The 173,622-nt window shown below is 64.5% G+C and carries 177 protein-coding genes and 1 tRNA gene (1 of these 178 running past the window's edge); 88 read left to right on the top strand and 90 right to left on the bottom strand.

Annotated features, from left to right (window positions below; translation table 11 throughout):
• The 5 genes in view from OPC11_RS17825 to OPC11_RS17845 are tightly spaced (at most 47 nt apart) and all read right to left on the bottom strand, a layout consistent with a single transcriptional unit that may run on beyond the window.
• Positions 1-145: the start of a hypothetical protein gene (locus OPC11_RS17825; RefSeq protein WP_264782818.1), read on the bottom strand. 518 nt of this gene lie to the left of the window's left edge; the window shows 145 of its 663 coding nt (coding positions 1-145); its start codon is at positions 143-145; its stop codon lies off the left edge, out of view.
• A 47-nt stretch (positions 146-192) separates the two neighbouring features.
• The gene (locus OPC11_RS17830) at positions 193-687 is read right to left on the bottom strand and encodes a hypothetical protein (protein WP_007981879.1); all 495 of its coding nucleotides are present in this window, start codon (positions 685-687) and stop codon (positions 193-195) included.
• Positions 687-1,433, bottom strand: a complete 747-nt coding sequence (locus OPC11_RS17835) for a hypothetical protein (protein ID WP_264782819.1) — start codon at positions 1,431-1,433, stop codon at positions 687-689. The genes OPC11_RS17830 and OPC11_RS17835 overlap by 1 nt, the downstream gene beginning before the upstream one ends.
• On the bottom strand, positions 1,430-3,352 hold the full coding sequence (locus OPC11_RS17840) for a type II secretion system F family protein (RefSeq protein WP_264782820.1): 1,923 nt from the start codon (positions 3,350-3,352) through the stop codon (positions 1,430-1,432). The genes OPC11_RS17835 and OPC11_RS17840 overlap by 4 nt, the downstream gene beginning before the upstream one ends.
• A complete protein-coding gene (locus OPC11_RS17845) occupies positions 3,349-5,538 on the bottom strand; it encodes a type II/IV secretion system ATPase subunit (RefSeq protein ID WP_264782934.1) in 2,190 nt (729 codons plus the stop codon). The genes OPC11_RS17840 and OPC11_RS17845 overlap by 4 nt, the downstream gene beginning before the upstream one ends.
• A gap of 275 nt (positions 5,539-5,813) precedes the next feature.
• Here OPC11_RS17845 and OPC11_RS17850 point away from each other — a divergent pair, with 275 nt between their 5' ends.
• Together OPC11_RS17850 and OPC11_RS17855 are read left to right on the top strand one after the other, a co-directional pair.
• Positions 5,814-6,533, top strand: coding sequence for a fumarylacetoacetate hydrolase family protein (locus OPC11_RS17850; RefSeq protein WP_264782821.1), 720 nt, complete (start codon positions 5,814-5,816; stop codon positions 6,531-6,533).
• A gap of 97 nt (positions 6,534-6,630) precedes the next feature.
• A complete protein-coding gene (locus OPC11_RS17855) occupies positions 6,631-8,172 on the top strand; it encodes a long-chain-fatty-acid--CoA ligase (protein ID WP_264782822.1) in 1,542 nt (513 codons plus the stop codon).
• Positions 8,173-8,226: 54 nt separating this feature from the next.
• Here OPC11_RS17855 and OPC11_RS17860 read toward each other — a convergent pair whose 3' ends face one another.
• The gene (locus OPC11_RS17860) at positions 8,227-8,685 is read right to left on the bottom strand and encodes a DUF5518 domain-containing protein (protein WP_306421031.1); all 459 of its coding nucleotides are present in this window, start codon (positions 8,683-8,685) and stop codon (positions 8,227-8,229) included.
• A gap of 171 nt (positions 8,686-8,856) precedes the next feature.
• Between OPC11_RS17860 and OPC11_RS17865 the strand changes: the two genes are divergently transcribed.
• The 4 genes from OPC11_RS17865 (at position 8,857) to OPC11_RS17880 (ending at position 13,852) form a co-directional block, all read left to right on the top strand.
• Entirely contained in the window at positions 8,857-9,744 is an 888-nt protein-coding gene (locus tag OPC11_RS17865; protein ID WP_264782823.1) for an ABC transporter ATP-binding protein, read from the top strand.
• On the top strand, positions 9,741-11,651 hold the full coding sequence (locus OPC11_RS17870) for an ABC transporter permease subunit (RefSeq protein ID WP_264782824.1): 1,911 nt from the start codon (positions 9,741-9,743) through the stop codon (positions 11,649-11,651). The genes OPC11_RS17865 and OPC11_RS17870 overlap by 4 nt, the downstream gene beginning before the upstream one ends.
• Complete coding sequence (locus OPC11_RS17875; RefSeq protein WP_264782825.1) at positions 11,644-12,699, top strand: ABC transporter permease; 1,056 nt, start codon at positions 11,644-11,646, stop codon at positions 12,697-12,699. Before OPC11_RS17870 ends, OPC11_RS17875 begins: the two co-directional genes overlap by 8 nt.
• Before the next feature lie 163 nt (positions 12,700-12,862).
• Entirely contained in the window at positions 12,863-13,852 is a 990-nt protein-coding gene (locus OPC11_RS17880; RefSeq protein ID WP_264782826.1) for a glycerophosphodiester phosphodiesterase, read from the top strand.
• Between the two features lie 89 nt (positions 13,853-13,941).
• Here OPC11_RS17880 and OPC11_RS17885 read toward each other — a convergent pair whose 3' ends face one another.
• The gene (locus tag OPC11_RS17885; protein WP_264782827.1) at positions 13,942-14,412 is read right to left on the bottom strand and encodes a cupin domain-containing protein; all 471 of its coding nucleotides are present in this window, start codon (positions 14,410-14,412) and stop codon (positions 13,942-13,944) included.
• A gap of 332 nt (positions 14,413-14,744) precedes the next feature.
• Between OPC11_RS17885 and OPC11_RS17890 the strand changes: the two genes are divergently transcribed.
• The 3 genes from OPC11_RS17890 to OPC11_RS17900 all read left to right on the top strand — a co-directional run bounded on the left by OPC11_RS17890 (position 14,745) and on the right by OPC11_RS17900 (position 18,631).
• Positions 14,745-15,176, top strand: a complete 432-nt coding sequence (locus OPC11_RS17890) for a universal stress protein (protein WP_069453076.1) — start codon at positions 14,745-14,747, stop codon at positions 15,174-15,176.
• A 69-nt stretch (positions 15,177-15,245) separates the two neighbouring features.
• A complete protein-coding gene (locus OPC11_RS17895) occupies positions 15,246-16,478 on the top strand; it encodes an MgtC/SapB family protein (protein WP_264782828.1) in 1,233 nt (410 codons plus the stop codon).
• A gap of 377 nt (positions 16,479-16,855) precedes the next feature.
• Complete coding sequence (locus OPC11_RS17900; RefSeq protein ID WP_264782829.1) at positions 16,856-18,631, top strand: hypothetical protein; 1,776 nt, start codon at positions 16,856-16,858, stop codon at positions 18,629-18,631.
• Positions 18,632-18,699: 68 nt separating this feature from the next.
• Here OPC11_RS17900 and OPC11_RS17905 read toward each other — a convergent pair whose 3' ends face one another.
• The 3 genes from OPC11_RS17905 to OPC11_RS17915 all read right to left on the bottom strand — a co-directional run bounded on the left by OPC11_RS17905 (position 18,700) and on the right by OPC11_RS17915 (position 20,876).
• On the bottom strand, positions 18,700-18,858 hold the full coding sequence (locus tag OPC11_RS17905) for a hypothetical protein (protein ID WP_264782830.1): 159 nt from the start codon (positions 18,856-18,858) through the stop codon (positions 18,700-18,702).
• Positions 18,859-18,952: 94 nt separating this feature from the next.
• Complete coding sequence (locus OPC11_RS17910) at positions 18,953-20,173, bottom strand: MFS transporter (RefSeq protein WP_264782831.1); 1,221 nt, start codon at positions 20,171-20,173, stop codon at positions 18,953-18,955.
• Between the two features lie 70 nt (positions 20,174-20,243).
• Positions 20,244-20,876: a LysE family translocator gene (locus OPC11_RS17915; protein ID WP_264782832.1), complete on the bottom strand. Its 633-nt coding sequence runs from the start codon at positions 20,874-20,876 to the stop codon at positions 20,244-20,246.
• Positions 20,877-21,005: 129 nt separating this feature from the next.
• Between OPC11_RS17915 and OPC11_RS17920 the strand changes: the two genes are divergently transcribed.
• Complete coding sequence (locus OPC11_RS17920) at positions 21,006-21,479, top strand: hypothetical protein (protein ID WP_007981852.1); 474 nt, start codon at positions 21,006-21,008, stop codon at positions 21,477-21,479.
• Here OPC11_RS17920 and OPC11_RS17925 read toward each other — a convergent pair whose 3' ends face one another.
• From OPC11_RS17925 to OPC11_RS17950, 6 genes are all read right to left on the bottom strand, one after another.
• The gene (locus tag OPC11_RS17925) at positions 21,480-22,781 is read right to left on the bottom strand and encodes an oligopeptide/dipeptide ABC transporter ATP-binding protein (protein WP_303649049.1); all 1,302 of its coding nucleotides are present in this window, start codon (positions 22,779-22,781) and stop codon (positions 21,480-21,482) included.
• 2 nt (positions 22,782-22,783) lie between these two features.
• Positions 22,784-23,905 carry an ABC transporter ATP-binding protein gene (locus OPC11_RS17930; RefSeq protein WP_007981848.1) on the bottom strand — a complete coding sequence of 374 codons (1,122 nt, stop codon included), beginning with the start codon at positions 23,903-23,905 and terminating at the stop codon, positions 22,784-22,786.
• A 10-nt stretch (positions 23,906-23,915) separates the two neighbouring features.
• Positions 23,916-24,905: an ABC transporter permease gene (locus tag OPC11_RS17935; RefSeq protein WP_264782833.1), complete on the bottom strand. Its 990-nt coding sequence runs from the start codon at positions 24,903-24,905 to the stop codon at positions 23,916-23,918.
• A gap of 1 nt (position 24,906) precedes the next feature.
• The gene (locus OPC11_RS17940; RefSeq protein ID WP_007981845.1) at positions 24,907-25,905 is read right to left on the bottom strand and encodes an ABC transporter permease; all 999 of its coding nucleotides are present in this window, start codon (positions 25,903-25,905) and stop codon (positions 24,907-24,909) included.
• Positions 25,906-25,942: 37 nt separating this feature from the next.
• On the bottom strand, positions 25,943-27,532 hold the full coding sequence (locus tag OPC11_RS17945; RefSeq protein WP_264782834.1) for an ABC transporter substrate-binding protein: 1,590 nt from the start codon (positions 27,530-27,532) through the stop codon (positions 25,943-25,945).
• Positions 27,533-27,860: 328 nt separating this feature from the next.
• Positions 27,861-28,652, bottom strand: a complete 792-nt coding sequence (locus tag OPC11_RS17950) for a hypothetical protein (protein WP_264782835.1) — start codon at positions 28,650-28,652, stop codon at positions 27,861-27,863.
• A 105-nt stretch (positions 28,653-28,757) separates the two neighbouring features.
• On the opposite strand from OPC11_RS17950, the gene OPC11_RS17955 reads away from it, so the two are divergent.
• A complete protein-coding gene (locus OPC11_RS17955) occupies positions 28,758-30,035 on the top strand; it encodes a PQQ-binding-like beta-propeller repeat protein (protein ID WP_264782836.1) in 1,278 nt (425 codons plus the stop codon).
• A complete protein-coding gene (locus OPC11_RS17960) occupies positions 30,032-30,862 on the top strand; it encodes a hypothetical protein (RefSeq protein ID WP_264782837.1) in 831 nt (276 codons plus the stop codon). Before OPC11_RS17955 ends, OPC11_RS17960 begins: the two co-directional genes overlap by 4 nt.
• 1 nt (position 30,863) lies before the next feature.
• Here the strand turns inward: OPC11_RS17960 and OPC11_RS17965 are convergent, their stop codons facing one another.
• Positions 30,864-31,238, bottom strand: coding sequence for a helix-turn-helix domain-containing protein (locus tag OPC11_RS17965; protein WP_007981838.1), 375 nt, complete (start codon positions 31,236-31,238; stop codon positions 30,864-30,866).
• Between the two features lie 137 nt (positions 31,239-31,375).
• Here OPC11_RS17965 and OPC11_RS17970 point away from each other — a divergent pair, with 137 nt between their 5' ends.
• Positions 31,376-31,858 carry a hypothetical protein gene (locus OPC11_RS17970; protein ID WP_026177883.1) on the top strand — a complete coding sequence of 161 codons (483 nt, stop codon included), beginning with the start codon at positions 31,376-31,378 and terminating at the stop codon, positions 31,856-31,858.
• Between the two features lie 37 nt (positions 31,859-31,895).
• On the opposite strand, the gene OPC11_RS17975 is transcribed toward OPC11_RS17970, so the two are convergent.
• Genes OPC11_RS17975 through OPC11_RS17985 form a run of 3 tightly spaced genes read right to left on the bottom strand, consistent with a single transcriptional unit; the run spans position 31,896 to position 33,676 of the window.
• Positions 31,896-32,609, bottom strand: coding sequence for a DICT sensory domain-containing protein (locus OPC11_RS17975; protein WP_264782838.1), 714 nt, complete (start codon positions 32,607-32,609; stop codon positions 31,896-31,898).
• 20 nt (positions 32,610-32,629) lie between these two features.
• On the bottom strand, positions 32,630-33,001 hold the full coding sequence (locus OPC11_RS17980; protein WP_007981833.1) for a hypothetical protein: 372 nt from the start codon (positions 32,999-33,001) through the stop codon (positions 32,630-32,632).
• Positions 33,002-33,061: 60 nt separating this feature from the next.
• Positions 33,062-33,676: a hypothetical protein gene (locus OPC11_RS17985; protein WP_264782839.1), complete on the bottom strand. Its 615-nt coding sequence runs from the start codon at positions 33,674-33,676 to the stop codon at positions 33,062-33,064.
• Positions 33,677-33,900: 224 nt separating this feature from the next.
• Here OPC11_RS17985 and solA point away from each other — a divergent pair, with 224 nt between their 5' ends.
• Entirely contained in the window at positions 33,901-35,025 is a 1,125-nt protein-coding gene (gene solA, locus OPC11_RS17990) for an N-methyl-L-tryptophan oxidase (protein ID WP_264782840.1), read from the top strand.
• A gap of 66 nt (positions 35,026-35,091) precedes the next feature.
• On the opposite strand, the gene OPC11_RS17995 is transcribed toward solA, so the two are convergent.
• The 4 genes from OPC11_RS17995 to OPC11_RS18010 all read right to left on the bottom strand — a co-directional run bounded on the left by OPC11_RS17995 (position 35,092) and on the right by OPC11_RS18010 (position 38,100).
• Positions 35,092-36,222: an FAD-dependent oxidoreductase gene (locus OPC11_RS17995; protein ID WP_264782841.1), complete on the bottom strand. Its 1,131-nt coding sequence runs from the start codon at positions 36,220-36,222 to the stop codon at positions 35,092-35,094.
• Between the two features lie 312 nt (positions 36,223-36,534).
• On the bottom strand, positions 36,535-37,131 hold the full coding sequence (locus OPC11_RS18000) for a CoA pyrophosphatase (protein WP_264782842.1): 597 nt from the start codon (positions 37,129-37,131) through the stop codon (positions 36,535-36,537).
• A gap of 24 nt (positions 37,132-37,155) precedes the next feature.
• The gene (locus OPC11_RS18005) at positions 37,156-37,620 is read right to left on the bottom strand and encodes a hypothetical protein (RefSeq protein WP_007981824.1); all 465 of its coding nucleotides are present in this window, start codon (positions 37,618-37,620) and stop codon (positions 37,156-37,158) included.
• 81 nt (positions 37,621-37,701) lie between these two features.
• Positions 37,702-38,100 carry a hypothetical protein gene (locus OPC11_RS18010; protein WP_264782843.1) on the bottom strand — a complete coding sequence of 133 codons (399 nt, stop codon included), beginning with the start codon at positions 38,098-38,100 and terminating at the stop codon, positions 37,702-37,704.
• Positions 38,101-38,251: 151 nt separating this feature from the next.
• On the opposite strand from OPC11_RS18010, the gene OPC11_RS18015 reads away from it, so the two are divergent.
• Together OPC11_RS18015 and OPC11_RS18020 are read left to right on the top strand one after the other, a co-directional pair.
• Positions 38,252-39,307: a S66 peptidase family protein gene (locus OPC11_RS18015; protein ID WP_264782844.1), complete on the top strand. Its 1,056-nt coding sequence runs from the start codon at positions 38,252-38,254 to the stop codon at positions 39,305-39,307.
• A gap of 39 nt (positions 39,308-39,346) precedes the next feature.
• Positions 39,347-39,775 (top strand): CopG family ribbon-helix-helix protein, encoded by a 429-nt coding sequence (locus OPC11_RS18020; RefSeq protein ID WP_264782845.1) that lies wholly within the window; start codon positions 39,347-39,349, stop codon positions 39,773-39,775.
• 6 nt (positions 39,776-39,781) lie between these two features.
• Here the strand turns inward: OPC11_RS18020 and OPC11_RS18025 are convergent, their stop codons facing one another.
• Complete coding sequence (locus OPC11_RS18025) at positions 39,782-40,129, bottom strand: DUF192 domain-containing protein (RefSeq protein ID WP_264782846.1); 348 nt, start codon at positions 40,127-40,129, stop codon at positions 39,782-39,784.
• A gap of 61 nt (positions 40,130-40,190) precedes the next feature.
• Here OPC11_RS18025 and OPC11_RS18030 point away from each other — a divergent pair, with 61 nt between their 5' ends.
• A complete protein-coding gene (locus tag OPC11_RS18030) occupies positions 40,191-40,718 on the top strand; it encodes a hypothetical protein (protein ID WP_264782847.1) in 528 nt (175 codons plus the stop codon).
• An 8-nt stretch (positions 40,719-40,726) separates the two neighbouring features.
• On the opposite strand, the gene OPC11_RS18035 is transcribed toward OPC11_RS18030, so the two are convergent.
• Positions 40,727-41,977, bottom strand: a complete 1,251-nt coding sequence (locus OPC11_RS18035) for a cation:proton antiporter (RefSeq protein WP_264782848.1) — start codon at positions 41,975-41,977, stop codon at positions 40,727-40,729.
• A gap of 263 nt (positions 41,978-42,240) precedes the next feature.
• On the opposite strand from OPC11_RS18035, the gene OPC11_RS18040 reads away from it, so the two are divergent.
• Together OPC11_RS18040 and OPC11_RS18045 are read left to right on the top strand one after the other, a co-directional pair.
• Positions 42,241-43,632, top strand: coding sequence for an NAD-dependent succinate-semialdehyde dehydrogenase (locus tag OPC11_RS18040; RefSeq protein ID WP_264782849.1), 1,392 nt, complete (start codon positions 42,241-42,243; stop codon positions 43,630-43,632).
• Between the two features lie 117 nt (positions 43,633-43,749).
• A complete protein-coding gene (locus OPC11_RS18045; protein WP_264782850.1) occupies positions 43,750-44,157 on the top strand; it encodes a DUF5518 domain-containing protein in 408 nt (135 codons plus the stop codon).
• Positions 44,158-44,169: 12 nt separating this feature from the next.
• Here OPC11_RS18045 and nth read toward each other — a convergent pair whose 3' ends face one another.
• The 3 genes from nth to OPC11_RS18060 form a co-directional block, all read right to left on the bottom strand.
• The gene (gene nth / locus OPC11_RS18050; protein WP_264782851.1) at positions 44,170-44,976 is read right to left on the bottom strand and encodes an endonuclease III; all 807 of its coding nucleotides are present in this window, start codon (positions 44,974-44,976) and stop codon (positions 44,170-44,172) included.
• 54 nt (positions 44,977-45,030) lie between these two features.
• Positions 45,031-45,444, bottom strand: a complete 414-nt coding sequence (locus OPC11_RS18055; RefSeq protein ID WP_264782937.1) for a DUF371 domain-containing protein — start codon at positions 45,442-45,444, stop codon at positions 45,031-45,033.
• A 95-nt stretch (positions 45,445-45,539) separates the two neighbouring features.
• Positions 45,540-45,692 carry a hypothetical protein gene (locus tag OPC11_RS18060; RefSeq protein ID WP_007981793.1) on the bottom strand — a complete coding sequence of 51 codons (153 nt, stop codon included), beginning with the start codon at positions 45,690-45,692 and terminating at the stop codon, positions 45,540-45,542.
• 413 nt (positions 45,693-46,105) lie between these two features.
• Between OPC11_RS18060 and OPC11_RS18065 the strand changes: the two genes are divergently transcribed.
• Complete coding sequence (locus OPC11_RS18065) at positions 46,106-46,969, top strand: coiled-coil protein (protein WP_007981791.1); 864 nt, start codon at positions 46,106-46,108, stop codon at positions 46,967-46,969.
• A 54-nt stretch (positions 46,970-47,023) separates the two neighbouring features.
• The gene (gene sppA / locus OPC11_RS18070; RefSeq protein WP_264782852.1) at positions 47,024-48,049 is read left to right on the top strand and encodes a signal peptide peptidase SppA; all 1,026 of its coding nucleotides are present in this window, start codon (positions 47,024-47,026) and stop codon (positions 48,047-48,049) included.
• Positions 48,050-48,062: 13 nt separating this feature from the next.
• Here the strand turns inward: sppA and OPC11_RS18075 are convergent, their stop codons facing one another.
• Positions 48,063-49,046: an NAD-dependent epimerase/dehydratase family protein gene (locus OPC11_RS18075; RefSeq protein ID WP_264782853.1), complete on the bottom strand. Its 984-nt coding sequence runs from the start codon at positions 49,044-49,046 to the stop codon at positions 48,063-48,065.
• Positions 49,047-49,143: 97 nt separating this feature from the next.
• On the opposite strand from OPC11_RS18075, the gene OPC11_RS18080 reads away from it, so the two are divergent.
• A complete protein-coding gene (locus tag OPC11_RS18080) occupies positions 49,144-50,232 on the top strand; it encodes an aldo/keto reductase (RefSeq protein ID WP_264782854.1) in 1,089 nt (362 codons plus the stop codon).
• Positions 50,233-50,251: 19 nt separating this feature from the next.
• Here OPC11_RS18080 and OPC11_RS22110 read toward each other — a convergent pair whose 3' ends face one another.
• The gene (locus tag OPC11_RS22110) at positions 50,252-50,527 is read right to left on the bottom strand and encodes an HVO_0758 family zinc finger protein (protein ID WP_306421033.1); all 276 of its coding nucleotides are present in this window, start codon (positions 50,525-50,527) and stop codon (positions 50,252-50,254) included.
• 54 nt (positions 50,528-50,581) lie between these two features.
• Here OPC11_RS22110 and OPC11_RS18085 point away from each other — a divergent pair, with 54 nt between their 5' ends.
• From OPC11_RS18085 to OPC11_RS18100, 4 genes are all read left to right on the top strand, one after another.
• Positions 50,582-51,925, top strand: coding sequence for a polysaccharide deacetylase family protein (locus OPC11_RS18085; RefSeq protein ID WP_264782855.1), 1,344 nt, complete (start codon positions 50,582-50,584; stop codon positions 51,923-51,925).
• Between the two features lie 55 nt (positions 51,926-51,980).
• Entirely contained in the window at positions 51,981-53,159 is a 1,179-nt protein-coding gene (locus OPC11_RS18090; RefSeq protein WP_232423818.1) for an MFS transporter, read from the top strand.
• A 70-nt stretch (positions 53,160-53,229) separates the two neighbouring features.
• The gene (locus OPC11_RS18095) at positions 53,230-54,336 is read left to right on the top strand and encodes a glycosyl transferase family 2 (protein WP_264782856.1); all 1,107 of its coding nucleotides are present in this window, start codon (positions 53,230-53,232) and stop codon (positions 54,334-54,336) included.
• 43 nt (positions 54,337-54,379) lie between these two features.
• Positions 54,380-54,637, top strand: a complete 258-nt coding sequence (locus tag OPC11_RS18100; RefSeq protein ID WP_264782857.1) for a hypothetical protein — start codon at positions 54,380-54,382, stop codon at positions 54,635-54,637.
• 93 nt (positions 54,638-54,730) lie between these two features.
• Here OPC11_RS18100 and OPC11_RS18105 read toward each other — a convergent pair.
• Positions 54,731-54,815, bottom strand: a tRNA-Ser gene (locus tag OPC11_RS18105).
• Positions 54,816-54,917: 102 nt separating this feature from the next.
• Between OPC11_RS18105 and OPC11_RS18110 the strand changes: the two genes are divergently transcribed.
• A complete protein-coding gene (locus tag OPC11_RS18110; RefSeq protein ID WP_007981778.1) occupies positions 54,918-55,868 on the top strand; it encodes a MoxR family ATPase in 951 nt (316 codons plus the stop codon).
• A 20-nt stretch (positions 55,869-55,888) separates the two neighbouring features.
• On the opposite strand, the gene OPC11_RS18115 is transcribed toward OPC11_RS18110, so the two are convergent.
• Genes OPC11_RS18115 through OPC11_RS18130 form a run of 4 tightly spaced genes read right to left on the bottom strand, consistent with a single transcriptional unit; the run spans position 55,889 to position 59,176 of the window.
• On the bottom strand, positions 55,889-56,407 hold the full coding sequence (locus OPC11_RS18115) for a hypothetical protein (protein ID WP_232423819.1): 519 nt from the start codon (positions 56,405-56,407) through the stop codon (positions 55,889-55,891).
• Positions 56,404-57,678: a DUF58 domain-containing protein gene (locus tag OPC11_RS18120; RefSeq protein WP_264782858.1), complete on the bottom strand. Its 1,275-nt coding sequence runs from the start codon at positions 57,676-57,678 to the stop codon at positions 56,404-56,406. Before OPC11_RS18120 ends, OPC11_RS18115 begins: the two co-directional genes overlap by 4 nt.
• On the bottom strand, positions 57,675-58,244 hold the full coding sequence (locus OPC11_RS18125; protein ID WP_264782859.1) for a hypothetical protein: 570 nt from the start codon (positions 58,242-58,244) through the stop codon (positions 57,675-57,677). The genes OPC11_RS18120 and OPC11_RS18125 overlap by 4 nt, the downstream gene beginning before the upstream one ends.
• A complete protein-coding gene (locus tag OPC11_RS18130; protein WP_264782860.1) occupies positions 58,241-59,176 on the bottom strand; it encodes a DUF4129 domain-containing protein in 936 nt (311 codons plus the stop codon). The genes OPC11_RS18125 and OPC11_RS18130 overlap by 4 nt, the downstream gene beginning before the upstream one ends.
• A gap of 108 nt (positions 59,177-59,284) precedes the next feature.
• Between OPC11_RS18130 and OPC11_RS18135 the strand changes: the two genes are divergently transcribed.
• A complete protein-coding gene (locus tag OPC11_RS18135; RefSeq protein WP_264782861.1) occupies positions 59,285-60,652 on the top strand; it encodes a UDP-N-acetylglucosamine 2-epimerase in 1,368 nt (455 codons plus the stop codon).
• 113 nt (positions 60,653-60,765) lie between these two features.
• Positions 60,766-62,229 (top strand): Hvo_1808 family surface protein, encoded by a 1,464-nt coding sequence (locus tag OPC11_RS18140; protein WP_264782862.1) that lies wholly within the window; start codon positions 60,766-60,768, stop codon positions 62,227-62,229.
• A gap of 4 nt (positions 62,230-62,233) precedes the next feature.
• Here the strand turns inward: OPC11_RS18140 and OPC11_RS18145 are convergent, their stop codons facing one another.
• Together OPC11_RS18145 and OPC11_RS18150 are read right to left on the bottom strand one after the other, a co-directional pair.
• Positions 62,234-62,938: a DUF4097 family beta strand repeat-containing protein gene (locus tag OPC11_RS18145; protein ID WP_007981771.1), complete on the bottom strand. Its 705-nt coding sequence runs from the start codon at positions 62,936-62,938 to the stop codon at positions 62,234-62,236.
• Positions 62,939-63,031: 93 nt separating this feature from the next.
• Complete coding sequence (locus OPC11_RS18150; RefSeq protein ID WP_264782863.1) at positions 63,032-64,105, bottom strand: transcription initiation factor IIB; 1,074 nt, start codon at positions 64,103-64,105, stop codon at positions 63,032-63,034.
• Positions 64,106-64,328: 223 nt separating this feature from the next.
• Here OPC11_RS18150 and OPC11_RS18155 point away from each other — a divergent pair, with 223 nt between their 5' ends.
• The 3 genes from OPC11_RS18155 to OPC11_RS18165 all read left to right on the top strand — a co-directional run bounded on the left by OPC11_RS18155 (position 64,329) and on the right by OPC11_RS18165 (position 66,490).
• The gene (locus OPC11_RS18155) at positions 64,329-65,555 is read left to right on the top strand and encodes a polysaccharide deacetylase family protein (protein WP_264782864.1); all 1,227 of its coding nucleotides are present in this window, start codon (positions 64,329-64,331) and stop codon (positions 65,553-65,555) included.
• A 105-nt stretch (positions 65,556-65,660) separates the two neighbouring features.
• Positions 65,661-66,194, top strand: a complete 534-nt coding sequence (gene msrA, locus OPC11_RS18160) for a peptide-methionine (S)-S-oxide reductase MsrA (RefSeq protein WP_264782865.1) — start codon at positions 65,661-65,663, stop codon at positions 66,192-66,194.
• Between the two features lie 74 nt (positions 66,195-66,268).
• Positions 66,269-66,490 (top strand): 30S ribosomal protein S17e, encoded by a 222-nt coding sequence (locus OPC11_RS18165; RefSeq protein ID WP_264782866.1) that lies wholly within the window; start codon positions 66,269-66,271, stop codon positions 66,488-66,490.
• 48 nt (positions 66,491-66,538) lie between these two features.
• Here the strand turns inward: OPC11_RS18165 and OPC11_RS18170 are convergent, their stop codons facing one another.
• Positions 66,539-67,735, bottom strand: coding sequence for an MFS transporter (locus OPC11_RS18170; protein WP_264782867.1), 1,197 nt, complete (start codon positions 67,733-67,735; stop codon positions 66,539-66,541).
• Positions 67,736-67,845: 110 nt separating this feature from the next.
• Between OPC11_RS18170 and OPC11_RS18175 the strand changes: the two genes are divergently transcribed.
• Positions 67,846-68,826 carry a hypothetical protein gene (locus OPC11_RS18175; RefSeq protein ID WP_264782868.1) on the top strand — a complete coding sequence of 327 codons (981 nt, stop codon included), beginning with the start codon at positions 67,846-67,848 and terminating at the stop codon, positions 68,824-68,826.
• On the opposite strand, the gene OPC11_RS18180 is transcribed toward OPC11_RS18175, so the two are convergent.
• Positions 68,827-70,647 (bottom strand): prolyl oligopeptidase family serine peptidase, encoded by a 1,821-nt coding sequence (locus tag OPC11_RS18180; protein WP_264782869.1) that lies wholly within the window; start codon positions 70,645-70,647, stop codon positions 68,827-68,829. It lies immediately after the preceding gene.
• Between the two features lie 199 nt (positions 70,648-70,846).
• Positions 70,847-72,994, bottom strand: a complete 2,148-nt coding sequence (gene katG / locus OPC11_RS18185; protein ID WP_264782870.1) for a catalase/peroxidase HPI — start codon at positions 72,992-72,994, stop codon at positions 70,847-70,849.
• A 430-nt stretch (positions 72,995-73,424) separates the two neighbouring features.
• Between katG and OPC11_RS18190 the strand changes: the two genes are divergently transcribed.
• Complete coding sequence (locus OPC11_RS18190; RefSeq protein ID WP_264782871.1) at positions 73,425-74,798, top strand: FAD-binding oxidoreductase; 1,374 nt, start codon at positions 73,425-73,427, stop codon at positions 74,796-74,798.
• On the opposite strand, the gene OPC11_RS18195 is transcribed toward OPC11_RS18190, so the two are convergent.
• A complete protein-coding gene (locus OPC11_RS18195; RefSeq protein WP_264782872.1) occupies positions 74,782-75,081 on the bottom strand; it encodes a hypothetical protein in 300 nt (99 codons plus the stop codon). The two genes, OPC11_RS18190 and OPC11_RS18195, sit on opposite strands and share 17 nt — an antisense overlap.
• Before the next feature lie 108 nt (positions 75,082-75,189).
• Between OPC11_RS18195 and OPC11_RS18200 the strand changes: the two genes are divergently transcribed.
• From OPC11_RS18200 to OPC11_RS18240, 9 genes are all read left to right on the top strand, one after another.
• On the top strand, positions 75,190-76,074 hold the full coding sequence (locus OPC11_RS18200) for a sulfurtransferase (protein WP_264782873.1): 885 nt from the start codon (positions 75,190-75,192) through the stop codon (positions 76,072-76,074).
• Between the two features lie 52 nt (positions 76,075-76,126).
• Positions 76,127-76,378 carry a hypothetical protein gene (locus tag OPC11_RS18205; RefSeq protein WP_264782874.1) on the top strand — a complete coding sequence of 84 codons (252 nt, stop codon included), beginning with the start codon at positions 76,127-76,129 and terminating at the stop codon, positions 76,376-76,378.
• Between the two features lie 96 nt (positions 76,379-76,474).
• Positions 76,475-77,854, top strand: coding sequence for an FAD-dependent monooxygenase (locus OPC11_RS18210; protein ID WP_264782875.1), 1,380 nt, complete (start codon positions 76,475-76,477; stop codon positions 77,852-77,854).
• Between the two features lie 87 nt (positions 77,855-77,941).
• Positions 77,942-79,651 (top strand): dihydroxy-acid dehydratase, encoded by a 1,710-nt coding sequence (gene ilvD, locus OPC11_RS18215; RefSeq protein WP_264782876.1) that lies wholly within the window; start codon positions 77,942-77,944, stop codon positions 79,649-79,651.
• 497 nt (positions 79,652-80,148) lie between these two features.
• A complete protein-coding gene (locus OPC11_RS18220) occupies positions 80,149-81,486 on the top strand; it encodes a dicarboxylate/amino acid:cation symporter (RefSeq protein WP_264782877.1) in 1,338 nt (445 codons plus the stop codon).
• Between the two features lie 10 nt (positions 81,487-81,496).
• A complete protein-coding gene (locus OPC11_RS18225) occupies positions 81,497-82,813 on the top strand; it encodes an aspartate aminotransferase family protein (protein WP_264782878.1) in 1,317 nt (438 codons plus the stop codon).
• A gap of 46 nt (positions 82,814-82,859) precedes the next feature.
• Entirely contained in the window at positions 82,860-83,864 is a 1,005-nt protein-coding gene (locus OPC11_RS18230) for an ABC transporter ATP-binding protein (protein WP_007981739.1), read from the top strand.
• Complete coding sequence (locus tag OPC11_RS18235; RefSeq protein WP_007981737.1) at positions 83,861-84,658, top strand: ABC transporter permease; 798 nt, start codon at positions 83,861-83,863, stop codon at positions 84,656-84,658. The genes OPC11_RS18230 and OPC11_RS18235 overlap by 4 nt, the downstream gene beginning before the upstream one ends.
• 57 nt (positions 84,659-84,715) lie before the next feature.
• Positions 84,716-85,126, top strand: a complete 411-nt coding sequence (locus OPC11_RS18240; protein ID WP_264782879.1) for a hypothetical protein — start codon at positions 84,716-84,718, stop codon at positions 85,124-85,126.
• A gap of 4 nt (positions 85,127-85,130) precedes the next feature.
• On the opposite strand, the gene OPC11_RS18245 is transcribed toward OPC11_RS18240, so the two are convergent.
• The 10 genes from OPC11_RS18245 to OPC11_RS18290 form a co-directional block, all read right to left on the bottom strand.
• Complete coding sequence (locus tag OPC11_RS18245; protein WP_007981731.1) at positions 85,131-85,577, bottom strand: VOC family protein; 447 nt, start codon at positions 85,575-85,577, stop codon at positions 85,131-85,133.
• 71 nt (positions 85,578-85,648) lie between these two features.
• Positions 85,649-86,629 carry an isocitrate/isopropylmalate family dehydrogenase gene (locus tag OPC11_RS18250; protein ID WP_264782880.1) on the bottom strand — a complete coding sequence of 327 codons (981 nt, stop codon included), beginning with the start codon at positions 86,627-86,629 and terminating at the stop codon, positions 85,649-85,651.
• Positions 86,626-87,225, bottom strand: a complete 600-nt coding sequence (gene leuD / locus OPC11_RS18255) for a 3-isopropylmalate dehydratase small subunit (protein ID WP_007981727.1) — start codon at positions 87,223-87,225, stop codon at positions 86,626-86,628. Before leuD ends, OPC11_RS18250 begins: the two co-directional genes overlap by 4 nt.
• A complete protein-coding gene (leuC, locus tag OPC11_RS18260) occupies positions 87,222-88,643 on the bottom strand; it encodes a 3-isopropylmalate dehydratase large subunit (protein ID WP_264782881.1) in 1,422 nt (473 codons plus the stop codon). The genes leuD and leuC overlap by 4 nt, the downstream gene beginning before the upstream one ends.
• Positions 88,640-88,879, bottom strand: a complete 240-nt coding sequence (locus OPC11_RS18265; protein ID WP_264782882.1) for a hypothetical protein — start codon at positions 88,877-88,879, stop codon at positions 88,640-88,642. Before OPC11_RS18265 ends, leuC begins: the two co-directional genes overlap by 4 nt.
• Before the next feature lie 91 nt (positions 88,880-88,970).
• Positions 88,971-90,032, bottom strand: coding sequence for a ketol-acid reductoisomerase (gene ilvC, locus OPC11_RS18270; protein ID WP_264782883.1), 1,062 nt, complete (start codon positions 90,030-90,032; stop codon positions 88,971-88,973).
• 11 nt (positions 90,033-90,043) lie between these two features.
• Entirely contained in the window at positions 90,044-90,763 is a 720-nt protein-coding gene (ilvN, locus tag OPC11_RS18275) for an acetolactate synthase small subunit (RefSeq protein WP_264782884.1), read from the bottom strand.
• Positions 90,760-92,595 (bottom strand): biosynthetic-type acetolactate synthase large subunit, encoded by a 1,836-nt coding sequence (ilvB, locus tag OPC11_RS18280; protein WP_264782885.1) that lies wholly within the window; start codon positions 92,593-92,595, stop codon positions 90,760-90,762. Before ilvB ends, ilvN begins: the two co-directional genes overlap by 4 nt.
• A gap of 343 nt (positions 92,596-92,938) precedes the next feature.
• The gene (locus OPC11_RS18285) at positions 92,939-94,081 is read right to left on the bottom strand and encodes a 2-isopropylmalate synthase (RefSeq protein WP_264782938.1); all 1,143 of its coding nucleotides are present in this window, start codon (positions 94,079-94,081) and stop codon (positions 92,939-92,941) included.
• 274 nt (positions 94,082-94,355) lie between these two features.
• Positions 94,356-94,982 (bottom strand): heme-binding protein, encoded by a 627-nt coding sequence (locus tag OPC11_RS18290; protein WP_007981713.1) that lies wholly within the window; start codon positions 94,980-94,982, stop codon positions 94,356-94,358.
• Between the two features lie 144 nt (positions 94,983-95,126).
• Here OPC11_RS18290 and OPC11_RS18295 point away from each other — a divergent pair, with 144 nt between their 5' ends.
• Positions 95,127-95,819 (top strand): SDR family NAD(P)-dependent oxidoreductase, encoded by a 693-nt coding sequence (locus OPC11_RS18295; protein ID WP_007981711.1) that lies wholly within the window; start codon positions 95,127-95,129, stop codon positions 95,817-95,819.
• Between the two features lie 353 nt (positions 95,820-96,172).
• On the opposite strand, the gene OPC11_RS18300 is transcribed toward OPC11_RS18295, so the two are convergent.
• Positions 96,173-96,433, bottom strand: coding sequence for a hypothetical protein (locus OPC11_RS18300; protein WP_264782886.1), 261 nt, complete (start codon positions 96,431-96,433; stop codon positions 96,173-96,175).
• A 108-nt stretch (positions 96,434-96,541) separates the two neighbouring features.
• Between OPC11_RS18300 and OPC11_RS18305 the strand changes: the two genes are divergently transcribed.
• Entirely contained in the window at positions 96,542-96,841 is a 300-nt protein-coding gene (locus OPC11_RS18305) for a hypothetical protein (RefSeq protein WP_264782887.1), read from the top strand.
• Between the two features lie 4 nt (positions 96,842-96,845).
• Here the strand turns inward: OPC11_RS18305 and OPC11_RS18310 are convergent, their stop codons facing one another.
• Entirely contained in the window at positions 96,846-97,148 is a 303-nt protein-coding gene (locus OPC11_RS18310) for a HalOD1 output domain-containing protein (protein ID WP_007981703.1), read from the bottom strand.
• Positions 97,149-97,322: 174 nt separating this feature from the next.
• Between OPC11_RS18310 and OPC11_RS18315 the strand changes: the two genes are divergently transcribed.
• Positions 97,323-97,478 (top strand): hypothetical protein, encoded by a 156-nt coding sequence (locus OPC11_RS18315; RefSeq protein WP_007981701.1) that lies wholly within the window; start codon positions 97,323-97,325, stop codon positions 97,476-97,478.
• Positions 97,479-97,511: 33 nt separating this feature from the next.
• Here OPC11_RS18315 and OPC11_RS18320 read toward each other — a convergent pair whose 3' ends face one another.
• Together OPC11_RS18320 and OPC11_RS18325 are read right to left on the bottom strand one after the other, a co-directional pair.
• On the bottom strand, positions 97,512-98,402 hold the full coding sequence (locus tag OPC11_RS18320) for a sulfurtransferase (RefSeq protein WP_264782888.1): 891 nt from the start codon (positions 98,400-98,402) through the stop codon (positions 97,512-97,514).
• Positions 98,403-98,494: 92 nt separating this feature from the next.
• Positions 98,495-99,208 (bottom strand): hypothetical protein, encoded by a 714-nt coding sequence (locus OPC11_RS18325; protein WP_264782889.1) that lies wholly within the window; start codon positions 99,206-99,208, stop codon positions 98,495-98,497.
• A 60-nt stretch (positions 99,209-99,268) separates the two neighbouring features.
• Between OPC11_RS18325 and OPC11_RS18330 the strand changes: the two genes are divergently transcribed.
• Genes OPC11_RS18330 through OPC11_RS18340 form a run of 3 tightly spaced genes read left to right on the top strand, consistent with a single transcriptional unit; the run spans position 99,269 to position 102,299 of the window.
• Positions 99,269-100,456, top strand: a complete 1,188-nt coding sequence (locus OPC11_RS18330; protein WP_264782890.1) for an ABC transporter substrate-binding protein — start codon at positions 99,269-99,271, stop codon at positions 100,454-100,456.
• 14 nt (positions 100,457-100,470) lie between these two features.
• Positions 100,471-101,541 carry an iron ABC transporter permease gene (locus OPC11_RS18335; RefSeq protein WP_026177887.1) on the top strand — a complete coding sequence of 357 codons (1,071 nt, stop codon included), beginning with the start codon at positions 100,471-100,473 and terminating at the stop codon, positions 101,539-101,541.
• Positions 101,538-102,299 (top strand): ABC transporter ATP-binding protein, encoded by a 762-nt coding sequence (locus OPC11_RS18340; RefSeq protein WP_264782891.1) that lies wholly within the window; start codon positions 101,538-101,540, stop codon positions 102,297-102,299. The genes OPC11_RS18335 and OPC11_RS18340 overlap by 4 nt, the downstream gene beginning before the upstream one ends.
• Before the next feature lie 32 nt (positions 102,300-102,331).
• Here the strand turns inward: OPC11_RS18340 and OPC11_RS18345 are convergent, their stop codons facing one another.
• From OPC11_RS18345 to OPC11_RS18355, 3 genes are all read right to left on the bottom strand, one after another.
• Positions 102,332-102,868: a 20S proteasome subunit A/B gene (locus tag OPC11_RS18345; protein WP_264782892.1), complete on the bottom strand. Its 537-nt coding sequence runs from the start codon at positions 102,866-102,868 to the stop codon at positions 102,332-102,334.
• Positions 102,869-102,919: 51 nt separating this feature from the next.
• Positions 102,920-104,158, bottom strand: a complete 1,239-nt coding sequence (locus tag OPC11_RS18350; RefSeq protein WP_264782893.1) for an MFS transporter — start codon at positions 104,156-104,158, stop codon at positions 102,920-102,922.
• Between the two features lie 122 nt (positions 104,159-104,280).
• Positions 104,281-104,943, bottom strand: a complete 663-nt coding sequence (locus OPC11_RS18355; RefSeq protein WP_264782894.1) for a helix-turn-helix domain-containing protein — start codon at positions 104,941-104,943, stop codon at positions 104,281-104,283.
• A 90-nt stretch (positions 104,944-105,033) separates the two neighbouring features.
• Here OPC11_RS18355 and OPC11_RS18360 point away from each other — a divergent pair, with 90 nt between their 5' ends.
• The 3 genes from OPC11_RS18360 to OPC11_RS18370 all read left to right on the top strand — a co-directional run bounded on the left by OPC11_RS18360 (position 105,034) and on the right by OPC11_RS18370 (position 108,218).
• Entirely contained in the window at positions 105,034-106,386 is a 1,353-nt protein-coding gene (locus tag OPC11_RS18360) for a cytochrome P450 (protein ID WP_264782895.1), read from the top strand.
• Positions 106,387-106,471: 85 nt separating this feature from the next.
• Positions 106,472-107,473 carry a M48 family metalloprotease gene (locus tag OPC11_RS18365; protein WP_018128972.1) on the top strand — a complete coding sequence of 334 codons (1,002 nt, stop codon included), beginning with the start codon at positions 106,472-106,474 and terminating at the stop codon, positions 107,471-107,473.
• A gap of 31 nt (positions 107,474-107,504) precedes the next feature.
• Complete coding sequence (locus OPC11_RS18370; protein ID WP_264782896.1) at positions 107,505-108,218, top strand: TOBE domain-containing protein; 714 nt, start codon at positions 107,505-107,507, stop codon at positions 108,216-108,218.
• A gap of 2 nt (positions 108,219-108,220) precedes the next feature.
• Here the strand turns inward: OPC11_RS18370 and OPC11_RS18375 are convergent, their stop codons facing one another.
• Together OPC11_RS18375 and OPC11_RS18380 are read right to left on the bottom strand one after the other, a co-directional pair.
• Positions 108,221-109,432 (bottom strand): glycosyltransferase family 4 protein, encoded by a 1,212-nt coding sequence (locus OPC11_RS18375; protein ID WP_007981681.1) that lies wholly within the window; start codon positions 109,430-109,432, stop codon positions 108,221-108,223.
• A 188-nt stretch (positions 109,433-109,620) separates the two neighbouring features.
• The gene (locus OPC11_RS18380; RefSeq protein ID WP_264782897.1) at positions 109,621-110,799 is read right to left on the bottom strand and encodes a hypothetical protein; all 1,179 of its coding nucleotides are present in this window, start codon (positions 110,797-110,799) and stop codon (positions 109,621-109,623) included.
• Positions 110,800-111,254: 455 nt separating this feature from the next.
• Between OPC11_RS18380 and OPC11_RS18385 the strand changes: the two genes are divergently transcribed.
• The 4 genes from OPC11_RS18385 (at position 111,255) to OPC11_RS18400 (ending at position 115,951) form a co-directional block, all read left to right on the top strand.
• Positions 111,255-112,781 (top strand): flippase, encoded by a 1,527-nt coding sequence (locus OPC11_RS18385; protein ID WP_264782898.1) that lies wholly within the window; start codon positions 111,255-111,257, stop codon positions 112,779-112,781.
• Between the two features lie 385 nt (positions 112,782-113,166).
• On the top strand, positions 113,167-113,952 hold the full coding sequence (locus OPC11_RS18390) for a luciferase (protein WP_264782899.1): 786 nt from the start codon (positions 113,167-113,169) through the stop codon (positions 113,950-113,952).
• Positions 113,953-114,050: 98 nt separating this feature from the next.
• Complete coding sequence (locus tag OPC11_RS18395) at positions 114,051-114,815, top strand: creatininase family protein (RefSeq protein ID WP_007981677.1); 765 nt, start codon at positions 114,051-114,053, stop codon at positions 114,813-114,815.
• Positions 114,812-115,951: an FAD-dependent oxidoreductase gene (locus tag OPC11_RS18400; protein ID WP_264782900.1), complete on the top strand. Its 1,140-nt coding sequence runs from the start codon at positions 114,812-114,814 to the stop codon at positions 115,949-115,951. Before OPC11_RS18395 ends, OPC11_RS18400 begins: the two co-directional genes overlap by 4 nt.
• A gap of 102 nt (positions 115,952-116,053) precedes the next feature.
• On the opposite strand, the gene OPC11_RS18405 is transcribed toward OPC11_RS18400, so the two are convergent.
• The 3 genes from OPC11_RS18405 to OPC11_RS18415 form a co-directional block, all read right to left on the bottom strand.
• Positions 116,054-116,431 carry an Hsp20/alpha crystallin family protein gene (locus OPC11_RS18405; protein ID WP_007981675.1) on the bottom strand — a complete coding sequence of 126 codons (378 nt, stop codon included), beginning with the start codon at positions 116,429-116,431 and terminating at the stop codon, positions 116,054-116,056.
• Positions 116,428-116,586, bottom strand: coding sequence for a hypothetical protein (locus tag OPC11_RS18410; protein WP_007981673.1), 159 nt, complete (start codon positions 116,584-116,586; stop codon positions 116,428-116,430). Before OPC11_RS18410 ends, OPC11_RS18405 begins: the two co-directional genes overlap by 4 nt.
• A 192-nt stretch (positions 116,587-116,778) precedes the next feature.
• Entirely contained in the window at positions 116,779-116,952 is a 174-nt protein-coding gene (locus OPC11_RS18415) for a hypothetical protein (RefSeq protein ID WP_264782902.1), read from the bottom strand.
• Positions 116,953-117,026: 74 nt separating this feature from the next.
• Between OPC11_RS18415 and OPC11_RS18420 the strand changes: the two genes are divergently transcribed.
• A complete protein-coding gene (locus OPC11_RS18420) occupies positions 117,027-118,754 on the top strand; it encodes a radical SAM protein (RefSeq protein WP_264782903.1) in 1,728 nt (575 codons plus the stop codon).
• A 274-nt stretch (positions 118,755-119,028) separates the two neighbouring features.
• Here OPC11_RS18420 and OPC11_RS18425 read toward each other — a convergent pair whose 3' ends face one another.
• The 4 genes from OPC11_RS18425 to OPC11_RS18440 form a co-directional block, all read right to left on the bottom strand.
• Positions 119,029-119,460, bottom strand: a complete 432-nt coding sequence (locus OPC11_RS18425) for a TRAM domain-containing protein (protein ID WP_007981667.1) — start codon at positions 119,458-119,460, stop codon at positions 119,029-119,031.
• 355 nt (positions 119,461-119,815) lie between these two features.
• Positions 119,816-120,454: a YkgJ family cysteine cluster protein gene (locus OPC11_RS18430; RefSeq protein WP_264782904.1), complete on the bottom strand. Its 639-nt coding sequence runs from the start codon at positions 120,452-120,454 to the stop codon at positions 119,816-119,818.
• 48 nt (positions 120,455-120,502) lie between these two features.
• On the bottom strand, positions 120,503-121,273 hold the full coding sequence (locus OPC11_RS18435) for an MBL fold metallo-hydrolase (RefSeq protein ID WP_007981663.1): 771 nt from the start codon (positions 121,271-121,273) through the stop codon (positions 120,503-120,505).
• 96 nt (positions 121,274-121,369) lie between these two features.
• Complete coding sequence (locus OPC11_RS18440; protein WP_007981662.1) at positions 121,370-121,630, bottom strand: helix-turn-helix domain-containing protein; 261 nt, start codon at positions 121,628-121,630, stop codon at positions 121,370-121,372.
• A 137-nt stretch (positions 121,631-121,767) separates the two neighbouring features.
• Between OPC11_RS18440 and OPC11_RS18445 the strand changes: the two genes are divergently transcribed.
• Positions 121,768-122,166, top strand: coding sequence for a PPOX class F420-dependent oxidoreductase (locus OPC11_RS18445; protein WP_007981659.1), 399 nt, complete (start codon positions 121,768-121,770; stop codon positions 122,164-122,166).
• Positions 122,167-122,233: 67 nt separating this feature from the next.
• Here OPC11_RS18445 and OPC11_RS18450 read toward each other — a convergent pair whose 3' ends face one another.
• Positions 122,234-122,392, bottom strand: coding sequence for a hypothetical protein (locus OPC11_RS18450; RefSeq protein ID WP_007981657.1), 159 nt, complete (start codon positions 122,390-122,392; stop codon positions 122,234-122,236).
• A gap of 111 nt (positions 122,393-122,503) precedes the next feature.
• Here OPC11_RS18450 and OPC11_RS18455 point away from each other — a divergent pair, with 111 nt between their 5' ends.
• Positions 122,504-123,211, top strand: coding sequence for a class I SAM-dependent methyltransferase (locus OPC11_RS18455; protein WP_007981656.1), 708 nt, complete (start codon positions 122,504-122,506; stop codon positions 123,209-123,211).
• A gap of 51 nt (positions 123,212-123,262) precedes the next feature.
• Positions 123,263-124,186 carry a glycosyltransferase family 2 protein gene (locus tag OPC11_RS18460; protein ID WP_264782905.1) on the top strand — a complete coding sequence of 308 codons (924 nt, stop codon included), beginning with the start codon at positions 123,263-123,265 and terminating at the stop codon, positions 124,184-124,186.
• 6 nt (positions 124,187-124,192) lie between these two features.
• On the opposite strand, the gene OPC11_RS18465 is transcribed toward OPC11_RS18460, so the two are convergent.
• Positions 124,193-125,017: an amidohydrolase family protein gene (locus OPC11_RS18465; RefSeq protein WP_007981652.1), complete on the bottom strand. Its 825-nt coding sequence runs from the start codon at positions 125,015-125,017 to the stop codon at positions 124,193-124,195.
• A 147-nt stretch (positions 125,018-125,164) separates the two neighbouring features.
• Here OPC11_RS18465 and thsA point away from each other — a divergent pair, with 147 nt between their 5' ends.
• From thsA to OPC11_RS18480, 3 genes are all read left to right on the top strand, one after another.
• A complete protein-coding gene (thsA, locus tag OPC11_RS18470) occupies positions 125,165-126,727 on the top strand; it encodes a thermosome subunit alpha (RefSeq protein WP_007981650.1) in 1,563 nt (520 codons plus the stop codon).
• Positions 126,728-126,844: 117 nt separating this feature from the next.
• Entirely contained in the window at positions 126,845-127,108 is a 264-nt protein-coding gene (locus OPC11_RS18475; RefSeq protein ID WP_069449487.1) for a hypothetical protein, read from the top strand.
• Positions 127,109-127,193: 85 nt separating this feature from the next.
• Entirely contained in the window at positions 127,194-127,466 is a 273-nt protein-coding gene (locus tag OPC11_RS18480) for a hypothetical protein (RefSeq protein ID WP_007981646.1), read from the top strand.
• A gap of 39 nt (positions 127,467-127,505) precedes the next feature.
• On the opposite strand, the gene OPC11_RS18485 is transcribed toward OPC11_RS18480, so the two are convergent.
• Positions 127,506-128,480: a transcription initiation factor IIB gene (locus OPC11_RS18485; protein ID WP_007981643.1), complete on the bottom strand. Its 975-nt coding sequence runs from the start codon at positions 128,478-128,480 to the stop codon at positions 127,506-127,508.
• Between the two features lie 269 nt (positions 128,481-128,749).
• Here OPC11_RS18485 and gatC point away from each other — a divergent pair, with 269 nt between their 5' ends.
• From gatC to OPC11_RS18505, 4 genes are all read left to right on the top strand, one after another.
• The gene (gene gatC, locus OPC11_RS18490) at positions 128,750-129,028 is read left to right on the top strand and encodes an Asp-tRNA(Asn)/Glu-tRNA(Gln) amidotransferase subunit GatC (RefSeq protein ID WP_007981642.1); all 279 of its coding nucleotides are present in this window, start codon (positions 128,750-128,752) and stop codon (positions 129,026-129,028) included.
• Positions 129,025-130,293 carry an Asp-tRNA(Asn)/Glu-tRNA(Gln) amidotransferase subunit GatA gene (gatA, locus tag OPC11_RS18495; RefSeq protein ID WP_264782906.1) on the top strand — a complete coding sequence of 423 codons (1,269 nt, stop codon included), beginning with the start codon at positions 129,025-129,027 and terminating at the stop codon, positions 130,291-130,293. The genes gatC and gatA overlap by 4 nt, the downstream gene beginning before the upstream one ends.
• Positions 130,294-130,507: 214 nt before the next feature.
• On the top strand, positions 130,508-130,825 hold the full coding sequence (locus OPC11_RS18500; protein WP_264782907.1) for a cupin domain-containing protein: 318 nt from the start codon (positions 130,508-130,510) through the stop codon (positions 130,823-130,825).
• Between the two features lie 227 nt (positions 130,826-131,052).
• Entirely contained in the window at positions 131,053-131,718 is a 666-nt protein-coding gene (locus OPC11_RS18505) for a bacterio-opsin activator domain-containing protein (protein WP_007981635.1), read from the top strand.
• 4 nt (positions 131,719-131,722) lie between these two features.
• Here OPC11_RS18505 and OPC11_RS18510 read toward each other — a convergent pair whose 3' ends face one another.
• The 6 genes from OPC11_RS18510 to OPC11_RS18535 all read right to left on the bottom strand — a co-directional run bounded on the left by OPC11_RS18510 (position 131,723) and on the right by OPC11_RS18535 (position 137,113).
• The gene (locus OPC11_RS18510) at positions 131,723-132,073 is read right to left on the bottom strand and encodes a MarR family transcriptional regulator (protein WP_007981633.1); all 351 of its coding nucleotides are present in this window, start codon (positions 132,071-132,073) and stop codon (positions 131,723-131,725) included.
• A 25-nt stretch (positions 132,074-132,098) separates the two neighbouring features.
• Positions 132,099-132,800, bottom strand: a complete 702-nt coding sequence (locus OPC11_RS18515; RefSeq protein ID WP_264782908.1) for an NRDE family protein — start codon at positions 132,798-132,800, stop codon at positions 132,099-132,101.
• Positions 132,801-132,933: 133 nt separating this feature from the next.
• A complete protein-coding gene (gene menE, locus OPC11_RS18520) occupies positions 132,934-134,397 on the bottom strand; it encodes an o-succinylbenzoate--CoA ligase (RefSeq protein WP_264782909.1) in 1,464 nt (487 codons plus the stop codon).
• Positions 134,394-135,416, bottom strand: coding sequence for an o-succinylbenzoate synthase (locus tag OPC11_RS18525; protein ID WP_264782910.1), 1,023 nt, complete (start codon positions 135,414-135,416; stop codon positions 134,394-134,396). The genes menE and OPC11_RS18525 overlap by 4 nt, the downstream gene beginning before the upstream one ends.
• On the bottom strand, positions 135,413-136,354 hold the full coding sequence (locus OPC11_RS18530; RefSeq protein ID WP_007981627.1) for a 1,4-dihydroxy-2-naphthoate polyprenyltransferase: 942 nt from the start codon (positions 136,352-136,354) through the stop codon (positions 135,413-135,415). The genes OPC11_RS18525 and OPC11_RS18530 overlap by 4 nt, the downstream gene beginning before the upstream one ends.
• Before the next feature lie 375 nt (positions 136,355-136,729).
• Positions 136,730-137,113 carry a hypothetical protein gene (locus OPC11_RS18535; protein WP_264782911.1) on the bottom strand — a complete coding sequence of 128 codons (384 nt, stop codon included), beginning with the start codon at positions 137,111-137,113 and terminating at the stop codon, positions 136,730-136,732.
• Positions 137,114-137,241: 128 nt separating this feature from the next.
• Here OPC11_RS18535 and OPC11_RS18540 point away from each other — a divergent pair, with 128 nt between their 5' ends.
• Positions 137,242-138,000, top strand: coding sequence for a hypothetical protein (locus OPC11_RS18540; RefSeq protein ID WP_007981620.1), 759 nt, complete (start codon positions 137,242-137,244; stop codon positions 137,998-138,000).
• Positions 138,001-138,435: 435 nt separating this feature from the next.
• Here the strand turns inward: OPC11_RS18540 and OPC11_RS18545 are convergent, their stop codons facing one another.
• The gene (locus OPC11_RS18545; protein WP_264782912.1) at positions 138,436-138,831 is read right to left on the bottom strand and encodes a hypothetical protein; all 396 of its coding nucleotides are present in this window, start codon (positions 138,829-138,831) and stop codon (positions 138,436-138,438) included.
• Between the two features lie 353 nt (positions 138,832-139,184).
• Complete coding sequence (locus OPC11_RS18550; protein WP_264782913.1) at positions 139,185-140,081, bottom strand: 1,4-dihydroxy-2-naphthoyl-CoA synthase; 897 nt, start codon at positions 140,079-140,081, stop codon at positions 139,185-139,187.
• A gap of 156 nt (positions 140,082-140,237) precedes the next feature.
• On the opposite strand from OPC11_RS18550, the gene OPC11_RS18555 reads away from it, so the two are divergent.
• A complete protein-coding gene (locus OPC11_RS18555; RefSeq protein ID WP_264782914.1) occupies positions 140,238-141,395 on the top strand; it encodes a pyridoxal phosphate-dependent aminotransferase in 1,158 nt (385 codons plus the stop codon).
• Positions 141,396-141,413: 18 nt separating this feature from the next.
• Here OPC11_RS18555 and OPC11_RS18560 read toward each other — a convergent pair whose 3' ends face one another.
• Entirely contained in the window at positions 141,414-142,490 is a 1,077-nt protein-coding gene (locus OPC11_RS18560; RefSeq protein WP_018128976.1) for a tubulin/FtsZ family protein, read from the bottom strand.
• A gap of 133 nt (positions 142,491-142,623) precedes the next feature.
• Between OPC11_RS18560 and OPC11_RS18565 the strand changes: the two genes are divergently transcribed.
• From OPC11_RS18565 to OPC11_RS18615, 11 genes are all read left to right on the top strand, one after another.
• Positions 142,624-143,145 (top strand): ABC transporter C-terminal domain-containing protein, encoded by a 522-nt coding sequence (locus OPC11_RS18565; protein ID WP_264782915.1) that lies wholly within the window; start codon positions 142,624-142,626, stop codon positions 143,143-143,145.
• On the top strand, positions 143,142-143,684 hold the full coding sequence (locus OPC11_RS18570; protein ID WP_264782916.1) for a hypothetical protein: 543 nt from the start codon (positions 143,142-143,144) through the stop codon (positions 143,682-143,684). Before OPC11_RS18565 ends, OPC11_RS18570 begins: the two co-directional genes overlap by 4 nt.
• A 26-nt stretch (positions 143,685-143,710) precedes the next feature.
• Positions 143,711-145,774, top strand: coding sequence for an ATPase, T2SS/T4P/T4SS family (locus tag OPC11_RS18575; RefSeq protein ID WP_264782917.1), 2,064 nt, complete (start codon positions 143,711-143,713; stop codon positions 145,772-145,774).
• A gap of 2 nt (positions 145,775-145,776) precedes the next feature.
• Positions 145,777-147,483 carry a type II secretion system protein gene (locus OPC11_RS18580; protein WP_264782918.1) on the top strand — a complete coding sequence of 569 codons (1,707 nt, stop codon included), beginning with the start codon at positions 145,777-145,779 and terminating at the stop codon, positions 147,481-147,483.
• An 86-nt stretch (positions 147,484-147,569) separates the two neighbouring features.
• Entirely contained in the window at positions 147,570-148,064 is a 495-nt protein-coding gene (locus OPC11_RS18585; protein ID WP_007981605.1) for a hypothetical protein, read from the top strand.
• Positions 148,042-148,440: a hypothetical protein gene (locus tag OPC11_RS18590; RefSeq protein WP_264782919.1), complete on the top strand. Its 399-nt coding sequence runs from the start codon at positions 148,042-148,044 to the stop codon at positions 148,438-148,440. The genes OPC11_RS18585 and OPC11_RS18590 overlap by 23 nt, the downstream gene beginning before the upstream one ends.
• On the top strand, positions 148,437-149,270 hold the full coding sequence (locus OPC11_RS18595) for a hypothetical protein (RefSeq protein ID WP_264782920.1): 834 nt from the start codon (positions 148,437-148,439) through the stop codon (positions 149,268-149,270). Before OPC11_RS18590 ends, OPC11_RS18595 begins: the two co-directional genes overlap by 4 nt.
• Complete coding sequence (locus tag OPC11_RS18600; RefSeq protein ID WP_264782921.1) at positions 149,258-152,635, top strand: hypothetical protein; 3,378 nt, start codon at positions 149,258-149,260, stop codon at positions 152,633-152,635. The genes OPC11_RS18595 and OPC11_RS18600 overlap by 13 nt, the downstream gene beginning before the upstream one ends.
• Positions 152,532-152,933 carry a DUF5791 family protein gene (locus OPC11_RS18605; RefSeq protein ID WP_264782939.1) on the top strand — a complete coding sequence of 134 codons (402 nt, stop codon included), beginning with the start codon at positions 152,532-152,534 and terminating at the stop codon, positions 152,931-152,933. The genes OPC11_RS18600 and OPC11_RS18605 overlap by 104 nt, the downstream gene beginning before the upstream one ends.
• 76 nt (positions 152,934-153,009) lie before the next feature.
• Positions 153,010-153,864 (top strand): SDR family oxidoreductase, encoded by an 855-nt coding sequence (locus OPC11_RS18610; protein WP_264782922.1) that lies wholly within the window; start codon positions 153,010-153,012, stop codon positions 153,862-153,864.
• A 52-nt stretch (positions 153,865-153,916) separates the two neighbouring features.
• Positions 153,917-155,098 (top strand): bifunctional oligoribonuclease/PAP phosphatase NrnA, encoded by a 1,182-nt coding sequence (locus OPC11_RS18615; RefSeq protein WP_264782923.1) that lies wholly within the window; start codon positions 153,917-153,919, stop codon positions 155,096-155,098.
• Between the two features lie 61 nt (positions 155,099-155,159).
• Here OPC11_RS18615 and OPC11_RS18620 read toward each other — a convergent pair whose 3' ends face one another.
• Positions 155,160-157,547 carry a DUF5059 domain-containing protein gene (locus OPC11_RS18620; protein WP_264782924.1) on the bottom strand — a complete coding sequence of 796 codons (2,388 nt, stop codon included), beginning with the start codon at positions 157,545-157,547 and terminating at the stop codon, positions 155,160-155,162.
• A 174-nt stretch (positions 157,548-157,721) separates the two neighbouring features.
• Between OPC11_RS18620 and OPC11_RS18625 the strand changes: the two genes are divergently transcribed.
• Complete coding sequence (locus tag OPC11_RS18625; protein ID WP_026177894.1) at positions 157,722-158,861, top strand: DUF373 family protein; 1,140 nt, start codon at positions 157,722-157,724, stop codon at positions 158,859-158,861.
• Between the two features lie 37 nt (positions 158,862-158,898).
• Entirely contained in the window at positions 158,899-159,606 is a 708-nt protein-coding gene (locus tag OPC11_RS18630) for a diphthine--ammonia ligase (RefSeq protein ID WP_264782925.1), read from the top strand.
• A gap of 177 nt (positions 159,607-159,783) precedes the next feature.
• On the opposite strand, the gene OPC11_RS18635 is transcribed toward OPC11_RS18630, so the two are convergent.
• Positions 159,784-160,758 (bottom strand): NDP-sugar synthase, encoded by a 975-nt coding sequence (locus tag OPC11_RS18635; RefSeq protein WP_264782926.1) that lies wholly within the window; start codon positions 160,756-160,758, stop codon positions 159,784-159,786.
• A 105-nt stretch (positions 160,759-160,863) separates the two neighbouring features.
• Entirely contained in the window at positions 160,864-162,885 is a 2,022-nt protein-coding gene (locus tag OPC11_RS18640; protein WP_264782927.1) for a bacterio-opsin activator domain-containing protein, read from the bottom strand.
• Between the two features lie 92 nt (positions 162,886-162,977).
• Here OPC11_RS18640 and OPC11_RS18645 point away from each other — a divergent pair, with 92 nt between their 5' ends.
• Positions 162,978-163,271, top strand: coding sequence for a hypothetical protein (locus OPC11_RS18645; RefSeq protein WP_007981588.1), 294 nt, complete (start codon positions 162,978-162,980; stop codon positions 163,269-163,271).
• A 57-nt stretch (positions 163,272-163,328) separates the two neighbouring features.
• Here OPC11_RS18645 and OPC11_RS18650 read toward each other — a convergent pair whose 3' ends face one another.
• The 6 genes from OPC11_RS18650 to OPC11_RS18675 all read right to left on the bottom strand — a co-directional run bounded on the left by OPC11_RS18650 (position 163,329) and on the right by OPC11_RS18675 (position 168,170).
• Entirely contained in the window at positions 163,329-163,739 is a 411-nt protein-coding gene (locus tag OPC11_RS18650; RefSeq protein ID WP_007981587.1) for a Rieske 2Fe-2S domain-containing protein, read from the bottom strand.
• 48 nt (positions 163,740-163,787) lie between these two features.
• Positions 163,788-164,474: a helix-hairpin-helix domain-containing protein gene (locus OPC11_RS18655; protein ID WP_264782928.1), complete on the bottom strand. Its 687-nt coding sequence runs from the start codon at positions 164,472-164,474 to the stop codon at positions 163,788-163,790.
• A gap of 26 nt (positions 164,475-164,500) precedes the next feature.
• Positions 164,501-165,304, bottom strand: coding sequence for a shikimate dehydrogenase (locus OPC11_RS18660; protein WP_264782929.1), 804 nt, complete (start codon positions 165,302-165,304; stop codon positions 164,501-164,503).
• 38 nt (positions 165,305-165,342) lie between these two features.
• Positions 165,343-166,491: a sodium:calcium antiporter gene (locus OPC11_RS18665; RefSeq protein WP_232423825.1), complete on the bottom strand. Its 1,149-nt coding sequence runs from the start codon at positions 166,489-166,491 to the stop codon at positions 165,343-165,345.
• 53 nt (positions 166,492-166,544) lie between these two features.
• Complete coding sequence (locus tag OPC11_RS18670; RefSeq protein ID WP_049940983.1) at positions 166,545-167,696, bottom strand: sodium:proton exchanger; 1,152 nt, start codon at positions 167,694-167,696, stop codon at positions 166,545-166,547.
• 78 nt (positions 167,697-167,774) lie between these two features.
• On the bottom strand, positions 167,775-168,170 hold the full coding sequence (locus OPC11_RS18675; protein WP_026177897.1) for a universal stress protein: 396 nt from the start codon (positions 168,168-168,170) through the stop codon (positions 167,775-167,777).
• 80 nt (positions 168,171-168,250) lie between these two features.
• Between OPC11_RS18675 and OPC11_RS18680 the strand changes: the two genes are divergently transcribed.
• From OPC11_RS18680 to OPC11_RS18700, 5 genes are all read left to right on the top strand, one after another.
• Entirely contained in the window at positions 168,251-169,594 is a 1,344-nt protein-coding gene (locus tag OPC11_RS18680; protein ID WP_264782930.1) for a D-aminoacyl-tRNA deacylase, read from the top strand.
• 118 nt (positions 169,595-169,712) lie between these two features.
• On the top strand, positions 169,713-170,858 hold the full coding sequence (gene ftsZ / locus OPC11_RS18685; protein ID WP_007981576.1) for a cell division protein FtsZ: 1,146 nt from the start codon (positions 169,713-169,715) through the stop codon (positions 170,856-170,858).
• A gap of 369 nt (positions 170,859-171,227) precedes the next feature.
• Complete coding sequence (locus OPC11_RS18690) at positions 171,228-171,404, top strand: protein translocase SEC61 complex subunit gamma (protein WP_007981575.1); 177 nt, start codon at positions 171,228-171,230, stop codon at positions 171,402-171,404.
• 10 nt (positions 171,405-171,414) lie between these two features.
• A complete protein-coding gene (locus OPC11_RS18695; RefSeq protein ID WP_007981573.1) occupies positions 171,415-171,852 on the top strand; it encodes a transcription elongation factor Spt5 in 438 nt (145 codons plus the stop codon).
• Between the two features lie 435 nt (positions 171,853-172,287).
• Positions 172,288-172,470, top strand: a complete 183-nt coding sequence (locus OPC11_RS18700) for a hypothetical protein (RefSeq protein ID WP_264782931.1) — start codon at positions 172,288-172,290, stop codon at positions 172,468-172,470.
• On the opposite strand, the gene OPC11_RS18705 is transcribed toward OPC11_RS18700, so the two are convergent.
• On the bottom strand, positions 172,443-173,342 hold the full coding sequence (locus OPC11_RS18705; protein ID WP_264782932.1) for a CPBP family intramembrane glutamic endopeptidase: 900 nt from the start codon (positions 173,340-173,342) through the stop codon (positions 172,443-172,445). The two genes, OPC11_RS18700 and OPC11_RS18705, sit on opposite strands and share 28 nt — an antisense overlap.
• Positions 173,343-173,622 lie beyond the last annotated feature (280 nt).

Below are 173,622 nucleotides of genomic sequence, written 5' to 3' on the forward strand. Positions count from 1 at the left end.
CGAGTCGCTCGCTCGTCGCCACGGCGGCCCGTCGCGTCGTTGGATTCCTGTCCGCACCGATCAACGCCCTGTCGGCGATGCCGACGCTCAATCCCGTCACCATCGTCAAGATGAGCAGTGCGACCGCCAACGCGGGCAAGTTCATCTGCGCGCGTCCCTTCGATCCGTGTCGCCGCTCATGACGCATCGGACTCATCGCTTTTCACCTCGTTTCAGTTCCACGACGAGGCCGTCCGGACCGCTTCGAACCGTGATGAGCGCCGGTTCACGACTCGACCAGTTTCCGCGCACGGTCGCCACCCGCGACGGAAGGGCGAGTCGCACGCTCGAGTTCAGTCGGTCGTTCGGGTGGTCGAGCGTCAGTGTTGTTCCGTCGGCTCGAATGGTGTACCCACGTCCGCGAACCGTTTCGGGCAACGAAACGCTGGTTCGAACGTCGACGTTCGTTCCGACCTCGGGAACCGCCTGTTGGATTCGCTCGGCCGACTTCGACAGCACGCGCTGTCCCATCTCGTCGCCGACGGCCGTTCTGTACTTGGGAACGACGCCGCCGTACAAGGTGGTCGTCAGCAGGCCGACATACAGCACGACGAGTCCGGCTTCGAGCACCTTGCCGATGACCGGGCTGACCGCCCGGTCGTCCGTTTCGTTCACCCCGTCGTCGGCGCTGCGCGTTCGTTCGTCCATCACAGCACCTCCATGTGCATGTCGTGGACGACGAGGTAGCAGAACCGCGTTCCGGGGTATCGCGCGACGACGCTCGGAATCCCGTCGCCGTCGAAGTCCCGAGTCGTCGTCGTGGCGTTCTGCCGCTCGAAGTAGCGACCCCACGCGTCGGGCGTTTTCGTCTCCACCGCGACCCGGTAGGTTCCGTTGCCGAGCGCCGTTCGGTCGTGCGTGACGTTCGTGCGGACGACCGCTGATTCGCCGCGCTTCGATACGACCGTCCGACCGGAGGCGTTGAGTTTCGCGGCTCCGACGACGAGGACGCCACCGCGTTCGGACGACGTGATCGGTGGTCGGGCGTCCATCCTCCCGGCGTCGCCCGTTCCTTGGACGACCGCTCCGGCGAGGTCGGTGACGCGTCTGTCGCCGTTCGTGAAGACGAGGGCGTCCACGCGGACGACTCGGACGGTCCCCGATTCGTTGAGAACGCGAAGTTCCCGGGGCTCGGTCGTCAGTGCTCCTGCCGAAAACGCCACGCGACCGCGATGGATGCCGGTCACTTCCACCGGGTCGAGTGCCCGATTCATATCCGTAGCGACCCGCGCCGCGTCCGCCGTCGCGGCGTTGCTCTGGACGACCATCCCGACGCTCGCCGTCAGCGACGCGAGCGAGAGCATGACGACGCCGAGCAGGAGGGCGACGCCGATGACGTTGGACTGCCCTCGGGCGTTCGACTTTCCGGGGGCGTTCGACTCGCCGCGGGTCATACCATTCCCACCCCCGCGAAGACGAAGTACGCAACCGCGACGAGCGCCGCCGAGTGGAGCAGCGCCTCGTAGAACCCACGGCTGGCGTATCCCGCGAACCAGCCACACGCGAGCATGGTCGCTTGGGTGACGACGTAGAACCGATGGCGGTCTTGGGCGGGTTGCACCGCGTGCGGGTCGAGCGCGAATCCGGCGCTGGACGAGGAGACCGCCGACAACTGCGAGAAACTGTCGAGCACGTAGGCGTTGACCGCGACCATGATGCCGACGACGAGCAGTGCGGTCATCCATCCCACGACGACGTACACGAGCATGTTCGACCGGAGCGATTTCTTCTGGTGGTAGAGCCGCCCGATTTCGACCTGTAGCGTGTCGAAGACTGTCTCGGTGTCGCCGCCGACGTCCAGCGTCCCGGTGACGAGGCCGATGGTTTGGTCCGCGAGCGGCGTCCCGACGTCCTCGACGAATCGAGAGAGGGCGTCGCGTCGGAGGTCGCCCTCGCGGCTGGTGAGATTCGAACTGAACGCGAGGTCGTTGACGTTCGGCTGGAGCGCGCCGAGGTCCACGTCCCGCGCGACGCGCTCGACGGCCGTGGAGAAGGGTCGGCCGAGGCTGACGTGACTCGATACGGCGTGCACGAAGTCCTTTATCTCCCGGTCCTTCGCGTCGTCGCGGCGGGAGCGGCGAACCGACACCACCCCGACCGGAAGCGCGAACGCGACGTACGAGAGGAGAACCGTGTTGACCGGCGTGTACTCCAGATACCAGAGAAGCCCACCCACGGCGACCGTCGCCGGGGCGAGGACGGCGGCCGTGTTCGCCGGATTGATGAGGACCGTGCGGAACAGGTCCGAGACGCGGTTCGAGCGCGAGTGAGTCGGCGGGGATTGGTCCACCGGACGGAGCGAAGACACCAGCACCGCCGCGCCCGCTCCGATGACGAGGATGAAGGCGCCGCTCGCGTAGACGATGAACGTTCGGACGGAAAACCCGCCGAACGGTGGCGGGGCCGGTTTTGATAATCCCGGCGCGAGGACGCTCATCACCGTCAGCACGATGACGAGCAGCGCCGGAACGACCAGCAGGACGATGAACATCTCCGCCAACAGTTCGAGGAAGTCCTGTGCCTGTTCGTGCGACCGCGACTGCCTGTGGCTCAGCATCCGTCCCTCCATCTGGAGGTACTGCTCCAGTGCGTCCGGTCCCTGTTCTGCGTGTTCGCGGAACTTGAGTAAAAACGGCGCGAGCACGTCCCGCGACGGCGTGTCGCGGGCGACGATTCGCAAGCCGTCATCGACGCTGCCAGTCAGCGCGGCCTTGTTCAACACCTTCCGGAACGCGACCGCGGTTTCGCCGTAGGACTCCTCGCGGTCGGCGACTTTTCGGAGCATCGCCAGCAGGTCGTCGCTCCCGGACGACAAGGCCCGGAGATAGCGCACCGCACCCGGAAGCGTTCGCTCGATGTTCGACCGGCGGGCGCTCGCCGCCCACCCGAGATACAACCCCCCGAACCAGACGGAAACTCGCTTTCCGACCGCCGCACAGCAGAGCGCGACCCCTGCCGCCGCGTACACCCGTGGAACTCGCGGAACCGGGACGTACTCCACGACCGGAACGCCGCCGTGGAGGAACGACGCGAACTGCGCCAGAACGGTCGGCGGAATTGCGAGCGTGAGGAGGAGTACCCACGCGAACGTTCCGAGGAACACGACCCACGAGAGGCCATAGATTCGTGAGAGGAACACGTCGAAACTGGCGTTCACGTCGGTCGCGCGGTACCGCTTTCTGTTCCGGTCGTGTCGCCGCTGGTCGGCGTGGCGGGAGAACAGCGCGTAGAGCGCGCGGTCGAGAAGGCCGAGCGACGATTCGAAGGTCGTCGTTTTCGAAACGTCTCCGGTCGATTCGGTCGTGAGGCTCACCCGCGCACCTCCCGCGAAACCCGTTCCACCGTCGCCGCTTCGTTGTTCTGGAGGTCGGCGAGGAACGAGAACAGTTCGTCGAAGTCGGTCACGCTCTCGCGCTCCAGATACTGCACGTAGCGGTGTTTACGGTGGAACTCGGCCTCGACTTCCTCGACGCTCCGGTCGGTGCGGTGGGCGAGGCGGTGGAAGAACCGAAAGCCGATGTTCCGCTCCTCGTCGCCGTGGTGCGGGTGATCGTACTTCGTCTGGAACGACCCGTCGTGCTCCCGCCACGCGAGGGCGTTCCAGTGAATCGTCGTGCCGTCCTTCGTGACCGTTCCACAGCGGCCGTCCAGTTCGGCCAACTCGTCCTCGGTCACGAGTTCCACGACTTCGCCGACGTAGCGCTCGCCGTCCACGTTGCGGGGGAACACCACGAGGTCGATTTCTTGGAGGAGATAGGAGGAAAGCCCCTGTTCGACCACCCGGTTGACGAGTTTCTCGATGTTCTCTGCGTGGGTCGTCCCGAGGAGGCCGTGGCCCGTGTTCAGCGATTCGGCGAACGTCCGGAACGAAGCGGGGGTGTTGATTTCCGCGATGACCTCCACGTCCGGGTTGAGGTAGTTGCACTCGGTCATCAGGTCCGCCATCGTCACCCGCTTGTAGTCGTTCTCGTGGTCGCGGGTGGTGAGCGAGACGCCCGTTTCGTGCGGCAGGCGCACCTCGCGGGACCCCTCGTCGATGCTGATGGGGCGGTCGCGGTACGGGATGAACGGCATGTGCGCGTTCATGAGGGTCGTCTTCCCGACCCCCGTCTGGCCCGAGAACAGCGCGACGCCGTGGTGTTCGTACAGCTGCCAGAGCAGGGTGACGATTTCGGTCGAGATGCTGTCGGCGTCGAGCAGGTCAACGGGGGTCATCGTGTCCGGTGCCTGCTTCCGAATGGAGATGTGCGGACCGTCCTCCGAAATGACCGGGAGGGCGACGGCACAGCGGATGGTCTCCTCGTCGGCCACGCCGTCGAGCGAGAGGTTCACCTTCGCGCTGGGGTTGCTGGCGTTGAGCTCCACGCCGTCCGAGGCGGCCATCTGGGTGACGACGTTGACGAACGCCGATTCGTCCTCGAACGCGAGGTTCGTCGGGATGCGCTCACCGTGGCCGATGGCGCGGCCGCGGGGAACGACCTTGATTCGCTCGCCGACGCGATTCGCCTCGATGTCTTCGAGCAGACCGTCCCGGATGGGTATCGTCAGCTTTCCGTGCCCGACGTAATCGCGGAGGACGTAGTACACGAGGTCGGTGAGTCGGTCGTCCGAGAAGCGGTGGTCCACCGGCGGAACCGCGAGGTCGTACTCCGCGAGTGCGGTTCGAACGCGATACTTCGCCGCGTCGAACCACGCGCGGGTGTTCCGGGCGGTGAGACGCCGCGAGAGGAACTGCGTCGCCCGCGAGCGGACGAACGCGGCGCGGTCGTCCACGATGTCGCCGACGTGCGTTTCCCAGATGCGGTCCTTACACTCCTCGATGAGGCGGTCGTCGTCCGGCAGGAGGTTCGGTTCGAGGACGGCGTACTTCGTGGCGAACGAATCCGTCCCGAGCAGGTGCTCCTGATAGATGACGACCGGAATTCGAAAGTCCCGGAAATCGACCGTGTGCGTCTCGATTCGCTCGCTGGCGAAGCGAGCCAGATAGTCGGCGTCGGCCGGGAGGTCCGTGTCGGCGGGTGCGTAGTCCTCGGTGTGGACGACGAGGTGGTCTCCCGCGGCGTCGGCGACTTCTATCTGGTCGTCCAGCGCCAGCGGCGTGAGTCGCCCGAGACAGAGCAACTCGGCCAGCGCGTGATACTCGACCCGGCGACGGGCCGAATGTGAGAGATCTGTCAGCCGGTCGATGGCGCGTCGGTACTTCGGTTCGAACCCCTGCTCGACGCACTCGACCGCCCCCTCGCGGGTGAGCGGCCGTCGAAGGTTCGCGGTGGCGAAGTACTCTCGAACCCGGTCGAGCGCGTTCTCGTCCGTCGTGCCGAGTGCGGGCGTTCGAACGTCGTATCGGAACCCGTCGTCCGTCTCCCGAACCGTAGCGACCACGCCGGGGTGGAGTTCGCGCTGGTCGCGCACGTCGGGTGCGTACCACGCATTGGAGTCGTCCGGCGGAATCGGCGGGGGAACCGCCTCTGTCTCTGGTGTGTCATAACCTGTCGATATACTCAAAGATGACATGTCGTTATGAGTATATTCGGTCACCCATTCTGATTTAAACCTTCGGAATCAGACACATCATATAAAAATCACAGTCCGTATATTTATGTGCGGTAGTCGCACAACGCTACGCTCTCCACGAAATTTCCATTTTGAAACTTCAGCATTGGTCACGATTTCAACATCAGTCTCGACTTCAGCATCAGCAGCAGCGAACACTTCGGGTACGTAGTCAGCGCGCACCGAAAGGAATAGACGCCTGCTTCGAGTGGCTACGACGTATGCGCTTGGCACGGATACGGACCGCGGATGGGGTGCTGACTGGTGAATACGAAGACGGGACGGTAGACACCGGCTCCGAGTCGTACCTCGTCGGTGACGACGCCGAACTGCTCGCTCCCTGCGAACCGTCGGCGCTGTACTGCGTCGGGCGAAACTACGCGACGACGAACGACCAGATGGGGTACGAGCAACCCGAGCGTCCCGACTGGTTCATCAAGCCGCCGGTGTCGGTTCTTCCGCACGGAGCGGCACTACCGTATCCCGACTGGACGAGCGAACTGACGTACGCCGGAGAACTCGCCGCCGTTATCGACGGTCGATGCACGAACCTCGACGTTGGCGACGTGGACGACGCGGTTCGCGGATACACGATACTAAACGACCTCGACGCCCTCGACCAGGACGGACGAACCGCCCGGAAAGCGTTCGACGGGTCGGCTCCGTTGGGTCCGTGGATCGAGACGGAGTTGGACCCCTCGGACGTCGAGATGACGACGCACGTCGGCGGCGACCTTCGTCAGGAGGCGAACACTTCGGAAATGCTGTTTTCCCCGCGCGAAGTCATCGCGTTCCTCTCGGAGCGGTACACGTTCCAACCGGGCGACGTCGTTTCGTTCGGCAGTCCCGCCAACCCCGGTCTCGTTCGCCCCGGCGAGGCGGTCGAAATCCGATACGACGGTATCGGAACGCTCCGAAATACGATCGTCGACGCGGACTAATCACGCGAGAACCGGCGTATCGACGGCACGGAGACGCCGAGAGAATCGAACTACCAGCGCCCGGATATTTATTATCTATGCGGATGGAAATCAGTGTATGTATCCCACTGTGGGAGACACTCTCTCCCTATCGGCCGAGAAGAACCCGGACCGCACCGCACTGGTGTACCCGCGAAAAGACCAATCCTGGACGTATCGTGAGTTCGACGAGCGAGTGAACCGACTCGCCAACGCTCTCTCCGAACGCGGTGTCGAGAAGGGAGATCGCGTCTCGACGCTCCTGTTCAACACCAGCGAACTGGTGCTCACGATGTACGCCGCCTCGAAACTCGGTGCGGTGTTCAACCCGCTCAACTTTCGCCTGCCCGCCGGGGAGGTGACGTACATCCTGAACGACGCCGAGAGTTCGGTACTCGTCTACGAATACGCGGTGGCGGAGGTTGTCGAGACGGCCAGAGACGACCTGAAAACGGTCACGGAGTTCGTCCACGTCGATGACCCGGACGCGGACACGTACTTCTACGACCTGCTCGCGGACCAATCGGCGGCCGAACCGAACGCGGACGTCTCGGATGAGGACGACTACATCGTCATGTACACCAGCGGAACCACCGGGCGGCCGAAGGGCGTCGTCCACGCTCACCGAGACATGATAGAGCACAGCATGTCCGTTCTCGTCGACCAGCAACTGACCCGAGACGACGTCGGCCTCTCGGCGGCACCGCTCTATCACTCCGCGGAACTCCACGTCTTCCTCATTCCGCGGATTCACGTGGGCGCGACGAACGTCATCCAGCACGCCTTCGACCCGGAGGAGACGCTCTCGATGCTCGTCGAACACGACGTGACGGTCCTGTTCGGTGCGCCGACGATGTGGCTGGCGATGCTCCAAGCGAACCCGGAATCCTACGACCTCTCCGCGCTCCGATTGGGCGGGTACGGCGGCGCGAGCATGGCACCGGCCACCATTCGCGACGTCCACGAGCGAATCGGCTGTGACCTCATCCAGTACTACGGCATGACCGAACTCGGTCCGGCGGTCACGGTGCTCTACCCGGACGAGCAACTGGAGAAGGCGGGCAGCGCCGGGATTCCGATACTCAACCACGACGTTCGCGTCGCCCGTCTCGACGCGGACGGAAACGCGCTCGCGCCGGACGAAGAAGCGCCCACCGGAACCGTCGGCGAAATCATCGTTCGGGGTCCGGCGTTGATGCGAGAGTACTGGAACAGTCCCGAGAAAACCGACGCGGCCATCCGCGACGGGTGGTACTACTCCGGCGACCTCGGCTACGCCGACGAGGACGGCTACGTCTGGGTCAAAGACCGCGCGGACGACATGATAATCAGCGGCGGGGAGAACATCTACCCGCGGGAGGTCGAAGACACGCTCCTCGAACACCCCGACGTGATAGAGGCGGCGGTCGTCGGCACGCCCGACGACGAGTGGGGCGAGAAAGTGGTCGCGTACGTCGCCGCCGAGTCGGGGACGACCGCGGAAGCGCTCGATTCGTTCCTCCTCGGGAACGACGACCTCGCCGACTTCAAGCGGCCGCGCGAGTACGCCTTCGTCGACGAACTGCCGAAGACGCCCAGCGGGAAGATTCAGAAGTTCGAACTCCGGGAGGACGACGCGTAAGGGCGAGGATTGGAACGTAATCGTCAGGAGGTTCGGTGTCCGTTCGGAGTGCCGTCAGTCGTCTCTCTCCGCAGATTCCGTGACCGTGCGTGATACCCAGCCGCCAACGATTGCACAGAGCGCCGCACCGAACCCATTAATCGCCATCACGAAGACGACCCACAGCGCTCCGACGACGACCGCAAACCCTTGGATGTCCAACGACGCCGAAATCTCCGAGGCGACGAAGTTCACGGAGGTCCAGAAAACCGGTAGGCTACCGACGACCCCCGTTCGAAAGCCAGCACGTCCCACCGACCTCGATTGCGTTTCATAGTACAGCCCTGACACGAACCCTGCTACGAGCACCGGACTCATTTCGAGTGAGGACGGATGTGACGTCAGCACCATCGTGAAGGGTATCGAAGCGAGACCGAGGAGGATATCTACTCCGATACGTCCACGTAGCCAGCGAGAAAATCCATCGGTATTAGCAGTCATCACACTTTCTGAAAATAATATTTCATATTCCATATTAAATATAATCCGGATTCTAAAACGGCTGATTAGCAAGTGTTCGAGATTGGTAGACTTCGTTCAATAGGCAGTTCTCAGTGTCGTTTTGCGACGTTTACCGTTCGCCAACGACTCCCATTCCACTGGCACACGCTCAAGTAGCTCCAGTGTCGAGAGTAGAACATATCTATGCTCGAAGTGGAAAACCTCCGGAAGGAATACGGCGACTTCACGGCCGTCGAGGGGAGCAGTTTCTCCGTCTCCGAAGGGGAGGTGTTCGGGGTCATCGGCCCGAACGGCGCGGGGAAGACGACGACCCTGAAGATGCTCGCCGGACTCATCGAACCGACCGCCGGGACCGCGCGGGTCGCGGGCTACGACGCGCAGGACCCCGAGATGCGGACCCAACTCGGATTTCTCCCCGAGGAGTCGCCGCTGTACGAGGACATGACGCCGCTGTCGTACCTGTCCTTCTTCGCCGACCTCTACGACGTGCCGAGCGGCGTCGCCGACGAGCGGATTCACCGCACGCTGGACCGCCTCGAACTCGACCACCGCGAGCGACGACTGGGGGATATGTCAAAAGGAATGCGGCGGAAGGTGGCCATCGCCCGCTCGCTGGTCAACGACCCGGCGGTGCTGATTTACGACGAACCGGCGAGCGGGTTGGACCCGCTCACGACGAACTACATCATCGAGTTCACCCGCGAGTTGAGCGACTCGGGGAAAACCGTCGTCTTCAGCGCGCACAACCTGTTTCACGTCGAGAGCATCTGTGACCGCATCGTCGTGATGAACAACGGCCGAATCGTCGCGGGCGGGAGCGTCGAAGACCTCCGCGAGGAACACGGCCGGACCGAGTACCACGTCTCCACGACGGTCGAGGTGGCCGACGCGGTGCGGGAGAACGGAACTTACCGCCGCGTCGTCGAAAGCATGGACGCCGTGGCCGAGACGCGGGAACGCGCGGAAGCGGCCGGGGGGAGCGTCGTGGACATCGAGACGCGCTCGCCCAGTTTGGAGGACATCTTCCTCGATTTGGCGACCGACGCGCCGGACGTGGAGGGGCGTCCGTGAAGCGCCGCAAGACGCTCCGCATCGCACGCTGGGAAGTGAGCAAGAACGCGGGACAGTTCGACCGGCGGACGCTCGCCGTCGTCGCCGTCGTCCTCCTGTTCGTCGCCGTGCTGACCCCGATGGTCGCCAGTCGGGGGAACACCGTGGACGACGGCATCTACCGCGTCGGCGTCAGCGAGGACAGCCAGTACTACGGTCCGGTCACGACCGACCCGACGTTCGTGGCCGTCGAACCGACCGCGGAGACCTACGAGTCGGGCGAATTCGACGTGTTCGTCTGCACCGGTGATGCCGTTCCGAACTGTCCTCGGGACGCGCTGCGTTACAAGGATTCGCCCAAAGGCAAGGCGACGCTCGCCGAACTGCGGACGACGGTCGAGCGGTACAACGACGAACGGATGGCCGAAGAACCGGACCGCGCCGCCGCGTTTCCGGTGAACGTCACGCTCCGGTACGTCCAGCAGAACGCCACTGCCGGTGCTCCCGGAGCGGGAAAAAGTGGAGCAAGCGGACCCGGCGCGGGTGACGGAATCACCACCCGCACCACGACGGCGGGCGAGACGCGCCTCGGCGGAAGCGACGGTGCCGGAACGGACGGAACGGGCGGAAACGATGCGGGCGGTCGGGGCGGGTCGGCGAACGGGTCCGTCGCGGCCCCGTCGGTGGGTGCCGGGTCGTCCATCTTCGTCGATAACGAGCGGCAGGGGACTCCTTCGGACATCTCGCCGCCGTTCCCGTTCGAGTCGCTGGTGCTCGCGTTCGCGTTCATCCTGCCGATGAACTTCGTGATTCAGGCCTACGCGAGCAGCGTCATCGAGGAGCGCATCAACGACCGCGGCGAGTTGCTCCTCGTCTCGCCGGTGTCCCGCGGCGACATCATCGTCGGCAAGACTCTACCGTACTTCGTCGGCATGGTCGCCATCGCAACGGTGACGGCGGTCGGTATCGTGCAGTTCACCCCTAACGTCGGTACCGAACCGCTGGCCGTCGCGGGTGCGGTGGTGACGGCAGTGTCGGCGGTGATCCCCATCGCGCTGTTGTTCCTCGCCAGCGCGTTCGTCGGCGCGATGTTCTCCCGGTCGTTCAAGGAACTCACGTTCGTCACGGTGTCGCTCAGCGTCTTCCTCACCTCCTACGCGTTCGTGCCGTCCGTGTTCACCGACGTGCATCCCATCGCGTCCATCTCGCCCCTGTCGCTGGTGGTTCGCGTCCTGCAGGGCGAGTCGGTCGCGCTGGGACAGTACGCCTTCTCGACGCTGCCGCTGTTTCTCACCGCGGGTGTGTTGTTCGCGCTCGGCGCGGGCGTCTACCGCGAGGAGGACATGTTCACCCAGCGCCCGGTGACGCTGAAGGCGCTCGACGCGCTCGACAGCCAACTTCACGGGATGCGGAGCGTCGCAAAATGCAGCGCGCTCTCGATTCCGTTCGTCTTCGTGGCCGAACTGCTCGCGGTGGCGCTCCTCTTCGCGCTCCCCGTGGACCTCTCGATTCCCGTGTTGCTCCTCGCAATCGCGTTCATCGAGGAGGTCGCAAAGAGCGTCCACGTCTACGCCGGGTTCTCCCACTCGCGGTTCGACCGCTCGCTTCGGACGGTGGGGAGCCTCGGTCTGCTGAGCGGCTTCGGCTTCTTCGTCGGCGAGAAACTGACCGCCATCGCCCAGTTGGTCGGGCTTCCGAACCTCGAACTCGGACGGGCGGCGTTCGGTGCTGCCACCGGTCTCGGCGTGGACGCCTCGCCGCTCGTCTTGCTGGGCCTGCTGTTCGCGCCGCTCGCGCTCCATTCGGTCACGGCGACCGTCACGGCCTACGGGGCCAGCAAGGATCGAAATTGGTACGCGTGGACGCTGGCCGTCACGACGCTGGTTCACGCCGCCTACAACCTCACGGTGGTGAACGCCCTTGGATAAACGCCTCACCGTTGCGCGGCGGGAGTTGGCGTCGCTCAGGAGCGAGAAGACCATCGTGCTGGCGATACTGATCCAGTTGCTCATCGCGGCGTTCTCGTCGTTCCTCGCGGTCGGACTGGTGTCGATGTACGACCCCGGGTCCGCCTCGAACGGCTTCGTCGTCTCGTTCGGCGTGACGGGGGACGCGAGCGCCGACCTCGCGCCCGTCCTCGCTTCGGACGATAGCTGGGAGGCGGAGCACTACCGGACCCAGCGCGCCGCGATGCGCGACTTCCGGTCCGGAAGAATACACGCCGTCCTCGCCGTCGATCGCACCGCGGACGGAAGCGTCCGCGTGACCGCCATCGCCCCGGATGGCAACATCAAGACGACGCTCGTCGTGACCCAGATAAAGGAGGTACTCGACAAACTCGAACGCCGCGAGCGGGCGCGGTTCGCCTCTCGACTCGAACGGTCGCCCGTCGCGCCGCCGCCCGAGACGGGTGCGAGTCCGTACTTCGGGTTCACCTACACGGTGCTCATCCCGCTGTTGATGTTCCTCCCGGTATTCATCAGCGGGAGCGTCGCCGTGGACACCATCGCCGAGGAGTACGACCGCGGAACCCTCGAACTCCTCCGCGTGACGCCGCTGACCGGCGTGGACATCGTGGACGGCAAACTGCTGGCGATGGGAATACTCGCGCCCGTGCAGGCCGCGGCGTGGTTGGTGCTCCTCTCGTTTAACGGGACCAACGTCGCCAACCCGCTCGAAATCGTGGCGCTCGTCGCGGCCTTCTCGGTCGCCATCGTCGCTATCGGCGCGATACTCGCGTTGCGGTTCCGCGACAGAAAGCAGGCCCAGTTTCTGTTCTCGATGGCGATGCTCGTCGTCTTCAGCGGGACGTACCTCCTGCCGGAAGCGCCCGCGAACACCGTGGCGAGGCTCGCCATCGGCAGTCCGACGCCGTTTACCCACGCGATGGTGGCGCTCTATTTGGCGTGTTCGCTCGCGGGCTACGCGCTGGTCCGCCGGGTCGTCGGTGTCCGGGGACTTTTGACGACCGCGTGAGTGCGGTGCGTCGGAGAATTCAACCGAGACGGAAATTTTCACCGCCCAACAAATCGCGGAGGGTACAGTGTCGAATCTCGGAGATACTATCCATATATAGTATTTTGAATTAATCTAGAATCCTATTATAAATATTATAGCGATGCCGGGTGTAAATCGGGATATGGTGTCAGAACGACTCCAGGCGTTGAATCGACGGACGTTCGTTGGAACCGGGGCCGCGGTCGCCAGCACCGCGCTGGCTGGCGTCGGAACCGCACAGCAGCGATGTTCCGACGACGACGAAGGTGATCACGGAGCGGACGACGACCACGGGCGCGGTGGGGGAGACGACGAGGACGACATCACGTACGTCGCCCACCGCGGGTACAAGGGACTCCACCCGGAGAACACGCTCCGTGCGTTCGAAGCGGCCTCGCGGACGGCGGACATGATAGAACTCGACATCATGCCGTGTGCGGACGGCGAAATCGTCGTCTTCCACGACGAGAAACTCGGCGCGCGCGACGGCGGTACCCGCGGCCTCACCGACCAGCACGGGTACGTCTGGGAGAACGACTGCGAGACGGTGTTGAACGCGAACGTCCTCGGCAGCGGGGAAACCGTGCCGCTCCTCTCCGAGGCGTTGGCGGCCATTCCGAACCACGTCGACGTGAACATCGAGTTCAAGAACCCCGGGTCGGCGGCGGCGCAGTCCTCGACGAATCTCTCCGGCGCGGAACTGGAGGCCGGAAAGGAACGCTGGCGGTCGTTCACCGAGGACGCGCTCGACATCGTTGCCGAGCACGGAAACGACGTCCTCGTCTCCTCGTTCTACGAGGCGGCCATCGCCACCGTCCGCGAGGTGAACCCGGACATCCCCGTCGGCTATCTCCTCTGGGATTCCATCGAACGCGGCCTCGACATCGTTCGGGAGTACGACTGCGAGGCGGTCAACCCGCCGTACAACATGGTGAAAGGGTCGCCGTTCTTCGACGACCCCTACTACCTCGACGACCCGGACTTCGCGGACATCGACCTCGTGCAGGTCGCCCACGACGAGGGCCGCGAGGTCAACGTCTACACCCTCGATACGTGGTATCAGGCCGACCAACTGGCGAAAGCGGGCGTGGACGGACTCATCGTGAACTACCCGAACCTGCTCCGCGAGTAGTCGCTTCGGAAAGCGGAAGAACGTCTTTTCGAACGGTCTGCACGGAGCGACACGCTCGAATGGCGTCGAAAAGGGGATCCGTCGTGAGTTTACATCTCGACGGTCGTTCCGCAGTCGGGACATTCGAGGTACATCCCGTCGTCTCCCATCCGGAACGCGAGAACGTCGCTCTCACACTCCGGACAGGGCTGTGCGACGCGGACATCGGTCGAGTCCCGCGGCGCACCGAGCGCGAGCGCGACCACTTCGTCGTCCGATTCGTTGCGCCCCTGCTGGAACTCTCCCGGCGGGAATCGAATCGCTTCCCCAGCGCCGACCTCGACGGTTTCGCTTTCGGCGTCCGGCTCGGGTTTAGTCTCGAACGTCGCGGTCCCCGAGACGATGTAGAATATCTCCTCCTGGTCGAGGTGCGTGTGCAGTCCGCCCGAGAAGGCATCGCCCGGTTCGAGGGCGTAGTGGTTGATGGACATATCGTCCGTCTCCAGCGCGTTCGAGAGTCCGCGGCGGTCGGCGTCACCCATTCCTCCGGATTCCACGTCGTCGATATCGATTCGCTGCATACGTTGCGTTCACTTCTCGCGGGTCATAGGTTTATTGCTCCTCACGTTCGGAGGTGGCCTCGTCTCGCGACCAGCGGACGGATACCGCGACTCCGACCGCTCTTCCCGAGCCACATCTCGTCCGTCGACGGTGCCGGACGGGATTCCAAGACAGCTACCGAGCCCTGAGCGGGAGCACAGTTCCACGGTCTCTGAGGACCCCTCGACGCTTCGTGTGATGGGGAGAACGCCGGTCTCGATGGATATCGGCGGTCTCGAAGGATAGTTGTTGATTATCAGGAGGTGGCTATCGAACCGCAGTACTATCCCGTTTCTCGCCGTACTCCCCACCGATGTACGATACCATCCTCGTCCCGACGGACGGTAGCGACTCGGCCGCGGAAGCGGCGCGAAACGCAGTCGAACTGGCGAAGCGGTTCGACGCGACGATTCACGCGATTTACGTCATCGACATCGGTGCGATGTGGCCCGACGCCTACGAGGGGTCCATCCTGAACGACCTCGAAGAGCGGGGGAAGAAAGCGGTCGCGGCGGTGCGCGAACCGGCGGAGGACGCCGGTATCGATGTCGTCGACGACGTGGTGACGGGCGGGCATCCACACCGCGTGATTCTGGACTACGCCGACGATAACGACATCGACTGCATCGTGATGGGGACCCACGGACGGCGAGGCCTCGACCGCTACCTACTGGGGAGCGTGACCGAGCGCGTCGTCCGAATGTCCGACGTGCCGGTGTTGACCGTCCACGAACCCGAGGAATGACGCCCTTCTCCCCGTGCTCCGCCCGCTGACGCGACGATTCATGTGTTCTCCCCGCCTAGGTCGTTCGTCATGGCGGTTCCGCTCGTCGTCGCCGTTTTCATCGCGCTGGGCATCGGCGTTCTCATCGGCATCGAACGGGAGTGGAGCGACCCCGGCAACCTGTTCGCCGGGAGCAGAACGCTCCCGCTCATCGCCGGATTCGGTGCGCTCGTACAGGCGTTCTTCCCGTCGCTCCTGCCGATAGCGGTCGTCTTCGTCGCCGGGTTGGTCGTCGTCGCCTACGTCGCCAAGGTGATGACGACGGGCGACATCGGGATGACGACGGCCGTTGCGACGATGCTGACCTTCGTCTACGGCGCGATGGCGACCCACTCCGATACGGGACTCCGACTCGCCGTCGTCTTCGGAACGGTAACGATGGCGCTCCTCGCGGAGAAACGGCCCATCCACGAGTTTGTCGCCCGCCTCAACGAAGCCGAGATGCGGGCGAGCCTGAAGTTCCTCGTCGTCGCCCTCGTCGTCTTCCCGCTCCTGCCGCCGGAACGCATCGCCTTTCTGGGCGGTTTGCGCCTCCAGTTCGTCTGGTTGATGGTCGTCTTCGTCTCGGGAATCAGCCTCACGGGATACGTGTTCGCCACGCTCGTCGGCAACGAGGTGGGTTTCGAAGTGACGGGCGTGCTCGGCGGCCTGGTCTCGTCCACGGCGACCGCGGTTTCGATGGCGGGGAACGCGCGGCGCGATCCGTCCCTCGCCGGACTGTGCGGCGTCGCCACGGTCATCGCCTCGTTGACGATGTTCCCGCGGATTCTGTTGGAGGTCCTCGTCGTGAATCCGTCCCTGTTCGTCCCCGTCCTCCCGCCGGTCGTCGGGATGGTCGTCGTCGGCGTGGTGGTTTCCCGGGTGGTCTACAGCGGGGTCAGCGAGGACGTCCCGCTGGAGGCGGACGTGGAGAACCGGTTTCGGCTCTGGCCCGCGCTCCTCTTCGGGCTCTTTTTCGCGGTCGTCCTCGTCGCCACCACGACCGTCAGCGCCGAATTCGGAGCGACGGGCGTGTACTCGGTCGCCATCGTCTCCGGCCTCGTCGACGTGAACGCCATCACGATTTCGCTGAGCAATCTCGCCCGCGGCGGCACCATCTCGACCGCGACCGCGACGAGCGGCATCGTCCTCGCGGCCAGCGTCAACACGGCCGTCAAAATCGGAATCGTCTGGCTGTTCGGAACGCAGCGGTTGGGGCGGTCCGTCGTCGTCTCCCTCGGTGCCGTCACCGCGGTCGGTATCGGTTTCGTCGCGCTGTCGTGAGAGTTCGACGCCGCTACCGCCCACCGCCGTCGAATACAAACTATCCGTCTCGACCGGAAAGCGAGCGCGCCCGTATTCGGCTTTCGTCGGTACCCGAGGTGATGCTTCGAAACGTCGTCGTCGGAACTCGCTTCGGATGGCGGTTTCGTTCCACCTAATTATTATCGTCTCTCATTTCACGCACTGTTTCATCGAGCATCGTCTCAGGTTTCTTTTATATTATTCAAATAAATAAATATAACACGAATCTACTGTCTGTATTATATGTGATGGATGGCAAAAACAGTGGTTGGGAATCGGAAGCAAACGATACGAACGACGGATTCCGTCTCGGTCGTCGTCGTGCGCTTCAATTAAGCGGACTGGGAATCGGAAGTATGGCGATTCCGGGTCTCAGTTCGTCGTCGGTCCGCGCGGCGGAGGAAGGTGGAGAGTGCGCCGAGGGGCCGTTCGAACGGACGTACTCCGGGGGGTCGGTGAACTTCGGGCGAATCGCATCACGACCGAAGCGAACGGCGACGGAAGCGAAACAGGCGGGGGCCGGGGAACCGGCGAGCGAACGGGAGATAGAAGCGTCGCGGGCACACGGTCAACACGGGCGGCATCGACACGAGCAAAAACACGGCTGGTGGGGCGACGACGAGGACGAACTGTCCATTCTCACCGAGTACGACGGCGTGAACGCCGAGCAAACGTCGGGCGGTGTCCCCTCCGACTCGCAAATCGCGGCCGGGTACGGTAAGGTGATTCACGCGGTCAACACGCAGGTCGCCGTCTTCAACAAGCGGTCCGGGCACAAGGAACTGTCAGTCCAACTGAACGACATCTTCGCGCCGGTCATCGACGAACCGGAAGGCGGCTACGTCTACGGCGAACCGTTCGTCTTCGACCCCCGAGCGCGCTACGACCGACGGGAAAACCGATTCGTCGTCGCCGCGGTCCAGTACGAACCCGGCATCACCCAAGACGGCGAAATCGTCACCCGCGAGGAGATGGAGGAGCGGGCGGGCGGCGAACCCGGCGAGGGTGAAGAGGGCGAGGACGGCGCGGAGACGGCCGCCGAAACCCTTGACCGGCCGCCACGGGGCTGGTGGCTCGTCGCCGTCTCCCAGACGCCCAACCCGAACGGGGAGTGGAACGTCTACCGGATTCCGCCGCTCGACAACGAAGGGCTGGTCGACTATCCCACGCTCGGACTGGACCGTGACGCCATCTACCTCGCGCAGAACTTCTTCGGCGAGGACGTGTCGGTGACGATGGTGACGCTCGACAAGGAGGCCATCTACCGCGGACGGGACACCACCGGTTATCACTTCACCGATTTGGACAACCCGAACGTAGAGCGGGAGGATTTCACCCTCCAACCGGCGCTTCAACCGTTCTCGGGGGGACAGCACGGGACGTTCTACCTGCTGGATTCCACCTTCCCGAATCCGACGGCGAGCGCGCTCACGATGTGGGAGTTGACCGACCCGCTCGACGACCCGACGCTGGAATGTCACACCGTTCCCGTCGAGGAGTTCGCCTATCCGCCGACCGCCGAGCAACCGGATTCCGAAAAGCGCATCGACACGCTCGGCACGCGGCAGATGAACCTCGATTACAACGACGGGTCGCTGTGGACGGCCCATACCATCTCCTACGACTGGAACGGCGACGGCGAACCGGTCGCCGCCATCAAGTGGTACGAAGTGGACACGCGGACGCGACAAGTCGTCCAGAGCGGCGTGTACGGCGAACCCGGCACGTCGTACTTCATCCCGACCATCCAGTCGGACGGCGATACGACAATCATCACGCACAACGTGAGCGGTCCCGACACGTACCCGAGCATGGCCGTCGCGGGACGAACCGAGTGGTACGACCGGAACAAATTGGAGGATTCTATCGTCGTCGAGGAGGGTAAATCACGATACGATTACGGCGAAGGCGAAGACGTCATGCGCTGGGGCGACTACAACGGTATCTCGGTGGACCCGCACACCGGAACGTTCTGGACGGTGAGCCAGTACTCGCCGGACATCGACATCGACCCCGCCGCCGAGGAGCGCGACCCGTACCACACGCGCATCGCGGAAGTGACCTTCGGCGACGGGTGGGGTCACGGTCACGGCGGTCACGACGACCACGACGATCGCGGTCGGTGGGACTGATACGACGGGTCCGAAATCCCGAAAACAACAGCGCTCGCGCGTCTCTCTCGATTCGTTCTCTCTTCGACTCAATCGCCCTCGGAGCGTTCACTCCGACCGTCGAGTCGTTCGGTTCCTGCCTCGGGACCTTCGCCGTCGGGTTCCGTTCGCTCGTCGGGAGTCCCGATCAGACCGGCGTAGAGACCGGCCCACACGTTCGCTCGCTTCGTTCCGTTTCGTCCGTACATGGTCTTTCACCGAACCCCTTCGTCTCGCGGACGAAGTGATTCTTTAGGCTAGCCTAAAAACGGCGGTGGTAATAATCGTTTGGGTAGCCGGGACTCACCCGTCCGTCCGCGTCGGGGTGCGCTCGATGCGGTCGCCGAGGCGGTATACGGCGCGGAAGGCGACCAACGCGATGGCGATTTCGAGCAGCCCGGTGACCGCGAACGCCGTCGTGAATCCGAGTCGGTCGGCGAGGCCGCCGCCGACGAGGAACCCGGTCAGGAACCCGAGACTTCCGGCGGCGTTGAACCCGGCCATGGCGACCCCTCTATCGCTATCGCCCGCGATGTCGGTCACGAGCGCCATCGTCGCGGGCGAGACGAACGCGCCGCCGACGCCGACCGCGACCATCGCCGCGGCCGCGAGCGGGACGGTCGGTGCGAGGCCCACGGCGACGATGGTGACGCCGTAGCAGACGGACCCGACGACGATGGGGACGAACCGGCCGATGCGGTCGGAGAGTTTGCCCATCGGGTACTGCAACAGGGCGAACGGGGCGAAAAAGAGCATGAGCATCAGCCCCGTCGCGCCCGCGTCGAGACCGAACTCCGATTGGAAGTAGAGCGTCCCGACGAGCGCGAAAAAGCCCGCGGTGAGCCGGTCGATGAATCCGAACGCGTACGGAATCGACAGTTCGGGGCGCTCGCGGAGCCGTTTCAAGGCGGCCGCGGCGGTCTCCCGCGAGGACGACGGCACGCGGTCGGGTACCGAGCGGGCGAGCACTGCTGTCCCGACCATGAGGACGCTCGCAACGGCGAGCGGCGTCGTCGGGTGAACCTCGGCGAGTTGGCCGCCTATCGGCGCACCCATCGCGGTTCCGAGGCCGATGGCGATTCCGGCCGCGCCCATGTTCCGTCCGTGGCCGCCCCGGAGGTCCATCAACATCGTCATCGAGAGCGAGAACGCCGCGATGGTCGCCGCCCCCTGCACCACGCGGAGTGCCAGAACCCCGCCGAACGGGACGCCCAACGCCGGTGCCAGCGCGAGCGCCGCGTACCCGGCCGCCGCGCCGACCGCACCGAAAACGACGAGCGGAACGCGGGTTCCGAGACGGTCGCTCAGGTGGCCCCAGATTCCGGCACACACCACGAACGCGGCGAACTCGGCGACCAGAAACCACGTCCCGCCGTCGAGTTGTTCGCCCGCCCCGAGGTGGACCACGAGGTCCGGAACGCCGGGATAGAGGAGCACCTGTGCGAGCAGTACCGCCCAAATCACGGCGGCGAGACGGACGCGCTCGCCGCGCACGCTACGGACGCCATCCATCACCTGCGTCATCGTTCCGAATTGGGAGCACGCCCGGAAAACGGTATCTACATCGTCGCACCACGGCGGCCGCGGCGCTCCGTCAGTTCACCACGCGCTTTTCGAGCAGAAGTTCGACGCCGAACCCGACCAACACGCTCGCGCTGGCGTAGCGGAGGAGGTCCCGGACGACGGCGCGTTCGAGTATCACCCGCCGCGCGCGACTGGAGAACGTCGCCAACGCCGCCTGATAACAGAAGCCGAGACAGCCGAACAGGACGCCGAGCGTGAATATCTGGACGGGGGCGTTCCCGCTCGATTCGACGAACTGCGGGAGGAAGGCGAGGAAGAACACGGCGACCTTCGGATTGCTGACGTTGATGACGAACGCCTGCCGGAACGACTCGGCGTGCGATTGCGTTTCCCCGTCCGAGGCGATGTCGAACTCGTCTCGATTCCTGAACGTCGTCACGCCGAGATAGAGGAGGTACGCCGCGCCGACGAGTTTGACGGCGGTGAACGCGAGGGCCGACGCCTTGAGGAGGGCGGACAGACCGAGGACGGCGGCGGTCGTGTGAACGAGACTCCCGGTGGACGTTCCCGCGGCGGCCATCACCCCGGCGGTTCGGCCGTCGCTGATGCTCCGTTTCAACGTGTAGATGCTGTCCGGTCCCGGCGCGACGTTCAGCGCGAGCGCGGCCGGAACGAAGGCTACGAGAACGCCCGTATCGACCATACGAAGGGAATGGGAACGACGGAGATAAACGCTGGGTCGTTGGCAAACCACGGGTTCATCCACGACGACCGAGCGCGGAAGGAAGCCACAAAAGCCACCACGGTGGACGGATTTGGATAACCAAGGGCCATGTCACGAACCGAGTCGGACGACCAGTTGGGTTTCGAGGGCAACGTCGATTACCTCGGGCGCGCTATCCGGGCGCTCGTCCCCCAGTGGGTCGCCCGGCGGAGCGTCGCGGTTTCCGTCTCGGTTCCTGAGGCGCGGTACGCCGTCGGCGACGAGATTCCCATCACCGTGACGTTCGAGAATCGAAGCCCGTTCCCCGTCGTCGTCGAAACCCCGCGCCAGCGCCTCTGGGCGTGGGAAGTGGACGGCGAACTCGAAGCCAGCGACGAAGCCTACTACGTCCGAAACCGTCCGAACGCCTTCTACTTCCGGGCGCGGGAGAAAAAGCGGACCACCGTGACGTGGGACGGGCGATTCGAACGAACGGACGAACCCTCCCGTCGTCCCGCCGACCCCGGCGAGTACACGGTCGCCGCATACCTCGCCACGGGGGACGAACGACCGCGGGACGAGACGACCGTCACGATTCGATAGCTACTGCTGGATTCCGTCGAGCACGTCGTCCCGGTGACGGTGACAGGCGGCGTCGTGCGGTGCGGTTCCGTACTCCGTCGGAACCTCGTACTCGGGAACCTGTCTCGCACAGATGCTCTTCTCGGCGAACGACTCGTTCAGCAGTTCGGTCGCGCCGTCCCAGTCGCCGTCCACGATTCGTCCGGCGGCGTCGTCCACGATTCGCCCCGCGTCGCCGTGCGGTTTCTCGCCGTCGAAGAAGCGATTCTCTATCTCTTCCTTCGTCGTCGGTTCGAACGACCGACGCTGGACCTCCCGAAGGAACGCCCGCGTGTTCTCCCACTCCTCGCGGGAGAGGTCGTACTCCTTCGGCGCGATGAGCTTCGGACACCGGGTTCGGAAGCGACACCCGGACGGCGGGTCGATGGGACTCGGCACGTCGCCTTCGAGGACGCCGCGAGTCCCCTCCAGTCGCGGGTCGGGAACGGGAATCGACTCCAACAGGGCCTGCGTGTAGGGATGCTGCGGGTTCTCGTATAGTTCCTCCTTCTCCGCGAGTTCGACCAACTGTCCGAGGTACATCACCGCCACGCGGTCGGAGATGTGGCGGATGACGGAGAGGTCGTGGGCGATGAACAGGTAGGTCAGACCGAACTCGTCCTGCAGCGACCGCATGGTGTTGAGCACCTGCGCCTGAATGGAGACGTCGAGAGCGGTGACGGGTTCGTCACAGACGATGAAGTCCGGGTTCACGCTCAAGGCGCGCGCCAGATTCACCCGCTGTCGCTGCCCGCCGGAGAAGGCGTGCGGATGCCGGTTGTAGTGTTGCGGGTCGAGACCGACCTTTTCGAGCAGTTCGCGCGCCCTCGCCTCCCGTCCCTCGGAATCGTACATCCCGTGGGCCTTCATCGGTTCCTCGACGATGGGACCGATTTTCATCCGCGGGTCGAGCGAGGACTGCGGGTCCTGAAATATCATCTGGACGTCCTTGCGCTGGGACCGAAGCCCCTCCCCGTCCAACGCGGTCAGGTTCTCGCCCTTGAAATACACCGTCCCGTCGGTCGGTTCGACCAGCCGAAGAATGGCCCGCGCGAGCGTGCTCTTGCCACATCCCGACTCGCCGACGAGGCCGAGCGTTTCGCCCTTTCGAATGGTGAACGACACGTCTTCGACGGCGCGGACCGGCTTTTGCTCCCCGAACACCCCCGACAGGAAGCCGCCGCTGTCGGCGAAATGTTTCGTGAGGCCGTCCACTTCGAGCAGCGGTTCGCCCATCTTCGGTTCCTCGTCGGCCACTTTTTCCGTCGCCATCGAATCACTCACGGTCAGTCACCCTCCTGCGGGTCGGTGACGACATCACCCGTGATACCCGTCTCGGCGCGAATCTCGATGGGGTCGCTGAACTCGTAGCCCACGTCGAAGGCGTCGTGTTTCACGCACGCCGCCTTGTGCGTGTTTTCGCCTTGGTCCGACACCTCCCGACAGTCGGGGTGGACCTCCGTGCAGATTTCGCGGGCGTCGGGACAGCGGGTGTGGAACCGACAGCCCCGCGGCGGGTCGATGGCCTCGGGCATGACGCCCCGAATCGGATTCAATTCCTCGACGGTCTGGTCGGGGCGGGGCATGGAATCCAACAGCGCCTCGGTGTAGGGGTGTTTCGTGTCGTAGAACAGGTCGTCCACGGTCGCCTGCTCGACGATTTCGCCGAGGTACATCACGTTCACGCGGTCACAGAGTTCGGCGACGACGCCCATGTCGTGGGTGACCCAGATGAAACTCGTGTCGTACTTGTCCTGTAGCTCGTCCACGAGCGAGAGGATTTGGCCCTCGACGGTCACGTCGAGCGCCGTCGTCGGTTCGTCCGCGATGATGAGACTCGGCTCGCAGGCCAGCGCCATGGCGATGAGCACGCGCTGGCGCATCCCCCCGGAGAACTGGTGGGGGTAGTTGTCGTACCGTTCTACCGGTTCCGGGATGCCCACCTCGCGGAGCATGTCGATAGCCTCCTCCTTGGCCTCGCTCTTCGAGAGGCCGCGGTTGAGTTTGATGAACTCCCGAAGTTGGTCGCCCACCGTGAACACCGGGTTCAGGCTCTCCATCGGGTCTTGGAAGATGATGGCGATTTCGCGGCCGCGAATCCGTCGGCGCATCTCGTCGTTCGAGAGCATCTCGTCGCGTTGGCGGAGTTCGCCGTCCGGACCTTCTTCGAGGCCGAACAGCACCTCGTCGCGGAACCGAACCTCGCCGCCGACGATTTCGCCGGGCGGGTCGATGAGGCGCAAGATGCTCTGTGCGGCGACGCTCTTTCCGGCCCCGGATTCGCCCACGAGGCCGACGATTTCGCCTTCCTTTACGTCGAAGGAGATGCCGTCCACCGCGCGGACGACGCCCTCCTCGGTGAAAAACTGCGTCTTCAGGTCGTCGATGTGTAACAGTGTATCAGTCATGGTGTCTCCGTCAGTTCTTGATTCGCGGGTCGAGCGCGTCCCGCAGGCCGTCACCGAGCAGGTTGAACCCCATCACGGTGACGAGGATGGCGAGTCCCGGCCAGAGGCTGAACCACGGGTCGGGAAGCATGTAGCCGCGCGATTGACTCAACATCTGCCCCCACGACGGCGTGGGGGGCTGTGCGCCGAACCCGAGGAACGAGAGTCCCGCGACGATGAGGATGCTGATGCCGACCTGCAACGTCGCCTGCACGAGGACGGGTGCGAAACTGTTGGGAATCACGTGCCGGAGGATGATGTTCCGGTCGCGGACGCCCGCCGCTTTCGCCGCCTCGATGTACTCCTCCTCCCGGACGCTGACCACCCGCGACCGAATCAGGCGGGCGAACACCGGAATCGTCGTGATGCCGACGCCGATCATGGCGAACGTCAGGTCGCGGCCGAACGCGGCCATGAACGCGATGACCAGCACGAGGAACGGAATCGCGTACAGCGTCTCGGCAACGCGCATCAGCACGTCGTCTACCCATCCGCCGTGATAGCCCGCGACGGCACCGACGAGCGTCCCGCATATGAGACCGAATCCAGTCGAGACGATGCCGACTTGCATGGCGATTCGGGAGCCGTAGACGAGTCGGACGAGGATGTCTCGACCGCGGTGGTCGGTTCCGAGCGGGTACTCCCACAGTCCGGGGCCGAACGTGTTGCTCGTCCACGCCGGGGGACGCAGAATCTTGGCGTTCGACGGGTCGTTCACCGGGTTGTGCCAGAAGCTACTGATGATGGCGTAATCGAAGAGCTTCGCGTCTATCCACGCGAAGACCGCGACCACGAAGATGAAGCCGATGATGTAGAACCCGAGCCGCGCGGTCGTGTCCTTGCGTATCTGGCTGAGCGTGTATCGCCATCCGACGCGGGCTTCGACTTTCCCCCCGTCGTCAGCCTGTTCGTTCCTGCTCGCGTTGCGAACGTCCGTCGAACTTGCTTCTCCAGTTCCCATCTTAGTCCACCTCGTCGTAGGTCACTCGCGGGTCGATGTACGCGTACGAAAGGTCGGTTATGACGACGCCCAGGATGAACGTCAGACCGAAGAATATCGTCGTCCCCATGACCAGCGGGTAGTCCTGATTGTTGATCGCCGTGATGATGAGCCGCCCCATTCCGTTGATGTTGAACACGGTTTCGGTCAGCACCGCCCCGCCGAGCGCCGACGTGAGTTGCAGGCCGACGACGGTGATGACGGGGAGTTGTGCGTTTCGAAACGCGTGCTTTCGGACGATGGTGCGCTCCGCGACGCCGTAGGCGCGCGCCAGCTTCACGTACTCCTGTTGGAGCACTTCCAGCATGGACGACCGTTCGATTCGCGTGATAGCGGCCATCTGGAGCGTTCCGAGCGAGAGCGTCGGGAGCAACAGGTGGGTGAACGTCTGCCAGAGCACGTCGCCCCGGGAGGACGCCCCCTCGACCGAACTCGGACTCGCCCACGGGAGCACCAGCCCCGTCGCCGGAAGCCAGTTCAGGTAGTACGCGAAGATGATGATGAGCATCAGTCCGATCCAGAACGACGGCGTGCTGACGCCGATGAGGGCGACGACGCGCGATATGTGGTCGGTCGGTTTGTTGCGCCGTTTGGCCGAGACGATGCCCAGCGGAATGGCGGCGACGAGTGCGAACGTGAAACTCGACAGCATGAGCAGGAGCGTCACCGGCAGTCGCTCCATTATCTTCTGCGTCACGGGGACCCCGTAGTAGATGCTCTGGCCGAGGTTCCCCTGCGCGACCGAGACGAGGTAGTTCACGTACCGCACCGGAAGCGGTTGGTTCAGCCCGTACTGTGCGCGTATCTCTTGGACCATCTGTGCGCTCGGCGAGGGTCCGAGCATTATCTGCACCGGGTTGCCCGGAATCGCGTTCGTCAACAGAAACGTTATCGTGACGATGCCGATGAGGACGGGGATGGCCTGCAGCAAGCGTCGAATCGTATAGCGGAAGATTCCCATTGTATTGTCGGTGAGTCGTATCGAAACGGGGGTCGAGCTACTGCGCCCCGATGGACACGTTGGTGTAGCTCGTCGAGAGAACGAAACTCAACAAGGGATGCGCCATGAACCCGTTCACGTCCTGTTTGACCCCGAAGCTGTTTTTCAAGTTGTACGACGGCAGGTGCGCCCGGTCGTTGAGCAACTTGGTGATGGCGTTGCTGTACAGTTTCTTGCGTTCGGCGTGGTTCGCGGTTTTCCGCGCCTGCTGGACCTGTTTGTCCACGCCCGTGTAGTAGGTGCCGTCGGTCGTCCCGTGGGCCGACTTCGTGAAGAAGTAGTACAGGAAGTCGTCGGGGTCCGGACCGCCGGACCAGCCCAGCGTGTACATGTTGTAGTCGCTCGGCTTGCCCGAGACGTACTTTTCGAGGAACGCACCCCAGTCGAGGCGCTGGACGTTGGCGTTGTATCCGGCTTCCTTCAGCCCGTTCGCCACGGTGACGCCGAGTTGCTGGCGCTTGTCGTCCGGCGGAACGATGATATTGGCGTTCCAGTTGTCCGGAACCTTGTCCGAACTGTCCAGCATCTCCTTTGCCTTGTCGATGTTCTTGTTGTGGGGAATCTTCTTCCACTTCTCCAGCGGGAAGCCCCACTGCTTCGAGAGCTGTTCCGGCAGCGGGCTGTACTGGCGGACGCCGGTCGGTTCGACGAAGTTCGACACGGCCTGGTCCATGTTGAAGCAGTAGTCGATGGCCTCCCGAACCTTGGGGTCCGTCGTCGGACCCTTCTTGCAGTTGAAGGCCAGATAGAAGTAGCCCATCCCGAGTTTGGATGCGATGGACGCGTCGTTCATGTTCTCGACCTGCTTCCAGAGCTTCGGCGGAATCTCCTCGATAACGTCGTTTTCCCCGGTCTGCAGGCTCGTGAGTCGGGTCGTGGGTTCCTCGACCGGCACGAACTTGACCTCGGAGAGGTTCGGTTCCGGCTTGCCCCAGTAGTTATCCCAGCGCTTGATTCTGGCGAAGTTGCCCTCCTGCCAGCCGTCGAATTTGAACGGACCGGAGCCGACGGGATTCTTCTTGTTGAACTTCTTTTTGTCCTTCTCCCGGACCTTCTTCGGGACGATGGAAGCGGTCAGGATGTTCATGAACGGCCCGTACGGATATTTCAGATCGAACTTGACCTTTCGATCTCCCATCGGCGTGACGGTGTCTATCATCGTGTACGTGGCCGCGTTCTCCGTCTCCTCCTTGACGGGTGCTTCGAAGGAGTACTTCACGTCCTCGGGCGTCATGGAGTCCCCGTTCTGGAACTTCACCCCCTTTTGCATCTCGACGATGTACGTCTTTCCGTTGTTCTTCACCGTCGGTTCCCCGGTTGCGATGTGGGGGACGATTTCGATGCCCGAGTTGTACGTATACAGCCCCTCGAACACGCGGTCCGATACCTGTTGGGATGGGACGTCGTTGAGGACGATGGGGTCGAATTCGAGCGGACTTTTGACCTGCGCGAGGTTCAGCTTTCCGCCACCGCCTCCGCCCTGTTGACTGCCTGTACAGCCAGCGAGCGCCGCGGCACCGGTTGCACCGAGGCCCTGTAGAAGCCGTCGTCGCTTTATCGAGTCTGGTATGGTGCTTTTTTTCGTCATGTGTTCTGTGATTCGTTGATGGGTTCGCCGCTCGTCCGCAGTCCGCGGATATGAGCAACTGTCGAATCTTTTTTACTGAGCCAATCATTGTTATTGGGTGCCTGAAACGTGTGGTCGAAATCGGTAAGCACGGCCTACGACGTTCGTTCCGATACTAGTATTCGATAGAATATGTCGCCGATGTGGAACTGAATCCCGGAAAAGAATCACTCGTATCGTCGTAATTATTCTCCATTCTTGTTGCTATTATGATTAAATTTCGGGGCATGTGTCGAAGCGAGGAAAATTTCGCCCAACGCAACCGACGACTCGACACCCGGGCGTCCGCTCACTTCGTTCGAGTGAACTCGGACCGGAGCGCCCACGTATCGCCGGAAACGAAGGGGGAGCCGGGACGACCGGCACCTCGCCAGAGCGCATCGATGGGGTCACTCAACGCCTCCCGCACGTCCACGTCGTAGTTTTCGAACGTGACCGGAAACGGAGCGAGTATTCCTTCATTAATAATGTTATTCTTCTCGGTCACTCCCTCGACGGCCGTCGCGTCACCCACCTCCTTCCCGCTCGCATCGAGGCGAAGCCCGTCCGTGCCGAACACGCTGAGTGCGACGTGAACCGGAGCCATACGCTGGTGGTAGGCGAGAACGCGCAGATACCGACGGACGCACCGCGTCAGTTCGAGTTCGAGGGTTCGACCGTCGAGTCGCGGTGCGTCGGATTCCGACGACTCGAACGGAATCGCCGAGACGGACTCGACGACGCCGTTCGAAAAGAGGTGCGCGTAGCCCGCGGGGGCGTCGCGTTCGTCGGTCTCGACGACGGCCCCGAACCCGTCGCCGGTCCACGACCCGCGCGCGCCGTCCCGCCCGAGGACGGGGAGCTGTTCCGGCCGCGACGGGTCGGCCTCCGGCAGGACGCTGTGGCCCCCGAGGTCGATGGCGTAACCGTCGTCGTAGACGCCGGTGGGGACGACGTGGACGACGATGCCCCGCGGCGACTCGAAGTCGAAGTACCCCCTGCCGTCGATGACGGTTTCGAGTCGTCGCTGATGGAGCGCCGTCGCTTGCTCGTTCGACCCACCGGCGTACTTCGCCGCCATAACCGCGTCTCGATAGCTCATTCGCTACCGTTGCAAATCCGCGAAGACGGTTAAGTGGACTGATAGACCAGTTCGGGATGTCGTCCATCCGAACGGTATTTGTTTTCTCACTGATTGTACCGAAACGTGAGCGACTTCAGCCCTCCTTCGAATTCCCCCGTTTCCTCGACCCCCTCCCGTCTCCCCTCGCCTTCCTCCCGTCGGCGCTTCCTCGGTGCCGTCTCGGCCGCCGTCGCGGGCACGCTCGGTGGTTGTAGCGCCGTCTATCCCGCCGCCACGCCGACGGTTTCGAGCGACGACTGGCCGCTCGTCGGGTACGACCCGGCGGGAAGCGGCTACAAACCGGACGGACTCTCGCTCCGGTCGAAGCCCGACGTTCGCTGGAAACGAACGCCGCGGACCGTGTTCGGAACGCCGTCGTCGCCGCTCGTCTACGACGGGACGGTCTACACCGCCACCGGTGACCTCCTCGCCGTGGACGTGGCCGACGGCACGACGCGGACGCTGCTCTCGGAGTTCCACGGGCAGTTTCCCGCCATCGCGGCCGACACCGCCTACCGCAACGAGACGGTGATTTCGACCGACGGACGGCGCGTCTCCGCGGTCAACCCGTCGCCGGACCTCCGCGGCGAGCTTCGATATCGGTGGCGGATGCCCGCGCCGGAGTCGTCCTTCGCGTCGTCGTTCTTCCCATCGAACGACGGGTCGCCGCCGGTGGTCGCGGACGGACTGGTGTTCGTCCCGGCCCACCTCGACGAGCGCTCCCTGCTCGCGCTGGACGCGAGCAGCGGGGCCGAACGGTGGCGCTACCGGACCGATGGAATGGCCTCGCGGGCGTCCGTCCACGACGGCACCGTCTACGTCGCGACGTGGCTCAACGAGTTCGCCGCGCTCGACGCCGAGACGGGTGCGGTCCGGTGGCGACGACAGCCCTTCAAGCAGGTCCTCACATGGGGCTACGTGACCGCCGCGGACCACGGCGTGTACGGCGTCCGCGACGACTACGCCATCGCCTTCGAAGCCGAGAGCGGTGACCGCCGCTGGTTCCGCCACCTCGACGGCGACAGCGAGTACGCCGAGATACAGGGGTCGCTGACCGTCACCGACGACGCGGTGTTCGTGCAAGTCGAGCGGGAGAAGGGAATGGTTCTCCTCGCGCTTGACCCCCAATCCGGGCGGACCCGATGGTCCGCCCGCGTCGGCGGCCACGAAACGACGCCCGTCGTCGCCGGAGAGACGGTCTACGCCCCGGACCAATCGGGGCTGGTCGCGCTCGATGCGAAGACCGGTCGGCGGCTCTGGACGTTCCCGACGAAAGGCGACCCGTCCTCTCCGGCGGTCGGCGGCGGCGCGCTGCTGTTCACCGACGGGTTCGCGCTCTACGCCTTGGAGGCATCCCGATGAGCGAAAACGACCGGATTTCGGGGGCGGGAGTCAACCGCATCGGCTCGCCGTCCGACGAGGACATCAGCGCCTTCGGACTGCTCGAAGGGAGCGTCAGGGACCTCCGAACGCGGCCGTCGCTCGCCCTGCCGTTCCTGTTGATGGGCATCGTTCTCGCCGCCCTCAACCTCGTTCGACTCCGCGACCCGGTTCCGGTACAGCTCGAAACCATCGGTCGCTACGGCGTCGCCCATCTCACCGTCCTTTCCCATCCCGGTTCCGTGCAGCTCGTTACCCGACCCGTCGGCGCGGTGTTCGGCCTTCGTCTCCTCCCCGTCGCCGGAATCGCCGCGGTATGGCTCGCCTCGTTGACGGCGACCGCGGCCGCGGTCACCGCCGTCGTCGCCCTCGTCGATGGCGATTCCGTCTCGCCGCGTGACGTCGCGTCGGTAACCGCCTATCTCGCCGGTCTGCTGGCCGTCCTCTCGTTGGTGGCCGCGACGGGCGCGGCGTTCGGGTTCGTCGGGAAGCTCGCCGCTTTCCTCGCTTTCGTGTTCGTTTCCGTGCGGCTGTTTCCCGCGCCGGTTCTGGTGGCCCGGGGTGCGTCGATACGGAACGCGGTTCGGCGGAGTTCCGCCGCGGTGTCCGGCCACGGTGTGTCGGTCCTCGGATTTTCCGTGCTCGTCGGGACGTTCCAGTTCTGGCTCGGAAGCCTTCCGCTGCTCGACGCGCCCAGCACGTCCCTATCGCTCCGAGTGGCGCTCGGGACGTTCCTCGCGGTCGCTGTTTTCGCACCGTTGGCGACGCTCGGAGCGGTTCGGGTGGCGGCGCTCGCGTCCGACGAGTGAGTCACTCGCCGAACTCGTCGATTCGACCGTGGACGTACGCACACCACTCGTCGAGCGTTCGGTGCATGAGCGCTTTCGCCTCCGACAGGGGCGTCGGTTCGTGGCGATAGACGTGCCCTCCGCCGTCGAGGAGGTGGCGGCGTCTGCTCGCCAACCCCTTCTCGCGCAGGGTCGCAAGCGACCGCGAGACGTTGCTTCGGTCGCGGCCGGTCGTCCGCGCCAACTCCTCGGTCGTGCTGTTCGGACGCTCTAAGAGCGCCAGATAGGTTCGACTCTCGTGCGGTTGGATTGAGAACACGCAGGTCAACACGTCTTCGAACCCCGGCTCATCCGCGAGCATCAGGCTTCGGAATCGTTGTGGGTCGGGGTCGTTCATGAGTGAGCAGACCACACGAACGACGATAAACGTCCCAGTTACCTTCAACTCACCCCGGTCGTGCATTCCCGACGCACGTGCGTCCCGACCGCACGCACGCCAAATCGACTTATCCAGATTCGCGGTAGTTACGGGTGATGGCAACCGAAACAGCGACCGAACGAACGGCGGAAACGGCAGCGAATACGGACGGCGCGTGGCAAGCGGGCGTCGGTTCGGGACTCGTCGCGGGGGCGGTGATGGGCGTCATGCTGACGGTGCAGATGCGGCCGGTCATCGAACACGCCATTCCCGCCCTTTGGGGACTCGACGGTGGATTTGCCGGATGGGTGATTCACATGGTAAACGCGGCTATCTTCGGCGTCGTGTTCGCCGCGATCGCGACGACGCCGCGCTTTCGAACGCTGACGGATTCGGTCGGAACGTCCGCGCTGGTCGGCGTCGGGTACGGCGTCCTGCTCTGGGTCGTCGCGGCCGTCCTCGTTATGCCCGTCTGGTTGCAGGCGGTCGGCTTCCCGATGGCACCTCCCGTCCCGAACGTCAACCCGACCAGTCTGATGGGTCACGCCGTCTTCGGACTGGTGTTGGGGGCGCTGTATCCCGTCGTCCGAAATCGGTAATCGGGGACCGTCGCCGAACGCCGCGACGGCTCTCTGCTCACCCGTACGTCCGTTCGAGGTGGGTTCGGAGGTCGTCGACCGTCGAGGGGTCGTAGGTCCAGAAGCCGAAAAATTGCCCCTCGTCGCGCTCCTCGGCAACCAGCGCGCATTTTTGCCGGTCGTCGCCGCCGCCGTCGTAGACGATGAACCACACCGAACCGATTTCGCCCGTCTTTCTGGCACGATAGGTCGTGTTTCGAATACGCGGCGGTTGCCAGTTCGCCCGCCCGTAGATGTGGACGTCGAGGGTCGTCTCGCGCGCGAGGCGACGGTACACGTCCGTCTGTGCGCGAAACGCGGACAACGACTGGAAGCCGACGTGGAGCGTTCCCTCGCCGACGCGCCACGCGCGGTCCTCGAACTCGCGGCTCGTCGCCAGCATCTGGCGACGGTCGAACGACGAGAACAGGGTTCGGTCGAGCAGCGCCAGCAGGTCGCGGAACGCGGACGGGTCGAACTCGTCGCTCCACGGGACGCGGACGGGCGGCGTGAGAAACTCTCGAAGCGACGTCAGTCCGATTGCACCCTTGAATCCGTCGCGGTCGCGGATGACGAGGAACTCGTCCGGGCCGACGCCCCGAAGTCGATTGTACCGCACCGTGACGTTTTTCGTCTCGAACTCGTCGGCGATGTCGGTGGACGGGTCCTCGCTGTAGACGACGAGCGTCTTTCGATTGCGTTCCACGTCGGCGATGGTTTCCCGAAGATCCATTTGAACGTCTCCCGTGACGGTCAGTTCGGATACTCGTTCCGTCGCGCCCAGCGAAGCAGTCTGGCGACCGGATAGGCTAGCTCGGGGAGTACGAGTCCGTCTCCGCTCGAATCGTACCCGGCGAGTCCCGCCTTCCGTAGCATGTGGACGTGCTCGTGGCGTAGTTCCGTAATCAATCGGTTTCGGTCGTCCGGCGTCGCCATTCGGTACTCGCTCGCGTAGAGCCACCCGGTGAGAACGTCGGCCAGTTCGTCCATCGAAACCCGGTCCCACTCCATCAGCGCGTAGACGGCGTACCGACGGCGACGGCTCGCTAACGCTCGGTACACGTCGTCGTCGAGCGACGGGTCGAGGAGAATGTCGTACAGCGTGTCCTCCGTGTCTCTCGCCATCCCGATTCCTCCATGCTCACACCCACGCCGCGAACGTCAGTAAGCGTTCCGTCCGGCCCGCTATCGCATTCGGGTATCGAGCAGACGACTCGCCGTAAAGAGCATGACGCTCCCGACGAAGGCGACGGTCGAGACGGCCAGCACGCTCAGTCCGGTTCCGGACGCGTCGAACGGTCCCTGCGCTCCGGCGGTCGTGTACTGTTGAATCGTCTCCACTCCGGCGTACCCGAGGAGGAAGAACGCCACCGTTATCGTGAGGAGCAGCGCGCCGCCGATGAGGCCGTAGAACGACGCCATCTCCTCGACGCTCAGGAGTTGACGCATCCGGCGCGTGCTGAGGTCCGACTCGTTGGTGAGGATGGTCGCCGCGACGGCGACGTGTCCCGCCGCCGCGCCCGCTTCGAGGAGGAGGACGAGCACGCCGGGCATCAGGATGATGGGCGAGGACGTGAGCGGCGTCCCGCCCGGAAATAGCGCCGCGACCGATTCCGAATAGCCGAGCGTTATCGGTCCGACGAGCGAGAGCGCGAGGAGCACGACGCTCTGCCACGCCAGTTTCGTCGAGATACGTTGGTCGAAGAGGCTGTTCCGTCGGACGCGCAGTCGCTCGTAGGGCGAGCCGTGGAGGATTGCGTCCGCGATTCTGTCGTCGAAGTAGTCGGTCTGTTCCGTCACGGTATCACGACCGCCAAGCGGCCGTTTTCACTCGATATTCACCTCGCAGGTTTACCTGTATCGGTCCGCCGAACGGCCATTTTTCGGACGATTCGCGGAATTGGGACAACGAAATCACCGGGTCAACTCGGTGACGGCGGGACGTCGGTTCCGCGGCGGCGCCCACCCCTCGCGTGACGTCGGACCCCCACGTTCATTGTCACCGGCGGACAGGGTGGAAACGAATGACGGAGTACGACACCATCGTGGTCGGCGTCGGCGGCATGGGGAGCGCGACGGCGGCCCACCTCGCCGAGCGCGGGCAGGACGTATTGGGTCTCGAACGCTACGACGTACCGCACTCGATGGGGTCGTCCCACGGCCTGACGCGAATCATCCGAAAGGCGTACTACGAACACCCGGATTACGTCCCGCTGCTCGAACGCGCCTACGAGCTGTGGGACGAGTTGGACGCGACCCACTCGACGCAACTGCTCCACAAAACCGAGTGCGTCGTCGCCGGACCCGAGGGAAGCGAGAAGGTCGCCGGTGCGCGCAAATCGGCCGAGGAGCACGGCTTGGAACACGAACTGCTCTCGGGTGCGGAACTCGGCGAGCGCTATCCGGGCTACGATCTGCCCGACGAGTTCGTCGCGGTCGTCGAACCGGACGGCGGGTTCCTCCACGTCGAGCAGTGCGTCGTCGCCCACGTGAACGCGGCCCACCGACACGGCGCGGAGATTCACGCGCGGGAGGGCGTCCTCGACTGGGAGGCGACCGCCGACGGCGGCGTCCGCGTCGAGACGGCAGAAAACAGCTACACCGCCGACGCGATGGTCGTTACGGCGGGCGCGTGGGCCGCGAATCTGCTCCCCATGCTGGAGACGGAGGCGGTGCCGGAGCGACAGGTCTTGGGGTGGTTCCAGCCCGAACATCCCGAGCGGTTCCAGCCCGATTCGTTCCCCGTCTTCGTCGTGGAGTGCGAGGAAGGCTACTTCTACGGCTTTCCCGAGTACGGCGTGCCGGGGTACAAGGTCGGCAAGTACAACCACTTCCACGAGGAGGTGGACCCGGACGACGTGGCCGAACCGACCCCCGGCGACGAACGCGTCCTCCGGGATTTCACGGAGCGCTACTTTCCCGACGCGGCGGGACCGACGATGCGCTTGGAGACCTGCATGTTCACCAACTCGCCGGACGAGCACTTCATCATCGACACGCTTCCGGACCACCCGCAGGTCGTCGTCGGGGCCGGGTTTTCGGGCCACGGCTTCAAACTGTCGAGCGTCGTCGGCGAGATTTTAGCGGACCTCGCCATCGACGACGAGAGTCGCCACGATATCGAGTTGTTCTCGCTCGACCGGTTTTGAGAACGGCTGGCTGGTCGATGAAACGACCCACTCCACTGCCCTATTCGAATCCCGTACTCGAATTCCTTACTCGAACCGTTCCACGCTGAACGTCTCGATATCGGCGGACTCTCCTCGCATTTCGTCCGCGACCAGTTTGCCGCTGTACGGCCCGAGTTGCAGGCCCGTCGCGCCGTGGCCGGTCGCCAGATGAACGCCTTCGACGGTCGGAACCGCGCCCAACACGGGGAGTTGGTCGGCGGAGCGCGGACGAAGCCCGACGCGAACCTCGTCGATTTCCGCGTCGGCGAGGCCGGGCGCGACGCGGAGCGCCTCGCCCAGCACTTCGTGGACGCCCGCGGCCGTCGTGTGCGGTGCGAACCCCGAACCGACTTCGCGGGTCGCGCCGACCGCCACGCGGTTGTCCGGCCACGGGACCATGTAGTGGCCGTGGAACGGGCTGAGGATGGGCCACGACGACGTGTCCGTCTCGCCCAAATCGAGGTGGATGATCTGACCGCGCTGGGGTTCGACGGGAATCGACACGCCGAGCGACTCCGCGAAGCGGGGCGACCACGCGCCACCGGCGACGGCGACTGCATCCGATTCGTACCGCCCGCCGTCCGCGGTTTCGACGGCCGTGACCGCGCCGTTCTCGTGGTCGATTCGGGTCACGTCCCCGTCGAGGACGGTGAGCCCGTGGCTTTCTCCCGCCCGGAGCAACGCGCCGGTGAACGTCCGGGCGTCCACCCGCGCGGCCCCGTCGTAGGCGCGACACCGGCGGGTTTCGGCGAGCGCGGGGTACCGCGATTGCGCCTCCGACGACGAGATTTCTTCCGTCGTTCCGGGCGCTGGCTGATCGTACTTCTCCTGTCGCTCCCGAATCCGTTCGGATGCCGCGTCGTACTCCGGTACTTCGTCCTCGCCCACCGCGACCGAGAGCAGAGAACAGTCGGAGTAGCCCGTCTTCCCGTCCTGTTCGTTTTCGAGGTGCTCGACCAGTTCGGGGTAGTACGCCGCCGCGTCGAGCGCGAACTCGAACCACCGGTCCGAGGCCGTTCGACTGCTGGTCGCGGGCGAGATGATTCCGGCACCGGCGTCGGTCGCTCGTCCGGTATCGTGGCGGTCGACGAGGAGCGTGTCCACGTCTTCCCGTGCGAGGTGGTACGCGACGGAGGCGCCGACGATTCCGCCTCCGACGACGATTGCATCGTGCATGACCGGCCATTGAGCGTCCACCACCTCGTTCCTATGGGTACCGACAATCCGGAACGCTGGTGCGTCGGTCGAACGACCCGAAACCGGCCGCTACCGCGTCGGTAGTCCAGTACTCTTCAGTAGAGAATGGTATGATTTAGTGAGAAGTAGTGTAAGTCAGTGTCCTCCGCTATGATTCAGTGCTCTCCGAGAAGATTCAGTATCTCGTATTTTCGGCGTCGGTCGGGTCGTTCGCGCCGGTTGTGCGCGAATCGTCCCGAGCATCCGTCGTAGAGCGAACGAACGCGCTCGTTCTCGTCTCGCCGCCGAACGCTATCCCAAATCCGGGTCGGTATCGACGAACCGGTCTATCTTCTCCGGTGCGCGCCAGTCGGTCGTCAGTTCGAGCAGTTGGACCAGAATCCGGCCCGTCGCGCCCCAGACGGTGTAGCCATCGACGTGGAAGTAGTGGATGACCACCTCGCCGTAGCGCGGATGCTCGCGGTGTTCGTTCTCGTAGTTGTCGAAGTCCGTCAATTCCGAGACGGGGAGCACGGCGATTTCGGCCACCTCGCGCTCGTCGGGGTCGTACTGCCGGTCGGGAATCCGAACGACGAACGGACTTATCGAATAGTGGGTTATCGTTCGGATGTCGTCCAGTCGGCCGACGCCGTCGACCTCCTCCGGTCGAAGACCGATTTCCTCGTTGGACTCCCGGACCGCCGTCTCCCAGAGATCCGCGTCTCCCGGTTCGTGCCCGCCGCCGACGAAACTCATCTGTCCGGGATGTTCGCCGAGGTGATCCGCCCGCTTCGTGAAGAGAAGGGCTGGGCCGTCGTCGCGGGCGATAATCGGAACGAGGACGGCGGCCTCGCGCTTCTCGTCCGTGACCAACCGTGGTTCGTGGTCGGCCACCCGACCGAGGTTCATGTGTTTTCGTTGCTCCCTCCGGCCTTAATTTGCCCGGTCGGGACGCGACTCGTCCAACCGCTCGCGCACGTCGTCCGCTTCGACCGGCGCCCACGCTTCGAGGTCGTAGCTCACGTCCACGAGATACCGTGCGCGTTCCTCGTCGGCCGTTTCGGCCTCGGTCGCCAATCGCTTCCGTACCCGTTCCCCGAGTCGCTCGCGGTCGGTCGTCCGCTCGGGGACGTCCATGATGTGCGGCAAGTCCTCCGCGTTCTCGGGCAGTGCGGGGAACGCAACCGGTCCGGGAACGAGGACGGTCTCCCCGTCGGCGTCGGCTTCGACGAGGTAGAAGTCGCGCACGCCGTCCTCGATGACCGCCTCGAACGCCGACACGTCCACTTCCTTGCCCTGCTTGAACGCCAGTTCGGCGAGCGCATCGGCCAGTTCGGCGCGCGTCAGCGCCCCGAACATATCGACCACGCCCGCGAGTTCATCTTTCGTCTCGCTCATTACCGGGAAGCGTCGGGCGGTCGATATTAGTGTTGGCGTTCCGGGCACCGAAGCATAAGAAAATAGATATATTGTCGGCTATCAGACGAGATAGAGGAAGTTGTGGACGCCGAGAAAGCCGTACCACGCGCCAGCGGCGAGATACGTCGTCGTCCTGAAGGCGGCGGGGTACCCCTCGGGGGTCCACGACTCCGGGAACAGTCGCTCGATGAGGAGGCCGCTCTCCGCGAGAACGACGACGCCGACGACGGCGAACACGAGCGTGAGGAACGACCCGCCGACCGTCCCGAACCGCTCCATGAGCGTTCGCGTGAGCCACACCGATTCGAACACGTCGGCTCGAAGGTGGAGGACGGTAATCGTGCTCACCGCGTCGAGCGTCTTCCCCCCGATGAGAATCGCCAACAACCAGACGCGGTTCGGGGCGGCCGTCGGCCACTCTCCGCGCGTCTCTAACCACCCCACGGAACTGTTCGACATAGACGTGCCGACGGCCGAACGGGTCTTTGTTATGTCACGGTTAAGTTCGAATCAGGAGTGCTCTGTCCGTGAAATTCGGAATTAACGGCTCGTTAGCGGGGGAGAACGGGGGAACGAAACGGCTTTCAGACATTCTCTCGACGCGTCTCTCATGCACGAGTTCGTCCTCCCGCCAGCCCTCGAACCGGGCGATTCCGTCGCCGTCATCGCGCCCGGAACCAGCCACGCGGCGCTGTTCCCGCACGTCTACGAACTGGGACTGGACCGCCTCGAATCGGAGTTCGGACTGACCCCCGTCGAGTTCCCCACCGCGACGAAATCCCCGGAGTGGCTGTACGACCACCCTGCAGCGCGGGCGGAGGACGTAATGGACGCCTTTGCCGACCCCGACATCGCGGGCGTCATCGCGGTCATCGGCGGCGCGGACCAAGTTCGCATCCTGCCGCACCTCGACACCGACGTGCTCCGCGAGAATCCGACGCGGTTCTACGGTACGAGCGACAACACGAACCTTCAGACGGTCCTCTGGAACGAGGGCGTCGTCTCGTTCTACGGCGGCACGCTCTTCACCGAGTTCGCCATGGAAGGGTCGATGCACGACTACACCGTCGAGTACCTGAAGCGGGCCATGTTCGAGGAATCGTTCGGCGAACTCCGTCCGGCAGAGCGATTCACCGACGAGAACTTGGATTGGGCCGACCCGAACAACCTCGAAAAGCACCGCGAGATGGAGCCGAATCCGGGGTGGCAGTGGCGCGGCGGGACCGAACGCGTCACGGGTCGAACGTGGGGCGGCTGTCTGTCCGTCGTGGACCAACAGTTGTCCGTGGACCGCTACCTGCCCGCCCCGTCGGAATTGGACGGCGCGGTTTTGCTCCTCGAAACCTCCGAGGAACTGCCGAGCGAACACGACGTTCGCTGGATGCTCATGGGGATGGGCGAGCGCGGACTCCTCTCACGGTTTTCCGCGGTTCTGGTCGGACGGGCGAAGGCGCGGTCACACGAGGTGGCGCGACCGCCGGACGAACGGGCGGCGTACCGCGAACGCCAACGCGACGCCATCGCCGACCTCGTTGCCGAGTACAACCCGGACGCCCCGGTCGTCTTCGACCTCGATTTCGGCCACACGGCCCCCGTCGCACCGATTCCGGTCGGCGGCGAGGTGACGGTGGACCCCGAGAACGAGCGAATATGGTTCGGATACTGATAACAAGGTTCTAATAGCGTTTGGGTTCTGGATTAATACATGACCGTCGTCAGTGTCTCCATGCCGGACGAGTTGCTCTCCAGAATCGACCAGTTCGCCGACGAACACGGCTACACCGGCCGGAGCGAAGTCGTCCGCGAGGCCAGCAGAAACCTCCTCGGCGAGTTCGAGGACCGCCGCCTCGAAGACCGCGAACTGATGGCCATCGTCACCGTGCTCTTCGATTACGAGACGACCAACGTCGAGGAGCGGATGATGCACCTCCGTCACGAACACGAGGGGCTCGTCGCCTCGAACTTCCACAACCACATCGGCAATCACCACTGCATGGAACTGTTCGTCCTCGAAGGGACGTTGGAGGAAATCTCCGCCTTCGTCGGCCGCATTCGAGCCACGAAGGACACGCTCACCGTCGATTACTCCGTGACGCCCGTGGACGGGTTCACCCCGCTCGCGGACACCGAGTAAGATATTCTATTCGACCAGTCGAACCGTATCCCCGACCGAGACGTCCGATGCGCTTCCGGCGGGCAGTTCGAACAGCGTGTCCGCGGTCGCCTTTCCCAGTCCGGTCCACGCGGACAGCCGTTTTACCTGCTGGACTTCCCCCTTCGCAGTCCACACGGCGTCGAGCGCGAACGGGACGAACACCATGTGGACGTCGCGGGCGTCCACATCGTCGAACCGGAACGCGAGGGCGTAATCGTCGGGGATCGACCGGCGAAACATCAGCCCCTTCGCTTGCGAGAGAAACGAATCCGCCGTCTCGACATCGTTCGCTAGCGTCTCCGACCGTCCGTCCGATTCGTGTACGACGCGCACGTCGGGGACTTCTCAGGAAGAAGACAAAACGTTTGTGCGAGCGCGCCGCTACGAGTTCAGCATGGAGAAGACACCGACGGGCACGGCCGTCGGCGTGGACGACCCGTACGAGCACGTCGGACTCTGCGACCACCTCACCGACGAAGGGAACTGCCGCTACGCCTTCGACCATCCCCAACACGACCCGGCGTTCGCCCGCGAGCGCCGCGAGGACGACTTCGCCTGCCCGGTCGCCGACCCCGACGGCGACTGGTCGTGGCGCGACTGCCCGCACTTCCGCTGTCGAAATCACGACCGCCAGTGCGTCCGCTGCGGCCTCGAAGAGCGGCGGATGGCCCACTCGGACGAGCGACCCCTCCTCGAAGAACACCACCTCTCCTACGCCGGGGGCGGCGAGACGCTCTCGCACGAAATCACGGTGTACCTCTGTCGCTGGTGTCACGCGAAGGTCCACAACTCGTGGGCGCGAATCGACGACGACGTGAACCCCGACCCGGAGGCGATGGCGGAAGCGGAAGGACGGCGGAGCACGGAACAAGCCGAAACCGCCTTCGAAACCGCGGCGGAGCGATACGACCGCGAGAAGTGAACGTTCGCCTATCCGCTCGTGTCCGTCGATTTCGACGTTCCCGAACTCCCCGCGTCCGTTCCTTCATCCTTCTTTTTCGCCTTCTTCGCCTTTTTCCGCTCGGCCCGTTCGACCGCCCGCTTCAAAAGCGAGGGTGTCAACAACACCGAGATGACGAAGACGACCAGATAGGCCACGAAGATTTGGTTGCCGACGATACCCTGCGCGACGCCGAGCGAGACGATGGCGATTCCCGATTCGGAGCGGGGAAGGAGGGCGAATCCCAGAATGAGCGAGTGTTCCCGACGCCCTCCCGCGATGATGTTTCCGGCGTAGCCAGCCACGAAGTTCGAGAGGAGGCCGAAGACGGCGAAGACGACGATGAAGGTGTTGACCGTCAGCGCGCCGAGGTTCATTCTGGCTCCGATGGCGACGAAGTAGAGCGGAATGAACACGCCGTAGGCGATGCCGTACACGTTCGACTGGAGTTTCTTGCCCTCCAGTCGCTTGTTCGTCGAGATGACCAACCCGATGGTCAGCGCCCCGATGAAGTACGAGAGGTCCACCGCGTCCGAGGCGTAGCCGAAGACGAACAACAGCCCCAGAATCCCGATGAAGTCGGCCATGCCGACCTCGGACTTCGACAGCAGGTCGGACACCGGGTCGAGGAGGAATCGGTAGAAAATCGCCGCGGCGACGAAGAAGAGCGCGGCCAATCCGAGGGCGGAGGCGGTCCCCATCAGGCCGCCGCTGACGAAGAACAGGGGAAGGATGGAGATGCCGAGCAGGCCCACCACGTCGTCCACCACGGACGCGCCGAGAATCCAGCGCCCGTACTGCGTATCGAGTTTGTCGAGCGAGAGGAGGGTCCTGACGACGATGGAAACGGACGTGACGGAGAGAATGAGACCGAGGTAGAGGCTCGATTCCAACCCCTGTCCGAAGTAGCTCCCGATGATGTATCCGACGACGAACGGGAGGATGACGCCCGAGAGCCCGATTATCAACACCGGGCGAAACGCGGCGAGCAGATCGCTCAAATCTATCTGCTGGTAGCCGACGTCGAAGAAGAGCAACAGGCCGCCGATGGTGGCGATGAGGATGAACGGACTGTTCTCGGCCGTACTGGCGATGAGCACGGCGACGGATGGACCGAGGACGACGCCCGCGAGGATTTCGCCGAGAAACCCCGGTTCGCCGAGTCGTTCGATGGCTTCGCTCAGGACGAGCGAGAGCAACAGGCTCACTCCGATGACGAGGAAGATTTCGAGCGACGCCATTATCCTCGACGCCTCCCGATACCGCTCGCTTCCGTGCTTCTTCCCCCGTTCCTCAGGCGATTCATGTCACGGGAACGGTCGGTAGCGACTCGCATAAGTATGCGGCGCGTATGCGGAGAAACGGGTCGTTGCCCCTTCCGGCGGTTCGTTTTCCCGTCGAAAACGGCGGTTACGACGCGTTAGGTAGCTCGTTTCTCTCCCACGTCCCTCTCCAACGTGTTCTGCCGTAGCGTACATGCACGTGGGAACTGTCACGAGTAGGTATGGAGAGTCTCAACCCCGCGACGGGCGACGTGATAGACACGTTCGACGAGGACGACGAGAGCGCGGTCGACGAGAAGCTTCAGCGCGCCACCGACACCTACGACGAGTGGCACCGCCAGCCGATAGAAGAGCGCCAGCGGCTCATCTCGAACGCGGCGGACGTGCTCCGGGAGAACAAGCGGGAGTACGCCGAGACGATGACGGCGGAGATGGGGAAACCCATCGAGAGCGCGGTGTCTGAGGTCGAGAAGTGCGCGTGGGTCTGTGACTACTACGCCGAGCACGCCGCCGAGTTCCTGCAGGACGAACACATCGGCACGGAACCGGACGTGGAGTCGTACGTCTCCTACGAACCGCTCGGACCGGTGCTCGCGGTGATGCCGTGGAACTTCCCGTTCTGGCAGGTGTTCCGATTCGCCGCGCCCAACCTCACCGCCGGAAACGTTGGCCTGCTCAAACACGCCTCGAACGTGCCGGGGTGCGCGATGGCGATTCAAGAGGTGTTCGAGGAGGCGGGCTACCCCGACGGCGCGTTCACGACCCTGCTCGTCGGGTCGGGGGAGATGGAGGACGTCATCGCGGACGACCGACTCGCCGCGGTGACGCTCACGGGCAGCGAACCGGCGGGCCGCGCGGTCGCCGAGACGGCGGGGAGCCATCTCAAGAAGACCGTCCTCGAACTCGGCGGCAGCGACCCGTTCGTCGTCCTCCCCGACGCCGACATCGAGGACGCGGCGAAAACGGGTGCACGGGCCCGCTGCATCAACAGCGGCCAGTCCTGTATCGCGGCCAAGCGCTTCGTCGTCCACGACGACGTGTACGACGAGTTCATGGACGAATTCGCCGCGGAGATGGAGTCGTTGACCGTCGGCGACCCGATGGACGAGGACACCGACATCGGTCCGCAGGCCCGCGAGGACCTGATGAACGACCTCCACGAGCAGGTCGAGGAGAGCGTGGACGCGGGTGCGACCGTCGAACTCGGCGGCGAACCGCTCGACAGGGACGGCCCGTACTACCCGCCGACGGTACTCACCGAAATCCCCGAGGACAGCCCCGCCGCACGCGAGGAACTGTTCGGCCCCGTCGCGTCCGTCTTCCGCGTCTCGGACGTCGAGGAGGCGATTCGGCGCGCCAACGACACCACCTACGGACTCGGTGCGAGCGTCTGGACGCAAGACAAGCGACGGGCGAAGGAAGTCGCCCGGGAAATCGAGGCCGGGATGGTGTTCGTCAACGAACTCGTCAAATCCGACCCCCGCCTCCCCTTCGGCGGCGTGAAGGATTCCGGCTACGGCCGCGAACTCTCCGAGCACGGGATTCACGAGTTCGTCAACGAGAAGACGACGTGGGTGTCGGACGTGTCGCACTCCGAGGGTGGCGTGGAGTAGAGAACCGGACGATTCTCGCTATCGGTAGGGGTGATTGGTTTTGCTCGTCAACAAATATATGCACGAACGAATGTATAGTATACAAACAACCACGTGATTAGAAACCTCCGTGAATTCGTGACGGCTCATCCGTGGGCGTACGCGCTGCCTGCCGGACTCATTTCATCCGCGTACGTCCTGATCAACTCCCCGGGGTCCAGCGCACTGGACTTCGGCGTCATCTTCTGGCCCGGACTGGTCGGTGGAGTGGTAACGCTTAGCGGAAAGAAGGAGGCGCGGCGTATCGGGTTCCAAACCGGATTGGTTGGCTCAGTTCCGATCTTGTGGAATGCGATTCCCACGGTCGGTGCGATTTTACGGTTCGACCAGCCGATGTCCTTCGGGGCCTTGGAGGTACTCGTCGTGTTCGTACTGGTAGCGTTCGTTGCCCTGATGGTCGGTCTCTCCGGGGCAATCGCCGCGATGACCGGGGAGTGGCTCTCGCGAAAGCTCGGTTCGGGGGAACCGACACCAGTTACCGGGTAGAGACGGCCGGGTTCACCGCCCTGACTCCGCCGGGTCAACGACCTCACCTCGTTCTACATCAACTCCAATCTGCTCGCACAAATCGAACATCGGACAGGCCTCCGGCCCGTCCAGACAGGCGGGTTTTCTCGCCGAGCAGTACTCCCGTCCGAACTGGATGCTCGCCGTGTGCCCGAATCCACATTTCTCGGCCGGAACCTCGCGCTCCAACACTTCCCGCACGTCCTCGTGGTCGGCATCCGCGGGCGCGATGCCCATCCTGCGATAGATTCGGTGGACGTGCGTGTCCACGGGGAAGACGCCCGATTGCCCGCCGGAGAAGAGGAGCACGCAGTCGGCGGTCTTCGGCCCGACGCCGTTCATGTCCAGCAGTTCGGACCGAACCTCGTTCGGTTCCTCCTCGCGGACGAATTCGTCGAACGCCGCCGCGCTCCCGAAGTCGGCGAGGACGCGCTCGGCCGACTCGATTATCACGTCCGCCTTTTGATTGTAGAGTCCGGCGGAGCGAATCGTGTCGGCGAGTTCGCCGTGGTCGGCTTTGGCGAGGCTTTCGGCGAGGTCTCCGCCGCCGTAGCGCGCCACGAGGTCGTCGTGTGCGGGTTGGCTCGCCACGTCGCTCGTGTTCTGACTGAGGATGGTTCGGACGAGGCAGGTGAAGGCGTCCTGTCCGCCGTAGGTCTTCTGCCAGTACAGTTCGCCGAGTCGGTCCACGACCTCCTCGGCTCGCGTCTCGGCGTCGGCGGGCGTGAACTCGGCCGCCATTCCGCCGCCGTCCGCCCCGCCGCTGATGTTCTCGGCGGGTTCCGGGTCGTCGCTCATGGAGTGGTCTCGGTGCGCAATCGAAGAAAAACCATCGGGCCGTCGGGCGAGCGGCTACTCGACTTCGACGGTGACGACGGCCTCCGCGCCGTCCGCCAGCGCGTTCACGAGGTCGCGGTCGAACCCTTCGGCGGCGAACTCACAACCGACGACGAACGTCCGTTCGTCCACGTAGTCGCTGGTGCGCCCGACCATGCTTCGGTCGCTGTCGAATTCGAGGTCGGGATGGCCGCGGCCGGTGACGGTTTCGGCGTGGTCGCCCGCTTCGACGGTCACGGTGATGGTGGCGTCCTCGTCCCGGCAGGCGTCCGCGAAGTCGGGGTCGAAGTCGGCGGGCGCGCGGTCGGCCTCGATGGCGAGGATGCAGTCGCCCGCGGGCGTGAGGAAATCGTCGGTCGTGATTTCGAACGTGCTGGCGTGGCGGCCGGACACGTTCTCGTGGCCGCGCGCGTGAATCGTCTCCTTCATGGCGTCGGCTTTCCGCGGGGGACACTTCAGCGTCGCCATTTCGATGGCGTCGTGATTCTCGGATGGCGGTCGCCCGCATCGCCCGACGACCACCGTCACCGAACGACGGTCACCGTCACCGCGCCGCATTCGCACTCGTACGCGTGGCGGATTCCGGCGCTCGTCTCCATCGTCAGCATGCGCTGGGATTCGTCGAGTTCGCGGTCACACTCGGCGGCTTCACACGTACAGCGGAGCGTCTCGATCATATCCGATTTCGTTCCGCCATCTATGTTAAATCGACCCGTGTCCGGAGTGAAAGTGAAAATAGCCGGAACAGGATTTCTCCGGTGCGTTTTACTCCGATACCAACTCCTGCCTCCTCTATTCCCCCGCATCGTCGCTTGCATACGCCACCGACCATTTATAAACTCGCACGGACGCGTGTGTCAACCGTTTCCACGGCGTACGGGGCGTGTGCTAGGCGTTTCCACATAATTCGAGGGCACAACATTTAAATAGCTATGTCGAATACTTCGTAATACCTGAACGCTTCCGGCGTCACGGTAGCACCGCGCGTCAACCAATGATATGGGAATATTGTCATCGGCTGGTTGGTACTCATAGAAGAGTAGCGATGCTCTTATCCGCCGGAGCGGGAGGAACCGAGGTTTAACTAAGAATGGTAAGCGTAACAGAAGAGGATCTTCAGAACAAGTCGAAAGGTGAACTCATTAAACTCGCAGGACAGCTCCGAGACCGACGGAACGAGCTGAATCAGCAAGCGAGCAAGCGCGCGTCCAAACGCGACGAACTAAACGCGAAGACGCGTGAGAAGGTGGACGAGGCGCAAGAACACCGAGAGCAGCGTGACAAACTGAACGAACAGGTTCAGGAACACAAAAAGAAGCGCAACGAACTCAACGCCGAGGCGAACGAGTTGTTCGACCGCGTTGAACAGCGAAAATCCGACCTCGAACTGGACGAGGGAAAGGATTTGGAGCAGCTCAAGAAGGAAATCGAAGAGCTTGAGTTCAAACAGCAGACGGAAGTTCTCTCCACCGAGGACGAGCGCGAACTCATCGAGAAGATCGAGGCCAAGCGCGACGAGTACCAGAGCCGCAAGGAAAAGCTCGACCAGAGCGACGACCTCGAGGAGCTCGTCGAAGAGGCCGAAGAAGTTCGCGCCGAAGCGAGCACGCACCACGAGAAGGTGACGGAACTCGCGGATCAGGCCCAGCAGCACCACAACAAGATGATCGAGGCCTACCGCGAGGCCGACGACATCCGTGACGACGCCGACGAAATGCACGAGAACTTCGTGGAAGCGCAGGAAGCCGCCGACCAGCACCACGAGGATTTCGTCCGCGTCCAAAAACGCCTCCGCGAACTCGACAAGAAAGAGGAGAAAGAGCGCAAGTCCGAGAAGGCCAAGGAGCGAGAAGAGGCCAAGGCCGAGGCCGAGGAGATCTACCAGCAGTTCAAGGAAGGAGAGACCCTCGACACCGAGGACCTCATGAAGCTCCAGAAGACCGGTCTGCTATAATCTGCGAACCTTTGCGAGCGAACTTTTAACGCCGTCGCCCACCTGATACCGGGTATGGCAAGCGGACGCTCGGCCGACAGTGGTGGCCGCGGGCGACGGCTCGCAATCGTTTTCATCGGAACAGTGCTAACGGTGGCGGTCGCGTGGTGGCTGTTTCTCGTCTATCCGACATCGCTCGTGGAACTGCTGGGGATTCTCCTCGTGTTGCTGGCGGGCGTGATTGGCGCACGGGCCGCCGCCCGCGTCGCCGCCCAGCGGTTCCCATCGTACGACGTGGCGGAGGTCGCCGTCGAAGGCCCGATACGGCGTGACGGCGGCGGGTCGATTCCCTCTCCGGCCGGGACTCCGACGGACGACATCGTGGCGCAAATCGACCGCGCCAACGACGACGAGAACGCGAACGGGCTGTTGTTGCGGTTGAACACGCCCGGCGGCGAGGTCGTCCCGAGCGAGGACATCCGTCTCGCGGCGGAGCGGTTCGACGGGCCGACCGTGGCCTACGCGACCGACGTGTGCGCGAGCGGTGGCTACTGGATAGCGAGCGGCTGTGACGAACTGTTCGCCCGCGAGGCCAGTCTCGTCGGCAGCATCGGGGTTATCGGCTCGCGGGTGAACGCCGCCGAACTGGCGGAGCGGGTCGGCCTCTCCTACGAACGGTTGGCGGCGGGTAAGTACAAGGATGCGGGCATCCCACTGAAGGAGTTGGACGGCGACGAGCGCGACTACCTGCAGGGCATCATCGACGGCATGTACGACGATTTCGTCGAGCGCGTGACGGCGGGGCGCGACCTCGACCCCGAGACGGTCCGCGAGACGGAGGCGCGGGTGTACCTCGGCGACGACGCGGAGCGCATCGGTCTCGTGGACGAACTCGGCACGCGCGAGGACGTGGAGGCGCGTCTCGCCGAGCGGTTGGGCGTCCCGGAGGTGTCGGTACGGGAGTTCGAACCCAGCCAACCGTTGCGACGGCGGCTGAACCTCGGCGCGCGCGGAATCGCCTATTCGTTCGGTGCGGGCATCGCGAGCGTGGTCGGCGACGAGAAGGGGGACGTGGAAGGGTTCGAGTTCCGGGTTCGATAGCCGATAGCGGGTATCAGTCCGTCAGGTCGGCGATAATCGTCTCTTCTGTCCCGCGGTTCGGGCCGATTTCCTCCCCCGTACGGTCGGATTCGAGGTGCTCCTCGACTGTTTTGGCGACGGCTTCGGACAGCGGCGTCGATTCCCATCCGAGGGAAGCGAGCTTTTCGGTCGAGACGAGGTGCGGCGTCGGTGCGTAGAGCGGGAAGTCGAGGGGCGACACGTCGTGTTTTGCCAACTCTCGTTCGCTCGCGTGGACCAGTTCGACCTCGGTATCGAGCGCCTCGGCCGCGAGTTCGAGGGACGTACCGAGGGACATCGTTTCGCGGTCGGCGAGGTTATACGCCTCGCCGGGTGTGCCGCGTTCCGCGATGATTCTGAGGGCGCGGGCACCGTCGAGCGCGTAGGCGCGGTGCAGGAGGCTGTCGCCGTCGCCCGGCACGAGAACCCGGTCGTATTCCGCCACGCGGTGGAGCCAGTAGTCGTATCGCTCGGTGTAGTCGTACGGGCCGTAGACGAGCATGGGACGGACGACCATCGCGTTCACGCCGTCCGCGGCGGCGGCAAAACACACGCGGTCGCACTCGGCCTTTCGCGGGCCGTAGCTCTCCATCGATTCGTCGTCGGCTTGTTCTTGGGTGCAGTCGTGAAGCGTCGCGTCCTCGCGCGTCGGAATCGGCTGTTCGGCGTACGCGCTGCCGCTGGAGACGTAGACGTAGGCGTCCGCGTCGGCGAAGATTTCGGTGGCGGCCGCTATCTGCCGGGGATGCATGACGCAGAAGTCGATAACGACGTCCGGTTCGACCTCGTTCCGAGCCGCTTCAAGCGCCTCGCGGTCGTTTCGGTTCCCTTCGAAGTGCGTTACGCCGTCGCGGTCGGCGAACGGAGTTCCGGATTCGCCGCGGGTGAACGTCGTCACCTCGTAGCCGTGGGTCAGCAGTTCCTCGACCGTGTGTCGGCCCATGAACCGCGTTCCGCCGACGAGCAGTGCTCGTGTCATGGGGTCGATGCGGACGAAGGGACGATAAACCTACAGGAACCAGCGTCCGACGTGCGAATGCCACGGTCTTTTATCGCTCTCCCGACTAGCACGATGCATGGCGACCGAATCGGGAACACACGGCTATCGAACCGAACACGGAGAGGACTTCGGGCGGACGTACTTCCGGCAGCTCGGCGACTTCGCCGTTTCGTCCATCGGTATCGGGACGTACCTCGGCGACCCGACCGACGCGGTGGACGAGGACTACTACGACGCGATCACGACGGCGGTCGAAGGAGGTATCAATATGGTCGATACCGCCATCAACTACCGGTGTCAGCGGAGCGAGCGCGTCGTCGGGGAGGCGCTCGCCGACGCCGACGTGGACCGGGATGCCGTCTTCGTCTCGACCAAGGGCGGGTTCGTTCCCTTCGACGGCGAGCGGCCGGACGAACCGGGGAAGTACGTCAAACGCGAGTTCGTGGACACCGGCCTCGTCGATTCGGACGACCTGGTTCGCGGGAGTCACTGTCTCGCGCCGGACTACATCGACGACCAACTGGACCGGTCGCTCGACAACCTCGGACTCGACACCATCGACTGCTACTACGTCCACAACCCGGAAACACAGCTCTACTCCAACTCGCACGAGGAGGTGTACGACCGACTCGAAGCGACGTTCGCCCGACTCGAAGAGCGCGCCACCGCCGGTGACATCCGTCACTACGGCGTGGCGACGTGGAACGCCTTCCGCGTCCCGGAGGGCCACGACGACTATCTCTCGCTCCGCGAGGTCGTCTCCCGCGCTCGAAGCGCCGCGAAAGCCGCCGAGAACACGAGGACCCACTTCCGCGTGATTCAACTTCCGTTCAACGTCGTCATGGCCGACGCGTTCACCGTCGAGTCACAGGACGGTCCCGACGGAAAACAGAGTGCGCTCCGCTTCGCCCACGAGGCGGGGTTGAACGTCGTCACCAGCGCGAGCATCGCGCAAGGAGACCTCGCGGCGGAGATACCGGAGGAAGTCGCCGAACAGCTCGCCGGTGAGACGACCGCACAGCGAGCCATCAACTTCGCGCGGAGCGCGCCCGGCGTAACCAGTTCGCTCGTCGGTGCGAGCACGAGCGAGCACGTTCAGGAGAACCTCGACGCGGGGCGCTTCGACCCGATGGGTGCGAACGCCTTCGATGCCGTTTTCGAGTGAGGGCGTCGAACAGTCCGACCTACAGTACTTTCCACTTGCTATCACAATTCGGACACAAACGAACCGAGTACACCTCGTCCGGGTCGTTTCGCGTTTTCAGCGATTCTCCGCAGTCTGAACACGAGAGACGACCGTACGTGTCCTTCTCGACCTCTCCCTTTCGCAGACCGCTTCGAACTGATTGCATCGAGACAACATACACCACGGAGTGACATATACGCACCGACGAAATCGACCTTCGTCGGGTCGAGGGAAACGATTGTGTTTCTTTTTGATAACAGTTACCATTGTACATACTAAAATCAGGCCAACAAACATTTATTGCTGTTTTTCAAATTGTATATCTTGGATGAATAGAACCCGCCGCCGCCTCCTCCACCTCTCCGGTACCGGTTTAATCGGCTTTCTCGCTGGGTGTTCCAACGACGGCACCGGAGACACGACCGAGCACACGAGTTCCCCGCCCACATCGTCCGGGACGAGCGAATCGACCGCCACGACCGCTTCGACCGAGACGACGACCACGGAACAACCGTCCTCCCTTCACACGAAATACGACAGTCGGAAGCGGTTCGCTTCGCCGGGAACGAGTTTCGAGACGTTCGAAGACCCGGCCCGTTGGCGGTCGTTGGAAGGCGAGATGACGCCGGATTCGAAGACGAAGCACACCGGTTCACAGAGCCTTCGATTGGTCGGTCGGGACGGTCATCACGTCATCATCGAACGCCGGTTGTCCAGGACGATGGATTTCACCGACCGCGACGTGTCGGCCATGATCCGAACGACGACGCCCTCGAAAATCGGCTTCTACGTGTATCTGGTGGACACTGACGGAAACAAAGCCGCGTTGGAACTCCGGGATATCTCCTATCGACCCCCAGACATCGGCTGGTTCCGAACCTGCCCCGGCGTCTTCGAAGCCGACGAAAAACTCGACTTGCGCACCATCGACCGAATACTGCTACAGGTCACCAACGGGACGGCGGACGACGTGAAAGCGTGGGTGGACGACGTGCGATTCCATCCGAAACCCGACAAAGGGTACGTCATCCTCAGTTGGGACGACGGCAAGCGGAGCTACTACGAGAACGCCGCGCCGCTCCACGACGAATACGGTTTCCCCGCCGTGCTCACCCACCCACCGCACCTCGCGGGATTGAAACGCGACGCGTTCATGTCGCTCGAAGAGTTGAAAGAACGGGATTCGAAGGGCGACGAAGTGGTCGCACACGGGAGCAGCCAGTTCCCGTTCTCCGAGACGTCGGCGTCGAAACTCGACGGAATCCTCGAAACACACAAACAGTGGCTCATCGACCACGAGTTTTCGGGTGCGGACTTCATCGTCTATCCCGGAAACAACTTCGACGAGACGGCGCTCGACGTCGTTTCGAACTATCACTACATGGGCGGGATGAACCAGTCGGGGAACGTCAACACGACCGGCGTCTGCGGGTTCGACCCGCTCGTCCTCCCCCGGACCATCGGCAACGATTTGGAGATTTCGAAGACGGTCGTCGATAACGTCGCAACGTATCGGAACTGCGGCATCCTGAACTTTCACGACTTCGAGAGCAGCAACACGATGTCCATCTCGGACTACGGGAAACTCCTCTCGCACATCGACGGAACCACTGGCGTCGAGGTCATCACGTTCTCCGACCTCTGGGGAATGCGAACGAATACCGCACCGTAAGACTCCCTTTGCCCGTTTCGGAAGGTTTGATTACCCTCTCGATAAAGAGATTCGCGTGTCCCGGGGACGTCTCTTTGCATCACTCAGCTCGATGGTCTTTCTGGTCAACTTCGCTCGTGTGATGTTCGCGCCGTTGCTCGAACCGCTCAAACACGAATTCCTCGTCAGTAACGCCACCGTCGGGCTCATCGCCACGCTCGTCTGGCTCGGGAGCGCGCTCCCCCGAATTCCGACTGGATACCTCCTCACCCGAGTCGAGCGCCACCGCGCCGTTCTCGGCGCTGGCATCGTGTTGACCGCCGCCGCCGGATTCACCGCCTTTGCGCCCTCCGTTCCGCTCCTCGCGGTCGGCGCGTTCACGATGGGCGTCTCCAGTGCGGTGTACTTCATCGCCGCGAACCCGCTCGTGAGCGAACTGTACCCCGACCGCGTGGGGCGGGCTATCGGCATCCACGGGACGGCGAGCCAACTCGCGGCCGCCATCGCACCCGTCTTCGTCGGCGTGATGCTGACGGTCGTCGGCTGGCGGGGGGTTCTCAAGTTGCTCGCGGCCGTCGCCGCGGCCGTGACCGTCGTCTTCTTCGTGGTCGCGCGCCGAACCGACCTCCCCGACGCGGGTGCCACCGACCGCGAGTTCGTCACCGCGTTCCGTCGCCAGTGGCCCATCATCTTGAGCGGCGTCGCCATCATCGGCGCGACCGGGTTCGTCTGGAACGGGTTGTTCAACTTCTACCCGAGCTATCTCCACCAGACGAAGGGGCTATCGCCGGAAACCGCCCGCACCCTACTGACGGTCGTCTTCGCGGCGGGCGTCCCCGCGTTCTGGTTCACCGGACGACTTGCCGACAGGTTGCCACACGTCCCGCTCATGTTGTCCATCCTCGGCGGCTTCATCGTCTGTCTCCTCGGACTGACGGCCGCACAGGGTCTCGCGGCCATCGTCGCCGTCTCGCTCGCCCTCGGCTACGTCATCCACAGCCTGTTCCCTGCGCTCGACACCTATCTCCTCGACTCCCTCCCGGACGAGAACCGAGCCAGCGCCTACGCGATGTACAGCGGCCTCGCCATGATCGGGCAGGCCGGGGGAAGTTCGGTCGTCGGCGCGCTGTTGGACGCCGGATACCTCTTCGATACCGTCTTCCGAACGTTCGCCGTCGGCCTGCTGGCGATTCTGGCGGTGCTGTTCGTCCTGCACCGTGCCAACCGACTTCCGGCCACGGCGGTGACGAGCTAACCCCACGGTCAATCACACGCGTCTGCCGACTCCACGTCCTTTTTCTTTCCCCTCACCGAAGCCAACGCCAATGGAGTACGTGCAGGAGCAGGTGACGACGCTCCACGACCTGACCGGCCGGATTCCCGACGCTCCGACCGACCGCACCGCGGTCGTCGTCCCGATGACCGACCGCGAGTTCGAGTCGCGGACGGCCGAACGCGTCCTGTCGGCGCTCGAAACGGTTTCGCCGAACCGCGTCGTCGTTCCGCTCCGCGCGCCGCACGATGCGGTCGGGCCGATGTACGACTGGCTTTCGGCCTTCGACGTGCCGCTCTCCGTCCTCTGGTGTTCCAGTCCGCGCGTCGAGGCGCTGCTCGACGACCACGGGCTGACGGGACCGGCGGGCAAAGGCCGGGACGTGTGGCTGGCCCTCGGCGTCGCTGCGGCCGATTCCGAGTTCGTCGTCTGCCACGACGCCGACACGAAGACCTACGATTCGTCCGTCGTGCCGCGACTGCTCGCCCCGCTCGACCGCGGCTTTTCGTTCACGAAGGGCTACTACGCCCGCGTCGAGGAGAATCGGTTCTACGGTCGGCTGTTTCGCCTGTTCTACGCGCCGCTGGTTCGAACGTTGCGCCGCGCCGACGACGGACGAATCCTCGACTACCTCGCCGCGTTTCGCTACGCGCTGGCTGGCGAGTTCGGCATGACCGCCGACCTCGCCGCGGGCATGCGCGTCGAACGCGACTGGGGCTTGGAGGTCGGCACCCTCGGCGGCGCGTTCGAACACGCCGGATTCGACGGGAGCGCACAGGTGGACCTCGGCCGCTACGAACACGACCACCGCGGCGTGGCCGGACCGGGCGGCCTCTCCACCATGAGCGAGGGCGTCGGCAGTGCCCTCTTTCGCGTCTGTGAGGCCCACGGCGTCACGCCCGAGTACGAAACGCTCCCCGAGCGCTACCGCGACACCGCGCGCCGGTTCGTCCGGCAGTACGCCGCCGACGCCGAGTTCAACGGCCTCGACTACGATTCGGCGGCCGAGCGGGAACAGGTCGAGACGTACGCCGACGCCGTTCGACCCCCGGACGACCACGACCGCCACGCCGTCCTCCCGGCGTGGGACGACACCGACATCGACCGCGGCGAGGTTCTGGAGGCCGCCCGCCCGATACTCTCCGAACGCCGCCACTGACGCGGCGGGATTTCTCATTTTGGACGTGAAATGCCGTGCGGGAGTGGCAAAACTCGAAGTGAAAAACTGCCCCGGCGCGCGCTGGGACGAGCCGGAGGGCACGCCGCCCGGAGGCTCGTGTCGATTTTCGAAGTCTGAGTCAACGATTGAACGAGTGATAAGGGAGGAAAACGACGAGTATTCCCCCACTCGCGTCGTGGCGAGCACACGCTACGCGGTGCTCGCCGTTTTGCTCGTGAAAATACGCCGAGAGGGAGATTTGAACCACCTGAAGACGCTTCCTCACTCGCTTCGCTCGTGAGACTGCCTCTTCCGTCGTTCAAACCCATCAACCGTCATCTCCTCACACGCGACCGAGAGCCGCGACTCTCGGTCGGTTACGTTCGGAGAATGACGCCGAGAGGGAGATTTGAACTCCCGTGTCCGTGAGGACAGCAGATTTCGAATCTGCCGCCTTGGCCGGGCTAGGCTATCTCGGCTCACTTTCCAGTACCGCGTTTTCCGGTTTATGGGTTTCGATTTTCGTCACGCAAACCCAGACGACCACCACATTAAAATCGATGGCCGTTGCGTGATATTTCATGGACGTTACAGACGCGAACACCAAGGCAGATTCCGTCCTCGACGCGATAGGAACTGCCGTCATTGCCGACCGCGAATTCCTCGAAACAGTCCTCCTCGGCGTCATGGCGCAAGGCCACGTTCTCCTGGAGGACGTGCCCGGAACCGGAAAGACCCTCACCGCGCGGAGCTTCGCCTCCGCGCTCGGCCTCTCGTTTAGCCGCGTGCAGTTCACCCCTGACCTCCTCCCGGCCGACGTGACGGGGACGCACGTGTTCAACGAACAGGACCGGGAGTTCGAGTTCAACGAAGGCCCCATCTTCGCCAACGTCGTCCTCGCCGACGAAATCAACCGCGCGCCGCCGAAGACGCAGGCCGCGCTCTTGGAAGCCATGGAGGAACGACAGGTGACGGTGGACGGCGACACCCGAGAACTGCCGAAACCGTTCTTCGTCATCGCCACGCAGAACCCCGTCGAACAGGAGGGGACCTTCCCGCTCCCCGAGGCGCAGGTGGACCGCTTCGCCGTGAAGACCAGCCTCGGCTACCCGGAACTCGACGGCGAAATCGAACTCCTCCGGCGGCGTGCGGCCCGCGACAGCCAGAGCCCGTCCGTCGAAACCGTCCTCGACAACCAACTCGTCACCGACCTCCAATCGGTCCCCGAGACGGTTCGCGTCGAGGAAGACCTGCTCGAATACATGGCTGCCATCGCCCGCGGAACGCGTGACGACCGCCGCGTCGAGGTCGGCGTCTCCCCCCGCGGGACCCAGCGCCTCTTCGAGGCGGCCCGCGCCCGCGCCGCCATGCAGGGCCGCGATTTCGTCACCCCCGACGACGTGAAACGCGTCGCCTTCCCCGTGCTGGCCCACCGCGTCGTCCTCACGCCGGACGCGAAGGTGAACAACGCGCGAAAGGACGAAATCGTCGAGTCGGTGCTGGACAGCGTTCCCGTGCCGACGGTCGAGTAGAAAATAGTTCTTCTTCCGTTTCACGCCCGCAACGCCGACGTGAGCGCCAGGACCGCGATCAGCAGGAACACCAGCGCGGTCACGGGCCTGCCGCCGCTTCCGGCCAGATACATGCCGTAGCCGACGACGCCCGCCGTGATGCCGATGACCGCGCTCGACGCGGCGTGCATGACTTCGAGGGTCTGGGTGTCCGCCTCCCGGCCCAACTGCTCGCCGACGTTGATGGCCTGTTCGCCGAAGTCCCACGCGAGGACGGTCGCTATCGCGCCGGGAATCAGAAGTTCGGGGGGTGCGGCGACGAGGCTTCCCGCCAGAATCCCGAGCAGGAGGACGAAACTGCCGATGGTGACGGAGCGACGGCTTCCCCGGACGACGCCCACGGTGACGAACAGCAGGCCGAGGATGCCGCCGAGCGCGCCGACGCCGCCGAACAGCGCGCTCGCGCCGACCGCGACGGACGCGGCGATGACGGAGAGCAGTTGACTCACCCGCGCTGGCGAGCGGTCGATGGTCCCGTCCCGCATTTCCGTTCCGCTCATCGCGCCCACCGCCTGTTCATCTTCGCCAGCGTTACGCCGAGGGGGTCGTCGGGGTTCCAGTCCACGACCCGAACACCTCCGGCGCGGAGCGACGTGATGCGCTGTGTTCGTTCCGCCTGTGCGAGTCGCTGTCCCGTCGTCTCGTCCGTCGTCGGATTCGGACTGATGACGGTTACGGGGTGGCCCATGGCGTCGAGTCGCCGCGCCACCTCCGGAGCGAACCGGTCACAGAGTGGCGAGAGATATACCACCTGCGCGTCGCTCGGCAACCGCCGCCGAAGCCAGCGCAGTTTCACCGTGGAGTAAAACATCTCGTCCGGCGGCCTCTGGGCGAACGCGGCCGCGTGCGAGAGGAGGTTCCGCGCTTCGGCGCGGTGGGTTTCGCCGGTGCCGGGTGCGAGCCACGCCTCCTCCGGGCCGAGCGCCGCGATGCCGACCCTATCCCCGTTGTCGAGCAGGGCGCTGAACGCGTCCCCGGCGGCGCGGATCGAGTGCTCGACCGCACTCGGGTCCTCCGTCGCGGCCGTCAGGTACGCTTGTTCCCGAACGTCAACGAGGAGCACGACGGTCGCGGTTCGCTCCTCGCGGAACTCGACGGTCGTCAGTTCGCCGGTGCGGGCCTTGCGCTTCCAGTCGATGCGCGAGAGCGGGTCGCCCGGCCGGTAGTCCCGTGTGGCGAAGAATTCGACGCCCGTGCCGCCCTCTCGGGTGGTGACCTGTCCGACGTGTCGAATCGTCTGTTCGCGGAGCGGAACGTCGTCGGCCGTCGATTGAAGTCGGGGTGTGCAGGTGATGGTCGTCTCGTCTTCGAGTTCGAACTCGCGTTCGACAGCGCCGCTGAAGTCTCGGGCGATGGCCTGTGCCGGGCCGAAAACGTGGTCGCCGCGAACCGCTTCGAGGGTGTAACTGAACGTGGCTCGTTTGCCGGGGCGGAGCGCCGTCCCGATTCTGGGCGACCCCGCCGTCACGCGGAGTCCGTCCGGAACGCCGTCCACGATTCTGAGGTCCGGCGCGGTCGTCTCGCCGACGTTCTCGACCGTCACCTCCACGGTCGTTTCGTCTCCGGGTCCGAGAGCCGACTCGGCCACGGTGCGCGTCAACTCGAAGTCGGTCGACGGCGGCGTCGCGGTCCGAGCGTACGCCGCGAAGGCGACGCCGACCACGCCGACGAGGAGCGTGACCGGGCTCTCGGTGAACACGCCGACACCGGCCGCGAGCAGCGCCATGGCGCTCACGCCGTGCCACCGGTTGGTCTCGCGGACGACGTTCATCGTCCCTCCTCCACGTACCGGGCGACGGCACGGGCCGACCGCTGTGCACGGTGTTGGAACGCCGACTCGCTGCCGAACGACTGGCGGAGCCACTCGCGCCACGACCGCCGCGGTGCGGGTTGCCCGGCGACGAACGCGGCGGCCTCGGGGTCGTCCGTCCACTCCCCCGTCTCGATGCGCGTCCGTGCGCCGTCGTCCGAACAGCCTTCGCGCTGAACGATGGCTTCGACCAGCGCGCTTTCGAGTCGTTCCCTGAGTTCCTTCCGCGACCGGAACCGTCGTTTTCGCGGTCCCGAGTGAACCGACCGAAGTCGCTCGTCGAACTCCTGCCCGGGTATCGGAAGCGTCACGTTCGTCTCGGGGTCGCCGGTGTCGGTCCCGTCGATGTCGGTGTGCCGTCGGGACTGGACGACGCGAAGCCCCTGTACGAACGCGAGCAGTCCGACGAACTTCACGAACAGGTCCCGAAGCGGGAAGAGTGTCGCCAACCCGGGCGCGAAGACGACCGCCAGCCCCCATCCGACGGCGAGGACTCCGACCGCCGTAACGACTGACCGAACGTTCATTCGTCGTCCTCCGCGTACGTTCGCTCGATGCGGCGGAGCGCATCGACCGCACGCCGTTCGTGGTCGTCGCTGGCGTCCTGTCCGCCGTACCTGACCTCCTCGAAGACGCTCGTCAGTTCGGTCACGTCGTCACGGGCCATCCCCGCGTCCACGGCGGCCGCGGCGAATTCGCCCGGGGTGCTCGATTCCGGCGAGGAGACGTTCAGATACTCGGTCATCTCGCGCCACGCTCGATACACCTCGTTTTCGACGCTCGATTCGGATTCGATTCGGTCGGCCGCCTCGCCCGCCGCCCGCCCGACGGCCGCGATGTCCTCGTCGCTTTCGTCGAGGGCTTCGACCTCCGGCGTCGTCTCCTCGTCGCCGCTCGAACTCCGAACGAGGAGGGCGACGGCACCGACCAGCGCGACGCCGAGGACGAGGAACATCAGCACCGACGGTGTGGTCACGTTCGTCGCACCGTTTCCGATGCCGCCCGTACCGCCCTTCGGGAGCGAGAAGTTGGTCCGGTTCCCGCCCATGAGTCCACCCGCGCCTTGGAAGGGTGGGGCGGTGCACGCCGTCAACAGCGCGTGTAGGAGCAGTGTCGGGATGCCGACCGGCCCGACTATTGCGAATGCACCGAGAAACCCCGCCTTCCGGTAGGCGAGCGCCACGAGTCCCAGAAACACCGCGAGGATGAGCAGGATGACCGGTCCCGTGTTGAGGACGGGATAGCAGGGGAATTCGAGCGGTATCGCCGGGGCTCCCTCACCGGCCATGCTGGGACTCGATCCGTTCGTCTGGCCACTTCCGACGCCACCGGGACCGCCGCCCAAACCGGTCCCCGACCCGCCGTCCGTCACGGCGGAGTTCAGCGTCGCGGCGGCGAACGCGATGGCGAGGATGCAGAGGAGGGCGATGACGATGACGCGGGCGGTATCTCGTTCCACGGTACCGAGTAGCGGGATTGATAACTTAGGGTTTCTGTCTTCTTTCCGGGACATCGGCGTCCCGGAGGATGACAAGAAATATACAAACCGAAACGAGCGGTCAACTCGATGGATGTCGAGATACACGACGACCGTCTCGCCCGACAGATGGAAGGGGAGGACTTCGTATTGGCCGTCGTCACCGCGACGAAACCCGACTTCTACAAACAAGCGCCCGTCGTCGCGGCGGCCCGCGAGAGAGGCGTCCCGTGTTTCGTCCTCCACACGGGCCAACACTACGACGACCTGCTCGGTCACGGACTCGACGAGTACGACCTCGCGGAGCACATCGCGGTCGACCTGAACGTCCGAGGCGGTCTCTCGCAGAAGTCGGCGGAGTTGCTGACCCGCATCGAGTCGGTCGCCGACGCGCTGGCCGCGTCGTACCCGGACACCACCGTCCTCCCGGTGGTCCACGGCGATACGCTCGCCGCCGGAATCGTCCCGCAGGCGTGGCTGTTCGCCACTAACAGCGGCGTCGCCCACAACGAAGCCGGTCTCCGGAGCATGGCCCCGCCGTTCGAGCGGTACGGGACGCCCGCCGAATTCGTCGAAGAGCAGTGGAACGCGGACTGGGAGTTGAACCGAACGGAACCGTTCCCGGAGCAGTACGACACGTTCGTCGGGTCCGCCGCAGCGACGTACCACTTGGCGCCGACGGCGCTGAACCGCGACCACCTCGTCCGCGAAGGTTATCCCGAGGAAGTACACGGTCGAGAGCGGATTCCGGTCGTAGGTAACTCGGTCGTGGACGCCATCGAAATGAAAAAGGGAGGCGACGGCGAGAGCGTCTTCGACGTCTACCCGATTCTCGAACGCCGCGACGACTGGATTCGCGTGGACGTCCACCGTCGGGCGAACCTCCTTCCCGACCGGTTTCGCGCCATCGTGAACGCGGTTATCGGGCTCGTCGAGGCGGGGTACAACGTCAACTTCGTGGAACTCAACGCCACCAAGACGGCGCTCGAAAACTACGGTCTGCGCGAAAAACTGCTCCGACTCGACGACGACCACGACAACTTCTTCTTCAGCGGTCTCTGGAAGCGTCACGCACACGTCTACGAGTTCCTCGAATCCGGGCAGTGTTTCGCGGAACTGACCGACTCCGGGAGCATGCAGGAGGAACTCAACCACATCGAGGAGGCCGTCTGTCTGACCGCGCGATTCAACACCGACCGTCCCGAGACGGTGTTCGAAGCGAACTCCAACCTCCTCGTACCGCCGATTTCGGGCGAGTTCATGCAGGGGATGGTCGAACACGTTCACGGGAACGACTCGCTCCGCGAGCGAATGCGCTCGGGACCGTCGCTTTACGGCGAAGACGTCGGCGACGAAATCGTCTCGTTCCTCTGGGACCGCCGCGACGAAGACCCGTTCGAGTGGGCGCACGAACGCGCCGGGTTCGACGCCGGACGGCGGGAGTTCGACTATCTGTAACCGAATCGGGGAAGCCGTCCCGCCAGCGTTCACCCCGATTCGACCAAATTCGACGAAACACGCGGCGTAACACAACGGTCAACCGTTATGCCGCGGGCGCTCGTGGCATCGGTATGCGACTCGTGGGGGTGGTCGTCGTGTTACTCGTCTGTGCCGCGCCGGTGGTCGCGATGGTGGCTCCCGGAGGAAACCACGGAGATTCGAGCGCGGCCGAAACCCATCCGCCGGACCCGAGTTCCGACGTCATCGGCTGGGAGAACGGCTACTGGTACAACGAGAGCATCGACGTGAACCAGCGCGACGGATTGTCCGACGCTGAGTTGAAGGCGTACGTGGGGCGGGCGATGGCGCGCGTCGAGTTCATCCGAGACGAGGAGTTCACCCGGTCGGTGGACGTCGAGCCGCTGTCGCGGGAGGAGTATCGGAACCTCGTCCGACAGCAGGCGGCGCGTTCGAACACGCCGCCACAGCGTGCGTGGGAGAATCAGGTGTGGGAGGGGCTGTTCGTCACCGGCGAGCGCGCCGATGCCGCCCGCCAGCAGACCCGACTCTATCAACAGCGCGTCGCGGGGTTTTACGTCCCGGGAGAGGACCGAATCTACGTCATCTCGCACGGCCAGCGCCGCATCGACAACGCGACGCTGGTGCACGAACTCACCCACGCGATACAGGACCAGCACGTCGACCTGTCGTCGTCGGAACTCGAATCGAAGACGATGGACGGCCGCCGCGCCGACGACGGCCTGACGGAGGGCGAAGCGATGTACGTCGAGAAGCGGTACACGAACCGGTGTGGGAAGTCGTGGCAGTGCGTCGCCAAGCCCGATGTCGGGCCGAAGCGGACGCCGTACGGCGGCGGCCCGCTTCCGTCCTACAACCTCGCCATGCAGGTTGCGCTGATTCAGCCCTACTCCGACGGTCCCGCGTACGTCGCCTCGCGGTTCGATTCCGGCGGGTGGAAGGCGGTGACCGAGGAGTATCGAAACCCGCCGGAGTCGTCGAAGGCGGTCATCCACCCCGAGACGCGAACCGACGGTCCCGAACGCCTCCGCCTCGGCGAACAGGCGCGAAACGGCTGGAAGCTCTACGGTAAACGCGGCGTCAACGGGTCACAGACGGTCGGAGAGACCGGCATCTACACCATGTTCTGGTATCAGGGCCGGGCCGAGGGGAACCCCATCATCCGCTGGCGACAGTTCCAGAACCCCGACGAAGGGAAGTTCGACCTGTTCAACTACTCCAGTACGCCGTCAGACGGCTGGGCGAACGACCGACTCTGGCCGTACCACAAGGGGGACAAACGGGGGTACGTCTGGCGAACCAAATGGGAGACGCCCCGTGATGCGACCGAGTTCCGACGAGCGTACCGCGACCTGCTTCGCGGACGGAACGCGACCCGCGTCGGCCCGGACACGTGGCGCATCGAGGACGGGCCGTTCGCCGACGCCTTTCGCATCGACCGCCACGGGCGAACGGTGACCATCGTCAACGGGCCGACGGTCGGCGATTTGGACGACATTCGGCCGAATTCGAAACCGAGCACGAACCGGAAAATGCGGTTCTCGCGGATTCGGTGAGCGGTTACTCCGAGGTAGCGGAGAGCGAGATAGACCCGTTCTCGGTCTCGAACGAGAGGTCGTTCGACCCGTCGCCGAGGACGCCGGTGAACCCCGTCATCGAGAGTTCTTCCGAGGAGAAGTCGAGTCCGCTCGCGTTTAGCGACCCGTTTTTCGTCGTCGCCGAAACAGTCGCGTCGAGGTCGGACGCGAGCGCCGCGTCGATACTGCCGTTCTCGGTTCGAACGTCGGTGTCGCGCGCGACTTCGAGCAGTTTCACGTCGATGCTGCCGTTCTCGGTTCGAACGGCCGCGCTGTCTCCGGCGGTGACCACCGTCGCATCGATGCGTCCGTTCGTGCTCCGTAGCTCTCCGACCGGGACGGAGTTCGGGTAGCGAACCGTCAGCGCCACGCTCACGTCGTCCGCGTCCGCGTGCACGCGCAGGCGGAGTTCGTCCGCCGTCTTCGCGTCCGAAAGGGAGACGTCATCGAGCGAGCCACCCTCTCGGGCGTGAATTTTCATCGTCACATCGACGTCGCTGCCGTCGTGGCGACGAACGTCTATCGACCCGTTTTCGTTCTCGACCGCCAGCCGCGTTCCGCTTTGTACCTGAAACGTCCGGTGCTCGGTCTTATTCGTCTGGTCCGCCGTCGAGAGTCGGGAGACGCACCCGGTGAGGGCGGCCGCGAAACCGCTCGCCAGTCCCGCCGTGAGCGTTCGCCGGTTCATAGGTGGGCAACGACTTCAGAAATACTGTATTTTGGGGTGACACGAAATCCGAGAGATGTCTCTATTCGTCGCTTACTCGAAGGAAAAATCCGATTAGGCTGTCGCCTCGTCGGTACCGGCGGTCGTCGGGAGCGCATCCGTCTCGTCGGCCGCGGTCAACAGTTCGTGGTAGCGGTTGCGAATCGTGACGGTGCTCACGTCGGAGACGTCGCTCACCTCGTCTTGCGTGAGCTTCTCGTCTTCGAGCAGGGCGGCGGCGTACAGCGCCGCGGCGGCGAGGCCGACGGGCGATTTCCCGCTCGTGATACCCGTCTCTTTCGCCGTCTTGAGCAGGTCGTGGGCGCGGCGCTTGGTCTCGTGGGTGAGGTCGAGTTCGCTCTCGAAGCGCGAGAGGTACTGCTCTGGGTCGGCGGGTTTGACGCCGAGGCCGAGTTCGCGGACGATGTAGCGGTAGGTGCGCTTGAATTCCATGCCGTCGATGCGGCTGACGGTGGTCACCTCGTCCATCGTGCGGGGGACGCCGCTCTGGCGCGCCGCGGCGTACAGCGAGGCGGTTGCGACGCCCTCGATGGAGCGCCCCGGCAGGAGGTCCTCGTTCAGCGCGCGGCGGTAGATGACGCTCGCCGTCTCGCGCACGTTCTTCGGGAGGCCGAGCGCGCTGGCCATGCGGTCGATTTCGCCGAGCGCCTGTTTGAGGTTGCGCTCCTTGCTGTCGCGGGTGCGGAAGCGCTCGTCCCACGTTCGGAGGCGCTGCATCTTCTGGCGCTGGCGCGAACTCAACGACCGTCCGTAGGCGTCCTTGTCCTGCCAGCCGATGTTGCTCGACAGCCCCTTGTCGTGCATCATCTTCGTCGTCGGCATCCCGACGCGGGATTTCGAATCGCGTTCGCTGGCGTCGAAGGCGCGCCACTCGGGGCCGTGGTCGATGCCGTCGGCTTCGACGACGAGGCCGCACTGGCTACAGACGGTTTCGGCGTGTTCCGAGTCAGTGACGAGGCTGCCACCGCATTCGGGACAGCGGTGGTCCGCCCGCTCGTCTTCGTGCTCGTGCTCCGTCGCCCGTTCGTCCTCGTGTTCGTTCGTCCGTGCCCGTCGCTTTCGCGTCCGCGGTTGGTTCGAATGCGCTGCGGTCCGCTCGTCCGTCTGCTGGATTTTCGTGCTCGTCATGATGGAATGAGTCGGAACTGACCCTCGGGAGAAACCGGTGGCAAGGGTGCTCCGCTAACCATAGGTAAGTGCGAAACACATATAAATCTATCGCTTGAATTGGCAAGCCTTCGGATAGAGTCTCAAGTAGATGTACTAAATTCAGTATTCTATAGCAACAAAAACCGCATCTCATTAAACTGCTCATAAGAATATATACGGAGTCTCATTCGGAAGGATAGAGATGACGCGACAGACGCGACGGACGTTTCTGGCGACCGCCGGTGCGGTCGGATTTGCAGGCTGTTCCTCGATTGCAGGCAAGGCACCGCTACCGACAGACGAGAACGAGCGAAAGACGCGGCAGGGGGGTGCGTCGAGCGTGCCGGTTCCCCACGATTTCGAAACGCTCGACGAGTGGCGGGCGGTTCCACGGCAGGGGACGCTATCGAAAGCCACCGACGACCCGTATCAGGGGTCACAGTGCGCGCGCGTGACCGGCAGCGACGAGACGAAGGAAGGGCACATCGTGCGGTCGCTTTCGGGTGCCGACCTCCGCGGGACCAACCTCTCGGTGGCCGTCAAGGTGACCAGCCACGATTTCGCCAAAATCGCGGTCCAACTGCACGCTCCGGACGGACGCAACGTCCTCCGTCTGAAACGAACCCTCGTCGGACCGAAAGACCGCTGGGTGCGGCTCAACCTCGGCGTCACCGCCGCGACCGGGAGCCCGGACCTCGCTTCCGTGTCCGACATCCGCATCGTCGGACGGCCGGTGGACACCAACGCGTCCGCACCCATCGAGTTCCTCGTCGACGACCTTCGGACCGTTTCCCGCCCGAAGACGGGCGCGGTGATGTTCACTTTCGACGACAGCCACGCGACCCACTACCGCGCGTTCGAACTGATGCAAAAGTACGACTTCGCGGGCGTCGAAGCCGTCATCCCCGAGAGCATCGGGCACGACGACCGCCTGACCGAGGACCAACTCTCGGAGATGGCGGACGGCGGCTGGGACATATCGGCCCACCCCGACGTGCAGGCTCGCTACTTCCCCGACTACTCCCCCGAAGAGCAGGAGGACCTCCTGAAGCGGACACAGGAGTACCTGCAGTCCCGCGGCTTCGAGGACGGCGCGCGCCACCTCCTCGTCCCGAAAAACGAGGTCGGTCCGAACACCTTCGACCTCGCCCGGAAGTACTACGACACGGTGTTCAGCTTCGGCGCGTCGCCCAACGCCATGCCGTTCGAAAACGAGGACGCCATCGTCTCGCGGGTGAACGGCAAGAACCTCGACGTGACGAAGCGGTACGTGGACAACGCCGCCGAGTACGGGCAACTCGTCGTCCCGCTCTTTCACGAAGTCGGGACGGACGGAGAAATCAGCGAGGCCGACTTCGAATCGCTCCTGCAGTACGTCGAGAAGCAGGACGTGAACGTCATCACCGCCTCCCAACTCATCGACGGCTGACGTCGGTTCGGTTCGTTCATTTCGTTCAAACGCCGGAACGAGGCGATAGCTGAAACGTTGACCGCCACCGCAGGGTCTTAACGCTTCGCGGTCCAACCTCCCCCCATGACCGAGACGGCCACACTCGCGGGCGGATGTTTCTGGTGTCTGGAAGCGGCGTACAAGGAACTCGACGGCGTGCAGTCCGTCACGTCGGGCTACGCCGGTGGGTCGGTCGAGAACCCGACCTACGAAGCGGTCTGCTCCGGCGAGACGGGTCACGCCGAAGTCGTCCAGTTGGAGTACGACCCCGAGACGGTCGGCTACGACGAACTCCTGCAGGTGTTCTTCACCATCCACGACCCGACGACGCTCAACCGGCAAGGCCCCGACGTGGGCACCCAGTATCGCTCCGCGATATTCTACCACGACGACGACCAGAAGGAGGTCGCCGAGGCGTACATCGACGGCCTCGAATCGGAGGGCGCGTTCGAGGACCCCATCGTCACCGACGTCGAACCGCTCTCGGAGTTCTACGAGGCCGAGGACTATCATCAGGACTACTACGAGAAGAACCCCAACGACGCCTACTGCACGATGAACGCCCAGCCGAAAATCCGCAAAGTGCGCGAGAAGTTCGTCGGGAAGGCGAACCAGTAGGTCGGAATCGTCTTCGTTTCACCGTGTTGAGGGATGCCCCAACTGTTTTGCCGGAGTGGGTTGACGACGTGCCAATGCCCGTTCAACCAGACTACGTGAAGAAGGTGGGAGGAATCCTCTTGGAGCGATACCCGGAAGCGTTCACGGACGATTTCGACCGGAACAAGGAGAGCGTGAGCGTCTTGACGAACGTCGATTCGAAGAGCGTTCGGAACCGCATCGCGGGGTACATCACGAGACGCGGCGGGGAACCGCCGCGCACCGTCGAGCGAGAACCGGCGAGCACCGGCGAGTGAGAACCGCCGCGAACGGTCGAACGAATTTTCGGGGGCGCGTCGGCCGAATCACGAGCCGCTGGCCGTTTCGGTTCCGGTTCCGACGGGCGATTCCCAGAGGGTGACCGAGACGAGTCCGACGAGGACGACCGCGCCCACGGCGGCCACCGTGACCAGCGGCGAGTACGCGTCGGCGACGAGACCGCCGAGGAGGACGAGAGGGAGCCTGAGTACCGCGTAGGCCATCGACGCGGCGGAGAGGACGGTCGCCCGGCCGACCGACTCCGAGTGGTCGTTGATGTACTGGTTGACCAGCGGCCGGAGCAGCGTGTTCGACCCGGTTCGGGCGACAAACATGGGGAGGGCGAGGAGCGGGGCGAACACCGGCAGGACGAACGAGACGCAGAGAACCACCGGGACGAACACGGTGGTCGTTCGGAGGCCGACGACCTCCTCTATCGTCCCGGCGTAGTAGCTCACCCCGGCGGAGACGAGCGTGAACCCGGCGTACAGCGGTCCCATGAGTTCGACGGGAAGTCCGAGCGGTCCCGTGGCGATGGGTTGGACGTAACTTTCGACGGCACCGGTCGCGGCGAAAAACAGCGCCACGTAGGTCACGAACGACCGGAGCGGCGGTTTCGAGAGGTGACGGCGGATGACGCGAACCGCGTCGAGCGGCGACAGAACGTCCCTGTCGTCGCCCTCGGCGTACGCACGGTTTCGCGGGAGGGTCAACAGCACGACCACGCCAGCGCCGTTCAGCACGCCGGATGCGAGAAACGGCAGTCGGGGGTCGAGTTCGTACAGCACGCCACCGGCGAGGACCGTGACGACCGTTACCGCTCGGTTGACGGCCATGCCCCGACCGCGAACGCGGGCGAACCGGTCCGTGTCGAGTTCCGCGCGGAGGTAGTCGTAGAGCCACGCGTCGCCGCTCCCGGAGCGGAAGACGAGCGCGAGCGTCCACAGGACGTACAAAAGGGCGAGCGCGGGGAAGGAGCGAGCGACGACGAATCCGAGGATGGAGAGCGTCATGCAGACCGAACTGACGACGAGGCTGTCACGGCGGCCGATGCGGTCGCCGACGTAGCCCGTCGGAATCTCGCCCAGAACGGTCAGCGTCGAGTAGAGCGCACTGAGAAGCGCTATTTGCGTGTAATCGAGGTTTCGGTAGAGGAGAAAGAGGGTGAATATCGGCGAGAAGAACCCGAACGAGACGGTCGCTTGGTAGCAGTAGTACTTGTAGATGGCCGACGAGCGCGACATCGAGTCGGCGTTCGAACGGTCGATAGTAAACGGTTTCCTGAAATCCGTTCCTGTAGAATATGTTTCAATTAGTCCATAGCTTCAGGCGGCTGGAGTCCGTTATTCCCGGTATGCGACTGTACGCCGCGATGCGAAACGGGTTGTTCGTCACCGACGGAGCGGGAACGGCCGCGGTTCGGCTGTCGGACCACGACTTGGAGTGTGTCGCCGCGACGGGCGAACGGGTCTTCAGTGGCACGTTCGACGCCGGTCTCTTCCGGAGCGAGGACGGCGGCGAGTCGTTCCAGTCGGTCGGCGAGGAGACCATCCGCGAGTCGGTGATGTCGCTCGCCATCGACCCCACCGACCCGGACACCGTGTGGGTCGGCACGGAACCGAGCGCCGTCTACCGAAGCACGGACGGCGGCGACTCGTGGGAGCGCCGCGAGGGGCTGACGGACCTGCCGTCGGAACCGAACTGGTCGTTCCCGCCCCGTCCGCACACCCATCACGTCCGGTGGATAGAACCCGACCCGTACGACCCGAACCACCTCTACGTCGGTATCGAGGCGGGGGCGCTCGTCCAAACCTACGACGCGGGCGAGACGTGGGAGGACAAGGTACCGACCGCTCGCGTGGACAACCACTCGCTCGCCACCCATCCCGACGCGCCGGGGCAGGTCTGGTCCGCCGCGGGGGACGGCTACGCCGAATCGGAGAACGGCGGCGAGACGTGGGAGTACCCGCAGGAGGGACTCGACCGCCGGTACTGTTGGAGCGTCGCGCTCGCGCCGGACGACCCGAATACCGTCCTCCTCTCCAGCGCGACGGGGCCGCGAACCGCCCACAACGTCGATTCTGCGGACTCCATCGTCTCCCGGAAGCGGGACGGCGAACCGTGGGAGCGGTTGGACGGCCTCCCGACCGGCGAGGGCGTCACCCGGGCCGTCTTCGAATCGGGCACCGCCGACGGGGAGTTGTACGCCGTCAACAACCGCGGCCTCTTCCGAACCGAGGACGCCGGGACGACGTGGCGAGAAGTGGTCGCGGAGTGGCCGACCGAATTCGAACGGACGACGGCGCGCGGATTGGCGGTCGTGGACGACCGCTGATTACGATACGCAGTTCGTCGCCACCCGCCGGTCGAGGAAGTCGGCGACGAGTTCCATCGAGCGAATCTTCTGCTCGATGTCGTTCGTGCCGTGCCCCTCCTCGCCGAGCTCCTCGTACTCGAAGTCGCCGTCCTCTCCCTCCTCGAAGCCGGCTTCGTCCAGCGCGTCGCGGAACAGTCTGGCCTGCGAAACCGGCACCCGGTGGTCGTTGACGCCGTGGACCATCAGGAGCGGCGAATCGAGGTTTTCGGTGTACTCGATGGGGCTTCGCTCGCGGTACAGGTCGTGGTTCTCGTCGGGGTCGCCCATGTACTTCTCCATCAGGCCGGTTTGGAAGTGCGGCATCGTGTTCTCGTACATGTCGTGGAGGTCGGTGACGCCGACCCACGCGATGCCCGCGGTGTACAGTTCCGGGTACCGAACCATCTGCCAGTAGGCGCTGTAGCCGCCGTAGGAGCCGCCGTACACGACGATTTCGTCCTCGTCTATCCAGTCCTTGTCGCGGAGCCAACGGACGCCCTCGGCGACGTCCGCCTGTTCGGCACCGCCCCAGTCGCCGATGAGACTGTCCTTGAACTCGCGTCCGCGGCCCGTCGACCCACGATAGTTGATTTCCAGCACGGTGTAGCCCCGGTTCAGGAAGAACTGGGTCCGTCGTTTGAAGTTCCGCTGGTCCTGTACCGGCGGGCCGCCGTGAACCTTCACGACCGCCTTGGACGGGCGTTCGCCGGAATCGTACAACAGGCCGCCGATGTCGGTGCCGTCGTGCGACTCGAACGTGATGTACTCCGCGTCGACGAACGACTCGGGGTCGATGTCGCCGTAAACCGGTTCGAGAAGCGTTTCGGTCTCGCCCGTTTCGAGGTCGTAGACGAGCAGCGCGGGCCGCTGTGTCGGCGTCGTCCCTTCGACGAGCACGCGACCGTCGCCGAGGAATGCGGAGTCGCTGTACAGCGGGAACGACGCGACGCCCGTGGGGAGATCGAGTTCCGTCGCGGTCCCGTCGAAGTCGTACACCAACGGAACGACGGCGGCGTCACGCTTTCGGAGCGCGAGGAAGCCGCTTCCGTCCGGGAGGAACGCGGCGCCGTCCTCGACGTACTCGCCGTCGCCGAACCACTCGACGGATTCGGATTCGAAATCGTAGACGCCGCTTCGGGTCTTGTCCGCCGCGTTATCCGAGACGAGCAGTTTCGTTCCGTCCGCCGACCAGTCCTCGAAGTGCGTTTCGCTCCCGTCGATGCCGAGTTCGAGATTCCGTGGGTTCGACCCGTCGGCGTCGGCCACGTACACGTCCATGTTGGTCAAATCGTCCGACTCGTTGGACATGTAGACCATCCGGTCCCCGTCGGGACCGTACGACGCGTGGAAGACGCCCAACTCGTACTCCGCGAGTTGCTCGCTCGTTTCCGTCTCGCGGTCGTAGCGGTAGAGGTTCATCTGTCCGTCGGCGCTGCTCACGTAGAGCAGTTTCCCGTCGTCGATATCGGTGAGGATACACTGCCCGGAGTCCTCGACGACCGGCGCGGCGTTCCCGTCGAGGTCTAACTCCCAAATGTCGTGTTGCTCGTCGCCCGCGTCGTCCAGATGGTAGTAGATGCGCTCGCCGTCCGGTGCCCACCCGAACGGCTGGCTCACGTTCCGCGGCACCTCGCCGTCGCTCACCTGCCGCATTTCGCCCGTTTCCACGTCGATAACGTGGAGTTCGTTGCGGCCGGTGCTGTCGTAGTAGACGGCGACCCGCTCGCCGTCGGGTGATGCCGCCGGATGGCTGAACACCGGGAGGCGTGCGAGGGATTCGAGGGAAAAATCTCCTGTCATCGAGTCCGAATACCAACAGTCAAAGTATCAACCTTTCCAGAACGCCATTTCAGTAGTATATCTTATGTTTTCGGCGCTACAATCGCGGAATCGGCGACCGTGCTGCAACGAGCGCTCGAACCATCGCGCGAGAAAAATCAGGTGCCGACGCCATCGAGACGCCGCACGCGGCCACCGAATCGGTGACTCGTGACTGCGGTTATTCGAGGTCGAAGCGGTCGAGCTTCATCACTTTGTCCCACGTGTCGACGAAGTCCCGGACGAACTTCTCCTCGCCGTCGTCCGCTCCGTAGACTTCCGAGACGGCACGGAGTCGGGAGTTCGATCCGAAGATGAGGTCGAAGCGGGTCGCCTCCCACTCGACGTCGCCCGTTTCGCGGTCGCGGAGCTCGAAGACCTGCTCGTCGTCGGAGACCGGCACCCACTCGTGGTCCATTCCGAGCAGGTTCTCGAAGAAGTCGTTGGTCAGCGTCTCCGGTTCGTCGGTGAAGACGCCGAGGTCGCTGTCCTCGTAGTTCGCGCCCAGCGTGCGCATGCCGCCGACCAGCACCGTCATCTCGGGCACCGTCAGGGTCAGTAGCTCGGCCTTGTCTATCAGTTCCTCCTCCACCGGACGGTCGAGGTCGTCCCCGAGGTAGTTGCGGAATCCGTCCGCGTCCGGTTCGAGCACTTCGAAGGAATCGACGTCGGTCTGCTCCTGCGTGGCGTCCGTCCGGCCCGGTTCGAACGGAACTTCCACGTCGTAGCCGGCGTCCGCGGCCGCCTCCTCGACGGCCGCGTTACCGCCCAGCACGATCAGGTCGGCGAGCGACACCTTCGTGTCGTCGGAGCGCGAACTGTTGAAGTCCTCCTGAATACCCTCCAAGGTCGTCAGCACGCTCTCCAACTCGTCCGGCTCGTTGACCTCCCAGCTCTTCTGCGGTTCGAGACCGATGCGGGCCCCGTTCGCGCCGCCGCGCTTGTCGCTGTGGCGGAACGTCGACGCGGACGCCCAGGCGGTCTTGACCAGTTGAGAGACGGAGAGATCGGAGTCGAGAATCTCTTGCTTGAGTTCGGCGATTTCGTCCTCTCCGATCAGGTCGTAGTCGGCGTCGGGAACGGGGTCCTGCCAGACCATCGTCTCGTCCGGAACCTCGGGACCGAGGAACCGCTCCGGCGGGCCCATGTCGCGGTGGATGAGTTTGTACCACGCCTTTGCGAAGGACTCCTGGAACTCGTCCGGGTTGTCCTGGAAGCGCTCCAGAATATCCCGGTAGTCCGGGTCCTTCTTGAGCGCGACGTCGGTCGTGAGCATCATCGGGTCGACCGACTCGTCGGGCTTGTGGGCGTCTGGGACGGTATCCTCTGCCTCCTCATCGACCGGCCGCCACTGCCACGCGCCGCCGGGACCCTTGTGGGCCTCCCACTCGTAGTCGAGCAGGTTGTTGATGTAGCCCATGTCCCACTTGGTCGGTGCGCTGGTCCACGGTCCCTCGATGCCGCTGGTGATGGTGTCGGGACCCTTGCCCTCACCGAACTCGTTCTCCCAGCCGAGGCCCTGCTCTTCGATGGGAGCGGCCTCGGGCTCGGGACCGAGGTTGTCACCGGAGTCGGCACCGTGGACCTTCCCGAAGGTGTGCCCGCCAGCGATGAGCGCGACCGTCTCCTCGTCGTTCATCGCCATGTGGCTGAAGGTGTCGCGGATGTTCCTCGCCGACCCTTCGAGGTCCGGTTCGCCGTTCGGACCCTCCGGGTTCACGTAGATAAGGCCCATCACGGTGTTCCCGAGCGGGTCTTCGAGGTGACCCTCCTCGTCGAATCGGTCGGAGGACGTCTTCTCCCACTCGGTTTCGGGACCCCAGTTGACCGCATCGTCGGGCTCGTAGTCGTCCTCTCGGCCGCCGGCGAAGCCGAAGGTCTCGAAGCCCATCGATTCGAGGGCGACGTTCCCGGCGAGGACGATCAGGTCGCCCCACGAGAGCTTGCGGCCGTACTTCTGTTTAACCGGCCAGAGAAGACGGCGAGCCTTGTCGAGGTTGACGTTGTCCGGCCAGCTGTTGATCGGCGGAAGGCGCTGCCGTCCGCCGGACGCGCCGCCGCGGCCGTCCTTGGTGCGGTACGTCCCGGCGCTGTGCCACGCCATCCGAATGAACAGCGGCCCGTAGTGCCCGTAGTCGGCAGGCCACCAGTCCTGCGAGGTCGTCATCACTTCTTCGATGTCCGCCTTCACGGCGTCGAGGTCGAGCGACTCGAACGCCTCGGCGTAATCGAACTCCTCGTCCATCGGGCCGACGTCCCGTGCGTTCTGGTCGAGGAGCTCTACCTTCAGGTGCTCCGGCCACCAGTCGTGGTCGTCACCGAGCGTCATCGGGAGACCTCCTGCGTCTCCTCGCGGTCGAACGCCTCGACGTTCTCCTGCTCGTAATCGGGTTCTGCCATGCCGTGTTTGGGTGTATCCTCGGACATTAACAGGATCTCCTGTACGTAGAATATAAGAGGTATTGTTTATAAATTTGCCGCTTATGTTTCCTATTCTCTGTCTTCACTTCTAAATATGGTCGCACTAGTTCTCTCACCGAGAATAATTTTTCTCGATTTAGAAAATACGTTCGGAAAAACCACGATACGATGCCATCGAACGGACGGCTTTTCGATGGGTCGTTCGAGTGAGCGTTCGTTTCCTGTCTTCTATAATTTTTCCGCCGTATATCGTGGCAGACGCCACGCGATACATCACTTTGGTTGTCGGATGCTAACATACGTTTGGGGCGGTGGAGATGGGGACGAAAACACACCAAATGAGCGAGGACGGAACGATAGACGAGCGGTTCCGGGGGCGAATTTCACGCCCCGGTGATGCGAGATACGAGGAGGACCGAATCGTCTGGAACGGAATGCGGGACGCACACCCCGACATCATCGCGCGGTGTTCCGGCGTCGGAGACGTAAAGGAGGCCGTCGAGTTCGCCCGCGAGGCTGACATCCCGGTCGCGGTACGCGGTGGCGGGCACAACGTCGCCGGAACCGCCGTCCGCGACGGTGGCCTCGTCATCGACCTCTCGGAGATGCGGTCCGTCACGGTGGACCCCGAACACCGCCGCGTCAGGGCACAGGGCGGCGCGACGTGGGCCGACGTGGATTGGGAGACGCAGGCCTTCAGGCTCGTCGCACCGGGCGGCGTCGTCTCGGAGACGGGAATCGCCGGACTCACGCTCGGCGGCGGGTACGGATGGACGCGACGGAAGTTGGGACTCACCTGTGATTCCCTCGTTTCGGCCGACGTGATAACCGGCGAGGGGGAGTTCGTCCACGCGAGCGAGGACGAGCACGAAGATCTCCTCTGGGCGCTCCGCGGCGGCGGGGGCGGCGTCGGCGTCGTCACGTCCTTCGAGTACGAGTGTCTCCGACTCGGCCCGGAGGTGTTCTTCCTCGGCGCGCTCTACCCGCTCGACGACGGCGAGGCGGTGCTCTCGGCGTGGCGCGAGTTCATGACCGACGCGCCGGACGAGATAACGGTCGATGCGCTCATCTGGAGCGTTCCGCCGGACCCGATGTTTCCGGAGGAACTTCACGGCACGCCGTTCATCGGCGTAGTCGGGATGTACGCCGGACCGCCGGAGAGGGGGCCAGAGGCGATGCAGCCCCTCCGGGAAATCGGAACGCCGCTCCTCGATTTGAGCGGACCGATGCCCTACCTGCAGGTACAGTCGATGCTCGACGCGGCGTTCCCGGACGGCGACCGCTACTACTGGAAATCGCACTACTTCGCCGCGTTCGACGACGACGAAACCGAGACGATTCTCGACTTCGCGCGGCGGCGACCGTCGCCGCGGACCCTCGTCCCGATTCGGTCGCTCGGAGGGGAGATAGCCCGCGTCGGAAGCGACGAAACCGCCTTCGGCGACCGGAGCGCCGCGGCGTTGCTCAGCATCGACGGGACGTGGGAGGACCCGGCCGACGACGCGGAAAACGTCGCGTGGGTTCGGGAGTTCTGGGACGCGACCAAGGAGTATTCGACCGGCGCGACCTACGTCAACTTCTCGATGCTCGAAAGGGACGAGGCGTCCCGAACGTCGTTCACCGCGAACGAGGAACGTCTAGCGGCGGTGAAGGAGCGGTACGACCCGGACGGGGTGTTCGCCCCCGTCGAGACCGTCACCGTGACGGAATAGCGGGGGCCTCTCCGACCTCTTCGTCGGGGCGATCGCCAACGGCGCGTTCGGGGGACTCGCCGTCGCTGTCGAGCAGTCCGAACAGCTCTCGGAGGTCGGTTTCGGGACCCTCTTCCTGGAGCAGGTCGAGGGCGCGGTCGATGTCGTCGATTCGACGCTGGGCGCGGTCGTAGCGCGCTCGGAGTTCGACCCTCGCTTCGGCGATGGCGATTCGCCCCTCGTGAATCGCCTCCCGCGATTCTCGGAGCGTCGAAACCGTTTCGCGGACCGATGTGTTCGACATACCACGGTCAACGACGGCCGCAAAAGTAGTCCTTCGGGCGGGAAACGTTCCGGGAGACGGGTCGCGCTGGCCGGGAGAGTTTTGCCGTCGGGCGTCGTCCACAGTTCGATGTCAGCGTACGCAAACGACGTTCTCGTCTCGGCGGATTGGGTGGAAGACAACATCGAGGAGTTCGAAAGCGACGACCCGGCGTATCGCCTCGTGGAGGTCAACAGTCCCGAATCACCCGACAGCGACTTCCCGTCGCGCTACGACGACGGACACATCTCCGGCGCTATCGGGCTGCAGTGGGACGAGGACCTTTCGGACGAAACCGAGCGGGACATCCTGAAGAAAGACGACTTCGAGCGAGTGGTGGGTGACGCCGGAATCGACGAGGACTCCACCGTCGTCTTCTACGGCGACGGGTGGATTCCGAACTGGTTCGCGCTGTACGCCTACTGGCAGTTCAAATATTACGGCCACGAGGACGCCCGCGTGCTGAACGGCGGGAAGGACTACTGGGTCGAAAACGACTACGAACTGACCGAGGAAGTACCCGACCACCCGGTACAGGAGTACCACGCCCGCGGCCCCTTCGAGAGCATCCGGGCGTACAAGGACGACGTGGACACGGCCATCGAATCCGGCCTGCCGCTCGTGGACGTGCGCTCGCCGGAGGAGTTCACGGGCGAAGTCATCGCGCCCGAAGGGTTGCAGGAGACGGCCCAACGCGGCGGGCACATCCCCGGCGCGAGCAACGTTCCGGTCGCGCAAGTCCTCGCCGACGACGGACGGTTCAAGTCGGCCGACGAACTGCGCGAACTGTACGCCGACCACGGCGTGGACGGCGAGGAGTCCATCATCGCCTACTGTCGCGTCGGTGAACGTTCCTCCATCGAGTGGTTCGCGCTCCACGACCTGCTCGGGTTCGAGGACGTGCGCAACTACGACGGGTCGTGGACCGAGTGGGGCAATCTGGTTCGAGCGCCCATCGAAACCGGCGAGGAGTAACTTCTTTTTTCCGAGGTGACGAATCGCCACCATCACCGAACTTCACGAACTCGTGGCCGAACTGTACGACCACCTGGAAGCCACGGCGTCGTTGCCGGTCGCCACGCGCCCGAGTCAGTACCTCGGCGAAGCACAAGCGGTCGTCGGGGACGCCCGAGGCGCGCCCGAATCGGTCGTGGAAAAGCGCGTCTCACAGGCTGACGAGTTGCTTTCGCACGTCGAGGAGACTGGGAGCGAGGAGGCGGACGAGCACGTCGAACGGGCGCGGGAGTTGGTGGACGATATCCGCTCCGAACTGGCGTGAGAGGGGGACACCATATCGGTGAACCTCCGAAGACAGGTGGTGTGGTAATGATTAACACATTGCTGCGCGAAGTCAGCGGTGGGGAGGGATGTCCGCATGACCTTGGAAACCGTTCCGCGGTACGACGGCGCAAATCCGTCGGCGCGGAGCGGGACGGCGGTGGTGGTCGGGACGGGAATGGCCGGTCTGGTTACCGCGCGGGTGTTGTCCGACCGGTTCGAGAACGTCACGGTCGTCGACCGCGATTCGTTTCCCGACGAGTCGGTCGCTCGTCCCGGCGTCCCGCAAGGACGCCAACCGCACGCGCTCATGGAGGCCGGACGGGCGACGCTGGAGGATTTGTTCCCGGGTTTCAGCGAGGCGCTCGTCTCCGCAGGCGGGGTCGTCGTCGATTTCTCCAGCGACGTGAACTTCTACAGCGAAGGGGGTTTTCTCGCCCACGGGCCGACGCCGATGGAGAACGTCTCCGCGACCCGACCGCTGTTCGAGCAGGTCGTTCGACGGCGCGTGTCCGACCTCGACGACGTGCATCTCCGCCCGAACTGTCGCTTCGTGGAGTTCCTCTGTGACGACGCGGCGACGACCGTGGAGGGCGTCGTGCTCCACGAAGGCGAGGAGCGGAAGGAAGCGCGCGCCGATTTAGTCGTCGATGCCACCGGCCGGACGAGTCGAACGCCGAAGTGGCTGGAAGCTCACGGCTACGCGCCGCCGCCGCTGGACGAGGTGCACATCGACGTGCACTACAGCACCACCTTCGTCGAGCGACCGCCCGACGACCGCCGGACGTTCCTCGTGCCGCCCGCGCCGCCGCACACCCGCGGTGGGATGGCCGCCCCCGTCGAGGGAAACCGCTGGGTGGTGAACATGAACGGCGTCCACGGCGACGTTCCGCCGGGGGATTTCGAGGGGTTCACCGAGTTCGCCGAAAGCCTCCCCGTTTCCGAGGTGAAGGAGTTGCTCGACGAGCATCCGCCGGTTGCGGAGGCCGTCCACCGCTATCCGTTTCCCGCCAGCAGGCGATACCGCTACGAGCGTCTCGACAGATTCCCCGACGGTCTCCTCGTGGTCGGCGACGCCATCGCCAGCTACAATCCGGTTTACGCACAGGGGATGTCGGTGGCCGCGCTCGAAGCGCTCGTGTTGCATCACACGCTGTCCGCGGGCGGTCGGGAGAACCTCGCGCTCCGCTTTTTCGACCGAGCGGAACCGGTCGTCGATACCGCGTGGCTGCTGGGGGTCGGCAGCGACTTCGCGTTCGAACGGACGACGGGTCCCAAACCGCGCGGCACGGAGTTCGTCGGCAGGTACCTCTCTCGCTTGATTCGCAAGGCGCACACGGACGGCGAACTCGCCACCGCGTTCGTCCGGGTGTTGATGATGGAGCGCCCGCCCAGTTCGCTGTTCCGCCCGGCCGTCGCGTGGCGCGTCCTCAAGCCGTCCGGGTGGTCGGCTGACTTCGTTCGACAGCGGGCGTGATTCCCGGCCGAGCGCTCCGGGCGATTCGACAGCAAGGTCTGTCGCTTCGGGAGGCTTTAACTCGGCGTGCCGCCCTTACTCACAGTCATGAGCAACAGCACGGAGAAAGACGACGGGTTGCGGAGCCGAGAAGTGACGGAAGGCCCGGAACGCGCGCCGCATCGGGCGATGTTCCGCGCCATGGGTTTCGACGACGACGACCTCTCCTCGCCGATGGTCGGGGTGGCGAACCCAGCGGCCGACATCACGCCCTGCAACGTTCATCTGGACGATGTGGCCGGGGCGGCCATCGACGGCGTTAACGAGGCGGGCGGCATGCCCATCGAGTTCGGCACCATCACGATTTCCGACGCCATCTCCATGGGGACGGAGGGGATGAAAGCTAGCCTCATCTCGCGGGAGGTCATCGCCGACAGCGTGGAACTCGTCGCCTTCGGCGAGCGCATGGACGCCCTCGTCACGGTCGCGGGATGCGACAAGAACCTCCCCGGCATGATGATGGCGGCCATCCGCACCGACCTGCCGACCGTCTTCCTGTACGGCGGGTCGATTCTCCCCGGCGAACACGAGGGGCGCGAAGTGACGGTTCAGAACGTCTTCGAGGGCGTCGGCGCGGTGGCCCACGGCGACATGACCGAGGACGAATTGGTCGAACTCGAACACGACGCCTGTCCCGGCGCGGGGTCCTGCGGCGGGATGTTCACCGCCAACACGATGGCGACCATCAGCGAAGTCCTCGGCCTCGCACCGCTCGGGTCCGCCAGTCCACCTGCCGAATCGCCGGAACGATACGAAGTCGCGGAGGGTGCGGGCGAACTCGTGTTGGACGCGGTGGAAAACGACCGCAAACCGTCCGATATCCTCTCGCGCGAATCCTTCGAGAACGCCATCGCGGTACAGGTGGCGATGGGCGGTTCGACCAACGCCGTCCTGCACCTCCTCGCGCTCGCGGCGGAGGCCGGAATCGACCTCGACATCGACGACTTCGACGAGATTTCGCGCCGGACGCCCAAAATCGCCAACCTCCAACCCGGCGGCACGCGGGTCATGAAGGACCTCCACGACGAGGGCGGCATCCCCGTCGTCCTCCGGCGACTGCTCGACGGGGGCTACATCCACGGCGACGCGATGACCGTGACCGGCCGCACCATCGAGGAGGAACTCGACCATATAGGAGTCTCCGGCGACTCCGACGCCGACTTCCTCCGCCCCGTGGACGACCCGTTCCACGAGGAAGGGGCCATCAAAATCCTGAAAGGCAACCTCTCGCCCGACGGGTCGGTCCTAAAGGTCACGGGGGAGGACAAGTTCCACCACAGCGGTCCAGCCCGCGTCTTCGAGAACGAGGAGGACGCGATGAAGTACGTTCAAGAGGGAGGCATCGAATCGGGCGATGTCATCGTCATCAGAAACGAAGGCCCGCGCGGCGGCCCCGGCATGCGCGAGATGCTCGGCGTGACGGCGGCCGTCGTCGGACAGGGCCACGAGGACGACGTGGCGCTCCTGACCGACGGCCGGTTCTCCGGCGCGACCCGCGGTCCCATGGTCGGACACGTCGCCCCGGAAGCCCGCGACGGCGGACCCATCGCGGTGGTCGAGGACGGCGACGAAATCACGGTGGACATCCCGAACCGCGAACTCTCCGTGGACCTCTCCGAGGAGGAACTCGACGCGCGACTGGACGACTGGGAACCGGACGCCCCGCGCTACGACTCCGGCGTCCTCGCCAAATACGGCGAAACGTTCGGGTCGGCGGCCAACGGCGCGGTGACGAATCCGGGCGCGAAGCGGGAGTAACTTCGTAAGCACCCCCACCGCGAACGAGACGAGGCGCTTTGCGCCTCGGACGCGAACGGCGACGGAACGGAGCCGTGAGCCGAGTAAGCGGGCTGAGGGACCCCCGACGGAGCGACTGAAAGGAGCGACGGAAGCGGGGTGACTCGGCTTTTGGTCCAGATTTTTCGAGGGAGAAGCAGAATCCGGCGCGCGGTTCTCGCCGGATTCTGCCTCCGACCGCGGAAAAAGGTGGAACTGGCGCGGTGACGAATCCGGGCGCGAAGCGGGAGTAACGACACCCAGTTCAGACGGTATTCTTTCCGACAATTCTCTCACCGAGCGCGAGCGCTAACGGAAGGGACGGCACCGGACGACAGAGGTGACCATCGATGACCACCTATTACCACTCCCTCGAAATGTAAACACATCCAATATAATAGTTATTATCAGAATTCATTCCCATATTCTACCGAGAATCGAAGTGTTTTTGCATTGTTTTTGGGTACTATTGAAGACGTATGGCAAGTGTTGTACAACGGGCATGGCGACGCTATCGATCTGTCGCCATCATCTACCGTATCGCGGCGGCGTTCGTCCTCGGGTCGGTCGTGGGACTCGTGGTCGGCGAACCGGCGACGAACCTTCAACCGCTCGGCGACCTCTTCGTCCGACTGCTGAAGATGGTCATCGTTCCCATCGTCGTGTTCACGCTCGTGATGGCGGCGCGGAACCTCTCGCCGAAGAATCTCGGAAAGGTCGGTGGACAGGTCATCTTCCTGTACCTCCTCACGACGGGGGTCGCCATCGCCATCGGTCTCGGTGTGGCGAACCTCATCGACCCTGGCGTCGGACTGCAGCTCAAGGACGCGCTGGCGAAACCGGCCGTCGAGACGAAACAGGCGTCGGGACTGGCGAGCGTTCTCCTGAACATCGTCCCCCAGAACCCCTTCAGCGCGATGGCGGAGGGGAAGATCCTCGGCGTCATCTTCTTCGCGCTGGCGTTCGGTATCGGCCTGACTGTCGTCCGCGACGAGGCCGAAGAGGGGTCCGACGTCTACAACGGCGTCCAGACCACGTTCGACGTGGTTGAGGCGGGTGCCGAAGTGATGTTCAAAATCGTCTGGGGTATCATGGAGTACGGCGTCATCGGCGTGTTCGCGCTGATGGCCGCGCTGTTCGCTCAGACGGGGCCGGAAGCGATTCTCTCCCTGTTCAAACTCTTCGCCACGCTCGCCATCGCCATTGGCCTCCAGATATCGATAGTGTACCTCCTCGTCATCGTCCGCGGACTCGTCGGTCACTCCCCGATGGATTTCGTCCGCGGCGGGAAGGACGCCATGGTGACGGCGTTGAGCATCCGGTCGTCCAGCGGGACGCTCCCGGTCACGATGTCGAACGCGGACGAGAACCTCGGCATCGACCGAGAGGTGTACAGTTTCTCCCTGCCGCTCGGTGCCACCATCAACATGGACGGGACGGCGATGTACCTCGGTATCGCCGCCATCTTCACCGCGAACGTGGTCGGCACGACGCTCACGATTTCACAGCAGTTGAGCATCCTCGTCACGGCGCTCATCGCCAGCGTCGGAACCGCGGGCGTTCCGGGCGCGAGCATCGTCATGATGACCGTCGTGTTCACGCAGGTCGGACTGCCGATTCAGGCCATCGCGTTCGTCCTCGGAATCGACCCGCTGCTCGACCGGATGCGGACGATGAACAACATCACCGGCGACCTCGCGGTCACGACGCTCGTGGCGAAGTGGAACGACGCAATCGACTTCGGCACCGGCGTCTGGGCCGACGACGAGAGCATCGGTCGTAGCGACGCACTCAACACTATAACGGGTGACGACTAACCTCCCGTCCATGAATTCGGAACCGACAACCGACACGACGCGGAGCGAGCGAATCGTCGAGCGCGCCCGCGAGGTGATTCCGGGCGGCGCACAGACCGGGCTCCGGGCGCAGGCGTACGACACCGGCGACGTGGCGTTCGAACGCGCCAACGGTGCGACGCTGACCACCGTCGACGGCGAGGAGTACATCGATTACCACCTCGGCTTCGGTCCCATCATCCTCGGACACGCGGACGATCGAGTGGACGAGGCGGCCCGAAGCGCCATCGACGGCGGCGTCCTCTACGGCACGGGGACGGCTCCCCTCGAAGTCGAGGTCGCCGAGCGACTGGTCGATTACCTCCCCGGCGTCGAGCAGGTCAACTTCTGCAACAGCGGGAGCGAGGCGACGTATCACGCGATTCGACTCGCCAGAGCGTACACGGGCAACGAGAAGATTCTGAAGTTCGAGGGCTGCTATCACGGCTGGCACGACTACGTGGACGTGAGCGTCTACCCGCCGGAGGACGAACTCGGCGAGCCACATCCAGAATCCGAGGGGATGCTTTCGTCCGCCGTGGAGAACACGCTCGTCGTCCCGTTCAACGACAGCGAGGCCGCCGAAGCGGTCGTCCGCGAACACGGCGACGACATCGCGGCGGTCATCCTCGAACCCGTTCCTCACTCGGTCGGCTGCATTCTACCTCGACAGGAGTTCCTCGAAACGCTCCGCGAGGTGACGCGGGACGCCGACGTGCCACTCATCTTCGATGAAGTCATCACCGGCTTCCGCCACTCGCCGCACGGCGCACAGGGCGAGTTCGGCGTCACACCCGACCTGACCTGCGTTGCGAAGGCGCTTGGCAACGGCTACCCCATCGCGGCGGTCGGCGGGCGAACGGACCTGCTCGAACAGGCTGGCGGCGACAACAAATCCGGCGTCGTCATCAGCGGGACGTACTCGGGTAACCTGCCCGGACTCGCCGCGGCGCGCGCGACCATCGACACCATCGTCGAGGAGGACGTGCAGTCCCACGTCACCGACCTCGGCGACGAGTATCGGGCCGGACTCCGGGACCTGCTCTCCGACCACGGCATCGAGGGTCGCGTCGTCGGACACCGGAGCATCTTCAGCGTCCAGTTCGGCGTGACGGGCGAACCGGAGAACTACGAGGACATCCTCGGACTGGACGAGGAGCGCTTCCGCGAGTTCGCGGCGGGGATGCGCGAACGCGGTCACTTCTTCACGCCGAACCCGTACAAGCGCCACCACCTCTCGTTCGCCCACGGCGAGGCGGAGTTGGCGGCCTATCTGGACGACGCCGACGACGTGCTTGGGAACGTCTGACCGGGTTCAGCACCCTTAACCGTACCCGACGACTACCGTTTTTCGAATGGATTCTGCGATACGCATACGTGACCTCGAAAAGGAGTACGGGGAGGTACGGGCGCTGAAGGGGGTCGACCTCGACGTTCCGAAGGGGTCGTTTTTCGGGTTGCTCGGTCCGAACGGTGCGGGCAAGACGACGTTCATCAACATCCTCGTCGGCCTCGTGAAGAAGTCCGGCGGGACGGCGGAGGTGTTCGGTGCGGACGTGGAAGACGACTACCGCGAGGCGCGCGACCGAATCGGCCTCGCGCCGCAGGAGTTCAACGTGGACCGCTTCTTCCCGATTCGGGAGGTGTTGGAGCACAAGGCCGGGTATCACGGCATTCCGAAGTCGGAGGCCCGGGACCGCGCCGACGAGGTGCTGAAGCGGGTCGGCATCTACGACAAGCGCGACACGCGCTTCGACTGGCTCTCCGGCGGGATGAAACGCCGGTTCGTGCTGGCGCGAGCGCTCATCACCGAACCCGACCTGCTCATTCTGGACGAACCGACCGCCGGGGTGGACGTGCAGTTGCGCCACGACCTGTGGGACCTCATCACCGAACTCAACGAGTCGGGCACCACGATTCTGCTCACGACCCACTACATCGAGGAGGCCGAACGTCTCTGCGATGAGGTCGCCATCCTCGACTCGGGCCAAATCGTCGAGGTGGCGAGCCCCGAGGAACTCATGGGTCGCGGACCGGACAAGGTGACGATTTCGCTCCGCAACCCGCCCGAATCCGCGCCACACCTATCGGCCGGTCGGGACAAAATCCAGGACATAGAACTGGACGGCGACGAACTCGTCGTCACGGCCCCGGAAGCGGGACTGCTCGCCCCGGAACTCGTCCGCGAACTCGACCGAAAGGGATTCGAAATCGTCCACTTCGACATCTCGCGCACCTCGCTCGAAGAGGTGTTCGTCGAGATGACGCGAACTGGGGAGACCACGGGGAACGAATCGCCCGACGAGGACGACCGCGACGATTCCGACCTCGCCGCGATTGCCGGGGGTGACGGCGCGTGAGCGGCGAAACCGATACCTCCGGCCTCACGGGATTCGTCACCCTGACCCGCCGCGAAATCCTTCGATTCCTCCGTCGGCCGCGGAACACGTTCGTCCCGCCGTTCGTCACGAACGTGCTGTACTTCTCCGTGTTCGGCGTCATCCTCGGCAACCGCGTCGGCATGATGAAGTTCGACGGCCAGAGCGTCCCCTACATCGTCTTCATTTTGCCCGGCCTGGTCGTTCTGGGAGCCATCTCCAACGCCTTCGAGAACTCCTGTTTCTCCATCTTCCACGGGCGCTGGAACCGCTACATCGAGGAGACGCTGACTTCGCCGATGTCCTACTCGCGGATGGTCGCCTCCTACATCGTCTCGGGCGCGACGCGGGGATTGCTCGTCGGGGCGCTCATCGCCGTCCTCGGAGCGTTCTTCACGTCCGTCGGGGTCGCCCGTCCGTTCTACCTCGTCGCCTTCGCGCTCGTCATCACGCTCCTCTTCTCCAGTTTCGGCGTGGTCGGCGGACTCTGGGCCGACGACTGGGACAACCTGACGATGATGAATCAGTTCATCGTCCGCCCGCTCGTCTTCTTCGGCGGCGTCTTCTACACGCTCGACAGCCTCCCGTCCGGCATCTACCGCGACCTCACCATGCTCAACCCGATGGTGTACATGGTCGATGGCGTCCGATACGGCTTCCTCGGCGCGTCGGAACTCGACCCGAACCTCTCGCTGGCCGTCCTGACGGGACTGACGCTCGTCGTGATGGGCATCGACACGTACCTGTTCCGGAAGGGGTACGGGTTGACCGACTGAGACGGTTCGCCGGGCACACGAGTTTATTAGTAGCACAGGTTACAATAGCGAGCCGTCATGGTCCCCCCAACCGTCTCCGACTGGTTCCCCGACCGTCCGCCGACGTGGATGGAGGTGGCGTCGACTGCTCTCATGTGGATTCCGCTCGTTATCAACCTCTCCCCGTTCGACTCGATTTCGTGGACGTGGGGCGCGATAGGTTTCGTCTCGTTCGCGGTGGCGATGGGTCCCGCCCGAAATACGTCGTTCGGGCAACGCGTCGGAGAATGGTTCGGTGATATCGGCGTCGCCGGGCGAGGGACGGTCATCGTCGCCTTCGCCATCGTCGTCTGGTGGACGATGCTCACGGTCGACATTCCGACCGTGACGGTGAATAGCTACGTCGCGGGGGCATGGGCCACCATCACGCTCTATACCCTCGCGTACCTCATCGACGCCGGGGAAATCGACGGCTGGAGCGCGACGTGACGGACTACTCCCGCCGCTCGCGCCACTCGCTCAGCGGCATCGGTTGCCCGTCCGGGTCGGGGTCGTCGGACAGGTCCGCCAGCAGTTCCAGCGAGTTACCGTCCGGGTCCGAGAAGTAGACCGTCGCGCTCGGCATCCACGGGTGGACGATGGGTTCGTCCGGTTCGACGCCGAAGGCGGCGCGGGGTTCGATGCCGCGGTCTTCGAGGAACGGGAGCATGTCGTCCACGTTCTCCTCCGCCACGCGAAACGCGAAGTGGCTCTGCTTCGGGTCCGCTTTCTCCCACACGCCGAGCATCGAGCGCGGGGTGCCGGTGAAGTAGAAGGCGATTTTTCGTTCCTGTTCGTGCCGCCCGAGTTCGAGGCCGAGCGTGTCGCCGTAGAACACCATCGCCCGCTCCAAATCGGCCACGTCCACGTGCGTCTCGTACACGCCGTCGAGAAGGTTCATAGGGTCACTTCCTCGGATGCGCGAATGGTCGTTCCGGTCGGCCGCCGTCTGGCCCTGAAAGAAGAAGGTGGCTACAACCGCGACAGCACCGCTTCCGTCACGTCCTCGGTGGTCGCGTCGCCGCCGAGGTCGGGCGTCCGCGGCCCGTCCGACAGAACGGATTCGACGGCCGCCCTGACCGCCGCTCCGTCCTCGTCGTAGCCCAGATGCTCCAGCAACATCGCCGCCGAGAGCATGGTCGCGGTGGGGTTCGCCACGCCCTCGCCCGCGATGTCCGGGGCGGTGCCGTGGACGGGTTCGAACAGGGCGTTGTCCGGGCCGATGTTCGCGGAGGGAAGCAGGCCCAAGCCGCCCACCAGTCCGGCGGCGAGGTCCGAGAGCACGTCGCCGGCGAGGTTCGGACAGACGATGACGTCGTACTCCTCCGGTCGCAAGCAGAGGTGCGTCGCCAGCGCGTCCATCAGCATCTCGTCGTGCGGGACGCTGTGAACGTCCGCAACGCGGTCCACCGTGTCGCGGAACACGCCGTCCGTCTCGCGCATCACGTTGGCCTTGTGGGCGATGGTGAACGACTCCTCGTCGCGCCCCTCGACGTACTGGCACGCGAACTCGGCGAGCCGCTCGGAGGCGGATTCGGTGACGACGCGGGTCAGCGTCGCCACGTCGTCGCTCAGCCGCGATTCGTGGCCCGCGTAGACGCCCTCCGTGTTCTCGCGGAGGAACACGAGGTCCGTCTCGGGGCGAAGCGCGTCGGTGCCGGGGTAGGCCCGCGCTGGCCGGACGTTGACGAACGAGTCCACCACGCTCCGAAGCGGGAGGATGACCTCGGCCGCCGTCTCGCCCGCCGCGCCGAACAGGGTCGCGTCGGATGCCGCGACGAGTGACCGAGTTTCGTCCGGGAGCGCGGTTCCCGTCTCCTCTTTCACTGCGTCGCCCGCGTCGCCTTCCACGAACTCGAACTCCGGTCCGACGGCTTCGAGGACTCGTCGTGCCGCAGGTACTACTTCCTGTCCGATTCCGTCGCCGGGGATGACCGCTATTTGTTCGCTCATTGTTCGACGTATGGGAGGCTCTCGGCCGTTTTCTCGATTTCCGCTTCGTTCGACTTCATCAGCGCCGTCGTGTCCCAGACGCCCTCCACGAGCGCCTGTCGCTGGGCGTCGTCCACGTTCGCTTGCACGGTTCGGTCGTCGTAGCTAACCGTCTCGTCCGCCACGTCGACCTCGATTTCGGCGTCGGGGTTCTCCTCGACGAAATCCTGTAACGCCTCGACCGTCTCGGCGTCGGCGGTGACGGTCGGAATCCCCAGCGCCAGACAGTTGCCCGCGAAGATTTCGGCGAAGCTCTCGCCGACGATGGCGTCGATTCCCCAGCGGGCGAGGGCCTGCGGCGCGTGTTCGCGCGAGGAGCCACAGCCGAAGTTGGCGTTGACGACCAGAATCGACGCGCCGTTGTGCGCGTCGTCGTTGAAGGGGTGCGGTTGCGGGTCGTCGTTCGAATCGAACCGCTGGTCGAAAAAGGCGAACTGCCCCAATCCGTCGAAGGTGACGACCTTCATGAACCGCGCCGGGATTATCTGGTCGGTGTCGATGTCGTTGCCCCGCACGGCGATTCCGGTTCCGGATTCGTGCGTGATTTTGTCGGTCATGCGCTCGCCACCTCCGACAGTTCGCGCACGTCGGTCACTTCGCCGCGAATCGCGGCGGCCGCGACCATCTCCGGGCTCATCAGGACCGTCCGTCCGTCGGGACTGCCCTGCCGTCCCACGAAGTTGCGGTTCGAGGAGGACGCGCTGGCCTCGTCACCGGCGAGTTGATCGTCGTTCATGCCGAGACACATCGAACAACCGGCACCGCGCCAGTCGAAACCGGCCTCGCGGAAGATGTCGTCCAAGCCTTCCTCCTCCGCGACGGCCTTCACGCGTTGGCTGCCGGGGACGACCATCGCCCGCACGTCGTCGTGGACTTCGCGTCCCTCGACGACCGCCGCGGCGCGTCGCAAGTCCGGCAGTCGGGCGTTCGTACAGGAGCCGACGAACGCCACGTCGATGTCGTAGCCCGCCATCGTCTCGCCGGGTTCCACGCGCATGTGCTCCTGTGCGTCGCGTGCGCTCTCCCGCTTGTCTTTCGGCAGGTCGTCGGGGTCCGGAATCGGTTCCGTGATGCCGACGCCCTGTCCAGGGGTCGTCCCCCACGTCACCATCGGTTCGAGTTCGTCGCCGTCGATGACCACCTCGTCGTCGTAGGTCGCATCCTCGTCCGAGCGCACGGACTCCCAGTAGGATTTGAGTTCCTCGAACTTCTCGGGGTCGTCGCTAAAGGCGTCAGTCTCGCGCAGGTACTCGTACGTCGTCTCGTCGGGGTTGATGTACCCCGCGCGAGCGCCGCCCTCGATGGACATGTTGCAGATGCTCATCCGGCCTTCCATGTCCAGATTCTCGATGGCTTCGCCCGCGTACTCGTAGACGTAGCCGACGCCGCCGTCGGTTCCGAGGCGGCGGATGATTTCGAGGACGATGTCCTTCGCCGAGACGCCCTCGCCGAGTTCGCCCGTGACGCGAATCCGGCGAACCTTCTGTTTCTCCATCGCTATCGTCCCGGTGGCGAGCACGTCCCGAATCTGGCTCGTCCCGATACCGAACGCCAGCGCGCCGAACGCGCCGTGCGTCGCGGTGTGGCTGTCGCCGCAGACGATGGTCATACCGGGTTGGGTCAATCCCTGCTCCGGCCCGATGACGTGCACGATGCCTTGGTCGCCCGACTTCGGGTGCGAGAAGTCGATGCCCGCCTCGCGGACGTTCTCCTCCAGTTCGGACATCATCTCCTCCGCCGCGTCGTCACTGTAGGGGCGCGACTGGTCGGCGGTCGGGACGATGTGGTCCACCGTGGCGTGCGTGTTCTCCGGGTACGCGACCTCCATGTCGCGCTCCTCCAGCATCCCGAACGCCTGCGGACTCGTCACCTCGTGGACGAGGTGCAGGCCGACGAACAGTTGGGTTTGGCCCGTCGGCAGGTCCGTGACCCGGTGTCGGTCCCACACCTTGTCGTAGAGCGTTCCCTCGCTCATCGGTACTGTACCCGGAACTCGTGGCCGCGTTCGAAGACGCCCGCCGAGTCACCCGCTCCCGCGGGCGCTTCGTGCTCGATGTCGGCCATCGTCTTCGTCTCCTCGTCGCTCGATTCGTGTTCCCCGCCGTCCGCGACGATTCGGCCGCGACTGAACACGCGCGTCATCGCCCCGCGGTCGGCGAAGGGGTGGACGTGGCTGATTTCGCCCATCGTTTCCGGACCATCGCTGCTCACGGGTTCACCGTCGTCTCGCGGCGTTGCCGCTCGACTGTCCGCGGAACGGTGTTCCGCGCTACTCGCTTTTCGATGATCCTTCGGAACATCGCTAGTCATCTGCTGTCACCCGCTCTTGCTCTTTTTCTTCGGATTCCGATTCCTCGTCTTCCGTCTCCGACCACGCGAAGAGTTCCCGGAGGCGGTCCCCGACCTCCTCGATTTCGTGGTTCTTCTCGGCCTTTCGCTTCTGGCGGTACGACGGGCGTCCGGCCTGGTTCTCGACGATCCACTGCTGGGCGAACTCGCCGTTCTGCACCTCTTCGAGCACCTGCTCCATCTTCTCGCGGGCGTGGTCGTCCACGACGACCTCGCCGCGGGTCAGACCGCCGTACTCGGCCGTGTCGGAGACCGAATCCCACATCTCGCCGAGGCCGCCCTCGTACATCAGGTCCACGATGAGTTTCATCTCGTTCAGGCACTCGAAGTAGGCCATCTCGGGCGAGTAGCCCGCGTCCACGAGCGTCTCGTAGCCCGCCTTGATGAGTTCCGTGACGCCGCCACAGAGGACGGCCTGCTCGCCGAACAGGTCGGTTTCGGTCTCCTCTTGGAACGAGGTTTCGACCACGCCCGCGCGGGTGCAGCCGATGGCTTTGCCGTAGGCCAGCGCTTCCTCTTTCGCCTCGCCGCTCGCGTCCTGATAGACCGCGAGCAGGCCGGGTGTCCCTTCATCGGCCTGATAGTTTCGGCGGACGAGGTGGCCCGGCGACTTCGGCGCGATCATCGTCACGTCCACGTCTTCCGACGGTTCGATTTGGCCGTAGTGGATGTTGAAACCGTGCGCGAACTGCAGGGTGTCGCCGGGTTCGAGTTCGGACTCGATGTCGGCGTACACGGCGGGTTGCACGGTGTCCGGCACGAGCACCGAGACGACCTGCGCCTCGCTCGCGGCCTCCGTCGGCGTCGCAACTCGGAGTCCGTCGGCCTCCGCCGCTTTTCGGGACGAGGAACCTTCCCGCAGGCCGACCACGACGTCCACCCCGCTGTCCGCGAGGTTCTGGGCGTGGGCGTGGCCCTGACTGCCGTACCCGAGTACGGCCACCGTCTTGTCGTTCAGATAGCTGTCGTCCGCGTCGTCGTCGTAGTATATCGTCGCGTCGTATTGATCAGTCATTGTTGTAATCTTCAGTTTTCGGTCGTGTCGGTCGTCTCACTGTCCTCCGCGCTGTGGGGGTCTTCGGGCGGTTGAGTGGAGTGGCCCGGTTCCTCGCCGGGCGTCGTCGGCGTGTCGCCGCGGGCCAACGCGGTCTGGCCGGTTCGGGCGATTTCGATGATGCCGAACTGGCGGAAAGCGTCCACCGCGTCGTCGATTTTCTGCTGGTCGCCCGTTATCTGGACCGTGATGGTCCGCGGTCCGGCGTCGAGCGTTTGCCCCTCGTACATCTGGGTGATGGCGTGCACCTCGTCGGGGCTGTCGCCGCGGACCTTCAGGAGCACCAACTCGGCGCGGACGGCCGGGTCGTCCACTTCGCCCACCTGAATGACTGGCTTGAGCTTCGCCAGTTGTTTCTCCACCTGGTCGATGCCGGATTCCGTCTCCTCGACCACGAGCGTGATTCGCGCGTGGCCGTCCACCGTCGTCGGGCCGACGGTCAGGCTCTCGATGTTGAACCGTCGCCGGGAGAACAACCCGGAGACGCGCGAGAGGACGCCCGGTTCGTGTTCGACCAGCGCGGAGACGACGGCGGTTCGCCGTCGCGGTTCCGCCTCCGCTTCCGGGTCGATTCGGATGCCCTGTTCGTTCCGGCGACCGTCGGGATGCGGTCGGTCGTCGGGTGCGGTGCCGGGCATTCCTCCGGACGGGTTCTGCGCGGACTGGTCGTCCGTCGCGTCTTCCCCGCTCATAGTTGGTCCTCCGAGAGGGCGAATTTGCCGTTGGCACCGCCGCTCGGAACCATCGGATAGACGTTCGTGCCGGGGTCGACGTGGAAGTCGATGACCGACGGGCCGTCGTAGGCCAGCGCTTCCTCGATGGTGTCGGCCACCTCGTCGTAGTCGTCCACGGCGAAGCCCTTCGCGCCGAACGCTTCGGCCAGCTTGTCGAACTCGGGACACCAGTCGTACTCGGCGGCCATCCGCCGTCCCTCGAAGAAGGCGTCCTGCCACTGGCGAACCATCCCGATGTACTCGTTGTTCAGGATGACGACGGTGATGTCGAGGTTCTCCCGAACCGCCACGGAGAGTTCCTGCATCGTCATCTGGAAGGACCCGTCGCCGTCGATGCAGACGACCTGCTGGTCGTCGTCGGCCGCGAACCGAGCGCCGATTGCGGCGGGTAGACCGTAGCCCATCGTTCCCAGACCGTGACTGGACACCCACGTTCGCGGACTGCGGTACGTCCAGAACTGCGCGGCCCACATCTGGTGCTGGCCGACGCCGGTCGTGACGATGGCGTCGTCGTCCGTCGCCTCGTCCAGCGCCTCGACCACGAACTGCGGTTTCAGCGGTTCGTCTTCGGGCGTGTCGTAGGTCAGCGGGAACTCTTCCTTCCACGACGAGCACTGCTCGCGCCACGCGCCCCAGTCGTTCGTGTCCTCGGGCGACACTTCTGCATCGACTTGTTCGACGACCGTCCCCGCGTCGCCGATGAGCGGATAGTCCGCGTGGACGTTCTTCGAAATCTCGGCCGGGTCGATGTCGATGTGAACGACCTCCGCCTCGGGCGCGAAGGTGTCCACGCCGCCGGTCAATCGGTCGTCGAACCGGCAGCCGACGGCTATCAGCACGTCACAGTGCGTGATGGCCATGTTTGCGTAGCCGGTGCCGTGCATGCCCGCCCACGACAGACAGAGGTCGTGGTCCTCGGGCATCGACCCGATGGCGGGCATGGTCGTCACGACGGGAATGCCGTGCTCGGTGGCGAACTGCCGCGCCTCCTCGCACGCATCGCCCTTGACCACGCCGCCGCCGAACAGGAGCAACGGCTTCTCCGCGCCCTCGACGGCTCGCGCCGCGGCGACGACGGCATCGGACTCCGCTTCCGTTTGCGGCGAGTAGGTGTCCGGCGTTTCCGTGCGGCCGGGGTCGGCGTCGGTCTCGGCGAGCGTCGCGTCCTTCGGCAGATCCACGAGCGTCGGCCCGGGGCGGCCCGTCTCGGCGAGCGCGAACGCCTCGCCGACCATATCCCCGACCGTGTCCGCGTCGCCCGCGAAGTAGTTGTGCTTCGTGATGGGGGCCGTGACGCCCGTCGTGTCCGTCTCCTGGAAGGCGTCGGAGCCGACCATGCCGGAGGGGACTTGGCCCGTCAGGGCGACCATGGCGTCGGAGTCCATGTTGGCGTCGGCGATGCCGGTGACGAGGTTCGTCGCCCCCGGCCCGGACGTCGCCAGACAGATGCCCGGTTCGCCCTTGACGACGCCGTACGCATCCGCCGCGTGGGACGCGCCCTGTTCGTGGGCCATCGTCACGTGGTGGATGTCCGAGTCGAACAGCGCGTCGTAGACGGGCATGATGGCCCCGCCCTGCACGCCGAACATGGCTTCCACACCGGCGGCCTCCAGCGTCGAGACGAGCGACTGTGCGCCCGTTGTGGGTTCGTCCGCGGTCGGCTCGGTCGTCGCGTTCGGTTCGTTCGAATCGGCGACGGCCGATTCGGTCGGTTCCTCCGTGGGTTCCGTGGCGTTCGCTTCCCCCTCGTCCGCGTCGTGGGAAACGGGGTGGACCGTGCGTTCGCTCACGAATCCGCCACCTCGGTTCGGTCGGTGTTCGTCGGTCGATACTGGTCTGATTGCGGTCGTGTGCCTGTCATCGATATGCGCGTATGCGTCGTGCTGTTGGGTTGCGATTCGTTCCGGTTCGGTGGTGAGAAGAGGTGAGGGGTAGCTAGACCCCTACAATAATGCGTACGCGCTCCACGGCCGCAACGCTCGACGCTTGCGAACCGCGGGTCGAACGTCGTCGTGGCATCTGTGTTAACACCATTCGAGGTGCAACCGAAATAGCCCTTACGTGCCGGGCAATTCTTGCGCGGTCGGGGTGGCCGCGGCTCACGGTGGGTGGGAAAGCGGCGGAAGGCCATGGTTACGCGTTCGCCTCCTCGCTAGAATCGACGCCCAGTTCGCGGGCGAATCGTTGTACGTCGCTCACCGTCACGCGGTTTTTCTCCGCGCCGCGGTCTTTGACCCGGCGCGTAATCTGTCGGACCTCGGCGTCGGTCGGGGCGAACCCGGACTGACGGAGGTGTTTCCGTACCGCGTGGGTCCCGGTGTGTTTGCCGAGGACGAACTCGCGTCGCGCCCCGACCATCTCCGGTTTCATCACGCCCGTCTCGAACGTGTCGCTGTTCTCGATGACGCCCGCGGCGTGAATGCCGCTCTCGTGGGCGAACGCGTTTGCGCCCACGACCGGTTTGTTCACCGGAACGTCCACCGCGCTGTACTCCGCTATCGTGTCCGACAGCTCGGTGATGCGTTCCGTGTCGATTCCGGTATCGACGCCGTAGACGCTCTCGACGGCCATGACGACCTCCTCGAACGCCGCGTTTCCGGCGCGCTCGCCGATGCCGTTGACGCTGACTTGCACTTGGTCCGCGCCCGCCTCGACTCCGGCGATGGCGTTCGCGGTCGCCATGCCGAAGTCGTCGTGCGTGTGCACGTCGATGCGCGCGTCGGTGTGCTCTCGGACGTGGGACACCAAGTCGGCGAACCGACTCGGCGTGCCGACGCCGCAGGTGTCGGGGATGTTTATCCACTCGGCACCCGCCTCGCTGACGGCCTCGACGATTTCCGCCATGTAGTCGGGGTCCGTCCGCGTCGCGTCCATGGGCGAAAACATCGGAATCGCGCCCGCGTCGGCGACCCGTTCGACCGCTTTCACGGCACGGGCGGTCACGTCGTCGCGCGTCGTGTGCATCGAATCCTCTATCTGCACGTCGCTGGTCGATGCGAAGACGTGCACCATCTCCGCGCCGGTGTCCAGCGCGGTTTCCACGTCGCCGTCGACGATTCGTGCCAAGGCACAGGTCGTCGCGCGGGTGGACGCCGCGATGTCGCGGACGGCCTCGAACTCGGCGTCGCCGTTCGCCGGGAAGCCCGCCTCGATGACGTGGGTCCCCATCTCGTCCAGCGTCGCCGCGATGTCGCGTTTCTCGTCCGGCGTAAACGAGGTGCGCGGCGTCTGCTCCCCGTCGCGGAGCGTCGTGTCGAAAATTCGAACTGATTCAATCTCGTCGGTGTGGGCTAACGTGCCCTCGAAGAACTCGACCCCCCCTGTTAGGGGTCATGTCGTTGTGTGACATTGTACTCGGTTGAAGTGGCGACCTCCTATTTAAGCGTGGTGCTTAGACAGGTCGTTTCAAACGAACAGAATATCGAAAACCGCGAACGGTACGCCATAATCGCATGCCATCAACGGGGTAGTATGACCTTAAATACACTAAATTGGATGAGGGGTGATTTAATTCGGACAGGAGAGTTAGTTCGGCCGCTGCGCTTCGCCGCTACTCCAACTCCACAGCGATTTCGTTCCGGCGCATGAACGGCGGCGTCCACGGGTCGTCGTAGCGCAGGAGGAACGGGTCGCCCGTCGGCGTCAGGTTGTGCGCCGAGAGCGTGTCGAACAGCCGTCGTCGGTTATCGGCGACCCGCGCGTCCGTCGCGTACCACGAGAACGGGCGGACGGCGAGGGTTCGGGCTTCGATGGATTCGATGGTTACGGCCTCGTCTTCCGGTTCCGGCGCGCCCTCGGCGGTGTACTCGCCGGGGAGGAAGAACGCCATTTCCATCCTCCCGTCCGACGACTCGGACGCGACGGGTGCGGTCATGGCTATCTTCTCCCGTCCGGTCGAAACCGGCGCGGTCATCTCGATTTCGTCCCGCGAACGGTTGTTGCCCTGAATGTAGCGGAACAGCCGTTGGAAAGCTTCCCCCTGACTGTCCGCGGTCGTTTTGGCGACCACCGTATCGGGATACCGTCGAATCTCCACGCCATCGACGTGGAGGGCGGTCGTGTACGGCACTCGGTCGGTCGTCCGCCGGGTGTAGGCACCCCACCCGACCCACGCCGCACCGAGTGCGGCGGCGGTCCCGAGGGCGAGCGCGGCGGATTTCGTGATGTTTCGTGCCATCGTATCGCATACGACAGCGACCGGCAAGTAGCTACTCCCCCCGTCGTTTGGATTCGACGGGCAGAGTCGGAGGATGGGGCGGTTGGCGGGGTCAGTCGCGCATCCCGGCACAACACGAATGGCGATGGGCGGCGTGAAGCCCGTATGAACATCGACCTGTACGACTCGCTGGACGGGCAGGTCGCGCTCGTCACGGGCGCGAACCGCGGCATCGGCGAGGAGATAGCGACGCGACTCGCCGAATTCGGCGCGACGGTGTACGCCGGGGCGCGGGACCCGGACGCCGTGACGGCACCCGACCAGCGGGCGGTCCGTCTCGACGTGACCGAGGAGGAGACGATTCGGGGTGCCGTCGGGACGATTGCGGACGAAGCGGGGCGACTCGACGTGCTGGTCAACAACGCCGCGACGTACGGCCCGACGGGAAAACTTGACTCGCTCGACAGCGAGACTATCGAGACGACGCTTCGGACGAACCTTCACGGACCGATGCTCGTCACGAAACACGCGCTGTCGCTGCTGACTGTCCGCGATGGCGGCCGCGTCGTCACCCTTTCGAGCGGGTCCGGACAGTTCGACGGCGGCATCGACACCGGTCACCTCCCCTACGGCGTCTCGAAGGCGGGCGTCAACGCGTTCACCGACGCGCTTTCGACGCAGTACCCGAACCTCCTAGTCAACGCCGTCTGTCCCGGATGGGTGCGGACTGATATGGGTGGGTCCGGCGCGCCTCGGAGCGTCGAGAAAGGGGCCGAAACGCCGGTGTGGTTGGCGCGCTTCGAACCCGGAAACCCCAGCGGGAAACTGTGGCGGGACCGGAGCGTCATCGAGTGGTAGTGCGTCATCGAGTGGTTGTTGCGGTCGGTCGAGCGCGAGTGCTAGACACTCTCTCGGTTGCACAACGATTATTATATTAGCCAAAATACGTGATGATACACCCGGACCGACTCCGAGTGATCATCATGACCATTACCACCCAATCGCGCCCGATGCGCTCCGTTCTCTTCGAGAGCGGGGTGTCCGCGGTTGGGATTTCCGCGTGGAAGGGCCGGTATGGCTCTCCCAAAGGGAATCGTTCCCGCGGACGCGACGGGTGGTATGGTGTCGCCGATGGTCACCTTCGGTCCACACCCACGCTCGTCGCGTAAGGCGGACGCCGCTGCCAGCGACGGCGGGTGCTTTCTTCGATTTCACCGAATCGAGAGAGACCCCGTTCCGCGTGGGTTCGAGCCGCCATCGGCTCGGTTCACCTTCGTTTTCGTCCCGGCATCGGCGTTCGTTTTCGTGACGGCGTAGTGTCGGGTGTCATACAACTCACGGGCGTCGTGGCCGGAACGGGCACGCGTCCGCGAGCGTCCACGCCGTGGTTCGTCCTCGGACGAATCCCGTGAGAGGCGTCGCTGTCGAACGGTTCGAGTCGCCGTCGGCCGCACCGTCGCGCCTCGTCCCATATCGTCCCCGTTCCACCGCTCCCGTCGGGTAGTGGTCTACCCCACGCCGCGGCCCATCGGTTTCGATGGGTCGCGGATGACGACGCGTTCGAATCGCGCGGGAGCAGTATGCCACAGGCACTCCATGCAGTGACGGTCACTGCCGAAGTCACGGTGTTGGTCCCGCGAGGAACAGACGGCACCCTCACGATGGCGGCACGGGACGCGCTCGCGGCGATCGACCGGGTTCGGGACGTTCACGACGTCGCACACGCCGGATTCCGCCCCCGAGCCACGGACATCGAAGTCGATGTCGTCGCGGAACTGACGGTCGGCGAGGCGCGCGACCGTGAGGCCGTCGCGGGCGCTCTCCGGGAAGGGTTCGGCGTTCGAGCGGTCACCGTGACCGCGGTCGAAAAGGGACGGTAGACGGTCAGTGGAGTTCGACGACGCCGTAACCGCGGACGACGACGGTGTAACCGCCGTACTCGAACTCGACGCTCGTCGCGGTCGATGAGCGGCCGTCGTAGGTGGGTTCGAAGAAATCGTCCAGCGCGTCGGGGTCGATACGCTCGTAGAGGGGAACGATGTCCGTCAGACTCACGTCGTCCTGTTCTGAGATGGCGCGGATGACCGTCTCACTCACTCGCTCTCCCTCTCGGACGGTGAACTCTCGCGGCGGTTCGTTCGTCGGTACCGTCGGTTGTGGGGGTGCCAGTTGGTTTCCCGGAGACATAGTTCGGCTACTGTTTGGTGGCAACGACGGCATATAAAAACCTCACGAAATGAATTGGGGAATAATATATAAACTATATATTTTCGAAGTTGGCGTGACAGGACTGTTTCCCGATAGCTCAGAAAACCCACTATTTTGCATAGATATATACCGCATAGAATCGCCAAGATTAGTATGGAATCGGGATTAACCGACGAAGATTTCAGACAAATCAAACGATTCGCACAGACACCGCGCCACGAGCGAACGCCCGACCTCCTCTGTGACGTCGAGTCGCGGGAGTCGGAAACCGAAACGGAAGACGGACGGGACCAGAACCGAGAAGCGTAACGGAACGGAAAATCCCCGACCGAAACCGGGGGACTACCCTTTACTCGCCCGGCTCGCCGGGTCGTCGGTCTCGGCTTCGATGGGTGCTCGAATGAGGTTACCCCACTCGGTCCACGACCCGTCGTAGTTGCGCACGTCCTCGAAGCCCAGCAGTTCGTGGAGCGTAAACCACGTTATCGAGGAGCGCTCGCCGATACGACAGTAGGTGACGACGCCGCTGTCGCCCGTGATGTCGTACTCCTCGTACATCGCTTCGAGTTCCTCGCGGTCCTTGAACGTCCCGTCGTCGTTCAGGTTCTCGCTCCACGTGATGTTCGTCGCGCCGGGGATGTGACCCGCCCGCTGGGCGGTTTCAGGGCTCCCCTCCGGGGCGATTTTCTCGCCGCGATATTCGGCTTCCGACCGAACGTCGACGAGCGGCAAGTCGAGTTCTATCGCGTCCTCGACCCCTTCGCGGTAGATTCGAAGGTGGTCGAATGGGCCACCGGCCTCGTAGTCCGTCTCGGGGTACGTCGGTTCCTCGTCGGTCGTCGGATAGTCGTTTTCGAGCCAGTACTCCCGACCGCCGTCGAGCAGGTACACGTCGTCGTGGCCGTAGTATTTGAACTGCCAGTACGTGTAGGCCGCCCACTGGTTCGATTCGTCGCCGTAGAGGACGACCGTGCTGTCGTCGGCGATGCCTCGTTCGCCCATCATCTCGGCGAAATCGTCCTTCTTCAGGATATCGCGCTGGAACGAATCCTGTAGGTGCGGACCCCACCGAAACCCGATAGCGCCGGGGATGTGCGTCTCGGCGTAGGATTCGTCGTAGTCGATGTCCGCCTCCACGAGACGGTAGTCCGGGTCGTCGCTCCCGAACTCGTCGAGGTGCTCTTCGACCCACTCGGCCGTGACGAGAACGTCGTCCCGCGCGGTCTCTGACATACATCCGGACCGTCTCCTTATTTCCACTTAGGAATGACGGGCACGTTACCGCGCGATGGTACGTTCGACGCGTGGGTTCGACGCGTGGGCGGCTAGCCGATGACGTTCCGCGGTATCCACGTTCCGCGGTCGGTCCGCTCCATCGGGAGCACGGGGTCGCCGCCGCGGAGTTGCGGCCGAATCCAGTCGTGCGTTTCCACGGTTCCGTTCCGGACTTCCGTCCCGTCGTCCGCGACGGGCGTGATTCCCACGTCCCGAATCGCGTCCACCGCGACCGTTCCTTCGAACTCCCGGATGCCCTCGAACGCGATGAACCGGCCGGTGTCGCCGCCCCACGTCAGTCCGACCGCGGCGAGCGCGCCGATAACGCCGTCGCCGGTGCCGCCGTACTCGTCGAGAAAGAGTCCGACCTCCTCGGCCAGCGCGTACGCGTCGGCTTTCTCCAGCACGTCGTTCTGCGCCGATTCGCCGAATCGACGAACCGCATCGGTGACGTCCGCTCGGAACGCCACGCACAGTCCGGGGTCGGCGTTCGGAGCCTGCACGCTTTCGAGATAGTCACCGGTGAGCGCCGCCGCACCCTCGACCGACGGTTCGGCGGAACAGTCGAAGACGAGACACGCCGCGCTGTTGTGGGTCGTGTACGGGACGCGCGGGTCCACCAGCAGTTGTTGTCGAACGCTCCCGTACAGTTCGATGCCGTCGATTTCGTCGGCCAGTCGGGTCGCCAATCGCCGACTGACTTTCCCGGTGCCGAGTTCGCTGTCGAGGTCGTCGGTGTCGTCGATGGCGACCAGCAGTTGCATGGTCGTCCATCACACCCGGGTTCCTAACGATTATGGGTTCGCGGTGAGTTCGTTGTACCGATGGAGAAACAACGGTCGCGACGGCGGTTTTTGCGGCGGACGCTCCCCGGCACGCTCGGCGTGTCGCTGCTCGCGGGCTGTTCCGGGTCGAAGGGAACGGACACGACGACCTCGACCGACGCGGATAGCTCGAAAGGAACGACCACGACGAGCGACTCCGGGTCGGAAGACGCAGGCGGCGGCACGCGGACCGTGACGGACGCCGCCGGACGGGACGTGACCGTTCCGGCGAGCGTCGAGCGCGTCGTCGGGTTGGGGCCGGGTGCGCTCCGGTTCATCACGTATCTGGGCGCGACGGACCGCGTGGTCGGCGTCGAGCGACTGGAGACGAAGAACGAAAAGCGTCCGTTCAGGCCGTACGTTCTCGCCCGTCCCGAACTCCAGGAGCTCCCGTCCGTCGGGTCCCGGAAGAGTCCCGACCCGGAGTTGCTCCTCGAACGCGACCCGGACCTCGTCGTTCGGGCCTACGCGAGCGCGAAAAAGGCCGACGGCCTGCAGAACAAACTCGACACGCCGGTCGTCAGCATCAATCCGGGCGATTTGAACGACGCCCTCCGCCCCGACTTCTACGACTCGCTCCGACTCGTCGGCGAGGTGCTGAACGAGAAGAAACGCGCGGACGAACTCGTCTCGTACACGAAAGAGACGATTTCGGACCTGAACGGGCGGACGGCGGGCGTTTCGAACCCGCCGAAAACCTACGTCGGCTATCTCGGCCGCGGAAAACACGGCTTGCTGTACACGCAACCGGAGTACCCGCCGTTTTCCTTCGTCGGGACGAACAACGTCGCGCGCGACGTGACGGACGGGTTGAAGAAAAAGAAGGGTGCACCGCGCGTCACCATCGACGCGGAACAACTCATCAAGTGGGACCCCGAGTACGTCTTCGTGGATTTGGGGACCGAATCCTACGACGACCTCTCGAAATCGGAGTACGAATCCATCGCTGCCGTCGAGGAGGGCAACGTGTTCGGCGTCTTCCCGACGCGCGATTACTCCATCAACTTCGGGACGGCGCTGGCTGACGCCTACGCCGTCGGGACGGCCTGTTTCCCCGACCAGTTCGGCGACATCGACCCGGCGAAGAAGGCGGACGCCATCTACGAGCGGTTCGTCGGCGAGCCGGTGTACGACGAAGCGGCGGCGGCGTACGGCAACGGATTCGGTCGGATGAACGGCGGACAGTGAGGAACCGGTACGAGATGGAAGAATCGATCGAACCGGCGGTCCTCTCCCGGTACCGCAAACGGACGCGGAGAAAGCTCGCGTTCATCGTCGGCCTCGGCGTCGCGCTCGTCGTCGTGGCCGGGTACGCGCTCGTCTCCGGCCCGATTTCGGTGCCGCTCTCGGAACTGCCGTCGATACTCCTCGGGCGGTCGTCGGGCGTCCACGCGACCGTCATCTGGAACATCCGACTGCCGCGAATCGTCGCCGCGGTCGGCGCGGGCCTCGGCCTCGCCATCGCGGGTGCGGTCCTCCAGAGCGTGCTCCGGAATCCGTTGGCCTCGCCGTACACCCTCGGCATCTCGCAGGCGGCGTCGTTCGGCGCGGCGTTCGCCATCATCGTCCTCGGAACCGGAGCGGTGCGGGACAGCGGGACCACGGTGCTCCTGCACAATCCCTACACGACGACGGTCTGTGCGTTCCTCGCTTCGCTCGGGTCCACGGGGTTCGTCCTCGCCGTGGCGAAGTACAAGCGGGCGTCCGCCGAAACCCTGCTCCTGACCGGCATCGCGCTCGCGTCGCTGTTCACGGCCGGAACGACCGCGATGCAGTATTTCGCCACGAACGTCCAACTCGCCACGCTCGTCTTCTGGAAGTTCGGCGACGTGGGAAGCGCGACGTGGAAATCGAACGCCTTCCTCTGGCTTTGCGTCGTCCTCGCCACGCTCTACTTCGTGCGGAACGCGTGGGAGTACAACCTGCTCGACGCGGGCGACGAAACCGCTCGAAGCCTCGGCGTCAACGTCGAACGAACGCGCCTGTCCGGGATGGTGGTCGCGTCGTTCCTGACGGCCGTCGTCGTCTCGCTGTTCGGCATCATCGGCTTCGTCGGTCTCGTGGTACCGCACATCGTCCGGCGACTCGTCGGCGGCGACGAGCGATTCCTGATTCCCGCGTCCTGTCTCGGCGGGGGTGCCCTCCTCCTCGCGTCCGATACGGCGGCCCGGACGCTCCTCTCGCCCATCGTCCTGCCCGTCGGCATCATCACGTCCTTCATCGGCGTCCCGCTCTTCGTCTACCTCATCGTCAACGGGAGGGACCACTGGTGAGCATCGAACTGGACGGACTGGCGGTCGGATACGACGGGACGCCCGTCCTCGAAGACGTGACGCTCGGCGTCGAACCCGGCGAGGTCCTCGCCGTCCTCGGCCCGAACGGGGTCGGCAAGAGCACGCTCCTCAGGACGATGCTCGGCTTGCAGTCGCCGATTCGGGGGAGCGTCGCGCTCGACGGCGACTCGCTTTCCGACCTCTCCCGCGACGAAATCGCGCGGCGCGTTGGCTACGTGCCACAGCAGGAATCCACGACCGTCCCGTCCACCGTGTTCGACGCGGTGTTGATGGGAAGAAAGCCGTATCTCGATTGGCGGCCGACGGAGGAAGACAAGCGGCGCGTCGCGGCGGTGCTCGACTCGCTCGACATCACCGAGTTGGCGATGCGAAACCTCCACGAACTCAGCGGCGGGCAGCGCCAGAAAGTCATGCTCGCTCGCGCGCTGGCACAGGAACCGTCGTCGCTCGTCCTCGACGAACCGACGAGCGACCTGGACATCCGCCACGAACTCGACGTGCTCGAACTCGTCCGGCGGGTGAGTCGGGAGGGCAACGCCGTCGTCTACGCCATGCACGACATCAACCTCGCCGCGCGGTACGCGGACCGATTCCTGTTGGTGGCCGACGGCGGGGTGGTCGCTCTCGGCGATGGGTCCGTGCTGACGCCGGAGAACATCGAACGCGTGTTCGACGTTCCGGTTCGACTGGTCGAGGACGAAATCCCGATACTCGTTCCCGAACGCGGCCGGGACTGACTCTTTTTCGCCGATTGCCCGACTTCCCGCGCTCAGGCCGTCCCCTCGAATTGCAGGACGTCGATGTCACTTCCGGTGTCGGGGTCGCGCTCGGCGACGACCGAAAGCGTCTCCCGAGCGAGGGTTTCGGTGTCGTCCAGGCTCGCCTCCGCGTCGGCGTCTTCGAGGCGGCCGTAGGCGACGGAGGCACCGCTCCCGAGCGCGGTGGCGTCGGACGCCAACACGAGGCCGTCGCTTCCGATTTCGCGGAGGGCCGCGTTGCCGTCGGCGTCGTTCCCCGCGACCAGCCCATCGACGCCGATTTCGCCCGCGAGGTCGGCCGCCGTTCGCGCGATTCGGTCGATGTGAACGGGTTCGTCGCGTTCGAGGCGGTCCCCCCGAAGCTCGGAGTCGAAGCGTCGGTCGAACTCCTCGATGGCTCCGACGTCCCCCACGACCGCGGCGGCGGCGTCGTCGTAGTCGAACACACGTCGAACAGCGTCGGAGCGAACCGTGCCGCCGACGGTCGCTCGCCGGTCGCCCGCGAGAACGGCCCCGTCGTCGCATCTGATTCCAAGTACGGTTGCCATGGAGGAGCCACGCGACGGAGCGAAAAGAGGGTTATCGCCGTCCGGCCTGACTTACGCTCGGACGGCCGAGTGGCGACGGGTCCGGTAGACGCTCATCGACGCGATGGAGAGCGAGATGACGAGCGCGACGATGGCGCTGATGACGAACAAGGGGTAGTAGCCCGTCACCTCCGCCAATCCGGCGAACAGCACCGGCCCGGCGGCGCGACCGAGGAACGTCGTGCTGTTGCGCAGGCTCAAGGCCCCGCCGCGAAGTCCGGTCGACACGAGGTCGCTGATGGCGGCATCGACGGCGGGCATGGAGAGGCCGAGGCCAGCGCCCAACACGAGCATCGTCGCCGCGATGAAGACGGGCGAGGGGGCCAGCCACGCGCCGAACAGTCCGACCGCGTAGCAGGCGAATCCGGCGGCGATGAGGCCGTAGTTCGAGGTGTACTGGGCGAACCAGCCGTTCTTCGCGGAGACGACCACCGAGGAGATTTCGGTGACGGACAACACGAGTCCGATGGCGAACGCCGACATGCCGAAATCGCCCGCGAGGAGGAACGGCAGAATCGTGAGCACCGTGCCGAACAGCAGGAGTTCGGTCATGCACGCCGCACCGTAGCAGACGAGCGCGTCGGGGCCGCTCAGGACGCTCGCGGCGCGGCGGAGGTACGCGAAACCCTTCGAATCGCGTTCGTGGTCCGGCTCTTCGAGGTGTCGAACCGCGTAGAGCGCGAGCGGCAGGCCGAGCAGGTAGGCGACGTACGGCACGTTCCACGAGACGGTGGCGAGCGCCCCGCCGACGATGGGGAAGAGTCCGGCCCCCGCGGAGAGGACCGCGTTGTTCATCCCGAGGACAGTGTTCCGTTGGGTGCCCTCGAACGAATCCCCGATGAGCGTGACGGTGGTGATGAAGATGCCCGCCGCGGCGGTGCCGCCGATGGTCCTGAGCACCATCACGGCCTCGTAACTCGGCGCGACGGCGATGGCGCCGCCCGAGAGGCTGAAGGCGACGAGGCCCCAGATGAGGACGGCTCGCCGTCCGATTCGGTCGGCGAGCATGCCGATGAACGGCGACAGGAAGATACCCGTCAGGAAGTACGTGCTGATGAGCAGGCTCGCTTGCGCGTCGGTGATGCCGAAGGCGTCGCGGAACGCGGGGAGCGTCGGGCTGATGAGCGGCACGCCGAGCGGCGCGAGGAGCGTGGCCGCGAGCACGATCTGCACCGTCGGCAGTTGCCACGGCGACGTCGATTTCTCGTTCTCCTCCCGATTCCCCGGTGTGGATGGCTGTGACGATGGCATGGTCCCCCTATCCCGTGGTGCGTGCTACCACGCTATCTGAGACGCCGCGGAGGAAGTTAGCCACATCCCTTCCTTCCTGTGGCCTGTCGTGTCCCGTTCGTGTCTCGCCCGTGTCCCGACCATCAATCGACGTAGGTGCTGACCAACTTCGCTTCGATTCGCTGGAGGCGTTCGCTGACGGTGCCGGTCGTGAGGCCGAGTTCGTCCGCGAGTTCCCGATGGGTCGTCTCCCGCGGCACCTCGTAGTAGCCTTCCCGGACGGCGAGGTCGAACAACGTCTCCTGTCGCTCCGTGAGGATGGACGACAGTTTCCCCGTGTCGGGTTCGTACTCGCCCATCCGTTCGAGTCGGAGGGAGATTCCCTCGGGAATCTCCGCGGCCGCGCGGCGAATCGCCTCGCTGGTCCCCAGGACCGTGAGTTGTAGGCCGCGCTCGCTGTCCGTGTCGATGTACCGCATCGGCCAGTCGAGGACGATCTGCTGCTCGCGCAGGATGGTCAGGAGGTCGTCCACTAATCCAGTGGTTTGACAGTGGAGGTAGAGGACGCCACGGTCGCCCTCGCCCACGATATCGTATTCGACCGTTTCCGGCGAGTCGGCCAACAGCGCGCGCGCCACGTCGAGGTCGCCGTGCAGTTCGACGAACTCGACGTACCGGCCTTCGTACACCGGGCCGACGTACTGAATCGTTTCGATAGCCACGTCGTTCGTTCCCATCAGGAGGTCGTCGACGGGGTGGACGCTCACGTCCTCCCCCCACGTCAGGACGATGGTCGCGTACCGCATGTCGAGGTCGTAGTGCCCGACGGTATTTAAACACCCCTAGGATGATGGGAAACAGACATAGACGACCGGGACGACAACTATCGGGTAAGGATGAGTAGCGACACACCCCCCGCAACCGGAGAGACGCCGCCCGGACCGGACGGACTGCCGATAGTCGGAACCCGACTCGAATTTATCCGCGACCCGTTCGGCTTCATAACCAGAACCGCCAGCGAGTACGGTGACATCGCTCACTGGGAGGAACTCGACGGGCCGATGTATCAGCTCAACCACCCGGACTACATCGAGCAGGTCCTCGTCCAGAACAACCAGAACTACATCAAGGGCGAGGGCTTCCAACACATCCTCGGTCCCGTCCTCGGAAACGGTATCCTGAACAGCGAGGGTGCGGTGTGGCGGCGGAACCGCCACCTCATCCAGCCCGCGTTCCACCCCAAGGAGATACAGCGGTACTCGGAGATGATGACGGATTTCACCGAGGAGGCGCTCGAAACGTGGGAGGACGGTGAGACCCGACTCGTCCACGAGGACATGATGGAAGTGACGCTCAAAATCGTCGCTCGGGCGCTGTTCGGCGTCGATATCGAAGACGAGGTGGACACCATCGGGTCGGCGCTGGAGGAGTTCATGCTCGGCACCGAAAACCTCGCCAACTTCATTCTGCCGCCGAAGATTCCCACGCCGTCGCGGATGCGCATCAAGGACGCGCGGGAGAAACTCGATGGCGTCGTCTACCGGATGATTCGGGAGCGGCGCAACGACCCGGACGGCGAGGGCGTCATCTCGACGCTCCTCTCGGCCACCGACGAGCACGGAAACCCCATGAGCGACGAGCAGATTCGGGACGAGGTTGTCACGCTCCTCCTCGCCGGGCACGAGACGACGGCGCTCTCGCTGACGCTCACGATGTACGCCCTCGCCCAGTACCCCGAAGTGGAAACAAAACTCGTCGCCGAACTGGACGAGGTGCTCGACGGCGAGACGCCGACGATGGAAGACGTCTCCGAGCTGACCTACACCGAACAGGTCGTCAAGGAGTCCATGCGCCTGTACCCGCCGGTGCCGGGCATCGTCCGCGAAGCGACCAAACCCGACATCATCGGCGGCTACGAGATTCCGGCGGGCGCGACGGTGCAGATGAACCAGTGGGTGGTCCACCGCGACCCGCGCTGGTACGACGATCCGCTCGCCTTCCGCCCGGAGCGCTGGACCGACGAGTTCGAGAAGTCGCTCCCGAAACTCGCGTACTTCCCGTTCGCCGCGGGACCGCGGCGCTGTATCGGCGACCGCTTCGCCATGCTCGAAGCGCGCCTCCTGCTCGCCACCATCTACCAGCAGTTCCACATCGAACTCGCGCCCGAGGCCGAACTGGACCTGATGGCGACCATCACCGCCCGCCCGAAGAAGGAGATTCCGATGACGGTCCACCGCCGCTCGGACTGAGGACGGGGGTCGAGCGGGACGGACCTTCCAGACAGTTCAGCGAAATTGGAAAACGTACATGACCGTTCGCGTCGATTTTATTGCTATGACGTGGAAACCGGACAGGGGATTGCAGGTTCGGATGGTCGCCACGATGGGACTCATCGTCTGCTTCGCGGTCGCCATCCCGGTCACGGTCTGGTTCATCGCCACGCAAACCGCTCGGTTCGTCGCGCTGTTCACGGGGACGACGATGACCGTCGTTCTCGTCATGGGCGGGTTGGCAGGCGGATTGAGCGCGCTCGGATTCTACTGCATCGAGCGCTACGCGAACAGCGACCTGACGGACTACTCGGACGACGAGGACGCCGACCCGGTAGTCGCGGACGTTCCGGCGAACGTCGAGTCGCGCGCGACCAAAATCGCCAGCCAGCTGTCGGTGCCGCGGCCGGACATCGAGTGCCGAAGCTCGAACGTCCCGACGGCCTACACGACAGGCTATTCGCCCGAGAGCGCGACCATCGTCGTGACCACGGCGCTGCTCGATGCGCTCTCGCCCGACGAACTCGAAGCCGTCTTGGCACACGAGTTCGCCCACGTCCGCCACCGGGATTTCCTCGTCGTCACCCTCGCGTCGGTTCCCCTGCGAATCGCGTTGCGGGTGCGCCGATACGCCGACAAACACTGGGCGCTGGACGCGGAGCGGGGTGCCCACCCGCTCGTCGGGCTGTTTTTCGCCGCCTCGTTCGCGCTCTCGGCCGCGTTCAGTTTCGTCGGGCGGCTCCTCCTCGCGCTCCTGTCGCGGTACCGCGAACTCGCGGCCGACCGGGGCGCGGTTCGAATCACCGGGAATCCGGGGTCGCTCGCGTCGGCGCTCCGAACGCTGTACGACGCGACGGCCGCGCGACCCCCGACGGACATGCGGGACGCCTACGACATCCCGCCGGAGCGCGCCATCGTCCCGCTCTCAATCGCGACCGACGCGGAGGCGGCGGCGTCGGGGTCCGCCGACTCGCCGTGGCTGGCGACGCATCCGCCGCTCGAAACGCGCCTCGAACGACTGCACGCCGCGGCGGACGGGTTCGAAGCCGGGAGGTCGGAGAACTGATGTACCGCGGCGTGCGACGGGAGACGTGACGATGCACGACGGGACACCACGGGCGACGTTCGACGCACAACTCGTCGCCGACGACGTTGCCTTCGACGAGCGGGACGTCCGCCTGCTCCGCGCCATCGACGAACACGGATCGCTCAACGCGGCGGCAACCGCACTCGGCCGGTCGTACGCCCACGCACAGCGTCGAATCGTGACCTTGGAGGAGGGTTTCGGACCGCTCGTCCGCCGGGAACGCGGCGGGTCGTCCGGCGGTGGTAGCACGTTGACCGACGGAGCGCGCCGACTTCTCCAGCGGTTTCGGCGACTCACGGCGGAGTCCTCGGGGCTCGCCGAGGTGGACGAGACGGTGCTCGCCGGAACCGTCACCGAGCGGGACGGCGAGTTCGGCCTCGCGGAAACCGACGTGGGAATCGTCCGGGCGCTCGTTCCGGCGGACACCGACGCGGTGGAGGTCTGTATCCGCTCGGACGTGGTGACGCTGTACAGTTCGAACGCCGCGCCGACCGGCGACGCGACGAGCGCAAGAAACCAGTTTTCGGGGACGGTTCGGTCGGTCGAGGAGGGGGAGCGAATCGCCCGCGTCGCGGTCGACGTGGGCGGCGAGACGCCGTTACGGGCACTCGTCACGACCACGAGCGTCGAGCGGTTGGGGTTGGAATCCGGTGCGGACGTCGTCGCCTCGTTCAAGGCGACGGCGACGCGGGCGGTTCCGGCGCGGGCAGAATCCGACCCGTGAACTCAGTTACCGTCCACGATGTCGAAACACAGGTCCGCGAGCCGTTTCGAGGACTGTTCCCACGAATAGCGCTCCGCGACCGCCCTGCCTTGGGTCGCGAGGCGGGTCCGTAACTCGGCCGAATCGACGGCCGTCGCTATCGCGTCGGCGATGGCGTCCGGGGACTCCGGGGGGACGAGCAGGGCGGTTTCGCGGTCGATGGCGTACTCCGTGACGCCATCGACGGTCGTGGTGATGACGGGGGTGCCACACGCCATCGCCTCCATGTTGACCATGCCGAAGCTCTCGTAGTGGGAGGGCGAACACACCACGTCCGCGGCGGTGTAGTAGCCGGGGAGGTCGTCGTGCGGCACCGACCCGACGATGGTAACGGACGACTCCAACCCGTGCCGTTCGACGCTCCGTTCCACCGCCTCGCGGTCGCCGCGGCCGACGATGGACAGGTGTACGTCCTCGGTCCCCGCGCCGCGTCCCGCCGCGAGAGCGTCGATGAGGTCGAAGAGGCCCTTGGACTCCACGAACCGGCCGACGAACAACACCGACGGCGCGTCTCGCTCGAAGACGGGCGGCGCGTCGGGGTGGAACAGGTCGGTATCGACGCCGGGATAGACGATGCCATCCGGTTCGTGTCCCAACTCCTCGACGAACTCCGCGCTCGTCTGCACCGAATTCACTATCGAGTAACTGTCGGACAGCAACCCGTGTGCGGTCGTTCCCAAGCCGGTTCGCTCGAAGCCGTGGAAGACACGAACCACCGGCACGTCGAGGAGGTTCGAGAGGACGAGGTCGTCCAGATAGTTGTGGGTCACGAGCACGTCCAGCGTCTCGTTCATGTGCCGTATCGTCCCGTCGCGTATCGCGCCGAGGAGGGGAACGAGCGTCTCCGCGAGTCCGGGAAGCACGCGCGACGAGAGCGAATCGAGCGCGCCCGCCACCGACAGCGGGACGATTTCGGCGTCCGTCGTGCGCATCTTCGGCGTCAACTCACCGTTCTCCGTGTAGAGGTAGGCCGACTGGTGGGCGGACAGCGCGTCGAGGAGTTCCTGAACGTACATCACGACGCCGCCCGCGTCCCTCGTTCCGGCCTTCCGGTAGTACATGCCGATGCTCAACTCTTCCGCTCGCTCGTCCACCCGCCAACGCACGTCGCCGCTGTCGTGTTCCGTTTGCGGGGTTTCGACGCCGCGTTGGTGCAGTCGATTACCACTGCTCATTTACCTGCTCGACGGGTTAATTGCACTTTGTTATGCGTCGTTGGAACGACGTTCCCGCCGGAGTTCACGCCCCGAGACGTTCCCGTCCGGACGCGATGGCTCGCCGTGATTTCGTCAATGACCGCGTTCCGCGACGGTACGGCCCCCCTACGCGTCGAAAAATACGTTCCCACGTTTTCGGGTCGTTCTCAGCGGATGCCGAACAGCAACCGCCGGAGGCGATGGAAGTCGAAACAGTAGCGACGACCGTTGTAGGTGAAACAGTAGTCCGCCGAATCGGGCGCGGCGGCGGAGGCCGACGCGTGGTTCATCGTCGGGTCGCTCGGTTTGGCCTTTTTGTTTTTCTTGGCCTTCTTCGCCTTCTTGGCCTTCTTCGCCTTCTTGGCCTTCTTCTGCTTCTTCGTTTTCTTGGCCTTTTTGGCCTTCTTCCCGTTCTTCTCGCTCTGTTTCGCCTGTTCGGTCGTCTTCGCCTGCTTTCCCTTCCGTTTCTTCGGCGAACTGCTGCTAGTCGAGGTCGAACCGGTCGCGGCGTCCTTCGCCGTCGTGGGTGCGCCGGTCGGCGCTTCGTGCGAGGGGTTACTGCCGACGTTCGTCGTCTCGACGTTGCCGATGAGGCTACCCTTGACCTGCGAGTTCTTCACTTTGAACGTGGTGTGCGCCGCGACGAGCGCCGAGGCCGCGCCGTTCGTGTTCGAGTCAGTGCAGTCGATGTCGCAGTTTTCGAACGTCACCACGTCGCTTTCCGTCCCGTAGCCGTCGTAGACGCCGCGGGAGTTCACGACGCCGCCGTTTATCGGGTGGAGCGGGACGTCGTTCGTGTTGTAGATGACGGTGTTTTTCACCGTCGTGCCGTCCGTCGCGATGCGGAGGTGGCTGATGTTGTTGTTCTTCATGAGACAGCGGTCGAACGCCAGCGTTCCGCCGCCGCCGCTCGATTTCGCCGCGCCACCCGCGTAAATCGCGTTGCCGGTCCAGCCGTTCATCGTGACTTCGGTGATGTCGATGTGTCCCGCGAAGGACTTCGGAATCCCGATGGCGCCCTTGCGAACCATGTCGCCCGAAACGCCGTCACCGAGGTAGACGTGCTCGATGGTTCCGGTACCCGACGCCGTGATGAGGTTGGGATAGCCGCCGAGGTTCTTTCCCGGCGAGTGGGGGCCGCTCGTGTCGGCCTCGCCGGTGACCCCGACGTTGCGAATCGTCCAGTCGGAGCCGCTCGCGACGATGCGAACGTCCGCGCCCGACGCGCTGATATCGATGAGCTTGTTCTCGAAGGTCTCGCCGCTGCCGACGGTGAACTGCTTCGCCGTGTTCGCGGGAATCGTGATCGTTTCGTACTCTTTTGCCGCCGTGACGCCGGTCGCCATACCCGTACCAGCCGCGGCAACCGCAGCCGCACCGGTCAACTTCAGATACGAACGACGGTCGACGGAATCGCTATCCGCACGACTATCGTCTGCTGTCGTACTGCAATCGCGTGCCATGCGGTCTTCAATGCAAAGAGGCCGATTAATATTCTTTCGGTGTCGCGCTGTACGTATCAACCGATGTGAAGGTCACAACGAACTCCATGATTGTGTGAAAATATCATGACTATCCTTCACGTGGTGTGGTCGATGGCGGACCGGACCGTGCGGTTGAGGGCGATTACTCCGGCGTACGGTCCCTATAACAAAGCCACACGGACGCGTTGGTTGTCCAACCGTGACCCCGAGAATGCAAGGAGAACTCGACCGACCGCGAGTGAAACGACTCCGACGGCCCCGATTCGAACGCCCCGGTCGTTCGCCGAACGTGTGTCCCTCCGTTTCTTCCGTTTCGAATGGCGACGAGTGACTCCCACCTCTCGAAACTGCTGTCGAGTTCGGTGCTCATCGTCGTCGGCGTCGTCGTCGCGTCCGTCGGTCGATTGATAGAACGCATCGTCATCGCCCACTGGTTCTCGCCGCAACTGTACGGCGAGGTGACCATCGCGCTCGCCATCATGACCATCGGAACGACGATTTCGCTCGTCGGGCTGAACGACGGGATTCCGCGGTTCGTCTCCCGGTACGACGACGCCCGGGACGTTCGCGGCGTGTGGCTGTTCGGCCTGGGGTTCGCGCTGGCCGTCAGCCTCGCCGTCAGCCTCGTCCTGTACCTGAACGTGAACCGCATCGCCATCGCGCTGTTCGAGACGAACGTCGCCCGCGAGTTGCTCCGCCTGTTCGTCCTCACGATTCCGGTCAGCGTCGGCCTGACCGTCGGCGTGAGCGCGCTCCGGGGGATGGAGAACACGCGCTACAAACTGTACACGAAGGATTTCCTCCACCCCTGCCTCCGCATCGTCCTGCTCGTCGCGCTGGTCGCGGGCGGTTTCGACCTCGTGTCGGTGGGGTACGCCTACTTCGCCGCCACGCTAGCAACGCTCCTCGTCGTCTACCTCCTCTCGAACCGCCTCGTCCGTCTCGTCGGACCGGTTCGGACCCACACCCGCGAACTGCTCACCTACTCGGCACCCCTCATCGTGACGATGGTGCTCTCCATCCTGTTGACGCGGATGGACACTCTCATGCTCGCCCAGTTTCGCACCTCGAACGAGGTCGGCGTGTACAACGCGGCGTACCCGCTGGCGAACAGCCTGCTCATGGTCATCTCCTCGTTCGGCTACCTCTACCTGCCGCTCACGTCCCGCCTCGACGCGGACGGCGAACGCGAGGAGGTGACGAGCATCTATCGCATCACGACGAAGTGGATTTACGTCCTCACCTTCCCCGCCTTTCTCGTATTCACCGTCTTCCCGGACGACGTGCTCTCGCTCTTCTTCGGGTCCGGATACACGGGCGGCGGTATCGTCCTCGCGCTCCTCTCTGTCGGTTTCTTCACGAGCGCTGCGGCGGGGAGAAACCGAACGACGCTGGCCGCGCTCGGCCACACGAAGGCCATCCTCGGGGTGGATATCCTCACGCTCGCGCTCAACTTCGCCGTGAACCTCCTCCTGATTCCGACGTACGGGATGGTCGGTGCCGCGGTCGCGTCGTCGGGGGCCTACGTCGTCCGCAACCTCGCGCTCAACGTCGTCCTCCTGACCAAGTGCGGAATTACCCCGTTCTCCACGCACACGAACCGGACGTACGTCGTCCTGCCGCTCGTCCTGTTCCCCGTCGGTCTCCTCGCGGGGCGCTGGCTGACGCTCTCCCTGCTGACGCTCCCCGTCTTCCTGGTCTGCACCGGACTCGTCGGCCTCGCCGCCGTCACCCTCGCCGGTGGTCTCCAACCGGAAGACGGCGCGTTCATCGAGTTCATCGAGGGGGCGCTCGGCGTCGAAGTCCCCGCGATTCAACGCTACGTCCCGATGCAGGGCGAGTGACGGGACTCGGACGAGCGCCGGACCGTCAAACGAACACCCGACCCGAAGCGGGAATACTAAATTTTACTGCACTTCACCAACTTGTACATTATGATACTATTTGATACCGAATTCTACTGAACACCATCAATTCCTACTGACTCGATGAGATATCCACTAAATTGAACAGATAGACACCAAACCACACGGGGTGGCACCGAATCGGACTATCGGCTTCGATAGAGAACGGCGCGATGCCACCACGCTCCGGTGTCCCTCGAATCGTTGCCACTGCCGACAGCCTTTTGACCTCGGTGGCGTTACGGAGATTATGGTCGCACAGACGATGGATCGCGTTCCGCGAGAACAGTAATCGACTACTTCTGACTGCGAGAGGTGATAGTACATGCTAGCCAGTAGTCACGCCCTCGCTCGAACGGGCCTCGACGCCGCCGCGCTCAAACCCGCAGAGTGTGACGTGCGTCGGGCGCACTCGATGCCGTTCGAGACGGTGACGATAGATTACGAGGGCCGCGAGCACCTCCCCGACACGGAGACGCTCCGCGAACTGGCGGCGGAGAAAAACGTGCTGATGACCGTCCCCGTCCGGGCGGACGGGTTCGACCCGCTCGGCGACGACTCGCTGTTCGGCCGACTGCCGGACGGCGTCGGAACGGTGTTCGTCGCCGGACACTCGGCCTATCTCACCGAGGACGAACGGAGTCGGGCGATAGCGCCTCGACTCGGGGCCGCGCTGGAGCGGTCCCCTGACGGGTGGGTCGGCACGGAGGGTATCGAACGCGTCGCCACGGCGACGGGGGCGACGCAGTTCGAACTGCTGTCCCGCTCGACGACCCGCGACGTGCGCGCACTTCGCGCCGCCGGGTTCGACGGGACGGTCGCGGTGTACGCGCCGACCGTCCTCACCGACGACGAGGACGCGATACTCGACGCGGTGGGCGCGTACGTCGCCCGGCGCAAACCCGTGGCGCGGGCGCTCCCTGACGATGCGCCGACGGATGCCAGCGCCGACGGTCGCGCTCGAAACGTGCTCTCCGCGGCGAGCCGCGACTTCGCGCTCGTCGGGACGGCCACCGAGGTCGGCGAGCGGGTCGAGGAACTGAAGGCGACCGGCGTGGACCTCGTGGTCGGCTATCCCGCCCGGGGCATCGACTCGTTCCTCGACCGCTAAGCTTTTTCGCGGTCTTCGGCCGCGTTTCCGCTCGCTGCGAGCGTTGCCCGTTCGCCGCGACACCCAGTTACAAATACCGCGACTGCAATCACAGCGTCATGAGTCGACTTGCCGAAGAGACGACGACCACGGCCCGCGATGCGCTCTCGGACGTGGACGTTGCACTGCTCCCGACGGGAAGCGTCGAACAGCACGGCCCCGCCCTCCCGCTCGGTACGGATTTCATGGCGGCACAGGCCGTCGCGGGCACGCTCGGGGACCGCGAGAACGTCGTTCTCCTCCCGACGGTTCCGGTCGGAGTCAGCGAACACCATCGCCAGTTCGACGGCACCCTCTGGACCGACCCGGCGACGTTCGAGGACTACGTGACGGACATCGTGTCCAGCATCGCCAGCCACGGCGTGCAGAAGGTCGTCATCGTGAACGGTCACGGCGGTAACGACGGCGCGCTCCGGCGCGTCGCGCGCCGGGTCCGCCGCGAGGAAGTGGCCTACGCCGTTCCGTGGAACTGGTGGGGTGGAATCGGCGACGTGCTCGAAGACGAGTTCGGGATGGGAATCACGCACGCCGACGAGATAGAGACGAGCATGCTCCTCGAAGTCGCCGAGGAACTCGTCCGCGAGGCGGCGCTCGAAGCGGCCGAGGCGGGCGCGAACGACGCGTGGGGCGAGGACGTCCACGGCGCGAACGTCGGCTTCGATACGGCCGACTTCTCCGAGAGCGGCGTCGTCGGCCAGCCGACCAGGGGGTCGCGGGAGGCCGGTGCGCGACTGCTCGACGCATCGAGCGACGAACTCGCCGCGCTGGTCGAGTGGCTCGGTGAGCAGGATATCGACCACCTCTGGCCCGAGGACCACCGATGAACGTCGGTATCGTCGGCGGCGGTGCCGTCGGGTTGACGGCCGCGCGGGACCTCGCTGTCCGCGGAGCCGACGTGACGCTGTTCGAGGCGGGGACGATTCCGAACGAGGGGGAGAGCACCGCCAGAGCGGCGGGCGTGCTCTACGACGCCTTCGCAGCCCCGGAGGACGCCCGCGTCGGTGCGCGCGCCATCGAACGCTTCCGCGAGTTCTCGGGCACCGGCGGATTCGAGTTCGTAGAGACGCCCTACGTCTGGTTCGCACGCACGGGCGACGAGAAGCGCGCGGCGGCCATCCGCGAGCAGGTGCCTCGGATGCGCGAACACGGGCGAGACGTCGCGTTCATCCACGCCTCGGAACTCGAAGAGCGGTACCCGGCGCTGAACGCCGAGGACATCGGCGTCGCCGCCATCGCTCGGAACACCGGGCGAACCGACCCCGGAAGCTACGCGCGGATGATGGCCGCGGAAGCCGAGAAGAACGGCGCGGAGGTTCGAACCGAGACCGAGGTTCGCGTCCGACTCGACGGCACGGCGGCCGACGGGAAACCCCAGATTTTCCCGGACGACGACCACGGCGAACCGTTCGACGCCATCGTCGTCGCGGCGGGCGCACACACGAAACGCGTGCTGGCGGAGGGGGGAATTCCCGTCGCGCTCAAACCCTACCGCGTGCAGGCGCTCACCTGTGCGTTCGACGCCGACACGCCGATGCTGTACGACGCCACGGAGGGCTACTACCTTCGTCCGCATCCCGAGGGTCTGCTCGCCGGTGACGGAACGGAGGAAGTCGAAAGCGATCCGACCGACTGGAAACACGCGAGCGATGCCGCGTTCGAAACGGCGATGCACGAACGCCTCGCCCATCGGCTCGATTTCGGGGCGGACGACCCGACCATCGAGCGAGCGTGGGCGGGCCTCTGCACCGCAACGCCCGACTACGACCCGCTGATCGGGGAACTCCGACCGAACTGCTACGTCGCCGCTGGCTGGCAGGGCCACGGATTCATGCGTTCTCCCGCGCTCGGCGAAGCCATCGCCGAGGACGTGCTCGGCGAGGGCGGCATCCCCGAGTTCGACCCGAAGCGCTTCACCGGCGACGAGGAGTTCGAAATCGTGGAAGGGATGGCCGTCGACTGAGGAACTCGAAAGAGAAGTGTCGTCAAAAATGGAATCGTCGGGAACAGAGACGTATCGAAAACGGAGACGCGTCGGAAACTGAGACGTATCGAAAGCCGCTCTTCACTCGGCTTTCGGCACCGTGACTTGGAGGGTGCCCGAGTCGGTCAGCGTCGCCGTCGCTTTTTTCGGGTCGACTTCGGCGTCCGCCGGGAGTTCGACCTGTCCGTCGAGGGACATCCCGCGGCCGGGGAACACCATGTCGAATCCCTCGTGGAAGTCTCGGAACCGGTCGATTCGAACGAGGACGGAATCCCGGACGAACCGGACCTGCACGTCGCTGCCGGTCGCTCCCGCCGCGTCGAAGACGATGAGATAGGCGTCCTCGCTTTCGAGCAGGTCGGACGGAATCGGCCGGGATTCCTGTACTTTGCTCGCGGCGCGGCCGACTTTCGACGCGACGGCCGTCACGGTCGAGCGCCCGAGGTCGCGGAGCGTCATAGTTCGATTGCTTCGAGGCAGTCGGTTTCTCCACAGTACGGGCACTGGAAGTCGTTCACGCCGACGTCATCCGGCATGTCGTAGGTGTAGTGCATCTCGAACATGTCCAGTTCGCAGCCGTCGTCCGTGCATTTGACCTCAAGCGTCGCGGGCATACGCGACGATACGTCCCGGACGAAAATAAACGCGCGGACTTCGACCAGAATTTGCGTCGCCATGAACTGGGTTTGGTTCCGAGGTTACACCGACCGTTGCTACGGAGCAGACGTTAAGAGCCCCCACCCGCTACCGCACCGCAACCGCGACAACCACATCCTCCCCAACCGATTCACTCCACTTCGTTCCGTTCATCCCTCGCGCGACTTCACCGGGACGACGCCGCCGGAGGCGGGTTCGCGGTTACACCGCTCACCCAGAGGTTTCTCCGAAACCTCGCTGGCCGCGTCGTCCCGCCAGCGCGCGCCACAGTGGAACGGTAGAATGGGTCTCGTCACGGTGTGTCGGTCGTCGTTTCGTGGCAACCGACGCGAGAAACCACCTCCGCGCTATCGTAGCGGGTAGTCACCGTTTTATCCGTCCGGTCGCAAAAGCGGGTATGACCGACCCCGCGACCCTCGACGTGACGCTCGTGGACGGCTACGTCGACGAACCGGCTCACTTCGGCGTGCCGCCGTACATCTCGACGTACCCGCGCTACACCGCCGGGGCGCTCGTGGATGCGGGGGTGCCGGAGGAACGGATCACGTACCACACCATCGACGAACTCCGGGAGGACAACGCGAAGTGGGCGGACGTGGCCGACGCCGACCTGTTCGTCTACATCGGCGGGATGACCGTTCCCGGCAAGTACGTCGGCGGGACGCCCGCCGAACCGGACGAGGTGCGGAAGATGGCGTGGACCGCCGACGGGACCAGTTTGATGGGCGGTCCCGTGAAGTTCGGCGTCGGGGACGAGAACGCGGGCGGAACCCAAACGGAGCGCGACGACCTCGACTTCGATTTCGTGGCGAAGGGCGACGTGGAAGCCGCCGCCTTCGACCTCGTGGACAGCGGTTTGGAGGGGTACAACAATCGAATGCGGGACAACGAGGAGGTGGACCGCTGGGCGGAAGCGGGCGCGTTCGTGGTCGAACAGCACCCCAACCATCCCGACTACCTCATCTGCGAGATGGAGACCTCGCGCGGGTGTCCCTACCGCTGCTCGTTCTGCACGGAACCGCTGTACGGCAACCCGTCGTTCCGCGAACCCCAGTCCGTCGTCGCGGAGGTGGACGGCCTCTCGAACCGCGGCGTCCGCCACTTCCGACTGGGGCGACAGGCCGATATCCTTGCCTACGGCGGGGACGGCGAGAAGCCGAACCCGGACGCGCTCCGCGAGTTGTACGGCGGGATTCGTGAAGTCGCGCCGGACCTCGGGACGCTCCACCTCGACAACATGAATCCCATCACCATCGTCGAGTGGCCCGAACCGTCCCGCGAGGGGATTCGCGTCATCGCCGAGCACAACACGCCCGGCGACACCGCCGCGTTCGGTCTCGAATCGGCCGACCCGGTGGTGCAGGAGCAGAACAACCTGAACGTCACCGCCGAGGAGTGTTTCGAGGCGGTGAAAATCGTCAACGAGGAGGCGGGCTGGCGACCCGGAGAATCGCCCGACGACGCTCCGACGCACGGCCCGGACGCCGCGAATCGACTGCCGAAACTGCTCCCCGGAATTAACCTGCTTCACGGCCTGAAGGGCGAGCGAAAAGAGACGTTCGACCACAACCGCGAGTTCCTCCAGCGCGTCTACGACGAGGGGCTGATGCTCCGGCGGGTGAACATCCGGCAGGTCATGGCGTTCTCGGGCACGGAGATGAACTCGGTGGGGACGGACATCGCCGACGACCACAAGCGACTGTTCAAGCAGTACAAGAGCGAGGTCCGCGAGAAGATAGACAACCCGATGCTCCAGCGGGTCGCCCCGCCGGGGACCGTGCTGCCGAACGTCCACCTCGAATACCACAAGGACGGGCGAACCTTCGGACGCCAGTTGGGGACCTATCCGCTCTTGGTCGGGATTCCGGGCGAGCGCGAACTCGGCCGAACCATCGACGTGGCCGTCGTGGACCACGGCTATCGCTCCGTCACTGGCGTGCCGTACCCGCTGGACGTGAACAGCGCGACGATGGACGAACTCACCGCGATTCCCGGTCTCGGCAAACAGCGCGCCGGAAACGTCATCGTCAACCGCCCCTACGAGACGCCGGACGACCTCGCCGAGACGGTGGACGTGGACCTCAGCAAGTACGCCGGGGCGAGCGTCTCCAGAAACGCGGACTGACCGACGACGGTTTTCACAGCGACCGAGCGTCGGCGGCGAGCGAAGCGAGCCGCGGATGCGAGGGTGCGGTAGGCCGGTGACACACCCACCAGAAGTCAGCCGGTGACACACCCGCTAGTGACCAGCGATACCACCGCGAGTGAGGAACGAACGAGCGGGCCGCCGCTTGAATGGCGCATGGAAGAGCGAAGCTCTTCCAATGTAAAATGAAAGCGGCGTGCTTTTGGTCGAGCTTTTTATCGAAGGTCGCGAGCGACCCTCGATAAAAGGTCGTTTAGAACTCTTCTTCGATGATTTCGCCGACGGCGAAGTTCGACTTGACTTCCGTGATTTCGACCTTTACGCGCTCGCCGATTTCCGCGCCGGGGACGATGATGACGTAACCCCGCTCGACGCGGGCGATACCGTCGCCCTGCTTGCCGATGTCCTCGACTTCGACGTAGCGGATTTCTCCGGCCTCGACGGGTGGCTGTGGTTCCGACGAGACGGAGCCGGTGTTGGCACTCGATTGTGTTGTCGTCGTCGCTGTTTGCTCGTCGTCCGATTCTTCTTCCGTCTCCCGCGAGATAAGCGCGACACGGTAGGTTTCTCCCGGTTCGACTGAACCCGTGTCGATTTCACGTCGTGGAACTGAGACGACATACTCGTCGCCTTTGAGAGTAACATCAGCGCTGAACAGACACAGGAGCTTGTCAGAGATTTCCAAGGGTCGTAGACCTCCACATGAATCCAAGTAGTCAACCATTATAGAATTATCGAACACCAGCTTTTTCTGCAGTCGGGAGCCGAATCCGACGCTGTTCGCGTCGGATTCGGCCTTCCTCCTTGGAAAAAGCTGGACCAAAAGCCGTCGTCACCTCCGTCCGTCGTGCCAAGGGCACTCCGTTGGAGGTTCCTCGGCCCGGAAAATCGGAGATTTTCCGGAGGGGTTGCTAGCTTCCACGGTTGTGTCACCGGCGGGTTTCTGGCGGCTGTATCACCGGCCTATCGCTCGCGGCGGCACTCACCCCGTTCGCGCCTGCCGCTCGCTGTCGGAGGGTGTCGTCCTCTCGGGGATGTCCTCAGCTTTCGTACGCTGTTCCGTCGGGGTTCTTCGCGCCTTCCGAGTCGTGAACGACGATTTCGCCCGGGTCGGGGTTCGCGGGGTCGTAGTTGTCGCGCACGCCGATGGCCTCTTCGAGTTCGCGGACGGCACGTTCCTTGAGCGCCGCCGCGAGTTCTTCGGCGTGTTCTCTGTCGATGTCGCGGCCGAGGCCCTCGCACTCGTGGGCGCGGACGACTCCCGACTCGTCCACGGGGTCGCCCATCGGCTGGCTCGTCCCGCCGAGCGCCACGCTGAAGGGGTACGTCCGGCAGATGAGCGGTCGGTCGGGGTGGACCGAACACGCTCCGATTCCGTCCTCGTAAAACCGACAGTCGCCGCAGTCGTCGGTCTGGAGCGCCCACTCGAACGTCTCGCCGCCGTCCTCGGTCAGACCGAAGGGCATGGGTCGGGCCACGTCCCGAAAGTCGTACTCGGTCGTCTCCTGCAATTCGCGCACTTCGTCGGGGAAGACGGTCGCAGTGTGCGGGTCGTCCGCTTCGCTCGTACAGCAGGCACCACAGCGCGTGCACTCGAACCCGATGTCCTCGATCGCGTCCGCGAGGTCGGTTACGTCGAGCGACTTCGCCCGTTCCAGTTCGGCTTCGAGAGTTTCCACGGCGTGATGGTTCGCGTGCGGAGGGAAAACGGTTGTGGGCTTTTTCTTTCACGTCGAACGAGCGCGTTCGCCATCCCACGTGACGTCCCCTTCGACGGCCAACTTTTCGAGGTGGGCCGCCACGGTTTTCTCCGCGAACTCCCTGACGGCGCTGATGTCCTTGTCGTAGGCGGCGTCCGTCACCGAAGGAAGCGTCCGGGCACCGCTTCGAACCGCGTCGAGCACGCGCTCTTCGCGGTGCAGTCGGTGGTCGATGAGTCGTCGAATCGTCCGTCGCGGGTTCTCGATGGCGGGGCCGTGGCCCGGATGGAGCACCGCGGGATTCCGCGCGTACAGTCGCCGGAGCGAGGTCAGGTAGGCGCGCAAGTCGCCCTCCCCGGCGGCGACCACGACGCTCCCGTCCGCGACGGCGAGGTCGCCTGCGACGATTTCGCGGTCCGTGGCGAACGCAACGTGGTCGGGGGCGTGTCCCGGCGTTTCGATGACGGTCAGCGGGCCGACGGTCGTCCCCCCGCGGAACGTTCGGTCCGGGGCGACGCCCGTGGCGCGCTCGAAGCGCTCCTCGCGGCCCTGTCGCGCCCAGACGGTCGCATCGCAGGCGTCGGCGTAATGCGCGACGCCGCCCACGTGGTCGGGATGGGTGTGCGTGAGGACGACGTGTTCGACGCCACCGACCGCCCGGTCGAGTTCGGCCGTCCGCCCCGCCGGGTCGATGAGAACGGTATCGACGACGTAGGCGTTCGTCTCCCCGTGCGGGGCCAGCGTCTCGGTGGGGACGGTGATAGCGTTCACGTCCGCGGCGAGGAACGCCAGCGACAAAAGTCGTTCGTGGTCACGACGGCGGAAGACGACGGGAAAAACGTCCGAAAACCGATGGCGAGAAAACCGGGAGGTGGGAGGTGGGAAGCGAACGGATCAGTTGTTCAGGAGGTAAACTTGCTTCCGTGCGTCGCGGAAACTGTGACGCGAGACGATGAGGTCTTGTTCTTCGAGTCGGGTCAGCGCGTAGCGGACGGTCCGGTCGGGGAGAAGGGATTCCTCGGCGAGTTCGCCTTGCGTCAGCGGTTCTTCGGTCTCCAGAACCTTGGCGACGAGTTTGGCGCTGGGGGGGAGTTCGCGGAGTCGTTCACGGAAATCGCGCGCTGGTTCTGCTACAGTCGTGCTCATGTATATCATGCGACCACGGCATGGTGGTAAACGTTGGCTATAGGTGTGTTCATACAATATCCACACCTTAAACGTCATAATATCACATTTAGTCAGAGTGATACGTCGGGGGGAAGGTACAGGATTCTTCCCGACGTGAACCCGCTATGGAATCGATACCCGAGGAGTTTCGAGACTTGTTCGAGCGAAAAACGTTCGCCAACTTCGCGACCGTCATGCCGGACGGAACGCCGCAGGTGACGCCCGTTTGGGTCGGCTACGACGGCGACCACCTCCTCGTGAACACCGCCGAAGGTCGCCAGAAGGAGCGAAACGTACAGCGAAACCCGAAGGTCGGCCTTTCCATCATCGACCCGGACGACCCGTACCGGTTCGTCTCGGTTCGCGGCGAAGTCGAGGAGGTCACCGAGGACGGCGCGGTAGACCACATCAACGAACTCACCCGACGGTACATGGACCGCGATGAGTACCCGAACCTCGGTGAGGAGGACGGTCCGCGGGTCATCATTCGGATTCGTCCCGACCGCGTGGTCACGGGGGGATGAACCGACGGGCGGTTAGGTCGATACACGGAGAGACCGACGGGCAAATCGGCCGATGCGCGACGAGTGGTTACCGTCGTCGGTCGGTTTTCGGCGGTCCGCTGTGGCGGTTGTACTGTCCGAGGACGCACCCGCAGTCCGGGCAGTGAACGACGATGACTCTCTCGTATTCGTGACGAACGAGGTCGTCCGCGGTGAACTCGCCGTCACAGTGGTTACAGGTCGGCATTCGAAACCCCGCATAGGGTACGCGCCGGACGTGCAAAGGCGTTCCCCCGTCCGTCTATCCACTTCCAGTACCGTTTTATCCCTCGGGTGAGGTTCTTCAGACGAAGAAAGTGTGAAGGGACAGGAGTGGTATCAGGCTACGGAGGTGGCCGAGGAATACGAAGAGAAGCGATTCTCCCGTGGCGGTAGACTCATCGACCGCCGCGAGAAGCAAGCCGTCCTCGACGCTATCGGTCCGGTCGAGGGAAAACGCGTTCTCGAAATAGCCTGCGGAACCGGCCGGTTTACCGTCATGCTCGCCGAGCGTGGCGCGGACATCGTTGGACTCGACATTTCGGCCGCGATGCTCCAACAGGGTCGTCACAAGGCTCGGAACGCCGGTGTCGCGGACCATCTGGAGTTCATGCGCGGCGACGCCGCCCGTCTTCCGTTCCCGGACGACCACTTCGACACCGTGTTCGCCATGCGGTTTTTCCACCTCGCGAACACGCCGGCCTCGTTCCTGAGCGAGATGCGTCGCGTTTCGAAGGATCAGGTTTTCTTCGATACGTTCGCCGGGCCGAGCACGCGAAGCCTCTACAACTGGTTGCTGCCGATGGGGTCGCGGTTGTACTCGCTCGAGGACGTCCAGAAGCTCCTCGGGGAGACAGGTCTGTCGCTGGTCGATTCCGACCACGACTGGGTACTCCCCTACGGCTTCTACCGAAAAATCCCCGACGTGGTGGCGTCGCGTATCCGGGATATGGACACCGCTATCGGTGACACGATGATCGGTGACCAACTCGCGTCCGTCTCCTACTGGAACACGAGCGTCGAGTGAGTCGGACGCGTGCCGAATTGCTTTTACGTACTCGGTATCTGAAAAGCGGATATGGACTTGTCCGTGGTGGTCCCGACGCTCAACGGTCGCGAACCCCTGAGCGACGCACTCGATGCCGTTACTCGATACGCACCCGATGCCGAGGTCGTCGTAGTCAACGGGCCCTCCGCGGACGGCACGTCCGGTATGGTCTGTAACCGCTCCGACGTGAGCGCGCTCGTCGAGATCTCCGACCGAAATTTGAACGTCGCGCGGAACGCCGGACTCGCCGAGGCGAGCGGCGAAGTCGTCGCGTTCATCGGGCAGGAAGTGACCGTCGAAGCCTCGTGGTACGACGGCATTAGGGACGAAATCGCGGACGGCGCGGACGTGGTAACAGGGCCGGTGCATCGAATGGTTCGGGCGGGAATGACCACCGAAACGGTCGAAACGCGGACGATAGCCGGACGCGACGTGACCTACTTTTCGGGCGAGAACGTGGCGTTCACCCGCGACGGCATCGAAGCGGTCGACGGCTTCGACGAGAACTTGGAAACCGGCGGCGCGCGCGACTGCGCCCATCGGCTCGCGGGACAGGAGCGGTCGATAACGTGGTCGCCCGACGTGGCCGTGTGCCGCGACGAGACCGACGAGAAGGGCGTCGAACGCGACTGGTGCACGAAATACCGCTCGCTCTCCTATCGTCTGGTGAAAAACTACGGCCCGCGGCTGACGGTGTTCAGGCGAACCTTCCACGACGCCATCCGTGACGCGCGAACCGCCGGGGTGGAGGTCGCCTCGGGCGAGACGAAACCGTCCCTCTGGGCGGGTTGCGGCAAAGAAGTGGTTAAAGGAATCGCCGGTGGGACCAAAGACGGGTTCCTCGGACGGTTTCGCGACAGGAGCGAGGCGCGCAACCCCGCCGGACTCTCCTCGCGCGCCGACCGCGCCGTCGAACGCTACGACTGGCGCAACGTGGAACCAGAGGTCGAGTGACCGTCGCTACTCGTCGTACTCCGGTGCGAGGGCTTCGACGACGCGCGAGGGATTCTTGGTGAACACTTTTCGCATCGCGTCCTCGGGCACGTCGAGGGTGAGAATTTCCATCACGGCGACGTTCGGGTGGGCGTTCGGGGCACCGCTTCCGAACAGCACGCGGTCGGGGTGTTCCATGATGGCCCGCTCCATCTGCTCGCGGTAGCGGACGAAACTGGTGTCGAGATAGCAACTGTCGTAGGAGTCCAGCAGGTCGATGGCGTCCGCCATGAGGTCGCGGTTCAGCGGAAATCCGCCGAAGTGCGAGAGGATGACGGGAAAGGAACGGTCGAGCAGGGTGTCGGCCGCAGTTTCGGGGGAGAAACCTTCGCCCGCGTGGACGAGGACGGGAAGGTTCACGTCCTCCAGTCGGGAGAGCACGTCGTCGTCCGGCAGTCCGTCGCGCGTCGGGTCGAGTTTGAACCCGTGAAAGCGGTCGTCGTAGGCGTACTGCTCGATGTCGTCGGAAGAGGTGTGCCAGTCCTTCCGGCGCGACCTGAAGTTCCTGAGTCGTGCCGTGGCGCTCCCGTCGGGGTCACGCGGACCGTTGATTCGCGCGAACGCGAAAAACGGGCGCTCGACGCTCCGTCGGGCGACGGCGTTGTTCGCCCGGAGGTAGCTGTTTCCCTCCTGTGGCCCGGGGAACACGACCGCACTGACGACGCCCGCTTGGTGGAGTTCGCGCTCCAGTTTGTCGGGCGAGATGGCTCGTCCCCGCGCCGTCACGGACTCCTCGACGGGAAGCCGCGCGTGAACGTCCACCACACGAAACCGGTGCTCCAGTTCCAGCATCTGAAAATTTCTCGATGAGGGTCGGGCATGTATCTATCGGTCGATGGCCGCAACCGCGTCCCGTCCGGCGAACGGAGTAAAAAGATTTATATAGAACATCAATCATTCGTTATACGTATGTCAGAATCAGGCTTTGGACAGCGACGCATGGGCGGCCGACCGATGTTCATCCTCAGCGAGGGGACGGAACGGACGCAGGGTCGTGACGCTCAGTCCTCCAACATTTCCGCCGGTAAAGCGGTCAGCGAGGCCGTACGAACCACACTCGGTCCGCGCGGGATGGACAAGATGCTCGTCTCGGACGACGGCGACGTGGTCATCACGAACGACGGGGTGACGATTCTCGACTCGATGGACATCGAGCACCCCGCCGCCCAGATGATCGTCGAAGTCTCCCAGACACAGGAGGACGAAGTTGGCGACGGGACGACCACGGCGGCGGTGCTCGCCGGGGAACTCCTCGCAAAAGCCGAGAACCTGCTCGAACAGGACGTGCACGCGACGACCATCGTGGAAGGTTACGCTCGCGCCCGCGACATCGCGCTCGAAGCCGTGGACGACCTCGCGCTCGACGTCGATATCGACGACGACCTCCTGCAACAGGTCGCCGAATCCAGCATGACCGGCAAGGGAACCGGCGACATCACGACCGAGCGCCTCGCCGAAGTCGTCGTCAACGCTGTCCGCGGCGTCGAAGGCGACGAGGGAATCGACCGCGACGAGATTCGCGTCCTCACTCAAACCGGGTCGAGTTCCAGCGCCACGGAACTCATCGAGGGCATCGTCACCGACGCGGAACCCGCACACAAGAACATGCCGCGCTCGGTCGAGGACGCGACCATCCTCGCCACCGACGGCTCCTTCGGCGTCCGCGAAACCGAAATCGACGCCGAGTACTCCGTCGATAACGTCGAGCAACTCACCGCCGCGATGGACGCGGAAAACGACCAGCTCCGCGAACTCGCTGACGCCATCGCCGACGCCGGCGTCGATGTCGTCTTCTCGCACTCGTCCATCGAGGACCGCACCGCGGCGTACCTCGCCGAACACGGCATCCTCGCCTTCGAGGACGTGGACGACGACATGACGAGCGCCATCGCCCAGTCCACGGGCGGCAAGCGCACGGGCAAGCCTGACGACGTTGACGATGACGAACTCGGCCACGCCGACTCCATCCGCGTCGAGAAGTACGGCGACGAGGACCTCGTGTTCATCGAGGGTGCCGACGAGGCACAGTCCGTCACCGTCTTCGTCCGCGGCGGCACGGAACACGTCGTCGACGAACTGGAGCGCGCCATCGAGGACGCACTCGACGTCGTGTCCTCCGCCGTCGAAACCGAGAACGTCGTTCCCGGCGCTGGCGCGATCGAAACCAGCATCGCGGGTCGCGTCCGCGACGAGGCCGCGGGCATCGAGGGCCGCCAGCAGCTCGCCGTCGAGGCGTTCGCCGACGCCATCGAAGTCCTCCCGCGAACCCTCGCGGAGAACACCGGCATGGACCCCATCGACGCGCTCGTGGACCTCCGCGCCGCGAACGACGACGAGGAAGGCAGCGCGGGCATCATCTCCTCGGGCGAGACCGGGAAAATCGCGAACCCCGTCGAGGAAGGCGTCATCGACCCCGCCGCCGTCAAGGGTGAGGCCGTCGAGAGCGCCACCGAGTCCGCGACGATGATCGTCCGCATCGACGACGTTATCGCCGCCGAATAAGCGCGGTTTCCCCCCTCGACTTTCGATTCTTTTGGACCCCCGTCCGTCTCGACTCGTTCCGACCCGTTGCGACCGGAAGTAGCAAGTCCTAACCCCGACCGGTGTCAATTACCGCCGATGAGCGACCGCATCATCTCCAGCCGCCCTATCTTCCTCGCCACCGCGGTAACCGTCGTGCTCGCCGCCGGGGGGATCGGACTCACGGTCGGTGCGACCGGACAGAACCGCGGAAAGACGCTCTCGCTGTTCGGCCTCTCGCTGTTCGACATGAGTCCCGTCTCCATGGCCCTGTTCGGAATGGCGCTCACGACCGTCGTCCTCGTCCTGCTGTTCGCGCTCGTTTCGTTCGCCTCGCGCTTCGACAGCAACAGCGTGGCGTGAACGGACGGCAGACGCGAGCGAGGTGATTCGCGCGACGTGACGTGAGACGGAAACCGTTTTTCCCGTCGAAGGAGTTCCGTTCGGTATGGCAACCGGAACCCGTTCGCGGACGTCGAAAAAAGGAGCCACGACCGGCGACCTGCTCGCCGTCGCGGCCACGATTCTGCTGGCGAACGTGCCGACGCTCTTCGCGTTCTACGTCATCCTCGACACGTACGACCCGCTGACGACCGACCTCTCGTTCGTCCAGTACGTCACGACGACGATGAGCGGCGCGGTCATCTTCGCCGTCCTCTGGACGGGCATCGTTTTCTTCGCCTACGGGCCGTCGCTGTCGCGACGATGGAACGGCCGCTAACGGGGCAAAGACGCAAAATAATTCGATTTTCGTGCGGTTTTACGGCGCGATGGTGCCTTCTTCGGCGTCGAGCAGTTCGTGGTAGCGGTTGCGAATCGTGACCTCGCTGATGTTCGCCACGTCGCTGACTTCGCTCTGGGTGACTTTCTCGTTGGTCAGGAGCGCGGCGGCGTAGACGGCGGCCGCGGCGAGGCCGACGGGCGACTTCCCGCTGTGGAGACCTTTCTCGGTCGCCGTGTCGAGCAACGAGCGGGCGCGGCGTTCGGTTTCGTCGGAGAGGTCGAGTTCGGAGGCGAAGCGGGGGACGTAGCTCTTCGGGTCGGCGGGTTCGATTTCGAGGCCGAGTTCGCGTGCGATGTAGCGGTAGGTTCGGGCGATTTCGTCTTTCTCGACGCGCGACACGGCCGTCAACTCGTCCAAGCTCCGCGGGGTTCGGGCCTGTCGTGCGGCGGCGTACAGCGCGCCGGTTGCGACGCCCTCGATGGAGCGCCCCGGCAGGAGGTCCTCGTCGAGCGCACGGCGGTAGATGACGCTCGCCGTCTCCCGAACGGTATCCGGGAGGCCGAGCGAACTCGCCATGCGGTCGATTTCGCCGAGCGCCTGTTTGAGGTTGCGCTCCTTGCTGTCGCGGGTGCGGAAGCGCTCGTTCCACTTGCGGAGCCGTTGCATCTTCTCGCGCTGGCGAGAACCGAGCGAGTTGCCGTAGGCGTCCCGGTCGCGCCAGTCGATGTTGGTCGATAGCCCCTTGTCGTGCATCATGTTCGTCGTCGGCGCGCCGACGCGGGACTTCTGTTCGCGTTCGCTGGCGTCGAAGGCGCGCCACTCGGGGCCGCGGTCCACCGCGTCCTCCTCGACGACGAGGCCGCAATCGTCACACACCCGCTCACCGCGCTCCTCGTCGGTGACGAGCGGGCCGCCACACTCGGGACACCGCTGTTGCTCGTCGGCTTGCGTCTTGGTTTGCTCACCGGTTGTTTCCGTTTCTTCGGTCGGTCGGGTACGTGTATCAGTCATGGCGTACTATCAGGAACACAGACAGAGGGTCATGGTGCACTACGAGAGCCGTAGAATCGATAGACATATCTTATAGAACGTACAGCAACTTAAATCCGGTGGGCAAAAGAGGCATTTTCTCGGTTCGAAAACGACGGATTCATCCGGGTTTTTGGCAGGAATAATGCAGTATTCGATTTTCCTACACGACTCGTGATTCCTCCCGCTTTATCAGCTATCCGGCAGTGAGTATCGAAACCCTTACCGCTCGTCCGGGGGTTCGTCAACACATGAGCGATACGCCTCCCGGACCGGACGAGGTTCGGTACGTCGCACGGTTGGCCCGCGTCGGGGTTTCCGACGAGGAAGCCGAGCGATTCGCCGGACAGTTCGCCGATATTCTTGGCTACTTCGAGACGCTGGACGAGGTGCCCGAGGTCGAGCGCGAGGCCGACCTCGTGAACGTCATGCGCGAGGACGAGGTGCGAACCAGCCTCGACCAAGCCGACGCGCTGGACAACGCACCGGAGACCGAAGACGGCTACTTCAAGGGGCCGAACGTCTCATGAGCGACCAGATATTCATCACCGAGGAGACCATCGACGGCGCGGACGACGGCCCGCTCGCCGGGACGACGGTCGCCGTCAAGGACAACATCAGCACCGAGGGCGTCCGGACGACCTGCGGGTCGGCCATGCTGGAGGAGTACGTCCCGCCCTACGACGCCACCGTCGTCACGCGACTGAAGGAGGCCGGGGCGACCATCGTCGGCAAGACCAACATGGACGAGTTCGGCATGGGGACGACCACCGAAACGTCCGCTTTCGGCCCGACGGAGAACCCAGTCGCCGAGGGTCGCGTTCCGGGCGGCTCCTCGGGCGGGAGCGCCGCGGCGGTCGCGGCGGGCGAGGCCGAACTCGCGCTGGGAACCGACACGGGTGGGTCGATTCGCTGTCCCGCCGCGTTCTGTGGCGTCGTCGGCATCAAGCCCACCTACGGACTCGTCTCGCGCTACGGCCTCGTCGCCTACGCGAACAGTCTGGAGCAGATCGGCCCCATCGCGCCGACCGTTCAGGCGGCCGCGACCCTGCTCGACGTCATCGCCGGACCCGACGACCACGACGCGACGACCCGCGACGAAGGCGCTGACGCCGACTACGCGAGCGCCGCGGACGGCGAGGTGGACGGACTCGACATCGGCGTCCCGACGGAACTCGTAGAAGGGGCGGACGAAGGCGTCGTCGAGCGGTTCTGGGACGCCATGGACGACCTCGAAGCGAAGGGTGCGACGGTCCACGAGGTGTCGCTTCCCTCGGTCGAACACGCCGTCGAGGCGTACTACGTCATCGCCATGTCCGAAGCGTCCTCGAACCTCGCGCGCTACGACGGGGTTCGCTACGGCAATTCGGGAGGGTTCGACGGCAACTGGAACGAAACGTTCTCCGAGACGCGCGAGGAGGCTTTCGGCGACGAGGTGAAACGACGCATCCTGCTCGGCACCTACGCGCTTTCCGCGGGATATCACGACAAGTACTACAAGAAGGCACAGGACGCCCGAGCGTGGCTCAAGCAGGACTTCGACTCGGCGTTCGAGGACGTAGACGTACTCGCCAGTCCGACGATGCCCACGCCGCCGTTCGAACTCGGCGAGAGTCTGGACGACCCGCTGCAGATGTACCTCGCGGACGCGAACACCGTCCCCGTCAACCTCGCCAACCTCCCGGCGATTTCGGTTCCGGCGGGCGAAACCGACGGCCTCCCCGTCGGCGTGCAGTTCATCGGACCGAAGTTCGGCGAGAAGCGCGTGATTCGGGCCGGAAGCGCGCTGGAGTAGTCGGATTCGGGTTTTTGCGGGGTGGCAGTCACACCGATTCGGAAGACGATGACCGAAGAGCGACATCGTTTATAAATAATTTGATGAGTGTCCAGTTTTACGAGACAATCAGCTATGCCGCGATGGGACTACACTATTCGACGGAATAATAACGCGGATGATAAACTAGGAATGATATTATAGTATAAATGCCCTATTATCGGTTGCGATTCCGATGATAGTCAAAGCAGAAGACGCGGATTCGAACGAGTTTCAAGGCGTACAGTTCGACGTGCTCGCGGTCGGCGACGAGTCGATGGTGACGAAGATGCACCTGAAAGAAGGCAACGACGTTCCGCCGCACAGCCACGAAAGCGAACAGAGCGGATACGTGATTTCGGGCACGTATCGGCTCCACATCGGAGACGACGACGATCTGATAGAGGGCGGAGACAGTTATTCGATACCGGGTGGCGTCGAACACAGCTACGAGATAATCGATTCCGGCGAGATTATCGACGTGTTCTCGCCACCGCGAGAGAATTACCTGTAAGCAATTCAGAGACGGCCGTCGGCATCGAAGCGACCGACGGGCACGTTTCACGGTCCCGACTCGTGTCCGACCGCGCCGATACTCCGTCCAAACCGGGCGAGAAGCGAGTGATTTGGGTTGGTCGGCCGTCGGAACAACGTCCTTTTTCGCCCACGGAGTCGTCTGAAATCGATTTCCCGGGATGGTGGTGCCAACGGATATTTCTTCCCGGCAGTTCGATTGCCGTTATGGTTGGTACCGTCGTCGAAGTCGAGATTCCCGCCGACGAGTTCGCGCTCTGGGAGACGTTGACCGAACACGAGGACCTGGAATTCGAAATCGAGCGCGTGGTCGCCCACGAAGACGACCGGGTGATGCCGTTCGTTTGGGCGAACGGAGGGGGCGAGGGAACGGAATCGATACTCGAAGACGACACGAGCGTCGAGAACCTGACGTTGCTCGCCGACTTGGAGGACGAACAGCTGTACCAGATGGAGTGGACCGACCACATCCAGACGCTCGTTCACATCCTCGTTGACGAGGAGGCGACCGTCCTCTCCGCGTCCGGCAACAGCACCCATTGGCACCTCCGCATCCTGTTCCCCGACCGTGACGCGCTGTCGGACACCTACGAGTACTGCCGCGAGAACGACCTCTCGCTCGACATACGGAACATCTATCAGTTAGAAGAGGGCCGCAAGGGACGGTTCGGACTCACCGACGATCAGCAGGACACGCTGACCTTGGCGTTCCAGAAGGGATACTACGACATCCCCCGCGAGGCATCGGCCGAAAACCTCGCGGACGACCTCGACGTATCGCACCAAGCCGTCTCCGAGCGACTGCGCCGGGGGCATCGAAGCCTCGTGAAAAATACGCTGATAATCGGCCGGGACACCGACGAATCGGAATAAGAGTCTATTCTTCGTACGCGAGGTTCATTATCCACTGCGAGAAGGCGTCGCTCTCGGGGTCTATCTCTTCCTCCCCGATGAACGGCGAGAGCATGTCGCCCGCCATCAACAGCGAGAAGTCGAGGTCCTTCGCGGCGGGCGTGATGAAGTAGGTGTTGTGTCCCTCGTAGACCGTTTCCTGTCGCTGGACGAACCCTTTCCGCTCCAGCGATTCGACGATTCGGCTTCCCTTCCGCGACGAGACGTCGAGCCGTTTCCAGAAATCGCTCTGATGGATGCCGCCCGTCTCGCGGACGAGTTCGAGTCCGTTGTACTCGTCCTCGGTGAGGTCCTCCTCGGACGTTGCCGTGCTCATGTTCACTACAGGGACGGGCGGGCGTTTAAATGTGACCTTCCGCGTTATCGTACGATGTTTCACAGGGCGGGCCGTCGGCGAACTCGTAGGTCCCGGACCCGTCCTCGAACAGGGTCACGATGGACGACGAGCGGGTGCCGTACCCGTCGCCGTGGACGCACGCTTCGACCTCGTGATTTCGGAGGACCGACTTCGCCCGCTCCCGCCAGTCGGCGAGCGACGGCGGGTCGTCCGGGTTCGTCGCCGCGAGCGAGAGAATCCGCTCCGATTTCGGTGCCGCGTCGTCGAATCCCCGGTTCACGACGACGTGGACGCCGGGGTCGAGTCGCGTCATTTCGAGCGTTCCGTCCCATTCGAACAGGGTCGCTTCCGTCGAATCCGCGAGCAGGAGATTGAACCCGGCGTAGGTCCGTTCGTCGAGTTCGTTCACGACGAACTCACGGGCGGACGCGGCCGACTCGTGGGAGAGCGCGTCCCGGACGAGGAGGCCGCGGGAGCGTTCGCCCTCCAGTTCGACCCACCGGTTCGTCACGCCGACGAACAGGCCGTGGTCGTTGTAGCCGATCCACGTTCCGCCCGCCTCCTCGTCCTGCGGGGCGACGACCGTCGGGTTTCGGTCCAGCACGCCGGGCGGCCGCGACGGCCGCCCCAGCGCTTCGTCCCGATTCGCGGCGGCGACGACGGGTGCATCCTCGAACACCCGCCACGCCACGATGAGTGTACACACGCCAACGGATAGGCGTGGATTCGATAAAAGGGTTGGTCGTCACGGGGTCGTCGTCACCGTCTCGTGCTCGGTGGAATCGTCCGGGGGAATCTCCGAAATCGCGCCCACCGAACCGCACCTACCGAACTCACAACTAACGGAAGCGCTCCCGAACCGACTCGCGGTCCACCGTCCCGGAGGTGGTCCGCGGCAGTTCTGCGGCGGTGTCGAGCAGACGGGGATGCTTGTATCCCGCGAGGCGGTCGTCGCAGAACTCCCGAACCGAGTCGAGCGTGACGGGCGCGTCGTCGTCGGGCACGACGAGCGCGGCGATTCGCTCGCCCCATTCGTCGTCCTCGACGCCCACGACCGCGACCTCGGCCACGCCCGGATGGTCGCGGAGCACGTCGACGACCTCGCCGGGGTGGACGTTCTCGCCGCCGGTGACGATGCGGTCGGAGCGGCGGTTCAACACCCACAGTCGGCCGCCTTCGTCGCGGTATCCCACGTCGCCCGTCCGCAATCCGTGCTCGCAAAACGCCTCCTCGGTCGCCTCGGGATTCCCGTAGTACCCCGCCATCACTGTCGGCCCGGAGACGACGAGTTCGCCCGGTTCCCCGGGCGGCGCGAGGGACCCGTCGTCCGCGACGACGGACACGTCGGTGAACACCAGCGGCCGTCCGACGGTGCCGACGTGTGACGCCGCTTCGTCGGGGGTGGCGGTGGCGATTTGGGAGGCCGTTTCCGTCATGCCGTAGGTGGGACACACCGGAACGCCGCGGTCCGCACACCCCTCGATGAGGTCGTCGCGGGCGGGCGCGCCGCCGAGGAGGACGAACCGAAGCGAATCGGGGAGGTCGCCCGAATCGAGGAGTCGCCGGAGCATGGTCGGGACGAGCGAGATGCCGGTCGGTTCGTACTCGCGGAGGTGAGAGAGGGTTTCCTCCGCGTCGAACCGCTTCTGCAGGACGACCGTCGTTCCGTACAGCGTCGAACGGAGGAGCGGTGCGAGTCCGCCCATGTGGTACGTCGAGAGGCACAGGTGCCAGCGGTCGGCGGGGAGGACGCCGAGGCGGAACGCCGAGGCGGTCGCGCTGGCGTACAGGTTGCCCATCGTGAGCGTGACGGCCTTCGGGTTGCCGGTCGTCCCCGACGTGAACAGGAGCACTTGCGGGTCCTCGCGCGACCAGTCGGCGGGCGTGAACGCCGCCGGGTCGCGGTCGGCGAGCGTCGTGTCCGACGGGTCTACCGAGACGACGGGGACGTCCCCCGCCGCGTCGCGGGCGACCGATTCCGTCTCGGCTTCGCAGGCGAGCGCCGAGAGGTCCGTTACGGCCACCTGCCGCCGGAGTTCCGGCGTGGCGAGACGGACGTTCAGCGGGACGAGCACGCACCCGAGTCGCATCGCGGCGTGAACGAGGACGACGCCATCCATTCGCGTCTCCATCAGCATCCCCAGGTGGTCGCCCTCTCGAATCCCCAGCGCCGCGAGTTTCCCGGCGATTTCCTCGACCACGGTATCGAGTCGCTCGTAGGTCCATTCGGTCCCGTCCGACGCCTCGACGATGGCGGTCGCCTCGGGCGACACGTCGGCACGGTGTGTCAGCCAGTCGTTCATGGCGCACCCCACGTGTCCGCCACGCCGTTGCCCGGTTCCTGCGGGACGCCGACCGCACCGTCCACGAGTCGCGTCCGGTCGGGACCCAAATCGCGGACCAACAGCGTTCCGGTCGCCAACCCGCAGGCGGGGCGGTCGGGAATCGCCGCCGCCGCGTGAACCGCCGCGGTTCGGGCCACAACGCCGTCGATGGTCGTCGTGACGACCGGTGTGACGCCCGCATCTCGGGCGCGTTCGGCGACCTTGACGGCCCTGTCCGGGCCGCCGAGCACCATCGGCTTGCAGACGAGCACGTCGGCGGCGTCCGCCTCCAGAATCGCATCGACCGACGAATCGACGAGGGACTCGTCTACCGCGACGCCGACCGACCGACCGCGAAGCTCGGCCAATCCCTCGATGTCCGTCAACGAAAGGGGTTGTTCGACGTACGCGACCCCGAGGGTGTCGAGTTTGTGGAACGCTTCGCGCGCCTGTGTGCGCGACCAGCCGCCGTTCGCGTCTGCGCGGAGTTCCACCTCGGACCCGACCGAATCCCGTACCGCTCGGAGCCGAGCCACGTCGTCCGTCACCGACCGCGCGCCGATTTTCACCTTCACGCACTCGAAACCCGCATCGACCGCCTCGTTCACCGCCGCCACCGTCTCGTCGAGGGGGGCGTCGCCGACGGTCGCGTTCGTCGGAACGGCTTCGACCCGCTCCGTCCCGCCGAGGTAGCGATACAGCGGCTCTTCCGCCCGCTTCGAGCGGAGGTCCGCCAGCGCGAGCGAGAGGCCGTGTCTGGCCGCCGGCGTCGCTTCGAGGCTGGAGAGCTCCGTTTCGGGGTCATCGACGTGTGCGATGGCCGCCCGACAGGCGGGGAGCGATTCCGTCCACCCCGGAAGGGGCGTCGCTTCGCCGATGCCCACCTCGTCGCCGTCCTCGATGCGGACGAGGATGCCCTTCCGGTGCTCGATGGCCCCGTGAGCCGTGTCGAGCGGCGACGTCAACGGAAGCGAAAACTCGTGTGTCTCGACGTTCATGCCACCATTCCGAGGGCGAAGCAGACCGAGTAGGCGGCCAGCAGCTTTCCGGTCTGTTCGAGGGCGGGGTTGAGGGCTTCCCCGGACGTTTTCGTGAGGACCGTCCGTGCGACCATCGCGGCGTAGGGAATCGTCAGGAGCGGCAGGAGGACGCCGACCCCGAACGCCTCGGTCGTGGCGAAGTAGACGGGAACGAGGTAGGCGAGTGCGAGCATGCCGACGTACTCGCCGCGACTCGCTCGATAGCCGATGAGCACCGCGAGCGTCCGCTTTCCGGCCTTCCGGTCGTTCTTCAAGTCGCGGATGTTGTTCACGACGAGGATGTTCGTCGAAATCGCCGCGACGGGGAGACTTGCGAGAAACGCGTGCATCGTGACGGTTCCCCCGGGGATTCCGATGGAAAACGGGGCGGCGAGAATCTGTGCGGCCTGTACGTAGAACGTCCCCATCACAGCGATGACGCCGAAGAAGACGAAGACGAACAGGTCGCCCAATCCGTTGGAACCGAGCGGGAACGGCCCGCCCGCGTAGGCGATACCGCTGACGACGCTGGCGAGACCGATGACGAGAATCGGGAGGCCGCCGACGTAGACCAGGTAGACGCCGACGACGATGGCGAGCAGGAAGGTGCCGTACATCGCCTGCTTGACTTTGCTCGGGGAGATGAGCCCCGACTGAGTGACGCGGGTAAAACCCGTTCGTTCGTCGGTATCGACGCCCTTCACGGCGTCGTAGTAGTCGTTTGCGAAGTTCGTGCCGACTTGGATGAGCGCCGCGCCGACGAGCGCCGCGAGCGCAGGGAGGGGCGCAAACAGCCCCTCGTGGAGCGCGAAGCCGACGCCGACGATGACGGGCGCGGCGGCGGCCGGGAGCGTGTGTGGGCGGGCCGCCATCAGCCACGCTTTCCGTCGGGAGATTTCGGTGGCCGTATCGTTCATTATCGAGATAGTTCCCGCGAGAGGTGTATAGCATCTACGGTTTCAGGAAACTCCGCCGGCGTTTTCGCTTACTGTCTCGGAGTCGAACTCGATACCGCGACGGTCGTTTAAGTGGTTCTCGTGACAAGATGAAGCTATGGACGGTAAAGCGGTCGTTCTCTGGTACTCGTCGTTCGACAGCGGTAGCTCGGTTTTCGGTAGCGACCGCTCGGTTCGACGCTACATCTTCACGTGATTCGTCGGCGGCGCTCCGCGGGACGTCATTTAAGTGCTTCTCGTCACAAGGTGGAGCTATGGACGGTACGAGGTCGTTTCTTGCGGTGAACTCTGGTCTTCCGTGAGCGGTGGGTATCCAAACACCATCTCGCACGTCCGTCAGTCGGCGGACGGAACGTAGCTATCCTGCTCGGACGCTTGCCCGTCGGTCGTTTCGGCCATCTCGACGCCGATGGCTGCCGCCGCGAACGCGACGCCGAGGACGAGGAACCAGAGCGCGATGGTCAGTTTCTCCGATATCGGGAGGTCCATGTGGACGCCGAACTGTGACCCGCCCATAGCTACGACGACGAGCAGAGCACTCCACCGGTTACCCCCCGTCCGCCAGATGTCTTCCTGCCGGAGTATCAGCCACCCACCGAGCGCGTAGATGCCCCAGATGACCGCCGCCAACTGTACGTCCCAATACCCATCCGCGTACAGGACCGAAACGGGGAGAAACCCGAGAATGACTCCGGCGAGCGCGGCCGTTCGATTCTTCATAGTTGTGCTACAATCACGCGTGGAAAGTATCTTTGCACCGGGAAGTGGTGCCGACATTTCACCGGATAGTGTCAACGGTCTCTCCCGAGGCACACCTTTGAACTATATCGACCGAGTAGTGGGACGCGATGCGTCAAACTGACGGCGGTTCGCACGTCGTTCACTGGCAGTCCGACGACGGGCGGAGTGTGAGCGACGACACGCCACTGCAACTGAGCAGACGCCCGGGGGACGGGACGGTCCGACGGGCCGACCTTCAGCGCGACCAATCGGTTCGTCGCTGGGGTCCCGTCACGCCGAGCGCGACGGTCATCGGGCGGGCGGACTCGCCGGAATCGGATTTGAGCGAAAACGTCCGTCGGCTACACGAGGAGCGCCACTCCGCGATGGCGGGCCACAGCAGTCGGATGCACCAGCTCGACAAACTCCGGGTCAGCCACGCGCTCTGTAACGACCTGTCGTTGACGCCGTGGCAGCGAGACTGCGTTATCGGCATCATGAGCGAGTTGGATTTGACCGTCTTCGGGAGCCAGCGGGCCATCCCGAAGGTCGCGCTGGTCGTCATTCGTCACGTGGTAGACCGGGAGCGCGAACACTACCTCGGGTTGCACGACGACCGGTGGATTCGCCAGCAGCCCCCAGAACGACTGACGGAGCTCTACGAGTCGTTCCAGTCGCTCACCGACGAGGAGCAGTTCACCGAACTCACGACGAAACACGGACTGGACATCACGAGTTTGAATCGGCTTCGGCGGGTCCTCAAACACCAAATCGAGGAGCAGGACTTGGAGTTCGCCGTCCACGGGCGAAACCCGCACCGCGACCCGAACCTCCCGAGTTTGACGGACCGGTGGGGAGACGACGAACGTCGAGAGAAGAGGGCGTAACGTGGATACGTTGCCGACTGTCGTCACTGTCGCTCTGGAATGAGAGTGTACGGTAGAACCAGCCTCGTTCCGTTCATAGCTTCACCTTATCACGTGAACTACTTAAAGGAAACAGCGGAGTGCGGGGGCTCCGGCCGGAGTTGCAGGAGGCGGAGTTACAGGAGACGAAGGGAGCAGTCGCTCCCGAGCGGTGAGTGCCGTAGAATCCTCGTCGAACCGTCCATATCTCTACCTTGTGACGAGAATCACTTAAAGAGAGCAGGGCTTCCCACGGTTTTCGAAAAACCTCAGTGTACGTGAGAAGCCATCGGCTACGAAGCAGACAGGAACCCGAAGAATCCGACCGTCTTACCGTCCATAGCTTCACCTTATCACGAGAACCACTTAAAGCGAACCCGACCGATCCCGGTGAACCCGCGAACGGACTCTAACGGTCTACCGGCGTCGAATATCGACGTACAGCAGGGCGGTCGTCAGCAGGAATCCGAGGGCGAGAATCGGGAAGACGGGATCGAACGAGGTGCCGCAGTTCGATGCGGTCGCATCCGCACAGTAGCCCGTCGGCCGCATGCCGAACAGCATCACGAGAGCCCCGACCACGACGCCGAGCGCCGCGCCGCGACGCGTCCAATCGTCCATGAGGACGCTCCGCGCGAGTTGCACGAGGAAAATCCCGCCCAGAAAGGAGACCGTTACCGGAATCGAAAGCGGTGGCTTCGCGAACGCGAATTCGGTCCAGAACCACATCGCAACGACGACGAGGAACACTGAAATACCCGTTGCCGCCATACCCGGTAGCAGGGTGTTGTTTCCATCGACTGTCTCAGTCATGTTCTTTTTCGTGTTGCCCCGAAATAATATAATGCCTATATAGGGTGAAACGGTCGATTGACCGTCCGCAGAACGACTTTTCCGCCGCTTCGAAGTTCCCCTCCACGAACACCAGGCGGTCGGTCACTCACCGCGAGCGAGGAGCGTAGCGACGACCGAGCGCGCCGACGACCGAGCGGAGTTCTCGTGAGCGAAGCGAACGAGAGTACGGAAGACGCAAAGCGTCTTCCGGAGCAACGCGAAGCGAGGAAGGAGTGCTTTTGGTCCAGCTTTTACAGGGAACCAATAAGAGCGATGGCGAACGCCATCGCTCTTGTTTGTGACCGTCGTAAAAGGTGGGTGGTAAAAGGTGCTTAGTAATGCCACGGATAGTCCGAGAAGTCCGGGTCGCGCTTTTCCACGAACGCGTCCCGTCCCTCCTGTGCTTCGTCGGTCATGTACGCGAGGCGGGTTGCTTCCCCGGCGAACACCTGCTGGCCGACGAGGCCGTCGTCTTCGAGGTTGAAGGCGTACTTCAGCATGCGAATCGCGGTCGGACTCTTGCCGTTGATTTCCTCGGCCCAATCGAGCGCCACGTCCTCCAGTTCCTCGTGCGGAACCGATTCGTTCACCATGCCCATCTCCTCGGCTTCCTCGGCGGAGTAGGTCTTGCCGACGAAAAATATCTCGCGGGCTTTCTTCTGGCCGACCTGCCGCGCGAGGTAGGCGGAGCCGAACCCGCCGTCGAAACTCGCCACGTCGGGGTCGGTCTGGAGGAACTTCGCGTGCTCCGCGGACGCGAGGGTCATGTCGCAGACGACGTGGAGGCTGTGACCGCCGCCGACGGCCCATCCCGGAACGACGCAGATGACGGGTTTCGGGATGTGACGGATGAGCCGCTGGACTTCGAGGATGTGCAGGCGGCCCGCCTCGGAGGCGTCCTCGCTATCGGCGTCCTCTCCCTGATATTCGTATCCCTCTCCTCCGCGCACGCGCTGGTCGCCGCCGGAGCAGAACGCCCAGCCGTCGTCTTTCGGCGACGGCCCGTTGCCGGTGAGGAGGACGCAGCCGACGTCCGACTGGCGTTTGGCGTGGTCCAACGCGCGGTACAGTTCGTCCACCGTACCGGGACGGAAGGCGTTTCGAACTTCCGGGCGGTCGAACGCGATGCGAACCGTTCCCTGGTCTTTGGCCCGATGGTACGTGATATCGCGGAAATCGAAGTCGGAAATCTCCTCCCAACGCTCGGCGTCGAAGAGTTCTGATACCATACTCGAAACTGGCGGCGGGGCGGTCTAATAGGTTCCCGTCCGCTCTCGGTCGTTCGTCTGTCCTCATTCGTTCGTCCGGTCGTCCGAGGTCCCGCGACCCGGCAAACCGCGGGGGGACTGCGAAGCTACTTGCCGCGCGAAAACGACGGCGGATACATGAAGACATCCGCACGGGCAGACGCCTTCGAGCGGTCGGGCATCCGCGTGATGTTCGAACTCGCCGAGGAGCGAGGCGGTGACCTCGTTCGACTGGAGGTCGGCGAACCGGACTTCGACACCCCCGAACACGTCATCGACGCGGCGGCGGACGCCGCCCGCGACGGCGCGACGCACTACACCTCCGGGGCCGGAATCCCCGAACTCCGCGAAGCGATAGCCGAGCGAATGGCAACCGAGACGAACGTTCCCGTCTCGCCCGAAGAAGTGACGGTTACGAACGGTGGGATGGAGGCGCTATCGTTGGCGCTGTCCGCCATCGCGGACCCGGACGAGGAAGTCATCATCCCGACGCCCGCGTGGCCGAACTACCGGAATCAGGTTATCCTCGCCGGTGCGGAACCGGTCGAAGTGCCGCTGGCCGAGGAAAGCGGGTTCGACCTCGACCCGGAGCGCGTTATCGAGAACTTGAACGAGAACACCGCCGCCATCATCCTGACCACGCCGTCGAATCCAACGGGACGGATTTACGACGAGGACGCCGTGAAGACGGTCGTCGAAGCCGCCGCCGACCACGACGCCTACGTCATCGCAGACGAGGTGTACGCGCGGTTGACGTACGACGACGACTATCGACGCATCACGTCGTACACCGATTACGAGGGCGTACTGACGGTCGATTCCTGCTCGAAAACGTACGCCATGACGGGGTGGCGAATGGGGTGGCTCGTCGGACCTGAACCCGTCGTCGAAGCCGCCACGACCCTCGGGGAGAGTACGACCGCCTGTCCGTCGAGCGTCGGCCAGCAGGCCGCGCTCGCGGCGATAACCGGCACACAGGAACCTGTTCGCGAGATGCACGACGCGTTCCGCGAGCGCCGCGATTACCTGACCGAGCGCGTCGCTCAGATTCCGCACATCTCCTGTCCGCGTCCCGAGGGTGCGTTCTACGCCTTCCTCGACGTGAGCGAATTGGACGGGTCGAGTTTCGACGTCGCGGAACGCCTGCTGTCCGATTACGGCGTCGTCACCGCGCCCGGCGGCGCGTTCAGCGATGCTGGCGAGGGCTATCTCAGACTGAGTTTCGCCAACAGCCTCGACCGAATCGAACTCGGGCTCGACAGAATAGAACGGTTGGTTCGAGACGAATTCGAATAATCCCTAATCTCCGAAAAGTCAGAACAGGTCGTCTATCTCGTCGTTGTGGAACATCTCGGCGGGGTCTTCCTCGCGCGTTTCCTGCTTGTTCGCTTCCTTCGCGCGCTCCATGAACTCCTGCATGCGCGGCGAACGTTCGACGCCGCCGAGGAGGACGAGCGAGGCGAGCCGTTCGCTGTCGAGCGGGAAGTCCCCGCCGCGAACCTGCAGACTGCCGGTTTCGCCTTCGAGCCATCGCCGGGCCTTCTCGACACCCTTCCGCGGAATCCTGTCGGCGTCGCCCGCGACGACCAACAGCGCGGAATCCGCATCCGTCGCCTTCGGCATGCTGAGGTTGCTCAGAACCGCTTGCCGGGTGTTGCTCGTCACGGTGTTGATGTTCTCGCCGCTGTCCTCGCTGGCACCGGCGCTGGCGTAGCCGAGCGCCGCGACGCCGCCCGAGCGAAGCGTGTTGATGACTTCGCTCGAATCCACGACGCTTTCGCCGACGCCTTCGACCGCCTCGCCGGACGCGAGAAGCAGGCCGACGCGCTGGGCTATCTGCTGGTTGATGTTCTCGAACGCCTCGCCGACGCTCTGGCCCGTCTCGTGCCACGCGTCGTTGTCGATGAGGAGGGTCGCGTCGGCCTCGCGGATGACGGTCTTCAGCGAGCGTCCCGCGTTGGCTTGGTACATCGCCCCTTCGCCTTGCCCGGGGAGGACGCCGAGCGCGTAGACGGGTATCTCGTAGATTCGCTGGAGTTCGTGGATGAGGACCGGCGCGCCGCCGCTTCCGGTTCCGCCGCCGAGTCCCGCGACGACGAAGAGGGCGTCGGCCCTCGCGGTGATGCGGCCGTCGAGGGCGTTCATCACTTCACCGGCGTCGTCTTGCATCACTTCCGCGCCGAGTTCGTTATCTCCGCCGACCCCGTGGCCCTTCACTCGGTCTTGGCCGACGAGGACGGTATCGAGGTCGAGCGATTGCAGGTCGGTTTTCGCGGAGTTGATAGCCAACGCGCCTTGAACCGCGTTGAAATCCATGTTCGCGTCGAATTCTACCAGTCTCTGAGTGAGTTTTCCTCCCGCTTGACCCACCCCAATCAGGACGACTTTCATGGGCGATGGAACTGATTCACGACATATGAATTTTCCGACGTAATACGGCGTAAATATCGAGAAACAAAGGAAAAGAAACCCCTCTTTCTCGGTCTACGAAGCCTTAAATAGGAAAACGCGCCCAACACCGACGATGCCCGACATCGAAACGCTTTCCGAACGAGTGTCAACACTCGAACAAACGCTGACGGACGGTGAAATGCCCGCACTACAGGACGATGCGGAACTCCGCCGGACGACGGCCGACCTCGCCGCGCGGATGGACGAACTCGAAACCGAACTGGACGAACTCGACGCCGCGGTCCAAGCCCTTCGCGGCTACGTCGGCAACATTCGTGCGGTCAACGACGACGTGGAACGCCGTGTAGACGCCGCTCTAGCGAAGGCGGAAGCGTGCGAGTCAGACACCTCGAAACGGAGTTTCGAAACCGGGAGGAACCGGACGGCTTCCCGGTCGAATCGGGTAACCTCCGCGAGGCAGTTCGGGATGGATTCCGAGAGCGGTTCGAAAACCGGCCGACAGTACTCGGGTAACGATTCCGAAGGTTCCGGCCGGTCGAACCCTCCATCACCGTACGAAATTCCACGCACCGACGGCGACCGCACCGAATCGGGAGACCGTTCGCTCACGGCGCGCCTCCGCGAGTTGTTGTGAGCGTTCGCACCGTTCTCGCCGTAGTGCTCGCGCTCGCCCTCTGTAGCGTCTCCGTTCCCGCCATCGACCACGCCCGTCGGGACCGGGCGACGTACCGCGCCGACGCGGAACTGGCGACCGTCTCGCGCTCGATGACCGACCTCGCCGACGAAACCGCTGTCAGGTTCGGCGACCTTCCACCGACCGGGGGCGGTCCGCGCGGCGCGCGAAGAGTGGTTTCGCTGTCGCTCCCACCTGAATCCGTGACGGTGGGACGGATCGAGTTCGTCGCCATCGGCGGCGTTCCCGGCCGTCAGAGTTCGAAAGACGACTTCGGAGACGTGCTCGCGTATCGTGTCGCGGGCGGATCGACCCGCGTCCGACACGTCCCGTTCGACGTTCGCGTCGCGACGAGAAGCGAGACGGATGGCGGGTGGACCGTCCGACCGGACGGAGAACCTCTCGTCGTCCACGCACCCGCTCGGCGGGACATCGCGCTGCTGTTGGTCGAATACCGCGGACGTCGGACCGTCCTCGTCGTCCCGGCGGCTCAACTTTAAGACGGAGAACGCGACCACGGAAGTCCATGTGGAACCCACTGTCGAGCGCTTCGTCCGACGACCGAGACTGCCGCTGTGACCCCTCGTTCGACGGCGCGACGCTGACCGTCGATGCGGACGACTGTCCCGGAAACGGCGAACTAGCTGAACGCCCCGCGTGCCGCGCAACAGTCATCGACGCGCTCACCGACCGCGACGCGGACCGAATCGTGTCGCGGGCGACCGGCGTCGAACGGACGTACGAAAGCGACGGCGCGGCGTTTCTCGTGGCGGCAGGACGGTTCGTCGAGCGTGTCGCCGCCCACGACGACACGCTCGCGGAACGAGCGCGTTCCGACCCGATTCGGGCGGGCGTGGATGCCGTCGGACGGGCGGGACCGGTTTTCGACATCGCCGCGGAAACCGGCCTCGCGGAGGGCGTCCATCGGTTCGACGACTATTCGGCCCTCTTTCGTCCGTTCGTCGGGCCGACCATCGCCCGGTCGCAAGTGTCGCTCCGTCCGCCCGCGGACGCCCGACTTGACGACCGGTATTCGCTTTCGACCGGCGCGACGGTTCGCCACTACGAGGCGGGAACCGACGCGGAGCGGTCCGGTGAATCGCGTCGTATCTATCACCTCGAACCGCTGGAGTACGACCTCGGACCCGACGCGTTCGAAACGCTCGACCGGGCCGCGACGCTCCTCGCAAACGGCGGCGTTACGGGAGGGGAGCGAGCACCGGGCCGTGCCGTCCGGGCAGTCGCGGAGGCGGGAGTAGTCGCGGATGCGGGAGAAGTCACGGATGCAGGGGCGAAGGCGGGGGTGAGTGCGGGAGCAGGGGCGAACGAGGATGCGAACGTAGACGCCCTCACCGACGTTCTCCGGAAGTACACGCACGGATACGGCGTCCTCACGGACTTGTTCGCCGACCCGGCCGTCTCCGACGTGTTCGCAACCGCCCCCGTCGGCGACAATCCGCTTCGCGTGCGAGCGGACGGCGAGGAGATGGAGACGAACGTCCACCTCACCGCGGACGGAGCGGCGTCCCTCGCGTCCCGATTTCGGCGAACGAGTGGGAGAGCGTTCTCACGTGCGAGCCCGACCCTTGACGCCGTTGCCGAAATCGACGGCACGACCGTTCGCGTCGCAGGCGTGACCGACCCCGTTAGCGACGGCATTGGCTTTGCTTTCCGCGTTCAGTCCGAAGAACGGTGGACCCTCCCTGCACTGGTCGCAAACGGAACGCTTCCATCGGACGCGGCCGCCCTCCTCTCGGTCGGGGTCGAACGCGATGGAACCGGACTCGTCGCCGGACCGCGCGGGGCGGGGAAGACGACGCTCCTCGGAGCGTTGCTCTGGGAACTCCCGCCGCGAGTCAGAACCGTCGTCCTCGAAGACACGCCGGAACTACCGGTCGAATCCTTGCAGGGAGACGGCCGCGACGTGCAGCTACTCCGGACGACGGCGAACGACGACGAACCCGGACTCCGCCCGGCCGACGCGCTTCGGACGGCCCTCCGGTTGGGGGACGGCGCGCTCGTCGTCGGAGAAGTCCGCGGCGAGGAGGCGAGCGTGCTGTACGAAGCGATGCGCGTCGGCGCGAGCGGCAACGCCGTCCTCGGGACGATACACGGCGATTGCGGCGATGCGGTGTACGAACGAGTCGTCACCGACCTCGGCGTCCCGCCTTCTTCGTTCGCGACGACCGAGTTCGTCGTCACCCTCGAATCCTACGAAATCGACGGCACGCACGGAAAGCGGGTAAAGCGTATCGAGGAGGTCGTTACGAACGGGGACCCGGAAACGGACGGCGCCGACCCGGTGCGGTTCGAACCGCTGTACGAACTCGACGGCGGGGACCTCGTTCCGACCGGTCGGATCGAGCGGGGAAACAGCGTCCTCGTCGCCTCGCTCGCCGAATCGACGGAGACGTACGCGGACGTTCGGGCGGCGCTCGCCGCCCGAACTCGGGGTATCGAGCGTCGCGTCGAACGGGTCGCGCCCTCGTTCGAGGTCTCGACGAACCGAATCGGAGATAATCGAATCGGAACCGACGGAATTGGGAGTGCCCAAACCGGGAGTGGCCAAATCGGGGGCGACTCGGCGTGATCGTGCGACGCTTCGAGTCGCTCTGTGCTCGCCTCGCATCCCTCTACCCGTGGGACGTGTCGGCGGAAGACGACATCGACCGGGCCATCGGCTTTCTGGGAGGAGAAATCGACAGCGTTGCAGTCGCTCGGGGTGCGAACGGTGCGGCGGTTTTCGGGTGTTTCGTCGCCGTCGTCGGTGCGGCCGTGGCTCCGCCAGCGCTCCGCATCGTGGTCGGGGGGCTGCTGGTCGCCATCGCCGTCGGCTTCTCCTCTCTGCTTCGACATCTACCCGAACTCCTCGCCGCCGCGAAGCGGACGCAAGCGCTCGGCGACGCGCCCGACCTCGCGGCCCGCGCCGTGTTGTGGATGCGGATAGAACCGACCGCGGAAGGGGCCGCCGCGTTCGCTGCACGGACGGGTGATGGCCCACTCGCGTCGAGTCTGGGCGACCACGTTCGACGCTCGGTCGGGTCGCCGATGGCCGGACTGACAACGTTCGCGGCCGAGTGGGAACCGTGGAACCCGCCGCTTCATCGGTCGATGGTACTGATTTCGGCGGCGAGCGAGGCACCACCGGGGGAACGAGCGCGGACGTTGGACCGCGCACTCGCCGCGATTCTCGACGGGACGCGAGAACGGATGGCGGAGTTCGTCGCCGAGATTCGCGGCCCAGCGACGGCGTTGTACGCTTTCGGCGTCCTGCTTCCGCTGGCGCTGGTCGCGGTGCTTCCGGCGGCGCGAACCGCGGGACTGCCGCTGTCGCCCGCCGTGTTGGTCGCCGGTTACGACGTTCTGCTTCCCGCACTCCTGCTGGCGACGAGCGTGTGGTTGCTCACCCGTCGGCCGGTCGCGTTTCCGCCGCCGGACGTCTCGCGGTCACACCCCGGCGTTCCCGAAAGACTGTGGCCGGTCATAATTTCCGGCCTCGGTGCTGGCGGTCTCGCGCTGGTCGTCACGACGGTTTTCCTCCCCGGATGGACGCGCTGGATAGCCTGCTTCGGCTGTCTCGTCGGTGTCCTACTGGTCGGGGTGACGCGTCCGACGGTTCTCGTCAGAAACCGGGTTCGAGCGGTCGAAGCGGACCTCACGGACGCGCTCTATCTCGTCGGTCGCCGGGTGAAGGAAGGATTGGCGGTCGAGACGGCCATCGTCGCCGCTGCAGACGAAATCGGTGGGGAGACGGGTGCCGTCTTCGAGCGAGCCACGCGAATACAGCGACAGCTCAGGATGGGCGTTCGGGAGTCGTTTCTCGGCGACTACGGGGCGCTTTCGACGGTACCGAGTCCGCGCGCTCGGAGCGCTGTGGCGCTCCTCGCGCTCGCCGCGGACGAGGGGCGACCCGCTGGCGGTGCCGTTCTGGCGATGGCCGACCACTTGGACGACCTGCAGAGCGTCGAACGCGAGGCGCGACGCGAGCTTTCGCAAGTGACCGAGACCCTCCGACACACGGCGGCGATATTCGGACCCCTCGTCTCGGGTGCGACCGTCGCGCTAGCGGGTGGAATGTCGGGCATGGGTGGTTCGTTCGGGAGCGCGTTTCCGATGGATGTACTGGGCCTCGCGGTCGGCATCTACGTCCTCTGTCTTTCGGCCATCGTCACGACGCTCGCGGTCGGACTCGAACACGGACTCGACCGGACGCTGGTCGGCTACCGCGTCGGCCATTCCGTGTTGTCCGCGACCGTCGTGTACCTCCTCGCGTTCGTGCTGGCGGGTGCGCTGACCTGAGTGCTCACGGGTGTTCGTTCTCGGGTGTCCAGTCCCCCGATATTCTCGGCGTACATTTAAGTACGAAAACAGGACCATTCCGGCCCATGTTCGACGCACCCCTCGACGCGTGGTACGTCTGGCTCGGCGTGACGGTTGTCAGTTTCGCCGTCCTCGGCGTCGCCATCGAACTGCCGACCGCACCGCCGCCGAACGCCGCAAGTGTCGCCGATACGGTCGATTCCGTCGCCGGATGCACCTACACCGCGACCGCCGAACACCCGCTGTCGGCGCGGAAAATAAAGCTCGGTCCGCGGCGGTTGGGGCTGAACGGGAAGGGCGGAATCGCGCACGCGACGTTCGCGTACGGTCCGGTCGTTCCAGTCGTTCCCGACGGGGGAAGGCGTTCCGACTCCACTTCCCGACTGAACCGCGTGTTGTCCGGGTCGCCGCCGTCCGCGGTGTTCGATTCACCCGCCGACTTCCGCGCGGCGATACGGGAATCCAGAGACCACCAGTCGGTCTGGCGACGGGCGCATAGCACGCTTCGCGTTCGCTGTGTTTCGTGGGAGGGAGTCGATGCGACGCTGGTCTCCGGGTAGGGCACAGACCGAACCCGTCGCGGCCATCGTCGCCGTCTTCGCGGTCTGTTTCGGACTGCTCGCCTACACCGGCGTCCTCGGCGACGCGATGCCTCGATCCGAGCGAACTCTCGGACCGACGACGATTTCGTCGGTTCGGGACGCCGCGAGTTCGAACGGCATCTTGATTCCCACGCGTCTCGCGGAGTCCTCCGCGACGCCCGACGGCTATCACTGCAACGTTACGCTCACGGTAGGAAAGCGTGAGTGGCACGACGGGCCGACGCCACCGCCGAACGCCAAGGTTCCGAGCAGCCCAGCGGCAACGACGGTGAGCGTTCGAATCGCGCCGGGTGACGTTCGACCGGGACGGCTCCGCGTGGTGGTGTGGAAATGAGGGCCATCAGCACCGTTCTCGACGTGACCCTGTGCCTGCTGCTGGTCAGCGCCAGTGCTTTCGTCCTCGCCGGAGCGAGGCCACCGCAATCGACAGCGCGGACGCGAACGGCCGAATCGACGGCGAACGTCCTCACGACCAGCACCGCCGGACTGAACTACACGATTCGGACCGACGACGGAGCGATTCATCGGACGACACGCGGTACCCTCGCCGGACTGCTCGGCCAGACCGCACTGGCAAACGCGTCCGTTCGCGGAGCCGAACTGTCACGGGCGAGCGACCCGTTCGAGCACGCGGTCGCTCGCCGTGTGCGAGAACGACTCGACCGCCCGTCCCGCATGCGACTCCTCGTCCAATGGGAACCGTATCGGAACGCTCACCTTCGAGGGCGGTTCGCCGTCGGTAAATCACCGCCGCCCCGAGTGGACGTTCACGCGGCCGAGATCACGCTTCCGAACAAATTTCCGCCGGTTCGAGAGCGAGCACTCGACGCCGCTCGACGCGGCGGTTACCGCGACGTCGCGCGGGTCGTCGCCGCCGGAATCGTTATCGGTCTGGTTCCGAACCGAACGACGACGTTGGCGCTACACGACCGCGAGACGGGCGCGACGGTTGCGGCTCGACTCAGACGGTTGGTTCGGCTGTACGACGTGGATGGGTCGAATACGAACACTCTCACCACTGACCGAGCGAGACGTGCACTCATCGACGCGCTGACCGCCGCCGTCGAAGCCGACCTCCGGTCAACGTTCCGGACGCCGACCGAGGCTGCCCGGTCGGTGTCGCTCGGCGAGACGCGACTCGTCGTCAGGACGTGGGACGCGTGAACCTCGCCGACGACACCCGCGGACGGGTACCGTTCGCGTTGATCGGCGTCCTACTGCTGGTCGGGAGTCTCTCCTTCGCGGGTGCGCTGGTGGCTCGACCGGCACCGCACGTGAACGAGAATGTGGAGCAGAGCATGCGAACCGTAACCGCCGGAACTCGGACGGCGCTCCGCGGGGCGGTCCGACAGGCCGGTCGGGAAGCGGCCGCCGAACCGCTCGTTCGTCCGGCGAACACGACCGCCGGGCGGGTTATGGACGACGTAGCTCCGTTTCGGGACTACCTCCGCCTTCGAATCTATCTTACAGCGCGGGAACGATTGCGTTCGGTGGGTGCCCACGGCGGCGACGTGAGTGCGACCGCATCGCTCCCGGCGACGCCGAACGCGACGGCACTTCGACGGGCGAAGCGACGAGTCCACGTCGAACCGGTCGGGAACCTGACGGAGGCCGGGCTACGGGTTCGCATCGACGGCGTGTCGATGCGTGCGACCCGCGGCGGGACAACCGTCGCCGCCACGAAGAAAAACGTGACGCTCGTGGTTGAAACGCCGGTTCTGGCGCTGCACGAGCGCGTTCAGCGATTCGAGCGGCGGCTCGACAGCGGGCCGCTCGACCCGGGACTCGGCCGTCGACTGACCGCCCGGCTCTACGCGGTAACGTGGGCGCGAGGATACGCACAGTATGGCGGAGCACCGATTACAAACGTACTGTCGAACCGCCACATCGAGTTGCTGACGAACGGCGCGATTCTCGAAGAGCAGACGAAATCGTTCGGGACGAGTGACCCCGATGGACGACGGGGAGTTCGTCGTGCAACCGCTCGCGTCGGTCTCACCGACCTTCTCGTTCCGACGACCCAACACGGAAAGCTCTGGACGGACCTCGTTCTGAACACGGCGGGTGGGGGCGGTGCGGACGGCACCATCGACGGTTCACTCGATGCGGCGTCGGAACCGCTCGACTCCGCGCATTCCCCCGAAACGGGAATGAACATCGGCGTGAACGAATCGGCGGAGCGTGCACTCTTGGACCTCATCGACGGCGGCGAGTCGAGCGAGTTGGACGCCGCAATCGGGTCGGCGTATCGCGTTTCCGTCCGCCCAGTTGCGAGCGTTCGAACCGTCCGCGACGAACTGAAACCGCATCCCCGTCCGCCGGGTGAGGGATGGACGCTCCGGGATGAGCGAACGAAAACGGACGTTTCGGTCCAAAACGCCAGTGCGTCGTCTCCCGGAACACGGCGGGGCTGGCACCTCCTCTGGACCGGTGCCCGTCGTGTCGTTCGAACGCACACCGTCGTTCGGCGGTGGGAGCGGGAAGACACGACGCAGGATGAGAATCGCGGGTGGACCGCGCGATTGCCGTTCCCCGGCACTTCGCCACGACCACAACCGACGCCGCCGGGACCCACACCTCCGACGCAACCACGGCCACCGACGAATCGAACCGTCCGAACGACCCACCGGTGGACGGACGAGTTCGTCGTCTCGCTCGGCGTCGCTGGCGACCACGTGACGACGGACCGCGCACCGGTTCGACCCCTTCCGAGCGCCCACGAGGCGAATGGGGCCGCCGGGCCGAACCTCGCGGACGTTCGGGGAATGGCGATAGAACGTCTCGTCACCGACCGCGGCGGCGCGGACGGGTTGGCACGTCGTGCGAGCGTCGGAACGATGAACACGCGAGCGGTCGCGGTGCAGGGTCGATATTCGAATTTGCTTCGAGCGCGGGTGTACCGCGACGTGCGGTCGCTTCGGAACCGGGTTCGAAACCGCTCGGTGACCGTTTCCCGCGGGACTCTCGCAACTGGCGGAACGAATCCGGCGGCGAAACTGGCGTCGTCCCTTCGCGCCGACCGAAGCGCGCTCATCGGCGCACCCGCGAGATACGAGGACGCCGCCGAACGGGCGCGATACGCGGCCCGTGCGACGTATCTCGATGCCGTCATCGACCGACTCGATAGCAGGGCGGAGCGTACCCGTCGAACGCGGATGGGACTCGGCAGGGCGGTGCAGGACGCGACGGGCGTCTCGCTCGACCGAATTCGACGGACATTCGCGGCTCGTCGGAGGGTCACCTCTCCGTCCACGCATCGGCTGCGAACGAGCGGCCCCGGAACACCGGTCAATATCAGCGTCGATGGCTCACCGCCGTATCTGACGCTTTCGGCGGTGAAACATCGCCACGTTTCGGCCGTCCCGCGCGGGTCGAAGACCTACCCGCTTTCGGCGCGGAACGTCAACCTGTTCACGGTTCCGTCGTCCGACATTTCGGACGGCATCGTTTCGCTGCTCCCGGATGGACGAAAGCCGAAACGAGTTCAGCTACGGACCGCTGGCGTCGCGCTTCGGGCAGCGAACGAGACGCTTGCGACTGAAACGAACGCGTCGCTTCGACGACGACGCGACGACCTACAGCGGGCGCTGTCTTCATCGATAGGCGATATCGAACGAAACGTCCGGAGCGAACTCGCCGCGAGCGACGCCATCGAACTCGATAGGTCGGAACGTCGGACGGTCGTTCACCGCGGAGTGACCCGCTGGCGGACGACGGCGAATCGGGCCAGTGCTATCGCGAACGGTTCGGCTGCTGGGAGTATCGCACGAGCGGTCGAAAGGGAACGTCGGGACGATTGGAGCCGAATGCGACGCGATGCGGCGACGCTTCGGATTCGGTTCGCGCTCGAATCGGCACGACGGGACGTCGATGGGGTATGCCAGTCGAGCGTCGCACCGACCGTCTCCACGACCCGCCGCGTTCTCGTGACGGAGCTGAAAGCGGCGGTACAACAGGGCATCGAAAATCGGGTGCAGCAGCGATTGAACGAATCCATCAACGAAACCGTCGGGGACTTACCGGCGGGACTGCCGGTCGTTCCCGTCCCCGGCTACTGGTACGCGACGGTCAACGTCTGGCAGGTGGACGTGTCGGGGACGTACGCTCGGTTCACGGTTCGGGCGCGTGAGGGCTCGCCAACCACACCGGGTGCGTCGGTCGCGTATTCCCGGCAAGCCGGACCCGTCCGATTGGACACGGACGACGATGGGACGAAGGAACTGCTCGGGCGGACGACGCCGGTTTCGTTCGATACGGGAACGACGGTCGTCGTCGCGGTACCGCCGGGGAAGACGGGCGTCGGTGACGTGGACGGGAACGCCGACGAGCGCTCTCCCGGCTGGTCGAACCGGAGTGACAACCCATTTGATGCCGCAGACCTTCGTGACGACCATGCTCTACGACGAGATAGACGACCCCGGCGAGATGACGCCGACGGAACTCCACGGACGGTACGCGGCGGAGCTCTCGGAGACGATATCGTCGGTCGGTATCGACGAGGTGGTGGAACTGACGGGACTCGACCGTGAGACCGTCGAGTCGATCGCCGACGGCGAGACCGCCGCCGACCTGTCGCTCGAAGACGCCGCCGCGATTCTCGCCACCGAGGAGGGCACGCCGGAGAAGGATGCCATCCTCCTCGAAGTGCGCGACCACCTCCTGATGGGGATGACGACCGGCCTCTTGGACGTGGACACGCTCGCACGGGACATCGACGGCGACTTCGAGGCGCGCGCCGTCCAGCAGAAAATCGAGGGGCGAGCGCCGATGTCTGTGGAGGAGTACGCGCTCGTTCACCACGCCATCGCGCAGCGAAACGACCGATAGACGCAGCGAGGGTGGCGGCGGTTGCGGAGAGACGAGAAGACGGCGGAGTTATCCGCGGTCCGTTCGAAGGAACGATATGAACGTTGCAGTGCTCGGATGCGGCTACGTCGGGTGCGAACTCGCGCGGGAGTTGCTCGCGGACGGTCACGAGGTCGTCGGCGTGCGACGCTCGTCCGAGGGGCTTCGGGCGGTCAAAAAAACGGGTGCCGACGCGGTGCGGGCGGACGTAACGGACGGCGATTCGCTATCCTCGATTCCCGACGCGAACGTGCTCGTCTACGCGGTGAGCGCCGACGGCCGGGATTCGGCGGCGGCGCGCACGGCCTACGTCGAGGGACTTCGGACCGCGCTCGATCACTTCGCGGCCCGCGAGTCGTCACCGGAGCGCGTCGTCTACACGTCGAGTACCGGCGTGTACGGCGACCGTGACGGTGCTCGCGTGGACGAATCGACGCCGCTGGAGCCCCGAACCGAACGAGAGGAGATTCTGGCTGACGCCGAGGAAATCGTGCGGGCGGAGCGAGGGTGGGACTGGACGATAACCCGGTTCTCGGGGTTGTACGGTCCCGACCGGTATCGACTGGAGCGCTATCTGGAGGGTCCTGTCTCGGACCGATATCTGAACCTGCTCCACCGCGACGACGCGGCGGGGACGATTCGATACCTCCTCGACACCGGACGAGGGCGAAACGAGGTCGTTCTGGTTTCGGACGACGAACCGGTTCGGAAGCCGACGCTCGCAGATTGGCTCGCGGACGAGTGCGGCGTTTCCCACCCGCCAAGGGAACCGGCGACGAGCGAGCGAGCGCGAGCGAGCAAGCGCTGCTCGAACGAAAAACTCCGCGAGTTAGGGTACGAACTCCGGTACCCGACGTACAGGGAGGGGTATCGGGGGGCCATCGAATCGTTCCGGGATTCACAAAACGTCTGACACCTGTAACTGTTGGGAAAAGTTCTTGGTTTCCCGTATCGATTTCCGGGATATGCAGTTTCGCGGCGACCAGTCCGCACAACGGCTGTTCCGCACGGCACAGCTCTATGGCTCCGACGATCCGCTGCTCGTCGTCGGGGGTATCGTCGGCGTGGCCGTGTTGGCGGTGTCCCTTTGGTTGGTCGTTCGCTGGATTCGGCGACCGAAAGGCGCTCGGCTCAAACGCGCGTTGGCGAAACGGGACGAACTCGTCGTCCTGATGCATCCGAATCCCGACCCCGACGCGATGGCCTGTGGCATCGCTATCGCCTATCTCGCCGAAACGGTCGGGACGGAGGTAACGCTTCAGTACGCCGGGCAGATACGACATCAGGAAAACCGCGCGTTTCGAACCATTCTCGACCTCGAACTCGAACGCGTCGAACACGTCACCGACCTCGCTGCTTCTACCATCGTCCTCGTCGACCACAACACGCCGCGCGGGTTCGACGGGTCGGAGCGAATCGAACCCTACGCCGTCATCGACCACCACCCCGGCAACGGGACCGGTGAGGTGTTCACGGACAAACGGACGAACTACGGCGCGTGTTCAACCATCGTGGCGGAGTACTTCGATGACCTCGGCGCGACGCCGGTCGGCCCGGACGAAGTCCCGCCGGAGGACGATTTCGTCCTCCCGTCCGACATCGCCACCGGCCTGTTGTACGGCATCCAATCCGACACGAAACACCTCACGAACGGCTGTTGTGCGGCTGAATTCGAGGCGAGCGCGTACCTGTATCGGGGCGTGGACGAACACCGTCTCGACCGCATCGCCAATCCGCAAGTGAGCGCCGAAGTGCTCGAAATCAAATCGCGTGCCATCACGGAACGGGAGGTCCGCGGGTCCTTTGCGGTCTGTAACGTCGGTGCGCTCTCGAACGCCGACGCGATTCCACAGGCCGCGGACGAACTGATGCACCTCGAAGGCGTGACGGCCGTCGTCGTCTACGGCCGACGCGAGGACACCCTCTACATCTCCGGTCGCTCCCGGGACGACCGAGTTCACATGGGAAAAGCGTTGCAGATGGCCGTCACCGACATTCCGGGAGCGGACGCCGGGGGCCACGCCCGGATGGGCGGCGGTCAGGTCCCGGTCGAATCGGCGGTCGTCGCGGGTGGGATGGAAGGAGGACTGTGGTCGGAACGGGAGTTCACCAACGGGATTTTCGACGCGCTGAACGGAAACGTCTGAGAAGGTGTCGTTGCGGCACTTCCCTCCGGGCCATCATCTACCGAGACGGCACTCTCGGGGGTTATTCGACGACTATCGTCCCGGTCATGCCCGCCGCCTCGTGGGGGATGCAGTAGTACTCGAACGTCCCTTTCGTCTCGAACGTGTGGACGTACGACTGCCCGGACTGCACCGCTCCTTTGCCCGCGTCCCACCCGGAGACGGCTTTCTTCTCGGAATCGAATCCGCCGGAGGCCCAGTACGACCCGCCCTCGGGGACCGACTCCTCGCGGGCGGTGACCGTGTGCGCCTCGCCGCCGACGTGTTTCCACGCGACGGTATCGCCCGTTTCGATACGGAGCTTTTCGGGGTCGAACGAGACGGCTTTGAGGTCGATAACGTGGTCCGCGGCGTCCGGGACGCCCTTTTGGACGTTCGGTCCGCCCTTCAGTTTCGTCTTCGATTCCTCGCCGGACTCCTTCTTGGCCTCGCCGACGGGTGCCTTGTCGAGTTCTCCGACGACGGCGAACTCGGCCCGGAGCGCGGCGGTGGCGAAGGCGTCGTTCGCTGAATCGACGTCCTCCCCGGAGTCGAGCGCGTCAGCGTACGCGGTCAGTTTCGCCTCGAACGACTCGTAGGCGTTCTTATCGCCGGATTCGAGGCTCTCGTGCACCTCGGATCTCTCGAACTGGGAGAACGAATCCTGCACGATGGTGGCCGCCGCGCCGCCGAAGTCACCGCCAGTGTTCGTCACGACGGCGGAAACTGATTCGACCGCTTCGTGGCCGAATTCCACGGCTTTCGCGTAGGTGTCGTCGGCTCCGCCGACGTTCCCCAGCGCCGCCTCGAACGACTCGTAGCGGTCCGTGTCGGCGTGTTCCAGCGCCTCGTGGTAGCCGCCCGCGCCACTTTCGAAGTGTGCAAAGGTCGACTCCACGATGGCGTTCGCCCGCTTCGCGTCGCCGAGTTGCGCCACGACGGCGGCGTCGAAGGCCCGTCCGGCCATGAAACTCGCCTCGGCACCGGCCACGACGCTCGCGCTCGCGGCCTTCGTCTCGAAGTCGAGGAGGGCCTGCATCGCCCCTTCGAAGTGTGCGGACGCGCCGGACCCGCTGCCCTTCAACGCCGGAATCAGCCCCTCTTTCAGGTGTTCGTGTTCGAACCGGTCGTAGAGTTGCTCGCTCGTCCCCTCCAGCGTCTCGTGCATGTCGAGTTCGTTCTTCTCGAACCGCGCGAACAGCGACTGTGCGACGGTTGCGGCGGCGTCCGACTCGCCGCGTTTGTGGCGTTCGAGCGCGTCGGCGAACCGGGCGCGGAAGAATCCGGCTTGGAGGATGGCGGGTTGGACGCCCGTTCCGAGCGTTTCGATACCGGCCCGGAGGTTGGTATCGACCTTCGATACGGCCCCCTCGACCGCCGTTCCGTCGCCGGATTCGGCGGCGGTGGTGAGCGCTTCGAGTCCGGACTCGAACCCTTCGTAAGCGTCCTCGTCGCCCTCTTCGAGGGCTTCGTGCGCATCCGAGGCTTCGAAGTCGGCGAAGATGTCCTCCGCGACCTTTGCTGCTCGCTTCGTCTCGCCCCGTGCGACCAACCGCGTGCAGTCGGCGGCCCGGATGCGGTAGCTGTTCAGGGTGGCGGCGTGCGCGAACGAAGCGGACGGCCCGCCGAGCGAGGCGAGGGCGTTCGCGTCGAACGCTTGTGCCTGCATGACCGCGATGTGGCCCGCGCCCGCGACGTTCTCGGTTCCGAGGCCGTAGGACCCGGACACGGCGGCCGTCACCGCGTCGTTCGATTGGTTCGCCACGACGTCCGCCTTCCCGTTCTTCGCGGCCCGAACCATCGTTTTCGCGGCGTGTTCGAACGCGCCGTAGGTCTCCTCGTTCGCCGATTCGAGCGCGTCGCGGAGGTCGTCGTCCTCGAACGCGGAGAGCGCCCGCGTTGCAATCGTCCGTGCCCCCGAGAGGTTTCCGGCGGCGGCGACCATCGCGGCGTTCTCCAAGCGCGTCCCCAGCAGTTGCAGGTCGAGCGCGCGGACGTTCCGCTCGCCGACGAGTTGCACTTGCGCCTCCCGGAGGTGCTCGTTTCCGAGTCCGAGTTCGACCGACATCTCCTCCGTGTTCTCCTCTCGGAGACGGGTTTTCAGTTGGCCGACGGCCTCCTCGAACTCCTCGTAGTGTGTCTCGCTCGTCCCCTCCAGTTTCTCGTGTGCGCCCCACTCGCCGGTGGCCTGCTCGAACCGGGCGAAGGTGTCCTCCGCGACGGTCGCACCGGCGTCGAACTCGCCCGCGACACCGAGCGCGAACGCGTCGTGCAGTCGGGCGCGGAGGACGTTCCACTCGGCCGCGACGGCCGCCTCCGCGCTGACGTCTTTCGCAGTCGATTCGGCGTCGGGAGCGCTACAGCCCGCCAGAAGTCCGCTTACGAGCGTCGTTCCACCCACCTTTAAGAGAGTCCGTCTATCGATGTCCATATTTGATTTAGGCCCACCTAAAGGTCTAAAGCGTTCCGATTTTTAGGCGGCCCAAAAACAATGCGTTCGGATGTCACACGGTGACCTCTCGCCGATGGATGACCTCTCACAGATGGAAAACGTTGGGATAAAGACGACCTTTTTAACCTTTCACCGTCTGGGAGGGAATATCGAATGAGTACGCTGGTGGTGTGTGTCGATAGGAACAACGACATCGGTCGGAAGACGGGGCTGGAGATGCCGGTCGCCGGGTGGGAGGCCGTGCAGGCGCTCGTCACCGACGTCGGTCTGGCGGACCCCGAGGATTCGAGTGTCAACTGTCTGCTCGAAGCCCTCCGCGTCGCCCGCGACTTGCGGGACGGGGACGAGGAGTCGATAGTCGCCGTCATCTCCGGCACCGCCGACACGCGGGTCGGCGCGGACCGCGCCGTGGCCGCCCAGATGGACGAACTCGTGGCGGAACACGACCCGGACTCCACCATCGTCGTCATCGACAGCGCGGAGGACGAACGACTCGTCCCCATCGTCGAGAGTCGAACCCGGGTGGACGCGGTGGACCGCGTGGTCGTCCGACAGGCCCGCGACATCGAATCGACGTACTACCTGCTGAAGCAGTTCCTCGCCGACGAGGAACTCCGCCAGACCGTGCTCGTCCCGACCGGAATCGCGCTCATCGCGTTTCCCGTCCTGCTGTTGCAGTTGGGTCTCGCCATGGCGACGTCGGCCATCACCGCCGTCATCGGCCTGTTCGTCCTCTACAAGGGTCTCGCCATCGGCGACTACTTCCGCAATCTCCCCGCGGAGGCCCGCGACGCCCTCTACTCCGGCCGGGTGTCCATCGTCACCTACGTCGTCGGCGTCGGGTTGTCGCTCATCGGCGTGTTCGCCGGGGCGCTCCGGGCCGCACCCATGGATTCCACCGGCAACGTCCTCATGACCGCGATGGCGTTCGTCTTCGAGAGCGTCCCGTGGATCGCCGTCGCCGCCCTCACCGCCAGCACGGGCCGCCTGCTGGACGAAGCCATCCGCAACGACCGCGTTCGGAACTCCTACCTCAACCTCCCGTTCGGCGTTCTCGCGGTCGGACTGGTCGTGCGCGGGTTCTCGGCCTACTTCCTCCAGCGAGCGGGGAAGATAGCTCCCGTCGTCGTTCCCAAGATTGTGGTCGGCCAGACGACGATTCAACGATTCACGTTCGACCCCGGGATGCGACTGGCGGTGTACGTCGTCCTCGGCGTCCTCGTCAGCCTCGTCGGGGTTCGCGTCGCCTCCTACGTCAGCGGGACGGCCATCAGCGAAGAACTGGTCGAGTAACCGAGGCGCATTTATTCCCCGGTTCGCAAACCTCCGTATGAACCAGCAGGCGTGGGTCAGCCTCTTTTCCGGCGGCAAGGACTCCTCGTGGGCGCTCTACCGCGCGCTCGAAACGGGACTTCCCGTCGAACGACTCCTCACCGTCCACCCGGCGGGCGACTCGTACATGTATCACGTCCCGGCGACCGAGCTCACGGCGCTCGCCGCCGAAAGCATCGGCATCCCGCTCGTGAACGTCGAGGGTGACTTCGACGCCGAATCCGTCGAGGACGCGGGCGAACAGGGCGACAAGGAGACGGAAATCATGGCGGACGCCCTCCGCGACCTCGATATCGACCTCGCGGGCGTGACAGCGGGGGCGGTCGAAAGCGAATTCCAGACCCACCGCATTCAGGACCTCTGTGACGACCTCGGCATCGACCTGTTCGCTCCCCTCTGGCAGGAAGACCCCCGTGAACTCGCCGATGCGATGTTGGACGCCGGATTCGAGATCAAAATCGTCCAAGTCGCGGCCTACGGCTTGGACGAGTCGTGGCTCGGACGAACCTTGGACGAGGACGCGCTTTCCGAACTCGAAGCCCTCAACGACGAATACGGCGTCCACATTCTCGGTGAGGGTGGGGAATTCGAAACCCTCGTGACCGATGCGCCGCACATGGACCGTCCCATCGAACTCGAATACGAAACCGAGTGGGACGGCGACCGCGGACGGGTGCGGATTACGGACGCTTGGCTCGGCGAGTAATCGTTGCGAACGAGCAAGGCGAGTGAGCGGCTTTTTGGTCTCTTCGTGAGCGACCAACGGGAGCGAACGAACGGCTCGTCGGAGCTTCGCTCTGACGGTGCAGATTTTTTTTGCGCGAGTGGTACGCGAGAGCTGGAGTCTCTCGCGTTACCCGAGCGTAAAAAAAAGTGGGAGAGTCTACTCGTCCGATTCGTTCGTGATTTGGGTGTGGGCACCGATGAGTGCGCCCGCCAAATCCATGTTCTCGATGTGCGTTCCCTCGTCGATGATGGAGTCGCGCACGTCACCGCCCCGAACCGTCGCGTTGGGGAAGATGATGGCGTTTTCGAGGTTGGCGTCGGCGAGTTCAGCGCCGTCCATCACGTGGACGTTCTCCCCGACGGTGGTGTTCTCCAGCGTGGCGCTGTCGGCGACGCGGGACTCGCCGCCGAGGTACCAGCCGACGGCATCGAGGTAGCTCTCGGGCGTACCGATGTCGAACCACGCCTCTTCGAACGTGTAGGCGTAGACGGGGTTGCGGGACTGCAACCACTGGAGGAACCACCCAGGCTCGTCCGGGTTGTTGCCGTCTTCCAGATACGTCTCCAGGAGCGGGAGCGTTTCCTCGGTGAACGCGTAGCAGGCGATGGACACCAGCGTCGAGTTCGGGTCGTCCGGCTTCTCTTGGAAGTCCACGACGCGGTCGCCGTCGAGTTCGACGAGACCGTAGGCTTTCGCGCGCTCCTTGGTTCCGACGTCGTACGCGGCGAGACAGGACGATCCCTTCTCCTCGAAGAAGTTCACGAAGTCGCCCACGTCGAAGCTGATGAGGTTGTCACCGGCGATGACCACGAGGTCATCGTCGACTTCCTCGCGCTCGACGAGTTGCGCGAGCGCGCCGACGACGCCGAATTTCTCGTCTTCCTCCGAAGTGTCTTCGACGCTCAGTTGTGGTTTTTCGAAATCGCTCTCCGCGAGGTGGTCGCGGAAGTCATCAGCGAACCGTTCGTTCGTGCTCACATAGACGGTATCGACGCGCTCGTCGGCTTCGAGGTCGGCGAAAATACGGTCGATAACCGTGGTCTCGCCGATGGGGAGAAACATCTTCGGGCGCTGTTTCGTGATCGGCCACAGGCGCGTCGCGTATCCGCCCGCGAGGACGACGGCTTTCATAGCCAGACCGTCACCCCGACCCCCTAAGTCCTTTTTCATTGCGGGAGCGGTCGGCGGGACGAACGATCACCGGAGACGAATACAATCCGCGGCGCGTCCCTCGAATCAGTCGGCATCGTCGGTGCCCGTCTCGTCGAACAGCGCGCCGAGCAGTTGGTGTTGTGCCTTCCGAAGGTGGTAGTGCAGCGTGGGCGACGCGATGTCGAGCGCGCCCGCGACCTCCTCGGCGGTGCTCCCGCGCGGCCAATCGTAGTATCCAGCGAAATAGGCGCTTCGAAGCGCCGTCTCCTGTCGGTCGGTGAGCCGGTCGGTGAGGGACTGTCGGAACTCCTGTGCGGTTTGAATCGGTCGGTCGATGGTTCGTTTTCCGGTCAGCTCCGCGGACGGATACGCCGCCTGAAACGCATCCACGACCTTCCGAACCTCCGTCTCGCGCGGGATTTCGGCGACGATAGACACCTCGCCGTGATTCGCCGTCGCGGACTGGACGGCGGCACCGGCTTCGACCAATCGCTTGACCGTCGATTCAGTCATTTGGATTTCGATGACGAGACCGGTTTCGTCCGTCTCGATGAGTCGACATTCCGCCACGGTGTCGGACTCCGACAGTAGCGTCTCGAGCCGGTCGGCGGGTGCGCCCTCCGTGCGGACGTAGTGGAGCAGTTGCCCTTCCGAGGCCGGAACCAACCCGAGGAGGTGACACGTACAGTCGAGTTGGCGGGAGGCGGCCATAACCGCGTCCCGCGAGCCCGCCACGTGAAACTCCAGTTCGACGTGACTGTCGGACAGCAGTATCTTCTTGTTCCGCGCGGCGTTGATGGCGAAGCCGATGGTGTCCCCGAGGATTTCGAGGGCGGCTTGCGCTCGCTCCCCGAGAACGCCGGAGCGGGTGGAGACGAGCGACAGCGACCCGTACATCGTGTTGCCGTACGAGACGGGGATGGAGATGCCGGACTCGATATCGCGCTCCAGCGCTTCCGCGCGGACCTGTGGCGGGAGCAAGGTCGTCTCCGCGACGTCCGAGATGACCTGTAGTTCGTCGGTTCGCATCGCCCTGCTCGCGGGGTCGTCACCGATATCCGCCCCGAACTCGACGAGCCTATCGAGATAGCCGTCGAGACCCCCGGCGCGGGTTCGCGGCGTCACGCCGCCGCGACTGACTTCGCTCTCGTCGGTCCACGCGAGTTCGTACAGCCCCGATTCGACCAGTCGCTCGCACACCAACTGTTCGATGTCGTCGCGGGTCGCGGCGTGCACGAGTTCGTGGATGACCTCCTGAATCACCCAGTGAATCCGGTTCAGCGTCTCCAGTTCGTCGTGCTGGCGCGCCAGCGTTCGCTCGCGTTTTCGTCGCTCGGTGATATCACGGGCGACCCACACGACGACATCTTTACCGTCTATCTCCTGGCCGAGCGGCGTCGAGCGGGCTTCGAACCACCGTTGCCCGCTTTCGACGGTCAGGGGATACTCCATGGTTTCGACGCGGCCGCTTTCCAGCGTCCGATGGATGTGTTCCAGAAACCGATTCGCGATGTCGTTCGAAAAGACGTCGTGGAGCCGCCGACCAACGAGGTCGGGTGGCGCGGTAACGGCGAGGTTCTCCGAGTTTGGACCGACGAGCAGTTCGCGGTATTGCCCATCCTCGTCGAGGAGGAAGGCGACGTCCGGAAACGCGCTCATCAGCGTGTCGATTCGGCTTTCGCCGCGTCCGCCGAGGTGGGTTCGAATCGCGTCCACGATCCGTTTGCGAAGGTCGTCGGTCCCATCGATGGTCGTCTCGGGAATGTAATCGCTCACGCCGAGGTTGATGGCCTCGCTGGCGATTCGTTCGCTTCCGTCCCCCGTGAACACGACGTACGGGAGGTTCGGGTGGTCGTCGCGCACGGTTTCGAGGAGGTCCAACCCGGTCGAATCGGGAAGGTGGTAGTTGCTGACGATGCAGTCTATCGCTTCCTCCCCCAGACGGGACAGACACGCCGTCACGGACGACTCGACGTGTACCGTGAGGTCGTCGTGTTGGCGGTCGAGCGACCGTGCGATATCGGTTTCGTGTTCGACGAACAGAATGGTATGACTCCTCGTCATTTCCGTCTTCGGCGATTCGTCCGTCGTCGTTCGCTCCCCCATCGCAGATTGTCTCACGAACCGCGTCGGGAAAACAGTTTATGTTGTCCGAAATTTCGCGCTAGAAATTTGAACCCGGACGACCAACGATGTGTATGCGCGACGATGAGACGACGCGCGAGCGGATAGCGACGTTCCTCCGAACCGAACCGGCCGCCCCGAGCGCACTCGCCGCGGAGTTCGAAATCACGGCCGGTGCGGCTGTTCGTCACGTTCAACACATCGCCCGGTCGGTCGAATCGAACGGCGAGCAGTTGCTCGTCGCCCCGCCCGAGTGTCGGGACTGTGGCTTCGACCGGTTCGACAACCCGGCGAATCGACCGTCACGATGTCCCGAGTGCAAGAGCGAGGCGGTAGACGAACCGACGTTCGTGATTCGGGAGCCGTAAACGGTGGACGAACGCTCGTGATTCCGACGAGACGACGCTCCCGCACCGGCAGCGTCGCTATTCGAATCCGAGCGAGCGGTTCGAGGAGAGGTCGTACTCGATGGACGACCCCTGTTGGACGAACTCGTAATCGGGGTCGGTGAGGTAGACCGCACCGTCTTCGACCGTCACGTCAACTTCGTCGAGAACCGCGCCTTCACACGGGCCGTAGGTGCAGACGCCGGAGTCCGACTCGAACAGCGCGCCGTGTTTGCCACAGACGAGTTCGCCGTCGCGCATGCTCGCGCCGTCGCCCTTGTCGAGGCGCACGTCGGTCCAGTGCTGGCAGTAGTTTTTCCACGCTCGGATGTCGTCGTCGGCTTCGACCAGCACGGCCTCCTCCTCGTCGAAGCCGTTTCGAATCGTGAACAGAAACGTCGTGTCGTCGGGTATCTCCTCGACGGCGGCGATTCGGCGGTTCTCGTCCATCGGCCGGAGGTTGCCGATGAAGACGTTTGAGCTTTTTCAAACGGGTCGTCACATCGACTTCGCGCGGTCTATCCACCCCTCGATTCGCTTCGTCGAGAGGTCGGTCTCGCGGGCGATTTCCGCGGGGTCGGCGACCGCCAACTCCGCCGTGTTTTCGACGCCCGCGTTCTGCAGTCGCTCCGCGTAGGCCGGGCCGATTCCCTTCACATCTTCGAGCGGCCGGGCGTCGGTGGACGCTTCCTCCGCGGCTTCGGGTTCCTCCTCTGCGATTTCGGGTTCTTCCTCCGCGATTTCGGATTCCTCCGGTTCCGCTTCGATTTCTCCTTCCGGCTCTTCTTTCGACACTTCTCCTTCTCTTTCCGCTTCCGGCGCTTCCGCCTCGGGTTCGGGTTCCTCGTCCGATTCGGCTTCCGGCTCGGTCGCCTCCGTCTGCGCCGGTTGGCTCGCGTCGGCGCTCGGCCCGGTCGCTTCCGCGGGTTCGGCCGCCGTGTCCGGCTCGGCTTCCTCTATGTGATCGGTTGGTTTCCCCTCGTCGACGAGCTCCTCGGTGGAAACGCTCGTGTCTTCGCTCGGGGTCTCGTCCGCCATTTTCACTGCGTTCTCCGATTCCACGTTGGGCTGTGCTCTCGTCTCGGTCGGCTCGCGCTCTATCGTCACACCGTTGTCACGATTGCGCGTCTTCGACCGCTCATCGCCAAGACCGAGCAACGATTTCAGCCGTGTGATAAGCCCCATTGTGGGATAGTACAAAGTCCCTTCACTTAAAGGCGTCTTCGCAAGGCGGCGTCCATCCGCTCGACGGGTGCATCCCTCCCAGTCCATAGTTCAAATGCGGCGACTCCTTGAAACAGAAGCATCCACGCACCGTCGATCGTCGTCGCGCCGCGCGCGGACGCCTCGCGGAGCAGTCGCGTGTCGAGCGGGCTGTACACCGCATCCATCACCGCGAGGTCGCCGTGGAGCGCGGTCGCCGGAACGGGCGATTCGTCGGATTCCATTCCCACGCTCGTCGCGTTGACCAGCACGTCCGCCCCCGACACGAGGCCAGGGAGTTCGTCCAAGCCGTGCGCGCTCGCACCGTCCACGTCCGCCGCGAGGGATTCCGCGCGGGAGACGGTTCGATTGGCGATTTCGACCGTCGCGCCGTCGTCGGCCAGCATGAAGGCAATCCCGCGCGCCGCGCCACCCGCACCGACGACGACGGCGGACGCTCCGTCGCGGGACACGCCGTGGCGTTCGAACGCCCGACGCGCGCCCTCGGCGTCCGTGTTGTGACCGGTCGGGACGGAATCGTCGGGGGCGGAGAAATCGACCGTATTCACCGCACCGATGCGTTCCGCGAGGGAATCCGGTTCGACGTGCGAGAGGGCGTCCTCCTTGAACGGAATCGTGACGTTCAGTCCGCTGATGCCGAGGGCGTTCGCCCCCTCGATTGCCGGGCCGATGGCCTCGGGTTCGAAGGTGACGTAGCGGGCGTCCATGTCCAGTTCGTCGTAGGCGACCTCGTGCATCGGCGGGGAGAGCGAGTGGCCCACCGGATTGCCGAGGAGTCCGTACACGTCCATGGCGGAAGAAGGGAGTGGGGGGACTTAATCGACGGGCCTCAGGCACCGAGCATGACGAAGTAGACGGCGAGCGCGATGAAGAGGACGTAGAAGACGCCGCTTCCGAGGAACGGCGTCGGGTTGAAGTCGTCCTCGCCGACGCGACGCGCGCGGAAGAGAACGATGCACCCGGCGACGATGGCGAAGAGCACGGAAATCGCGTTCAGGAAGCCCGCGGTTCCCCACGCGAGGCTGAGGTTCCACGGCGTGAACAGGATGCCGAGGGTGACGGGGAGCGTCCCTTGGAACGCCATCGCACCCGTGATGTTGTTGAGCGCGAGGGTGTCCTTGTCCCGCGAGAGCCAGATGACGCTGTTGAACGCCTCCGGCAGTTCCGTCGCCACCGGAGCGATGATGAGCGCGACGATGGCGTACGGGATGCCGACTTCGCTCGACATCCACTCCACTTGGTCCACGAACAGGTGCGCGCCGTACACGATGAAGCCGAGCGCGATGAGCGTCTGGAGGGCCGTGAGCACGAAATGCGGGTCGGAGCTGTGGTCGGCCGACGGGTCGATGCCGACCCGTTCGAGCACCCCCTCGACGGCGAGCCCGATGTGGAGGTCGTCCATGTCGTCGCTGTCGGCCAGTTCGCCCGCCCGGAGCGACAGGTACAGATAGGCGAGATAGAGGACCACGAGGAAGGCGGCGATGACGACCCGAATCGGCACCGCGGCGACGCTCGTGCCGTCCGGGATGAGCGCGGCACCGAACGCGAGCGTGTAGCCGACGAGGAAGAAGGAGAGGTCGCGCGTCGTCGCGCCCTCGTTGAAATGAAGGTCGGTGGCGTTCGCGCGGCGGTCGGCGAAGTAGTAGACGCTCGCGCCGACGAGGAACATGGCGATGGTGGCGAGCATGAACGGCGCGCCCAGAATCGCCCCCACGCCGATATCGGAGGCCGCCGACCCGCCCTTCAGGATGGCGATGACGGGAATCGTCGTTTCGGGGAGCGCGGTCCCCATCGCGGCGAGGATGCTACCGGTCGCGCTCTCCGAGATGCCGAGGCGATGACCGAGCCATTCGACCCCGTTCGTGAACACTTCCGCACCGACGAGAAGAAAGCCGAACGATGCGAGCAGTAACAGTCCTTTGGTGGACGATTTCGACAACAAGAGGGGCCGCATTGCACCGGCCACTGGAAGCGACATACGCTGTGATTTCGACGGTGGTCAATTAAAGACACACCATCCAGCAAGCGCCGTCAGTGACCCGAAATACCGCCGACGTTGAGGACGACGACGTGGTAGACGACCACCGCGAGGAAGATGAGATAGAACAGGCCGCCGATGAGGAACGGGCGCGCCGTCATCTTGCTGCCGTTGATGCGACGCGCGCGGAAGTACAGCACGCACCCGCTGATGATGGCGAGGATGGCCGACAGGCCGTTCAGGAAGCCCGCGGTTCCCCACTGGAACGAGAGGTCCCACGAGGTGAACATGATCCCGAGCGTGACCGGGAGCGTACCCTGGAACGCCATCGCGCCGGAGATGTTGCCGAGCGCGAGGGTGTCCTTGTCGCGGGAAATCCAGATGATGCTGTTGAACTTTTCGGGGAGTTCGGTGGCGAGCGGCGCGATGAGGAGGGCGACGATGGCCGTCGGGATGCCGAGCACCTCCTCGGAGACCCACTGGGTCTGGGAGACGAACACCTGCGCCCCGCCGATGATGAGGCCGAGCGCGACGAGCGTCTGAACCGCCACCAGAATCGAGTGCGGGTCGCCGGAGTGGTTGTCGTCCGCGCTCATGCCGGGAACCAACCCCTCTATCATCAGTCCGAGGTGGAGGTCGTCCAGCTCCTCCCCTTCGACCAGTTCCCCGCTCTTGAGCGAGCGGTAGAGGTAGAACAGGTAGAGCAGGACGAGCAGCGCGGCGATGCCGTGGGAGATAGTGTCGCTGTGAATCAGCGCGGCGCTGAACGCGAGCGTGTAGCCGACGAGGAAGAAAGAGAGGTCTCGGCGGGTGGATTTGTTGTTGAAGTGCATCTTCTGGCCGTTCGAACGGCGCGTCCTGAAGTAGAGGACGCTCGTGCCGACGAGGAACATGGCGATGGTGGCGAGCATGAACGGCGCGCCCAGAATCGCCCCCACGCCGACCTCTTCCGCGGCTTTCGTCCCGCCGCCGCTCCCGAAGATAGCGATTATCGGAATCGTCGTCTCGGGAAGCGCGGTACCGACCGCGGCGAGGATGCTGCCGGTCGCGCTTTCGCTCACGCCGAGGCGGTGGCCCAGCCACTCGACGGCGTTCGTGAACACTTCCGCGCCGAGGAGGAGGAGAAGGAACGATGCGAGAAGCAGTAACGAGTTTTCCCACACTGGTGGCAAAATCGCCAGTGGGACAGTCGGTATCGGGTTCATACTACGGGCATCTTCAAAAGCACCCTAATTAAGCGGTTCTATCTGGTTGCGGAGATGTTTTCATCCCGTCGGGAACGGTCACGGAACGGTCGTCACGGGAACGTCACCCGATTCCAGCACCGTTTTCGCCGCGCTCCCGAGGATGAACGACCCGACGCGTCCGGTGCCGTGGTGTCCCATGACGACGTGGTCGTAGCCCTCCGACTCGACCATCTCGTTGATGTTCTTGCCGATGCGGTTCGACGCCTTGAAGTCCGCCAGATGGACGTCCACCGCAACGCTGGTACCGCTCTCGATGTCGGCGTCTTCGAGCTCGGATCGCACTCGATTCATCAGCGATTCGGTATCTTCTCCCTTCACGTCGGTGAAATGAACGACGTCGATATCCGCGTCGTAACGGTTCGCAAACTCGATTCCGAAATCGAGCGCGCGCATGCTGCAATCGGACCCGTCAACTGGAACTAGAACGTTCATACGGTAACACACTTCGGCCCAGTGCTTAATCGTTTCCGGGATTCGACGGACTTTTTCGCCGTCCGGTCCGAGATGTGTCCGTGATTGCCGTCGTCGTCAGCCGGGCCGACTACGCCTCCGAACACATCGGCGAGTTCCTTCTCTCCGAGGCGGAGTGGAGTTCACACGAAGACGAAACCCGACCCGACGCCGAAGGCGGCGGGGAGTACTACCGGACGGACGGCTTCGAACTGCGGGAGTTCGACGCCCTCCACCTCGACATCGAGAACGTCGCCGAGGCGTTCTCCGACCCCGACGTGCTCGTGTTCGCCTCGCGGCACTCGGGCGACACCGGGCCGCTACTGACCGCCCACTTCACCGGGAACTTCGGCCCGGCGGAGTACGGCGGCGAGGACAGGACGCTCGCCGAGACTTGCCCGAACGCCCACGCGCGCTTGCTCCGGGCGTTCGACGAACACGCGCCCGAGGAGTACGAGGTCGGAATGGAGTGTACCCACCACGGCCCGAGCGAGGTGGGCGTTCCCTCGATGTTCGTCGAACTCGGTAGCGACGACGAACAGTGGGGCGACCCCGAAGCAGCGCGGGCCGTCGCCCGCGCCATCCTCGACCTTCGCGGCGTCTCACCTCACCGCGAACGCCAACTCGTCGGGTTCGGCGGCGGCCACTACGTCCCGCGGTTCGAGCGCATCGTCCGGGAGACAGACTGGGCGGTGGGCCACATCGCGTCCGACTGGAACCTCGAAACGCTCGGGCTTCCAGAGGCGCACCCCGACGTGATTCGACAGGCGTTCGAGCGGAGCGGGGCCGAGTACGCGGTCTGTGAAGGCGACACGACGGACCTCGCCGCGGTCATCGACGACCTCGGCTATCGGGTGGTGAGCGAGACGTGGGTCCGCGAGGTGTCCGGCGTTTCCCTCGCGCTCGCCGAGGAACTGGAATCCGAACTCTCGACGGTCGAGTCCGGACTTCGGTTCGGTGACCGGGCGAGCGACGTATCGTCGAACCCGGACGAGTGGACGTTCTCCCTCCGGACGTTCCCCGAGGAGTTCCTCGCGGCCGCGGCGGGCGTTGACCGGGAGGCCGTGTTCGATGTCGTCGCCGAGCGGACGATAGCGTTCGAGACGACCGAAGGCGGGACGTTGGTTTGCGGACGCGCGGCGGTCCGCGAACCGGCCGACTACGACGCCATCATCGACGAACTGGTCGAACTGCTCGAACGGAAGTACGCGGCCGTCGAACGCCGGGAGGACGAAATCGTCGTGCGCGAGGTCTCGTTCGACCCCGAGAAGGCGCGCACGTTCGGCGTGTCGGAGGGTCCCGCCTTCGGCAAACTCTCCTCCGGGGTCGCGGTGACGGTGGACGGGCGAACGATTCCGCCCGAAGAGGTCCAAACCGAACGAACACATGTCTTCCCGGTGAGATAATTTCCGGTGAATCGTTCTCTTATATAATACTTTTTATGAGGTATGGTGACAGGAGTCAGACATCCGTCAGCCAGAGGGGAAAGATAATTAATCTGCGTTTGTAAAGCACGGTTCAAGGATGGATTCCATCGTCGAAGACGCTATTGAGGAGGCGGAAGGGCAACAACAGAGTGCCCCCCAGTCGCAAATCGGAGGTGCCTCGCAGGACACCGGCCTGTCGGGGACGATGACCGACGAGGAACTGCAGGACGTTCTCAAAGAACTCCAAACGAACATCACCGTCGTCGGGTGCGGCGGTGGCGGGGGGAACACGGTCAATCGCATGGCCGAAGAGGGGATTCACGGCGCGTCACTGGTCGCCGCGAACACCGACGTTCAGCACCTCGTCGAGATCGAGGCCGATACGAAGATTTTGATGGGGGAACAGAAGACCAGCGGGCGCGGTGCCGGGTCGCTCCCGCAGGTCGGCGAGGAGGCCGCGCTCGAAAGTCAGGACGAAATCTACGACGCGATTCAGGGCTCGGACATGGTGTTCGTCACCGCCGGTCTCGGCGGCGGCACCGGCACCGGAAGCGCCCCCGTGGTCGCCAAGGCCGCCCGCGAGGCGGGCGCACTCACCATCGCCATCGTCACGACGCCGTTCACGGCGGAAGGTGAGGTCCGGCGCACGAACGCGGAGGCCGGATTGGAACGCCTCCGCGACGTGAGCGATACGGTCATCGTCGTCCCGAACGACCGCCTGCTCGATTCCGTCGGCAAACTCCCCGTCAAACAGGCGTTCAAGGTCGCCGACGAAGTGCTCATGCGCTCCGTGAAGGGCATCACGGAACTCATCACGAAGCCCGGCCTCGTCAACCTCGACTTCGCCGACGTTCGCACCGTCATGGAGAAGGGCGGCGTCGCCATGATCGGCCTCGGCGAGAGCGACTCCGACCAGAAGGCACAGGACTCCGTGAAGAGCGCCCTCCGCTCCCCCCTCCTCGACGTGGACATCAGCGGCGCGAAATCCGCGCTCGTCAACGTCACCGGTGGCAACGACATGTCCATCGAAGAAGCCGAGGGCGTGGTCGAGCAGATCTACGACCGCATCGACCCCGACGCCCGCATCATCTGGGGGACCTCCATCGACGAGGACCTCGACGGCACGATGCGCACCATGATCGTCGTCACGGGCGTGCAGTCGCCCCAGATTTACGGCAGTAACGAAGCCGAACAAGCGCAGGCGAAGCAACAGCAGACGGAAGACATCGACTACGTGGAATAGTCCGTCTCCTTTTTCTGCAGTCGCCGAACGTGGGGGTGTCTTGTTACGCTCCGATTCGGTAGCGAACGCTCCCTCGATTCGCGCGCCATCGCTCCGGGAAGCCGTCCTGTATCGCAACCACGGCGGTCCGTGGACGGCGCGCACCACGTCCTCGCCCTCGTCGGCGGGTTGCGCTACCGGCGGATACGTCGAGAACGGTACCGCGACGCGTCGGGCGAAAATTCATTTCGGGTCGAAATCCTCGGTTTTTCGCCACGAACGGGTGTGTCCGGCGGCTATTTCGCCCCGGCGACGTCCCTTCGACGGACCCGATGCTGTTCTCTCTTTGTAGAAAGATAGAAAAAGCCCGATAGCCAAGCACAACCAACAATGGACGTTAAACTTGACCTCGCGTCGTACGTGCGCGTACTCAAGCTGGCGAGTACGCCGTCGTGGGACGAGTTCTCGAAGATTGCACAGATTGCCGGTGCTGGAATCTTGCTCGTCGGGTTGCTCGGATTCACGATTTTTGCTATCATGACTTTCATCAACCCCGTTCCCGTCTAGGTGACTCTAAATGCCAATTTACGCAGTAAAGACCACGGCAAGTCAGGAACGCACCGTCGCGGACATGATCATCAACCGCGAGGAACCGGAGATTCACGCCGTCCTCGCGCCCGACTCGCTGACGAGTTACGTGATGGTCGAGGCCGACGACCACCGGGTCATCAACCGCGTGCTGGAGGAGATTCCCCACGCGCGGAGCATGGTCCCCGGCGAGAGCAACATCTCCGAAGTCGAACACTTCCTCTCCCCGACCCCCGACGTCGAGGGTATCGCGGAAGGGGACATCGTGGAACTCATCGCCGGACCGTTCAAGGGCGAGAAGGCACAGGTCCAGCGCATCGACGAGGGCAAAGACCAAGTGACCGTCGAACTGTACGAGGCGACCGTCCCGATTCCCGTCACCGTGCGCGGCGACCAGATTCGCGTGCTCGACTCCGAGGAACGGTAGTTCCTCTGGCTCCCGTTCGCTGATGCTCACGAGGGTAGCGAAGAGCGGTAGAAGAAGGTAATGACTACCGGCTCCTTTTTGAACTTCGAGGAGTTGCTACTGTAGATGACGTAAGCGTGTTCTCCCAGTCACAGGTAGATGGTGCGAAAAATGATGGTTCCTACTTGACTGAAGATAATTCGTTTCTCACGGGGGGATTATACATGGGTGAACTAGTAGTTACGAAACCTATGAAATAACGCAAGAACTATAAATGGTAGTAAAGAAATGAAAATAATCAACAGTGTTTCTTCATTTTGTCCAAATTTATGATGGTTCGGGATGATTAGTAGTATTCTTGGTGTAAAAGTCACCCATAATATATACGAGATAGCGAATACAATTGTTGTATATATTCCTGATCTATTTTTCACGATATGTGATTTCTATTTGAGAATGTATTTTTCTTACGCAATTCCTTATTCATGGATATTATTATGTGGCTTCCTCAGAACCGATGGCCGCCAGCGTGCCGTCGAAACGGTCGCTGACATCGGCATCGACGTTCGCTCGCCCGACCCGTACGAGCGCGCGGCGTCCGTGTTCGCCGACTATCTGGACGAATCGCCGTGGGCGTGAACGACGAACTCCAGCGCGTTGACGAGGTAGTGGGCGACGACGACCACGAAAAAACTTCCCGTCAGGACGAACGCGCTCGCCAGCACCGCGCCGAGCGTGCCGGTCACGAGCACGCCCGCCGGGCCTTGCGCGCCGTGGCCCGTCGCGAAGGCGACCGACGAGGCGACGACGAGGAACCACGGCGAAATCCCGTATCCGGCGGCGAACACCCCGACCAGCGAGGACCGAAACAGCAGTTCCTCGAATCCGGCGATTATCGGCAGGACGAGGGCCAACAGGACGACCCACCCGCCGAGCGAGTCGGGGGTGAGGAGTTCTCGGAGGCCGTCGTCGTAGTCGATGCCGAACGTATCCGCGACGCGCTGGCCGACTTCGTTGGCCGCGTACAGTCCGACGCCGAGGAGGACGCCGATACCCAGTTGAGCGACGGTCACGCGTTCGAGGCCGAGCGCGTCCGCGGGAATCGCGGCGAGCACCGCCGCGACGACGAGGACGACGCCGAACAAGCCCTGGCTCAACGCGACGTTGACGAGCAGGGTTCCGGGCGTGAACTCCGCTTCCGTCGCCGGATTCGTGACCTCGTTCGTCACGTTCGGGTAGTCGGCCGCCGATTCGAAGGGACCGTATTCGGGCCGGCGCGTGGTTTCGTCCGCGACGGTCTCGGCTTCCCCAACTCCTCCGTCACCCCGTCCGACCGCGCGTCCGCCCGCCGCGGTCCGGGCGGTCCCGTCGCGGTGTGCCGGTTCGCGGCGGTCGCCCCCTCCCGCCTCGTCGTCCACGAACATGGCTTGCGAGGCGCGAGCCAGCGCGATGAGGACGACGAGGACGACGAGCGCGACACCGGCGAAGGCGTTCCAGTTCGGCGAGGGCATTCGCTTTCGGATTCGGACGCCGACGGTGAAAAGCTATCTCTCCGTCGGTGCGGTCGGTGCCGTCGCTGTGGGACGGAAATCGAATAGAAAAGAATTCTCGTTGCCGAACGCTTACTGCGGGCTCGGACTGCTACCGGGTTGAGTGCCGCCGACCTTGCGGTCGAGGGCGTGGCCGGTGATGTCCTTCAGCCGGTTGATGAGGCTGTCCTTCTCGGACTCGCCCGTGAGCGCGACTTCGAGGACTTCGCTGATGTGCGAGACGGGGATGATTTCGACCATC

Origin of the sequence: Haladaptatus sp. T7 (genome assembly GCF_026008575.1) — an archaeon.
Lineage (GTDB): Archaea > Halobacteriota > Halobacteria > Halobacteriales > Haladaptataceae > Haladaptatus > Haladaptatus paucihalophilus.

Bases quoted from the DNA above. Each gene is read 5' to 3' on its own strand.
- OPC11_RS18320 (WP_264782888.1), bottom strand. From the start codon at position 98,402: ATGTCAGAGACCGCGCGGGACGACGTTCTCGTCACGGCCGAGTGGGTC.
- OPC11_RS18670 (WP_049940983.1), bottom strand. From the start codon at position 167,696: ATGAACCCGATACCGACTGTCCCACTGGCGATTTTGCCACCAGTGTGG.
- OPC11_RS18440 (WP_007981662.1), bottom strand. From the start codon at position 121,630: ATGATATACATGAGCACGACTGTAGCAGAACCAGCGCGCGATTTCCGT.
- OPC11_RS18115 (WP_232423819.1), bottom strand. From the start codon at position 56,407: ATGAGCGGAACGGAAATGCGGGACGGGACCATCGACCGCTCGCCAGCG.
- OPC11_RS18590 (WP_264782919.1), top strand. From the start codon at position 148,042: ATGCGACGCTGGTCTCCGGGTAGGGCACAGACCGAACCCGTCGCGGCC.
- OPC11_RS17940 (WP_007981845.1), bottom strand. From the start codon at position 25,905: ATGGGAATCTTCCGCTATACGATTCGACGCTTGCTGCAGGCCATCCCC.
- gatC (WP_007981642.1), top strand. From the start codon at position 128,750: ATGAGCGATACGCCTCCCGGACCGGACGAGGTTCGGTACGTCGCACGG.
- OPC11_RS18245 (WP_007981731.1), bottom strand. From the start codon at position 85,577: ATGAACCTTCTCGACGGCGTGTACGAGACGCACGTGGACGTGGCCGAT.
- OPC11_RS18230 (WP_007981739.1), top strand. From the start codon at position 82,860: ATGGATTCTGCGATACGCATACGTGACCTCGAAAAGGAGTACGGGGAG.
- OPC11_RS18450 (WP_007981657.1), bottom strand. From the start codon at position 122,392: ATGCCGACCTGTAACCACTGTGACGGCGAGTTCACCGCGGACGACCTC.
- OPC11_RS18095 (WP_264782856.1), top strand. From the start codon at position 53,230: ATGGAGTACGTGCAGGAGCAGGTGACGACGCTCCACGACCTGACCGGC.
- OPC11_RS18035 (WP_264782848.1), bottom strand. From the start codon at position 41,977: ATGGCGTCGCTCGAAATCTTCCTCGTCATCGGAGTGAGCCTGTTGCTC.
- OPC11_RS18055 (WP_264782937.1), bottom strand. From the start codon at position 45,444: ATGAAGGAGACGATTCACGCGCGCGGCCACGAGAACGTGTCCGGCCGC.
- ftsZ (WP_007981576.1), top strand. From the start codon at position 169,713: ATGGATTCCATCGTCGAAGACGCTATTGAGGAGGCGGAAGGGCAACAA.
- OPC11_RS17885 (WP_264782827.1), bottom strand. From the start codon at position 14,412: ATGCAGCGAATCGATATCGACGACGTGGAATCCGGAGGAATGGGTGAC.
- OPC11_RS18190 (WP_264782871.1), top strand. From the start codon at position 73,425: ATGAGCGAGGACGGAACGATAGACGAGCGGTTCCGGGGGCGAATTTCA.
- OPC11_RS18505 (WP_007981635.1), top strand. From the start codon at position 131,053: ATGGTTGGTACCGTCGTCGAAGTCGAGATTCCCGCCGACGAGTTCGCG.
- OPC11_RS18475 (WP_069449487.1), top strand. From the start codon at position 126,845: ATGAGCGACCGCATCATCTCCAGCCGCCCTATCTTCCTCGCCACCGCG.
- menE (WP_264782909.1), bottom strand. From the start codon at position 134,397: ATGAACGACTGGCTGACACACCGTGCCGACGTGTCGCCCGAGGCGACC.
- OPC11_RS18360 (WP_264782895.1), top strand. From the start codon at position 105,034: ATGAGTAGCGACACACCCCCCGCAACCGGAGAGACGCCGCCCGGACCG.
- OPC11_RS18325 (WP_264782889.1), bottom strand. From the start codon at position 99,208: ATGCAACTGCTGGTCGCCATCGACGACACCGACGACCTCGACAGCGAA.
- OPC11_RS18695 (WP_007981573.1), top strand. From the start codon at position 171,415: ATGCCAATTTACGCAGTAAAGACCACGGCAAGTCAGGAACGCACCGTC.
- OPC11_RS18525 (WP_264782910.1), bottom strand. From the start codon at position 135,416: ATGAACGTCGAGACACACGAGTTTTCGCTTCCGTTGACGTCGCCGCTC.
- OPC11_RS17850 (WP_264782821.1), top strand. From the start codon at position 5,814: ATGCGCTTGGCACGGATACGGACCGCGGATGGGGTGCTGACTGGTGAA.
- OPC11_RS18295 (WP_007981711.1), top strand. From the start codon at position 95,127: ATGAACATCGACCTGTACGACTCGCTGGACGGGCAGGTCGCGCTCGTC.
- OPC11_RS18080 (WP_264782854.1), top strand. From the start codon at position 49,144: ATGGCGACCGAATCGGGAACACACGGCTATCGAACCGAACACGGAGAG.
- OPC11_RS18350 (WP_264782893.1), bottom strand. From the start codon at position 104,158: ATGCCATCGTCACAGCCATCCACACCGGGGAATCGGGAGGAGAACGAG.
- OPC11_RS18380 (WP_264782897.1), bottom strand. From the start codon at position 110,799: ATGGCGACCGGCGTCACGGCGGCAAAAGAGTACGAAACGATCACGATT.
- OPC11_RS18250 (WP_264782880.1), bottom strand. From the start codon at position 86,629: ATGAGCGAACAAATAGCGGTCATCCCCGGCGACGGAATCGGACAGGAA.
- OPC11_RS18625 (WP_026177894.1), top strand. From the start codon at position 157,722: ATGAGTACGCTGGTGGTGTGTGTCGATAGGAACAACGACATCGGTCGG.
- ilvN (WP_264782884.1), bottom strand. From the start codon at position 90,763: ATGAGCGGGGAAGACGCGACGGACGACCAGTCCGCGCAGAACCCGTCC.
- OPC11_RS17960 (WP_264782837.1), top strand. From the start codon at position 30,032: ATGAGCGAAAACGACCGGATTTCGGGGGCGGGAGTCAACCGCATCGGC.
- OPC11_RS18560 (WP_018128976.1), bottom strand. From the start codon at position 142,490: ATGAAAGTCGTCCTGATTGGGGTGGGTCAAGCGGGAGGAAAACTCACT.
- OPC11_RS18535 (WP_264782911.1), bottom strand. From the start codon at position 137,113: ATGAAGAATCGAACGGCCGCGCTCGCCGGAGTCATTCTCGGGTTTCTC.
- sppA (WP_264782852.1), top strand. From the start codon at position 47,024: ATGGCAAGCGGACGCTCGGCCGACAGTGGTGGCCGCGGGCGACGGCTC.
- OPC11_RS18390 (WP_264782899.1), top strand. From the start codon at position 113,167: ATGCTAGCCAGTAGTCACGCCCTCGCTCGAACGGGCCTCGACGCCGCC.
- OPC11_RS18370 (WP_264782896.1), top strand. From the start codon at position 107,505: ATGCACGACGGGACACCACGGGCGACGTTCGACGCACAACTCGTCGCC.
- OPC11_RS18335 (WP_026177887.1), top strand. From the start codon at position 100,471: ATGGAAGAATCGATCGAACCGGCGGTCCTCTCCCGGTACCGCAAACGG.
- OPC11_RS17980 (WP_007981833.1), bottom strand. From the start codon at position 33,001: ATGGCGAGAGACACGGAGGACACGCTGTACGACATTCTCCTCGACCCG.
- OPC11_RS18155 (WP_264782864.1), top strand. From the start codon at position 64,329: ATGACGCGACAGACGCGACGGACGTTTCTGGCGACCGCCGGTGCGGTC.
- OPC11_RS18140 (WP_264782862.1), top strand. From the start codon at position 60,766: ATGCGACTCGTGGGGGTGGTCGTCGTGTTACTCGTCTGTGCCGCGCCG.
- OPC11_RS18545 (WP_264782912.1), bottom strand. From the start codon at position 138,831: ATGACTGAGACAGTCGATGGAAACAACACCCTGCTACCGGGTATGGCG.
- OPC11_RS18200 (WP_264782873.1), top strand. From the start codon at position 75,190: ATGTCAGCGTACGCAAACGACGTTCTCGTCTCGGCGGATTGGGTGGAA.
- OPC11_RS17935 (WP_264782833.1), bottom strand. From the start codon at position 24,905: ATGGGAACTGGAGAAGCAAGTTCGACGGACGTTCGCAACGCGAGCAGG.
- OPC11_RS18125 (WP_264782859.1), bottom strand. From the start codon at position 58,244: ATGAACGTTCGGTCAGTCGTTACGGCGGTCGGAGTCCTCGCCGTCGGA.
- OPC11_RS17905 (WP_264782830.1), bottom strand. From the start codon at position 18,858: ATGTACGGACGAAACGGAACGAAGCGAGCGAACGTGTGGGCCGGTCTC.
- OPC11_RS18530 (WP_007981627.1), bottom strand. From the start codon at position 136,354: ATGAACGATACGGCCACCGAAATCTCCCGACGGAAAGCGTGGCTGATG.
- OPC11_RS18595 (WP_264782920.1), top strand. From the start codon at position 148,437: ATGAGGGCCATCAGCACCGTTCTCGACGTGACCCTGTGCCTGCTGCTG.
- OPC11_RS18290 (WP_007981713.1), bottom strand. From the start codon at position 94,982: ATGGCACGAAACATCACGAAATCCGCCGCGCTCGCCCTCGGGACCGCC.
- OPC11_RS18075 (WP_264782853.1), bottom strand. From the start codon at position 49,046: ATGACACGAGCACTGCTCGTCGGCGGAACGCGGTTCATGGGCCGACAC.
- OPC11_RS17890 (WP_069453076.1), top strand. From the start codon at position 14,745: ATGTACGATACCATCCTCGTCCCGACGGACGGTAGCGACTCGGCCGCG.
- OPC11_RS18085 (WP_264782855.1), top strand. From the start codon at position 50,582: ATGAATAGAACCCGCCGCCGCCTCCTCCACCTCTCCGGTACCGGTTTA.
- OPC11_RS17830 (WP_007981879.1), bottom strand. From the start codon at position 687: ATGGACGAACGAACGCGCAGCGCCGACGACGGGGTGAACGAAACGGAC.
- gatA (WP_264782906.1), top strand. From the start codon at position 129,025: ATGAGCGACCAGATATTCATCACCGAGGAGACCATCGACGGCGCGGAC.
- msrA (WP_264782865.1), top strand. From the start codon at position 65,661: ATGACCGAGACGGCCACACTCGCGGGCGGATGTTTCTGGTGTCTGGAA.
- OPC11_RS18030 (WP_264782847.1), top strand. From the start codon at position 40,191: ATGGAGAAGACACCGACGGGCACGGCCGTCGGCGTGGACGACCCGTAC.
- OPC11_RS18565 (WP_264782915.1), top strand. From the start codon at position 142,624: ATGCCCGACATCGAAACGCTTTCCGAACGAGTGTCAACACTCGAACAA.
- OPC11_RS18395 (WP_007981677.1), top strand. From the start codon at position 114,051: ATGAGTCGACTTGCCGAAGAGACGACGACCACGGCCCGCGATGCGCTC.
- OPC11_RS18180 (WP_264782869.1), bottom strand. From the start codon at position 70,647: ATGACAGGAGATTTTTCCCTCGAATCCCTCGCACGCCTCCCGGTGTTC.
- OPC11_RS18640 (WP_264782927.1), bottom strand. From the start codon at position 162,885: ATGGGGGAGCGAACGACGACGGACGAATCGCCGAAGACGGAAATGACG.
- OPC11_RS18110 (WP_007981778.1), top strand. From the start codon at position 54,918: ATGGACGTTACAGACGCGAACACCAAGGCAGATTCCGTCCTCGACGCG.
- OPC11_RS17995 (WP_264782841.1), bottom strand. From the start codon at position 36,222: ATGCACGATGCAATCGTCGTCGGAGGCGGAATCGTCGGCGCCTCCGTC.
- OPC11_RS17930 (WP_007981848.1), bottom strand. From the start codon at position 23,905: ATGACTGATACACTGTTACACATCGACGACCTGAAGACGCAGTTTTTC.
- OPC11_RS17950 (WP_264782835.1), bottom strand. From the start codon at position 28,652: ATGAGCTATCGAGACGCGGTTATGGCGGCGAAGTACGCCGGTGGGTCG.
- OPC11_RS18500 (WP_264782907.1), top strand. From the start codon at position 130,508: ATGATAGTCAAAGCAGAAGACGCGGATTCGAACGAGTTTCAAGGCGTA.
- OPC11_RS18485 (WP_007981643.1), bottom strand. From the start codon at position 128,480: ATGACTGATACACGTACCCGACCGACCGAAGAAACGGAAACAACCGGT.
- OPC11_RS18175 (WP_264782868.1), top strand. From the start codon at position 67,846: ATGCGACTGTACGCCGCGATGCGAAACGGGTTGTTCGTCACCGACGGA.
- OPC11_RS18540 (WP_007981620.1), top strand. From the start codon at position 137,242: ATGCGTCAAACTGACGGCGGTTCGCACGTCGTTCACTGGCAGTCCGAC.
- OPC11_RS17965 (WP_007981838.1), bottom strand. From the start codon at position 31,238: ATGAACGACCCCGACCCACAACGATTCCGAAGCCTGATGCTCGCGGAT.
- OPC11_RS18315 (WP_007981701.1), top strand. From the start codon at position 97,323: ATGGAATCGGGATTAACCGACGAAGATTTCAGACAAATCAAACGATTC.
- ilvD (WP_264782876.1), top strand. From the start codon at position 77,942: ATGAGCAACAGCACGGAGAAAGACGACGGGTTGCGGAGCCGAGAAGTG.
- OPC11_RS18655 (WP_264782928.1), bottom strand. From the start codon at position 164,474: ATGGGGCTTATCACACGGCTGAAATCGTTGCTCGGTCTTGGCGATGAG.
- OPC11_RS18195 (WP_264782872.1), bottom strand. From the start codon at position 75,081: ATGTCGAACACATCGGTCCGCGAAACGGTTTCGACGCTCCGAGAATCG.
- OPC11_RS18220 (WP_264782877.1), top strand. From the start codon at position 80,149: ATGGCAAGTGTTGTACAACGGGCATGGCGACGCTATCGATCTGTCGCC.
- OPC11_RS18645 (WP_007981588.1), top strand. From the start codon at position 162,978: ATGCGCGACGATGAGACGACGCGCGAGCGGATAGCGACGTTCCTCCGA.
- OPC11_RS18225 (WP_264782878.1), top strand. From the start codon at position 81,497: ATGAATTCGGAACCGACAACCGACACGACGCGGAGCGAGCGAATCGTC.
- OPC11_RS18665 (WP_232423825.1), bottom strand. From the start codon at position 166,491: ATGTCGCTTCCAGTGGCCGGTGCAATGCGGCCCCTCTTGTTGTCGAAA.
- OPC11_RS18660 (WP_264782929.1), bottom strand. From the start codon at position 165,304: ATGGACGTGTACGGACTCCTCGGCAATCCGGTGGGCCACTCGCTCTCC.
- OPC11_RS18150 (WP_264782863.1), bottom strand. From the start codon at position 64,105: ATGACGAGCACGAAAATCCAGCAGACGGACGAGCGGACCGCAGCGCAT.
- OPC11_RS18305 (WP_264782887.1), top strand. From the start codon at position 96,542: ATGCCACAGGCACTCCATGCAGTGACGGTCACTGCCGAAGTCACGGTG.
- OPC11_RS18445 (WP_007981659.1), top strand. From the start codon at position 121,768: ATGGAATCGATACCCGAGGAGTTTCGAGACTTGTTCGAGCGAAAAACG.
- OPC11_RS17910 (WP_264782831.1), bottom strand. From the start codon at position 20,173: ATGACGCAGGTGATGGATGGCGTCCGTAGCGTGCGCGGCGAGCGCGTC.
- OPC11_RS18405 (WP_007981675.1), bottom strand. From the start codon at position 116,431: ATGACGCTCCGCGACCTCGGGCGCTCGACCGTGACGGCCGTCGCGTCG.
- OPC11_RS18005 (WP_007981824.1), bottom strand. From the start codon at position 37,620: ATGAGCGAGACGAAAGATGAACTCGCGGGCGTGGTCGATATGTTCGGG.
- OPC11_RS17945 (WP_264782834.1), bottom strand. From the start codon at position 27,532: ATGACGAAAAAAAGCACCATACCAGACTCGATAAAGCGACGACGGCTT.
- ilvC (WP_264782883.1), bottom strand. From the start codon at position 90,032: ATGACTGATCAATACGACGCGACGATATACTACGACGACGACGCGGAC.
- OPC11_RS18365 (WP_018128972.1), top strand. From the start codon at position 106,472: ATGACGTGGAAACCGGACAGGGGATTGCAGGTTCGGATGGTCGCCACG.
- OPC11_RS18375 (WP_007981681.1), bottom strand. From the start codon at position 109,432: ATGAGCAGTGGTAATCGACTGCACCAACGCGGCGTCGAAACCCCGCAA.
- OPC11_RS18060 (WP_007981793.1), bottom strand. From the start codon at position 45,692: ATGATCGAGACGCTCCGCTGTACGTGTGAAGCCGCCGAGTGTGACCGC.
- OPC11_RS17860 (WP_306421031.1), bottom strand. From the start codon at position 8,685: ATGGAATATGAAATATTATTTTCAGAAAGTGTGATGACTGCTAATACC.
- OPC11_RS17855 (WP_264782822.1), top strand. From the start codon at position 6,631: ATGTATCCCACTGTGGGAGACACTCTCTCCCTATCGGCCGAGAAGAAC.
- OPC11_RS18020 (WP_264782845.1), top strand. From the start codon at position 39,347: ATGACCGTCGTCAGTGTCTCCATGCCGGACGAGTTGCTCTCCAGAATC.
- OPC11_RS18575 (WP_264782917.1), top strand. From the start codon at position 143,711: ATGTGGAACCCACTGTCGAGCGCTTCGTCCGACGACCGAGACTGCCGC.
- OPC11_RS18400 (WP_264782900.1), top strand. From the start codon at position 114,812: ATGAACGTCGGTATCGTCGGCGGCGGTGCCGTCGGGTTGACGGCCGCG.
- OPC11_RS18300 (WP_264782886.1), bottom strand. From the start codon at position 96,433: ATGGGACGAGGCGCGACGGTGCGGCCGACGGCGACTCGAACCGTTCGA.
- OPC11_RS18210 (WP_264782875.1), top strand. From the start codon at position 76,475: ATGACCTTGGAAACCGTTCCGCGGTACGACGGCGCAAATCCGTCGGCG.
- OPC11_RS18690 (WP_007981575.1), top strand. From the start codon at position 171,228: ATGGACGTTAAACTTGACCTCGCGTCGTACGTGCGCGTACTCAAGCTG.
- OPC11_RS18630 (WP_264782925.1), top strand. From the start codon at position 158,899: ATGAACCAGCAGGCGTGGGTCAGCCTCTTTTCCGGCGGCAAGGACTCC.
- OPC11_RS18355 (WP_264782894.1), bottom strand. From the start codon at position 104,943: ATGCGGTACGCGACCATCGTCCTGACGTGGGGGGAGGACGTGAGCGTC.
- OPC11_RS17880 (WP_264782826.1), top strand. From the start codon at position 12,863: ATGGTGTCAGAACGACTCCAGGCGTTGAATCGACGGACGTTCGTTGGA.
- OPC11_RS18330 (WP_264782890.1), top strand. From the start codon at position 99,269: ATGGAGAAACAACGGTCGCGACGGCGGTTTTTGCGGCGGACGCTCCCC.
- OPC11_RS18065 (WP_007981791.1), top strand. From the start codon at position 46,106: ATGGTAAGCGTAACAGAAGAGGATCTTCAGAACAAGTCGAAAGGTGAA.
- OPC11_RS18120 (WP_264782858.1), bottom strand. From the start codon at position 57,678: ATGAACGTCGTCCGCGAGACCAACCGGTGGCACGGCGTGAGCGCCATG.
- nth (WP_264782851.1), bottom strand. From the start codon at position 44,976: ATGAGCGACGACCCGGAACCCGCCGAGAACATCAGCGGCGGGGCGGAC.
- OPC11_RS18460 (WP_264782905.1), top strand. From the start codon at position 123,263: ATGGACTTGTCCGTGGTGGTCCCGACGCTCAACGGTCGCGAACCCCTG.
- OPC11_RS18705 (WP_264782932.1), bottom strand. From the start codon at position 173,342: ATGCCCTCGCCGAACTGGAACGCCTTCGCCGGTGTCGCGCTCGTCGTC.
- OPC11_RS18420 (WP_264782903.1), top strand. From the start codon at position 117,027: ATGACCGACCCCGCGACCCTCGACGTGACGCTCGTGGACGGCTACGTC.
- OPC11_RS18410 (WP_007981673.1), bottom strand. From the start codon at position 116,586: ATGCCCGCGACGCTTGAGGTCAAATGCACGGACGACGGCTGCGAACTG.
- OPC11_RS18555 (WP_264782914.1), top strand. From the start codon at position 140,238: ATGAAGACATCCGCACGGGCAGACGCCTTCGAGCGGTCGGGCATCCGC.
- OPC11_RS18585 (WP_007981605.1), top strand. From the start codon at position 147,570: ATGTTCGACGCACCCCTCGACGCGTGGTACGTCTGGCTCGGCGTGACG.
- leuD (WP_007981727.1), bottom strand. From the start codon at position 87,225: ATGACCGACAAAATCACGCACGAATCCGGAACCGGAATCGCCGTGCGG.
- OPC11_RS18345 (WP_264782892.1), bottom strand. From the start codon at position 102,868: ATGGCAACCGTACTTGGAATCAGATGCGACGACGGGGCCGTTCTCGCG.
- OPC11_RS18135 (WP_264782861.1), top strand. From the start codon at position 59,285: ATGGATGTCGAGATACACGACGACCGTCTCGCCCGACAGATGGAAGGG.
- OPC11_RS18385 (WP_264782898.1), top strand. From the start codon at position 111,255: ATGGCGACGAGTGACTCCCACCTCTCGAAACTGCTGTCGAGTTCGGTG.
- OPC11_RS17920 (WP_007981852.1), top strand. From the start codon at position 21,006: ATGTCACGAACCGAGTCGGACGACCAGTTGGGTTTCGAGGGCAACGTC.
- OPC11_RS18510 (WP_007981633.1), bottom strand. From the start codon at position 132,073: ATGAGCACGGCAACGTCCGAGGAGGACCTCACCGAGGACGAGTACAAC.
- OPC11_RS18605 (WP_264782939.1), top strand. From the start codon at position 152,532: ATGACGCCGACGGAACTCCACGGACGGTACGCGGCGGAGCTCTCGGAG.
- OPC11_RS18310 (WP_007981703.1), bottom strand. From the start codon at position 97,148: ATGTCTCCGGGAAACCAACTGGCACCCCCACAACCGACGGTACCGACG.
- OPC11_RS17835 (WP_264782819.1), bottom strand. From the start codon at position 1,433: ATGACCCGCGGCGAGTCGAACGCCCCCGGAAAGTCGAACGCCCGAGGG.
- OPC11_RS18700 (WP_264782931.1), top strand. From the start codon at position 172,288: ATGTATTTTTCTTACGCAATTCCTTATTCATGGATATTATTATGTGGC.
- OPC11_RS18010 (WP_264782843.1), bottom strand. From the start codon at position 38,100: ATGTCGAACAGTTCCGTGGGGTGGTTAGAGACGCGCGGAGAGTGGCCG.
- OPC11_RS18000 (WP_264782842.1), bottom strand. From the start codon at position 37,131: ATGAACCTCGGTCGGGTGGCCGACCACGAACCACGGTTGGTCACGGAC.
- OPC11_RS18650 (WP_007981587.1), bottom strand. From the start codon at position 163,739: ATGGACGAGAACCGCCGAATCGCCGCCGTCGAGGAGATACCCGACGAC.
- OPC11_RS18615 (WP_264782923.1), top strand. From the start codon at position 153,917: ATGCAGTTTCGCGGCGACCAGTCCGCACAACGGCTGTTCCGCACGGCA.
- OPC11_RS18240 (WP_264782879.1), top strand. From the start codon at position 84,716: ATGGTCCCCCCAACCGTCTCCGACTGGTTCCCCGACCGTCCGCCGACG.
- OPC11_RS17915 (WP_264782832.1), bottom strand. From the start codon at position 20,876: ATGGTCGATACGGGCGTTCTCGTAGCCTTCGTTCCGGCCGCGCTCGCG.
- OPC11_RS17895 (WP_264782828.1), top strand. From the start codon at position 15,246: ATGGCGGTTCCGCTCGTCGTCGCCGTTTTCATCGCGCTGGGCATCGGC.
- OPC11_RS18550 (WP_264782913.1), bottom strand. From the start codon at position 140,081: ATGGTATCAGAACTCTTCGACGCCGAGCGTTGGGAGGAGATTTCCGAC.
- leuC (WP_264782881.1), bottom strand. From the start codon at position 88,643: ATGAGCGAGGGAACGCTCTACGACAAGGTGTGGGACCGACACCGGGTC.
- thsA (WP_007981650.1), top strand. From the start codon at position 125,165: ATGGGCGGCCGACCGATGTTCATCCTCAGCGAGGGGACGGAACGGACG.
- OPC11_RS22110 (WP_306421033.1), bottom strand. From the start codon at position 50,527: ATGTACAATGGTAACTGTTATCAAAAAGAAACACAATCGTTTCCCTCG.
- OPC11_RS18170 (WP_264782867.1), bottom strand. From the start codon at position 67,735: ATGTCGCGCTCGTCGGCCATCTACAAGTACTACTGCTACCAAGCGACC.
- OPC11_RS18165 (WP_264782866.1), top strand. From the start codon at position 66,269: ATGCCCGTTCAACCAGACTACGTGAAGAAGGTGGGAGGAATCCTCTTG.
- OPC11_RS18015 (WP_264782844.1), top strand. From the start codon at position 38,252: ATGCACGAGTTCGTCCTCCCGCCAGCCCTCGAACCGGGCGATTCCGTC.
- OPC11_RS18465 (WP_007981652.1), bottom strand. From the start codon at position 125,017: ATGCTGGAACTGGAGCACCGGTTTCGTGTGGTGGACGTTCACGCGCGG.
- OPC11_RS18620 (WP_264782924.1), bottom strand. From the start codon at position 157,547: ATGGACATCGATAGACGGACTCTCTTAAAGGTGGGTGGAACGACGCTC.
- OPC11_RS18610 (WP_264782922.1), top strand. From the start codon at position 153,010: ATGAACGTTGCAGTGCTCGGATGCGGCTACGTCGGGTGCGAACTCGCG.
- OPC11_RS17975 (WP_264782838.1), bottom strand. From the start codon at position 32,609: ATGGATCTTCGGGAAACCATCGCCGACGTGGAACGCAATCGAAAGACG.
- OPC11_RS18635 (WP_264782926.1), bottom strand. From the start codon at position 160,758: ATGAAAGCCGTCGTCCTCGCGGGCGGATACGCGACGCGCCTGTGGCCG.
- OPC11_RS17865 (WP_264782823.1), top strand. From the start codon at position 8,857: ATGCTCGAAGTGGAAAACCTCCGGAAGGAATACGGCGACTTCACGGCC.
- OPC11_RS18675 (WP_026177897.1), bottom strand. From the start codon at position 168,170: ATGAACGTTCTAGTTCCAGTTGACGGGTCCGATTGCAGCATGCGCGCG.
- OPC11_RS18145 (WP_007981771.1), bottom strand. From the start codon at position 62,938: ATGAACCGGCGAACGCTCACGGCGGGACTGGCGAGCGGTTTCGCGGCC.
- OPC11_RS18480 (WP_007981646.1), top strand. From the start codon at position 127,194: ATGGCAACCGGAACCCGTTCGCGGACGTCGAAAAAAGGAGCCACGACC.
- katG (WP_264782870.1), bottom strand. From the start codon at position 72,994: ATGACGCTCGGTGACGACCACGACTGGTGGCCGGAGCACCTGAAGGTA.
- OPC11_RS17970 (WP_026177883.1), top strand. From the start codon at position 31,376: ATGGCAACCGAAACAGCGACCGAACGAACGGCGGAAACGGCAGCGAAT.
- OPC11_RS17900 (WP_264782829.1), top strand. From the start codon at position 16,856: ATGGCGATTCCGGGTCTCAGTTCGTCGTCGGTCCGCGCGGCGGAGGAA.
- OPC11_RS18040 (WP_264782849.1), top strand. From the start codon at position 42,241: ATGGAGAGTCTCAACCCCGCGACGGGCGACGTGATAGACACGTTCGAC.
- solA (WP_264782840.1), top strand. From the start codon at position 33,901: ATGACGGAGTACGACACCATCGTGGTCGGCGTCGGCGGCATGGGGAGC.